Origin of the sequence: Sulfurisphaera tokodaii str. 7, assembly GCF_000011205.1 — an archaeon.
GTDB classification, from domain to species: Archaea; Thermoproteota; Thermoprotei_A; order Sulfolobales; family Sulfolobaceae; genus Sulfurisphaera; species Sulfurisphaera tokodaii.
Genome location: NC_003106.2, coordinates 2,047,213 through 2,277,898 on the forward strand (window position 1 = coordinate 2,047,213; position 230,686 = coordinate 2,277,898).

The following is a 230,686-nucleotide window of genomic DNA, read 5'->3' on the forward strand; positions in this document are numbered from 1 at the left end:
TAAAATCACTCTAAAATAAGTTCTTAATTCTGAGGCTCCCAGACTTAATGCATAATATTCATAGCTTCTTGGAAGAGCTTCATAAAAGTTCTGCATTGCCCTTACATAAATAGGTGAAGAAACTATCATTAAAGCAAGTATTAAACCTAAATATGTAAAGAAGAAATTTATTCCATGAGTTTCTAGAAATCTTCCTAGAGGATTTAATGGACTATCTATAAAAAGTAAAGCTATGCCAACTACTGGATGAGGAACTGAAGCGGGAATGTCAACAATAGCCTCAATAATTGGATTTCTATGCCTAGCTAAGTAATAAGCTAAAGGAGTAAATAGAATTATGATTAACATAATGCTAATGGAGGAGGCAAAAAACGTTAACTCTATTGATCTTATTATAGCATTTCCAAAGGCATATTTCATAGAAAAATAAGGACCATAACCGTAATAAAGAACTGCAAGAATTGGGAAAATGAGGAGAAAAGCTAGAAAAAATACTAATGCCTTAAAAAGGTTAAACTGCACTGAAGTTCCCGCCATACTGTAATACACCTTGATTTAACAGATTAAGAATTTGTGATGGAACGTCGCTCTTGTTTTGATAGAATAGTAATGGGTGAGTTATTGGTGTTACCCCAAACATTGATAGTTCTTGAACGTGATCAACTATGAATTCGACAAACTCTATAGCTCCTTGTTCATTTGAGGCATTTACTGGAATAGTTATGTATAGATAAACAGGATTTCCATATATCTTCAATGTTTGACCATTAACTGTTATTTTGTAGAAGAAGAAGCTATCCCAGCTGGTCTCATTAGGATAATAACCAAAGCTTAACCATGGAGGAAGTTTTAAATATTCTAGATGTTGTGAGATCGCATAAGATACATAAGAAAACGTAAAGTCTAGTTTACCAGTTGCTAGATCTGGAACAAAGTCCGCCGTAGTAGGCGCTGATACAACATTTGGATTGTGGTTAACTAAGTTAATGAAGTAATCAAAACTATGATTAGCATAAAGATAACCAGCCATCTTTAAAATTAAATAGGCATATAAACCTTCTGGATCACTACTTGGGTTTGAAATACCTAAACTAAACTTTGTTGTTAATAAATAGAAGAAGTTATACCAGTACTGACTTTCATTAGTTTTCATAGCCATCGTATAGTTTGAGTATAACTGATTCCAATAAGGACTTTGAGTGGTATAGTTACTGTAGATTATAGCCATTTGATCAGAGATAAAAGCTATAGCCCAGCCTGGGTCTCTGTTACCTTCTAATTCAACAGCTTGAATATAAGCTACTGGTACAAAAACACTAACAGGTTGTCCTTTTGCAATCTGAGCAGCTAATCCAAATGACCCTCCTGGTACTACGTCTACTGTAATTCCAGTTTGTTGCTCAAACTGCTTAGCTAAATAGTCAAATATAGCCTTATAGGCACCAGCAACATACACAATAACTGGACCGCTTGATGATGGAGAAACAGAAGATGATGTTGTTGGTGTGGTAGTACTTGTAACTGAAGATGATGATGGATGACGAGTTAGCAACAGTACACCAACAACTGCTACTATTGCTATTATAATTATTGCTATGATTACATAAGAAGAGATTGCCTTATACACTTTGTGCCTAGACATTTGTATTTAATTAGAAATATTCCTATATTTAAATATTTTCACCAGTCCCTATATTAGAAGATTATATTTATATAGTCAAAATTTTTAAAACTTTTAGATAATTAATAGTAATTAATGCTTGAGGCTGAAGTGGAAAAACGTTATTCTAGTTTTGTTCTCAGCATACAGTTTAAGGATAAAGGTATAATTTCGATTATAGGAAAAAATGGAAGTGGAAAGACTACATTTCTTAAAATTTTATCCGGAATAATACAACCAGATAAAGGATATGTAAAACTTGACGGTAGAGATATTACTAATTTACCTATAAACAAAAGAAATATTATCCTAATAAACCAAGAAACATATATACCTAATTTTAATGTTAAGAAACATCTCATTTGGGGGGCAAAGATTAGAAAAATAAAAGTTGATGAAAAAGAGATTATCGAAATTGCTAAGATGTTAGACGTACCAATTAATGAAAATAAAAAAGTAGGACAATTGAGTCTTGGTAATAAAGAAAAGGTTTCTCTTGCAACTGCTATTATAGCTAGGCCTAGGGTTATATTGGTAGACGAAGGCTTTAGTAATATAAATAATAAGAGAAATTTCATAGAGAATTATATTAATTTAGCTAGAATGTATAGGATAGATATAATATATGTTACACAAGATATTGAAGACACTAAGTTAGCTGAGAAAACCTATATGATGGAAAATGGAAGCTTAAAATTGATTCATTAGTCACGTAACTTCTAAAACGTAAACGTTATTGACATTTGTAAATGTATATCCTGTTTTAATAACTCTTCCAACTTTTTCTAAAGCTTCATAAGAGGAATGAGAATAGATATAATACTCAATATTATCAACTATTGTATTTTCATCAACAATACAACCAGCATACTCGCTGTTTCCATCTATCCCATCAGTAGCTATAGCATAGAGTTTAAACCTGTGATTAGAATTTCTTTTAACCCATTTTAAGAAACCTAAACAAACTTCACCATTTCTTCCTCCTTTACCCGCTTTACCTTCAATTTTTACATCAGGTTCTCCTCCAGCTAAAAGGGTGTAGGGAGGTTTCAAGCCTAGGTTACTAAAAGAAGTATTTACAATTCCAGCTAAATTCTGGCCAAAAGAATATGCATCACCTCTTATCTCACTAGATAAAATAATAGGATTTTGGACAATATCCCTTAATTTTCTTAAGACAATATTTATATCAAGAATTAAAAAATTGAATGAATTATGAACTTCCTTCTTTGTCTCAATAAGATATTTGGAATATTCTCCTAAACCTACTTTATTTAAAATAAGTTTAGCGTCATCTACGGTACTGCTATCTGGCAAAGTTGGACCACTACCTACGGCACTTAAATCCCCTCCCGGAACATCACTGACTATTAAAGTTAAAATAGGGGCCTTGGAGAACTCAGTTAATTTTCCGCCCTTAATTAGGGATAAGTGTTTTCTTACGATATTTATTTCATTAACACTTAGTCCAGATTTAACTAGTTTCTCATTAATATCTCTTAATATCTCATAAGGTACATTAGAATATTCCATTAATGCTGAAGCTCCACCAGAAAGAAGAAAAATTAGTAAGTCATAATCTTCATTTTTTAGGAACTTGATAACTTCCGTTCCTGCCTTAAAACTTAATTCAGAGATATCTGGATGAGTAGATTCAATTACTTCAACCTTCGGAAGAGAAATATAAGAGCCTTTTGGAAGTATAACTAAACCTTTAACATCTTTAAGCTTATCGATAAAAAATTTAGCCATTTTATATGAAGCTTTTCCAACAGCAATAATTGCCGGTTTAGTATAAGGAAAATGATTGCCATCAACTATTATTTCATTCTTCTTGATTACTACTCTTTCATCTAAGGCTATATAAGGGTCTGAAAATGTTAATATTTTCTCTATTATTTTATCCATGTTATTTAGTCTCCTTATATAGTTCTGACGCAATTTTTTTACCTTTTTTTGTTAGATCATAATATATTCCCTTAGGCTTGTGATCCAATTCCTTGGCCTTAACTTTTAGCCATGGCTTGACTGAAGATGTAACACTTCTTTTTAAAGCACCTTGAAATCTTTGCAACAGACCCTCTTCTTCTAATTTCTTGCAAGCTTTTTCAATTTCGTCTTCACTATATTTAGGTGCCCAACCACTTTCACCTAACAACCTCCTAGCCATATACCATGGATTATCTGGACCGTATTTGTAAATATGAATAAGGATTTTTTTCTCCAAATCTGAAAGTTCACTCACTGACTAACACCTCTTCAGCCAGTGCTTTAGGAATAGATTCTTTTTTATTATCAATTTCAATTACAAAATCATTCTCATTCTTTTTAATTAATTTTATCTCGACCCCGGGTTTAATATTTAGCTCATCGGCCATAGATAAAATCCATTCTTCTTCTCTTATAATCATTATAACTTTATATTTTTTATTACATTCTGCTTCAGACAATTTTATTCCATTTACTTTAACTTCTCTTCCCGGAATAGGATGACCATGAGGACAAGTTAAAGGTTTACCAAGAAGTTCATCAATTTTATCTACCACATCTTCTGGCCAGATATGCTCAAGTCTATGAGCAAGCTGATGAGCCCTAATCCAATCAAGCCCTATTATATCAGTTAGCAATCTTTCAGAAAGTCTATGGGCCCTAATTAGCTTCTCAGCAATCTTTTTACCTTCAGCTGTTAATTTAATTTTCTTATTATCTCTTTCAATTAATCCAATTTTCTCTAATTTTTCAAGAGCTTTACTAACTGTGCCGGGTGATACATTAAAAGCAAGAATAAGATCAGAAACCCTGGCATATCCTTTAAGTAACTCAATTTCATAAATCTCTTTTAAGTAATTTTCTAATGGTTCAGATAGTTCCATACAAAAAATTACTTAACGATAATTTTAGTTTTTACTGTTTGAATAAGCCTGGGTGTTTCTCCTTCTTCTTTTACAAATACATTTACATTAGCTTGAAATTTACCTTCATAACCATGAGTTTTAAGATATTCTCTAACTCTATCAAGGGCCTCATCAATAGCTGATGAAATATGCTCATGCATTTTAGAAGCAATTTGTGGAACATCTAGATCTAATTCAGTTATCGCATAATATTTTTTTATTTCTTCCGAAGCTCTCATGTGTATCTAAAATAAAACTTCTTTTCATCAAATTAAAATTTAAGGTTTTAATTTCGAACTAGAAAAGCTTAATATAAATGGAATAATATCATATCATATATGTACAAAGTTATTTTTAAGGTTAGTAGTAATGGTTCTTTTACTAACTCCCTTAAGGAATTGAGAAAGGCTGGTTTTATTCCAATATACTTTAGAAGAGATAATGGGGTTGAGGAATATACTACTCTTTACAATTCTAATGATATTAATGAAGTTAAAGAAGCAATTATTGATTTTGCCTATTTAATCTCTAAGCAAGGTAAGAATGGAGGATATGATTTTGCTAAGATATATAAGGTTGAGGATAAGTATATTGGAAAGCTAGCCGGAGGAGGTTTAGGAGCTCTATTAGGTTATCAGTTTGGAGGTATTGCTGGACTTATATTAGGAACATTAGGAGGAATATTTTTAGGTGAGTTATTCGATATATCATATGGTCAAACTTTAGTGGGGTTAATAAATTGGCCAATCCAATTAACCAGTTAACTAAAAGAGGTTTAAGCATTTTATTAGGAGTTATAATGTTTCTAACATCAGTACTGTTAATTACCAAAGTCCATGTTAATCTATCAGAGATATTATTCACGTTTAATCCTTACCCGTTTTATTTCATAGGATTAATATTTGGAGTTGAAAGAATATTTTACGGGATTACGGGTAGTTCAAAACTTCTTTCATTAATTATGGGTGGGGGAGAATATTCTTCATTAAGTACCTTAGCCTTATTTATATTCTTCTTGAGTTTTGGATTATATGTAATAATTTATACAATAGCTTATACGCAAATAATATTACAGATGTTAAATGTAATTAATGGGATTAGTTATTTGCTTTTCTCTTTAAGTATATTTAAGGCTTGGCACATGTGAAAAAAGTCCAAGCACCAATTTTTTCATAATCTACTTTAAGTCCTACCTCTTCAAATATCTTTATATAATAATCTACAGAATGTATTTTTAACCCCCAAATCGTAGCCAAAAATTGACTTATCATGTTATTTTTTGTTAAAATTGTTGCAACACATTTCTTACCATGTTTTAGTACTCTATTTATTTCTCTAACTGCAACTAATACTGAAGGAAACATATGAAGAACAAACATTGCAGAAATACCATCGATAGATTCATCGGCAAAAGGAAGTTTTAATGCGTTCCCTCTTACTGCGACCACATTTGGTCTCTTATCCTTTAATATTTTTAAAAACTTATACGAGATATCAAGACCCATACAGATTTCGCACTTAACATAATCAAAGATCTTACCTGTTCCAGTACCAATATCTAAAACTATAGTACCGCTAATCATTTCTCCTGCCTTTCTCGTTATATAGCTATAACTTTTACCAGAAGTGATCAAAAGACCAAAAGGGGCCCAAACAGATTCATAAATTGGAGCTATTATATCAAGAATCTTTTCACTTTTTATATCTTCTGTTAATAAATCTATTATTCCATCAACTTCAGAAAATGTATGACCTTTTTCACATACCCATTTCTTAATAAACTTAGAACCGTCAATAGGGCATCTAAATATATCGCTCATTAAAATACCTATACCATATCTAATATATTAAATTTGATAAAGCAAAAGTAACCAAATCTTTTAAAGTTACTATCTCTATATTTTTAGAATTAGTTACAATTACACTACCTATATTTCTTTTAATCATCGTACTAACTACTGTGTGTAAACTCTCTTCTTTACTTACGCTATAAACTTCAACTATCATTATTTTATTAATACTTAAATTGAGATCTATATCGTAATTATAGACAATATCTCTTGATGAAACTATGCCATAGAGAAACTTATCATAAACGGGCATATGTCTAATCTTATTCTTTAACATAAGTTCACCAACGGTTTTTATCTTTGTATATGGTTCAACAAATATTGCTTCTTTAGATAGTTCACCTATGAGTGCATTACTTTTTGACCAATCTATTTGTGATATAACATCTTTGTAAGTTATTATCTTATTGTCATAAATTACTGCATCTGTATCATTATCAATCATACTCCTCATGATTTCTTTTAACTCATTGCTTTTCACTATGACTGGAAATTTCAATTTAGCATCTTTTAGTTTAGATTCAACATCATTATTAATTATATGATATAGTGCTTCATCAACACTAAAAATTCCTAAAATATTATTACTCCTACTAACAACTATTCTTCTTATGTTATTTCTCTTCATAAAGAAGAGCGCATCTATAACATAGGCGTCTGGATCAACACTTATTATTTCCCTTCCTTCAACTCTCAATCTTTAATTCCCTAATCTTAAGATAATTCAACAAATTATATAATAGTACCGTTAATGGATCATCACATTCAACTTTTTTACCGTTGATTATGAGATTGCACTCTTTATTGCAATTCTCAGCCTCACTAACTATTTTTCTACTAATTTCGTCTACCTCAGTAGGATTATGAATCTCAATTTTCTTTCCTAACTCTAAATCTTTATAACCTTCAACAAGAATAATATCGACTGGAAGAAGATAAAGAAGATTTAAATTACATCTATAAAACATGACACATTTTGAATCATTAAAAATTACAATATCCGATCCAGCTTCCCAAAAACGATATGTATCTTTACCTTGTATGTCAATCTCGTGGTGAGAATGCTTAACTACAGCCACACTATAACCCTTTTCCTTCAAAATCTTAACAGCTCTTTCAATTGCTGAAGTCTTTCCTGTATCCTTTTTGCCTACTACTTGTATAATGCAACCCATATGCTAATTTATACCAGTTAGTAATATTTTATAATGTGCTAATAAGCTTAGAAGAAGCTAGAAAAATAATTGATATTAACATTTCTTCAAAGCATAATTATTATAGATATGAAAGCATTTATAATTCAGTAGGGAAAATTATCCTAGAAGATATTTACGCAATAAAAAGTATTCCAGAGGTCAATTTGTCCGCTATGGACGGGTTTGCGTTCAAGGTGTCCGACTATAAAAAATATGGAAAACTAAAAATAGTCGGAAAACTGTTCCCCTCGTCTAAGGAAATCCCAGAACTTAAGGAAGGCGAGGCATATTATGTAGCCACAGGTGCACCAGTACCAAAGGGCGCTGATGCAGTAGTTAGAATAGAAGCTTCAAAAGTTATAAATAATGAATTAATTGTAGGAGAAGAGGTTTTTGAAGGAAAGGATATAAAATATGCGGGTGAGGATATAAAAGAAGGAGAGTTAATAATTAGGAAAGGAGATGTATTAACTCCTTATCATCTTGGAATATTAACTTACCAAGGTATAAGGGAAGTAAAAATAGGGAATATAAAGAGTTGTGTTATAGCATCTGGAGATGAAATAACACCATTCAATAATCCTTCACCAGAGCTTATACCAGATTCAATATCACCAATTATTCTATCAATACTCGAAAAAATTGGAAAAGCAACATATTATGGTGTAGTTAGAGATGAAAAAGAAAGTATAAAAGAGAAATTAATTAAAATGGAAGAAACTTGCGATGTTATTTTCTTTATAGGGGGTTCTTCAGTAGGAGAAAAAGATTATGTTAAAAAACTTGTTGTCGAGTTAGGAAAACTTTTGTTTGAAGGAGTAAGTGTGAATATTATAAAAAGAGGCGGTGTGGGATTGCTAGGAGAAACACCAATTGTAAGCTTACCCGGTCAAGTTGTCTCAGCAGTAACTGTTTTTTATGAACATGGACTTCATGTTATATCTAGAATGTTAGATAGTGAGATAAGAAAATTTGTAAAGGTTAAGTTAGGCAAAGATATGTATGTAGAGCATAAAATGGACTCGACTTATTTGTTTAGAATTGAAAATGGGGAAGCTTTTCCTTTAAGATGGGGTACAGGGTTATACAGTGAACTAATTAAAGCTGATGGTTTTGGTTATCTTTCAAGGGGAAAGACCCATAAAAGAGGAGAAGAAATTGAAATTCAAAAATTCCTTTGACGTAATTATTTTAGCCGGGGGAGAATCAAAAAGATTTGGATCTGATAAATGCTCATATGAACTTGACGGGAAAACATTTCTAGAAAGAATAGCAGATAATTTTCCAAACCCTATTATAGTTACTCATAAAAAAAGAAATATCTTTCACGGCATTCAAATAATAGATATAGAAAGAAAAGGTCCAGTAAAAGCAATAGAACTAGCTTTGCCTTATCTTACTAAAGATAAAGTCTTTATAACTGGTTGCGATTTTCCTTTCATAACATACGATTTAGCAGATTTTATTTGCAGTAAAGACAGTGAAATAAGTATTATTTTAGAAGAGGAAGAACAACCATTACTAGCATGTTACTCAGTGAAGCTTTTAAGAAAAAATATTAACAACGTCTTTTCTTTACAACAGCTTCTTAATTTTGCTAATACAATTTATTTTATAGGTACCTACGAGCTTCAACTTCACGGGTTTTCATTATTTCAACTCAAAAATATTAACTCTTGGATGGATTTTTTTAAAATACCAGATAAATATACGCTTAGCAAATACATTATACAAGATAATCAAAAGTGTTAGTGCCCTTCGTACCTACACCAGATGAGGTTGCGATAGAAATGTTGAAATGTGCTAATGCTAAGAAAGATGATATAGTACTTGACCTAGGCGCAGGCAATGCTAGACCCTTGATAATAGCGAAAAAACAATTCAATGTAAAATTAGCAATAGGGGTAGAAATAGATAAGAGATTATGTAAAGAAGCTTATGAGGATAAATCGATAGAAATAATTTGTGGTGATATGCTTACTATGGCTCCTATTTTACTCCCTAAAGCAGATATATTGCTTTCCTATTTATCTACAAGAACTAATGAACTCTTAGAGCCTTATATATTAAATTATGGTAAGAAAGGATTGAGAGTAATATCCCATGATTTCCGATACGATCATCTTACACTTTATGATACAAAAAGAGTAAAAGCAATGGGAATATTAGGGGAAACCGAACATATAATTTACTGTTACAAACTATGAAAATTTGTGCCTTATTCTCTGGAGGTAAAGATAGTACTTATTCCTTGCATTGGGCTGTATTAAAGGGTTTTGAAATCTTATGCCTTATTACTCTTCTTCCAAAAAAAGAATATTCATGGATGTTTCAAGTTCCTAATGTTGAACTTACGAAATATCAGGCAGAAGTTCTTGGTATCCCCCTTTTACAAATTCCTACCTCTGGTGAAAAAGATAAAGAATTAGAAGACCTAAAAATAGCATTTAAAAAAGCAAAGGAGCTTGGTGCTTATGGAATTGTAACTGGTGCATTACTTTCAGATTACCAAAGGTTAAATATTAATATAATAGCAGAAGAGGTAGGATTAAAAACATATTCTCCTTTATGGAGGAAAAAGCAAGATGAATACCTTAGAGAACTTGTTGAAGAGGGATTCAAATTTATAATAACCTCAGCAACAGCGTATGGCTTTCCCTTTGAATTATTAGGAAAAATTATAACTGAAAGAGATGTTGAGGCTATTATTGAAAGGGCCAGAAAATTTGGATTTAACCCGGCATTTGAAGGAGGAGAAGCTGAAACTTTTGTGGTTTACGCACCATTGTTCAAAAGAGAATTAAAGATTGAAGGTTATAAAAAGAAAATAAGTGAATATGAGTGGAGATTTATCATCACACATATACATTAAAAAATTGTAGTTTTATTGTAAATTATGATTCTATCATAGAAAACAGCAATATTGTAATTGAAGACGGAATTATTAAAAATTTAGGAAAAGAAGTTGAAGGAGATGAAATCGATTGTAGTAACTTTATAGTTATTCCCGGATTGGTAAATGCACACACTCATACGCCAATGATTATATTAAGGGGGTATTATGATGATGCAGAATTAAGTGAATGGTTAAATAAAATGTGGGAGTTTGAGAAAAATTTTGACAAAAAACTAATGAGATTAGGTTCTGAAATTTCCATACTCGAGATGCTAATTAATGGAACTACAGCGTTTGTAGACATGTATTTTAATCCTTTAGATGTTAAAGAATTAGCAGAAATATACAAAATAAGAGCTTTTGCTGGATTCACATTTCTTGACTCATTAAATGATCCCTATTTTATTGATAAACTCCAAAGAACTTTAACTCCTACAACATATTTTAAACCTATAATAAATGTACATAGTGTATATACCGTAAGTGAAAGTACATTAAAGTTAGCAAAACAATTACAAGAAGAATTAAATGAATGGGTTCATATTCATGTATCTGAAACTAGAAAAGAAATATATGAAATAAAAAAGAAATATGGCGTATTCCCAATAGAGTATTTAAACAACCTAGGACTGTTAAACAGAAAAATTCAATTAGTTCATGTAGGCTGGATAGCCAGTTGGGAAATTGACCTACTTAAAAACACCACAGTGACATATTGCCCTACATCTAACATGAAATTAGCAACAGGCGGTGCATTCCCATTGTATGATATGTTTAATAAAGGGGTAAATATAACACTAGGAACTGACGGACCTGCAAGTAATAATTCTTTAGATTTATTCATAGAAATGAAATACGGAGTTCTGCTTCAAAGACAAATGTATTGGAATACTGACGTTAAAGCATGGCATTTATTTAAAATAGCTACCTTAAATGGCTACAAACTCTTAGATCTACCAGGCGGATACATAAAAGAAGGAAATATAGCTGATCTTGTCTTATTGGATAAAAACAAAATATATCCACTTTTTAGAGATAGACTATTATCACACTTAGTATATTACGCCACTGGGAGTCTTGCTAAAGGCATAATAATAAACGGAGTATTAAGATGGAGAAAAGAACTAGAAAATCTTCTATTAGAAAAAACTAAACAGATTTATGAACTACTAAACTCTTGATCTACTAGCTGAGCCATCTTTTCAGCACAATCTTTAATATCACTTAGAATTTTCTGTTTCAATTCATTATAATCTTTTGTTTTATAAAGATATCTTGGCCTTCCAGCTTTGTTACCAGGTTCTTTTATCCTCATCACTAAACCCATTTCCAAGAGCTTATTTAAGCTCCTATTGATTGATGCTTTAGATAACTTTAAATCAGATTCTAAATCTTCAGTTCCCCTTGCCTCAGATTTTGCTAAAGCTATTAATACTTGTACATCCGTCTCTGATAAACCATAACAAAATGATAGAATATCCACTAATCCAGCATCCTTTCCAGAGGGTAATTTTATTCTTGTCCCACTAATCTGAGTTTGAGACATTTATATCACAAATAAAGATTCTATTATTACTCCTATTTATATTTTTTCGTTATAATTAAAGAGACCTTTACTAATCAGTTAAACTTACATATCAATATTTATTGCATAAGGAATTGAAACTTCCAGTTTGTATAAATGAAGAATAATCACATTTACTACTATTTTCGCTTTATCTATTTAAATCTGACTTTTCCCTACTATAGTAAAGTTTTAAATATAAGTATCAATATACATTAACTTGTGAGATAGATGGCTGTCGAAGAAATAGTTAAAGTATCAAGAAACTATCAAGTTACTATACCAGCCAAAATTAGGCAAAAGTTTCAAATAAAGGAAGGAGATCTTGTAAAGGTAGTTTTCGATGAGAACGAAAACGTAATTAAAATTCAAGTACTGAGAGAACCATGGAAATAAACATAAATTTTCTTTTTTCTCTTCTTTTATTAAATGCTAGTAGATGCGCACGCTCATATAGATATTAAGGATTTTGATAAAGATAGAGATCAAATACTAAAAAAATGTAACATAATAGTAGTAAATGCCGGAGTAGATTTAGAAAGTAATTTAAAATCTCTCGAATTAGAAAAAAAGTACAGTAATGTTATCGCAGCAGTAGGATTTCACCCCGAATTTGTTAAAAACAAAATAAATGAATTAGATAAATGTTTAGAACTTGTTGAAAAGGCAAGAATAATTAGTGAAGTTGGATTAGATTATTTTTGGATAAAAGAAGATGAACTAAGAAAGAAAGAAATAGAGATCTTGTCTAGGTTTTTAGAGATAGGTGAAAAAGAGCAAAAACCATTAATTATACACGTTAGAGGAGGATTTAATGACCTTGTTACCATTTTATCATCATATAAGGTTAAGTTTGTTATTCATGCATTTGAAGGAAGTATAAAAAATGCAAAAAGAGTTATTGAATTAGGTGGATTAATCTCTATGCCTCCAATACTTTTGAGAGATAAAACAAGACAAGAGATCATAAAAAATGTGGACTTAGAATATATTTTAACTGAAACTGATTCACCTTTTATGGCTCATGAGAAGATGATTAGAAACGAACCATGTAATGTACAATTAACAATAGAGAAGATTGCAGAATTAAAAAACATTGATATTCAAGAAGTAGAGAAAAAAATAGAAAATAACTTTAAAAAGTTACTTCATTTATGACTTTCTTCCTCTTCTGTTGGTGCAAAATATACGAATAGGAAGTACGCTAGAAAGCCGATAAATGCTGCAATAGTAAATGGCAGTACATAAGGTACGGCAGCTTGATGAAGTGTTATTTCTGAGATTTCCCAAACTAACCCAGCTATTGCTAAAACATATCCGATTCCCAATAGTTTAAAGAAACTAACCATTTTTTATCACCCTTCAACCAAAATTGTTCCCCATAGAGACATTAAATAACCTGCTTGCTCACCAGTTAGCGGATTAGACATTCCGTCTAAGTTATATACGTAATAGGCCGGATAAATAATTCCATAAACATATGCTGGTGCATTTGCCTTAAATGTGAATGTCATATAAGTATTATATGTTGATGAATTAAGCATTTGGTATGCTACTGGAGTTATTGTACCATTCCACCAAACTGCATAGACACCAACATACAGACCAGTCATTGGTTCTGGAGTTCCACTGGCAGTATAATTGTATAACCAATTATGATCATTATCTGGAGTCGGTATGTATAGTTTTAATGTAGCAGTTGAATTAGCATTTATTATAAATGTGGGACCAGGTATTGAATCATTAAATGCAGCATATTTATCAGAGACCGCATATAACACTGGTGAGGAACCTGAGACTACTATTATTGGTGGATTATAAGGATCACCGACTAGGCCACTAGAGTGCGCGGCGTTTGAAGAGCTAATATAACTGTTTATGTCACTAGGTGAGAAATAACCACTTGCTGGAATAACTAATATTTCACCTACATCATAAGAGAACCAGGGACCGTTATACTCACCATCTAAGAATGCATATGCACCTTCAGCAATTGGTGAACCACTTGGAGTACCAGCATACCATACAGCATATTGAGTTAGTCCAGGTACAATTTGAGTATCTACAACGTATTTGGAATTATACACTGGTATATACATATTCTCAGTTGCAGTCTTACCCATAACAGCATACATCGTCATATTCAAATACTGACCAGGATGAACTACCATTAGATTATAGTAGTATGGCAAAACTGTACCATTTGGTAATACTAGTTCTGAATCTATTCCCCCTCCATGTTCTTGAACCATAAAAACATATTGTTCAGCATATACAGTAGTTTGTATCACCATTGAAGTAGGAGTGTTTGATGGAATATCAGCAGAAAAAACAGTAGAAGTACCTCCAACAGTAAATACTTGAGGTAAAGTTGTAATTACAACTATTGCTAAAAGTAAAATTGCAAATCCAGTCCAAATCCATTCCCAAGTTTCTTTCTTCATATCTCACCACCAAATTTACAAGTTTTAAAATAAACTTCATATAATAAAAAATTAACTAATTTTTAAACTGTCTTAGCCCCTTTTAATGCACCTATGGCAGATAGAATTATACCTAAAGTAAGTAAAGAGATCCATGCCCATTCCAGGGGATCAGCTGGATTAGATGCATCACCAACTAGAACTAGTGGAATAGCACTTATGATTATTAAGATAGCACCAAATATTGCCATTCCCCACCATCCAGCAATAGCCTTTTTACTTAGCCTTGAATGGTTTAACTTTATTCCTATTCCTCTTAAGCTAAATCCAGCATTAGACCAATCTAATTGCATTGCTACAGTATTAATTAATTGGCCTAATGATAACCCTTCAGCCTTTAATACTCTACCTTTTACTAGTGTCATTACTAAGTTTAAGAACCAAACTAACGTAGCTAATTCTGCAATAATTGCTCCAACAGTAGCCAAATTCTCAGCATCTATAATATATGGAACTCTAGGAACTATTTCAGCCCTTCTTAATATTCCATCTAGACCTAGCAATTCAAAACCTATATCTAATAGAATAGATCCTATCAAATAACCCCAGAAGTGAACCCATGCAGCCCTTATCGAATACCAGCTCCTACCAGTCATCATTGGTAACATGAAGTATAATACAGCCATAGCTTCTGGAACAATACCTAATAAGATCATAGCGTGGAAGTGCCCAACTACCCACATAGTATTATGAACTATTGCGTCAACAGATATTGTTGCATTGGAAATTCCAGTAACACCAGCAAATATTGATCCGGCAAACCCAGTAGCAGTAAAAGCTGTAATAACATTCCATGAAACATTGGCTCCCTTAGCAGTAGCCCATAAGTTAAGGAATGTCATAAATGTTGGTACAGTTACAGCATAGGTTAGGATCTCTTGTAATACCTTTAGAGTAACTGGTAAGTTAACCATGTATAAGTGATGAATTGGTATATTATTGGAGAAGATTAAGTAAAGTACAGCCGCAACTCTACCCATTTTATCACTATAAAGTGGTTTGTTTGCTAAAGTTGGAATTAATAAATACATTGCAGCAACAGCTGGTAACCACGCCATATAAACTACTGCGTGACCAAATATCCAGAATGCAATCTGGTTAGCAATTACATTTAATCCAACAATTCCGGCAAAAGCTAATATATCCCAAACATCAGCAACAGTAACACCAGAATATCCAATCATGAAAAGTAAGATAATCATTAAGAAGAAGACTAATGGTACTGGTAATTTTTCTTTAATTTGTTTTGATGCTAAGTAGTAATGATAAACTATCCAAATACCTGCTAAATAGACAAATGCATCGTTCAATATCCAACCTATGAAGAATAAGGGGCTAACTACGTATAATGAATAGTTTGGAATACCAATTGGTGAGAGATAATACCAAGAAGTTGCTGAGAAGTAATTATCAAAACCCTGAGCAGTTACAATTAATATTGGTCCTTCCATGAACATCATAGAAATATTTAACAACACAAAAGCGAGATTTAATAACCACTTGGCTCTCGGTTGAAGATTAAGTAATTTTATAGTAAAATAAATTATTATTGCATAAATTACTTGCTGCGCAAAACCAAATAGGTCTCTTTCAGCATGTAATGTTATTCCTGCATAATACTCTTGTGGTGTAAATGGTAAAACACCATAAGTACTCCACATCGTTTCTTGTATTCTAACCATTAATGAATCAATAACACCTAATAATCCCCATATAACACCTAATACCAACATTCCCATAACAATTCTAGTAGTCCAATCTTTATCTAATTGGAATAATGCAACTATAATATCCTTAAGTCCCACTATGATTCACCATTTTTAATTTCGCTATCCCTTTTTTAAATCTTATTTTTATAAAAGTTACGTTTTTTATGATTAACTGAGTTTAATGTTATATAATGGTTTAAAAAAACTAAAATGCATAATTATTGAATATATTTTATCATTTTAGCAGAGTCTTTCCTGGTTGATAGACTAATTAACGGAGATGTTCATTTTCTCTAACAAGTGCCTATAATTAGATGTTTAAACTACTTTAATATACTTTTTAACAAATAGATATAGCAAAATACAAATGAAAATATCTATACTATTAATAATTTATATAATATATAGTTACAAAAAGAGAAAGATACTAACATATTGCTGTTAATCAGAAACTTTGATAAATAGTGTACATCCTCAAATTTCAAATATATTGTAATGGCGCCGGGGGCGGGATTTGAACCCGCGCGGGGACGGACCCCAGCGGCTTAGCAGGCCGCCGCCCTAACCGGGCTAGGCGACCCCGGCATACTAATATTATTACAACAAGTATATAAATTTTTTCGAGTAAAAGTCTTGGGCCTTAATTTATATTCATAAGATGGGTCGGCCCCCTTATGCCATGATCCTTTCCTCTCTAGATTTACCCCCAGCCTTTCTCACACCGGTGACCGGTGAACGCGGACGGCCGGACACGGTTGCTCCCTTCCGGACCTGGCCGATTCCTCCGGTTGACGCGATATCCCCTCTCCCTCCAGAGAGGAGATTCGCGTCCGTCTCGCCCCACCGGGCGGTGCTCATCGTTCAGCTGGGATCTAGAGAGGTAGGTATCATGGCATAAGGGTTACTGGTGCCCCATTACGCCACGGGGTTACAGGAGCTGGCGAGACTCCCCACCCTACCCGACCCAAATATAAATTATAAAAGTTCTTTAAGAGTTTAACTCATTCATAATTTCGCATAAAGAGTTCATTATTTTTATTCCTAGATTTATTAACTTCTCAACATCAATAGGTACTTCCGATCTTACTAGATATATTTTGCCTAATTTTGCTTTTTTAAAGGCTATTGCATCAACTTCAGTATCTCCTATTCCTATTGATAGCTCTGGATTAAGATCCAATTTGTTTATTGCCAATAATATCCCTTCAGGGTCTGGTTTGCCGTTTGTCACATCATCAGAAGTTATAATTAAATCTACTGAAATTCCAACAGTGTTTAAAACCTCTCTTGCTGATATAGTGTTAGATGACGTAACTATAGCAGTCTTATATCCGAGTTCTTTAGCTTTTTCTATTATTTCTTTTGAACATCTTGTTCCTTTAGCTTTTCTCTTAACCAAATCTAGATATATATTGTTTTTTATATTCATTAACTCCTTCCATTTATCTTTGGCTAAAATTTTTGCTATATCTGCAGTTTTTCTTCCCAACAAAGTCTCTATTTGTATATCTGTGTTTATACCGAGTTTAGATAGTGCTATTTCCCAAGCTTCTTTATGAATAAAAGCCGTATTAGCTAGGGTACCATCTAGATCAAAAATTATACCTTTATTCATGGAATTATCAAACTTCTTATAGCTTCTCCTTCTTCTAATAATTTTACTGCCTCATTTACCTCCTCTAATCTATATTTACCAGTAACTAACTTACCTGGATCATATTTTCCAGATCTTACTAACTCTAATAATCTAGGCATATCAATCCTAGGTCTGCCCCCGTAATTTCCAAGTATAGTTATTCCATTTCTTACAATCATTGCTATTCTTAATGGAATTTGAGCTGAAACTGGTGGTAGTCCTACTAAGACAACTCTTCCGCCAATTCTCACGCTTTCTATTGCCATTTGTACTGTTTCTTGTGTCCCACCAGCCTCTATAACTACATCAGGCCCTCCGTTAGTTACTTCCTTTAATGCTTTAATGGGGTCTGTTTCTTTTGTATTTATAACATCAGTTGCACCTAACTCCATGGCTTTTTCAAGTTTCCATTTCTTTGTCCCTAAGGCAATTATCCTCCCAGCTCCGCTCGCTTTGAGTAATTGTATAATTGAAAGACCAACGCCACCTACTCCAATAACTGCTACTGTTTCACCTGGTTCAATTTTAGCCGAGTCTACTGCACCATACCCGGTAATTCCTGCACAACCTAATACTGCAACCTTTTGTAAATCCATGTCTTGAGGAACAACTGTTAATGCGTTTTCATGAACTATCGCATATTCAGCAAACCCTCCTCCAAGAAATGTCCTAACTATTGTACCATTTTTTAATCTTAACCTGGTAGTACCATCAAACATTGTACCTTTTAATCTTACAGAAGAAAATGTTTCGCAAAGATTTTCATGTCCAGATATGCAATTTTTACATTTCCCACAAGGATGAATAAACGCTGAAATCACTCTATCACCAGGCTTTACTCTAGTTACACCAGGACCTACTTTCTTTACAATCCCAGCTATTTCATGCCCAGCAACTACTGGTGGTGGTACAGGCGTTGCTCCAACAAACACATTAATATCTGAATGGCACAATCCAGTTGCAACTACTTGTACCATAACCTCATTTTCTTTAGGATCTTCTATTTCTACTTCCTCAATTTTTAATGGCTCCTTATAGTTAAATAATACTGCTGCTCTCATTCATATACCTTTTATTTATACAGTATAAAAAATTTATATCTTTATGACTATCTCTTGGAAGATTATTGCTAATATTGCAAATATTAATTCAATTCCCCATAATATTGCGACTATTTGATATTCTTTGAATTTTCCTAGTTTCATAACTACATGAGTTAGTGAGTTAGGTTTATCATCCCAATAAAGATAACCATCGGGAGATATCTTACCAAATGATACTCCCTTAAATTTTGTTCTAGCTTTTAAGAAGAATTCTATAGCATATGGAATATAAAGGAAGAATAATGCAGTATACATATAACCAGCTATGCCAATCGAGCCTATAACAGAGCCTATAAAATAGGTTCCTATATTCCCCGGAAATATTTTTGCAGGGTACTTATTAAATAATAGGAAAGAAAAGAGAACAAATGCTAAGATTAAAGCCATTACACCAGCATAAAATGTAGGACCGTTTGATCTTAACCCTATGTAAGCTAAAGCCGAAGCCATAATTAACCCCATACCAGCACCTAAACCGTTAAGTCCCTCTAGCATGTTAAATGCATTGGCTGTTATCGTTAATACAGCAGGTAAGATAATTATGTAAAAAAATATTCCGAAGTTTACTTGCCCTAAGAATGGTATAGAGATAATAGAATGCCCAGAACTATACAATATGAGTGGAACAGAAGCAAATATGGGTAGAAAAGCTCTTATTGATTGCCTTAAGTTAAATATATCATCTAGAATACCTAAATAACCTATTAAAAGTGAAGATAAGAGGACTGAAACAATTACTTTTTCTATTATTTCTGATCTTGGGGAATCATTAGAAAATAATAGAAAAGTAAATGCTCCAGCAATAAAACCAGCAACTATACTTACTCCTCCTAAAACTGGAATCTGTGGTTTATCTGGCTTGTTTATATCTTTTCCTACGAACCCTCTACTTTTTGCTATATTAATAACCCACTTAGTTGATATATAAGTAACAAGATACCCTATTATTGCTGAGATAATGATTGTTGCCAGATTCATTTTCTCCTTTTTACCGTAAACTCTGCTAAATATTTTAAAGCCTTTCCAGCCTCATCATTTTTCCAATCAATAGACTCTAATGCTTCTATCGCTTTTCTCGCATATTCTTCAGCTTTATTATAGGCATATTCTAGAGAATATTTCCTTATAATTTCAGCTGCAGTTATAAGCTCATCTTTGCTAGCGTTTTTATTTCCTAATGCTTTTAGAAGTATTTTCTTTTCCTCATCAGTAGCTTCTTTCATAGTCTTAATTACTAGTAGTGTTTTCTTGCCTTCCCTAATATCACTATAAACCGGTTTTCCTAATTCTTTCTCGTCTGCTATGAGGCCTAAAATATCGTCAACTATTTGAAATGAAATACCTAAATTTAAGCCGTAATCTGCTAATGCTTGAATTTCTTTTTCGTTATCAGTAGCTATTAAACCACCTAAAGCTGCAGATGAAGAAAATAACATTGCTGTTTTTCTTTTTATCATATCTAAATATTCTTCCTCACTTACCGTAACTTTATCTTCAAATTGCATATCTAAAGCTTGACCTTCAGAAATAATTATTATTGCTTTCGTAAAAATTTCGAAAGCTCTAGTTATTTTGTTACTACTCATACCTCTAAAAGCCTCATTCAAAATTTCAAAAGCTTTGGCATGTAATAAGTCACCAGCCAAAATTGCCATTGGTATACCCCATTTTACATGAACTGTAGGCATTCCTCTTCTTGTTGTGTCTTCATCCATTATATCATCATGAATCAAAGTAAAAGTATGAAGAACTTCTACAGATGCACCAGCTAAGTAAGCTCTATTTAAATCTCCTCCTAAAAGGTCAGCTGATGAAACTAGAATTAATGGTCTTAATCTTTTACCTCCAGCTTTAAATAAATAAAAAGAAGCTTCATATAACTCTTGTATATCTCCTTTTAAGTATTTTTCTATATTTATGTTAACGTTTTCGACTATCCTATTAAAATAATCTTCAAAACTCATACTCTTCTCTTTCTAACACTATCATAATAAGATAAATTTATCCCTCTAGAATCAAGCCAGTTTCTTAATTCTTTTCCAATAACTATAGGCGTTTTTTTAAGTTCGCCTATGGTTTTATTACCACTTAAGAACATAGCAACCTTTAGCTCGAATATAACCTTCTTTAAAAAGTTCATTAAGGATTCTTTTCCTTTAACCGCAGCCTTTAATGCTGGTAATGCAAATCCACCAATATCTGCTCCTAATGCTATCGCTTTAGCCACTTCTAATCCATTTCTTACTCCACCGCTACCAATTATAGTTCCGTCTTGCGCAATGCTTCTTACTTCTACAATTGAGGCAGCAGTTGGGATACCCCAATCTAAAAATAATTTAGCACTTTCAGCCTTCCAATTATTTCTCCTTAACCCTCTATACATTTCAACTGAAACCCAACTTGTTCCTCCTGTTCCAGAAGTATCAAAGTATTTTATTCCATTCTCATAAAACATTTTAGTAACTTCCATTGATAATCCAGATCCAGATTCCTTAATTATAATCGGAACTTTAAGGGATTTTGAGATATCAATAAGTTTATAGAGAATTTCAATAGAATAATTTGGTTCTCCTTCTGGTTGGAATACTTCTTGAGCAGAGTTAAAATGAATAGCTATTGCATCTGCTTCAATCATTTGAATAGCTTCTTCTACTTGTTCAAGACTATAACCTTTAACAAACTGAGGAGCACCTAAATTTGCTATTATCGGAGAATTTGGTGCTTTTTTCCTAACTATGGAAAAAGTTTCTTTTGTTTCTTTTTTCTCTATAGCAATTCTCTGACTTCCTACCCCCATACCTAAACCTAATTCCTCTATTACTTCGGCTATTGTTTCATTTATTTTACCTAGTTCTGGTAAACCGCCCGTCATTCCAGTAATTATGATAGGGGCTGACATCTTTTTACCTAAGAAATTAGTAGTTGTGCTAACATCAGCTAATGAGAAACCTGGCAAGGATTGATGAATAAGAGTAACATCCTCAAATAATGTACTTCCAAATTCTACATTTTCATATAAACAGATCTCTACATGTTCTATCTTACGATTAGTTATTGAAATGTTCTTCACCCCTTAATTCAATAACACTAGCATAATTTAAATCCCAAATTATTTTCCAATCTAATCTGACGGGAGATGGGATAGAGTATAAGGAAAACCATAGTCCGTTTTCAACTCTTATTAAATTTATATCTTGTGTTTCAGCAAATTCCACCGGTAAAATTCCTAGTAAATGAATTAATGAATTATCAATATAGTTATAGTTATCAGGAAGAGGATAACTATAAAGTAACTCAATTTTAAATTTCTTTAAGTTTATAGGAACGGGATCTTCTTCGTCACGATATAAGATGTCTTTTCCTAATATCAAGGCTCTTCTTAATCCTCTTATTAATTCAGAATTATAAATTGCATCGTCAATCATACTAAGTATATCGTTCATTTCTTCATTGGAAATTGGAAGACTGCATTTTTTTATTGCCTCTTGAAAATATAGCTGCGACAAGTAAACATATTTAGTAGCATAGGGTATTTTCCCTCTTAGGTTTAAATTAACCTTACATTCGAAACCAGTAGCTTCCTTAAAATAAGTGAAAAATTGATCTGGTAATTCAGAGGGCTCAGTAATTATTTCTACATTAGTGTTCGCAAATGTTACGAGAATTGGATTATTCACACCTTTAAGTGGTATTCCAAATAGTGCTATTGGTAAACTAATCACCGAACCTCACTGAAAGATATCCTACCACAGAACTTTTATCTCCAGAAGTATCTCCAGATGTTGCATGCTTTAATACATATGGCTTCTTATTGAATTTCTTAGCTAGCATTAATACTGTCATCATTGGACCAAAACCACATGCCGTTACATCTTTTTCTTCAACAACATTAAATAAACCCTTATAATCTAGGCTTAGTATTTTTTCTATTGCCATATTATCTTTTTCTATCGTCTTTTCATGAGGCTCATAATGATTCATATCACTACTTGCTATAACTACGATATCTTTATCTTTATACTTCTGCATAATCTTAGAAATTCCCTCAGCTAAATACTCAGAAATTTCCGGTGTTTGCATCATAATTACTATTGGTACTATTTTTGTTTTTGAATCAAAGAAATATTGCAAAAAAGGAACTTGCACTTCTATCGAATGTTCATAAAGGTGAGCTTTTTCATCTATATCTATTACTTCAGATTCTCTAACTAGATCCATAGCTATTTGTTCATCAATCTCAATTTCTCCTAAAGGTGTTTTCCATTTTCCTTTAGGCCACAAGGAAACATAAGAACCCAAACCAGTATGATTAGGACCTAATATTATTACAGTGTCTGGTATGCCTTCAGAAGCTAAATAATAATAAGCATGAGCAGCAACCGGACCACTATACATATAACCAGCATGAGGGACTATAAAGAAAAGATTATTTCTTTTACTTTTTTGAGGAGGTACTTGAGGGATTTTCCCAGGTCCTAAAGGGTGTAAAAAACTCCATTCTATTTGTTTTTTTAACTTATCTTCTTCTCCTTCATAAAACGCACCAGCAACAGCTGGTAATCTTATCATTCTACTAGCCTCGTCTCAAAGTCTTCAACTCTCTGAGGAATTTCTCCTTCTGGTGGTATTTCTCTTCTCTCTCTTAAAATCTGTCTTGCTAAGACCCAATAAAGTAATGCAAGCGATTTTCTTCCTTTATTATTAGCTGGTATTATGAAATCGACAAAATCAACCTTAGCATCAGTATCTGCAAAAGCTACTACTGGTATACCAACTTTTGATGCTTCTTTTATAGCTTGTAAATCAGTTCTAGGATCTGTAGCTACTATAACTTCTGGTTCTATATGATTAGGTAATTGAGGATTTGTAAGTATTCCTGGTGGAAATCTACCTACAATAGCCCTTCCTCTAATAACTTCAGCAAACTTAGTTACCGGAGTAAAAGCATATGGTCTTGAAGTCACTGCCAGAATATTTTCTGGAGTAAAGCGAGATAAGAACCTTGCTGCTATTCTTAATCTTTCGTCAATTTTTCTTACATCTAGAACATAAAGACCTTCTGGCCTAACTCTGTAAACAAATTTCTCCATGTACTTAGTGCATGTATGTGTACCTATATGTACTCCAGCAGATAAGTATGTGTCCAATGGTACTAATAGTTCTATTACAGCTCCTTTTTCTGACTTTTGAAGTTCTGCCTTCTCTTCTTCACTTAATTGACCTTCTTTTTCTTTCTCACTCATAAATTACACCTCAAATTGGTCTAGTGTAATGAATTACCTCCTTTATAATATCTACGTGAGATAAAAGCATTCTCCTGCAACAATACCTTTTAACACCTAAATCATCTAATACTTTTCCAGGATCTTCTCCATTAGAAACTCTAGTTATGAATGGTTCCCATTTGTCACCAATAAGGGAACCACAAGTAAAACATCTAATTGGAATAATCATAAAAATTCACCTATATGCCTTCTGTCTCCATCTTCTTGCACTATATCTCATCCATTTTTCTGATTCTGTTTGCCTTGGATCACCAGCTAACATTGTCCTATCATATACCTTGTAGATCTCTTCTAATTCCTTACTTCCAGTGAATTTAACTAGCGCTCTAGCTAAGGCCATTCTAGCAGCATCAGCTTGACCCATCACTCCTCCTCCTTCAACATAAATTTTTGCATCTATAGAAGATGATATCTTCTCACCAGCTAATAATAATGGTTCCATAATTTTCATCCTTACTACTTCCATAGGAATTATTTCTAATGGTATATCATTTACAAATACTCTTCCCTTGCCTGGAGTAATATAACATCTAGCTCTAGCCATTTTTCTTCTAGCATAAGTAATTATAACTTGTGACTGCTGACTCATTGACTAAAACCTCCTAATAATTTCGATAATTCACCAACAGTTATATATTTACCTTTCAATCTTTTCACATCAGCATCCTCAAATCTTATCATTTGTTTATCCTTATATTCAGCTGGAATACCTATAAAGACTATTAAATTCTTAAACATCATTTTTCCAGATTTGTTCTTAGGTAACATACCTCTTACGGTTCTTTTTACTATATTTATGGGAGTTCTTGGTCTTTTAATTGTATTTTTTTCTGGATTTTGGAATTTTCTTACACTGAATATTAAACTATAGCCTCTTACAACTCTAGCCCTAGGCCCACTAATTATGGCTTTTTCAGCATTAACAACAACAACCCTCTTTCCTTGAATTAAGAGTTTTGCAATATGCGTAGCCATTCTTCCTAATATTTGATTTTCAGCATTAACAACAACTAATTGTTCACTCATCCTTTCATCAACCTCACATTCTTAAAATCTTTTACCTCTTCAAGTGCTTTGTATAAACTTATAACTTTTCCTCCGCTTTTTTCTATTTTTTCTTTAGCAGACTTAGAAAAAGATAAAGCTACTACTGTAACTGGATGATCTAAATTTCCAATCCCTAATACTTTCCCTGGAACAACAACTACATCATTTGGTTTAGTATACTTATTTATTTTATAAATGTTAATATAAGGACGTTGTCTACTTGGTTTTTGTAATTCTTCTGCCACTCTTTTCCATAAAGGCTTTTTCTGCTTGCTTAGTAAATCAATGAGCTTTCTAACCATTATGTTTGTACTTCCAGTCCTCGCGACCATCTTATAGACCCTCTACCAGCTTTTTTAATTGATTGAGTTTACGTAATAAACTTTTCCCAGCCTCTATTAAAATTCTCTCTGGCTTTAAACTTCCTACAGATTCAATCTCTAAAATGTACTTATTCTCTACCGCTGAGATAAAGATATTATTTTCACAATACTTTATACACTCCTCGCAAAGAGTACAAGCAACTTCATTTTTTACAAATAATTTTCCATTTTCCATTCCAAAAACCCCTTCTGGGCAAACTTCAAAAGCCTTTTCACAATTTCCCTTAACTTCTACATGAGGGTAGTATCTTACTACAGCTATACTTACTGGACTAAATTTTATATGTTCCTTTCCATATCCAAGACGTAATCTTGCTTCTAACGTAACTTTTTGCTTAGGACCTAATAAAACAATGGGTATATTCCCAGAAATAGGTACTATAGCTGGATCATCAGTCTTTAAATCTCTAGAATAAACCATCACTGTCTCTCCTTCATTTGCTCCTACATCTAAATATACTCTAGCATAACAACCATCACAATTTTCCTTACATTCAGCACATTCTTCTGGTGGTCTATAATGATCTAATGCCTCATCAGAGGAAAACGGTATCATTGCTAGTCTATGTGCCAGAATTTCATCATAAAGAGGACTATTATTTTCTATAAAATATACTTCATCTACAGCCATTACTGGTACATACAAAATTGAGGCTCTTCTTATTGAATTAACTAATTCTAAAGGATAATTCCCAACGATAAGCTTAAGAGAATTATTTTCTTTACTTAATAAAGAAATAGGCATAGTACGTCAGACTCTTCTTCCTCTTCTGCCTCCTGGCCTCCTAATACTGTCATGAGGTATTGGTGTAACATCTTCAATCCTACCAATAATAAAACCAGCTCTTGCTAAAGCTCTTATAGCTGGTTGCGCACCAGGACCAGGTGTTTTAGAACCGTAACCGCCTTGTGCTCTAACTTTTATATGTATTGCAGATATTCCCTTATCAAATGCTTCCGTAGCGGCTTTATTTGCAGCTAACATAGCAGCGTAAGGCGATGGTTTTTCTCTGTCCGCTTTAACTACCATACCACCAGAAGCTCTAGAGATTATCTCAGCACCAGTAATATCTGTTATAGTTATTAATGTATTGTTCTGAGATGCATAAACTCTAGCTATACCCCACCTAATTTCACGCCTGCTGGACATTTTCTTCACCTTGTTGAGTTGGAGGATGCTGTTTGAATGGAGAAGTTGGATAGAAGTCTATTAAATCTTCCTCTCCTCTCATAACAATATAACCTGGAGAAGTGACTCTTCTACCACCTATTGCTATATGCCCATGAACTATTAATTGTCTAGCTTGGTATATTGTTCTGGCAAGACCTTTCTTATAGACTATTGTTTGTAGTCTTCTTTCAAGATAATTTTCTTCATTTAAGCCGAGAATATCATCTAGGGTAGCATTATCTTTCTCTATTATTCCCATTCTATATAATTTTTGAATTAACTGTTTTTCTCTTGTAGATCTCTCTGCTGGGGGTAAAGCTAACAATGACCTTGCTTGGTGCCTAAACTTTCTTATTATTGTTTGGGCTAGCCATAATTCTCTTTTGTTTCTTAGCCCGTATTTACCAATAAGAACTTGCTCTTTTTCTAAGTTAATTCTTATCCAAGGATGACCTGGGCCTTCCCATTTTCTTCTGCTTTTCTTAGGATCACCCATTTAAATCACCCTTGTTTCTTTTCACCACCAGAAGAAGCTTGAGCCTTTTGCTGTTGTTGAGCAGCTTGAGCAGCCTTAGATCTTCTCACACCTACTGTAACTCCAGTTCTTCCAGTAGTCCTTGTCCTCTGTCCTCTAACCTTTAACCCTAACGAGTGTCTAACACCTCTCCAGCTCTTTATTTTCTTTTCTCTTTCTATATCATTCCTAACGTAAAATATAAGATCTGAAGTTACTAAATGCATGTCAATACCACTCTCATAATCCTTTCTTCTATTATACATCCAATTTGGCACTTCAAGTATTTTCTTATCTGTTAGATAATTTTCAATTTTCTTTATATCCTCATCACTTAGTTCTCCTAACCTTCTATCTTTATCTAAACCAAGTTTAAAAACTATCGCCCTAGCTGTATTATATCCTATGCCTTTAACCATTGCTAAAGCATAAGGCACTTTCATAGTTCCGTCTACATCCTGACCAAAAAGCCTGACTATGTATTTAAACTGCTGTTGCTGAGACATTAAATATCAACTGATACACCTAATATTTAACTCCCTTTTAAAGTTTTCAACACTTTTTCCTTTTTGGCTTTTGCAATCTGAGTAGCTAATTCTAAGCTTTTCTCTATGTAATCTTCAGTATAAGGAGAGTAGTTACCAATAACTTGCTTTATTGGAGTATAAGGAGATTCTCTAAACATAGGTTTTAACGGGGAATCAGTTTCATCAATTATTGGATAATCTTTATATTTTGTCACTTTCCCAATAATTTCAGCTCTTATTCCTGCAGAATTTAATTTATTCTTAACCAATTCAGGATTATCAGTAAATATCAAGATAGAATCTATAGATATACCGAAGGGATCAACTCTTAAATTCTGCAACATAGATAAGACTTTCTGATTAATAAGTGATAAAAATTTATTTTTGTCAATTCTTAATGTCACATTATTTTCTGAAATTTCTAAAGCTGAAGCTCTAATACCTCCATTAGTTACATCCGTCATAGAATGAATAAATTCAGATAATTCATTACTAGTGATTTTACAACTCACTAGATCTTTTATATTTAGGGTTTCATATATTACATCATAAAAACCATTATATATTGCAGTAGTCGTTATTGTACCTCCACCGTTACCCTCTGTCATAATAATATATTGTCCTTCTGCTATATTTTTTCTTGAAAAGTATTTATTTTTCACAATCCCTATTGCACCAACTCCTCCACTTATTCTTTCCCCAATCACCATATCTCCCCCAATCCTTAGAGTACTGCCAGAAAGAATTGGTATGTTTAAGGCTTCGGTTACTGTAGCAACACCGGCCTCAAAATCTAATAACATTCCTACATCACTATCATCTGACAAATGAATATCTACTATTACTCCTGCTGGTTCTGCGCCCTTTACCATTATATCCCTTAATGCAGCTTTTGTAGCATGAAAAGCAGCTAAGAATGGAAAATAAGCTAACCTAGAGTGAATACCATCTACTGATGCTATTATTCCCTTATTTATTCTAGCATCTTCATATCCTTCCAAATTTGCAATTTCTAAAATTTTATTGTGTATAATATGATCTCCTATTCCTCTGGAACCTAATCCAGCTTCACCAGCCTTAATATTTGTTCTTGGAAATTCAAAAAATTCTCCCTTTATATTTATTGATTTTTCTACTTCTTTAATTATAGCCTCAACAATTTTTTCTTTCAAAGGATAATTTTTGCCTTTATAAAATTCTATTTCCTCTATGAGTTTACGTCTAATTTCATCCTTATCTGGGTAAAGTTTTCTTGCTATTCCTTCTAAATCCATATATTCTAGTTAGTTAAATATTAGCTTATGAAGATAATTTCAAAAGAATTCACTGTAAAAACGAGAAGTAGATTTGATAGCATAGACATAACTGAGCAAGTAAGTGAAGCTATAAAGGGAATAAATAATGGGATTGCTCATGTAATAGTTAAACATACTACTTGTGCTATAATAATTAATGAAGCTGAAAGCGGGTTAATGAAAGATTTCTTGAACTGGGCTAAGAAATTAGTTCCACCAGATGGTGAATTTGAACATAATATTATAGATAATAATGGACATGCTCATGTAATTTCAGCAATAATTGGAAATTCTAGAGTAGTACCTATTATAGAAGGAAAATTAGATCTAGGGACTTGGCAAAGAATAATTTTACTCGAATTTGATGGACCTAGAACTAGGACAGTATTAGTGAAAAGTATGGGAGAATAATAGCTTTTTTACCACTTTTTTATTAATTATCTCTGATATTCCATGCCACCTGGGTTTTTCTCTATACTTGATAAGATTCAGTATTGTTATACTTCTGAATGCATAGAAAAAATAGTTAATGAATACCTCTTTTCACTAATAAAAGAAAGTAGTAGTAGTAATAATATAAAGCTATTCAACGATGATGATTCCGTAACAGAAAATGAATTCTTTAATTATTATAAATTTAGTGAAGCATTACTAGAAAAAGCTATTGAAAATGACATTGATCTCTCGATTATTATAAATGATCTTGAAGGAAAACTTGGTAAGACTCATCCAATTGTTGTTCTTTTAAAACAGTTCCTAATTGAGGAATAGAATTTTTTATTGCTTTTGCCTCTTTAACTTTGGGGATACTTACTTTGAATGTAGAGGAAAAAATTAAAATTATATCAAAAAACACAGCAGAGATAGTAACTATAGATGAGTTGAGAAAAAAGCTTGAGGAGAATCAAAAATTAAAAGGATATATAGGCTTTGAGCCTAGTGGGTTATTTCATATAGGCTGGTTAATTTGGGCACAGAAGTTAAAGGACTTAGTTGATGTTGGAGTAGATATGTCTATATTAGTAGCTACATGGCATGCTTGGATAAATGATAAACTTGGCGGGAATCTAGATAAGATTAAGCTTGCTGGGCAATATGCTATTGAAGTTCTTAATGCTTACGGCGTTGATATGTCCAAAGTTAGAATTGTTTATGCTGAAGACTTAGTTAAAGATAGCAATTACTGGGCTTTAGTAATAAGAATTGCAAAAAATACTAGTTTAGCTAGAATGAAAAGAGCTTTAACCATAATGGGAAGAAAAGCTGAAGAAGCCGAACTTGATACTTCAAAACTAATTTATCCAGCAATGCAAGTTGCTGATATATTGTATCAAGATCTCGATATAGCATTAGGCGGAACTGATCAAAGAAAGGCTCATATGTTAGCTAGAGATGTTTCTGACAAATTAGGAAAAAAGAAAGTAATTGCTATACACACTCCTCTACTTATAGGATTACAAGGGGGGCAGAGAATGGAAGGCGTTGAAGAAGACGATTACTTAGCTAGTGTAAAGATGAGTAAATCCAAACCAGAAACTGCTATATTTGTACATGATCCACCAGAAGTCGTTGAAGCAAAATTAAGAAGTGCTTATTGCCCAAAAGGAGTTGTAATTGATAATCCAGTTCTACAAATAAACAAGTATATAATATTCGCTAAAGATAATGCTACATTAAAAGTAGAAAGGGATATTAAATATGGTGGAGATATAGAATTTAAATCATATGAAGAACTAGAAAAGATATATTCAGAAGGAAAATTACACCCATTAGACTTAAAGCTTGCTACAGCGAGAAAATTAAATGAAATATTAGATCCAATTAGGAAAAAATTAGAATCAAAAACCGAATTCACACTTCTCGTAGAAGAACTTGAAAAAGGAGTAACAAGGTGAAAAAATGAAATATAACATAGTCTTAAAATTTGAAGTAGAAGGAATAGTAGATAAACCGGATGTAATAGGGGCAATATTTGGACAAACAGAAAACTTATTCGGAGAAGAATTTGATTTAAGAGAATTGCAAGACAAGGGAAGACTCGGAAGAATTTACGTTAACATAAATACTAGCAAAAACAAGACAGAAGGAGAGATAATAATACCATCTAACTTAGACCGAATAGAAACAGCATTAATAGCAGCAATGGTAGAAAATGTAGATAAAGTAGGTCCATATAATGCAAGATTCAAGCTAGTGGAAATCCAAGATATAAGAGAAGAAAAAATAAAGAAAATTATTGATAGAGCCAAAGAGATTCTAGGTACATGGACGAAAGAAAAGACATTAGATATTAAAGAGGTAATTTACGAAATATCATCAGCCGTTAAGACAGGAGAGATAATAGAATATGGTCCAGACAGATTACCTGCAGGACCAGATGTAGATAAAGACCCAGAGTTAATAATCGTAGAAGGAAGAGCTGACGTCATTAATCTATTAAGATATGGATATAAGAATGTAATAGCAATAGAAGGGGCTACTGGAAAAATACCTCAGACTATAATAGATCTTGCTAAGCAAAAGAAGACTGTTATAGCTTTTCTTGACGGAGATCATGGTGGAGACTTAATACTCAAAGAACTTTTAGCAAATAATGTAAAAATTGATTATGTTGCTAGAGCTCCTACGGGAAAAGAAGTAGAAGAATTAACTGGGAAGGAGATAAACAAATCATTAGCAAATATGATGACTGTAGCACAATATATGAAGAAACAGCAAGAAGCTCAACAGGCATTAAAAGAAGCATTAGCACCAGAAAGCCAACCCCCAATAGTTGTTTCGAAACCAACTACTCCCGAGCAAATAAAAGAAATAACAATTAAGATACCTCAACATATTATCGAAGAGATTAAAAAGTTGCCTGGAACATTAGAAGGAATAATGTTTGATGAAAATTGGAATCCCATAGAGAGGATTCAGGTCAGAGATATCGTACAAAGGCTTGAGAATTTAACTGATAATCAAAATATTAGTTACATAATATTTGATGGTGTAATAACTCAACGTCTATTAGATTTAGCTTCAGCAAAGAATATTAAACTTTTAGTAGGGGCAAGAATAGGAGGAATCTCAAAGAGACCTAAAAACGTAGAAATCTTAACTATGACAGACTTATTTACTTCTTAAAGAAACTCAAAATATCTACGCCACCAGTTTTAAGTGAACTTTCTTTTACTCCAAACCCTTCTAAAATTCTCATTGCAACTGGTATTATTTGTTTATCTATATAATATTCTACGTCAATCTTGTTTTTCTCTTTAATCAGAAAGTATGGTTCAGCTTTATCAGAAATTTTTCCAGATCCCTTTACAATAACGTAACCTATCTTAACACCTTTAGACACTAAATATCCAGCCTTTGCCGCTTTTTTAGCTGCAACTACATGAGGGGCTGTAACATCATATTCATCTAAGTTTTTATCGATCGTCTTCCATATTATTAAATCCTCTATTCTAAAGTTATACCTTCTTAAATCAAATATGACTGTTTTAACGTATTTTATTGCATCCTCAACCTTTCCAGATTTGAGAATTAGCTCAATCACATTAGTTTGAACTTGCTTAGCTAAATCACACCAGTCTCCTCTAACAGCTTCAAACCCAACAATATCTATCTTACCATCTTCAGTTAATCCAGCATAGCGTTTCTTATTCTCAGTAAAGAATACTCTTTTATATATTTTATCTATTTTAATTTCTAGCCCGAACTTGGAAGATATTTCTGTTATTAATGAATTAATATCCCCTCCTCCCTTAACAAAAATAGAATCAGTATCACCATATATTACTGTAAAACCTTTTTCTTTAGCAATTTTTGCTGACTCAGATATTATTTGTCTTCCCCAAGCCGTAACAGCTTCTGCACCCTCTTTACTGTACCATCTTGCACCCAACCAACCCATATAACCATAAAAGGCATTTGCCATTACTTTTAGAGCTCTTTGTCTCGCATCTAACACTCTCTTATCATACTCATCCATTGTTTTTTCCATTAACTTCTTTACCTCTTTTCTCTCTTGTATTAGTTTTTCAAGTACATTTTTATATAATCCTGGAGGATCTTTTCTAAATTTATGCCCCGCTGGAGAGATCCAACAATTTTCACATTCTCCCTTTACCAGCGTATCTGGACCAATGTTATATTTTATCATAATTGAGGGATACATTGACGAGAAATCTAGTACATAAACATCTTCATGTATGCCCGGTAATGGTGAGATTACTAAACCGCCTTCATAACTCTCATATTCTCTCTCCTCTTTATTTGGAATAAGTTCATTATATTTATATGCCTCTCTCATTAATAACCACTCAACTCTATGGCCAACACTAGCCATGGAAAGTTGATCTAGTGGTAATCCGCTAATTCTAGTTAGTTCAATCCCAAAGGGTATGAATACTTCTCCTAAAAGATACGCAGATTTTGCATCATCTAAGTTGTATTTAAGTAATATATCTCGTTTCTTCTCATCATCCCAATACTTCGGAATATCATACCATTCCACAATTGTTCTTTTCTCCTTAGGTAATACACCTAAATAGTCTGCTATATTTTCGAGAGTTTTAACTTTTACTTCTTGTATAGACTGCGCAAAACCATATAAGTCTACATTTAACCTCCCAGTAATCGAGTAATGTCCATAAACTCCTTGAGACGGTTCACCATTAACTCTCCTTCCTACATCTAATCTAATTCCTCTTATGTTTGCCCTTTCTAATAAATAGGGCCAATCAAAATTGTTTATATTATATCCTACAATAATGTCAGGATCATAGGTTTGTACAAAATTAATAAATTCACGTATAGCCCTTAAATCATCATACTTATCAGCTAAAAATTGTTTACCTCCTTCTTTTGTCCATACTCCAATTATTATAACAGGATCTCTCCTTGGATTGGGAGAACCATATTTATTATAAACCTCAATATCAAAGGCCAAAACTTTAAGCTCTGGTATTTTATCCTCATAAAGCTTATTTATTTTCTTTAATTCATAAACTTTTTTGACTCTAAAATTATTCTCTTTTATTTCTTCCACTTCAGCCTCAATCCAATAGAAAGGCTTTAGATTATTATCTATCGAATATCTCATGTAAAAGCGAATATCTGCCTCTAAAACACTCTTTACTCCTTTAATTTTTGCTACTTCATCTCTATATACTCTTACGTAAGCTGGAATTACTGTTTCTATTTTTAAAACCCTTACAGGTGAGCCAAAGTATTTCTTTTCTTCTACGTTTATTGAAGTAATCGGCGAGTATGGTTTACTAAGTTTTAATATCTCTTTTCTAATTTCATCAATATTATAGTTATCATCTACCAACGCATAGAAATATGGACGGAATTTTTTCTCTAATAATACAACCCTATTACCCTCTTTATCAATAGCCCAAATATAAATAACGGGTTTATTTTCAACTACATCATATGAGAAGTCAAGTATAAAGAAATTATCAATCATAAATAATTAGTATATAAGATAAGATTTATTTTTAATTATTCGAAGCTCTTATCCTTAGAAAAGCTTTTAACCATTATAAATGCATGTTTACCTCTTCCATAATAGTTTTTCTGAAGTTTTACTATGATATAACCAAGTTTGTGATAGAATTCAATCGCTGTCTTATTTTTGAAATTAACCTCTAGATATGAATGAGTACATTTATATTCCTTAAATCTCTTTTCTAGCTCTTTCAAAAGAAGAGAACCTATCCCTTTTTCTCTGTAATCTTTCTTTACTGCTATCGATACCACATGACCACGATAACCAAATTGAATTATTCCTAGGCTATATCCCACTATATCATCTCCTTGCTTGGCTACTAAAAATAATTCTCGTGACAAATAATAATAAGCCTTTAGCAAAGAATAAGGGTAAGGGTCTTCAAAACTCTCAACTTCTACTTCATACACTTTTGGTAGGTCATTTTCATCTACATTAGTTATAATTATCACTATCTCTCGTATAAATTATGTATTATGAAGATTTTAGAGTTTGATGATAAAAAGGGGATAATGAAATTACATATAGAGAATGAGGATGATTTATGGATATTACACATTATACTAAAAAAAGGTGATAGAGTAGTTGCAAAAACTACGAGAGACGTTAGTATGGGAAGAGAAAGCAGAAGAATACCAATGATTATCAAGTTACAAGTGGAATATACTGAATTTCAATCATTTACAAGCAGGCTCAGAATTCATGGGATAATATTAGATGCACCAGAGAGATTCGGAATAAAAGGTTCTCATCATACAATAAACCTTGATATTGGAGATGAAATTGTAATAGAGAAAGATCATTGGAATAAATTTGAGATCGAGAAGATAAAAAGGCAAGAGGAAAAACATCTAAAGATGCTAATAGTTCTCGTTGATTTTGATGAATATCTTATTGCACTTCCAATGAAGCAAGGTATAAGGATACTAGCGGAAAAATCATTAAGAACCCCAAATAAGGAAGAAGAAAATATCATAGAAGATAATGCGAAAGAAGTTGCTAATGAAGTACTTTCCTATGCAGAATCCTTAGGTATAGAAGTTGTATTACTTGCAGGACCAGGGCCTTTTAAGGAAATAGTATCCAATTTTTTAAAGAATATAAAACTTTACGTAGATAGTGTATCCTCAGCTACAAGAAGTGGACTAAATGAAATTTTGAAAAGAGATATAATAGATCAGATCAGCAGAGATTACGAAATTTCAGAAGAAACCAAGATAATGGAAAAAATAATGGAAAATTTGGCTAAAAACACTGGATTAGTGGCATATGGAAAGGAGGAAGTTAAGAAAAGTGCAGAATACGGTGCTGTAGATAAATTGCTAGTAATTGAGGATCTTTTATCTTCAGATGAAGAAGAGAGAATGGAAATTGAGAAGATAATGGAAGAAGTAGAAAATAAAAACGGGAGAGTTTTGATAGTTCCTAAAGATTCTCCTATCTATTATGAAGTAAGAAATCTCACTGGACTGATAGCTTTACTTAGATTTAGAATAAACTAACTTTTCAGAAATCCTTAGTCTTCTCGAGTCTGGATGCTCTTCAACGAGCCAAATTTCATCAGCATTAATTACGTTGACAAATTCTGGAGAGACACTCCAGAATTCTCTCTCTTTTTCCCCGTAATCTGATAAGTCTTCTTTACTTTTTACTATTGCCCTAACTATTGTACCTTCACCAGTATAATTTTCATAAGGCTTTGCTGAGTATTTTATAATCCTTAAAAACCTAGTTCTAGTCTCTACGATATCTTTATAAACTGAACTACAATAGTGCAAGGCTATTTTAGAATCTTCAAATTTTCGTAGAATACGTAAAGCAGACTCAAAACTTCCTTTTACACCAGCCACACCATGCGATATCTTAAAACCTCTAGCATTAAGAAGCTGATAGTTTCTCTCTGTAAGCTCTAATTCATTAATATTAACAAATTTCACACCTTTTTCAATAGCCCATTTTATTAATTTTTCAGCATATTCTTCTTCTCCAGGTATTGCAGGAATCTCTAGGCCTACATCAAAACTGTATTTAAGTGCTTTTTCTACAGCTTTAAGATACTCCTCCTTTACTGGATGAAATCTTATTTCATCTAATCCTACTTTGTCCAGTTCACGTAGTACATCATTAGTTACATATCTTCCGCTTGTGTATAAATGAATATGAAACTCCTCTCCAAATTCATCTTTTAATAACCTAATGAGACTTACTACCCTATCAATAGCAAGAATAGGATCACCACCAGTAATCCCAGCACCTAAGGCATTCATCCTATATGCTTCATAAATATAGTCTAGGAGTGAAGAAACATGAGTCTCATTTGCAAACATAACATCTTTTCCAAATCTTTCATAACTAACTGGACAATAATAGCATGAATCTCCGCATTCTCCGGTTATATAAACAACTAGTTTACCACCTAGTCTACATAATTCACAGCCTTTTGGTAAAAATAAATTATAAAGACCTATATCTGGATTACCCTTAAGCAAGCTTACTCTCAATAAACTTTCTAACATACTCCCTTTTAACTTCATCTAAAAGTTGTCTTAATTGTCTTATCTCTTCATCCTTACTTAATGGTTTGTTAGCCTGTAATTTAGGCGAACCCTCATTACCACCTTCTGGATAATACCAATCCTTAAACCAGGTAAACCCGGCCTTAAGTAAGGAAAACCCTAAAGGTGTATCTACTGGTGAATAACCCTTAAGTAACATTTCTCTAGTCTCTTTATCCTTAACATAAGTTACAAATAATTTCCCACCAGCTGGTAAGAAGTTATATATAAATTTAAAGAATTCATCTTCAATACCTTCTTTTCTAAGCCATGGGGTGTAATCAATTTCTAGCCAAGGTAAATAATAACCCCTTCCTTCAAAATAAAATGCTAATCCAACTTCTCTGTTATTTACATAAACCGTGAATCTCTTTAATTCTTTAATGTGAGTTTGTATTATATCCTTACTTTCAATAGTAAGTTTACCTATCTTTCCGTTAAGCATTTATCATCCTCCTGAAAAATTTATTATTTTTACTTAGGTTTCTAATAGCAAATTCAAAATTTTCATCGTCACCTAACTCGTATTTTAGGAAGACACCAGTATGACCTCTTTCCTCTCTCTTTTCTAATAAATTCTCCCTTTCTAGTATAGTATCATGAGATATTTTTAATAGTTTAACAGCATAATCCTCATTTCCTATAAGAGGAATTTGTATATGTCCTTTTTCAGTCGGAATAATTATTTCTAAGTCTTTGTTAACTCCAGGTACTCTCTTGCCTTTAAGAAGATCTTCCAGTGAAATGATCCCACCGAAATAGTAAAATTCTATTTCCTTTCTCTTCAATTTATTTAAAGGAAATGAAATTACTTCCTTCTCTTCTTCATCTAGGGAAATATAAGCTTTAGGAGTTGAACTCGGTGTCGCTTGAACTATGAATTTATGATGATGAGGAATAAGCTCTATCTTTAACATATCTGGATTGAAAATTATAATATCTATATCACTATCTTTTTTAACGTCACCTCTGGCTACTGAGCCATATATGTATCCTTCCATACCAAGGCTTTTAATTTGTCTTAATATTTCTATTGCTCTTTCTCTCTTGTTCTTTAATATTTCCCAATGCTCCCGACTATACTCTATTTCCATAACTATTTAATAGTTAAGATTACTCCTTATATTTTGTGAATACAGCAGAAGTATTTGGTATCTCACTAATTGTTTTTTGGGGTTTAATGTATCTATTAAGGAAAAAACTTGAAGGGAAAGGATTTCAAATATACCCATTTTTACTACTATGGAGAAAAAATACAAGAAGTGAATGGTTCCCTAAAATAGCCAGAAGTAATTGGTATAAGCTCTTTGAAAAAATTGGAGTAGGACTTGGAATAATATCACTAATATCTGGAATAGCCCTAATCTTCTATGTAATCAGTGAATTTATATCACCTAAAGCACCACAGTCAGCACAATTACGTTTAGAGCCTGTAATACCTGGCGTAACTATAGGTATTAATCAATTACCATATATTCTTTTAGCTATAGGTATTTCAGTTACACTACATGAACTTGCTCATGCAGTATCAGCTACTTCTAACAATGTGAAAGTACGAAGTGGTGGATTTTTATTCCTTATCTTTTTCCCTGGAGCATTTGTAGAGCCTGATGAAGAAGAATATAACTCATCAAATTATTCAGTGAGACTTAAGATACTTTCAGCAGGATTAGCTGTTAATCTAATTCTTGCTGCAATATTCTTCCCCTTGGCAATATATTTGCCACCAATGTTATCACAAGGATTACAAATTGTAGGAGAGCTTAAGAATTATCCAGCATATAACTCCTCAATTCCAGTTAATAGTATTATCCTTGGCATTGATGGACATTCAATTCATACTTCAACACAACTTGAAACTTATTTACATCGAGGTGGAATACAAACACTTACATTGTTATTTCCTAATGGAAGTATTGGAAATGTAAGCGTTAATATTTCAGATCCTCAACATTTATTGGGAGTTTACCTTACGTATTATTTCCCTCCCTTTATCTACTCGCTATTAGATTTTATAATCTGGATGTTTACAATCAACTTCAGCTTAGCACTATTTAATGGAGCACCATTAATAATAACAGATGGAGGAAAGGTGTTTAACGAGTTACTTAAAAAATTAGGAGTCAATGAAAAAACATCATATCTTATTCAAGGCATAATTACAATGCTCTTTATATCTGCGATCTTACTTTCTATCAATCCTCTTCAATAATTTTACTACTAAGCATTGGGAAAGGTATAACTTCTTTTATACTATAATTGTTTGTGAGCAACATTACAAGTCTGTCAATACCAATACCTAGTCCTCCAGTAGGAGGCATGCCATAGCTTAAAGCTCTAACAAAATCCACATCATAAGGATGAGCCTCTTCATCCCCTCTTCTAAACATCTCTTGTTCCTGTTTGAATAATTTGTCTTGAAGAATAGGGTCGTTTAACTCAGTATAGGCATTTGCAAGCTCCATTCCAGCTATAAATAACTCAAATCTTTCAACTAAACCTGGTTTACTCCTATGTGGTTTACATAATGGTGTAGTCTCTATGGGATAATCTAAAATGAACGTTGGTTGTATTAAGTTAGGCTCAACTAATTTATCAAATAGTTTCTCTATCATTAAACCCCTAATATACATGTTACCCCTAGGTTTCAGACCATATTTATCCATCAAATTCTTTAACTCCTCATCACTTACGTTTTCAACATTTTTGCCTAAAGCTTCTGAAAGAGCATCATAAATTGTTACTTTTTTAAATTGTGAGAAGTCTATTTCATAATCTTTACCGCTTATGGTATACTTAATTTTAGTATCGTGAAAAATACTTTTAACCACATATTGTAGCATATCTTCTGTTAATCTCATAATATCGTTGTAATCTGCATAAGCCCAGTATAACTCCATTAGAGTAAATTCAGGGTTGTGAGTTACATCAATATCCTCATTTCTAAAGACTTTCCCTATTTCAAAAACTTTATTGAAACCACCTACTATAAATCTCTTAAGATATAGTTCGAGAGAAATTCTCAAATACCAATCTTCCTCGAGATAGTTTACGTGACTCTTAAAAGGTTTTGCTAATGCACCTCCATAAACTGGCTGTAAAATCGGTGTTTCAACTTCTATGAATCCTTTTGAATAGAGGTACTCTCTAATCAGTCTAATTATTAAAAACCTAATCTCCATAGCTTTCCTAGCATTATCGTTATACAGAAAATCAACATATCTATGAGCATACCTAAACTCTGGAGACAGTTTACTCCAATCTGGAGGCTCTATTAATGATTTTGCAAGCATTGTATAATCTTTTATCCTAAGTGTTAATTCGCCCTTTATAGTATATAGAAGATCTCCTTTTACACCAATTATATCACCTCTATCAACAATCTCAAAAAATTTATCATATTTTTCGCCTAGTTCGTTTACTCTTAGCTGTAATTGTAATTTTTCTCCTTCATCGAAAATATCAACAAATGAAATTTTCCCGTGTCTTCTTATGTTTGCTACTCTTCCAGCAGTGGAAATGTCAAACATGAAAGGGTCTTGTGGCTTATCATTTCTTTCTGAAGCTATTTTCTTTATTTCTACTATAGTATGTGTAATTTCGTATTTTTGTGGATATGGATTAATTCCTTGTTTTTTTAATTCTTCAACGATCTTTACTCTTCTTTCATCCCATTTCAACTTAATCAATATAAGGGAATTAAAGAGAACTTAAAATATTTCCGCACAAATATGAGTTAAGTTTATTTTGTAAAACCACTAATCATATCTTAGAAGTGATCGGTAAAGGGCCCATAGCTCAGCTAGGTAGAGTGCCGGGCTCCAGCTTTCATCGGGTCTTACGACCCTATATAAGGGGATGAGTTAAAGCTGGAGAGGAGAGACCCGGTGGTCCGGGGTTCAAGTCCCCGTGGGCCCATTATTCCTAAAATTTCACGTTTTTTCATTCTCTATATAAAGGCTTAAATTGAACGCTTGACGAATTTTTATTTAACGCTTTACTCTATCTTATTAATAAAATATAGATACTCCATAGGAAGGCGTTCAATGGGCGTTAAAATAGATAAAATAGATCAAAAAACTAGAAGAAAAATTATAAAAGATTATGTAGAACAGTATTTCATATAATAAGTTAGGAATACCGAGAACTATATTATGCTATTACAGATAAGGAAAATATGAAATACCAAGCAAGAAGAGGGAAATTCACGAGAGAGTGTCAAATGCGTAATTAATATGAATAACTAAATAAAGTAAAAAGTTATAAAACGCCTTTATTTAGAATTAAATTCACTTAATTACTAAGAGTATTATAATATAAAATCAGTTTATTTAATGTAATTGCAAATAATTTCGTAATTTTCGATAACTAGGGCTAAGGGAGTTTTTCCTAATGAGGTTTTCTGATATGGAGTTTAATACATGATATAATCTAGATGTGTTTTCACTTAAATATTTATTCTGCAGTTAGATTCTGTAATACTTGTTTACTATGAAATTATGTTAATTACGCATTGGACACTCTCATGGGTAAGAAATAAAGGGGTCGAAGGAGAATCCTTATCCTGCCAAGGTGCCCCCGAGCTGTTAAGGGACTGCCTTGAGGGCCGCTGAGATTCCGCCCTTGATGTGTGCCCCATATCTTGCGAGCTAAGCAGGCTCCTTAGATTAGATGATGGATAACGTCAGTATAATAATTATTGAGGCCCTTCAAGCATATAAGCATAAACGTAATGGGCAGTTGAGCTCTTCCGAATAAGACAGTAAATGGACTGCAAAGTTCTTTAACGAACTCCCGTTACTTTTGTAAGCTTCTTCACGGCGCGAATCGCTAAAGTCGACGCCCTCAAGACGTTAGGCTTTTGCCTTTTGTTCGAAATATAAAACATTACGGGCGTTATTTAACGTAAGATGTCCGGTGAAGTAAAGTTTTTAAGGTTTGAAAAATAAAACCTTAATGTGGAGTATCCTATAGGCAAGAGAATAACGGAGATCAGGGAAAAGAAGGGAATTAGCGTAACGCAACTGGCAAAAATGGCAGGAATATCAAAGTCCACGCTTTGGGAAATAGAGAACGGTAAAATATCTCCCAATATTTCGACCCTTTGGAGCATAGCCAACGCATTAGGTGTTACCTTTGGCGAGCTCATAACTTACGATATCGTCGTCAAGGATGAGGGGTCTGAGGTTCGATTAATCGAACGAAACAACAATATAGAAGTATACTTGATGAAGCTAAACGGCGGTTCGGTTAGATATTCTAAAGCACATAGCAATTCTCCAGTTGAGTTAGTTCACGTAATTAAGGGAGCTATGATAGTTGGGCCGTTCGAAAGTCCAGAGTTTGTGTGGGAAGGCAAAACGGTTAAGTTCTATGGAGGCGTGGACCACGTTTATGCGGCAGTAGGGGGAGAGGCGGAAGCAATAGTAACAATGAAGTACTTCTCCGAAAAGAGTATCACTAAAATTGAATATAGAAATATTAAGGAAATAAAAATAGAAAAATATAGGGATTTGTTGGAAAGCAAAGCGGTAAATAACAACGTATTAGCAACTGCGATTTCAACCATAAATGATCACGACGCAAGCCACTTGCAGAATGACGATCTCTTGCTGTTCGACGTATTATCGGCTGAGCTCAAGACCTTGTCTGGGACTTTAACGGTACCTAAAGTTGTATTTAACTCTTTAAACTCTTTAGGATTAGCCGAAAGATCTTCTGTTACTAATTTCGAAAAAAACATAGATGTAGTAAGATATTATATCTATGAGCCGCTGCATCCAGGCTATGCGGAGCAAGCAGTTTTCGTCGCGTACGAGCTAGAAAGGAGGAACATAAAAGACGTGATCAGCATAGGCTGTGGCCCCGCATATCATGAGGCTATGCTTAAAGAAATTATACCAGATTTAAGCATAACTTGCATAGAAAATTCTCAGTTCTTTAAGAAACTTTCGCCGTTTAAAGTATTAGATGAAGTGCCAAACGGCGTAAACGCAATTATATCTTTCGGCTCTTCTCATCATATTGAGGGCTTCCTAAGGCTGGTCGCTAATAAACTAAAGAAGGGCGGGACGCTAATAGTCTCGGACGAGTTCGTAGCTGACTATTCTTCAGAAAGGGAGAGAAAGAGGAATGTAATTAGGCACCACTTGGGTTACCTGCTCGACATCCCGTTAGCCGAGTTCAGGGAAGAACTACTGTCAGCTTTTAACGCCAAAAATATTGATATTTCGCTCGGCATACTATCAAGAATTTATATTAAAATATTCAAAAACATTAAGGATAAAATAACAATTGATAGAGTAGAAGATGCATTCTTAAACTTCTACTATTTGGAGTTAACGTCGCTCCTTTTGGGCGTAGCATACATAGAAGAGAAAAAAGTATCTTTAAATAAATTTATTGCAGAATCATCTATGCTTGGCCTGAAGCTCGACTCAGTTTACAAGGTTTACCCCACTGGAAAGGACAGCGGGACTTACGTCGTCGCATTCACCAGGGCATGAGCAATGAAGAGGTTAGGGATAGTCGAAATGATAGTTACAACTGTGATATGGGGCAGCATACCGATCTTGGCCCTATTGTCAGACTTGCCGTCACCTGTTTTCGTATTCTTCAGGGTTTTTCTCACTTCCCTCTTCCTTTTCCCAATAGTAAAGAAGATAAGACCAAAGCTCCTGCTGAAAATTACAATATTACTTTCAGGCCTATCATTAGCCCTTAACTGGATATTTCTGTTTTATTCTATAAGATTAGTTCAGGTATCTGAGGCAATATTACTGTATTATACGGGGCCGATATTTGCAACAATAATCATGCACTTCTTAGGGGAGAGGATAAACGGGGTAAAGTTAATATCGATCCTTCTAGCTTTCGGCGGGATAATACTAATCCTCGATCCCACCGAAATGAGCCTAAATTTAGGCATATATGTCGCGTTGCTCAGCGGCCTCTTTTACGGCATTTTAGCTGTAACCAGCAAGCTCTCGACTAAGCTCGTCAGCTCCAAGGAACTTGTGCTCTACCAAACCATAATAGCTAGCGCGCTTACCTTCCCGTTCTTGTTCGCGTTTAAGTTCTCGTTCACGCTTTACACGGCTATAATAGTCTTGGTAGCAGCACTGGTTAACACCCTTTTAGCCCTCTTCCTATGGTACGACGCGTTAACTAAAATCAGCGTCCAACTCGCCTCAGTACTTAGCTATTTAGACCCCGTTTTCGCAATTATATTTGCATATATTTTCTTGGCACAAATGCCGTCCACTATGACAATAGTAGGAGGAATACTGATAATAGTAGGAGGAATAATATCGATTTTTGCCGAAACTTTCTGAGTAAAGAACGTTAGCTAACCATAGTAACTAAGGGGTGCCATCCCAGTGGGGGATAGGACTTGAACTTATACAGGCTTACGTCAGGGGAACCTCAGTCTGCTCCGAGGGGGATATTGCCGCATTCCCGCATCTCAAAAGTAAGGGAGTCATCAAAAAGGAGGAGGATGGCACTGGTGATAAACTTCAGGCTTTCTTTGACTGGCGCTTAAAGGTCGGACGAAATATCCCTGACACGCGTAAGGACTACGTCTCGTACCTTAAGAAGCCCCTTGACCGCAAAAAGAAGTGGAGTGTTATGCTTATAAACTTTACTACGAGTTCTTAGGAAAGGAAGAGAAGGCTAAGGAGTTGAAAGTAGAGAAGAAAGCATCGGTGCTCGTGTATAGAGTCCCTACAGTCAATAAGATAAAAGCAGTGCTTAGTCACGAAGACGAGAGAATAAGAGTGCAGAGTACTGTATAGACTTTTGTTGGAAAGCGGGGTTGGGCTCAAGGAGGCATTATACATATTAAATAATTATAACCCTTCACTAGACCAAAAAGAAGACGGGTTCTATATCTACATGGTCAATCTCGTGAGGAAAAGCAAGAAAGACATGTATGGTAATATTATGTTCTCAATAGAAGTTAAGGGTAATATAAGGATACTCTACAGTGTTGATTTAAAAAACTGTATAGTATTTATTTGGGGGTTTGGGGTCTCACAAGGACTTTTACGGTCGTGGTTGAGCTCATAATAAGCCTCAATAAGCATTTTTTCTAAACTCCTATAAATCCTCCTTACCATCAATAACTAAGTAACCCTCACCTTTCTCGTCCTTATCTTCAATTCTCATAAGTATAGGTTTATCGAGAACATTAAAAAGGAATAAGTAATTACTCTCATTGAATTTCGAAAAATTATTGAGTAAAACTAGATAGGTGCCAGTCGTCAAATTTTGTTATGAGAAAAACTTGGAGTGTTTATCACAAAAAATTTCACTCTCAAGTTAATACTATAATCCCTTTTAGTGTTTTTGATCTCTTCGTCTATTATATTTGTCATGATCTACAAATTGTTGTTAATTTCACAAAGACCTAAGGTAATGCGATAATGACAAGAGGATTTAAATTCTGAAATCCTGAAAGAAACAGTTTTCAAACCCACCTTTTCACCCTACAACGAATAGTAAAATTTTTGAAACCCTACTTAGCGTATTTTAACATATGAATACCAGAGGTTTAATTCTATTCTATTTAGCAAGAAAGAATTGTGCCACCTTAGATGAGATTTATAGTAATTTTCAAATAAATAAAAATACTGCAAAAATTGCCCTTAGCTGGTTAGCAAAAGAACAATATAACAAGGAGATAGCTTAGAACTTCAACTGGAGAAAGATTCAGACTATACTGTATAAGCAGCACTAGGCTTAAGGAACTTAACATTTAGCAGGTTAACTGGGGAGTTAATGCATTTAATAGACTATCTTTAATAGAATTAGGTACTCTATTTTTATTTATTATAAACTTATCTGTCAAAAGATTTAACGTTTAACGTATAACGTTGAATAACACTGTTCTTATTTAACTTGTCAGAGACCTGGCAATTTTGGGTACAAGTCCCCATGGGCCCCATTATTATTATTCCTGTGTTAGTAAACAATGCTCATAGTATTGTCATTAGAGTGTTTATATTTCTATATTTAAATTAAGATATACAAAACCTTGTATTGACATTTACTCTTTGTAGAGATCTTCATTAATTAATAAATTTATACCCTCCTAATGACGACATTATGACAATAATATCAAATTTTGATAATGAAGATGAGAATTTTATAATTAAAAATAGTAGAGTATGTAATGATGGATAAAGACTACATATTAAAAAGGCTTAACTCCGCAGAACTTATTCCGTTAGATGAACTTAATATCTATTTAATAAGTGAAAATAAGGATGTAAAGCACGAAGCCTGGAATTACGTTTTAAGAAACTTAAAGAGTTTAGATAAGAAATATCTTCTCTACCTATTACAATTTCCAGATACTGGAACAAGATATAGGGCTTGGAATGAGGTTCCAGTTCTCATAAAAGATGGTATACTAACATTTAATGAAGTAAGAGAGTTAAAAGAGTATTTCTTTGAAATGCTAAAAGACGATAATATTACTGTTAGAGCTTTAAGTTGGTATGTAACATTAATTCCTTTAATAGAGATAGGATTAGTTAAGAAGGAAGAACTTATTCAATATTACAAATGGCTTTGTGATTTAAAGATGGAGGAATTAGAGGAGATTAAAGCAGAACTAGGAGTAAAATGCTAAAAATATTTTAAACTGATTTTTTTAATGTGATAAAAGTAGGAACTTGCGGATTTACTTATAAGCATTTTAAATATTTTGACGTTTTAGAGGTTCAGCAAACATTTTACGATATAGTGAGCGAATCTCAACTCCAAAATTGGAGAAAAAAGGCTGAAGAAAATAAAGTCGAACTTACAATAAAGGCTTTGCAAGTAATTACCCATGAATATAACACTACAACATATAAAAGAATGAAGAATAAGTTTGGTGATGTGAATAATTACGGCTTCTTTAAAAATACTAAAGAAGTCGAAGAAGCTACTGAGATAACGTTAAAGGAAGCTAAACTACTTAATGCCACTATCATAATTTTTCAATCTCCAGCTTCTTTTAAACCTTCAGAAGAAAATACAAAAGCAGTTATAGACTATTTTTCCACACTTAACAAGAGCTTCAAATACGCTTGGGAACCAAGAGGAGAGTGGTACTATAGAACAGATTTACTGAAAAAAGTGTTAGACGCAGTTAACATAATTCACGTTGTTGATCCGTTCAAGCATGAATCATTAACCTCTGAAAGGTATTTTAGACTTCACGGTATAGGAAAAGGAGAAGTTAACTATTCTTACAAATACACTGACGATGACTTAAAGAAGCTGAAGTCAATGGTTAGGGATGGCGACTATGTCTTATTTAATAATATTTATTCGTTTAATGATGCCTTAAGGTTTAAAGAAATACTTAAATGATGTGTAAAGTTTTATATACAATTAAGCTAATGAGTTATAATCAGATTTAATAGCCTAGATTTACTGGCATGTTCTATATAATTTACATAGAAAGAATAATGATTTTGTTAAAGATCACATGCAAGATTACAACGTATACTTACTCATATGGGGATAAGGGTTTTACTCCTAGCTAGGTCTATATTTACTTAGACCCGAATAATATGTTTTACATAAGGAGTATTTAACGTATTTACCTAAAGACTCTTTACTTCAGAACCTTGCTCAACATGTTTTTCTGAGTTTGGGTGTTTATACTCTTGGTCAATTAAGAACTTTAAATGAAAACAACGATTTTCTGATAAGTACTAATAATAAATATAAGTACATATGCTATTATAAGTTAGTATCTTCTTTGTATCTGATTATTAAGAGAAACAGATTATATGTTTTCGCACGAAATAAAATTCGTATTTTTCATATTACTGTGAAATAAGCTAAAACGGTTTGGTTAAAATAGTCTACTGCCTCAACAGTATATATTCCAGGCTGAAAGTAAGTAAAGTTAGATCCTATCCAATAGCCATTAAGGGATGTCATGAGTACATCGTGCATCGTAGTTTGAAGACTTCCATTATATATCAGCTGTATTTTATCACTCATGGGTAACAGCTTATATTGAGTGACAGCAAATATCGCTGGGCAGTAATAATATCCGCTAGGCTTGTAAAAGTATAAATGCTTAGCCATAGAAATGTTTTCTATAGTGTAATATCCCTTGAAAACTTTAAACCCTACGAGCTTTTGAGTTCCACATGGAGTTGATGAAGGCATTATAATATAGGAACTTACATTAATATAAAGAGGACTTTTTCCACTGTAATACAACTCTACCGCAATACTAATGCCTTGCCCAGCGTAAATTTTCGTAGTGTTTAGCTCGAGAGAAAGATGTAAAGCCTTTAACGTTGAAATTATTTTAACTTTTTCTGTTGTTTTTGAACTATTAGGATAGATATAATTAATATATAGCATAGAGGTAAGTAATGATATTATAACAATTCCTATTATAACAAATACATAGAGTCTTTTCATCAATAAATATATAAAAAAATATTTATTTAAGCTTAATCCCAACAGTGATTAATTTGAGTAGTATCTATATAATGTTCGATAAAGATAGGAAGATCTTAAAACAAATGAATATCTTTTGAATAATATTCTAGAAAATTATTATTTATTAATAATATTTCTTATTTAGTTTTCAAAATTCTTATTCTAAAAGTGTTTCCTTGCCTTTCTATCTCACAAGGATAACCTCGTGATTCACATATAACTGGAATCGAAAGTTCTGCTGGTTCATCATCACTGAGTATCTCAAGTACTTGTCCTTCTTTCATGTGGTTAAGCATTTTAACTATTTCAATTTGAGGCTCTGGACAAGGTTCACCTCTTAGATCAAGTGTCACATCTGGCTTAGTTGATTTAATTTTATCGCCCATCAAGAGCTCTTTAGTTTAAATATTTAAATATTTTAATCATCTTATAAACTGAAAGTTTAAATTTACATTAAAATTAAGAAAAATTGATTCTCTTCATAAAATAGTACGCTATACACGACACAAGGCCATAAAATATGTGTACAAATAAGTAATTTAGCGTTGTTTTGAATGGTATAAAAAGTAAATGTACTGGAAGACTGAAGAGTACTAAGACTGAAGACCCAAACATTATACCCAAAATCGTTGCAGAAACTAAAGAGGTAGGATAGACTCCACTTTTCTCAACTATTTCGCAGCCTATTATGAACAGTATGAGTGAAGCTATGAGATGTAATGCAATCCCCAGAATCACTGAGTTCACATGAAAAATATGCTGAGATATGCATGAAAAGACGCTCAAATTGTTTAAATAAAGAAGTAACTCCGCTAAACCTCCTATAAAGCCTGAAATTACTTTTACAAACATTTTTCCTCACTAAGGTTTATAGGATAAATAATCCCATGAACTTCCAATAGTATTTTACTCTTTTACGATATTTAAAAAGTTCTCCATGTTAATAGTGTTGTCATTTGCATATAAATTTATTAGATGGCTTTCTTTATAAAGAGTATAAATATTGAACTAATATATTACTATGTGATAAAAATTTATAGAAATATAAATAGCTTAGTGACGACACTATGTCCATGTTATAGTGAGTGAAGTTAATAATCTTTAAATAAAACCTTTTTGTAGTCTCTGCAGTAGTATATAAGATACTAAATTATTGCTTAAAACTTCATGAAAGATACTTGAGGAAGTTAAGAGATCTACGAAATAAAATTAAATACTTTGCATGGTCTGAAGATTCATTAAAACAATCAAAACCTTGTAAAGATATTATTTGCTAATATCTAACATCGAGAATATAAGTAAATCTACAATTGGCATATATGGTAAGAACTTGGGTTTAACATAAGATGATTGCATACAAGGATATAACTGCAATACTCAGAAAGTAATGGATAGTGAGTTAGATAAACTTCCATAAATGAACGTTGGCTAACGCGATAAAAGCGAACTTTACTGGTTACGATAAATGGAATTTGGTTCATTCAGCTGATTACGTCATAAAGAAGATCTTTTAGAAGAGAAGTTGAGAAAAGATTATAGATATTTATAGAGAAGCACTTAAATTTATAAGAGAAATTATGACATAAAAATATGATTAAACAATTTCAATTTTAGTCTGAAGCCATTTCATAATATACTCACTAAGCTACAAATTTAGCCCCTTATTGATAAACCTAAAGGAAAAATATCTTACATTAGTTTCTTTTTGTAGACTATTCAGTTAAAATTTATATTACAATAAAGTGAAATATAACATGAATCATATTGATTTACAAAGTTTATTAATTTTGACGAAACTCACATTATTAGTAAGATTGATAATCTAATATATCCTTTTTTATATCGTGAAAATCAAAGTTAAAGAGGCTGAAAGCCTAGTCGAGTCAATACTAAAAAAGAGGGGAGTTGAGAATCCGTCAATTATTGCAAAGCATTTTGTAGAGGCTGAGCTTAGGGGCCATTATTCTCATGGTCTCCAAAGAGTTATCCCTCTCGTTAAGGGAATAGATTTAGGAACAATAAGAAAAACCGTGCAACTAACAGAAATTAAAAGAGAGGATAATGCAGTCCTTTATGATGCAAATTATAGCATAGGAATTCTAGTTTGGCACTATCTAACAGAAAGTCCAAAAGAAACGTTAATCGCAGTTAGAAACTCCTCTCATATAGGTTTTTTAGGCTACTATACTAGGAGGATAGCAATGAGACTCGGAAAACCTGCAATTATGATAGGAAATGCTGAACCTGCAGTAGTAAAGCCTGGAACTGCGAAAAAAATCATATCAACTACTCCTATAAGTATTGCAATACCTTGTGAAAAGATTGTAGTTTTAGACATGTCTTTATCTCCTATCGCAAGAGGAAAAATTATTGAGGCTAAAAGAAAGGGAGAGAAGATACCTTATGGTGTTACAGTAAATAAGGACGGTGAGATAACTACAGATCCAGATGAGGCTTTGCAAGGCGGATTATTGCCTATAGGAGGTATGAAAGGGTTCTTCCTAATGATTACCTTAGAATTATTAGTATCTTTTCTAACTGGGAGCGCATTAGCTACTGAGGTTCAAGGTGTTCTTGATACAACTAAGAGCCCAAACAAGGGAGAGTTCATGATTATTTTGCCCAGGCTTCAGAGTGACTGTCATGGTTTATCAGTACTAAAACAATTTGTGGAATATCTACCTGGTGAACATAGTGATGAAATGTTAAAGAGGGATGAAATAGATATTGATGAGAAGTTATATAATATCTTCGTTAAATTGGAGGCTGAAGAACAATTCAATTGGACTCAAAACGAATAATTTTTAAAATCAAGTTTAGTAATAAAAAGTAATGAAGAGAGTTAAATTTGTTGTAACAATTCTGTTACTAACTCTCTTTTTAATAGAGTTTTCTACACCTATATTAGCGCAGAGTGAAAGTGTAGTAAGTATAACGGAAGGACAATTACCTCTCCCAGAATCTTTAGTATTTTATAAGGGAAGTTATGCTATTATTAATGACGCCATCGAAATGAAGATTAACAATACAATAAATCTTTCAACATATACTATGTTTACAAAGACTACATTATACCTAAACTCTTCAATACTATATAATAATAAGACATTTGAGTTACCTTTTGGAGTCACACAAGCTAGTGGTGTAACAGTTAATAACAGTATAATATACTATGTTCTAGCACATGAGGGCAATGTAACATTTTCTGGTACCTCTTCACAAATAACTTCACTTCTATCTCTGGTTCCTAACGTTACATTATATTATGTTTACTTTAACGGTACATCTTTATCTTATATCCCAATAATAAAGAACAGTAATATAACTTCAGTGATAACTAACGGATATATGGCCTTTGCAATAATTAAAAACGAAAGTTATTACACTCTAGTAGAAATAAACGGAACTAAGGTGGTTAATAAATATATACTTAACATAACTCAAGCAATCCAAGTTTCTTTACTGGCCTTCAGCTCCAATTATGTAGTTATTGCAATTAACTATTTTGGAAGTCCTCAAGTAGGTGTAAATGAAACCCTATACAATATTGAAGTTTACGATATACAAAGTAAGTCTATAACTAAGACTTTTACGAATATTGTATCTCCACCTAGTACAGTATATAACTCTAACAATTCGCTCTTTATAATAACTACTAATAATACTACGAGCCTAATAAATGCTTCTGGATATATATTAACTAACATAAGCACACCTACATCAGGTGTTACTCTCTCTTATATGTATTACAATGATTTACTGATAACAATCAGTTTAACTTCAATCTCATTAGGTGGTGTCACATTTACTGTGAATACTTACGTTTATATGAACGGAAAGTGGTTAAAATATGACAATATATCATTTACATCAACGTCAATTGAACAGATAAATGTACCTATTGGTGTTGAAGCTTATCCAACACAGTTCAAACTAATTATCTTTCAGCAAGCAATCAATACATCAACACAACAAACTACCATCTCCTATTATTACTATACGGTTCCTCTTTCAAAACCTACCAAGCCAGAATTTAAAATGGAAATACAGCAAGAACCAGGTATAACGGAAGTATTCTTGAATATAAATGAACCAAATGCTACATTGCTAGGCGTGAATAGTATTTCAATATACCTTAACTCAACACTGATAGGAACTTATCCGCCTAACATAAAAGTGGTTTCATTTAATATTACTAAGAATGGAACTTATTTAATCACTGTAACGGCGTCAAATATATTCGGAAACACATCAATGAGTAAAATAGAAACAATTACAGTAGAACCAGCACCAGTAACTACTACAACAAGATCAACTACAACAACAACGAGTACAGTAGCTACGACAACAACGCCTTCTATAACTACTACTACAACAACAACGAGTAGTGTAAGTACATTAACAACGTCCTCAAGCGTCTTAACCGTTACTCATCCAACCACAACTACATCTTCTAATATAACAAATTACATTATTGTAGCAATAGTAGTCGTTATAATAATAGCTATAGTTATAATCCTACTTAGAAGAAAGTAAACCTCTTTTTTATATGTTATTTTACACTATATATTCTGAGGTAAAAATTCTTTAGACTCACAAAACTATTACAATCTTCAAAATATGATGTCATTTTATTTAGTCTATGTAAATATATATATTTTATTAGATTTATATCTTAATTTAGAATTATAAACTTCACTATGGCAAATTAATAATATATATTTAGAATTATCTTACCAAATCTTCAACGAATCTATAAATTATCAATATATGAATAAACATATATATATTATTTGACATATAATATTACTTATAATAAATAAAGATCTTTTTATATTTCCTATAAACTAGCAATTTATAGTTTATACCAAAATTTTTTAAAGAATCAGCGCTTGCAGTCCTCTTCATCTTATCCAGAGCCCGGAAGCTCATCATGTTATATCATATGGACATGCTTGCTCTTGTTTTAATACTTTTCTCCTTGCATAACTACATAAAACGCATAATGATAAAGGATCTGTACTTTCTTCATTATTCACAATTTTTCTAGAAAATGACTCTAAAAGATCCATGAAATCACTATCTTTGCTTAGTATTTTCTTTAACTCCTCATCTCCTCTCTTTCCCTTTAATAAATAATTCACTTCTGCTATAGAAATATCAAGAATTTCTGCTATTTCTTTCTGACTATACCCTCTTTCTGAAAGTTTAATAGCTAATAATGCTTTAATAGCTGGTATAACATCTTTAACAGCAACTTCACAAGGTACTATTATCTTTTTTGGCAAGATTCTCACTTTAACACTATACAACAACATTTAATAAAATTACTTTTATAGTATGTTACTATGTTTTTTCTAAAATAACATTTTCATTGGTCAAATCTAGATATGCGTAGACCTCATCTTCTCTTTCTATAATCTTAAAACCTAATTTTTTACCAATTTTTATCATAGGATAATTTTCAGGCAACGTATAGAATCTAACTTTTTTAATACCATTCTTTTTAGCGAATTCAATAAGTCTCTTTACTAACTCTGTCCCTATCCCTAATCTCCTATAATCTGGGTGGACAACAACAGCAAATTCGCCATCAAAATAAATTGATGCTTCACCGACTATTTTACCATTTATTTCTGCTATTACAGTATAGTGTTCTTTTGTATCCGCAATTTTTCTGGCTTCTTCTTCCGTAAGTTTATGAAATGTAAAGAACCTTAAGTACAAATCATCATCGGAAAGAGAATTGTATAACTCTAATATCCCCTTCCAATCATCTGGTCTTGCTTTCCTGTAGACTAAGCTTACACTCAAGCTCATATTTATATCTTACAAAACTAGTTTAAAAACATTTACTACTATTTAATTACTAGCAAACAAACCGTGATATTTAATAATCAATAGGTTATTTTACTCTTGATGATAAAAAAGATTGTAGTTGTAGGAGCCGGAACTATGGGACATGGTATAGCAGAAGTTGCAGCACTCAGCGGTTTTAAAGTAGGTTTAATAGATATATCATGGGATTTTCTTAATAGAGCTAAAGATAGAATAACAGAATCAGTAACGAGATTATATGAAAAAGGACAAATTAAAGAAAAAGTAGAAGATATACTAGGAAGAATGGAGTTTAATACTTCTTATGATATTGCAAAAGACGCAGATTTTGCAATTGAAGCAGTACCAGAAAATTTAGAATTAAAGAAAAACGTATTTAAATCATTAGATGATATCACACCTTCTCATACTATATTAGCTACGAATACTTCTTCTATACCAATATCAGACATTGCTGAGGCAACTAAAAGGAAAGATAAAGTAATAGGAATGCACTTCTTCAACCCTCCAGTTATAATGAAACTAGTTGAAGTCATACCAAGTAAATATACATCTGACGAAGTAACTAATCTTACTATAGAACTAGCAAAAAAGATGAATAAAATACCAGTTAAGCTAAAGTATGAAATACCAGGGTTTGTAAGCAATAGAATATTCATTAGACTCCTCCAAGAAGCATGTAGAGAGGTAGAAAATGGAGAAGGAAGTATTGAGGAGATAGATAGTGCGGCAAGGAATAAATTAAAATTACCTATGGGATTGTTTGAATTAGCTGACTACGTAGGTTTAGATGTAATAGTAGACATTTGGGACGTCTTAGTTACTAGAGGAACCCCAGACGTAAAATGTAGTTTATATAAGAATAAAGTATTAGAAAAAAGTTTAGGAGTAAAAAGCGGTAAAGGATTTTACACTTATCCAGCACCAGGTAAGTATATGAAAGTGCAATTACCTAACGAAAGCAAGGTAGACCCTGCAAAACTAATTTCCTTAGCAGTTAATGAAGCTAGCTGGATGATAGAAAATGAAATAGTTAGTGCCAAGGATATAGATACTGTAATGATCTATGGATTCAATTTCCCTAAAGGACTTCTTGAAATGGCTGACGAACTTGGGTTAGATAACGTGTACACATATCTAAAAGATATTTATGCTAAAGGATATGATACGTATAGACCAACAAATCTTTTAGAAAAAATGATCAAAGAAGGTAAACTAGGAAAGAAGTCTGGAGAAGGGTTCTACAAGTATTAATATTTTTTAAACTGTTTATACAATTTAAGCATATGTCTAGTGTTTTAGCTGAATATGAGGCAATCCATAAAGAATTGAGAGAACAAGGTTTTATTAGACCAGATTATCCTCCAAATCCCTCCGAAATTTTATGGAATAAGAAAATTATGACACTACCAAGAGATGAATTAGACAAAATTAAAACATTTAGGTTAAAAAGGATAGTAAAATGGGCATGGGAGAATATACCATTCTATAGAAGATTTTGGAAGGAAAAAGGATTTGAACCGGAAATGATAAAGGACTGGAAAGATGTAGTAAAGATGCCTATATTAAGAAAAGATGAATTAAGGAAAGATTTACAACAGAACCCTCCTTTTGGAACTATTTTCCATCCAGAATTAGCAAAAAGAATTAGGTTTGTTGGTGCTACTTCTGGTTCTACTGGACTACCTACTTTCCAAGGATGGGGAGCTCTAGAAATGGATTACTTCCAAGAAGGTCAAGCAAGATATTTATGGACTTTTGCTGGAGTTAAACCAACTGTAGTTTATGCCAATTACTTAAACATGAGTGGTTTCTATAGTTGGGGACCACCAGTAGTTGAAACGGCAATGTGGAGATGTGGTGCAACAGCAATTGCTGGTGGAGGAGAAACGTTCTTTAGCTGGAAAAATAGGCATATGCTAATCTTTAAGCTATGGAAAGTTGATGTCTTTGCTACAACTCCGTGGCTACATAGACTTATTGGAGAAGAAGCTAAATTAGAGGGTTGGGATACACCATTTAAAGTACTATTGCTTCATGGAGGAGCTGCTGCTGAAAATACTAAGAAAAAATTATTTAGTGTTCACCCAAATGCAGAATTAGCTATTAACGTATGGGGGACAACAGATGGGCATATGGCTATTGAAGTTCCTGGATCTGAAGGACAATTAGTAGTATGGGAGGATATGGAAATCTTTGATATAGTAGATCCAAAAACTGATGAACCAGTAAGTGAAGGTGAAAGAGGTGAATTAATAGCAACATTATTAAATCATTTTACTATGCCGCTGATACGTTATAGTTTAGGTGATTATGTTAAAAACGAATTTATTACTGATCCAGACCCTAAATATGGAATCACACATATGAGATTTGCCGAACCAATACCTGGAAGAGTAGAATGGATGTTTAGAGTAAGAGGAAAATTGTTATTCCCGATTTATGTGGAAGATGCTGTAAATGAGATACCAGATACTACTGGAATGTATAACATAATTGTATATGATAATGAAATGGATAAATTAAAGATTAGGATAGAGACTAGGAAAGAATTTGTAGATCCTCAGTATGAAAAACAAGCTAAAGAGATTTTAGGAAGTAGATTAGGAATTAACCCAGATGATGTAGAAATAGACTGGGTAAAACCTGGACAAACTGTATGGACAGGGTATAAACTTCAAGTATTCTTAGATCAAAGAAAGAAAAAGTAACTTAAAAACAAAATTTTTAGCTTTTTAACTCTTTATTTCTTTCCAGATTTTTCTAACATTTGTAGTAATTCTTTTGGTGCATCTTTTTCGCTTACAGCGCCTCTACCAGTCTTACCGTTGTCGTCATATGTGAATGATATCATTTTTCCGACTCTCCAAACTTTCTTTATCTTTGAAATATCTACTTCCTTTTCTTCTCCCTTATACTTGAACTTTACTGTTACCATGTTTCCTCAAATTATCTTACGATACTCAGATAAATAAACCTTACGGTGTTAACTTAAGGATTACTTATGGTATTCTCTTAGATAATTTATTGGATTCAAGGTTTTGAATTTTAATATAGTCAATGTACAATAATTAGTTTGTATAACAAAAATTCTCTTACTAAGAATTATCCAGAAACATTTTGCTCTATAGATAGAGAAATAATAAGCGTAAATTTTTCATTATTAATTTAATGTTACTGCATATGAAGGATACCATCTTTATGGTTTTATCACTTTTAGTGTCAAAAAAAGCTAGCTGATAGGATATTAGTTATATCTCAATTGAGCAAAAATCCGAAAATATACTTGAATAATTAAGGGAAAGACTTAAATAAAGACAATCTAAAAAATAATATTGCTGGGGCCGTAGTCTAGCCTGGACTAGGACGCAAGGCTTGGGCCCTTGTGGTCGCGGGTTCAAATCCCGCCGGCCCCATAGTTTGTGAATATATCATAACGCTTCTATTGTTATTTTCTTTCAACTTTAGGTAAGTTTAAACAACATTAGCTAAAGGACTTATATATTTCATTTATCTCGCCATTTACCGTTTCCAATTTACAGACATAATATCGCCTTTTTCCCCTTCTGATTATATATCCATAATTATTTTTAGCGATTCTCATATTTCGCAAATTTTCCTATTATGGCAACAGTCTAATAAGATCGACATATAACATAAATTTCATATGCTACATAAATCTTTAGAAATAAACAATAAACTAATATTTTTATAAAATAATACCATTATTCTGATTATTATACTATTACTTCAATGGATAATTATATAAAATTTACCGTCTTATTAATCTATATTTATATTCATAATTAGTATCATACTAAAATTTAAGCAATTTAAACTTACTATATACTGATGAGCCAGAAAAGGATTAAGGTTTTAGTTGCAAAATTAGGTCTGGACGGACATGATAGAGGTGCTAAAGTAATAGCAAGAGCATTAAAGGATGCGGGAATGGAAGTCGTTTATACTGGCTTAAGGCAAACCCCAGAGCAGATAGTAAAATCTGCAATACAAGAGGACGTAGATGTTATTGGTATTAGTATCTTAAGTGGTGCTCACTTAGAATTGGTACCTTATGTTGTAAATCTTATGCGTGAAAAAGGATTAAATGATGTTGTATTAGTTGTCGGTGGAGTTATACCACCTCAAGATATACCAAAACTTAAGGAGATGGGTGTTGATGAAGTCTTTTTACCCGGTTCTAGCCTAAAAGAGGTAGTTGAGAAAATAACAAAAGCTGTAGAGACTAAAAGGGGCATAAAGATTGCTTCTTGAAAAAGCCTTAGCTGGTGAGGAGTTAGCAATCTCTAGGCTTTTAACAAAAATAGAGTACTTTACTCAAGAGGGGTTAGAAAGCTTACAAGAGTTAATTAAAAGGTCTGGTAAAGCCCATGTTATAGGAATTACCGGGTCACCAGGTGCTGGTAAAAGTACGTTGATCTCAGAGCTTATTTCAGAATATGTAAGGAGGGGTCACAGAGTTGGTGTAATTTTAATTGATCCCTCTAGTCCATTTAGTATGGGCTCTTTTATGGGAAATAGAATTAGAATGGTTGGTAAGGAGGTCAGCGGTAACGTTTTTATTAGAAGTATAGCATCTAGAGGAAATTTAGGTGGAATATCTTCAGAAGCCTTGATGCTAATTGAAGCGTTGGACGGTTTGGGATTTGACAGAATAATTGTTGAAACTGTAGGAGCAGGACAGACAGATACAGATGTAGTAAATGGTGTCCATACTATAGCAGTTGTTTCAGTACCAGGTACTGGAGATGAGATTCAAGCTTTAAAAGCTGGTATAATGGAAATTGGAGATGTGTATATTGTTAATAAGGCTGATAAGGTTGAGGCAGAGATGTTATATGATGCTATAAGATTTGCTTTAGATACTGCGGAAGTGAATTTCAGAGATGGTTGGGTACCTAAAATAATTAAGACTATAGCAATAAAAGGTGTAGGAATTAAAGAGTTAGTAGACGTATTTGAAGAACACTTATCTTTTATTAAAGAAAAGGGGTTATTCGAAAAAAGAATTAGAGAGAGAAGAATGAAAATGATAGAGTTAATGTTGAGGAGAAAAGTAGATGAGGTTGTTACTATGATTGTAAAAGAGAATTCTGATTATATATCAGAGCAAATAAATGAGAAACATAATTTGTTGAATTTAATTAATGAAGTTTATAATAAAGTAAAGGAGAAATTATAGTGTTATCTTGGTATTATTCCCTTTCTCTTCATTTCTCTTACAACTAATTCTCCAATCCTTGATAAGCCGTAATATTTATGATGAGTGCGTGTTTCTTTTTTTGGCTTAGATCTTCTATCTATAAATTTTATTATTTTAGCATTTTTCTCCTCAAGTAATCCTGTTCTTTCTAATTCTTCTAATTTAGGAGTAACTTCCTCTAAAGGTTTATGAAGTAATTTTGCATAAGTTAAAGCATGATCAGCATTTACTTCATCGGCAATTTTAAGTATGTCAATAGCCATTTGATCATTTTTTACTAGATCTATATACGCATCGATTAATTCTTTCTCGTCTAATTGTCTTAGAAGATGATCTCCTTCCCTTGTAAGTTTATAATATGTATGATGCTTATGAACTTCTTTACTTAACTTAAACTTAGCCTCAGTATTTTTTAGTGTAGCTCCATGAACTCTTTCAATTAGCCCTATTTTTTCAAGTTTATCTAACAAATCTACTACTTCTTGTATTGGAATTTTAGTGTTTAACATTATTGATTTTCCATAGTCTACATTAGCTTTTTTTAAATGTTTTAGTATTTCTAACATTCTTTTATCTTTTAAAATTTCTAGCAATTTTTGCTTTAATTCTTCATCCATCCTTCACTCTCCCTTCAAGAATTTTACTATTTCGTCATTAAACTTCTTAGCATCATCAAGATAACACGCGTGCTGTTTTCCAACAATTATAAGTTTAGCTGACTTTATATGGTTTAAAATTATTTCAGCATTTCTCCTTGGAGAAACAGTATCTTTTTCTCCCCAGATTAGAAGTATTGGTTTTCCGTCCAAATTTTTAAGTTTACTTTCGTAGGATGGAACGCCCACCGCTCCTACTAGTACTAAACCCTCTACCATGTTAGGATTATCGACTGCAAAACCTAAAACTGCTTCACCACCCATAGACGCTCCTAGAAGATATGCTTTTTGTATATTCAGTGTATCCATAAAATCTTTTATGAAACTTGAAAGAGAATCAAAATCACCATTTTGCGATTTACCAAAACCAGGGAAATCTACTGAAATTGCCTTAAATCCTGCTGATGAAATAGAACTTAGTGTATTAGTTTCTACCCAAGTATACGCGTTAAATCTAGCTCCGTGAAATAATAAGAAAGGTTTTCCTTCTCCTTCTTCGATAAAATGAATTTTAGCCCCTTTTACGTTAACAAAGTTATCTTTCATGAATGAATAGTTAATTTTTAAGACTAAAAAATTTGTTATCTGGTTAAAGATTCATTTTCAAATACTAGCTTTTATACTTTTCTTCTTCCTCAATCTTATTAGAAATGAAATCTATCAAACTCTTATCGATTATATTTACTGCTGGATACACTTTCCAGCTTAACACTTTTGAATATTTTATAAATGTCGAAACCTTAATATTCCATGGCGGAGAAGAAAAAAGCTGAAGAACTTTATTAAAATCCTGCAGAAGAAACACCTTTCCAGGGGATACTGCGAAGACTAAATCCACTTTTGTGGATAATGCGGTAGGTGCTAATGCATCGTTGTAAGATTCAATTATAACATTTGAATTTATAAATTTTGATACACAATGATCAGCTAAAACTGGAGAAGAGTCTATGAGTTCCCTTATTTTCTCTGGCTGCGTTTCTATAGCATGAACTTCTTCTAAGAATTCCTCTAAAGGTTTCCTTATTGAATCTGGTATGATTGAGTAAAACACTGAAGAATATAAATGATATACTTTATTACAATCATAATACCTAATCATGACTGGCACGCCTGAGCTAATTAGCTCATTATATAATCTGATATTCATTTGAATTTTTTCTATGTCTGGTGGAGAAAACAAAATTGCAAATGGATTTATCTCTTCTACTGGCATGCCAGTCTCGTCATAATATTTTAATGCATCATTTCCCGCTAGAATTTTTAGTTCTCTACTTCTTAGTAATGTAGAAAAACTATACCATACATTATGCCCAGCTACTGGCTTTAATGGTCTAAAATCATAGCCGATATTCCTTAATTCTCTCAATAAATGTAAGGAAAAAGTAGTCTTACCAGAATCAAATCGTAATAATCCATTTATTAGTATCCTCATCCTAATGATTTTCTTATTTTTGCCATTTCTAAAAGGTAACTCTTAGCTTCATCGATGTTACCCTCTTTTAATGCTATTAGTGCTAAACTGGATATTAATGCATGTTTTCTACCCACAGAGTTTGAGTCACCTATTTTAATATTAAGAGTATTTTCTGCATATGACAAATCTTCCATAATTTTCTTTATGATTTCTTCATTCACGTTCCAAGTCTCTTTCATTAAGTCTATTGATTCATAACTTACAAACCTAGCAGCAGCTTGAAGATCATGTTTAATATATTTATAATTTTTCTCTAATACATTCCATTCTTTTTCAGTAAGAGTAGACAATGAAGATATACCTATGAGTTCTGGAGGTATACCAATTGAATATAATGCACCAGTGAACGTTATTGCTCTTGGTAAAGTGACTTTACCCGTGCTCCTAGAATAACCAAACAAACCTATATGTAATTTTCTTGCTCTTCTTCTAGGCAAAAATAATGCTATTTTATTTATTACATCTGCTAAACTTTCTATTATAGGTTGATACGAAGAAGTATATACGTTAGCTATTCTATGTAATATCTTTTCTTCTTCCTCATCTAATAATTCAAATTCAGATATTTCTCTCTCATTAATCTTTCTAATAGCATTAATAACTTCATTATCCTCATAATCATATTTAAAAGCAGATTGCACTGTAAAGGTATAAACTCCCCTATATTCATCTATTACTTTTTCAAAGTTCATAGGATTAAAATGCCCTCTAAACGGCAATGAACCTACTCCTATTAAAGGAAATATTTTGATACCATATTTTTTCTCGATCTTACCTAGTCTGTTCAAAGCATATTTTACAGATAATACAGCTGAAATAAGACCATAATTCATTGCAGGATCAGATCTAGCTAAGAATACTCTCATATAAGGCGGTTTCATTGCTTTAATATATTCACCTACTATTTGGTCAATCTTAAACATAGAATCCCTATCTTCGATCAAAGGAATAATTTCGATACTTTTAGGATTTATCTCACCAATTAGATCTTTTACATAGATGTCATCAACTAATTTTACATTCTCTTTATTCACTATAGCAACTTCATAATATTTTAAAATAGCAATTAATTCTTTATAATCTGTTGTAAAAGGTAAAATCACCTCAAACACTGGTGGTGTAGGTTTAGTATTAAAGAACTTTTCGGCCAGATCATAAGTAATTGGAATACTTTCCATTGTCTCAGCAAATACTTTCTTTTCTGCTCCTTCAATTTTTGGATTAGGTATCCTATAGGTAAGGAATATGTCTCTACCTAAGATCTTCTCTTTAAAAAATTCAGGATACTGTGTTAGAAGTTTTCTCACTACATGAGTGTCAACATCTTTTCCTTCAGCATCCCACATAACCTCATCTACTTCATAATGCTCATAAGCTAAATAAGCCTCAATAACTTCACTTTCACCACTAATAACTTCGCTTCTACTCCACTCTGGTACTCTCGCATTATCTGGATGTTGGGTTGACATAGTCCTAGGTATCTTTCTCATTTCCTAAATAACTCGAGTTATGCCCTTTTAAACTAAACTATAAAAGTTGGTTCGAGTTTTGATATTTTATGCCACCAAATATTGGTGAACAAGCACCAGATTTTGAAGCAGAGTCAACACTAGGTAAAATTAGGCTTTCAGATTATAAAGGTAAATTCGTAGTCCTATATTTCTATCCTAAGTCATTTACGCCAGGATGTACTAGAGAAATACAAAGATTTTCAGAACTCTATGAAGAGTTCAAAAAACTAAATGCAGAAGTAATAGGAGTAAGTGCCGATAGTATAACTACGCAAAAAAGGTTCGCTGAGAAATATAATGCTAAATTCCCAGTTGTTGCAGATAAGGAAAAAAAGATAATTGAAACTTACGGAGTATTAAATGAAAAAGGAACTAGTGCTCAAAGAGTCACCTTTATTATCGACCCAGAAGGAAAAATCATTCAAATACTCAAGAATTTAAAGAAAGCCGAAGAACATGCTGACAAAGCTCTTGAAATAATAAAAAATAAGAAATCATGAATTAACAACTCGTTTATATATTTTTTTCTTAAATGATTCTATGGGATCATTTAATACAACCGGAATTTTATTTAAAATATCAGAAGGAGTAATATGAGGCCCTAATTCAGAGTAAGCTAAAGTCCCGGACAAACTGTTCACAAACACACCTATTGCAGCAGCATCGAAAGGAGATAATTTTTGAGCAAGAAATGTCCCTACAATACCAGTTAAGGTATCACCAGTCCCTCCAACAGTCATTCCAGGGTTACCGGTTTTATTAAGTCTAAACTCCTTACCATCACTTACTATATCTACATAACCCTTTAGTAAAACGACACAATTACATTCCTTAGCTTTCTCAACTACTTGAGCAATTCTTTTTCTTATATCTTTTTCAGTCTCTTCCTTGAAAAATATCTTAAATTCTCCAGCATGAGGAGTTATTACAGCATTTGGATAGAGCTTATACCCAGAAATTGCCTTTAAAGCATCTGCATCAATTACCGCAGGCTTGTTCTTTTCCATTAGATAGTTCACAATCATTTTTGATGCTTCTATAGTTTCTTCACTTAAACCCATTCCGGGTCCTATGATTACACTATCAGCCCTATCTATCCAGGGTTTCAATTCCTCTAAATTGTTAGGTGAGATATTTTTACCAGAAAGTTTTATAGCAATTAAATCCGGAGAATATCCGGCAATAATTTTAGCGGTCTCTTCACAAGAAGCAACGTAAACTAAATCAGCTCCAGTTCTTAATGCCGCTAATGCTGATAAAGTTGGTGCACCGGTAAAAGTATAACTACCACCTATTACCAATACTCTGCCATTATCACCTTTCTTAGATTTATAATCCCTTTTCTTTATGCTAACTACTACATCACCTGGACCAACGTAAATTTCAGCTTCTGGTGGTATTCCAATTTTCTTTACAACTACATTAAAATTATATCTCAATAACCCTTTCTTCATATCGTGAAAAGTCACTACTAAATCAGGCTTAACATATTCTCCTGGAGCCTCACCAGTATCAGCGTCTATCCCAGAAGGTAGATCTATTGAAACTTTGAAACCTTTACTCTCGTTAAATACTCTTATTGCTGTAGCAAATGGTTCCCTTGGTTTTCCCCTAAACCCTGTACCTAACATTGCATCTACTAACACATCAGCTTCAACTGGTTTCAACTCTTCAAGATCCTTTATTTCATTAATCTCAATAGAATAGTCCATGTCAAGAATAGCATTATAGTTAAAAACTGCATCTTTATGCTTATTTTCTCCTAAAACAATAACTTTTACCTTAACACCTTCACTAGCTAAGTGCCTTGCAGTTACTAATCCATCTCCTCCCTTTCCTCCATGTCCGACAAATATTACTGCATTATTCGGTTTAATCCTTGCTAAGATCTCATCTTTTACACTTCTTCCAGCATTTTCCATTAATAAAAGAGTTGGAATTCCTAAAGCCTCGCTATTTATTTCAATAGCACGCATTCTTTTTGTGTCTATCATTAATATAAAGTGTTGAGTAGGGATTTATCTCAGTTTCGGGTTACTTCTTCACCGATCAGGATTGAAGTCATTCATCACTTTATTTTAAATATTTTTATACTTAAACTATTATCCTTTACTCATGAAGGGAACAAAAACCGAAATGGGATTAAAAGAATTATTCTTAGCCAATAGTGAAGATCATTTATTCCTATATTTTTTATCAGAAAAACTTGAGGAATTGAATAAAAAAGAAGAAGCTAAGATGCTAAGAGAAAAAGCATTAGTGGAGTTAGGACATGCTAAAGGAATTTTTGAAAAAATGAATAAATATTTAGGAACAGAATATCTAAGAAATTGGCTCAATGAACTAGAAAAAACTGAAACCAAAGAGATTAAAGAGAAGTTTGCATATACAGCTACACAATATATGCTTAGCAAAATCCTTTCCGACAAAGTTACAGATGAAAAATCTAAAGAAGAATTATTAGCAAAAGCTAACGAAAAATACAATGAAGCTAAACAATGGTTTGAAGAATTACTTAAATCTGGCTCAGATTTAATGTAAGGAATACTATTTTAAAATATAAACGTAAATAGATAAACAAATCTTTATATATTCAAAGAGAAGATAGATATAAGGGGGTTTCCCAAAATGACCCTCGTAGAAGTAAAAGAAATATTAAATAAATTCGTAGAAAAAGAAAGTGAAGAACACGTAAGCACATACAATAATGTTGCATTAACAGCTAAGGCTGAAGGTTATAGTGATATAGAAGCAATGCTATGTGCATACGCTGAAGAAGAGAAAAACATTGCTGAAACAGCAAGAAAAGTTCTTGAATTGTTATCAGTAAAAGAAGTATTAAGCAAATTTGCAGAAAAAGAAAATGCTGAACATGTTGCAGAATATAACAAAGTAGCCTTAGCAGCTAAGGCTGAAGGTTATAGTGATATAGAAGCAATGCTATGTGCATACGCTGAGCAAGAAGAAGATATTGCAAGAACAGCAAGAAAAGTTGCTGGTGCACTTTAAAGCTATTTTTTGGTATTACCTTTTTCCTTATCGAAATTATTTAAGCTCTTCTATTTAATCTATTTTTATATGATAATTGGTTATGTAGTTGGTTCAGCAACTACTCAAGAAGCAAACGTGTTATTAGAGAAAAAAGTAAGATCTGGTTACTACGTTACCTTAGAATATGATGATGAAAAAGTATTAGGCTTAGTTACGTTAATTACTACTGGAAGTCCTTTAGTTGATGATAGTCTCAACGATATTGAACTTGTACAACGAATAAAACAAATGGGAAATAAAATTCCTATTTACATGAAAGCTAAAGTTAAGCTACTTTGTAAATTGGACGGAAAACTCTCTCAACCTGACTTACCTCCAGTAGCCGGAACACCTGTGAGGTTAGCAACTAACGAAGAACTAAGTACAATATTTTCTGAGGGAACTATAAGAATCGGTAAATTAATTGGAAGCGATGTTGAGGTTAGAATCAGAGTAAACGCATTAACCAGACACTTAGCTATTCTAGCTGCAACAGGATCTGGAAAATCTAATACAGTGGCCGTTCTTTCCTCTAGGTTATCTGAGGTATTTGGATCAGTGCTAATTTTTGATTATCACGGAGAATATTATGAGAGTGAGATTAAGAATCTAAATAATATAGAACCAAAAATAAATCCTCTAAATTTGACTCCAGATGAATTTGCGACTTTATTAGAAATTAGAGAAAATGCTACAATTCAATATAGGATATTAAGGAGAGCGTTCAAAAGTTTTCTTGAAGAAACTAAAGAAAAATTAAAAAATGGTAATGTAAACTATAATGAGCTTAATAATAATTTTAGGAATTTGATACTTAAAAAGGTTGATGAAGTAAGTAAGAACGAGAAAAGAAAAGATAGTAAAGATGAGGTTATCAATAAAATAGAAGACTTTCTAGATAGATACTCTGAGATTATTGACTTCACTGCTGGTGATGTTGTAGATAAAATAAAAATAGGTAAAGTAAATGTGATAAACTTAAGTTCTCTAGATGAAGATGCAATTGACGCAATAGTTTCTCACTATTTAAGAAAAATATTAACTTCAAGAAAAGAAAACAAAATGAAGAGAAAAATTGGTTTAAAATTTCCAGTACTAGTAGTTATTGAAGAGGCCCATGTGTTACTATCTAAAGATAGTAACACCCTAACAAAACATTGGGCTGGAAGAATCGCTAGAGAAGGAAGAAAATTCGGTGTAGGACTAATAATCGTTAGCCAAAGACCTAAGGGAATTGACGAGAATATTTTAAGTCAAATGACTAATAAGATAATCCTTAAGATGGTTGAGCCTTCTGATAAGAAATATGTGCTTGAAACTAGTGACAATCTTAGTGAAGATATAGTCGAAGGCCTTTCAGCTTTAGACACAGGAGAAGCCGTGATAGTTGGTAATATAGTGAGAATGCCAGCTATAGTAAAAATTGATAAGTTTGAGGGAAAACTAGCTGGAAGCGATCCAAACCTAATAGAAGAATGGAAGAAAGCTAAAGAAGAAATTGAGGAGCATGCAGATGTATTGAATTGGGGTGAGTAAGACGCAAATTTTACATATTTCTGATACGCATTTAGGTAAGAGACAGTATAATCTTGATTTTAGGGAACAGGATGTATATGATACTTTTTCACAACTTATTGATATAGCTATTAAAGAGCATGTAGATGGTATAATACATACCGGTGATTTATTCGATATAAATGATCCACCAAATAAGGCAGAAATAGTAGCTATAAGAGAACTTAAAAGGTTAAAAGAAGCTGGAATTCCATTTATAGTTATTGCAGGAGATCATGATAGTCCAAAAAAGTTTACAGCTATCTATCCTCAGAAAATATTAGAAGAATTTGATTTAATTAAATTCTTGTCTAAACCAGATACACCGTATAAATTAGGTGAAATTACTATTTATGGTATTTCACATGTTCCAAATGTTGCCAAAGAGAGACTAAAAGAATTACTTTCTAGATTAAAACCGGAAAATAAGAAAAGTATACTGCTCTTACATCAAGGTTTAAAGGAGGTATTACCCTATGAGGGAGCATGGCAGATACAAATAGACGATTTACCTAAAGCTTTTTCCTATTATGCTTTAGGTCACTTTCATACAAGAAGGGTATTTCAGCTTGATGGTGGAAGAATTATTGAGATAGCTGGCTCACCAGATATATTGAGGGAAGAAGAAATAGAAGGATATGAGAAAGAGGGAAAGGGTGCAACGCTCATAGATTTCTCTGGTGATATACCTACAATCCAGAAAATTAACATAGATGTTCGAAAGCAATATGTAGTAACTTTAAACACTAATAATCTAAGGGAAGAGATAAGAAAGTTAAGAGAGAAATATGATACAAATAATGAGAAAAAACCTATATTTCATATTATACTTGAAGGAAAGTCTATTCCTAAAAATGTCTTAATGAAAGAGCTACAAGAAATTAATAACTTTGCTCCTTATTGGAGGATATATAAAGATAATACAAAAGAGAAAGACGAAAAAGATGTTAAGATTGATTTACCAACAGATACTACAATAGAAAATTTAATATATAATTATCTAGTTAAAATTGCTAATTTTTCAGAGACTGAAGCCAGAATGATAGTTGATATAATTAACCGAGCTGATGAAAGAGAATATGTTAAGGAAGAATTAATGAAAATGATTGGTGTTGAAAATGATAATAAGAAGAATTGACATTGAAAATTTTTTAAGTCATGATAGGTCATTAATAGAATTTAAGGGAACTGTTAACGTTATAATAGGACATAACGGTGCAGGCAAAAGCTCGATAATCGATGCAATAAGTTTTAGTCTATTTAGGAAATCATTGAGAGATGCAAAGAAACAAGAAGATTTAATAAAACGAGGAGCAGGCAGAGCTACTGTAACTTTATATCTAGAAAATAAAGGTAAAATCTATGTTATAAAAAGAAATGCTCCAAATCAATATACGTCAGAAGATACAATCTCTGAACTAACTAATGATACAAGAAGAACTATTGCAAGAGGTGCTACTACAGTATCTCAAAAAATAAAAGAGCTGCTTAATCTAGATGAAGAAGTATTAAAATCTACTATAATAGTAGGCCAAGGTAAAATTGAGTCTGTGTTCGAAAATCTACCAGATGTAACCAAAAAAATATTAAAGATTGACAAAATCGAAAAGCTTAGGGATTCTAACGGTCCTATAAAAGAAGTCATGGATAAAATAAACAATAAAATTATTGAGCTTCAGAGTTTAGAAAAATATAAAAACGAAAGTGAAAACCAAAAAATTCAAAAAGAGAAAGAACTAGAAAATATAAAAAGAGAACTGGAGGATTTAAATATAAAAGAAGAAAAAGAAAGGAAAAAGTATGAGGACATAGTAAAATTAAATGAGGAAGAAGAGAAAAAAGAGAAAAGATACGTAGAACTTATATCACTCCTAAATAAACTAAAAGACGATATTTCCGAACTAAGAGAGGAGGTTAAAGATGAAAATAGACTAAGAGAGGAGAAAGAAAAATTAGAGAAAGATATACTAGAAAAAGATAAATTAATAGAGGAGAAAGAAAAAATAATAGAAGCTCAGAACAAAATTAAATTAGCCCAAGAAAAAGAAAAATCATTAAAAACGATAAAGATAAACTTAACTGATCTAGAAGAAAAATTAAAGAGAAAAAGAGAACTAGAAGAAGATTATAAAAAATATATTGAGATTAAAGGAGAACTAGAAGAGTTAGAAGAAAAAGAACGAAAATTTAATTCTCTTTCAGATAGATTAAAATCTTTAAAGATAAAACTTAGTGAAATTGAGAGCAAAATTTCTAATAGAAAAATTAGTATAAACATAGAAGAATTAGATAAGGAATTACAAAAATTAAATGAGGACCTAAATAATAAAAATCAAGAAAGAGAAAAATTAGCTAGCCAACTAGGTGAAATAAAAGGAAGAATTGAAGAGTTAAATAAACTTCTAGGAAATTTAAACCAAGTTAAGGGAAATGTATGCCCAGTATGTGGCAGAGAACTTTCTGATGATCATAAAAGAAAAATACAAAACGAAATCATAGAAAAATTAAAAGAATTAGATGAATTAAATAAAAAATTTAAATTAGAAATAAACAAGATCAATGGACTAATTTCAGAATTAAATCAGATCATAAATAAAAAGTCAAAAGAAAAGGACATAGCGATTAGGAATTTAGCAGATTATAATAATTTGTTAACACAACAACAAGAACTAAGAAAAGAAATAGAAGAAATAGAAAATGAAATAGAACGACTAAGTATATATCATGAAAAATATATAAGATTAAAAGAGGAAGAAAAAAATCTTAAACCGAAATATGAAGAGTACTTGAAGTATTACGATGTAACTGAAGAGAAGATTAGAGAGTTAGAAAGACAGAAAATAGAATTAGAAAAGGAAATAGAAGAAATTATGAATAAGGTGAGAGAATATTATAATACTGACTTAACTCAGAAAATTAGAGATATTGAAAAGAGAATACAAGAAATAAAAGGAAAGGAAAATAAGCTACGTGAATTAGATACATTATTAGCTAAAATCGAAACAGCAAAACAAAAAATTAAGCAAAACGAAGAAGAAATTAAGAAGCTAACTGATGAACTTCAACTTTTGAATTTTGATCCTAATAGATTTCAGCAAATAAAAAGAGAAAAAGAGGTGCTGGAAAAAATACTTGGCGAGATTAACAGTAAAAAAGGTGAATTATTAGGTAAAAAAGAGGTGCTGGAAAATGATATTAAAAGATTAGAGGAGCAAATAAAAGATTATGAAGAAAAATTAAAAAATAAACAAAAATTAATTACCGCTTACGATAAACTCAAAAAGTTAAGAGAGCATTTAGCAGAGGATAAATTACAGGCTTATTTAATGAATACTGTAAAAAGCTTGGTAGAAGATTCTTTAAATAGTATTTTATCTCGATTTGAATTATCATTTACCAGAGTTGAGGTTGATTTCAACGATAAGAATGGAATTTATGCATATACTACTTCTGGTCAAAGGCTTCCAGTTAATCTATTAAGCGGAGGAGAAAGAGTTTCAATAGCCCTAGCATTAAGGTTAGCTATTGCTAAATCTCTTATGAACGAGGTAGGATTTCTAATTTTAGATGAACCCACAGTAAATCTTGATGAGTATAGAAAGAAAGAGTTAATAGACATAATTAGATCAACAGTTGAAGTAGTACCCCAAATTATTGTAGTAACCCATGATGAAGAGTTATTACAAGCTGGAGATTATATTATAAGGTTAGAAAAGAGAGGAGATTCTAGTAAAGTTGAGGTGATAAACAATGATTAAGGATGTCTATGAGCTATTATTATCTAGAAAAAATGAAATTGAAAAACAGATTAGTTTGTTAGATGAGACCTCCAATAATTTGTTAAAAGAAAAAATAAAAGAAAAGTGGAAGGAATACTGCCAAACTCAAGGCAAGCTTTCTACCGTATTAGCAATAGACGGTGGAATGTGGATCAAAGAATTACGTTCTGGAATAGTTTATATAGTAAACGCTGAAATTGTGAAAGCAGAAGGATTTAATGTTACTCCTATAGATTCTAAAGCTTTGATTGGCGTTTTAAGACCTGGTAATATGGCTAAAGAGAGAGTATCACTTTTAATGCAACTGCTAGAGTTAAAATTAGGATTAAAGCACGGAGATAAAGCTGAATATATTCTCTTTGATGGAAGTATAGTTAAGAAAATTGGTAAGCATAAATTTTCAACAAAAATATCATTATTAGATGATATTGATGTGATGGACGATAAAATTTACTCATTAGAGGAAAATGATGAAGAACTTATGCATAAGTATTTAGTTGCAGAAAACCAATTAGTTATGTCTGCGTTAATTAGTAAATATAAAGGCAAACTTGTTTGGATATCCAAGAATAGTAAATCTACAGAGTTATTTCAAGAGAATATAAGTGATGTCTCCTTATTAGAATTATTTACTAAGAATTGTGGTTATACTATTGGCATTGAAAAAAAGATAAGTAGTGAAAATATTATTTCGCCAAAGGCTTCTACCATATTATCAAATGCATCATTTTATTCATTTTACACCAGATTAAAAGAAGGAGAAAAAATATTGAAAATTGAGATGTTTAACAATGAAATTGAGAATATTATTTCTATATTATCTCCTATAAGCATTAAGGGATATCCCTACCCATTATTAAAAGTTCATACTGATGTTAAAGTATCTAGACAAGATAGAGAGAGAATAAAACAATTACTTAACATAAAAAAGAAAGATATTGAATGGTGGCCTAGTCAACTTTTTTAGACTCAAACTGAATTGTGACATGATCTATATCGTATTTTTCTTTTAAAAATCTCTGTATTTTTTCTCTTTCTACATCAATCTCTTTAACAGTCATATTCTCGTTAACTTCAACATGAATAGTTGCTACTTTGATATGCCCACATATAGCCCAAACATGTATATGATGAACCCCTGGATTTATACCTTTAAGATCCTTTTCTAGTTCATTAGTATTTATTGGAGAACCTTCTAGCATAATCAAAAAAGATTGCTTTAAAGGATTTATAGACATGAAAATGCTTAGAATTACTATAGAAATTACTCCTAATAAAATAACTATATTTATAGAAGTTATGTGATATACTATAAGAACCAAAATTCCTATTATATAGGATAAGATATCAAATAGAGAGTGCAATACTACAGATTTTTTATTAAAATCTTTTTCATCTTCATTTTCTATTGAAAGTAGTAGTGGAATTACTATCATAGAAAGTATTATAGTTAATAAAGAGTATTCACTACTAGAAAAAATTAATGAAAGATATAATGTAAAAATCGAACCAAATATTATTATCATCAAATTTATTACGGCCGAAAGAACCTCTAGTCTATGTAATCCATAGGTATATACTGATGAGGAATTATTTACTATTCTCGTAACGTAATAGGAGAATGTAATAGTGAGCGCATCAATAAGGTCATGAAAACTTTCGGCTAGCGCAATCACATTTTTACCAAGGATAAATGGTATAAGAAATGCAACAAAGATCATCCAATATATTATAACGGCACGTCTCATCATAATTTATTATCTTATTGTAAAATAAAAATATTGGGTCTGGTAGGATTCACCCTCATGAGAGGCTGTTAAGCACCGATGAGTGAGGGGCCGACGACCTCTTTTTAGCTTCAACACAAACAAAAGACCCTTTATCACCATCTTCTATTCTATCCATTTTTTCAGGCTCGTCTGGTGAGAAAAATAAAGTAGACTTAATTGTAGATATTTCAAAGAATTTCTTAAGTATATTGTATAAATCTTCTTTCTTGATGAAATTTGCATGAGAATAATATTTATGCCCTTTTAATCCAAGTTCATAATAATATTCACCCCATGTAGAATTACGTGGTATAAAACAAGTTACTACTCTTTCTTTTGTAACTCTTTCTACTTCTTTATAGAATAGAGAAATATCATTTAAAAAACAAATCGTTACAGAGATAAATATACAAGGAATCGAGTTATCTCTAAAAGGAAGAAAATTTGCATCAGCTAGAATTTTATCTTCTTTCTCTCCTATTTCTTTAAGCATAAAAATTGATATATCTAGAGAGATTGTATTACCAGAAAATATTTCATGAAAAATAGCTGGACCTGCACCTATATCTAAGCAATTTTTAGGTTTAAATTCAGATACTAGTCTCTTCTCAGATTCGTAAATCTTATTATGAATTTCATACCATCTTTTATACCCTTCTGGGTCAGTAAAAATTTCCATTATTTAAATACCCTCAATAATTCCTTTAATACCTTTATTTTTATTGTGACATCATTAAGTAAGGCTATTAGATCGTCTCTTCGTCTTTTTAAAGATAAAGGATAATTAATCCCCATCATTTTATTTTCAATAAAGTTTATTTCTCTTTCTATAGTCTCTCTTAATTCTTCATAATATAATAAAATATCAAAAAGGTCTAAAGCTACTTCCTTTTCCTCATATCTAATAGAAAAATGAGGACATATAAAACATATAATAGGATGAGGATTCATTTTATTACCACTTATCCAATTTGCAGGGATATTAGTGTTAGTTATTCTAAATCTTTTACAATAAGTACCATCATAATAAGCACACAAATCTCTTTTCTTTTTACCCTCATAAAAGAGATCCTTATAATTAGGTATGTGAGAAGATAAAGTGATATCAATTAAAATTTCTCTAAACTTTTCCATCAAATAATAAACTAAGCTTTTATGTACTTAAATTTTGTATACTAATTTGATGAGCATAATTAGAGAACCCGTAATAGTGAGACCACACGATAGTTTATTACATACAGTAAAAATTATGACTATGGAGTATGTACCTAAGCTAATAGTCGCAGATGAGAATGAAATTCCTTTAGGCTCAATATCACAGAAAGATGTCCTTAATTTTATTTACAGAATGGGTGATAGAGAATTAGATAGTGTTTATGTCTCAGAGGCAATGAAAAAAGATATAATAACAGTCAATAGTTCAATTGAACCCTTAGAAGCATCACAAATAATGATAGAGAAAAAAGCACCATTATTAATAGTGATATCAGATACAGGAAAAATACTGGGCATGATTATCAAAAGTGACTTAGCTCAATATTATGCTACATTAATTAGGGGTATTCATAAAGTAAGTGAGTATATGAGTAAGAACCCAATAACAGTAAATAAGGATTCAACTCTAGATGAGGTAACAAAAATAATACTAGAAAAAAATATAGGAAGACTAATTGTTGAAGATAATGGAAAAATACTCGGAACTATTACTACAACTGACTTGTTATATCTGGCTCCAGTATTGAAATTTAAAGACCTTAAGATAAAGGTAAAAGAAGTCATGACACCAACTATTGTAGTAATGGATGAAAATGAAGATTTGAACTATGCTGCAAAATTAATGGCTAATAGAAAAGTGAAGGGAATACCTATAGTAAGCGCTAATGGAGAATTGAAAGGAATTGTTACAACTACTGATATTGTTAGAGCTCTTACCGATGAAAAAGTAAGAAAATATTTACTGGAGTTAAAATTATATACTTCTACTTTTTAATTACTTCTAGTTTATGATCAATACTATTTTCTTTATCTCTTCTATCATCTATTTTAAGTAAAGTTACAACTCGTTTAACCCCCATTTTTTCAAGTTCATCGTTTATTTCCTTTAATAAGTAGCCTAACTGTGTAATATCGTCAAGTTCTATTGTTGTCATAGAAGGGGCTGGGTAGTATCTAATACCTCTTCTATCTAATATTTCAAATACCTTTTTTACATATTTCGAAATACTCGTGGATGAAGTACCTAAGGGTTCAACCGCTATATCGACTAAAACTTTCATATACTTAATTTATATTATTATTTTTTATCTTTTTTGCTACCAAAAAACAAAGAGTATAAAGGAAATTTTAAATGGCTTTGTTATAATAGTAACTACTTGATGGAAGTAGAATTAGCTAATATATTAAGAAGTCATGGACTTAAGGTTACTCCTCAAAGGCTATCTATTCTCAGAATACTATATAAAGGTGGGCATTTTAGCGGTGAACAAATATATAATGAGTTAAAGAAAAGCGAACCTAGTATTAGTCTATCTACCGTATATAATACTCTAAATTCACTAACTGAGGCTGGCATATTAAATGCATTTGAGATAAATGGAATTACATGGTATGAAATAAAAAGAGATCTACATATTAATGTTTATTGTCAAGATACGAATCAGATAATAGATATAACTAACATAGATCTTAAATTTTTATACGAAGAATTAGAAAAAATGGGTATTTATACAAAAACATTAAATATCGTTGCTATTGCTGAATGCTCTAAGCTTTTGAGAGAGAATCAAATAGGTACTTCTTAAATTTTTGAGAATCTGCCTTAATTACTACTTCAGCATTGGGTCTTCTTTTATTTAAACCATACCAATCTATTAACATTGCACCGCGAGATCTAGAACATAACTCAACATTAACATACTTACTTACCTTTTCAATAGCAACAGAATTATCATAGGCTATCGTTACAGTTAGCGAATCTGGATGAACGCTTCCTCTGGAACCTACTGATTTAGAGTACTCTCTTAGAACTCTATTAACTTTAATGAAAAATTCAGATCTTTTAGTATTAATATCTTCTATTTTATTCCATTCTTCATCTGTTATAGTAGCGCTCTCTTCTGCTATTTCCCAAGGAACTATGGTTATATCAAATCCAGCATTTAGTACTATTTGTGCAGCTTCAGGATCTACCCAGAAATTGAATTCAGCTATTTCTGTTGTATTTCCTCTAGTAAATGCTCCTCCCATTATCCATATTTTTCTTATTCTATTAATAATTTTTGGATCTTTTAGATATGCCAATGCTATATTAGTTAAAGGAGATACAGCTAAAATCTCTAATTCTCCTTCATATTCCTTAGATAATCTAATTATTGCATCTGCTGCAAACTCGCTCTCAGGTTTCTTCAATGGACTTGGATACTCCCAATCCCCGAAACCGTTTTTACCATGAACTTCTTCAACTGTTCTCCATTGACCAAGTAACGGTCTTTGTGCACCTAAATACACTGGAATATCAGGCCTACTTAAGTACTCTAGTGTAAATAAAGCGTTACTCACCTCATTTTCAAATTTTACATTTCCTGCAACTATTGTAACTCCTAGTACTTCAAAGTAATCTAAAGCTAACATAAGCGCTATTGCATCATCACTAGCAGTATCTGTATCAAATATAGTTTTTCTCACAATATTTTGATAAGGATTAATCGGTTAAATTATTTATTCAAGATACTAAGATTTTAATACAAGCCATATTAGACTAATCAAAATTATTATAAATTTGCTAGAAAAATATGATAAATTTATATATAGTATATTAGAAATATGGCATAACATTTTTAAGGTATAAAAAGAAAAAGCACATAATGAAGGTTAGAGTATCAAATATAGGAGGAATAACTAGGGAACTTACTCTATCAGTAGAAAAAGGACTAACACTGTATAAAGCGCCAAATGCGTATGGAAAAACATCTTTAACAAAGGCATTAGTTTCTCTCTTAACTTCTTCAATAACGGCTGCAGACCTGTTAAATGTTTTTAGTGATGAAGGTTATGTAGAGGTAGAACTTGATAACAAACTATATTATAGAAGATTTCATAGAATAAAGAACAAAATAGAAGAAGAAAAGAATTTAATAATGGATGATGATAGAGCACTACTACTTTCTTATTTCTCTCCAGAGAATCAGTTATTAGCTAGAATTATTACTGGAGATGAAAATGTTGAATGGTTTATTTCAAAAACATCTAAAGTACAAGAATTAAAAGCAAAAAAAGAAGAATTAGAAAGAAAACTAACTGAACTTAAAACAAGACAAGAAGAATTAACAAAAAAATACCAAGAAATTAAAGATATCAGCAGAGAATTAGAAAGAATAAATGAGGAAATAGATAAACTAGAAAGAGAAAGAAAAAATTTACAGAAAAATGCTGCACAGACCATAATTCTTACAAGACAAAATAGGTTAACTGAGTTAAAGAGTAGAGTAGAAACTAGGCAAAAAGAGCTTAGAGATAACCAAGCTAGATTAGAAAAACTTGATAAGGAAATTGAGGAACTTAAGCAAAAAGCAGATCAAACTTTAAAAGAAAAAATTAGAAGTGAATTAACTGAGTTAGATAAAAAACTACAAGAATTAAGTTCTAAAAAGAACAGTATAGATATAGAAATCGGAGTACTTAATAGAGTTCTTGATGAAATTAAAGAATCAGAAAAAGAGCATGCATCAGTATGCCATGTATGTGGAAGCAAGGTAGACCCATCTATATGGAAAACAAGAATGGACATTATATCAAAGGAATTAGAAAATGCTAATAGAAGCAAAAATGAGCTCTTAACCGAACTAAATTCTACTATAGCTAGGAAAAATGAACTAGAAGCAAAAATCAAAGAAATAGAAAAAGCAGAAAAAATGTTAGCTGAGAAGCAAATTCAAAGAGAAAACTTAGCGATAAAAATAGAAACTATTAAACATCAAATAGCCGAGTATGAGAGACAGATAAAGGAATTAGAGGAAAAAATAAATGAAATAAATGAAATTTATTCTATGGGAGAAGGAGAAAGCGAGATTGATAAGAAGTTAGAAGAATTAAAGAAAAAGAGGGGAGACTTAGAATATCAGTTGCAAACTCTAGGAGTTTCAAGCAAGATTCTTGAAGAAATTACTACTGTGCAGAACCAGATAGAAGAAATAACAAAACAAATAGATGATTTACAAAGAGAATATATTAGAAGATTAACTGTAATTAGAGAGAGATTTACTGAGATGGCAACATCATTACTTAAAGAACTGGAATTTGATTTCACTGCTGAAATTGATAATAATTATAGACTTATAGTAAAAAGAATGGGGGCTCAACTAGAAATTAGAAAGCTTTCATCATCTGAAAGAACAACATTAGCATTAATCTTAGTATTAGTTGCCCTAAAAGAATACTTCAAAACTCCATACTTCATCGTTGATGAATCATTTATGACTTTCGATCAAAAAAGATTTGAAAAACTAGTAAAATATCTAAATGGAGTTGTAGATTATATAATCATAACGAAGAGCGATGAAATGGTACAGCTAACTAATGAGATAATTCCGGCGACCATGGCACATCAAGTTGTTTCATGAGCAATTTATTTAAATCAGTTTTTACGGCTTCTTCAACATCTGGTGGAATATTAGTTATTTCAGTAAACCAACCAACTAAGGCAACCATTCCTAACTCTTCAGCCTTTTGTTTTAACCATAGAGCAACAGCTAGACTTGCTTTAGTTGGTTTGAATATCACAACTGAAGCACCAATAGAAGAACTAGAAATTTTTATTGCATGTTTAGATACTGTTTTCCATCTAGTTTTCGTAATTATTCTTACTAACTCTTTTGCCCTATCTCTTTCACCTATTGCATAGAATATTATCATTAATCTAAAAAACGAATTCTAAGTACTTAAATCTATTTACAAAATATGAGCACAATGTTTCTCGTTTAATAAGAACTTGTACTTATCTTTTAATGCTATCATTTTTCTCAAAAATAAGATTATCAACCAACTATAATATGTATTAATCCCTTTAGTGTGATTTAATGAATTAAAATTTCAATTTTGTAACCTAATTTATTATATAAGAGACAAGAAAATATATTGCAAATTATATAATCATTCTACATTATCCAGATCCTGCACCACAACCACAGTACCCGTATTCATCAATTTCCATACCACATACTGGACAAACATAACCAGAACCTTTTACATCGGCAGCTTCTTTTTTAAATTGAAAGAAATGAGGATCTAATATAGCCTTTGATAAATCTCTAATAGATACTATACCTATAACCTTTCCGTCTTTACCTATTATAGGTAAATGTCTGAATCCATGATCTAACATAATTTCTAATGCATCTGTAATTGGTGTATCCTCAGTAACTCCTATTACATTTCTCGTCATATAGTCTTTAACTTTAGCATCTAATTTACCTTCAGCTACAACTTTCACTATATCTCTTTCAGTTATTATGCCAACAATCTTATCATTGTCATCAATCACAACTAGCGCTCCTAGATTATGCTTTTTCATTTCTTCGGCCGCGGTTTTTACGCTATCATTTTCTTTTATGACATGAACAACTTTATTTCCTATAACACCAATAGTAGTGTCCATATTATTTATACTGTATTTACAGTTGAAAAATCTTTCTTACGATAATAATATTAAGATTAAACGTAAAAAAGATTTGATGACATTAATTGTATTCATTAGACACGGTCAATCTATTTCGAACGTAAATAGGATTTTATCAGACGATATAAATAGTTATCCTTTAACTGATGAAGGAAGAAGGCAAGTTTACAACACCGCAAATGAACTTAAAAAAATATCACCTAAAAAAATATACAGTAGTCCAGTTTTAAGGGCTTACCAAACAGCTATGATAATAGGCGAGGTTTTAAATATCATCCCTATTATAGATGATAGGTTACGAGAAAGAGAACTAGGAGAATTAAATAATACTAAAATAGACCAATTTGACCATTGGAAATTAAGAGTAGCAAGAAAAGAGCTTAATGTAAAAGGAGTAGAACCGTGGGATTCATTAAAGAGAAGAATGGTTAACTTTGTAGAAAGCGTAATAAAAGAAAAAGAAACAGTAATTGCAGTTAGCCATTTTGATCCTATTAGAGCTTTTTTAGCCTATGTTTTAGATCTTGATGATATTTCAGCGTGGGGACTACATATTCCTAATGCCAGCATAACTATTGTTAGATGTGAGAGTATTAATAATTGTAGAATTTTATCTGTTGGTGCACCAATAATTACTAATGAATTATTATCTAAACTTGAAGTTTAATTTATAAGTGGCTAGTAAATTAACTATCTTTTCTCTGATCTTCGAGTTTACATTATCAAACATAACCGTGTCAATCTTTTCTATTGTATTATTAACTGTTTGTAATATAACTTCGTTAGAAAGTTCTGCGAGATAGTATTTAGAGATTATATGCCCTACACAACTCTTTTCGGCTAATAGAGAAAAATATGGGGTATAATGTGTCCCTCCGAAACCTACTATTTTATTTTCACATTCTATGTCCTTATATTTATCTATACCTCTTAATGTAGCTTCTATTAAAGTTTTTACAAGTTCCTTGTTTTCCCAATATTCCTTAGAACTACCTATCTCTACAAAGATGATTGGTATATGTTGATATGTGGGTCCGTGATGTGTAGCCTCTATGGCTTTTTCTATATCTATATTAATTTTTCTTATTTCCCTATAAATTGAAGTCAACAGTGAAGGAAAAGCTATACCTAATTTCTTTGGCTCTCCACCCATTGTCTTATCAATAGGATTACCAGGATAATGCACAGTTAAGGATGGTATTTTAGAAGAGCTCTCATGTCTTGAAAAAACTACTATAACGTCTCCCTTTTCGTATCTAAAGTCTATAATGTCTTCATTAATTTCTTCAAACTTGTATCCAAGTTCTTTTATCGTTTTACCTACAGCATCTTGAATTGAGTAAATAATTCTGATATCCATTCTACATCTCCTCGATTATTCTTAAAGCTTCTTTAGCTAAATAAGGTGCTAAGGCAAAACCAAATCTGAAACCGGTAACTATTACAGCATTTTTATATATTTTTTTAACTATTGGTTCGCCGTCACTAGATACGCTTCTAATTCCCACTCTTATCTTCAAATCTATATCTAAGGGAAAAATTTGAGATAACGTGTAAATATGGTCTTTAATTATTTCATAGTCAAAAGAAAGAGAAGAATCATTAATAGAGTCTCCATTTATATAAAGATTATTTTCTCCTTTTACCATTATTTTCCCTTTATAATGAATAATTCCAGTTAAACTATAGGGAGATTTTGTAATCACAAGATGTCCTTTATAAGGAATAAGATCAATTGGATATAGTTCCTTAATTCCATATCCTCCCGCAATTATTAATCTTTTAATCGCTATTTTTTCACCAGAACTTAATTTTATATATTTAATTTCATCATTTTTTACATCTATAGCAACAACTTTTTTCCCGAATTTAATATTACTCTCAAGAGCTAGTTTTTTAATTAATTCCTCACCTTCAATAAAGAAACTATTTTCTATTTTTCTAAGCGTACTATTTATCCTTAGATTTGGTTCTAAATTTGCTAATTCATCTTCACTTATTACGTTATTACTAAGTTCTTTATCTGTTAAAGTATATACTCTTTTATGAAAGATATTGTATTTATTACCCATTTCTTCATAAAAATTTATGGAATTTTCACAAATTTGTTTATATTTCCCACATAAAGGAGGTATAATTGTCCATAAACTTGCATTAGAATTAAGTTTTTCTATCCCTCTTACGTCTTCATATATCTCACTTTCTCCATTAAAAAGCTTTGATATAAGTAGTCCCGTGATTCCAGAACCTATTATAGTTAAATCAGCCATAAATTATTTATAAAAGATAAGATAAAATAAACTTTTTAAATGACGAGTAAAGATAAAATTAGTATGACAACTGAGAAAGACCCTGAATTAGGAAAATTGCTAGAGAAGAAAGCCAAAGAACTTATGAGCCAAAAGCCTAAAGGAGAAGTAATTCATTTAGATAGTAAAAACTTTGACTCTTTCTTAGCTTCGCACAAAATCGCAGTAGTTGATTTTTGGGCAGAGTGGTGTGCACCATGTTTAATCCTTGCACCCATAATTGAGGAATTAGCAGAAGATTATCCACAAGTTGGATTTGGAAAGTTAAACAGCGACGAAAATCCAGATATTGCCGCAAGATATGGTGTCATGAGTCTACCTACAGTTATCTTCTTTAAAGATGGTGAACCAGTAGATGAAATTATAGGTGCTGTTCCAAGAGAAGAAATAGAGATAAGAATTAAGAATTTATTAGGTGAATAAAATTGAAACCAATTCTTCTTGGTATTCCAGGACTAAGTTATTCTAGTTTTATGAAATGTAATCCTAGATTTTTAATGATGCTCTTTAGTAGTACATTTAGAGGAGTTGTAGTTAATAAAGAGTTAAATTATCATCCTACTCCAGCGTGGCTATCAATACTCCAAATGGAGTACGTAAAAACTGACCAATTTCTCACTAATGTACCAGAATTAAAATTAGCTAAGTTAACCAATTCAGTTTTAATTAATATACCGATAACTAATCCTACTTATGGAGAAGTAAATTTACCTTATAATAATTCATTATCTACTAGCGAAGAAATAGAAAAAGTAAAGAAGGCTATCTTTGAGTATATTGATGATTATCCAGTTATTGTTAGTGTAAATGCAATAGATAGAATATTACTTAATGATGGAAAGGAAAGTAAATGTGAAATATATAAGATTATAGATGGATTCGTTAAAGAAGTAATTAATAAAGTAGAGGATTTCATACTTTTCTCTCCTTATGGTGAACCAAAAGAAAATGGTATTAGAGAACAATACGGAATATATCTAGCTTCAGTACCAAGACCGAATGAGCATGATACTGTAAAATTGCCTGAGATAGGGAAATTATTCTTAGGATTAGTAGGAAGATAATACATAAAGAATATGAGTATTTATTTTCAATATATTATCATTTCACAAATTTAGTAATCAGTAAATTTCCATTTAAAATATGATTCATAATTCCTTGAATAGCTGTTAATCCTATTAAAGAACATATTACTAAGTACTTTCATAGTACTCCTAAGTAAAGAGAAGCTTCACTAAATGACATTATTAAAGATATTTAGAAGGATTATAAACATAAAGTAACTTTTATTAGAAACAAAACTTTCTTTGCGCAAGATTGTAGCTATTCTATTTTATTATAGAATGGGTAAAGTGCAGCTATTACTGGTTGAATATAAAGTTCTTTTCTTGTAATCACTTTAGTTAAATATCCTATTGCACCTTCATGTTGTTTGCTATCCTTAGTTGAAAAAATTAAATCTGTAGCTTCTCCTAATTCTCTACCTTCAAGAATATGTTTAACCATACTATACGGAAGAGAAAATGCCATTGAAAAAGAAAAATTTTCTAATCCTTCTTTATTCGCAGCATAAACCACAGCAAATGCTAAGTATTTATTTTCATAATAACAAATACCTCCTTCGATTCCTATTCCTATATCTGCATTTGTTGCGTTTAAAGCATTATAAGCCCTATTTTTAGCACCAACAAAAGTCTCATGGCAAAAAGGTTGAGAAGAAACTCCAGATTCAACATTTACGCTTATTACGTCAGCATTAAGGCCTATAATCTTTAAAGCTTCCTTTACAGCCTCAACTTTAGCTTTGTTTGTGGAACCTATTGCGACAAACATTTTTATTATCCACATATAAGAAAGGAATATGGTAACAATAAAAGTTGGCCCATTAGCTGATTCTGGAGATCTATATCCATTTATACCATTAATTGAGGGAATAATAAAACCTGAAGGTTTTAATTTAGAATTTGAGATAATTACAACGGTCCAAGATACTAATGAAAAGGTATTAAAGAAGGAAGTTGATGTAGCAGTACCTTCAGCAGCTATGTATCCATATATACAAGACGATTATTATATTCTAGGAAATGCAATTGCCTCTGCCATAGATGGTATAACTGGAATGCCTGTAATATCACTTACTCCTCTATCAATTGAAGATTTAAAGAAGTCAAGAATTATTGTACATGGTCATAATACTACAGCATTTACACTTTACAAACTCTTGATAGGAAAGTATAATAAACTAGTCATTGTAAAGAAAGTGTTAGATGAGATAAAAGCCTTAGGAAAAGAAGGGGATGCATTAGTTGCAGTACATGAGATAAAAATGATGTATGCTTTAGAAAAACTTGGAATAAAAGTTAATAGAGTAACTAGTATGTGGGACTTATGGAAGAACTTGGCAGGAAACGTTCCTATGCCTTTAGGAACAGTGGTGATTAATAAAGACTTAGGAAAGGATATTGCTCTTAAATTCAAGGAGGTTTATGAAAAAAGTAAGAAGTATGCTGAGAAACATATTGATGAAATTATAAGAAAAGATGCTGAAATAATGAAAGAAGCACATAAAGAGAACATTGATGAGGAAATTATAAGAAAAACTATCTGGGCTGATATACAGGAATATAATGTACCATTAGAAGATGTAAAAAGAGGTATGGAAATATTCTATAATTTAACAGCAGATAGAGGAATATTACCTAAAGTAAAGAAAATTGATATCATATAATCTTTTTTGAAGACCAGAAGTTATCAGTTGCTATTAGTATTTGACACTTTTTTGTCTCACAAATATATCTTATGATCTTAATAGTAAACGTAAGATATTTCTCTGGAACAAATAATTCAATTAAATAAAATGGTAAATCTTCAGAATCCTTTAACAAAAACCCTATTCTGATAAAAGGAATGTATTGAAGTGAATCTACTATATCAGTATCAAAAGTTAGAACATCAATATAAAAATCTCTTTTTCCATAGTCTACTATAAAACCTTTAATTGAAGAAGCTCTTATCATACTTAATAATGGCTCTTTGAGTGATAAGGATTTTAGCGACGAAATTATTTCTATCTTATCAAACTCGTGAGGATAAACTGAAACATAATCAGACTTAACTTCTAGTGAAAGATCCCATTCATCAAGTAAAAAATTATACATAGTAGGTATTCCAGAATAATTTCTAATTTCCTTTACTTCGAAGTCTCCTTCTAATGCTAAGCCTTTATTATTTTTTATACTTCTTCTGATTATTCCTTTTTCACATATAGATAAAGTTGATATCTTAGTGATGGGAGTAAACTTAAGACTTTGAATCTTACTAAGAAAATCGTATAATACACTCTCTTCTATTTTAGATAATTTTGATAATAATCTTATATTAGGCCCTATTACTCTAAGTAATCTTACTATCTCAGCAAAGTCCACAGATTTATATTACCTTGAGAATTATAAATTTCATTATATCACATACTTTAATGAAGTTTTTATAAGATATTGGACAATAAATTTATTAATGATAAAATTAAGTATTTTTAAGGTGAAATTATGGCTGAAAAGAAGAGTGAAGAATATGAAATAAATTCTTTCGGCGATCTTATTAAAGCCTTATTTAAGTATGATAATTGGTATCTTGGAGTATTTGTTATCCTATTGATCCTTTTCGTAATATTTGATATAATAGCCTTCTCACCACATCACTAATTTTTATAAAGTAGGAAAGATAAGCTATTTAACATTCATTTTTTAATAGTATTTTGTGGTGTAAATTTGCCAAGAGTTAATATAGCAGCTGACTCAGATATATTAGACGAGCTGGAACAAGAAGCTAAGAAAAAAGGTTATACGTTATATGCAATAACTAATTTGGCACTAAAAGCCGTTGCAGAAATATTAAAAGAAGGTGGCGATTCTGAAACTTTAATATCCCTCGTAGAATATTATAGAATAATTAGAGACTTAGAGATTGTTCCTGTTACTGTATGGTACTTAGAAAATTTAATAAAAATGGCTTATGATAGTGATCAAAAGAAGGCCATAGAAATTTGTGAAACCACAGGAATGCAAGTAGCTTCATATTTAAAAACTAAAGCATCAACTATAAGTGAGCTACTAGATATTTATGATAAAATTAAAGAGATGTTACCCATTAAAGACATTTCAGTAAAACAAAATGGTGATACAATAGATTTTAGAATTACTGGTACTGGATTTGGATTAGAATCCACAACATGTGCAGCTCATATACTTAAAAAAATTTTAGAAGAATATGGATTTAATATTTTATCAATGACACCTTCACCAGGAGGAATTATACTAGTCAAAGCTAAGGCCAACCTAACTGTTGAAGACAGGCAGAAATAATCCTGCATATAACTTGGTGAGTTTCCAGTTTATAATTACTTATAGAAAAATACTCATCTGCAACACCTTTAATTTCCTCCGAAAAATCACCATGAGGAAAAGCACCAACGCCAAGTAACCAATTTTCTCCTAAATTGCATAACTCCTCTGGTTTTACTTTTTTACCATCTTCACTTAATACACCTATTTTATACTTACTCTTTAGATCAGTTAGTTTAATGTTTAATATTTTCATTAAAGGATTTGCATCATTTATTGGAACTTGACCATGCAACAAAAGCTGTTCAGCTAGTCCAATAAATCTATTGTAATTCTTAGGAGGTCTCATATCACTATTTACGTATATAATTTTACCATCTATCGTATGAATATAAACTTCTCCCTTTATCGGAACTTTCTCTGTGAGAAACATTAAAAGCGCTAAATGTACAATGTCTGGTCTGCCTCTCTTCCGCCAATTTGGAAGGTTTTTCATTGCATGATAATGTAACGAAATGTCTAAAATTGTATGTTCTGGCTTTTTATTCCTTTTCCTTGCATTTCTAATTACAGCTGGATGAGAAGCTATTTCTTTTGGAACTAGCTCTAGGGATGAGTCAAGTAATATAAGGTTGATTTTCACACTACTAGTCAATAATGGTCAGAGTAAAAAATGTGAAGATGTATAAAAAGAGATCATTACAGCTCATAAGACTCGCAATTGAGCTTGCTAAAAATAATAATATAGAGCTCGCAAGAATGTATATAAAGCTTGCACTACTTTATTCAAGGAAATTAAAGTTTAAAATACCAATAGAGTACAAAAGACTATTTTGTAGAAAATGTTTTACTCCCCTTATCATCGGAATCACTGAAAGAAGAAGAATAAAAAATAAAGTCTTAGTAAGAACATGTTTATATTGTGGATGGACAAGAAGATACAAATTACAGTATAAAACAACTAATAAAAAAAGCAAAAGCTAGTCATGCAGATGTAAGAATAGGCAAAAAAGGAGTAACAGAAGAAATTATAAATGAAATAAAAAGACGGCTAAAGGAACATAAAGTAGTTAAGATAAAAATAGGAATAGAAGTAGAAAATAGAAAAGAGTTTGCAAGAAAAATTGCTGAACTTACTGAGGCAAAACTTATTGAAGTAAGAGGATTTACATTTATTTTAGCGAAAGAAAATGATAGCAATTGATATTGTTAAAGCATATGGACATAATAACGTAAAAGCTACCCATAGAAGTACACTAGAAATTACAAAAGATAATTATCTGACTCCTAAAGGAGATTGTATTATTGGAATAAATGCTAATAAAGGAGCATATGATCTTTCCCCAGAAGTAAAACAATTGATAAAGAAGGGTGGATATGTATATGTGATTATAAAGGTAAATGATATGATTGACATTATACATGGTTATGGTAATGAAAATTTAACTTTAGAAAATCCAAACAAAATAATTATTAGAAAATCCAATTATACAGCAGATAACTCAACAATTATGATTAAAGCGGATAAATCAGCTAAGGATATAAAAAGGGAAATAATCAAAGAACTTAAAGAAAATAAAGCTGAATTAGTGACTTATATTTTAGCATCTGACCTTCCCCTTGAAGATTCTCAGATCCTTAGAATAGTCATTAACTGGAATCCATCTATCCCCACCTAGTTTCTCTTTTGCTTCTTTTTCATTTTTTGCTAAAACATAGAATATTATTTCATCTCCAATTCTACATAACTCTTCTCTGAAATTAACAATCATAGTAGGATTATCAGCAACTATAACATTGAAAGCTTTATCTCTAAAGGGAAGAAAGGATGCATCATATTGTACAATATCAACATAACCACGTAACTTATTAAGGCTTAAAGATTTCTTTAGCATATAAAGACCGTCAATATTTAAATCTCCAGCTACAATGTAATAACATTTTAAAAGTAAATAAAGGGTAAATGCACCATATCCACAAAATGCGTCTAAAATATATTTATTACACTCTATTTCTTTAGATAATTCTAATCTCTCATTCGCTAAACTAGGATTTACATAAACTTTAGCAATATCAATAAAGAAATTTATATTATTTTCTCTATATATAGTAGTTGTTTTATATTCGCCCCCAATAAACTTCAGCTCATTTATTCTTAGCTCTCCTTCTACTTTTTTTCTTATAAATATCGTTTTTACTTTAGGATTTATTTTAAGTATTATTTGACTTAATAGATTTGTATCTACCTCTTTTTTAGGCGAAATTAATAAAATATCACCAATAAGATAAAAACTTCTAACTCCCGGTATTAAATCACTTAGTCTGGGTGTTCTCTTTTTAATTTTTGAACAATCTACAACTTCATATTTTTCTATTTTTTTATTGGAATTTACTTCTATGTAGATATATTTTCCATCTGTAAAAATTGAAAAAATATCTGATATAAAATTACTTATAACATCTATTGCCCTATTTTTTTCTACCTTTATGCATATCATTTTTTGAACTTATCCATTTCAGAACTATGGCCAGCAAATAATGAAGCATTTGGATCAATATATTTCTTTGCGACACTTACAGCAATAGCAGCTTGCCCAAATCCGACTGCTATTAATGCTAATTTTGGTGCACCTTCTTGTGAAGCAATATCACCAGCAGCATAAACTCCAGGTAAGTTAGTTTCCATTTTAGCATTAACTATAATATCCCTTCCCTTCATATTTACACCCCACTTTGGCATATTTCCTAAATCTCCTTTGAAGCCAATACTGATTATTACAGCATCTACATCTAATATTTTCTCGTCCTTGGTCCTATTATCAAATATTACAGCTTGCGTTACTCTATTTCCGTCTCCTCTAACTTCTTTCAATTCATGCCACGTATAAACTGTTGCTACTTGATATAACTGCTTTACACTTCTTTCATGAGCCCTAAACTGGTCTCTTCTATGAATCAATGTTACTGATTTGGCTACAGGGGCTAAAGTCAATGCCCAATCTACAGCTGAATCTCCCCCTCCTACAATTAAAACTCTTTTTCCTTCAAAATCTTTCTTTCTTCTTACAGTGTAGTATACTCCCTTATTTTCATATTCTACTTCGCCTTTAGCTCCTAATCTTGATGGAGTCATTTTACCTATACCGGCAGCTATAAGAATTGTTTTAGTCTTGAAAGAATTACCTTTGTCTGTTTTAACAACCCACATGTTATCTTGCGTTCGTTCAATCATATCTGCCCATTCTTTAATTCTAATATCTGGCGAGAACATTTTTGCTTGCTCGACCAACTGTTGTGCTAACTCATATGCTAAAATTCCAGGGAAGCCACCTACATCATATACCATTTTTTCTGGATACAATGTAACGAGTTGTCCTCCCAACTCATCTTGTGCATCAATAAGTAATGCTTTCATATCTCTTAATCCTGCATAAAAAGTTGCATACAGACCTACTGGACCTCCTCCTATCACTACCATATCGTATTCTGTCAAAATAATCCCCAATAATCTCCTTTTGCTTATACTATTTAAACCTTAATGTTTATGTTTATATAGGACAAAAAATGAGTATTGATGTATTTATCATTACAATTTATTTCCTTGGTTTTATTTTATTAATAAATATGTGGTTTAGATACTATAGAAAAATCATAAGAGTAGGAATAGAATATGTTGGGAATGACGCTAAGCAAGAAAACATAATTCTAAAGCCCAATGAAAAACTTAAGATTAAACTTCATGGCAAAGCAACTATTATAGTATCTGGAGTTAACCCTTGGTTAACTATAAAATATAATGGTATAAAACAGAAGATATATAAAATAAGATTATTGAACTATATTGGGGAAATAGAACTAATTAATGAAAGTAAAATATTTACCTTATCTGTAACTATTTTAACAGAATAGAGGAGAATAATTTAATGAAATTGAAAATATTTACTAAAAACTCCCCTGACGCAATTGAGTTTAGTAAATACGTTAAAAATTTGGCTGAAAACTTGGGTTTTAAGATAACTGAAAATGACCCAGATGTGGTTTTAGTAATAGGTGGCGATGGAACCTTATTAAGAGCAGTAAAAGATGGCATACCAATCTTAGGAGTGAAATTTGGACGTCGCTCAGCCTTACTAGATATAAGACCAGAAAACATTAAAGAAGCTCTTGAACTATTACAGAAAAATAAATATACAATAGAAGAATATCCTATGCTTGAGGCTAAAAGCAAAAATATAAACACAATTGCTTTTAATGAAATAGCTATTTTATTCAACAACCCGGAGACAGTATATGGTAGTGTTAATATAAAAGAAAGAAAAATTCTCTTTGAAGGAGATGGAGTACTTATAGCTACACCACAAGGTAGTTGGGCATGGAGCTATTCAGCAACTAGAGTCTTACTCCATAAAGATATTAATGGAATTGAAATAACGTTCATAAACCCTATTATTCCAAACATAAAAGCTCTAATAATCCCTCAGACAGAGACAATACTTGTGAAATTGGAAGATAAAGGAAGAACACAAAATGTCAGAGTTATTAGTGACGGAGAAATTGTAGGAAATTTAATAAGTAAAGAAGACGAGGAATTAACTATAACTCTCTCTAAAAGAAAAGCAAAAATATTAAGGTTTTTTAACTTAATTGAATTTGATGGACTATTCACATAAAATTGTTTTTGATACTGGGGCATTTTTAGCTGGTCTGCAAAACTACTATGAAAAAATATACACCAATAGTCTTGTTATAAATGAGATAAAAGATAAAAAATCTAGAGAATTATTAGACCTTGCAATTATGGCTGGAAAAATAATTATTATGGAACCAGAAGAGAATACCTTGAAAAAGACAAAGAAAATTGCAGAAAAGATTTCTGCTTATAATCTCTCAAAAACAGATTTAAGCATAGCGGCACTTGCATATGAACTAAGACCTAGTATAGTTTTCACAGATGATTTAACACTACAAAATTTATTATTAAATCTTGGTATAGAATTTAAATCTGTAAAATTAAATATTAGAATTAGAAATAGAAAGAAATACAAATTTACATGCAAAGCGTGCGGAAAAACATTCAGTAGATCCTATTCTTCGTGCCCATATTGTGGAAATACAATAATAGTAGTTAGTTATAATGAATGATATTTTTCTATTTTAATTCTGGATTTTAGAAATTATATAGATAGATTTTGATAATTTCTATTAAAATTAATATACCTATATTAAGAAATCATTAACATATGGATGAGAATAATTTAAAAATCCATCTTATACGGTTTATAAAGAGAATAGGCGGAAATTTAAGAATTTTATCAGGCTTATCAAATGTTCCTTTCCCCATTATTACTAAAATATATAAAAAATTACTTTTACAAGATAAATTATCAATTTTCCCCTTAATAGAAACTGAAAAGATGGGATTAAATAAAGGGGCAATATGGTGTAACAAAACTTCTTTAAAATACGATACAGCAAAACAACTAATGGGGCCTTTGACAAGTTTGTTTAGAGGAGACCTTGAAGATAATAAATTTCTTCTAATGTTTTACACAAATTATGAAAATTATTTAAATTATAGGAGTAAACTCATAAATGTTCTAGAAGAAACTTCTTCTATCTGTGAAATTTCTTATATTCGCAAATATTATAGGTTTATAAATAATGAAGAATGTTACGATTTTAACAATAATATCTGGAAATGTAATGAAAAAGAAGTATATATCTCTTATGCTTCAGAATCTTTACTGAATCTTGATAAAAAAGATGTGGAGTTAATTGTAAATATTCAAACGAATCCCTATACTTTCCATTTTTATCATGACTTAGTTCATTTTAAGCACATTAAGAAATTTGTTAAAGGATTCATGTATACTCTTGGAGACACAAATTATTTAGTAACTACAAAAGGTGACTATTTTTATGATTCTCCTTACTTATTATGGGTTGTAGAACTTGATAATGGCACTTATATATCTCAATATCACGTTAATAAAAACGCATTAACTAAACTAACTACTGAATTGAAAGACCAAGACATTATAATCTCAACTGCAGAACTAACATTTGCCCATGGTTTCAGTATTCCTTATGAAATATTTAAATCTAATAAATGGGTTATGCCAAAACTAGTAGTAGAATAGATATGGATTATTTCACTCTTTATCAATATTCAATAGAAAACCCAGAAAAATATTGGAGTTCTTTTGCTAATAAATTAGAATGGTTTTCTAAGTGGAATAGTGTTATAATAAGGGACAAATACATCGCAAAATGGTTTGTTAATGGTAAAACTAATATAGCCTATAATTCCGTCAATACACATCAAGGCAAGGCACTAATTTGGTATGGAGAAGACGGAAAAAGAATAGAAATAACATATGATGAACTAAATAGGCTAAGTAACTCTATTGCAAACTTACTTAAAAAGAGGGGAATTAAAAAAGGTATGAGGATTGCTATTTATTCACCCAATTCTATACTAACATTGGCCTCAATTTTAGGAACAGCTAAAATTGGTGCTATTTATACCCTTATCTTTGCTGGACTAGGTATTGAGGCTATAAAATCTAGGCTTAATGATTTTAATCCAGACCTTGTCATATCATCAAGAAAGACCTTTAGGAGAGGAAAAGAAATACCCCTATTAATAGAAGGGGATATTAATTTTGAAAGAAATGATGAAGATGAAATCCGCAAACTTTTAGATAGCGATGAAGTAAAAGTGGAAGAAATAGAAGCTAATGAACCATTAAAAGTGATGTACACTTCTGGTACTACGGGTAAGCCTAAAGGAGTAATTTTGCCTCATGGTGCGTGGATGGTAGGAGATTATACAGTATTTGATTTACTTTTTGGACTAAAACCTGGTGATAAGGTCCTAACTACTACAGATGTCGGCTGGATAACTTTCTCTAGAATAATGTATGGTACTTTACTTCATGGTTCTACTTTTATATTTATGGAAGGAGCTCCAGATTATCCTAAAGATAGATTAGTTAAAATAATTGAAGAAGAGCAACCCAAAGTACTATTCACTTCTCCCACTTTAATAAGATTGTTGATGAAATATGATATAAAACTTCCAAGAGTAGAATATATTGCTACTGCAGGAGAGATATTTGATGAAAAAAGCTGGAATTATGCATTAGAAATTGCAGATAAAGTTACTGATGTATATGGACAAAGCGAATTGGGCTATGTAGTAGGAATACCTTATTCACTAGAGAGCATAAAACCGAAGATAGGATATGCAGGTGTACCTTTTCCTGGTATAGTCTTAGATACATTGGATGATGAGGGGAAGGCAGTGAGAAACAAACCTGGCTATCTAGTTGCAAAAACTCCTTTTCCAACTCAATTTATAGGAATATTAAATAATGAAAAGAAATTTACAGAATATTTTGAGAAATTTGGTTTCCATGATACCGGAGATTTAGCAATATTTGATGGAACTTATATAAAGATAGTAGGAAGAGCAGACGATATGATTAAAGTTGCAGGGCATAGAATTACAAGTGGAGAAGTTGAAAGTATAATAGCTAGTATTGATGGAGTGAAAGATGTAGCAGTAGTAGGTATTCCAGACGAAATTAGAGGTGAAAAGCTGGCAATCTTTGTAGTTGGAAAAGTAGATAAAGAGGAAATTAAAAGAAAAGTTCTTGATGCATTAGGACCAATTTATATTATTCATGATGTTTATGTCGTAGAAAAGTTACCTAAATCTAGAAGTGGCAAGACTGTAAGAAGAATTTTAAGAGATATACTTTTAAATAAGGAAATTGATGCTTCAATACTTGAAGACCCAGAAGTCGTAAAGGAGATTAAGGATGAAATTTCATGAAGACTTTAGAAATTTAGTACCAGTGACAAAAGAATACGTTTATTTAAATCATGCTGCAATATCTCCTATACCTTTACCTATATTATATGAAAGCTTGAGATATTTGTTAGATATTTCAAGATACGGTTCCTTACCTGTAAATGATGAGGAAAATGATGACTTTTATCACCTTAGAGAAAAGGTTGGGAAATTAATAAATGCAGAACCAGATACAATATCTTTTATACCAAATACTAGTTTTGGAATAAATATTATAGCTCACGGTTTAGATCTTAATGAAGGTGACGAAATAGTTACTGATAGTCTAGAATTTCCTGCAGTTACGTATCCATTTTTTAAACTTAAAAAGAAAAATATAAAGATAGTAATAGTAAAACCCAGACTAGAAAATTTTGAAGATGATTTACTTTCTAGTATAAGTAAAAAAACTAGATTAATAGCTATAAGTCATGTTAGTTTTAATACTGGAGTAAAATTAGACATAAAGAAAATTTCTAAAGAAGCTAAGTCCGTAGGTGCATACACATTAGTTGATATTATTCAAAGCGCAGGAGCAACAGAAGTAAACGTAAAAGATTTTGACATAGATTTTGCAGTTGCCGGTGGATATAAATGGTTAATGAGTCCTCAAGGTTCTGGGTTTATGTATGTAAAAAAGGGTTTGATAGAAGATCCGCCATTTTATGGATGGAGATCATCTTCTAATTATCTTGATTTTAACTCGGAGAATTTTATGTTAGAAAAAGGACCTAGAAGATTTGAGATTGGTACAATAGATGTAGCAGCTAATATAGCCTTAGCGAAGTCATGTGAAATCGTATCACAACATAAGGATGAAATATACCCAAGAATTCAAAATCTAACGGATTTTGTAATAAAGTACGCAGAAGAGCAAGGATTAGAAGTTATAACCCCGAAAAATAAAAAAGCTGGAATAGTTATAATAAAAACAAATAATCCAAAAGAATTATCAAGAAGATTACTAGAGAAGAAAATTGTAGTATCACCTAGAGGTAATGGGGTAAGAATTTCTACTCATTTCTATAATCTAGAGGACGAAGTGAAAATTGCCATAGATGAAATTAGAAAACTAGCATTTTAAGTTAATATATAATTCTTCTAAATCTTCCATAATCCTAACTAGCATTCCATAAAGTATTATATCATCTATCTTATCAATGTTTTTAGCTATATAAATTATATCTAAAAATTCTTGGATATTATTAGGACTTATCTTACCAGATTTTGCTAGATCCCAAATTGCTTCCTCATCTCTTTTACCTATGCACCTTTCTACTTCATTAATTACGTCTTCATATAAACCTCTTATCCCTCTCTTAACTTTTTCCTTTAATTCCTTATTATTTATGAATTCTTCTAGGCTTACTTTTGTTCCTAACTCAATAAGTCTATAGTTATCCCAAAACACGATAAAGTATTAAAAATTTTTAAAAGAAAAGTTTGTTGACATGTCAGTTAAAATTTTTAACGGGGAATTTGATATTCCAGAAAATTCAAGGTCTTTATATATTTTGGTCATAGCAACTACAGACATAAGCTTAATCCCCGGATTAACAGTAGCTGGTGCCACACCGGAATTAACACATTTTACACCTGCTGCAGATGCTGAATTTTTAATTAAGGGTAAATGCTCAGTTATAAATACTGTTCCAGTTACGCCAAATGGAATTCCTACACCAGCTATCATAACTAGGGCTTCATTAGAATTTGTAAAAATACCTAGATTAGTGGTAAATGCCGGTAGTAGAATTAAACCAAATTTACCATTAATCGATTTAGGAGGAGAACCAGGAGGTGACATTAGAAAGGGTAGTTTAAGAAAGGAAGTTGCAGAAAGAATATTAAATAATGGTGTAAGCCTTGGTGAAGAATTCTCAAATTCTTTCGACTTCCTTATTATAGGTGAATCAATACCCGCCGGAACAACAACTGCCATGGCTGTGTTAGTCGGTTTAGGTTATGATGCTCTTGATAAAGTTAGTTCAGCATCACCGGAAAATCCAAAAGAACTTAAGAAAAAAATAGTTTATGAAGCAATAAAAGATCTTCCCAGTGATTTAATGGGAAAATTAGCTAAACTTTCTGACCCTATGCTCTTAGGAGTTTCTGGTATAGCATTAGGATTTAAAGGAAAAATATTACTAGCTGGAGGTACTCAGATGACAGCAGCAGCCGCTATAATAAAAGAATTTAATAAAAATAAGCTTAAAGACATTGCGATTGGAACTACTAAATGGATAATTAACGATAGAAGTTCTGATATAATAGGCTTAGCTAAGGCAGTAGGAATTCCAATTTTAGCTGCATGGCTGGATTTTACTAATTCCAAGTTCGAGGGGCTAAAAGTTTATGAAAAAGGTTTTGTCAAAGAAGGAGTGGGTGCTGGAGGAGCGTCTATTTATGCTATGAAAAGGGGTGTTACAAATGAACAAATATTAGGGAAAGTAGAAGAAATATATCAAAGAATAACTACTAATTTAATGTAATGCAGACTGAATTTGATTTTTTGTCAATAAGAGAAAAAATAGTATTGCTCCTTAAATATTCCGAAAGACCTTTGACCGCAAAGGAGATTAAAAAGAATTTAGGAATTCAAAAGGAGAAAGAAGTGTATGAACACTTATATCACATTGCAAAGTCCTCTAAACATAAAGACTATCAACTAATCGTATATTTACCCTATTGCAGAGATTGCGGATACATTTTTAACTTAGAAATTCCTAAAAAACCAAGTAAATGCCCAAGATGTAAAAGTGAAAATATAGAACCACCTAAGTTTCTAATCAGGGATAAAAAATGAGAAAAATCATATTTGTTGACATGGGAGAAACCTTAGTAAGCTTTTCACCAAAATTTCATCAGCCCATATATTATTTTCTAGTTAAAAAAGGATATAATGTATCAGAGAAAAAGGTATTCAGAACAGTATATAAGTTACTTGGAAAAGACCACTTTCCCGATCCTATTTTAGGTGGTCTAAGTGTATTAGATTATAAAGAACTTTTATCAGAACTGAATATTACTCCAAGGAAATGCTTATTAGAAGAATTAAAAAATATTCCACTATTATCAGATAAATGGGAATTATTCGAGGACTCTGAACCCTTTCTCAAGAAATTAAAAGATGAGAATTTTAAAATAGTTATGATAACTAATTCTACTAGATCTGTTTATAGAATTGTATCCGATTTAGGATTAGATAAATATCTCGATGATATCATAGCTTCATGTGATTATGGTATAATGAAACCACATCCTAGAATTTTTAGAATAGCTATAGAAAAACATGGAAAACCGATACTACATGTAGGGGATGTCTATGAAATTGATTATTTAGGAGCCATAAGGGCTGGTATATCTCCTGTACTTTTAGATAGGTTTAATTTTTATGAAGATCTAAAAGTTAATAAGGTGAAAAATCTATTTCAACTTCTAGGATTAATAAAAAATCATTAGAGATCTTACTTGAAGAAGTTCCTCCTCATCCTAACCCAAAGTATAATCTAGAACAATATATGACACCTTCTTATTTAGCCTCTGAGATAATTTGGGCAGCATATTTACGAGGAGATATAGAAAATAAAGTAGTTGCAGATCTGGGATGTGGTACCGGTAAATTATGTTATGGTATTTCTATTTTGGGTGGTTATTGTTTATGTATAGACATTGATATAGAAAGCCTAAAGATAGCAAAAGAATTCTTTGAAGAGAAGGAGCTTAACGTGGACGTAATAAACGCTGATATAAACTACTTGCAAATTAAAGCAGATACAGTTATACAGAACCCTCCCTTTGGGGTAGTAAATAAAGGAGCTGACTTATTATTTTTATCTAAAGCATTAGATATTTCCAAAACAGTGTATAGCATACATAAATCTAATGAAAAATCAAGAGAACTTATATATAGATTAGGGAATAAGAAAGGATTTAATGTTACCATCTTAACACAAAAGTTCAAAATGAACGCGTATTATCCATGGCATAAGAAAAGAATTCATGAATTTCTAGTTGATATATATTTATTTTCTAAATCCAATTAATTTTTCTAAGTATGATCCATCATTTAATATTTTTTCCAAAAAACGCATCACTCCTATTCCATCCTCTTTATCTAGAACAATATCAGATATGGCCTTTATTTCTGGCAAAGCATTAGCTACGGCTACTTTAATATCTGCAACACTAAATAATGAAATATCATTTTGACTATCTCCTATTGCTATCGTAACTCCCTCAAAATTTAATATACTTTTTAGAATTTTTACAGCTTCTCCTTTACTTACATTTTTAGGCATAATCATTGCATCACTCCTATTCCACTCTATTTTTGCCTCATTTATTTTATCTAATTTATCTTTATAATCAATTGCAGAATTTACATATATTATAACCTCTCCTAAAGAGTATTTTATACCATTTTTATCTAGTATTTTAGCCAGATTTTTTCTTATTTTATACCATTTTTCATCTACTAATTTGATTTCTTTATCTCTAAGTATTATAATGCCACCATTTTCTATTATCCAACCAGTTGGAAATAATCCTTTAGCTAAAATATCCATATATTTTCTCTCCCTGCCAGTAACTACAAAAAAGAGAAATTTTGCTGAGAATTTATTAACAACTTCTACCACTTCTTGTTTAATTATAAAATTATCTTTTTCATCTGATAAAGTTCTATCAAAATCCGATAGAACCATTATGTTCAAAATTTATACCCCAGATCTTCTAACACTTTCTTCATTTTTAAGGCATCTCTTTCTAATTCTGGGCTCTCACAAATGAGAGTTATTGATATATCTCTCTTCATAATTTCTTTTGCTAGTGGTTCAAAAGGCGGTGTATTATTATCTATTGGTAAGTGCTCATCTATATATTTGCCGTTTCTAAATACTAAAGATTCAAAGTGAGAATTTATATGGGATAAATTTAGCTCTCTTACAAGTCTATCAATTATTTCCCCGTAATCTATTTGGCCACCTTGTCTTGCAAACGTATGAGCCCAATCAATATATGGTATAACACCTTTGATCTCCTTAGAAATTGAAATTACCTCATCTAACGTACCAAAGGCAGTTTCTTTAGCCATAGTTTCTACACCGAATTTAACATTTTTAATTCCCATTGACCTAGCAGTATCGACGACCTCACCCAACTCAGCTTTTACTATTTGATAACATTCATCTGGGCTCTTTTTACCATAAAAAGCAATATGAATAGCAATCGCATCAGCATTCATTCTTTCTGCTCTATCTGCAGTATCAAGAATCCTTTTTTTCGAGGCTTCAACTTTTTCTTTGTCTTCAGAACATAAATTTATAAAATAAGGAGCATGCACAGAAAGCCTCACACCTAGTTCCAATGCTACTTTACCAGCTTCTTCAGCACTCTCTGGACTCATTTTTACTCCTTGAACAAATTCGACTTCCATAGCATTAAGACCTAATTCTTTTACTGTCTTAATACCCTCAATAGTATTCCTCTTTTTAGCTGAATGAGGAACTCCAGCTGGACCTAGATAAATCTTAGGCACAATTGTTAGATTTGTTGTAAAGTTTATTAAAGATTTTACCATATAAAGTAAGGAACTTAGTATTTATAAAGTAAAAGTTTTGTTGTTTATATTTCTAAAATAAATATAATACTAAGATCATTAAATTTTTTATAAACAAAATATTACCAAGTTTTAGTACTTCATGTAACAAAATATTTTAGTTTAAGAAACATTTAACATCTTTATACTTTTTTCCTTTAGTAACTGCTCATTATCTCTTATTAAGAATACTAACGAGGATTTTAATACTGAGACATCAAACTCTTCTGTACTCTGCCTTTTTACTTGTTCAACTATTCCATCTGCTATAGAATCAAATTGAATCGATGATATAACTGCATTTAGTTCTTTAGTTAAACTACTTAAATACGCAATTAAATCTTCGTATTTCATTCCATTCTTCTTTTTCTCCTCGACTATGGAAGAAACATAATTGTTAATAGAGTTAGATGCATCCTCTAATGCCTCCTTAACTAATGGTTCTATGATTTTCTTATATTCATCAACACCACTTGATGTAAAAGTAACTGTATCTGCAATTAAGTTAACGCGTTTAGTTAAAGCATTAACTATAGAATTCAGCACTGTGGCCTGAAGTGAATTTCTCTCAGCTAAGGATAACTCAATCTTACTAACCTTAACCTCAGTAGGTATGTTTATCCTTAATTTTTCTGCGATGAATTCTATTAAGGTTTTAGCATTAACTCCGCTTTCTCTAAATTTAGCTGCTGCTAATGGGCAAAGAGTTATTAACATTGGATACTTAGAACCTAAAGCCCTTGCCATCATATCTGCTCTTTTACCAATGTTTTTCTCTAAAACTGCTCCGGAACAGCCTTCAACTTTTCTAACTCTAAACCCCATATCACTAAGCCTTCTTATAACATCATTAGCGTATGAAGACGAGAAACATGCGACATGTAAGTATATTTCTTCACCTTTTCCGTCTATCTGAATAGACTTTAATACTCTGATGTCAATTGGTGATACCTCGTAAGTAACTTTTAACCCTAACATATTTGCATAATCCCTATAAACTTCTGAGAGCACTTTGTAATCTTCTGGAGCTATTGTTATGACCTCTAATGAGTTACTTAATATTTCTTCATTACTTTTTATTTTCTGCTGAAGTTTTTCACCACCACTTATATAGCTCATAAATCCACTATCGTATTCTGTACCAACTAATTTTACTTTTAAACCAAGAGCTTTCAGTATTTTTAAAGCAGCAATTGCTACTGTAGGATTATCTACTAAATATTTCCCTACCCATAACGCAATATCACTATTGTTATCTACAACACTTGCTACTTCTGAATCTTGCGTTAACGGAATTTTCACTGGTGGTTCTTCTGGTACTTTTTTAGCTACAATACTATTTAATTTGACTAATAGTGAGGAGATTGGGATTTTAGCTGGGCATACGCCATCACATAGACCACATTTATGACAACCAGAAATTTCAGCTATAGCTGAATCTGGAATATCAACACTTCCATAAAGATGATGATACGAGATTGCACCTTTTACGAAATCAAACATTCCTTTAGGAGCATAAGGAACTTGAGGAATTAGTCTAAATTGTGGGCATACCGTTACACACATAGCGCAGTCAATACATTCTAAAGAGTAATCAGTGAAAATATCTAAAAACCTCTTTACAGCAGAATACCCACTCACTTCCCCTCCTGGAACTACAGCCTTTACAAAACCAATTCCAAACCTAAATTGTAACGCTTCTTGTTGTCTTCTTACTATTTCAAAAACTACTTTACCTCTTTTCTTAGGATCAAATACTTTTCCTGGGTTAAATAATTCTTCAGGATCCATCTCTTCTTTGTATTTCTTAATAACTTCATATCTATCAATACCTAATTGTTGGAACGTCTTACCCATAGCTGAAAGTCTATTTCTAGAATATTTATGTCCAAACATTCCTATTGATAATAAAGAACCTCCGACTTTTACGAAAGAATCCATCATCAACGTATTCTTTGCTAAATCATAAATTAACTTCTTATCATTAGGTTTAAGAGAAACTTCAGTGAATGCGTTAACTAGTAATACCTCTCTCTTTTCTAAATCTATATCCAGATCAAACCCAGAATTAGGAGACAATTCTCCTAACCTACCTAAAGTACCTTCTAATTCTTTAACCAAATCGTTTATTTTAGTATAATGAATAAGACCGTGCTGATGAATTAGTAATCCTTTAGTTCTTAACGCAGCAACTACACCGTGGTTAAAAGACCACCAACCAGTCCATTCCCCCTCATACACTTCGGCACTAAAAGCTTGAGCTATCCTATATAATTTAGGTTCTACAAGGGAAGAACGTAAGGATGGATATAATATAATCATATTCCATTTTCCCGGCGAAAGTTTTGCATTAAATTTCTGAGCTATATAAGATGAGATTGTTGGACCTCTTACTTGGACATGCCATGCTGGAATAACTTCTCTGTAAAACTCACCAATTGCTTTTATAGCATCATCAAATGAATTAAATGAAAGTACTAAAGCCTCGGTAGGAGAATACTTTCTTAATCTAATTCCAGCTTTTACAATAATTCCAGTAGTTCCTTCAGCACCAGCAACAAGAGCTAAATTACCCCCTTCTAGATGGATTAATTCCCCCTTAGGGTTAATCATATCGACAAAGCTTATGTTATCTGAAATAAAACCGTACTCATAAGAACCAATACCTAACGCATCACCAGCAATTCCTCCTCCTACTGTAGAATCATATGACGATGGAAAAGTCCTCAGCTGTAAACCTTTATTTTGAGCCGCTAAATCAACAAGCTTCCATGTGGCACCAGGCTCAGTTATAGCAACCATATTTGATTCATCAATTTCAACCTTATCCATTTTAGAGAAATCAAGTAATATTCCGCCTTCTGTCGTTAATGCATTACCATATCTATTAGTGCCCCTGCCATAAGGAGTAATAGGAACTTTATATTTCAAAGCTATCTTAACAGCATCTATTACATCCTCGACTGAAGTTGGATAAATCACATAATCTGGGATAATATTTATCTTTATACCAGCCCAGACCAATTGTGGTACAAAGCCCATATCTGCTGAATGAGAAAGTCTTTCAACTAAACTATCAGAAAAGTTATTTCCAAATCTAGCTTCTAATTCTTCTCTTAACCCCACTTATAATCACCAATTTTTCTTTTTAAATTTTCAATAGACTCCCTAATAATTTTTTGTAATAATTCATAATATTCTTTTTCTTGCTCCTTTCTTGGCTTAAAACTTTTAAAAATATCTGGATAATCTCCTTCCCAAGTTGGGATTATATGGACATGAAGGTGAAAAATAACTTGACCCGCACTTCTACCTATATTAGTTAATAATCTTAACCCATCAGCCTTGACAGCATCCTTTATACCAAGTGAGACAAGTTTTACAACCTTAGCTAGTTCCGCTAACGTATCCTCATCTGCCTCTAAATAGTTCTCAAAATGCTTTTTAGGAATCACAAGAGTATGTCCCAAGGATACTGGATATTTATCTAATATTGCTGCAAATTTTTCATCTTCATAAACAAAGTAACCTTCCAATTCTCTATTTATAATGCTACAAAACGTACACATATTGAATAATTATATAACATTCTGTTTATGAATTTTTAGTTAATGGATATACCGTTACAAATACTAATACTTATATTTTTGATAAGCTTCATTACTAATATATTACCCTTTGCTGGAGCCCCTTATACTTTAATAGCCACCAATTTCCTTCTAGCTTATGGCGAGAATATTGAAAATATTCTAATTGTTATATTTTTATCCGGCACTGGAGCAGCTCTGGCTAAAACTATTACTTACGTCCTTGGTATAGCATTGAAAAAACCATTAAGAAAAAACAAAAATATACCTTTAATTAATAAGTTCATTAAAAGTAAATATTTTCCATTAGCACTCTTTATTACAGCTATTTTACCGGGTTTGCCACTTGATGATTATCTTTATATAGGAGGTGGAATAGTGAAAGAGTCGCTTAAAAAAATGTTAATAATAACAATTCCATCTAAAATTCTAAAAAGTTCAATAGAAATTCCCCTAGAATTATTTGGAATATTAAAAATAAGTGATTTATTTAATTTAAATCCTTTGCTTTTATCTATTTTACTTACAATAATTTTCTTTATAATAGGATTCTTACTCATAAAAATAGACTGGAACTCTTTATATGAGAAAATTAGTGAAAAATATTTAAATAAAAGAATATAGTAGTATCCATGAGAATTTTCTCCTCCCAAAAATTTGATGTCATTATAGATAAATTCCAATTACCAAATGGAAAAGAAATAGAAAAAGCATATGTTAAACATAGGGGATCAGTAGTCATAGTACCATTTATTGATAAAGAAAAAATTATAATGATCAAGCAATACAGACCAATTATAGGAAAATGGTTAATAGAATTACCAGCGGGAACAGTTGAGGAAAAAGAAAATGAAGAAGAAACAGCAAGGAGAGAATTAGAAGAGGAAATTGGTTACAAACCCAATTTTATGAGTAAGATATTTTCCTTCTATGTATCACCTGGAGTAACTACAGAAATTATGCATGTTTATATAGCTAGAGATTTAGTAAAAACTTCTCAGAACCTAGAAGAATATGAGGTTATCGAACCCTTCGAAATAAGATTTGAGGATGCAGTAAAAATGGTATTGGATGGAAAAATCGAGGATGGAAAAACAATGTTATCATTACTTCTTATTTCACAAAAATATCGAGATCTCCTAACTCACCAACTAATATAGGTTCCTCTAATGTAATCCACTTCCTAGCTTTTGCCTCTCTTAATTTTTCAACAACATTTGTCCACTTATAAAGATCAGGTATTTCATAAATTACTACAAATTCATAATCTCCTATACCGAAGGAATAAGTAGTATATGATCTAATGCCTTCATTATCTGGATGATTTTTTGCAATATTAATGTGTTCAGCCATAATATCACGTCTTTCCTCAAAAGGCAATAAATACCATTCCGGAGATTTCTTCATGGGATAAGCTACAAAATATTTTAGAGGTGGAATCTTTAGGAATGAAGATAAATCCTTATTTCCACCCATAGTATAAGGAGAAGGTTTAAAAACAGAGAAGAAAGATACTTTTTCTTCTAAGTATGAGTTTGAAACTGAAAGAAGCGAATATCTAAAATCGTTTAGTGGAGTAGTATTATAGTCACATGCCCAATAAATTATATCTCCATCATATCTAAGAGAAATAAATCTCTTCAGTGAAACTAATTTATTTGAGAACTCTTTTTCCACTTCATTTAATCTAGATAGTATTTGTTTTCGTTCTTCTCTGCCAGATTTCCACCATTCTTTAGAAAACTTAAACATGCTAACGGTCATATAAACATAGTTTGACAACTTGTTCACAAAGGTATATATTTTCACCAAAATAAATAAACCTAATGAAGCTAATAGGAGTTGTTCATTTACCACCATTACCTGGATCGTTTTTCTACAAAGGCGAATTTGAGGAAATAGTAGACTTTGCAATAAATGAGTCAAAGAAACTTGAAGTAGGGGGATTTGATGCAGTAATATTAGAAAATTTTAATGATAAACCATTTAGAAAAAAAGTAAGAGTTGAGACAGCAATCGCTATGAGTATAATAGCTAGAGAGGTAAAAAAATCTACCAGTTTACTCGTGGGTATAAATCTTTTACGCAATTCCGCTTATGAAGCAGCAAGTATTGCGAGTTTAACTGGAGATTTTATAAGAGTTAATGCATTATGCGAAACAATATCTTCCCCTGAAGGGATAATTGAACCAGCGTCAGTAGAAGTTCAAGAGGTACTCTACTATACAAAGAGGAAAATCTCTATCTTAGCTGACATAAATGTAAAACATGCTAGCCCTTTACATCAAATGAACTTAGAAAGCTTACTATTGGATTGTAAAGAAAGAGGATTTGCTGACTATATAATCGTAACTGGGGAAAGAACAGGCAAAGAACCAAACCCAGAAGTTGTAAAAATGATAAAGAATATCTCTCCACTGCCAGTATGTGTAGGAAGTGGAATGACCCCAAATAATATTAGAGATTACAAAGTGGACTGTTTTATAATTGGGACATATTTAAAGGACACTGATGGTAAAATAAGGGTAGAAAGAGTGAAAGAAATTGCAAACGCGGTTAAGAGTATACATAACAGGTGAGCCCGGAGTAGGAAAAACGACAATTTTTCTTAAAGTAATTGATAAACTCAAATCACAAGGATACTCTATCTCAGGCTTTTATTGTCCAGAAGTGAGAGAAAAAGGACAAAGAATAGGTTTCAAAATAAAAAGCCTAGATAATGAGGTAGAAGATTGGTTAGCTAGTATTTATGCGAAAAGTAGTATTAAAATTGGTAAGTATTATATTACTATAAATGAAGATATAATAAATAAAATTAAGGAAAAAATTTCTAAATCTGAAATAATAGGAATTGATGAAATAGGCCCAATGGAGCTTTCAGTACCTAAGCTTAAAGAGATAATAGACTACGTATTGAATGAAAAACCTATAGTCGTAGCAGTAGTCCATAGGAAGATTTCATTTAAAGATGGAAAAACATTTGTAGTTACTTATGAAAATAGAAATAGACTAGATAATGAAATATTTAACTATATAATATCCTCGATACAATAACTATGAAGTATTAAATGCTAGAAATATGTTAATAAAAAATACTTAGAAAATTTCAACAAATTATCAATCTATTTAGAAGCAACTAGCATCATAGAGCTCAGGTAAATTCTTCGTTGTGACTAGCTTAAGGAGATGTTAATAAAATAAAATTCTCTTGATTAATTATATATAGCATACTCCAACTATTATTTTGTGGATCTTCAATTAAGGCATAAGATACTATACATTATTTTAGCGTCTATAATGTTATATACGCTTTACTTGATTAACTTTAGAAATAATATTCTAACACACCCTATTTCAGCTGCAATAACCTCGTTCTCTTTCTTTTCAGTAATTACTATAATAATAATTTCTCTTTATCCAGAATTATTAGACCCTAATAGGAGCTTATCTAAAATTGATGATTATGTAGTTTTCATAGCTACGTCAACATTTCTTATAGTTAGTATATCATTAATCTCAGGCTATGGTACTGATGATATGGAATATATTTTTCAAGCTTTAAACTATTTATTCAGCGGGAAGAATCCTTATTTAGCAAATTATTACCCTTACTCAGTCGGCCCTACTTATTTAATTAATGGTAAGATTGCCTCCACTTTTGTATATCCTCCATTTTCTTTTCTAGTTTATATTCCATTTTATCTTTTAATCAGATTAACTAGTGCACCAGGCTATTATATAAATATAGTAAATGTGATATTTGATGTCATACTTATAATACTAATCTATCTTGAGGGAAGAAAAAAACAAGATCCATTAGCCGTTCTATCTGTTATATTTTTATATCTACTCACAGCAATAGCAATACCACCTTTTTATGGTGTGAACAGTGTAATTCCAGCAACATTCTTACTTATTTCATATCTGAGAGATGATAAGTGGGGGGGAATTAGCTTAGGTATTGCCTCATCTTTTATTCAACTTAGTTGGCTAGCATTACCGTTCATTTTAATATATAAACTTAAAAACAGTAAAATAAACAAAATTAAGAATTATTTATTATATTTTATACTAACGATTATAATCATAAATCTTCCATTTGTTATATTAAACTATAAAGCGTTTTTATATAACATATTTACAACTGATATTAATACTATTCCCGTGGGTGCATTAGGATTAACTGTAATTAATTATGCAGGAGTATACCAATTAGAACCATGGTTTTTTACATTCTCTGAAAGTGTAGTATCTATTTTTCTTATATATATATATTACAGATTTTTCGAAATATTGAAACAAAGTATCTGGATATACCCTATGATTATTAGTTGGTTCATGTGGAGAACTCTTACCGAATATTTCTTTTTATGGATTCCATTATTATTTGTAACAATCTATAAGATGGATTATAAATTACCTAGTATTAAGATAAATATAAGAAAAGATATAGGAGTTCCTTTATTTATTCTTTTAACGCTCTTATTATCCGTTGGAGTATATGCACATGAAACCTACATATCAACAAATCCTCTTAAAATATTAAACGTTCAACCATTAGGCAAACAACCATATTCTGCTATTCTAGTTGAAGTTAAAAATTTAGGTAATAAACCATTAAACATCACCCTCGTAAGAGTATCCTTGCCTAACAATCTTAATATGGTATGGAATTTCACATATACTTTAATTCCACCAAATTCTTCATCAATACTTTTTGCCTATGCACCATACTATAATGAGACAATAAATTCAACAGTATTTACAGTAGAAGTTTACTCATATTATTACTTTGCAACATATAAGGTAAATGTAAGTAATATTTCTTAGATGATGCCAGAATATGTAAGAAAAAAACTTACCTTAGACTTTGGCCAAGTTACTGATTACATAGTTAGAAGAATAAGAGAATACATAGAAGAGAGTAAAAAAGAAGGAGGGATAATAGGCTTAAGTGGTGGAATTGATTCTTCAGTAACAACAATACTCTTATCAAGAGCTACCAATAACTTCTACATCCTATTAATGCCTACTTCATCGACACCTCAAAAAGACATTGAAGATGCCATGAAAATAATTAAAATAGTTAATGGTGAAAATAAATATAGTTATATAAACATTGATGAGATTATTAATGAGTTCTCCTCTATTGTCAATATATCCGATAAAATAGTAATAGGAAATATAAAAGCTAGGGTTAGAATGACACTATTATATGCGTTTGCTCAAAAAATGAACTATCTAGTAATAGGAACGGGAGATAAAAGTGAAATAATGCTTGGTTATTTTACTAAATATGGTGATGGAGGAGTAGATGTATTACCAATTGGAGACTTATATAAAACACAAGTTAGAATGCTAGGTAATTATTTAGGAGTACCAGAAGAAATAGTTAAAAAACCACCTTCTCCAGCATTATGGGAGGGACAAACTGCTGAAGGGGAAATTGGTTTAGATTATGAAACTATAGATTCTATACTTTACCTTAAGTTTGAGGAAATGAGAGAACCAGAAGAAATAGCCGAAATGACTAAGACTAGTTATGATAAAGTAATAAAAATTATAAATATGGTGAAAACATCACAACATAAAAGACTCCCACCAGAGATTTTCAGATTAAGTGGAAGGGCAATTAACTCTGACTGGAGGTATCCAAGGCAATGGGGTTAAAAGTAGAATTAGCTCAAATAAGACCAAAACTTGGAGATGTAAAATATAATTTAGAGAAACATCAAGAAATAATATCTTCATCTTCTGCGGATTGTATAATTTTCCCAGAGCTTTCCTTAACTGGATATATATTAAGGGATTTAGTGTACGAAGTGTATAATGAAAGTGAGAAAGCAATAGAAAAATTATCAGAAGAAAATAAATGTATAATAGCTGGACTAGTTAAAGAAATAAGACCTGGCATACTTAGAAATACGGCTGCTATAATAATTAATCATCAAATTAATTATATATATAAATTTTATTTACCTACATATGGTTTATTTGAAGAAAGAAGATATTTTCAACCTGGAGATCCAAAAAGAGATCTAAAAATATTTGAGTACAAAGGAGTAAAATTTGGAGTAATTATCTGTGAAGATGCATGGCATTATGAACCAATAGAGGCACTCGCTTTACTAGGTGCTGATAGTATATTTATTCCAGCAGCATCACCAATGAGAAGACTAAGTACTAGGCTAGGTATACAAGATAATTGGGAAGCCTTACTAAAGGCTCATTCTATAATTAATGGTATTTGGACCATTTTCGTAAATAATGTAGGAAGTCAGGAGGAAGAATTCTTTTGGGGAGGATCTATGGTTGTATCTCCTAATGGAGAGGTAATAAATAGGGCCAAATTATTTGAAGAAGATATAATAATTACTGAAATAAATCTCGATGAAGTTAGGAAAAATAGATTTTTCAGTAGTTTCAGAGAGCATAATAGAGATTTTCACGATGTATTAAGGAGCCTCTAAATTTATTTCCTCTTTTATAAAACTATATTTTAGTTATGATATCTCAGAAAGTGAACATCATTGAGATGTTACTCCTCATACTACTTATATTACTTTTGCTCGCCTCACTATTCAATCCATTACTACTATTCCCAGCAATAGGATTATCTATGCTTCAGGTAGGATATAATAAAGGATTTTTACCTATACCATTATCATTAATACTATTGTTAATACTAGGATTAAGAGGAGACTATTACTCTATAGCTATAATGACTATTCTCGCCTTTCTACTATTCATGATAATAAGTGATAAGATTAAATATTACCCATTTAGATAAGGATAAACTATTATATTTGAAATCAAAAAGTTCACCTATGAATAGAGTACTACTTCTATTAGTTATGATAAATATAATTTTCACGCTTACTATTTCAAATATCTTCTTATTTAATCTCACTTTTCCTGCAATAAAAATAATTTTAATGCAAAGGAAAGAGAGAAATATAAAAGAAAAAGCCCTTAGATTTAATGAATATAAGCCCAATGTATAACTCATGAGTATAATAAAAATTGACGAACTTTTTGAGTTACCAGGTTGGGATACAAGGAGAAGAATACTAGAGATACTAGAGAGTGGACAGAAAAACGCATACGAAATAGCTAAATTACTAAACCTAAATTATTCAACAGTCAGATATCATTTAGATCTTTTGCAGAAATTTGGACTAGTAAATGTAAAGAAAGGTAAAAAATATTATTATGAGTTAACTAAAAATGCCAAAATACTCTTAGATAACTATGAAGAAGAGACAAAGAAGAGGGATAGTACTTAATATTTTTAAATACTCTTTTTCAAACATTAAACTATGAAATGCTCTACTGAAAGTAATAGGGATATAAGAGGATTTAACTTTCTTTTAGATAATTGTGATAAAGAATATTTAGCTAATAAGTTTCAAGAATTCAGAAAACTTGCAAATGAAACGGGCAAAACTTATATAATAAGACTAGCTGATAGTAACTATTATAGATTTGAAATCATAATGGTGCCTAACTCAGTTACTTTACTATCAATCGCTACAGCTAGAGGAGTAAATAATATTAATCTAAGAGATTTTTCTGCCCTTGAAGAACTAGCAACATTAAGCTGTTGCGCTTACCAAAATGATAAGCTAAAAGAATTAGCATTACAATTTCTAGGAGGACAAAGAGAGTATGAATCCGAAGTAGTTGATTTAGAGGAAAAAACAATCGAAATTGAAATAAGCCCAGATTGTAATAAGGTAGAGTGGAATGAATTAAAATTACCAGAACAAGTTGAAGGAAAATGGACTACAACTGAACTTGCTTATACAGATAGATTATATTTGAAAGCATTGACTGGTCAAGGTAAATTTATAACAATATCTACTGAGAGGCCTCAAAATTCAATAAAATTTAATTCATTTGAAAGGTTAAATAGCTTGTGTTGTTTTGTTAATATAATTCTTCAAAAATTAAAAGAATGTAATGGGTTAGTAGAAGCATTAACACCATTTTTGCAACAAGAATCTGGGAAGAGGAAAAGGAGAAAAAATGAGTGAAAATGTAAAACCTATCTATGCTAGAGGATTTTTTAATATGAATTATTTAGGAGAAACTACTCAACTAACAATTTTTTACTATGAAGATAATGAACATTACTATGCCTCTCTAAATAAAGAAGAATTGAAAAAAGAACTTCATAAGCTAAAAAATAACATGCAATACTTCTTAGACCAAGAAATAATAAAGATTAATGGTAAAAGAGTCAAAGCAAAGGTTTTATTTGTAAGACTAGGTTTGCTTAAAATTAATATTCCATATATAGAATTTATAATCAGATTTAAAGGGAACTTACATAAAGGGGAAAACATTTATGAGGATTTATATGAAGAAGAAATTGTCGAATACCCATATGAAGCTATTTGGATCTTACCAGGAAAGATTGTCTCTTATTCTATTTCAGGAAAAGTAAAAACTAAGAACAATATTCTCTTTTTGAAAGTCAAAAAAGGAACCAGAATAAGTGGAAATGAAAAAATAAAATTTGTTATGTGAGAAGTTCATCTATTTTTTTAGCTAACTCTACATCGAGATCAGTAATACCACCAGCATCGTGGGTAGTCAATTGGACTATAACTTTGTTATAGTAGATACACACATCAGGGTGATGATTCATGCTATCTGCAATTGGCTGTACTTTATTTAGAAAATTAACTGCTTCTTTAAAATCGTGAAACAAAAAAGTCTTTTCTATTACATTTCCCTTTAAACTCCAGCCTTTCATTTTATTAAGTTCTTCCCTTATCTCTTTTTCTGTTAACTTTTTCATAGTTTAACATAAAGACATAAAAATATAAAAAATATCAGCACTTAAAGGACTCCTCACACTTCAGTCTGGGGAGTTCTCATCCTCATTTTAGTTCTGTTGCCATCCTCTTTATAAGTGAATATATTAATGGGATTAATAAAATTGCAAATGCTATTGCTAATCCCCATGCTAAAGTCTGAAGAATTGAGAGAACTGAACTAAATGGTTGCACAATTATGGCTATTGCAATAACTAAGAAAATAGTGTAAAGTAAAAATCTTCCATAAGTTGTTATATAGGTAGCATTAGGATCACTTTTAGATATACTATCAATGGCTTTATCAATTATTGTAAAGCTAAATAGAAGAACTATAGAACCTATTATGATATCATAGAAAAGATATGGGCTTATAAAAGGAACCCAATAGAATATTGCTAGCGTAGCTGCAAGCGTTATTATTATTGCATACAAACCGAATTTTAAAACGTTAAATATAGTTGACATAAATGGGTCATTAACTACCATTTGCCTTCCCATATAATCTATGAGAATATTTACTAGTGTGATACCTAAGGTAAGTAATAATATTGCACCAGCTAAATAAGGTAAATATCTAGCCACTGCACTAACGTAAACACTTGCTGGGCCAAGGCTAACTACTGTCAAACCAATTGATAGCGAAATAAGGATTATTAATGCCTTAACAGTACCAGCAACTAAGCCTGCACTAATCTGTATTGTAGAATGTGAAAATAATCTCACTAAAATTCTGTGAATAACAGTGCTTACTATTTCAGCAACCACATACCCAATAAAAACGATTATCAGGAAAAGAATAATAGATGGAATTGCGCTGATTATTTCAGTGGCTAATGATGTCAGTGCTTGAGAAATTGTTTCATCTACTATGAGCATAGCTACGATTGTTTCCTCTCTATAGATATATAAATTTAACCATTAATATTTTCATCTATAATTTTATAAATTCTATTCAAAATTCGATCTATTTTCTCTTTTTCTTGCTTTAATAAAGATAATTGATTCCTTAATTCAAAAGCTTGTTTTAATTTGCTTTCAATTTCACTCGCATTTTTACCTATATATTTACTCTTAAGCCTACCTTCTTCCCAATAGCGTAAGTAGTAATATTTTCTTCCATTAATCTCTTTAATTTCTAGATGGCCATTTGGAAGACTCTTTAATTTCTCTTCTAATTTTTGAATTTGAGACTCAAGCTGTTGTTGCTTCTCTTCTAGCTCTTTAATTTTCTCCCATATCATCTTAATCACACTTACAGTATAAACTCAATGTTACCATTGTTCTTCAAACCCTAAATTCATAGTATCCTCTAACGCCTTTCTAATCTTGTCCTTATCAGTAATTTCAATGTATTTCCTTATACCACCAGCCCTACCCTTATTAATAATCTTCACTTTTATTATTCCAAACATATCTAATTCAGAAATTATATCGGAAAATCTTCTATATGAAAGAGGTTTTTGTTTATACTGATTACATAAATCAGAATAAATTTTATGGGCAGTTACAACATCCTCTGCATCCATAGTTGCCATTAATGCTAACTTATAATGGAATGGAAGAGCCTTAATGGCCTCAATTAGTCTTTCTTGTTCATATTCTATGATTGCTCTATCAACATGATCTTTCCTAATAAAACCTTCTCCAGAAGCCAATTGAGCTGCTCTAAATAATAAATTAACTGCTTTTCTTGCATCCCCGTGCTCTTTCGCTGAAATTGCAGCTATATATGAGAGTATATTATCATCATAAGTACCCCTATAAAGTCCGTATTCTGCATAAATTGACAATATATGTTTAAGCTGCTCAGCATCATATGGTTTAAAAAATACAGTAGGTCCTAAAGAGGATAAAACCCTTGGTTCCATATAATCCCTTATATTTATATCATTGCTTATCATTATCACCGAAATATCTGCATCAGCCCTTAAAAGTTGATAAAGCACAATATCACCACCACGTCTCTTTATAAGAGTATCTACTTCGTCTAAGTATACTAAGGCTTTTTTTCCATTGAGTTCTTCTTTAATCTTCTCTATATATTCTCCTAGGTTTATGCCATGCTTTGGGACTTCATCAGTAGTTAATCTCTCAGTTAAAGCGGATAGTACAGCTTGAGGCGTACCACCTACCTCTCTACAATTTACATATGCTTGTTTTACTTTACTATAATCAGAATCCTCTTGTTTAACCTCTTCTATCTCATTTAGCATATATCTGGCTACAAACGTTTTACCAGTTCCAGTAAGACCTAAAAATAACGTAGAAAATTTAACATCAGATTTCACAAAATATCTAACTGCAACAGCGACTTCTTTTAGTATATCTTCTCTGAAGGGTATGTCTTTAAATACAGTTAAAGGATCTATGAAAACCCTTGGATCCTTAATAACTTCTCCTTTACCACCTTTCAAGGTATCCCTAATTGACACAATATTTCAATTGTTTCATACGTTATTTTAGTTATCAATTATTTCTTATGGTGTTACCAAATTCTTTTGCACGATGAGAATTACTTGACGTTTGACTCCCCAGTTTTACAGTAAATTTCATACGTTTCATTTACATTATATACCCTAATCTCCCAATTATGTTCACTTTAAAAATATTTTCAGTTATAAGTGTTTTAATTCAAATCATTCGGAAATACTAATTTGTACGTTTTATATAATAATATTTTAGAGAGACTGTGAATTTCAGTCGTTTTATATTTAAATAGGATGTGAATCAACTCTCAGAGTTTGTATAATATAATTAGTATATGAGAAAAATAAAAAATAAAAACATTTGAAAACCTGAGTCTGTATCTTTATATTAGGGTACGTCAGAGGACCGAAACGTATGAAATTTACTGTAAAACTGGGGAGTCAAATTGTGTCCATTATCTTTATTAGTTCATCTGCGTACTCTTTGGTACCTAATGCTTTTACTCCCATAAACCTAGCAATATCCTGTGTAACTTTCTTGTCTCTTATTGCCATATTAATAGCTTTTTCTATTAAGTCAGCAGCTTCATTCCATCCCATCCATCTTAGCATCAATTCTCCAGCTTTTATAATTCCTGTTGGGTTAGCTACATTTTTGCCAGCATACTTTGGTGCTGTACCATGAATAGCTTCAAACATTCCTCCCTCGTCGCCAATATTAGCTCCTCCTAGCATTCCAATATTGCCGATTAATGCACCGGCCGCATCAGAAATATAGTCACCGTTTACGTTTGGTGCTAAAATTATATCATATTCTTCTGGTCTTATTATTATTTGTTGGAACATATTATCAGCAATTCTATCATTTAGAATTATTTTACCTTGATCTGGTTTACCCTGGTTTATTTCTTCTTCCGTAACTATAAAATCACGATATTCTTTTAGAGCAACTTCATATGCCCATTCTCTAAAAGCTCCTTCTGTATATTTCATAACATTACCTTTATGCATAATAGTAACCTTTTTCCTTTTATGTTCTATTGCATACTGTATTGCTAACCTAGTAATTCTTTGAGTTTTATATTTACTCATTACCTTTATCCCTATTCCGGTATCGTCTTCTATTTCTACTTTTAGTTCTTTTCTTAGAAAGTCTCTAATTTTTTTAGCCTCCTCACTATTAAATGGATATTCTATTCCTCTATATAGATCATCAGTATTTTCTCTAAAAATTATCATATCTACTTTTTCGGGATGTTTTAGGGGGCTTTCTAGTCCCTCAATATATTTTACTGGTCTTATATTTGCGTATAAGTCAAGCATTAATCTAATAGCTACATTAACAGATTTCCATCCTTTTCCTATTGGAGTTTCTAATGGACCTTTAAGAACTACTCTATATTTAAGTAACATCTCTTGAGTTTCTTTTGGAAATCTATCATTAACTAATTTTTCAGCTTTTTCACCAGCATAAACTTCTAACCATTTTATCTCTCTAGAGCTACCATAAGCTCTTTCTACAGCTTTATTAATCACCTTTATTGCAGCGTTAGTTATCTCTGGACCTATTCCATCTCCTTCTATATATAAAATCACGGGTTTATTTGGTACTATCCATTTTCCCTTATCGAATTTGATTTTTTCTCCATCCTCGGGTTCTTTGTATAACATTTATGATTTACGTAGTCAAATAGATTATTTATATCTTACTTTAACAAGTCACTCTTAAAATAAAATATTACTCAACTTTAAATTAAATAAAAAACCCCTTATTATACTATAAAATTAATCCTATTTGTATTTTTCAAAAATTTTGATAAATATGCTAAGGTCTTGTGTGGAAAAATTATAAAATGTTAATATCGAGTATTACTACTGATGTGGTCATTATTATTTTTAATTTTAATAATCTCATCCTCACTAGCACTTCCTATTTATCTTCAACCGCAAGTATCGTCACAAATACCTAGCAATCAGCTAGTTAATGTAGCAATTGTTTTGCCTCCTAAAAATCTAGGATTACTTCAAATTTATGTGCAGCAGCATAAAATTGTAAATCAATCGCAACTCATTTCTCTATTTATTCCTAATGCTACAATAAATAAAATAGTTAGTATACTAAAGTATAATGGAATAAATCCACAAGTCACATTAAATGTTATTTCTTTTCAAGCTAAGGCTGGGGTAATAGAAAAATTGTTTAATGGCGAATTTGTTACAACTACTATCCTAGGCAAAAAGATTTACTATTTTGTAAGTGAAGGTTCTTCCTCTTTTCCAGGAATCGTTTTAGCTACTAATTTAACGTCATTATTTCTATCAAAGCCTAATAACCTAGTAAATATAACTCAAGCAGTAGCTTATAATATGGTTACTCCCATAGAGATTCAGAAAGCTTACAACATAACTTACTTATTAAATAGAGGAATAAACGGTAGCGGAGTCAACATTGGAATCCTTGATTTCGAGGGAGATCCTTATATTTATCAACAACTTCAAGATTTTGATTCTATTTATGGATTACCTAATCCACCTTTGTTCAAGATAGTACCTATTGGTCCATATAATCCTAATGATGGTATTGCCAGTGGTTGGGCATTGGAAATTTCTTTAGATGTTGAATACGCTCACGCTGCTGCACCAGATGCTGGAATAATACTTTACGTTGCTAATCCGGCAATTTCAATACCTCAAGCTATAGCATATATTGATCAGCAAGACGAAGTAAGTGTTGTTTCCCAAAGCTGGGGTATTCCAGAAATTTATTTCTTATTAGGCTTGTTACCAATGTCATATTTACAAGCGATGATCTATGAATATTGGCTAGGAGAAGCTGAAGGAATAACTTTTATTGCAGCTTCTGGAGATGCCGGGGGTAATGGTTATAACTTCTTCTTAAGTCCTTTAGGATCAACAATAGTACCTTCTTCTATTCCGTATGTTTTATCTGTAGGGGGTTCAACATTATATATATCTGGTAATGAAAGTTATCAAACAGCCTGGAGTGGAGAAAGTATATTTGGTTCTACAACTGGTGGTTATAGTGCTATATTCCCTTCTCCTCCATATCAAGGGCTTAAAGGATATAGGATTACCCCAGATATAGTTGCTGATGCAAATCCATATTCTGGAGTACCTATAGTTTATTACTATAATACTACATACCTTGTTGGAGGAACTTCTTTAGCTACTCCTATAGTGGCTGGAATTATAGCTTTAGCTACTCAAGTTCATGGAAGGCTTGGTTTTATTAATCCTTTAATTTATGCTTTAAATGGAACTAAAGCTATTGTTCCAATTAATGTAGGATATAATACTCCATATGAAGCTAATGAAAGTTTAAATCCTGTCACTGGATTAGGATATATTAATGCAGGTTACTTCGTTAACCTATTGAAGAAACCTTTGATTTCATTATCATTAGCTGTTCAAAATACTACATATTTACTGAATCAGGAAATTCAAGTAGTAGCTTATCTTAAGGGAGCTTCATCATACCCGTCAAGTATAACTGCATATGTGTATAATGGGACATCCGTAGTATTTTCATTTCCTCTTATTTATAACGGTTCTGCTTATGTTGGGAAAATTAGCATAGATAAATCTGGTGTATATGAAATCTACGCGAGTTACGATAATACTTACGGTTTTACCTATATTATTGTAGGTTATCAAGCAGTTTTTATATTTCCGATAGTTGCAATCTATCCTGTACCGACTAGCATACCAGTATTAGTTATGATAACTTATCCTAATGGTACTTTAGTCTCTTCATATAACTCTACTACTTTACTGGTCTATAAGGAGAATCAAATAGATGGTTCATTATCTCAAGTTGGTAGTGCTCGTTTAAATAATCTGCCAGTTGTTAATATTTCCCAGTTAGGCATATCAATTAAATTTAAATCTGGAATATTAGAAGGTTATATAAACTTAACGAGTAGTAAATTTGGAGGAGTTTATGTTTTATCTGTTAACAATACCATAGGGCTGGATGAAATAGTCCTAGGGATGTATATTGTACCAGCAGTCATTCCTAATTCCTTTACAGAACCTACTTCTATTTATAGCGGAGAAAATATAACGATTGAAGTGTTAGTTGAAAGTTTAGGATTGCCTAACATAACTGTCTCATTTATTAAGGATGGAAAAGTTTATTACAGCACACAAATTAATTCTATCCTTTATAATGGTGCTTCATATTATATTGCACAAATATCTGTACCTAGATTGCCTGATGGATATTATACTATTGAGGCATATGGTGAATACAGTAATGGGTCTTATGTGACTTACGGTGCCGGATATACTCAAATTTATGTTAGTAGTCAAAAATTGATTTTGAATGCATCAATAAGCTCTGTGGCTTTTGAAAATAGCAGTGTAATTGTAAAAGCTAAAATATATTATCCTAATGGGACTCCAGTAAAGTTTGGTATATTTAGCGCTATATTTGTTCCTAATTATCTTATGAGTCAGCTAGACAATTTAGAGATTTCATACTCAGTAAGTTTAAGTTACAAAAATGGTGAGTGGATAGGTAATTTCACAATCCCAGAGGGAAGTTATGATAATTCTGGGTTAACTATAGACGAATTAGCCGGTGTATGGAATGTATATCTTGTTGGTATATCATCGAATGGTATTCCATTGCCTTTTAATTCAAGTTTGAATTATAATACATTAAATATAGAGCCAACATCCACTGGCTTATCATTCTTAGTTTTGCCATATAATTATGTTCCGCAATTTAATGGAAATTATGCATACCATATTTATGCACCTAAAGCAGTAATTGAAAATAAGACTGTAATATTAATCGATTCCATAATAGAAAATTTAACTGCAATAAACTCTGTAATATATTCTTATAATACTCAAATATATCATGCCACTTTAATTAATTCTAAAATAGAGAATATAACAAAAGTCTCAGCAAATATACAAAATGTAGAAGTCGTAAACTCTACTAATATTACTAGGCCAACAATTACCTCAACTGAAAGTAATACTACTGTTAGCCTACCGAATTATGGAGACGCGTTCATTATAGAATTTATTATAGCTATTGTAATTAATGCCATTGTGGTTACATTATTCGTTATTACAGATAGAAATAAAAGATAGTTAACACTTATTTTACATCTGTTATAATTCCCATCCAAGCGTTTTCATCATAAATTAAATATTCTACTTCTAAGTAAACTTTTTTTGTTGAATGTTTTGTCTTTATTTTTAGTGGGTAAATAAAATAGTAAACATCTCCTTCTACTTCTTTTTTAGCTCTTTCAGGGAATTCTACCTCATATCCATAACTTTCAATTATTTCTTGAATCTTAGTGGTTAGTTTTGCAACTATCTCCTTTAGCGATTCTCCGTAAATTGGTTCAAAAGTTAAAGCTTTCAACTCTTTCTTTAAAGTGACAATACTTTCTGATGTTCTTTTGCGTACTTTTTGCTTTGGTTTGTGCTTTTCCACAAATAAAAGATGTGAAATAATGCTTTAAAAAGAATTGTGTTAAACGTAGTACTCGCTAATACTTCGTCTAATCCCCCATCCATCATCATATAATTCTTCTAAACCTTTTTCTATTAGAGATTTTATGTGTGGATCTTTCACGTTATCTTCTAATGTTACATATTTACTAGCTATAATATTCATAAATGATGTTAGATTTATTTTCATGTTATCTGATATTTCTGAAGGATCTCTCTTAAAGAAGCCGAAGAAAGTAGATTTTTTATTATTGTTATATATTTGTGGCGGAATTATATAAGTATTACTGTTTATATCAACAACTAGAAGAAATGGTAAAATTACTTCAACAGAATCCTTATCGAAAGGAGCTCTTTTAGTAAACATTCTAATTCTTTCTAGCTCATTATTACATATTGATTTAATATTTTCTAATTGATTTAATATATTTTTCTGTAATTCATCTAATTCTCTTATTTTCACGTCTATACTTTCTAATTCCTTTTGCTTTTGTGCGGTTAATGATTCTATTTCATGGACCATATTTCTTATTTCGATTCTATATTTATTCTTTATTTCAGAAAGTTTACTCTGTATTTCAGAAAGGTATCTTGACCTTAAAGTTGTAATGTTTTCTAAATCCTTTTGAAAAGACGGATTTGTCTCATAATCTAACTCTGCTTTTCCTATTAATACTTCAATATCTGCCATTTTGGAATATAGTTTAGTAGCTTCATTAAGCAATTCACTTTCCAAGTTTTTCTTTGCTGTTGCTAGAGTTTTCTTAAGTACTTCATTCTTCTCTTGAAGTATTGAATTATATTTGTCTTCAATCTGCTTTCGTTCTTCTGCTCTCTTTCCTTTAATTATTGTTAATATAGTATTTATTTTACTCTCGACATCGTTTATTTTGTTTATATTTTCCTTTATTAAAGATTCTCTCTGATTTATATCAGTAATAATAGAATCTATATCTACTTGGGTTAAAATTTTATCTAATATTCTAAGGGGTAATTCTGGGCTGCCATATGAAAGAATGGGTGAAATATCATCAATAATAACTCCTTTAAAAATTTCTTCTTCTTTTCCTTTAATATCTTTCCATCTAAAAGACTTCAAAATTGCTAAAATTTCAGAATCATTTTTATTATTTTCTAGGCCATCTAAAATTCTTTTATAATCTTGTAAGATTATGAATTCTAGTTTAGTTTCAATATTTAAAGTTTCATCAAAAATTATATATCCACCGCTTTTTTCATGTTTAACTAATAATAATGGCCATCCAATTAAGGTGGCCTTCTTTATTTTTACATTTTTAGGGGCTGCTTTTACTAATGTTACCGCTAATTGCTTTTCTACTGGTAAAGGTTGATAAGAGTTATCTACAGCAAGTGGTAAATATACACTATCCACACTACAAAATAAGTTGAGAAAAATATATGTGTTTTTATTATCGTTATGTATTATTTTTAGCAGTAGGTTTGGCAATTCTTAATATATAGAATAAAACATCACTTTAAAACTTAAGAGTTAAATAAAACTACTCTAAAGTTATGAAGAAAAAATAATATCTAATTAATTGAGATTAATTCTTAGAGAGATAAAAGTTATTTCTATCTAAGAAAAGTTAATCTTTTAAATGATTTCATGAGATGTGATACAATTCTCTTATTTTTATATCCTTTATTCCTCTTACTGTGATACCTTAGGGACTAATTATGAAGTAACAGTAAGCTTAATTAACTATTCTTCTTTCCCTATTATATTACTCTAAGAGTTCATAGTGGAGCCATCTGATCATTATACAATAATAAAAAATTTTGGTATTAGATAGAATTGAAATTATAAAGAATATTAAATAATATAAATTTTATAATTCATAGGAAATTACTAGTTACACATTTCTAATTAATTTAGGATCTTCTATTATGAATAAAAAATTTTATTATTTTTTTTAGTAAATTTTATTAATTTCTTTTTTAGATAATTTAATTAAAAATAACTTATTCGTTTATTTATTTCTGTTGTTAATTTTTCTATTTCATTTTTCAGTTCCTCATTTTTTAAATCTTTGATATCGTTTAACGTTTCTTTAATTCCTTTAGTTAGAAGCAATTTGTCAAATATTAATGTTCTTGATGCTATTAAGTATCTTATTTTTATTTTTTCTTGGCTAAGAAATTCTTCTAATTTTCCTTCTAAGTATAATGCCTTTAAAATATTTTTTCTATCAATAGCTCTAATCCAGTTTTTTTCTTCTTTTATTTTAGTCAGATATTCACTTTCATAAGCTATTTCTCCAAGTATAGTATACAAATCATTTTTTATCTCTCTTTCTCTGATGTGGAAGATATCATTTACTAACTCGTTTATTAATGAATTCTTCACTACAATTTCAATTCTTTGTGGGTAGTATGTAAATCCATACTTTTCTGCTGTTTTTTTCATTTCCTCAAATACATCGTTGATATCATCCTCCTCTTTTCTATCTTGATTTTCTTGTTTAATTAAAATCGAAGCAACTCTATGAAGTATTTTCACATCTAATGTTACAAATAAACTTATTATTTTATCTATTTCGGAATCGAATGAAGAATTATACCATAATAAGAATTTTTTTCCAAGATATTTTTTAGGCCATTGATCTAGAGCATAAAGTATTGGGGATTTAGCGTAGTATAAAGAAATATAATAGCCGCCAGATATTTTTTTGTATATATTCACTATGAGGTCTTTACTAAAGCCTAAATTTTCAGCTACTTTTATATAATCCAAAAATTATCAGCCCTGCCACTTTCTTCATCAATTCGTAAAAGGGTGAGTTCATCAGTAAAAAAAAGGAGAGTAAAAAATAAAAAATTTACTTTTCAATATATCCTTTTTCGACAAGTAATTCAGCTGCTAATATACCTCCTCCTGCGGCTCCTCTGACCGTGTTATGAATTAATGATACTAACCTTATCATTCTCTTATTCACTTGCTTTAATCTACCTACAACTACACTCATTCCTGGAATATCCCCAGCCCATCTATCAAAATAGACTTGAGGTCTTGTATCCTCATTCATAACGATAATTGGCTTTGAAGGTGCAGTTGGTAATTTTAGATCTTGTGGTTCCCCTCTAAAGTTTTCTAAAGTCTCCTTAACTTTTTCAGCAGCAGTTTCCTCTTTGAACGATACATATAGTACTTCATAATGACCATGTATAGTAGCTATTCTATGAGTTGTTGCTGCTAAGCTTACATCTTCTAATTTAGGTTCATCTACATTTCTCTTAACTTCGCTTAAAATTCTGAAGATCTCTTTTATCGTCTTGGCATCGTATCCATCACCTAAAGGCAAGATATTATCTACTACATCTAATGATGGTATTCCTGGATAACCGGCACCAGATAGCGATTGAATAGTAGTTATAAATGCTCCATCCATCTTATAATCTTTAAATATAGCACCTAATGGTATTGCTGCACCCTGGGCTGTGCATAGTGGTGTAGTTACTATAAATCCTTTCCATTCTCTTCTTTTTCTTTGCTCATCAATTAAGCTAATAGTATGAGGATTTAGTTCAGGAACCAATAAGGGAACATCAGGATCAAATCTATGATCTGGTGAATTACTAATCACAGGGAATCCTTCTTTTGCAAATTGTTCTTCTACTGGGCCAGCAGCACCTTGAGGTAATGGAGAAAATATTATGTCTACATCATCCATTAACTTAGGATCAGTTGGTTTTATTTCCATATCAGCTATTTCCTTAGGAACTTGTCCTACTGTTTGCCATCTTACTACCTCACCATACGGTTTACCCACTGAACCTTTTCCAGCTAAATATGCTGGTTTAATATAAGGATGATTTGATAGCATTCTTACGTATTCGATTCCTACTAAACCAGTAGCACCTAATATTGCGGCTTTTAATGTTCTCCTCATGAGTATCACCTATATTATGAATTTCAAAAATATAAGCTTACTTTAAAAATATAAGCTTTACAATTTAGTAAAATACAATTAAGTTAAAAGAACGGCTCCTAGTGACGAAGACGATACAAGTCTAGCGTATTGAGCTAGAAGACCACTTTTATACTTAGGTGGTGGCGGCGTCCATTCATCTGCTCTTTTCTTTAACTCTTCTTGTGGTAGATCTACATCCAATCTTCCATTGTTTGCATCGATAATTATTGTGTCACCATCTCTTAGTAATGCAATAGGTCCTCCTACTGCAGCTTCTGGTGCGACGTGTCCTACCATAATTCCTCTAGTTGCTCCAGAGAATCTACCATCAGTTATTAAGGCTACTTTTTCTCCCAAACCTTGACCTACAATAGCACTGGTAACTGCTAGCATTTCTCTCATTCCTGGACCTCCTTTAGGTCCCTCATATCTAATAACTACAACGTCATTTTCTTGGATTTTTTCTTCTAGAACCGCTTTAAAAGCCTCTTCTTCTGAATTGAAAACTCTAGCTGGTCCCTTATGATACCTAACTTTAGTAGCTGAGACTTTAATTACAGCACCTTCAGGGGCTAAAGATCCTTTAAGTATTCTTATTCCGCCAGTAGGATTAAATGGGTTTGAGATTGGTCTTACTATATGTTCGTGCGGAACATTTGGTAACTTATATTCTTCTAAGTTTTGTTTTACTGTTTTACCAGTAACAGTTATTACATCACCATGAAGTAAATCAGCTTCTAATAATTTTTTCATAATTAGTGGCGCGCCTCCAACCCTATGTAAATCATACATTGCATATTCTCCACCAGGTTTCATATTCACTATTTCTGGTGTCCTCTGGCTAATCCTATCAAAATCGTCTAGTGTAAGCTTTACTCCAGCCTCATAAGCTATTGCTAATAAATGAAGAACTGCATTTGTTGAACCTCCACTAGCCATCAGTACTGTTATTGCGTTTTCAAAAGCTTCGAAAGTAAGTATATCCCTCGGTTTTAGTCCTATTTCAATTAAATTCATTAGTGCTTTACCAGTTTCGTAAGCATACTTTACTCTTGCTGAATCTACTGCTGGTGGAGAAGCACTACCGGGTAAAGCTAGACCTAATGCTTCAGTCATTAAGCCCATAGTATTCGCAGTATATAATCCTCCACAAGTACCTGGTCCAGGGATCGCATTATCCTCCATTAATCTTAAATCTTCTGCTGTTATCTTACCTTTAGAATAAGCACCAACTGCTTCATAAACATCTTGTATTGTTATTGGTTTTCCCTTAAAATTACCTGGTAATGTAGTTCCCCCGTACATTATAATAGATGGTATATTTAGTCTAGCCATAGCCATCATCATGCCTGGTGGAGTTTTATCACAGCCAGCTAAAGCAACAAAACCATCGTATCCGTGTGCGTTAACTACCAATTCTACAGTGTTAGCAACAATTTCCCTACTTACGAGGGAATATTTCATACCTTCACTTCCCATTGCAATTCCGTCTATAACCACTGGGGCTGTAAAAACTCTAGGAGTACCTCCTCCACTTCTTACTCCTTCTTTAACAATATTTGAGAGACCAAGCAAATGAATATTACAAGGTCCTGCTTCATTCCAAGCTACCGCAACTCCAACTATTGGTTTTGCAATATCATCATCTGTTAAACCCATAGCTTTTAGAAATGCTCTATTAGGGGCTTTTTCGTAACCTCCATAAATTAGATTTGACCTTTTTTTCTTGTCGGGATTCATATCAGAGTTTATACAGTTTAAACATATTAAAATATTACTTAGCGTCTATTCCTCAGAAAAGAATTATACTCCAATTTTTATACTTACATAATTTCTCTGTTTACTTCATCATAATGGGCAATATCTTTACTTTAATGATAGGCCTATTGTTTATTTAATTTGAAATAAAATATGAAAAAATTTTAATAGAAAAAATAGCTATTAATATTTTGATGATAGAAAAAGAGATAGTGTTCAAGCTTAACGTTAAAAAACAGGATTTTATGACACTTATATCGAGTCCTTTAAATCTTACACAATTTTGGATGTTCTTAAAAGAGATAAGAATTTTAAATGAAAACGAATATATAGCAAAATTTAAAGTATTTATGAATTTTAATTTTAAAATGCGAAGAGTTATAAATCCGAACCAAATAGTCCATGAAGGAGTAATGGATTTTCCCAGAGCTATGTTTAGGTTTACAGTTAATGTATTAGAAGGGAGAAAAGAAATAGTTATAGCAGTTAAAGGAGAATATCAAGGTCCTCTTGAATTCTTAGCAAAATCACCAATGAAGAAATTCCTAGAAAATTTCAGAGATAAAGTAATTGCTTATTATGAGAAAAAGCAAGAAGCATTTACAGTACAAGAATTATTTAAAAAATTGAGTGATGATAGTAAGGGAAAAAGTATAATAGCTATAATAGAATTAGATTCAAAGGAATACACGTTAACTTTCAAAGATGGAAAGTTAGAAAAAGTTGAGGGAGAGGATTACAATGATTTTCTTACACGTTTATTAACATATTCAGGATTTGTAAAACTTCTAAGGGAAGAAGAGATTTATGAAGAAGAATATGAATCGTTAGATGATCTTATTCAGAGACTAAAAGAGGAAAGTAAAGATAAGGAATTAGAGGCTACAGTTATTATTAAAGATAAATCCTTTAAGATTATATTTAAAAATGGAGAAGTAATATATAACAATGTAGATCCTAAGTATAAAGGAAAGCTAAAACTTATTGAACTAAACGAAAAATAAATTTTTTCGAATCCGTATTTTTATTTTGTGAAATTAGAGAGAGTTAAAGAACCAATTCCTCTTATTGGGCATATAGCTTTTGGCATAATTGACCGTGGTACTAACGTTCTTCAAGTTCGTCCATTTAGCAATTGCCCAATGTCTTGTATATTTTGTTCAGTAGATGCTGGTCCTAATTCTAGATCGAGAGTGACTGAGTATATTGTAGATGCTGACCATTTAATTAATTGGGTTAATTATGTTGTTGATAGAAAAATTCATCAAGTATCAATTTTAATTGATGGTGTGGGTGAACCTATATTACATCCAGATATTGTGAAAATTGTAAAAGGAATAAAGGAAAATAGGAAAGTATTTGAGGTAGCAATTGAAACTCACGGTTTACCATTAAATGAGAGACTAATAAAAGGACTAGCTAATGCTGGACTAGATAGGATTAATCTTTCGTTAGATTCCTTAGATGAGAATAAGGCTAAATATCTTAGTGGTCATAAAGGTTATAATGTTTCTAAAATATTGAAAATGATAGATCTAGCATTAAATGAAGGGTTAAAGATTATGTTAACTCCAGTGTGGATTAAAGGAATGAATGATGAAGATATAATTAATCTTGTGAAGTTTGGAAAAGAGAAAGGACTATCTTTCGGAATTCAAAAATATGTTGCCCATCCTAGAGGAAGAAAGGTTGGTAAAGAGGTTGGTTGGAAAGAGTTCAAAGAATTTTTATCAAAAATTGGTGAAATGTTAGATGTCAATCTCTTTCTCTCTCCTTCTCAGTTCAAGGTATTTCCAGATGTTAGGCTAGGCCCAGTAATGGATGTTGGTGAGAAAGTAGTAGGAGAAGTTGTGCTGGATGGTTGGATGAAGAATGAGGTCATAATAACTGCTAGAGGAAGAGTTATTACAGTAGTTGGTGTTAGTGATGTTCCTAAGGGTATCTCATTAAAAGTTAAAATAAGTAGAAATAAGGATGAAATTTACTTAGCTAGGCTTAGCTAAGAGTGTCATTTGCGGATCGTTTATTTCGAATTTTTCCCACGAATAACCGCTAAAAACATCGATTATTTTAAACCCTGCCTTCTTCATTAAGCTTACTATTTCGTGGAGACTATAATATCTTTGAGAGAACTCTATTTTTTCGACCTCTTTTCCATCTTTTATATACGTTCTTAGTACATGTAGTCTTGAAGTAAATGGATCAAACTTGTTTTGATCAATTATTAAGTAGGGTGGTACAAAGGAATGAAGGATCTCAGGCTTGTTATATATCACAAAATCTCTATTTTCAAGGTTAACAATTACTATTCCTTCTTGAGAGGTAACTTCCCTTAATTCTCTCAAAATTTTTAAATCATCTTCTTCTTCATAATAACCAAGACTATTAAAAATGTTAATAACAACATCGTATTTCTCCTTTATTACTTCGCTTAATTTGCGCATGTCACCCCTTACAAATTCTCCTTCTTTTACATTTTCTTTAGCTTTTTTTATCATTTTTTCTGAAATATCTACTCCGGTAATACTATAACCTAGTTTATTAAGAAAGTAGGAAACTCTACCGATACCACATGGTACGTCGAGTACTCTCCTACCTTTTATACCATATTTCTTTATGACCTCATTAATCCAATTAGCCCACTTCTCCCCCTCTTCCCATATTTTTAGCATTTCATTAATGTAAAGGTCAGATTCAAATATCTTAAGCCAATATTCTTCCATTAAACTCTTTTAGGATTAAACCTAAATAAAATTGATGACTAAAGAGTTAGCCTTAATTTTAATCCTTCTATTAGCTTCAGCATTTCCAATTACATCAAATGAGGTTTTAATATATCAAGTTGAAATAATTCATGAAAATCAAATCAGTTTGTATAACTACACGTTTATCATAAATTCCTTAAACAATAATTTTGTCAATTTTACTTTAATTATAACTAATTTAAATAATGGTAGTATTATCTTAAATAATACTTACGTTTATCCTATCTTGAATTTGAAAGTTCTACCGATAAATGGTATTGTTTTTAACGGTGAAAATTTCACCTTTAGTGGATATACTGAATATCATAATCAAAATGCTACGGTATACAAAGGTTATTTTATAATCAATACTACCAAAATACCTTCTACGGCATATTTCGTAAATAATATACTATACTTTTTAAATGGCAGTGCAAACGGATATTCGGTCAGTATTTCGTTAAGTTCAGAATACACTTTGTCTCAGTCAGTTAATTATGGTGGTTATATTATACTAGGCATAATAGTAGCATTTATTGTGATTGGTGTAGTAATTCTTATAAAAATAGGAAAAATATGAAAAAGAAGAGTGGTTATTCCATTAAATCTAACCCAACCTTATCTAAATTTCTTAACCATTGAATGAACTTCTTAGCGTTTTCTCCTTCAAATATAGCACCATGTTGTGGGGCTATAACATTTATCTCAAGTCCTTCAATTTTCTTTAACCAAATATCTATAGCCTTTTTTGATGCTATATATCTTCTATGGAATGGTTCCATTAATTTAATGTGAGACTCAAAATCTTCTACAAATAAATACCACTTGTCTTTAAATATTGCAGCACCTAAATCTCCAGAGAAATATATTTTTGCATAAGTATCATAATAATGGAAATTACCCGGTGAATGCATAAAATGAGCTGGTATAGCTCTTATAAAATCTATACTCATGCCCTCATCTGGTATATCAACTATTCTTCCTTTTAATTCAGCACCTAAATGTGGTAAGAATCTTTCCCACAATGCAGATACATAGAAAGTAGCATTTGGTGCTAAGTCAACCCAAAGATTTAAACTTCCAATTACATCAGGATCTTGATGACTATATAGTATTGTTACTATATTTTCTGGTTTCACAAATCTTGTGACATTTTGGTATACTCTTTCAAAGACAAAATATCCACCAGGATCAAGAAGATATCCCTTACCTTCATGAACAATTAAATATTGATTAGTTAGTATGCCTTTTTCATTTTCACTTTCATCTAAACCTAACCAAATAAATTTGTGTTTATCATCTTCAAATATTATATTTGGTTCATGAACTCTCATTTTCTGTTCCCTCTAGAATTGCTTTTGGTTCTAGTGCAACATATATGTTTATCTTAAAATGACCAGAAATTTTATTTAAATCTTCTTCTTTAAATCCCTCTTGCCCTTCAATGTTTACATAAGTACCTTTTAACTCACCGTTAACGAATAATAATCTAAAGCTTTCATAAGTTGATACTCCAGAAATATATATTAGTTGATACCTCAAGTATTGTTGAATTAAATCTGTGATAATAGGTACTATTTGTCCTTTAGCTATATCTAGCTCGTCAGCTTTAATTAACCTTGATTTCATTAAAAGTTTTGTAATAAAACTTAATTTTGATAAATTTTGAGAAAAATTTGCTGTTGTTGTGATTTCATAAGCTTTTTCACTCTCTTTTTTTATTCCGTCAATTAAACTTTCTGCTATTTCATGTAAATATTTTGAGACTATCCACTCTTTCTCTCCCTCATATTTAATTGCTACATTAACGTTTATTTTTCCCTCTTTATCTTCTTTTTCTGAGATAAAAATTTCGAATTTATTTCCTTTTTCAGATTTTAAAATAATAGTACTCATTCCTTTAAGGTTTACAATTCCTTCCATTCTAAACTTATCTTTTAATGAGAATAGAAGGTATCTGGTAAAGCGTAATGTTACCTCATTTTTCCCTCTTTCAACCTGGTAAGGGATATAGGAAAGTATAAATTCTGAATTTTTAGTTATTGATTCGATAAAATTAAGATGACTGTTTATCCTCTCTTCTACTATATAAGTTTTCATGCATTATTGTTCTTTCAACTCCTATATTATTTTATTTTACAAAAAGGTAATGGCAAAATCTTTAACAGAGTTAATTCATATTTTAATACAATGATTATTTTAACAGGGAAGGATTTAGAAGAGGTATTAAAGCCAGAGATAGCTGTAAATGCTGTAAGAGAAGCTTTTTCCCTTTTCTCCTCTGGAAAAGTTATTCAGCCTCAAAGACAAGTGATAACGATAAAAGGTAATTGGTGGGGAATAATGCCTTCTTTTACAGATTTTTCATTCTCTACAAAGATTGTGAACGTTATACCTAAAAACAAGGAAAAGGGTTTACCCTCAGTACAAGGAGTTGTTATACTGATGTCTCCAGATACCGGAGAAACATTGGCTATTTTAGAAGGATCAATTTTAACAGCAATAAGAACTGCTTCTGCAAGTGTTTTATCAACAGAATTAGCGTTAAGGTCAAGACATATAGATACTCTTGGAATTATTGGAGCTGGAATGGAGGCTAAATATCATTTAAAAATCACTCTCAAATTCTTTTCAGTTTCTAGGGTTTTAATCTCTGCAAGAAAAAGCCATTATGAGTTAGCAAAAGAATACGGTGGAGAAGCTGTAGAGTTAGAGAAACTTTTGAAGGAATCACAAGTAATTTATGCCACAACTTCTTCGGACAAGCCGGTAGTTTTAGGTAAACTCTTGTCTAACGATTTTCATGTTTCTAGTATAGGTGCTCATACCCCAACTGCTAGAGAAATTGATGATGATACCATAATGAAATCAAAAACGTATTTTGTAGATTCGTTAGAAGCTGTATCCAATGAAACTGGAGATTTTATTGAGCCTAAGAGAAAAGGAATAATGCCTCAAGTTTATGAAATAGGAGAAATTATAAACAAAAATATAAAAATTCAAAGACCCTCAATCTTTAAGACCGTAGGTATTGCAGCTCAAGATAATATAACCGCATATATAGCATATGAGGAAGCATTAAAGAGAGGTATAGGAATAAAAATCTAATCCTTTCCCCTCCAGATAACGTTAGGATTATTCGTTCTTTTATTTACAACTAAAGCTAAGACAAAAAGTAAAGACGATAACCTATTTAAGTATTTTGCATGAACTTCTTTTGCCTTACTTTCCTTTAGTAAAGTCACAACACTTCTTTCAGCTCTTCTGCACACTGCTCTAGCTAAATGAAGAAAGGATGAGGCAATATGTCCACCTGGTAGAACAAAGTTTCTTAGTGGTTCCAATTCTTTACTATAATTTGTTATGAGTTCTTCAATTCCCTTAACTTTTTCATCAGAAAAATTCATGTCGAATCCAGCAATTTCTGATGAGATAGAAAAGATATCATTCTGAAGTTTTTGAATAACTTCTGAAAGCTCCGGGTAAAGAGACGATACGACTCCCAAAACTGAATTTAACTCATCTAAATCTCCTAAAGCTTTAACAATTTCACTATCCTTCCAAACCTCACCAACTGAAGGTACCTTAGTCTTTCCCTTATCGCCAGTTCCAGTATACCACATTAGTAGTTTTTAAATAATATGCAAGTAATATAGGTTTCGCAATGAGGGGTCGGACTTTCATAGGGTTTTATAATATTTGATATCAACCCTCGTCCTCATACCCCTTATCTCTCTCCCCGTGCTGTCTACGGAATTAACCCCCCTCGAGGACACGGGGAGCTTCAGAGAGTACCTTCCTCTTCATCGCAACTGCTCATAGAACTCATAGTGGTACTCTCTGATTAATTTTTAAACGTAAAAGCTTAAAAACTTTTCCGTAAATAATTATTCATGGTTCAAGTAACATTCAGATCTAGGATATCCTCAATGGGACATGATAAATACGGAGACCCAAAATACGCAATATACGTGCCAAAGGCAGTGCACGATAAGATTAAAGGAATGTTAGATAAAGAGGTGTTCATAATTGTCATCCTACCAGATGACGAATAAACTGATAGGATCGAAAGAAGCCCTATAACACTTCCAATTCGTAACAGTAAACGGTAAGGTCGAATTTGATGATATATCAGGAGTTACTTGGATTGCTAGATCTTACTCACAAGTAATGAAGACTGATATAAAGCCATTATTTGAGGGAAGAGATGCGAAGAAGCTAACTGATCCCTTTACAACATTCTACCAAACTACATTTACCTAGAGACTGCAGTAACGCATGCAAAGACTATCGTTGAAGGGTTATTGGATAGGGAGACGGGGAAGAAAGAAATAATTCACGCTAAGGTTAAGAAGTTCTGGTTTGCAAGTAGGGGTAACAAGGCTGATAAGGGGAATAGAAACGTGAAGTTCCGCGTTATGGATGACCACGTCCTAGTTAAGGTCAAGGATCCATGGAGTAAGTGAATTGTTGGTAGAGGATACTTTGATAGAAAATACTTGCTCAGAGAGTTGGAAGAATTATCGGAAAGGAAGGAGGAGGGTTATGATGTTGTAATAAGTTTTAAGGAAGGCGTAAAGATTCGTTTTCAAGCCCCTCTCTGGCTCTACCTTAAACACTTTTCATCCCCCAAACCAACTGGTTATGATCTTGTTACTGGTTTTGATTTAAACAGTGATAGGCTTAATGTAGTCGTAATCGACAAGGAAGATAGGGTTATTACGACCAGGGCTTATCGATACTCAGAGGTAACTAGGCTGGTTATCCTAAGGAGAGGGCTAGAGAATTAAGGTTAAGTGCTCTATCTCAGTCACTGAAGTTCCTTGTAAAAATTGGTGTTGAGTATGTAGTGTTTGAGGACTTGTTCGTTATAAAGAGGAGTAGAGGTTTTATTAAAAACAAGAGTGCGAATAGGATGATTAGTAAATTTGCTAAGAAGCAGATGCTTATTCACGGTTAGCATTTTACGTCTTTTTCCTTCTCTTAAACAGTTTCTTAATCCCACCCAAAGACTGATAAATACTTTTTATCATCCTTGATATCCTCTTGGCTCCTAACCTTAAGCCAAGAGAATACTTAAATGAGAGGACTAAGAGGAGGGAGAGGGCTTTCAAGGTTATGAAACCCTTGTTCCTAATCCATGTGAGGAAAGAGCTCTTCTCCAAGCCTAGAGCCTTTAGCTCCCTAATTACTACTTCAATATCCCAACGGTTTTCCCATGTTGTTATTATGTCTTCTGGTGTGTCTTTCGTGTTGGTTGAGAAGAAGTATCTTTTTCCCATGTCTTTATAATTGTCTATTACGAGTAGTTTTATGGGGGTACCTAGGTATTCTACTAGGTATTCCCCTTCGGGGAACTCGGCAACTGGCACGTGTCTGTCACCCTCGACAACACGTGAGTTTGCCTTGAGTTCCCCGATAGTGTTAGGTAGTAGGGTTTTTGAGTTTACGTACCATGAGTCGAATGAGATGGTGGTAACGTTGTACTCGTTTAGGATTGTTGGTAGTGTTTCTAGGTATAGTTGGATTTTTGTTTTGTATTCTGCTTTTTCTCCCCTTTCCTTGAGTATTTCGGCAACTTTTTGTGGTATGTATGGTATTATTGTTATAATGTAGGTTTCGTTTGTGTATAGGTCTTTTATTGCTATTATTAGGAGTTGTATTGCTGGTTCGTATCTTTTGTGTTCTCTGCAGTAAAAGGCTTGTGTTCCGTTTCTTGATACTGGTAGTGCTCTTGCTTTGTGGTTGTGTGTGTCGTCTATTATTAGTTGTACTGGGTGGTCTTTTACTATTTCTTTTACTATTTTGATCAAGTTTATGTTTGCCAATTTGTCAAGGTTTTTTAGTACTGTCTCGTAGTCCATGTCTACTGCTTGTGCTATTTCTGTTGCTGTTCCACCCATAACTCCTCCTAGCACTAGTCTTGTTAGTGTGTCTTTTCTCACGCTAGTCAAGGCTGTGAAGATTTGTTGTAATGCTTCTCGGAGTGCCTTGTAATACTCTTGGAGTAATGAGTTTGTATTCATCCGATATTTTGTTTGGCTAATTTTTAAAAAGTTTTTAAGGTTCCCTTAAACTGCAAGGATTTTCCTATAAATGCTACACGGTTTTATTAAGGCATTAAGGTTGGGTTTCAATGTAATCCTAGTTAATCCTAAGGGTACTACTAGTTCTGAGGAACATGAGACGATTATGAGGGTGAGGGGTTTTGATAGGCATACTGCATCAGTCTATTTAATAGCGTTAAAAGGACTAGGGATGATAAATAATGTTAAATAATATAAACTTTACAACTTATTGAAAACTGTTGACAACGCGGCAATATTTGCCAATACTTGGTGTAGTGTTAGTCTGGAGTTCAGCTTACCCTCTAATTAAAATTGCTCTTCAATATATGTCGCCAATAATTTTAGCAATAATTAGGCTCTTAGTTGGAGGTCTTATTCTACTAATTTATGGAAAAGGTATAATATATGGCTTAAAGGAATTTATTGGTAGCCTATTAAACGTTGCGATATTTATGATATTGCTTAATTTAGGTGTTCTTCTCTCACCTAATCCAGCATTATCTGCAACATTAATTTATACTCAACCAGTTTTCGTTGCGATATTTAGTTATTTTATTTTCAAAGAAAAAATAGGGATTTTAAAGATATTTGGTATTATTATAGCAATTTCTGGGGCGATTATAGCTTCCGGTAATTTAGAAGTAAATATTGGTGCTTTAATTTCCTTATTAGGAGGTATAACATGGGCAGTAGGAACTATTTATTACAGAAAATATCTAATTAATGAAGATGTAATAAGACTTAACTCATTTTTTGCTCTCTCATCAGTTCCCGTACTAGTACCACTTATTCCATTTCAGTTCTATTTTAAAGTATCTTTAGAAGGAATAGTAGTAGCTATAATTATAGGTATAACAGCACAAGCCTTAGGTTTCATATTCTGGTTTTCGTCAGTGAAAAACTTGGGTGCTTTTAAAGCAAGTAGCATATCTTTATTAGTTCCAGCACTTTCTTACTTTTTCTCTTATATAATCTTAGGTGATATGCCTACATTAATAGAGATGATAGGATCATTTCTAGTACTTTTCGGTGTTTTGCTTACCAATCTAAAGATATCAAATTTTAGTTCCAGGTTTTAAAATTTCTCCGTGCCTTATCTCAGCTTCTGGAGAAATAAGTGCTCCTAACTTATTTACCTTGCCCCTAACTACTCTTGCTGGAAAACTTGAGGAAATAACGCTTGCTCCTATTTTTGCTTTTTCTCCTACAACAGTATAACTTAAGTATGACTTTGAACCTATTTCAGCTTCTGGTTCAACTAATGTGTGCGTTAATTCGCAGTAAGCACCTATTTTAGCACCTCTTTCTATAGAAGTAGCATCTCTTATCAAGGAAAAATTACCAACAAATACTTCTTTTCCAATATAAGCTGGACCTTTAATTACAGCGTAATCATCGATTACAGCGTAATCATCAATTATAACTCCTTTACCAATTATGGCTGTTTTAGAGATTTCAGCCTTCTCAGAGATTATGCTCTTCTTTTCATCTAATAGCATTTCAATAGCATTTATTAAATCCTCAGGATAACCAATATCAATCCACTTTTCACTCCAAACGAAGTATTTTAGCATTTCCTTTCTAGTATTTAAGTATTCAAGAAAATCATCAAACATTTCATTTCTGATAATATAAGCTCCAGCTAAGGCTAAAGTAGAACCAGTTTTTACAATCTCTATCTTATCTTTCTCAATTTTTGCTAATCCGTAAGTGTTTACCCCTTCACTTACTGGAACTAAAGGAATTACATAATCAGCTCCAGTAGTTAAATGAGTATTTACTAGACTAACGTAAAAATCTTCTGGAGCTACTATATCACCAAAAGCCAAAACTACATTACTGCCAGAAGCTCTTTCAAGACCATCTTTAATAGCACCGTTAATTCCCTCTCTTTTCTGTATTATAATTTCAAAAGATACGTTCAACTTCTCTATTTCTTCCTCTATTTTACTTTTCCCTTTCTCAGATGTAACAATAATAAAATCATTAATTCCCGCCTTCTTTAAGCCCTTAATACTATAAGAAATTATTAAATTACCCAGAATACTTATCGTCTCCTTTTGATATTTTTCAGTGTAAGGAAGTAAACCTTCTCCTTTTCCTCCCGCTAAAATGATAGCTTGCACATATAATTTGCAACTTTACTCCTATTAATGTGATAGAGGTAAAAGTTCCGTTAAAGCTAACTCTTTTTGGAGAACATGCAGTAGTTTATGAAAGACCAGCTATAGCATACACAATTTCAGAATTTCTTACTTTACGCTTTAAAGAAAGTGATAAATTTTATATTAAATCCGATAATTTGCAGATAAAAGGAGTGAGAGTCAATATAGATGAATTTAAAATTGAAAACGAGAATATAAAACGAGTATTATCGTACATAATAGAGGGAATAAACTATTTTGAAGCAAAGAAACCAGTAGAAATTGAAATTGAGTCTCCAGTAGAACCATCAGTAGGCTTAGGCACAAGTGCGGGTGTAGTAGTAGGAACAGTTGCCGGTTATTCTTCATATCTAGGAATAGAACTTAGCAAAGAAGAAATTGCCAAGATCTCTCACTCAATTGAGTTAAAAGTCCAAGGATTAGGTAGTAGAATGGATACATACACAGAAACTTTTGGTGGATTTATATATATAGAGAAAGACAAGTTTGAAAAACTCTCAAGCAACTTGTCATTTTCTGCTGGCTACTTTAGGAGAGTGACGACAACAGCTGAGATGCTTAAGAGAGTAAAGCAAATAAAAGAAAAGAAAAGAGAATTATTTGATTCAATTCTAGATACAATAGCCGAGATTACAATAGAAGCTAAAAAAGCATTACAAGATAACGATGAGGATAGTATAGGAGAATTAATGTATATTAATCATGGCTTACTCTTTTCCCTTGGGATAACAGTACCGCAAATAGATGAATTTATATCTACAACAAGAATGGCTAATGTAAAAGGCTGTAAAATCAGTGGTGGAGGAGCTGGTGGTGCTGTAGTATGTACGAAAGATGAAAGAGCTGAACTATTATTAACTGCTATGGGAGGAAAAGTAATTAATGCTACACCATCTTTTTTAGGAGTTCAAGTAATAAGGAGGACGTGATATGTTTTTGAGGAGTTTGTTGTCAAAGAAATACTTAGGAAAAAGTTAATTTTTATGCAAATATAATATGTCTCTTGTGTGCGGAATAATTGGTATAGTATCACTAAGGGAAAGTAAAAAACTTGCTGAAATGACAGTTTCAGCTTTGAAAAGACTTGAATATAGAGGTTATGATAGTGTTGGTGTTGCCTCAATAAGCTCTAATGGTTTAGAAATTAGAAAGGCAAAAGGAAAAGTAGAAGAGGTTGTTCTTCAGAAGAAGATTGAGGAAATGGAAGGATATGTGTTCTTAGGCCATACTAGATGGGCTACTCATGGTCCTCCTACTGATTATAACGCTCATCCTCACACTGACTGTAATGGTAATATAGCTGTAGTACATAATGGGACTATAAAGAATTATAAAGAATTAAGAGAGGAACTTGAGAGTTTAGGTCATAAATTCAAGAGTGAAACTGATACTGAAGTCATCCCCCATTTAATTGAGGAATTTATGAAACGAGGAATGGATCCTTTTCAAGCTTTTAAGTCAGCGATAAAAAGCCTTGAAGGTAGCTATGCAGTCTTGGCTGTTATAAACGGTGAAAGAAGAATATTCTTTGCTAAAAAAGATAATCCATTAATAATAGGATTAGGTGAAGGGCAAAATTTTATTGCAAGCGATATTCCAGCTTTCTTACCTTATACTAAAAGAATACTAGTTATCAGAGATGACGAGTTAGGTTTTATAACACCAGAAACTGTTTATTTAGAAGATAAAGACGGTAATGTCATCAATATAAAAGAAAGGATAAGAAGTGTAGATTGGGATATAGAAACTGCTAGTAAAGAAGGATATCCTCATTTTATGATTAAGGAAATTCATGAATCACCAAGGGCAGTAAAAGAGACAATAGACAGCCTAATGAGTGACATAGACTTAGTAGAGAAAGTTATAGAAGAAATAAAAAATGCTGAGAGAGTTATAGTTATAGGAGCTGGAACAAGTTATCATGCTGGTCTTTACTTTTCAATAGAACTTAACAGACTTGGTATAAACTCTCTACCCGTAATAGCTTCTGAGTACTATAATGTGAGGAGTAAAAAAGGGGACTTAGTTTTTGCGATAAGTCAAAGCGGTGAAACAATAGATGTACTTCAAGGGATAAGAATGATGCGAAATAGTGGTGCTAAAATTATCTCTCTAACTAACGTTATAGAAAGTGCTATAGCTAGAGAAAGCGATTATAAAATCTACATGAGGGCAGGACCAGAAATTGGTGTAGCCGCAACAAAAACTTTTACAACACAATTAGCTTCAATTCTCTTCATCCTATCCGTTTTAAAGAAGGAGAATCTAAAGAAAATGGAAAAAGCTCCAGATATAGTGAGAGATACAATATCACAAGTAGAAGGATTAACAAAGAAAATTGGAGAAGAATTAGCTAAGAAAAGTAATATATACTACTTGGGTAGAGGACTCTCACTACCACTAGCAATGGAAGGTGCATTAAAAATAAAAGAAATAGCTTATGTACATGCCGAAGCATATCCTGCTGGTGAAAGTAAGCATGGGCCAATATCTCTAGTAGAAAAAGGATTCCCAGTAGTTATAATAAATGATGGTGAATTAACAGAACTCTTACAAAATAATTTAATGGAAATGAAGGCTAGAGGGGCTAGAATTTATGCAGTAAGCGTGAATAAAAAGATGAAAGATGCTGATGTTGAAATAGAGCTTCAGTCCGAGATCCCAGTATTATCTATAGCCCCAGTAATCCAATTAATAGCATATTATGCTGCAGTAACTAAAGGATATGACCCAGATAAACCAAGAAACTTAGCTAAAACAGTTACTGTAGAATAACTGAAAATCTCACTATTTACTTACAATATACTTTTTGCTCCTCTGAGATAGCAGTAAGGGGAAATTACTCTTCATTTTTAGAGGGTCTTCTCTGTTAAGTTCCTCATTAAGTTCCTCAATAGTATAACTTCTTTGCTCATTCCTTTTCCTAACTTTTACTGTCAAAGAAAGAGTCTTAATTTCTCTCTCGCCTAGAATTACAACATAGGGTATCCAATCTTTACCAGCTCTAGCAATTTTAGCACCTAATCCATCCGGCAAATCGTCTACATCAACTCTTCCATTAATTTTACTTGCAATCTCAATTGCGCTTTTTACAAAATCTTGCTTAACTGGTAAAATTCTAACTTGTATTGGAGATAACCAAATAGGAAGTGTAGGAGGAGATTCTTTCTGTGCAGAAAGTAAGTAATAATAAGTTAATAAATTGACATCTACCTCACTATATTCTTCTTTTTCTTCAACTATCTTATAACTATTTTTTGAATCCGAAAATTGTGAAACTATGTCAATCTTACCTTTTACCTTAACTTTTATGTGAGGAGACTCATTAATACATGGCAATCTTCTACCATGCGGTTCTAAATATTTTATACTAATTTCTCCTTCTTCCACATCTTCATCTTCAGTTATAGAAGTAGCCTTACTTAACCACTTTACATACTCAAGTACAGCATTACGTAAAAAGTATGCATAAGGTGAATTTGGGAAGCCAAATTTTTCACAGATAGAGAGTTCATCACTTTTTTCGTACTCAATCTCATGTCTTACCCTTTTACTTAACTCACTTAATGGATGACCATAACAGTTTATCATAAACTGCTTATACCATCCGAAAGGAGTTCTATATACTTCTATGTTTTTCTCTTTTACACCTTCTTCAAGCTTTTGTAAAATAGGAATAGCTATTGACGGTGATTCAAGATTATCAGAAAGATGAGCATAAGGATATATAACTACTGAAGAAGCTTTAACTTTACTATATACCTCTAAAATCTCGTCAACAGCCTTTTTTACAATCTCCTCATCATCCCCCTTTTCTACAGTTGTGAATACTACCAAAACATTTTCCTTTTTTAAGCTCTGTAATTTAGGTTCTTCAGGATTTTTAATCGCTTTATCTCTAACAGAGAAAGAAAAGTCAGATGCATGGATAAAAAGCAAAATCAATCAGAACACCTTTATCTCTTGTCCGTTTTCAGCAACTATAACTTCAACTCCTAGTTCTCTCTTTAATTCTTCAGCAAGAACAGAAGAACTGTCTGGTGAACCGTGAACCAGTATTACTTTTTCCAAATTCTTAGCAGACTTAATCATATCTTTCAACTGGTTCTTACCAGCATGACTTGAGAAATCAAAAATTTGGAACCTAGCCTTTAACATAGGCGAATACTCATCAAACTTACCAGTTTCTAAAAGTCTCCTACCCGGGGTATTTTCGGCTTGATAACTAACTAAAAACACAGCGTTCTTGGGATTATCAGCAATCTTCTTAAAATAGTAAACAGCGGGCCCTCCCTTTAGCATTCCAGCACTACTCACAATAACACCTTCATTCCTAGTAGCCTTATTTCTATCATTCCACCCATTAACGTACTTAAAATAGTTGTAAGCCTTCTTTAAGGATTCATAATCATTAATGAACTCTGGATTTTGAATCATTAATTCAGTAATCTCCTTAACCATTCCATCATAATATACTGGGTAATCAAAATTCTTACTTGAAAGAACTGAGAGAATTTCTTGACTCCTAGACAAACTAAACGCTGGAACTAAAACAGTCCCTCCTCCCTCAACAACCTCTTTAACACTTTCAAAGAATTCATCCTCAACGACTTTCCTCTCTGGATGATTAAATCTACCATAAGTACTTTCTATAATTAGAACGTTTGCATCACGCAAAAATTCGAGTTCAGCTGGCTTTACTAAATGAGTATTAATTACATTTGTATCTCCAGTATAGACAATATTACCTTTTTCAGTCTTTATTTTTATCATAGAACTACCTGGGATATGACCAGCATCACCTAACTCAGTCTTAAAAGTACCAACTTCAAACTCTTCATGATATTTTACAGACCTAAAATTATCCATCACTTTTCTAACTTCAGTCCACTCAAAGGGTACTTTAGCCCCTGAAAGTTTTAGAAAGTCCTTCAACATCAATTCGGTAATTAATCTAGTAAGCCTTGTACCAAATATAGGAAAATTACCAGAAATCTGATAAAGTGGTAAAGCACCAACGTGGTCCAGATGGGAATGTGAGACTATAAAACCTTTAACCCTACTTGGAACTTCTTGTAATGGTAAATTAGGATTATCATTAGCATCAAAGTTAACCCCGTAATCAAGGATAATACTCTCTGATGAAGTAGTAACCTCAATAGCTGCCCTACCTACCTCTTTTCCTCCGCCTAAAATCTTAATAGAATACTCCATTATGCTTTAAAAATCAAACAGCAAATTATTAAGTTTGTTTTATAATATATTCTTGTGAAACCGAAACCTAGTCAGTTTAAAAATCTTGAAAGAATGTTAGGGTTAAAAACAGAACAGCTTGATGCTGTTAAAGTAACTATAGAACTAAAGGATAAAATTCTGATTATTGAAAACCCCACAGTAATAAAAATGATAGCACAAGGACAAGAAATCTATTCAGTCATTGGAGAAGCGAAAGAAGCGCAAAAAGAAGAGCCTAAAGTTGAGATTAAGGACGAGGATGTAAAGTTTGTAATGGAACAAACAGGTAAGGGAGAACAAGAAGTTAAAGAAGCACTTCAAAAGGCTAATGGAGATATCGCTAAAGCTATACTTTTACTGACTGGGCAAGAGACCTAATCCTTTTTGTTATATCCTCAGCTTTAGTAAAAGTTGATACTACTATCACAATATTATCTTTTTCGGCTAACAGTAGGGCAAGAGGATCTAACCTAACTGGTCTATGAAAAACCACTAATGGGGGCTTAATAGGGGCAATTTTTAAAGCAATCATTGGGGACCTACCGGAAGAGACATTAGTGAAAACTACAGCCCTTCCAATCATAAAATTAAGTAATTGATAAAACTCCATTCCCTTCAGACTAGTTATAGCCTTAACACTATCTGTAACCATCCAACCGTAAATTTTAACTTCTGGAATGAAAGAGTTAGGTATAAAACCATTAACAGCAGTAACAATCTCATCAACACCTACCGGAACTGAAAAATCTCCTAGATCATCTATGTATGGCAACATTAACGTATAACCCTTTAAAAGCTCATTTATCATTTTATAACCCCTTGAAGCGTCTATTTCGATAAGGGCTCTAACATATTTACGTAAAAACTCAACACCGGGATTCCTTCTTCCCCTTTCATAATCAGCAATAACAGACTGAGTAATTCCCAAATACCTAGCTAACTCACCTTGACTAATTTGAAAAGCCTCCCTCCACTTCTTCATAACTGAGCCGGGGGAAGAACTCCAACCAATATCTCCTAAAATTCTCTTAGCTAATGTTTCAATTAAGTAATCCACAGAAAAAGCTATAAAAAACAAAACAAAAATATTTATGGGCCCGTGGTCTAGCCTGGACTAGGACGCAGCGCTCGGGCCGCTGTGGTCCCGGGTTCAAATCCCGGCGGGCCCATGGGCCGGTAGCTCAGCCTGGAAGAGTGCTCGGCTCGCACCCGAGAGGTCCCGGGTTCAAATCCCGGCCGGTCCACTCTTAGTATTGAAAAAACTTCATTTATGTCACAAAACTGTGGTTAAGAGATACTAATTATATACCGCTAGCTGACCTTGTAACCGTAAGATAAAGGAAATAATCTCTTTCCCTTATTCTTAATCTTCTTACTAACTTTAAGGAGTTAGGTTAGTGTACTTTCGTCTAGTCTATCAAATTACTGGTTAAACTATTAACTTACGTAGAGTTAAACATTTATATTAGAAGAATTTTATAATTAATAATATGGAAAAGTATAGGGTAAAGGTTTATAAAAAAGGAATAATAGTCATCCCAAAAGAGATAAGGGAAAAAATAGGAATAAAAGAAGGAGATATATTAGAGTTAACAGTTAACGGAAATAAGATAGACATAGAGAAACCCATGACACTCTTAGATCTCTTTGGGGTTGACGGAGAAGTAGCTGTAGAAGTTGCTAAAGAGGTTATTAAGGAAAGGAGGAAAGAAGTTGAAAGAGAAATACGTTCTTGATACAGGGCCTCTATCTTTATTATTCGCTGGAAATAAAGAAATCAGGAAATATTTTGAGAAAATGTATACTGGAAGCATAGAAATTTACATGAGTGAAGTAAATTTAGCTGAATTTCTCTACCTATATATTCTAAAAATGGGAAAGGAAATTGCAATTGCTAGACATAGATATATTAGAAATTCTCCAATTAAGATTTTAGCTCCAAATGAAAATATAACCCAAAGTGCAGCAATATTAAAGAGCAAATATCATTATCTTTCTTTAGCTGATGTATTTCTTATAGCTACTGCGAAAGAAATTGGAGGCAAAGTTATTACTACAGATGAAGATATAGAAAAAACTAAAGAAGTTGAAGTAATAATGATCCCTTTAGATTAAAATAAAGAATTTAAAAGTATCTTTAATAGTAGAAACTAAATGTTAGCACACTGAAGAGTATTTAGCTTTAACTAAATCTGTTTAAATCTCGCTCTATTAATTCTATTTTTTAGTATACTTATCTATGATTCTCCTTACAGACTCAGCTACATTATCCCAGCTGGAGTGAAGCTTGAGAAAGTTTAAAAGATTCTCCTCATTCATAATAGCTTCTATTTCTCCTTCGCTCATAGAAAGTATTGATAGAGATTCTTTTGCCATGCTTTCTTTATCAAACTCCCTTACTATCCTTACTGCATTTAACCCTTTGTATACTGTTCTTATTGCTGGAATATCATAAGCCACTACTGGTGTACCGGAAGCTAAAGACTCGAGAACTACCAAGGAAAATCCGTCAACATGAGAAGGATATATAAACAATTTAGCTCTAGAAACAATCTCATAGAGTTTTCTCCTCTCAACAAAGCCTAAATAATCAACGTTTAGACTGTATTTTTTAACTTTTCTCCAGAATCTTCTCTCGTTAAATTTATCAAAAAACTTTCCCATCACAACTAATTTGAAGTTTTTTCCAGACATCTTATTTATCATGTGGACTACGTCTAATAGTTCTGCTATTCCTTTATCCTGATTTAATCTACTCCAAAATACTATGTAATCCTCTTTTCCTTTATTTCTATAATCCAGAAGTTCTTTATCAAACGCATTTCCAGGTTTTATTACCTCACCCTTTAAGCCAGATATCTCTAAAGTCCCCTCACTCACAGCTGCGATAAAAGTGGGGTTTGTCTTCTTTATTAGTCTCTTATATAATGGTTTTGCATACAACTCATTATACAAAAACCTCGTATGAAAACCTTTTCCAGTATACGGGTTTATTCCGTAGAACTTTATCAATCTTTTCAGATATGTTAATGAGTCATCATAAAATAACGGTTCATGAAGTGTTAGCCCAAATTTTTTTGTTCTTTTACCTAGGTAGAAAATTTCTGGAGATCTGTGGTCTGGCTCATAAAGCAAATCTATGTTATTTACGTCGTAATAACGTAGCAGTTCCTTAGGCTTTCTTCTATTTTCAAGAAAAGTATAAAATTCGTCAGCAATCTTGATTCCCATAATTTCCAGTTCCTTAGCTTTTCTTTCTATATCCTCGATTTTCCATCTGAAGACTGATGTTGAAGGGTAATATATGATTTTGTAATATTTCTTTAATCTAGTTATTACCTCAAAAGAGTGAACAGCACCTCCGCCTGCAAAGGTAGGAGAAAGCAAATTATCATAAATTATTCCTAAATTCATGTTAATGTATAAAATCTATGAGTTATATAGTCTTTTTCATAATATACATAAGGAGTAAAATGAATTATTTAGCTTTAGATGTTGAAAGCTAAGTAGATAATGGAATTAACAACATATTCTGTATTATAAGATGTTATGTCCCCTAGCATTTACTAGGGAAAAGTATATGAATTCTTTTAGATCATTTTCAAGGTGTAATTATTTTTATTCGTAACAGTTCATTATTACAAGCTTTTTAACTAATTTAATATTGTATAATCCAATCCTTTATCAAAAATAAAAATAACTTTTTCTTAAAATCTTCACGTTTTTCCTATATTTATAGTTCTTAGGAAATCAAACTCTATTAAAGCTTATGAAATGCTGGCATATATTATAACGTCTAGATCATTATCTCTTGGGTAATTAAGTATAACATCTTAGCATAGCTTTTAAATATCCATATTCTGTTATTATTTCTATGTAATCTAATTAAAATTATAGTCATTATCTAAGTTTTACTGATAATCTTTATGTTGATGGTACAGTTCTGCTATTACGGTCTTAGAAAAAGATGTAGAGTTTCTCTTTCTAATGAGTAAATGAGAATTTAAGACCTATTGTAGAATAATTAAAAAGAGAAAGTTAAAAATAAAGTACTTGATTCCGATAAGTAGCGTTGTTTAGTAAATGTTACCGAAAAATAAGATAAGAGGAATCATCTGCTATGTCTTCAAAAAAGAACTTAGTTTATAGCCATATAATCAATTTTATGTAGTATGTGCTCTATTGTATAATTCAATTTATTTCATAAAAAGAATATATTATAATGAGAATTTTTAGTAATTAATATTTATTCCAGTATTATCTTAAGAAATATTATCAGCTAGAGTAATGTTGAATATGAATTTAACTAGATAAGTAAACTTTTCTATTCTAGTTAATAGAAATTGAAATTAATTAAAAATATAAATAAAAATTAGCTGAGATAATAATATTATAAAACTTTTTTATCACAGAAGAAATTTTTACTTAAACTAGGTAAATACTATATTTACTGGAAAATTTTGAAGTGAAAATCTTTAATAATTTCACTTAGGAACACAAGTTAACTTTCTCTATGCTTTTTAAAAACTAATGTATAGATGCAATTATTAACTTATAGATTATAAATTCTTTTTTACAAGAAATTAAACTAAAGTAAATCTTCTCGAATTTAACAAATACCTTATTGTATCATCTTTAATAATCGTGCTTTTTCCCTCTCGTAACTCTTTCTAATTAAAGATTTTCTTAAAGAATAAGGAAGTAGAGAGGCTAATACTAAAGCTTTATGAGACCCTAAATATGACTTCTTAAAAACTCTAATATAGTCACTTAAAGAAGGAACACATTCTTTAGCTGTTTCTTTAGAAATGAACTTGTACCTCACTTTTGATAGTGATACTTCGTAGCTATGGATTTTCTTTAAATTTTGAGGTAACATAGAGTCAACAGTTAACATATCTAAACAGTATATATATGATCTTTCTGCAGAGCTCTTAATGTAGTTCTCTAGACTATCTAATGTTCTCATAGATGATGAAAATGAAAGCCTATAAAGGGTTGTTGCTCTGCTATCCCAAAGCATATCATATTTTGACACATAGAATATCCTCTCATAAAACCAATCAATAGCCCTTTTCATTTGCATTAAAATGTCAGCTTTTTGTAGAAGTAATTCTCTTAAAATTGAGAAAGTAGAACTACTATGAAAACCGTATTTTCTATAGTTAGCCATTTTAATATAGTCATCTTTATCTCTATTTTTAAGTAAAAGAGGGTCCATTTTTTCTACTTCCTTCTGTATAATTTTTTCCCCATAGAAAAATAGTACTCTATCCCTATAAACTCCTAGATTTTGGTAACTTTTGAACGCTTCATAAACATTTTCCAGTTTCTCTTTGGTGAACATGTCATCGTCGTCTAAGAATGAAATTATTCTACCTTTAGCTACCTTTATGCCATCAAATACTTGCTTTCCTGAATCACTCTTATCACTATATACAAACCTTATCCCTTCTTCTTTAGCATATTCGCTAGCATCAAAATTGGCTACCAATATCACCTCATATTTATCGTTATCCAGTGTTTGGTTAAGTACACTTCTTACTGCATCTTTATAATACTGCTTTCTATTATATGCTGTAATTATTACCGAAATTTCAACCATTAATGGAGTAGCTTAACTAAGGGAATTAAAAATTTGTCATCAAGCGTAAGGTATTTGTCCATGTAATTGCATGTAATCTAGTGTAATAGAAAAATGGCTAAGTAGTATATATGTTTTTTATCTAGTTAAGTTTCGCTAAGAAGTATATATTAATTTTAAATCTGGAATTTCTCAATTTAAGTTTAAATATGTTTTAAAATTATATAAAAAACGAGTTCATCTTCTTAAGACAACTATTGCCACTACTGCTGCAATCACTATAACTACCACAATTATTACTATATCAGTTAATGGAATCGAAGTTGTTGTAGTTGTTGAAGATACTGGAGGAGGTGGTACTGTTGTAGTAGTACTACTTGTTGTGCTTGTACTAGTTGTTGATGTTATCGTAGTTTGTGTAGTGCTTGTTGTTATCGATGTTGTGCTTGTAGTACTAGTTGTTGACGTTGTTATAACAATACTCGGCTTATATACATATATTGTTACAGTGAAATTCTTCCAAACACCACTATAAGACGCATTTATTGTAATTTCGTAAGTACCAGGTGATGAGAAAGTACGTGTTACCTCATAAACACCATTGCCCTCATATGTAACTGGTATTGAAGTACCGTTTAACATAGCTACTACTGAAGGCGAAACATTACTATTCATACTTACAGAGAAAGTAAATGTTAATTCACTACCCACAGTTGCATTTATCTTATAACTACTTGGACTAATCTGTTCTGGCGTTATCTTACTTCCATTTATAGTAAAGGTAGTTGGTATGACTGTAATTTGTATAGGTGTTAAATATATTTTCACTGTAGATGAAGCTGATACTGTAACAACAGTTGAATTGGGATAATAACCAAAAGCCGATACATTTACCTTAACTTGCGCACTAATAGGTAGAGTGAAACTTACAGTCCCAGAGGAGGAGGTTAAAGATGATGATATAAGTGAACTATTAGAAGAGTAGTAAACACTTACTTTAGCATTAGGAATCGGCATACCGGTAGTTGATGAAACAACTTCAACATTAAGAGTTCCCAAAGTTACTTTTGGTGGTATAGTTAAAGTTACAGTTCCAGTAGGTGATGAAATTTGTATACTACCAGTACCGAATGCCTTAGCCTCTACGATAATACCGTTTGGACTTATTTCCATTGGGATAGTAGAGCCGTAGAATAAAATATTGGGTTTTGTATAGAGTGGTGGATAGACATTGTTAGGTGCTGTATAGTTCTTTACTGTGTACGTACCACTTGGTAGAGTCAGTGTAAATGTATCCTCATAAGAGAAGGGATAATTAATATATAATAACGTAGAACCACTAACATTCTCCATCTCAAGCATTACGCCATTTTCAGTAACTGTTGTTGGTGACGAAAGAGAAGTTGGTAAACCATAACTTACGTTAATGACGATTAAGCCGATTGAATAATCTACTACTTGTCCAGTAGTTGCGTTTGAGAATGACGTATAAACATAGGCATAATAAACTCCTTGAGGTATTCCTTCTGGTATTTGTAATAAGAAAGTATTAGAAGGTGTTAAATATGGTGTTACACCCTCTTGATCATTTGGCGAAATATAAAATCCTATATCAGAATAAACCTCACTTTCCTCAGTAGTATTAGAAGGTGTTGAGGAATAACTTATTTGGAAACTATAAGTATTTCCGGGTTGGGCATTTAGCTTATATACATTAGCAGTACCATTAATATAAGTTATTATAGGTTGATACGAGGAGTGAACAACTTTTACATACAATGTCTGTCCTTCTACCGATACATTATAAAGACCAGTAGATAAAGATATTGGGACTGTTGTATACGAAAATGGTTGTAATGTAACAGTAGTATAAGCACTTGAGTTAACGTACACCGATACACTTTCTTCAACAAATGTAGGGTTAAATAAATAGAGGTTAAAAGTAGTAGACGAGCCAGCAGTAGTTACTACTATATAGCCTTGAGGATAATAACCAGAATTATAAGGAGTTGGCGCTACGTTAACAATTGCACTTGTAGTTAGTGAAAAAACTTTTAGGTTAATAAATCCTAGTATTGGTAGAAATAAAACTAATACCAGAAATATTTCGAGACTTCTTTTAGTACTCATGTTATTTTCCTTACATGCAAAAAGGTTATTAAATCCTTTGGCAATAGTACCATATTGATGGTATTATCGATTTGTATACATGTGTATATAAAACTTTATAAATTGATCATACTTCTTTATTGACAGAAGTGCTATGAATAAAACCCTAGGTTTAATTCTATCTATACTATTCATATTTGAAATATTCCTATTTGGAATACCACTAACAACACAAGCAGCACTACCATCAATACCAGAAGGACATGGAATTGCTATTTATTTACCACAAACTAATGGTGTAGCATATATATTTAACGTATCTAATATTAACGTATCAGCAAATAATAACCTACAAAACCTAATAACATACTTTGGAACCTATTTCACACCAGTTATAGTTTTTAAGAATTCTACTGTTACACAAACTATACAGTTTACTATTCCTTCAGAAAATTTCACATCCATTTACTATGCAGAAGGAGCTAAAGTATTAATATTTTTAGTAGGTGTAGTAGGTTCTAGTGTAAGTAATTATTCATTACCAGTATCTATTACATACTTAGAACAGTTTACCGGCAATCTAGGAGTAGTAGTTAATGAATATGGTACAGCCCAAACCACTTTAACCCAAATAGGCATAGACCATCTTTATGTTTATGGAACAACCAATACCCTTTCTGAAGAATATAATAATATATATATGGACTTATTGAATCCATCAAACGCAAAACCAAACTACTTCTATGAATATGTATACGGTCAAGTTACTCAATCCTTTACAGTAGCTACTCTAACTATACCAGCTCAAACGACTAATCAGCTCTTAGTATTTGCTCCATTCTCATTTGTTCCACCAAACTTCATACCAACACCAGAAGCTACTGGATTCTTCAATCCATTACAAATAAATGGTAATTTAGGTCCAGCATTACAATCAATAGCTTCTACAGAAGCATATATTTGGGGTAGAGCACTAATTAATACAAGCATTGTAGATCCCTTTGTAAGTACAGGTTATGATAACTTGACATTCCAGTTAAACTATTCTACTCCTGGGCCATTACAAATTAACTTAGCACAATTAGCTCAAATAGCAGCATTACCAGACTTCCCATCTAAGTTTACCTACTTATCTTATCAATTTGCAAGCGGTTATTGGAGCTTCTTAGGATTTATATCTGATGATAATTTAAGTATAACAATTAATGGTGTATCAGTAAAAGCTCCAGTAAGCGGTACATTTACTATACCAGACCCAGAGAAATACAATGCAACATTGCTTGCAATATTACCTTTAAGTACGGCTACATCCATGGGATTAACTAATGGAAGTAAATTAGAGTATTTCAGTAATTTAACAATCTACTATCTATATAATAATCAAATTCAACATACTATGTTAGTTAATCCAAACGCACCACCAAGTTCACCTTCAAATTATACATTACCAGTTTATGTATATTCAGCACCGGCCGGTTCCACAATCTCTATAACTGGTTACTTTAACGGTACTAAGTATACAGTAAATATAGTAGTTGGTAGTTCACCAACACTAGTACCATATGTTGCAACAACATCTTTAGTTGCAACAGCCTATGAAGGTATAAAAGCAACTGTGAGTGGTTTCTATACTACATCTCCAATTATGTCAACACCACCAACCCAAATAGCTATATCTGGTCAAACTCAGTTCCAGGCCCAAGCACAGTTTACATCATCTCAAGCAACAGCAACAGTTACATTATTAACTAATGCAACATTACAATTTAATAATGTAAAATTACCTGGTTTCTCATTTAGCGGAATAGTTGTAACACCAGAATATCCGATAATAAATGGTACAATAGCAATGCAGTATATGAGTACTGCACAATACTTTATGACAAATGGTGAATATGAGTTAGCAATTTTAGGTTCTGAATTACCCATGGCCATTTCTCAGTATATGGGATTGCAAAACTTCGTAATTTCTGAGCCACAATACTTATCGGAACCATTCTCACTAACATTAACAGTGCCAACAGTTCCAGCTACGGAAACTGGAACAGGGCCATTATTTGTTGCGTTTTCAACAATTCCACAATATACTTACATAACTCTAGTTGATTTCGGATTATGGAGCAATGAAACTTCAGTTGTGGTTACAGCATATAGTACTAGAGGAGGAATAACTACAGTTAATCATGGTTACTTCTATGCGACTATAATTCCACCACAAATAATGACAACACCAATTACTCCACAGAGCTTTGAATGCTATAATGCACCAGATGTAATGTTATATGATCCAGATGCAATATTAGTACCAGGAAATCCATCTGGAAGCTTTACTTATGCAATTGCAGCTCTGAATTACACTGATTCAATTATAAGTAATTCAGCAATAATATTCTATGGTTCAACAGTCTACAATGTTTCTGGTACCTTTGGTAACTATACATACAATAAACTAACTGTAATTTCATCAAATACATTTTCATATACTGAAGAAACTATAGTATCAACTTTAACAGCTTATCAATTAACATTAAATGGTAACACGATATCTGTAATTGGACCTAATGGTGAGACAAGTGCTATACAATTAGCATATTATGCTGATAATAACCCAACTGTTAACATGTACTTTGAGCAATCATTATTTGTCAATAATAACATGGATATTGAGTTAGCATATATAGCTGGATTAAACGTAAGCTATGCAAACATGCTATTATCACCACAAAATCAAGTAGGTTATGAAGAAATCACACCCACTGGTGCTAACTACGTAATTACAAACTATATAACATTTAAGATATTAGCAAGTAATGCGCCAAACTTATACCCTGTAAACTCTAATACATTCTTAACTGTAGCACCTAATGCTTCGTTTGTAGGTGCATCTGATATATACAAGTATATAAGCACTGACTATGCTGTATTCCACTACTTTGCATCTTCAAAGCAGTACAAAGTTGAAACTTCAGTAACAGTACCTAATATAACTGCAACATTATACTTCAGCAGTACAGTAACACCATTGTACTCATCTATAGCTTTATTATACTTAAATGAGAGTTACTATGGCGCAAACTTACCAGCTTACTTAGCAATTGGAACTGGTGGATGGCAACAGTGGAATGCACCATTATATCAGTTATTAGGAATATCAGCAACACCATTATTGTTATCAAAGATGATGTATGTGAATGTAACTTTACCATCTGGTGTTACATACACAATAGCCTTGACAACTAAGAACTTAACAACATTATTCGTATCCTTAAATGCACAACAGTTACAATACTGTAACGGAACATATGAGTACCAGATAAGTATACCAGGATTAGAGAACATATTACACTTAACATTACAACAATTAAATAACAGCATATTAACAGTTAGCATGTATGATTATGTAACTCATGAAACATTAGTAGCAAGCACTAAGCTAGTTGCATTAAAAGAATTACAATTAGTAGCAGCCCAGCCTGGACAATTATTCTACTTCCTAACATTCAAAGCTTCTGGCGTATCATTAACTGCATCTACTCCATGGTTTATAGCTCAGAATATGTATATAGAACCATTACTAAACTTCACTGACTATCAGTTTGCTCATACAAATCCAACCAGCTTATTACATCTAATGGTAACAAATATAACAGTATATCATAACGGGCAAGTAGCTATGATATATTACAATGCAACATCTGGAAGAACTATAGCAAAGAACGTATATGGACAAGTTGTCTTGAATGCATCTGGTAATCTAATACCACAGATAGCGGAGACCGCAGCTGGTTCTGGAATATTCACAGGAACTCTGTCATTTGCTGTATTACCAAATAATACTTTGACCACTCTAACATTCAATAAGATTAATGTATTTACAAATGGTACCTTAGCAATAACCCTTAGCAATGGTACTAATGTACCATTAGGACCAGCTGGATTATTTGTATTACCATTCGTGACAATTAACGGTACTACAATAGGATATGATGCTAACGTAAGTGTAACAGTAACTGATAGTGTAAGCACTGTAACAGTATCCACATACATTATTCCAGCTAATATAACTCCAATCAGATTAGCACCAGTTCCAACTATTCCACCAATATCTCATGCACCATTATCAACATACTACTATACATCACCAGTAGTAATTACACCAACAAGCCCAGTAATTAACATCTATGCAACTAGCATATTACCATATCCATATGAGTTCTTCATCTTAGCAGTAGTAAGAGAAGGTGTAAATGCATCCGTAACATCTCCAGTAGTATACTATTCATATCAAGCAGTAGTTGCTAAACCAGCACTAGGATCGTCTGCAGTACCATACATACTAGTAGCTGTACAGATGCAAGGAATATTATCATTACCACCTGGATCCTACACAGTTACAATGTATGCAGTACCATTTGCAGTAGGTCCAGCAATATCAGAGTACCCAGTTAACTTAGTATTCACTAACGTAACTGTGGAGAAGTAAAACTTATGAAAAGGTTTAAAGGTATTTTATCTTTTTTATTTTTAAACTGTTGGGGTGAAGATTTATGAACATGCGTTTTGTTATAGGTTTAGTTTTGTCAATAATAGTATTAGGTTTTAGTGTACCTTTAGCTACAGCAAGCACTAGCTTAGTAGTAATATCTCCAACTCAAGGAGAAGTTTTTCATTATGGTCAACCACTAGTAGTGACATTTAAGTATGCTCCAGGGGCTACAGTAGCAATATATGTTTTAACGCCCTCCGGTGCCAACATACCAGTTACTTCGGGTGCTACTAACTCTAGTGGATATTTCAGTCAAGAAATATGGGTATGGGGAAGTTCTAGTGAGAATAGTCAAGTAGGAGCTTATACAATCGAGATTGAAGTAAATGGTGGACAAGCTGCTACATCAGTAACTGTTTACTATAAACCATATACTGCTACACTTAATGTCTTAGTAGAAAATGAGCAAGGCATTCCAATACAGGGTGCAACAGTGAGTGTATATAATGTAACCAGCGGTTTGCATGAGTTAATAGCCACGGCTACAACAAATCCTTCTGGTATTGCTACAATTCAAGTATTAGCATTTAATTTCACTGAAAATCTTGAGGTAGTAGCAAGTATGCCGGGATATGTTAATGCCAGTCAAACTGTAAGTGTTAAGGGTAATCAAACAATATCATTAACCCTAAAGCTATATCCAGCTGTTGTAACAGTACTTGCTGTTGCCGAAATGCAGAATGGTAAGATTATAGCTCCATTAAATTCAATTGGATACACCTCATTAACCGGTACTGAAGGAGATGAAATAACAGTATTGTTAGAAGTTCAATTTGGCGGAATGATGGTAACAAACGCAACTGTAACAGCTACTGTTTCAACTCCATCTGGAGTAACTACTATGACAGCTACACCGATAACTTCAGGTCCTTATGCTGGTTACTATAATGTGACTTTTATGTTACCAGTATTAAACACCACATATGAAGCTTTAGTTACTGCTAATGCAACTTATAGTGGTATTACTGGTACAATTAGTGTTCCAATTCAAGTTCAAGTAAACTATACATCTGTTATTAGCACCTATGTAACTCAATTAACTAGGGAAATTGAAACTGTGAATCAAACTGTCTACACATTAATGAACGAGATTAAGTCTTTAAACGCATCAATATCACAACTCTCGACCACATTGTCTTCAACAACTACTGAGATTACTACATTAGAGAATGATATTAAAACACTAGAGTCCTCATTAAGCTCAGTAAATAGTACAGTAAGTAGCTTATCTAGTACAGTGTCAAGTTTATCCAGTGAAGTAAGCAGCTTAAACACTCAAGTATCAAATCTAAATAGTAAGTTAAATGGTATCACACCATTGGTATATGGAGGATTAATAGCTGGAATAATAGGTCTTATTGTTGCTATAATTGCTATAGTTCTTGTATATAGAAAGATAAGTTAAATTTTCTTTTTTTATTTCAATAAATTGTTTCTTTTTTATTTAATTTTGTCTAAAATTTATTTTAGTAAGAGTAATTTGTGTTATCATTAAGTTTTTCGAATAAGATATTTAGTAAGGTATAATCTAAATGAAATGTTGTGATTAATTTGCTATTTTCTTAATAATACTATTTCATGATAGTGGTTTAAGGAAATTCTCTTACTATAGAAAGTTATAATATTTTTTCATGAACTAACGATACTTTGAATTTACTCCCTTACTTTATTTAGTTTATCACAAGAGATTTTTCAGTTAATAGGACAATATTTCTTACTTATGTTCAACGTCACGCAAAAATGTAACGATTTTCCTATAAACACCATCATGACTTGAAGTTATAGTGATTTTTCTAAATTAATACTTCGGAGGGTATACTGTCCTCTAAGTCTGGGTAGAGTATAATGATGTTGATGGATTGATGAAGAAACTCTATGATTTTTATAAAAATGAGTAATTTATTGTTAAATTCTACGAAATCCAAATTTTTAATTTTAATAATATTCCCAAATACGAAAGATAATGAAACGTAATGAATTGCCATAATATATTGTATGCTTTGATCAATAAGTTAATTTTGATTAGTGTTAGTAAAGCTTTTGGTTGTTATGGTATAGACTCTCCATATTTATTACTTTATAATATCATAGGCCATTATCATATTAAGATCGCCGTGAAATAGGCACATTCCCCTCTAATTAATGATTTAATCCATAATATAAAGCGAACATATTTGACATATTTAAGTTATTATAGACAAATACAGTTTTAGGAAAACTTTAAATTACCCCTCTTAGTATTATATAGTGCGGCCGTCGTCTAGTCTGGATTAGGACGCTGGCCTTCCAAGCCAGTAATCCCGGGTTCAAATCCCGGCGGCCGCACTTTAGTGTTACTAGATAAACTAACTAGAGTCTACTTTCTTTTTTATCTTCTATAGTTAATTAATAAGAGTAATAAAAGGAAAAGTCAAACGTAATAATAAGGTATTTAATTTCCATTTAGTTGAGATAGTAATCTTTGTTAACTACTAGATTGATAGTTAAGTTTATGATTATTTAGTTTTATCTAAAATTTTTTATTTATAAAATAGTTTCTGACATTCATTCTAAGCGTTAGTCGTTAAGCTATTTCTACAAGGGCTTATAAAACTCTATTTTGCATATACTGTTTACAGAGATTTCTTATGTTTTTAATAAATACTAATGACGATACTGCTTGATATTTAACAAAAACGAGATTTACTTCTATATTAACTTGCATTATTATTTTCTCTTTTATACTTGCTAAAATATCTAATTTTCTTCTTAAATACTCTAATCTACGTTAGACTTAGTTAAAAATTTTTCCTCTTATTCTTTTGTTTAACAATTACATCCTTAATATGTAAACTTTTTAATATATTCTTTTGATATATGAACTGTTTATATTTTCAATCATGGTTTAGCGTGTGTTGTTTAAATCATTGCATTTATTAGTTACTTTTTAGTAAAAGCTAAGTTTCAATATTTTACCTTTTATTACGTAATATTAAACCTTAGTTTGACTAAATGTTCCTATAAACAAATATATAGTGTTTTAATATATTTAGATTCTGACCACCTTTGCTTATCATTAAGCAATATTTACCGATACCGAAGCAAACAGATAACGAGTTTTGGACTGTAGAGAGGATTGAGCATATTCGTCAATTGGCTTTAACCGGTAAGCCAAGTAAAATTTTTCCTAAATGGAACTCTTTAAGGATTCTTGATAGAGTTCGTTTTAAAAAAGAGGATTCTAAAATTAGTGATACTCCAAAAGCTAGGACTTTTACTAAACTAGCTGGTATAGAAATGTCTGCTCCACTCTATTTGGGAGATATGTCTTATGGTGCTTTAAGCGGTAATCCTAATATAATAATAGCGAGAGCTGCGGATTTAACGGGAACTTTAGCTGGTACTGGTGAGGGGGGTTTACATCCGGAAGTTGCTAAATCTAAGAGGATTTTTGTTCAATGGGCTTCAGCCCGTTTTGGTGTTGATTTTGATGTTTTAATGCATGGAGCTGGAATTGTTATTAAGATTGGACAAGGTGCTAAGCCAGGTATTGGTGGTCATTTACCCGGGAGTAAAGTTACCGAACCCATTTCTCTTACTAGACGAATACCAGTTGGTATTGATGCTATTTCTCCAGCCCCCCATCATGATATTTATTCTATTGAGGATTTGGGTCAAAGGATTGAAGCTTTGAAGGAAGCTACTGGTAAGCCTGTCTTTGTTAAGGTTGCTGCTACTAACTATATTCCTTATATAGTGTCTGGAATTGCAAGGATGGGTGCAGATGGTGTTATAATTGATGGTCATGGTGCTGGTACTGGTGCTACTCCCATTGTTATAAGGGATAATGTTGGCATTCCGATCGAGTTAGCAGTAGCTTCAGCTGATAAGGTTTTGCGTGAACAAGGTATGAGGGATAACTTTTATATTATTGCAGCAGGTAGGGTTGCTGATGCTACTGATGCAGCTAAGTTAATTGCTTTAGGGGCGGATGTTGTTAGTGTAGGTACGGGGGCTTTGATTGCAATGGGTTGTGTTATGGTTCATAAGTGTCATATTGGTTCTTGTCCAACAGCTCTAACGAATAAGATTGACGGTAGTAGGATGGTCGACATAGATTTTGGACTTAAAGTCTTAGTTAACTATATTCATGGCTTTTCTCTCGAACTAGCTAACATTCTGGATAATTTGGGTCTCTCAAGCATAGATGAACTTAAGGGAAGGAGGGATCTGTTAGTAGGTAAGGGTTTATCCAGGGAGACTTTGTCTGTCTTAGGTATTGAGGGAGAAGAGGAAGAATTGCCACCTAAGCTTGGCGAGTTATGGTCTAGGAGGAGAAAAGTGTATTTACATGAGTTAATCAATAAGGGCGACCCCGTGATTACCAGTATGGGTAGTACTGCACCCCCAGACGTTGAAAAACCCGCAAGGATTGTGGATTGGTTAAGAAGTGATGGTGCTCAAGTTACTAGACCTTCAATCGATCCTTATAGAGAAGATATTGATACGAGCTTTTATTTAGCTGGTGGAAGGATTTATCTCTCTTTACCAGTAATTTTTGATATTATTGATGCACCAGAAGATGAGAGAAATGCTCTACAGTGGGCTTCTTTGGCTTTAAGTTCTGCTGTATTTACTGATGTTACTCCAAGATATTATGAAGATATTTCGATAAGTCATGATGGTAAGGGTATAATTAAATGGAGTAAGAATTATGAGAGTGGTAGTTATATCTTATTGCCGAGTAATGAGGAGGCTCTTGAGGAAGTTGTAGAATTGAAGGGTATACCAGGTTTTATTATTGATGAGGATTTAGGTAATGAAGATCTTGAGGTCGTTATTTCAGAGATAGACACTAAGTTAAAGAGAATGGGAATAAGGAAGAAATTTGATTTAATTGCAAAGTCTTCTAGGATAAGGGATTCGGGGGACGTTTTTAAGTTTGTTGCCTTAGGTGCAGATTCTGTTATAATATCTTATAAAGTGTTTGAAGTCGCTTTAGGAGAAGGAAGCAGAAGTGACTTGAAGAGTAAGGCATTTAATTTAATTTCTGGTTTTAAGAAAGAGATCGCTTTGTTAGCTGGCGCTGCTGGCGTTTACTCTGTTCAATCTACTTTAACCGGAAATAGAGAACTTTTAAGAGCAATAAATTTGAATTCTTATCTTTTACAAAAGCTTAGGGTTAAGGTGGCTGGTTCTCTATGATTCACCCATCTGGTTGTGGTGTTTTAGGTATATTAAGAAAAAAGAGTGCAAATAAGATTTCCGGTGAGATGGTAGTTAGGGGGATTGAGAGAGTAAGGTATAGGGGAAGTGATAGAGGTGCCGGTTTTGCCGTTTTTGATAAAGATAAAGGGAACAGATATGTTATTAAGGTCTTTTATGAAGGCGATCCCACTACAGTAAAAAACATTATGGAATCCCACGGTATTAGGGTTGATAAATATGAGTTAGAATACATTGATTCTGATATCTGTGATTGTAAGTTTTATATTACTCTTGATAATTTACCTCTTGGTAAGAAGGCTTTTAGGAACATTAATGAGATTATCTGGTCTCAGAAGAAGGGAAGGCTATATAGTTTTGGTACTTCTCTTCAGGTTTTTAAAGGCGTTGGTTATCCAAAGGATGTAGCACAGTTATATAAGGTTGAGGAATATGAAGGTGATTTATGGTTAGCTCATACTAGACAGCCTACAAATTCACCTGGACATTATCCTTACTGGTCTCATCCTTTCTCAACATTTAATATTGCTATTGTTCATAATGGCGATGTTAGTTCCTTTGGTGCTAATTTAGAATATCTACTCGAGAGGAATTGGGAAGGGTTTGTAGGGACCGACAGTGAGGTTATTGCTTTTCTCTTTGAAGAGTTAATCTCTGAAGGCTTCAGCGTAGAAGAGGCTGTAAAGATTATTGTTAATCCCTCAAGGCGTTTTTCTGCTTTTCCTAAGGAATTAGATTATTACTATAGAAACGCTAGACTTGATGGTCCATTTACTGCTGTAATTGGTTATGATTCTGGCGATGATCTGTATTTAATTGCGTTAGCAGATAGATCGAAGTTTAGGCCAGCAATTATTGGCGAGGACGAGAATTTCTATTATGTTGCAAGTGAGGAGAACGAAATTAGGGAGATTAGTCCTAATGCTAGGGTATGGACTTTGAAGCCTGGTTCATATTTTATAGCATCATTAAATAAGGGTGTGATAAGTTACGGTAGGGATGAAGTTGAATTAAAGAGTTTTTCATCACCACCCATTTTCGCTCCTAAAGTATATGACATAGACGCTAGGAACGTTAGCTATAAAGAGTTAAATGAGTTAATTGTCCATGAAGTGAAGAAGGGGAAGAAGGAGGTAACTGTTGCTAATGTTATGGGCCATCGTTATATAGGTATTAATTTTAAACGTTTTGGTGTTAGTGGTATTAGGGTTAACCTATACGGTGTTGTTGGTAATTCAATGGCTAATTTGAATGAGGATAACTATTTCTATGTTTACGGTAATGTTGCTGATGATTGCTGTGATACTATGCACGGAGGTAAGGTTGTTATTTATGGAGATGCTAGGGATGTTCTAGCACAGACTTTTCAGAACGGTAAGATATTTGTTAAGGGCAATGCTGGAAATAGGGTCGGTATACAGATGAGGGAATATAAGGATAGGAGACCTTATCTTGTAATAGGTGGAATGGTTGACGATTATTTAGGTGAGTATATGGCTGGTGGTGTTATTGTTGTTTTGGGTACTACTGTTAGCCACGAGCCTGTAGGTAATTTTGTTGGTTCTGGTATGGTTGGTGGAAGAATTTATATAAGAGGAAAGGTTTCACTATCTAAAATTGGTTTACAACCTCCAAAGATAGAAATAATGAGGTTTCTGAAGGCATTACTTCTTGAGGGTTTGATAGATGAAAGATCTTATGATGAATTAAGAGATAAAGAGTACATTGAGATTATGGATAAACTTGAAGGTAAAGCTAAGGAATATGCTAAGAGATTATTTGAAGAAAAAGTAGGAATTCCGAAGGTTGAATATAGGGAATTAACTGAAGAAGAGTTTAAGGAGTTATATCCCGTCATGAGAGAGTATAGTTCTGATATGGGTAAAGACTATACTGAGTTATTAAAGGAGAGGTTCACAGTAATTTCGGCAAGAGGTAAGCTCTAGATTCTTTTTAATTTTAGATTTTTATAATATGAAGTAGAGTAGTATTATGAGTTGTATTTTACTCGAGTTAGGGTAATAGGAGAGGGTGAAATAGCAAAGAATATTTCTTCCTTATTATCTAGTTTAGGTTACGAATTATCATCTGGTAAACCTAATTTATACATTATTGTAGGTGAAATGGAGAGAGCTTTGAAGTTTGTTAATAGAAAAGCTGGTGTGATTTTTGTATCAGAAGATGGAGAATATGTAATACCGTTGAAGAGGGAAAGTAAAGGGGTTTCTTTTATTGCTTCTATCATATCTGATTTGTTAAACGCTAATCTAATTTCAACCTCAAAGTTCTCTCAATTGGGTTTATATAGTGTTGAAGAATTTTCATGGGTTAATGCTCTTTATACTAGAAATAAAGAGGAAGTCAAGAAAGCCAATAAAAAGTTATTAGATAAGAAAAAATTGTATGTTTATTCTGATGGAGTTAGTCTAATGTTACCAGAAGGGTATATAAGGGTTCAGACTCCTTGTGAAGCTGATATAATTATAGGTGAAGGTAAATGTAATGGTGTTTTATTAAAGCCTATAAAAATGATTGTAGGCTTATACTATATTGAAAAAATTCCCTTTGAGGTCTTATTATATTCTGTAAAACTTACCATGAAAAGCTTATATGTAAATGAAAATAGGGTTGATGTTATCTTAACTCCGGTAAACGATAGAAATGTTAAGGAACTAAGTAGATTACTAAATGCTGAGTATATGGTAATTAATGCTGATAGCTGTGAAGAAATGTTATATAGTTATGGTGGTAGGATTTTACTTAAAGAAGTAAATAGGGCTTATGGGGTTATATCTTGCCTGGCTGGATTATATCTATGAAGATCATAGATTACTATTTTCAAAATATCTATTAGAATAGAAGTATCAATAAAGTCAAACTCTAACTCCTCATTATCTTTCTATAGCCTTCTTCTTTTTTCTTAATTATTCGTCATTAATTATCTCCCTTAATCTTTTGATTCCATTTATTCTTCTATTATATTCATCTACTAATAACAAAAGGAATTCACTCCAACTTTTTTTCTTATACTTTCTAATTTCTCTTTGACTTTCTCTAATTAAGGAATAGTGGTATATCTCTTGCTTATAAGAAATATTATATGGCTAGAATTTAAAAGCACAGAGATTCAATGCTAGCGTTAGATAGAAATTTTACTACACTTTTTAGATTCTAATGGTCAAGTATTATTTAACTCATAGGTTACGAGCTTAGAAAAGTTCTCTATACCTGATTTAGCCTTGTCCTTTATAACTTAAAAAGAATCTACATTACATTACTAGTTATCGAAATCTTAGCTAATCAATAATATTATTGACACATGTACAGTAACATTTTTTAAAACTCAATTAATTAATTCTTTGTGAAAATTTATAATGAAGTATTAGACGAGTATGTTGAAGTTCCTAGACCTATAAAGAAAATTGTCAGTCTAGATCCAGCTACTACTGAAACTTTATTTATGCTAGGTATAGGTGATCGGATTATTGCTACTGACGCCTTCAGTTATAGACCAGCTGAAGCTAAAAAAATACCAAAGATTGGCAGCTATACTCATGTAAACATAGAATTTTTAGAGAAAAATAAGCCTGATATAATTTTCTCTACTACTGGTGCTCAAAAGGATTTAACGAAGAAGCTAATAAACATGGGATATATAGTTTATCCTATTGGTGTTGCTACGTCTATCTCAAGGATTCTAAATAACATTATTATCATTGCTAACGTTATAGGAAGATTAGAAGAAGGTAGAATACTTTACTCATCTTTAATTAATGCTTTATCTTCCTTCCTTAGAAAAAGTGAAAAAAGGCCTAAAGTTTATTTGGAGTTTGATCTTGGGGGACCAATAACTGCAGGTTTTCCTACTCATGTTAGTGATGCGATTTATCATGTAGGAGGAAAGAATATTTTCGATAATGTTGAAGACGCTTATTTTACTCCTTCTCCAAATGATATTATTTCACGCGAACCAGACGTAATAATTTATGAGCCTAAGCTATATAGAGATTATGAAGTTGATAGGTTTAAAAAGAGCTTAGAGGAAAGAGGTCTTTCTGCACTCTTAAATAAGCCAATTTTAGTTACAAAAGGTGATTTTTTAGCACATCAGGGACCTAGTTTTATAACTGAAGGTGTTAAATGGTTATTTTTTTCGCTTGAACCTTTTTTTGCTAAATATTGACGATATTACACCGTAACCTAGTGCTACTATTCCTAGTACTATGAAAAACTCGCTTACTGTTGTTATTATTCCTAGGGTTGAGTATAAACTACTTACTTGTGTGTAGGGAAATACAGCATATCTGACTAGGACTTTCTGTGAAACATTAGTAGGATTATCTATTGTTATGAAGTATTTACCGGGGTAAACTTTTGATATAAGAACTTCTGAATTATTTGCGACTAATCCAGAAGAGTTAATTATTTGCAAATAAACAGTTGACGTATTTGATAAAAGATATATAGTATTGTTTACATTAGTTGTTGTTAGTTCTAATATTTTTATATTTGAGTTAGGATCAGCATTTACAATTTTATAATTGTTCTTGAGAGTTTGGTCAACAATTTTATAATATGGTAAATAAAGAGGTGATAAAAGATATAGGGCAAGAAATATAATAATTAATACTGAACCAACTATAATAAATAAAGAGTTTTTACTCATTCCAATTTAACTGTTAACTAAAAGCTTTTAAGTTTGTTCAAATACACTCTACCTATGTCCGGTGTTTACGAAATCTGTTGAGGTATTAGATACTACTTTAAGAGATGGTTCTCAATCAGCAAATGTTTCCTTTACTCTAAACGATAAAATAAGGGTTGCATTAGCGCTAGATGAATTAGGAGTTGATTATATAGAGGCTGGATGGCCTGGATCAAATCCTAAAGATGAGGAATTTTTCAAAGAGATTAAGAAATACTCCTTAGCACATGCTAGGATAGCGGCTTTTGGAAGTACTAGGAGGAAGGAATTTAATGCTAAAGAAGATCCCAATTTAAATGCTATAATAAAGTCCGATGTTGATGTTGCGGTATTATTCGGTAAATCATGGTTACTTCATGTAACTGATGTGTTAAGAATAAAGCCTGAAGACAATTTGGAAATTGTATATGATAGTATAAGCTATTTGAAATCTCATGGTCTCAAGGTAATATTTGATGCTGAGCACTTTTATCAAGGTTTTAAGGATAATAGGGAATACGCGTTAAAGGTTCTGAAGACTGCTGAAGAAGCAAAAGTGGATGTTATCGCGTTAGCAGATACTAACGGTGGAACTTTACCTCATGAAGTTTATGAGATAACTAAGGTAGTTGTGGGTGAGGTTAGAACTAAGATTGGATTACACATGCATAATGATTCCGGATGTGCTGTGGCAAATTCTTTAATGGGTATTTTAGCTGGAGCAAGGCATGTTCAAGGTACTATAAATGGTATTGGAGAAAGAACTGGAAATGCAGATTTAATTCAAATTATTCCAAACCTTGCATTGAAGATGGGATTCAATGTACTGAAAGGAAAAGAGAGTTTAAAGAAGTTAAGAGAAGTATCTAGGTTAGTTTATGAGTTAGCTGGATTGCATCCTAATCCTTATCAACCATATGTAGGTGATTTCGCGTTTACTCATAAAGCTGGTGTTCATGCAGATGCTGTAATGAAGGTTAGTAGGGCTTATGAGCATATAGACCCATCTCTAGTTGGAAATACTAGAAGGTTCGTTATATCAGAGTTATCTGGAACTTCTAACTTAGTGACATATTTAGAGAATCTAGGATTAAAAGTAGATAAGAAGGATGAAAGATTAAAGAATGCGTTAAAGAAGATAAAGGAGCTTGAAAATAAGGGTTATAGTTTCGATTTGGCTCCTTCATCAGCAATATTAGTTGCTCTGAAAGAACTGGGAATATATGAAAAGAAAATTAATGTTGAGTATTGGAAAGTTATAAATGAAAGTGGTAACTTATCAATTGCTGTAGTTAAAGTTAACGGGCAATTAGAGGTTTCAGAGGGAGTTGGTCCAGTAAATGCTGTAGATTTAGCTCTTAGGAAAGCATTACAAAAAGTATATCCAGAAATTTCTAACGTTAAATTAACTGACTATAGGGTCATTTTGCCTGGTGAAATAAAGAATACAGAAAGTGTAGTGAGAGTAACAATAGAGTTTACTGATGGCAATGTAACATGGAAAACTGTTGGTGTTTCTAGTAGTGTGATTGAAGCTAGTATATTAGCGTTAATTGACGGTTTAGATTATTATCTTCAGTACAAGAAGTTAAAAACCCTTAAGAATAATTAATTCTATGCAGTGGGATCCTGGAGGAGCGACAGAGAGTAAAAGTAAATTTTACATTTATTTAAGATTTCTCAGAATCGAGCAAACTTTCTTTAGTTTACCTATGGCTTACATGGGTGCTTTCGTAGCTATAAAGAAAATTCCTCCTATTTATATACTAGTTTTAATCTTCTTATCATTGTTCTTTTTAAGAACCGCTGGAATGACCAATGATAATCTTGCTGATAGGGAGATAGATGCTAAAAATCCTAGGACAAGGAGTAGGCCTTTGGTTACTGGGAAAATAAGTGTTAAGGAAGCTAAGATTATGATCATCTTATCGCTTATCGGCTTCTTTGTATCAGCATATTTTGTGAACTTCTATGCTTTAATTCTATCACCATTAGTTGCGTTAGTTGTAATGTCATATCCTTATATGAAAAGGTATACAGCATTCGCAAATTATCAGATTGCCACTGTTCAAGGATTAGCCGTATTTAGTGGAGCTGTAGCTTCGTTGGGATTATATGCGTCATCATTCTCTCAGCTTATAATTGGTATTCCATGGTTATTTGTAATTTCAACAATATTTTGGGCTGTAGGGTTTGATTTATATAACCATATACCGGACTCTGAGTTTGATAGACAAATGGGGTTACATAGTTTTGCTGTTCTTCTAGGAAATAAGGCTTTAAAATTTGCTGGTGTAAATCAAATACTTTCAGTAGTACTTGCTTTTGCTGGTGATTACTTTTATCAGCTCGGATATATAGGGTATTCAGCTACTGTCTTACATGGACTAATAATGGCTTACGCTTACTATTTAGCTAATAAGGGTGATTTCGGAAGAGCATTTTACTATAATATATATTCCTCTGTAGTTTTAGGAATAGGAGTAATACTAGCTGTTATTTTACATTAGGGAAAACTCGTGAAGTTACGAGAAGAATTTCTTTTTAATGAAAGAAAATATACAGTGGTTTTAGTAATAAAAAATTAAAAATAGTGCTATAAGAGTCAGCGTCGGCCAAGTTCATCATATTCAGTGAGGGGTTCTTTCATCATTTTCAATAAAAATACATAGAAGTGGTCTTATAACGTTTGATTTCGAAATGGTATCAGATATAAGTTTAATATCTTTATTTCTCTCCTCCCTCTGTTTTTCTTTCGTTTTTGAGTAAAGATTATTTTTAGATCTTTTGAGATTGAAAGTTAACAAAGGTTTATCCTAGATTTGGTTTTTTCATGGAAAAAGATGGATTCAGCCTCGGGTTCTATCTTCATAGTTCCGCAAAGGGCGGGCTTCATCATAAAAGTCCAGTACTCATACATCTATTTCCCCAATCGGTATTAAGTCCTTGTAAAATTAGATTTAAATATTCTTTTGATGGTTCTTTAGGATTTTCTTTATCTGGAGATACATAAGCGTATGCATAATATTCTTTTCCGTTTTCATCAACTACTTTTATAACGTCTCTCATATACTTTACTAGATGTTGTTCAGCTTTGTCCAAGGCGTTTAATTCATCTTCTATCATTATATAAATATATCCACATATTTTACCATCTTTATCTTCTATCAAGTTTGCGCAATATCCCCATCTACATGGTATATTAAATATCATTCTATATCCACTTGCGATTGCATTAATTTTTTTGAGTATCTTTTTTACTCCTCTTTGTTTAAGAATCTCTTCGTTTGTGTTTTCAGCATAAGCGAAATAATTGAGAATAACAGGCATTCTTACATATTTTGAATAATCTCCTTCTTCTATTAGATCTCTTCCAGATATATCTTGGTTATAAACATAAATATGTACGTCAGAAAGGTAATATCTTCTTTTATCATCAAAATATACTTTAGTTTTTTCTCTTATATATAAGTCATCTGGCCTACCTCTATAATCTTCTACTTTATCTAAGAGTAATATAGTATTATCGTCAACTTCATAAACCTCTCCATAAATTATGCCATCCCCTTTTACTACACCAGGATAGCTACCAAGATCGTACATTTTGTAACCTTCAGTATATGCTAGACCTACAAATCTTGAATTCTCTAATAAATGATGTAATTCAAAACCATATCTCAATGAGCCGTATACGAAAAGATACGGCATTTATTCTTCACCCATATATTCTGCCCACAATTCTAACTCACTTAAATCCATTTTTCTCTTCTTAGTATTGCCTTCTATTATATATGCATTCTTTATTATAACTTCATCCCCATTTATTTCTCCTTCAATTTCTATTATCCTATTTTCACTTTCCATATCCTCATCTGAACTCATTGCCTCTTTAATCGATGGAGGAGTGTAATGAATTATAACTTTGTTTTCGTTTCTAGTTACAGAATAACCGTAATTTTTCAATTTTTCAATAACTGAAAGTTTAATTTTTACCATCACTTGTAAGCTTTTTAACTCTTAATTTTAAACCTTCCATTCCCGTTATAATTACTCTATCACCCTCTACAATAGGTTCTTCAGCTATTGCTTTCCACATTTCACCTTCAATAACAACGTATCCTTCTCCATTTAATGGTATATCCTCTATAGCTTTTCCTATTTTCCCAACATAAGTGTAAAGGTTCCTTTTTCTTGTTTTATATATAACATAGCCTATTCTATAAGAGATAAAGCCAACAATTGCCATTGATGGTATTGCGACTATAGGGTTAGCGTATTCCCCAGTTAGTACTAAAGCGGCAATTACAATAGCTATAATTATAATTGGAATAACAATATGACTTACCATAATATTTAATAGGAGTCGATAGAAAAATATTTTTATGAAAATTTTAGCGATATTCCTAATAATATTTCTTGCTATCACACCACTTATTACATTATCCCTTTCAAGCTCAGCATTTACTGTATCATATCCTATGGGAATGTCATTTTATTCTCTATTTTCAACTTATTTTACAACTGAGGTAATGGGAGTTATTAATATAACATCAATGAATATAGGCTCTTCCTATTTGCCTAACGGTCAATATTTAACTACGGGAAATGCGTCATTACAATTAAATGCAATGATTGATGGCTTATATTGGGCTCAGGATGTTATTTTATTTCATCAGATATCTAACAACGAATTTAAAGCTACTTTAGTTTTAAATCTTTGGAATTTAACTGGTCCTTTTACAATTCCCGTTAACGGTAGCGTTACCACATATCAAGGCCTAGGCGTTATTTGTTATCAAGGCCCCAGCTTTATTGTTACACTACCTACTTCAATTGTCTTATTTATGATTGATAATTCTACCTTGTATTTTGGTTACAACATCGATAACAAATCTGGAATATTTTACAAAATACCATTAAGTGGGGAGTTTGAGATAGGTGGTTTATCTATTGCCGGAATTCCAAATGATGTAGAGTTCGTATTTGGTGGACCAGGAGGTGGTAGTGTAGTAGATATGCAAGTAGAGGGTACAATGAATATCTATTTTATGCAGAGTGGGAAATTATCTCTAGTACCATATGCTTACTCAATTGGTTTTGATACTGCTGAATCAGTGGTAGGTGTAAGATCTTTAGCAAACCTTACAAATCTTTGGAAGCCGAATACTATATTATCTTCTGGTTCAGATGATGCAATAGTTTTATGGCCAGTAAAACCTGAGATTTCTACTCTTCAAAGGAATAGTACAGTATATGTAAACATAAGTTTCAACGGTAAACCACTTTCAAACCAAAAAATTGTAATCGAAGATTTAGGCCTTACGGGTTTAGTTCCTATAAGCGTAAACTATACTAATGATTCTGGCTATGTGGTTTTCAATAATATTTCCTCACCACTATATGTCGTTTATTATCCTGGTAATTTTACTTTGTCTTCAGACTATATAGTTTCTTCACCTATTATTAACTCTATTTTAACTCATGTAAAGAGTATTTATGATAGTATGGTTAGTTTTCTAAAAAGTTATAATTTTAAGAAGTCAATATCGTCATTCTTTAACAACATTCACAGTGCGACATATAGTGAATCCACAAGTGTAAATTATCTAATTTTAATCTATATTCTTGGATTCAGTGTCGGGATTGTAATTTCAGCTTTGTTGATAAGATTTAAACTCTAAAAACATATTATATTTATGATATCAGTTGGAGAAATATTAGGATTAGTATTTCTGGTTATTATAATCCTTATCTTTTTAGCAATGTCTTTTAGGATAGTGACTGAATGGCAGAGAGCTGTTGTCTTAAGGCTTGGTAGGGTTCTAGGCGTAAAAGGTCCTGGGATAATATTTCTTATACCTTTCGTTGATAGACCTTTATTAGTTGATTTAAGAATAGTTACTGTTGAAGTTCCACCACAGACTATAGTAACAAAAGATAATGTTACAGTTACTATAGATGCCGTAGTATATTACAAAGTAGTTGATCCTTTAAAGGCTGTTATCAGCGTAAGTAACTATCCGGCTGCGGTTTTAAATTATGCTCAGACTTCTCTAAGAGATATTGTTGGTCAAATGGAGTTAGATGAAATATTAACAAAAAGAGAAGAGATAAATAGGCGTTTACAAGAGATTCTTGACACTGTTACTGAAGGTTGGGGAATAAAAGTTACTCAAGTTACGGTTAGAGATATTAGATTATCTCCAGAGCTTTTATCTGCAATGGCAGAGCAAGCTAAAGCTGAAAGATTAAGAAGAGCTAAAATTATATTAAGTGAAGGAGAGAGACAAGCAGCCAATATATTAGCTGAAGCTTCGCTATCTTATCAAAATAATCCAGTTGCACTTCAATTAAGGTTCTTAGAAATGTTAAGTGATATTTCTCAAAGGGGTAATATGGTAATAGTAGTTCCAGCTGGACAAGAATTTTATGCTACCCTCTCTACACTTAAAAATGTAATCACATCGACTAAACAATAATCAGATGGACTAGGACACATCAAAGGTCAGTTTGTGGTCTTTTCATCATCTTTTTATTTTTTTATCCTTATCTGTATATATGAATGAAAGGGAAGAGGTTTTAATAAAGTTAAAGCAGGCTGTTGATAATTTTGTTAGTGAAGATAGAGCGTATTTACTAATACCAGAAATAAGAACAAATATAGGCTATGCAATAAGTGATGCAAAAAGTGTTAATGACGTTGCGGCTATCCCTGGAAGACTAACTGTAGCTTTTAATAGAGTAATTTATTGTTTACCACCAGCCTTTGGTGCTTCTGATCATGTGGCAAGAGTTATACTCACTGCTATGAGTTTTGATAAGAAAAAAAGAAGTTCAATTAACTTAAAATATTATAAAGACATCGTGGAGAAACTTCCTAGAGAAGATACGTTTATATTTAATCGTGAGGAAGAGCCTGAAGAGAGTAGGAAAGCTGAGGGCCATACGATGAATTTTATGATGAAAAGGGCTTATGAGAAGTTAAATAAGATACCTACTTACGTTGTTGACTTAGGTGGTTATGGAAAGGAACCAACAATATTTATACTAGAGGAAGATCCTCTTATTGTAGTTAAAAAGGCTCTTGATCTACTCAGATTTCTCGAATAATTCAAGAATATCTTTTTTACAATTCTGTAGTATATTGCTAATTTGTTGTAGCTTTTTATTATCTACTTTTTCTCTGTTAATATATATTATGTAACCTATTTCAAATAGAGTATCAATTATTTCTCTCTTAATAGGACTATTGGGTGAAAAGAAATCTTCTCTTTCTCTTTTTAACCGGTTGAATTCTTCTATTCCTTTGTTAGTTAATTTATACATTTTCTTTCCATTTTCCTCAAATGCTTCTATGAGACCTTCATTTAATAATGATCTTAAAACTGGATATATGGATCCTGGGCTAGGTTTATAAAACCCCCCGGTCTTAGATTGAATGCTTTTTATTATCTCATAAACATACATAGGTTTTTCAGCGAGAGAGGAGATGACTAAAGATTTAAGTGCACCTCGTTTTATTCTATCAAGTGAAATTTTTCTCATCAAAAATACATTAACTTTAGGCTTTAAAAATAGTTTAACACTTTTTTTAAATCATAATTTTAGGGTAATCCTAAACTTTATAAAATAAGTTTTTATGTAATTAAAGATAAAAAGCTCCTATGAAAAAAGTAGTTATAGTGGGAGCTGGAAATGGGGGAACAGTTGTAGCTAATAACTTAGCTAAATATGATGAAGTAGAAGTAACAGTAATTGAGCCTTCAGAGTATCATTATTATCAACCTGGAATTGTAGATGTTGTTATGAGTTTTGAAAAAGAAGATAAGATAATGAGAAAAGTTAGTGAAGTATTAAATCCTAGGGCTAAACTAATCCAAGATAGAGTAATAAAAGTTGACATAGAAAATAGAAAAGTTATAACACAAAAAGGTAAAGAAATAGAATATGAATACTTGGTCCTTGCTCCAGGTGTTATAAACAAAGATATTGGGTTACCGCACTGGCATAATTTGGATGGGGCTATTAAACTGAGAGAACAAGTAAATTCTTTTAATGGAAAGAAAATAGTTGTTGGCTATTTCGGGATTATAAAATGTCCTATGGCACCTTTCGAATTTGCATTTTTATTAAGGCAGAGATTTCCTAAGGCTGATATAACGCTCATAAATCCAGTTTCTCAACCTCCAGAACTACAAAAACCAATGGCTGAAAAATTAGGTAAGAGAGCAAAAGAATTGAATATAGAAGTTATAAGGGGAGTAAAAATAAAGGAGGTAGACAAGGAGAAAAAGATGATATATGCTGATGATGGTCAAGTATTCTCTTATGATCTAGCGCTAATTGATACTCCAATTAGAGTTAGTGATGAATTTTCTAATCTAACTGACCAAAGTGGGTTTATTCCAGTTGATAAGGAAAAATTGAATTACAAAGATTATTCAGATGTATTCGTAGTTGGTGACGCTACAAATATTACCTTACCTCCAAAGACTGGAGCAATAGCTCATTTCCAAGCTATTACTGTTAGTAGTAATATTATTAATGACATAAGAGGTTATGAAAAGAAGACTTTTGATGGAAAAGCAATGTGTGCTGGATATGCTGGCTATAATGAAGGTTTGTTTGTTTACATGGATTATAAAAAGAGTAAAGCAATAGGACCTTCTACGTTATATAACGCTGCAAAACGTGCTTTCCTTAATCTTTATTGGTATACCTTAACTGGAAAGATCGATTTTATGTTAGATCTTGTTTCAAGATACGTCAGCGGTGGTCCGACAATCACCACTCAGTAGTGCTCGACGTCATCATTCAGTAAGGGAGCGATCTTCACCAATTATCTGTTTCTTCCCACTTCATCACTCAGATATTGCGGGTTCAATCACCAGTCATTAGGGGTGGAACAACATCATCGTTTTTAATTTCGAATTTAATTTTTAACTTATGATTTTAGATGAGATTATCGAGGAATTAAAGTTTGCTGTTAAAGGGAAGAAACTTATTAACACGTGTGTGGGAGTAACATATACTGCATCGCTATTAAATGATGGAAGTTTAGGGATTGCACACACTGTACCAGACGGTTCTAATTCCTTAGCTGGCGAATTATTAGGAATGAACCTAGAGGATGTGATTAGTCTATTAAAAAATAATTCAATTGAAAGAGGTGTACTTCTCTCAATATTGAATGCAGTTAGTGAGATAACTAATCCTCAAGAGGGAGATCCCTTAGATCTTCTTGAAGGTGGAAAATTATGTGTTTTCGGTTACGCTCCTAGAATAGATACTACTAAATTCTCCTCTATAATAGTCTATGATTTTCTATCTACTCAAGAGAGAAACCAAGGGAAAGTAGTGATTAAACCTTTTTCAACTTTTCGTGGCGAAGTTTGTGATTCTGCTGTTATATTTGGTTCTGCATTGGTTAATGGTTCAATAGATTTCATAGTAAAATCTATTTCTACGAATAATTTAGTCCTAGAAGGAATATCTTCTGTTTTTGCTCCTAAAACTTTAAAGAATTATGGATTTAATATGATAGGAAAAATAGTAGCTATAGATAAACTAAAAGCATTTAGAATTGTATGTGAAGGCGGTGATCCTAGTAAGTTGGCTACATATACAAGAAAAATTTACGCTAAATTAGATTGAACTCTATTTTGTCTATTGAATCATAGCAAGAATTTTTATATTTAAAATCTTCTTTACATCCGTTATCCTTAACAATTTCAACTCTTATATCATTCTTTATTTCTTTTCTACTCTTTATTAACTCGTTTAGCTTTATATAAGCTATAGCTACTCTAGAAAGAACTCTAATATCTGTACCTACTGTATACGCTATTTTTAGCGCTTTTTCAGCTTTTTCTTTCACTTTATCATCATCTGTTATGGCCCATAACTTTGCTAAAAATATTGATGTTTCAGCATTAGCTAACGGTTCGAAGTATTCATGCTTAGTTATAGGATCTACAGGTGGATAGTCTCTAAATCCAATATCACTTTCTAAATTGTTTATTATCCAATCATAGATTTTTAGAGAAAGATTAAGAAATTTATTGTCAAAGGTTCTTTGATATAATGAAAGTAAGGCTGTTCCAACAATAGCCTCATCGACGAGTAATCCTTTAACTTCCTTTCTTGAACTTCTAAACACTTCTCCATTTTCGGTTATTCTTTCTATTAACTTATCCTTTACATCAATAATATTGTAGATGGTCTCTAATGCAAGAATATTAGTGTATGTTTCGTCTAGAGTTGTATCAATCTTTCCGGTAAGTAAGAATTTTCCAATAGTATCTAAAGGTGATATAATATTTATTATCTTTTGATATTCTTTATGTACGTCAGCATAGAAAAGTAAAAATTCTATCCCTCTAAAATCTATTGGATTTCCTTCACTAGCAAAATTAATTATGTCGAGGAACTCTGCAACGTTAACTTCTTCTATTTGTTGTGGTCTAGGAAATTCTATTCCCTCTAATTTTTCTTTTTTCGTATAAATTTCTCTTAATTTTTCTTGAATATATTCAATATCTAAAGATTCTATAACTGCTATGGTTTTTCCATCTAAATCTAATATACTTAATGAAGGGATTATACCTCTAGATAGTCTGACTGTATATTGTAAATATTCATTTGCATTAACTTTGAAAAGGTAATATTTTTGCGATATCTGAAGTTTCTTTATTTTCTCGAACAGTTCATCACAGATATTACAATTTTCACTAGTAAAGAATACACCAATCAATTTATCATAGAACTTAGCGTCTGAAAATATTTTTTCACTTATCATGAGTACCGCAATATTTATTTATGAATTAATGTTTTACTGTGTTTGATGAGTAGACCACAAACTAAATGGACATGTGGATTTTGTGGAAAACCTATATATTGGGATGAATTATTTACATTTTTGTCAAACAAAGCAGTAGTGCATTATACATGCTTGAGAGAAAGAGCGACAAAAACAAGCAAAATAAATCCAGAAGTTTTAAAAGTAGTATTAGATTCGTTAGAAGATGAATTAAATAAGATTGTAATCTACAAACAGAGACTAAATCAAGTTGGAGACAATGAAGATATTAAGAAAGTTTTAGATCAAACAGAAAAAGACGCAGAAAAAAATGCAGCCCAACTTACTCGATTGGTAGAAAAGTTAAGTGGAGTACTATCTTAAGGTAATATTAAATGAAAAGTTTTTTACTTGTTTTTGAGAAAGCTTAATATTTAAAATGAATGTTAAACTTGTTTCTTATACTCGTGATGGAGAAAAAGTTGTAGCAATAGCTTCTAAGATGAGTAGAAGTAGAAAGGGTTGGGATTATCACGAAAAAACAATGACTGATGAAGAAATTGAGGTTTGGATCAGAGATGCAATTCTGCACGGGTACTGGAGTGTTCTTGAGCATAGTATTTACACTTTTTCTATAGAGGGAATTAGCAGGGTAGCATCTCACCAGTTAGTTAGACATAGGGTAGCATCTTACACTCAAATGAGTCACAGATTTGCTAAGCCCATAGATGAGTACTACAAGCCGATAACCCCGCCGTCAATAGAAAAGAGAGCTAAAGAAATTATAGAAAAAGCATATCAAGAAGCCTATGAAAACTATTTCAAACTCCTTCAAGATGGTGTACCAGAAGAGGATGCTAGATATGTTTTACCTAATGGTGTAAATACTAACATAGTCGTCACTATGAATGCTAGAGAACTCTATAATTTCTTTGCACTTAGACTCTGCAGTAGAGCCCAGTGGGAAATTAGAGCTATTGCATGGAAGATGTTGGAAGAAGTAAAAAAAGTTCACCCTAGACTCTTCCGTTATGTAGGTCCTAATTGTATAATTCATGAAAACTTCATTAGAAACGAACCTATTACTTTAGATGAAGTTCTCCAAAAGGACAATATAGAGTTTATATCTCAACGTTGTATTGAAGGAGTTATGAGGGATGGAATTTTAAAATGTATAAGAAATTCTAAACATGTTTTGGAATATTTAAAGTAAATTCATTTTTTAAAATATCACATATACAAATGCTCTAAATTGATTTTTGCTTTTAAATTACCTTTTTCGAACAATTAGTAGAAAAATATTTTAGGTATTCTCGTTATTGATACTTGATGGCATTAACTCAAGCATTACTAGCTTTTGGACTTCCAGTTATTTTGTTCCTTATAGCTGGATATGGTGGTTATAAGATACTTTCCATGGTTGTGCCTAGTGAATATAATCCAGTTAAGGTTAGTAGATTCGAAGCTGGTAATATACCATACGGTGAAGGTAGACTTTGGTTTCCTCTTCAATATTACGGGTATGTTTTAGTATATACTTCTATTGAGCCTATTGTAGTTTTGTTCTTTGCTATATCGGAAGCTGCTTATACAACCTCGTTTATCCTATTTAGAGATCTTTTAATACTTATATTGTCAAGTATTGTAATTTTATATCCAATACTTTATTACGCAGTAAAACAAGTGAATACAATAGAGTATTGGCTTTTAAGGTGAAATTTATGGCTCAAACTGTTCAATCTATTTTAAATTCTATATTTTCTCAAGTTCAAAGCAAATTTAAAGTTACTGGAAAAGTAGAGAGCGATAAAAGGGCATCTATTCAAGTAGATAAATCGCAGATAGTTGAAGTAGCAGGTTTTCTTAAAAGTCTTGGTTTTGACCATGTTAAAAGTGTCACTGCAATTGACTATCCAGATGCTCAAGAGTTTGAAGTAGTTTATCATATCTCTTCTTATTCAAATATTGATTTAGCTAAAACTATTGTAGCCTTAAGAACAAGAGTAAAATATGATGATCCTAAATTGCCTTCTTTATATAAGATTTGGGAAAGTGTTTGGACTGGGGAAAGGGAAACATATGAAATGTATGGAATAATATTTGATGGTCACCCAGATTTAAGAAGACTATTTTTACCAGAAGATTTTGAAGGTGTTTACCCCATGAGAAAGAGCTATAAGATTAAAACGGAGGGGTTATTTGTTGACAAACCAAGCTGATGCATTATATTCATCTGGAATGGAAGTTGATATTGTTCCAGTAGAGGGAGAACTTAATGTAGGTCCTCAGCATCCTGGATCTGGACATATGAGAATTTATGTTAAACTTAATGGTGATATTATTGTTGATGCTGACTTAGATGTTGGCTATGTACATAGAGCTGTTGAAAAACTAAGTGAAGTAAGAAATTATATGCATTTAATACCTTTAGTAGAAAGACCTGCGATCTTAGATTCTATACATATGAACTTAGGATATATTATGGCTGTTGAAAAAATTTTAGGAGTTGACGTGCCAGAGAGAGCTCAATACTTACGCACATTAGCGGCTGAAGTTAATAGGATCGCAAGCCACTTATATGGTATTGGTATATTAGCAATATTTTTAGGTCACTCAACTGGTTTTATGTGGGGTTTTGGAGATAGAGAAGTATGGGTAGAGATACTTCAAGCACTAACTGGTGCAAGGGTCACAAATTCTTACATTATTCCAGGAGGAGTTAGAAGGGATCTTATACCAACTATTAAAGAAATGATAGAAAAGGCAATTGTTTATCAAAGGAAAAAAGTACAAGATTGGTATAAAATTTTTGTGAAGAATCCCAATATAAGGGATAGATTAGAAAATGTTGGTGTTATGACTAGAGAGAATGCGATTAAATGGGGTGCCGTAGGACCTAATTTAAGAGCTTCTGGAGTATATTATGATGTTAGGAAGATAGAGCCTTATGCAGCCTATGATAAGGTGGATTTTGAGATACCAGTATATAAAGAAGGAGATGCTTATGCTAGGTTATTGGTTAGATTTGAAGAAATAGAACAAAGTATGAGAATTTTAGAACAAGTAATAAAGAATATTCCAGAGGGGAATATATTAAGCGACAGATTCTTTAAACAAATTCCTCCGACTAGATTAAAGAAATGGTGGGAGGGGCAAAGAAGAGTTGTATTTCCAGGTTATTATGCTTCCTTCAGACCTCCAAGGGGAGAAGCAATTTCTAGGGTTGAGGCTGCTAGAGGAGAACTAGTTTATTATGTAGTTAGTGATGGTTCTCCTCATCCATATAGGTTAAGAATGATTACTCCTTCATATCGTTTAATATATGTTTTTAAAGAATTAGCTAAGGGGGCACGTTACGCCGATTTAGTTGCGATATATGGTAGTTTAGATTATTTTCCTCCGGAGGCTGATAGATAATGGTGGATGTACTTTCAGCTATCAGATATTATTTCTTTTATCCATCTTTTTTTGCAGTAATTATATTTCCAGGATTAATATTTACTACAATAATATTATTACTTACAATATGGTTTGAAAGAAAAGCTGCTGCTCGAGTTCAAATGCGAATTGGTCCTCTATATGTATCAAAAAGGACTGGTGGTATTACACAGTTGATAGCTGATGCTATAAGGTTGGTGTTCTCAGAAATAATTATCCCAACTGGAGTAAATCCTACGCTTTATGTTTTAGCCCCAATATTTCCTATAATATTCAGTTTTATACCAATGGTTCTTATACCATTTTCAGTAATACCCAAAAGTGGTTCAGTATTATCACCATACTTCCATTTCTTCTATGACCCTAACATAAATAGTGGAATCTTTGTAGGTTACTTCTTGCCGTATAATATGATTTTAGTTTTAGGACTATCTTCTGTTGTTCCAGTATTTATATTGCTTCAAGCGTGGGCTACTAATAACAGATTCGCTATTGTAGGTGCAGTTAGGGAAGCCTTATTGTCAGTGTCATATGATGTTCTTTTAGTAATGTCAGTTGTTGCAATTGCAATAGAATATCATACGTTAGATATTGCTAAGGTTGTAGAATCTGGAATACCTGGCATCGTTGCTAATCCTCTAGCTGCTATCGTTTTTCTAGTCGGTATGCTAATGGGAACTGGAAGATTTCCGTTTGAAATTGTTGAGGCTGAGAGTGAATTAGTTGTAGGCCCTTCAACAGAGTATAGTGGCTTTTTATTCGTTTTAGCGATGGGAGGAAGCTATATTTCGACTTTTGCATTATCATTTGTTTTCTCTGATCTCTTCTTGGGCGGATGGCTTCCGTTAAATGGTTTACCAGGGGCTTTAATAAATACAATAAAGGCTATAATTGTTTTATGGTTTACTGTGTTTTTAAGAGGTGTTTATGGCAGATATAGGATTGATCAAGCCTTAAGGGGTTCTTGGAAATATTTACTTCCCGTAGCTTTTGCCTCTTTAGTTTTAGGTTTGGTGGTGGGATGGTTATGGATAAAGTAAAAGAATATAAAAAAGAAAAAAATCCGTTTAGATTATTTGTAGATCATTTAAATGCAGTAGGAACTGGAATAAAGTATATGATACAACCTCAAAGAATAACGTTAAAATATCCAGAAGAATCGCTAACATTACCAACTGGTTATAGAGGAATGATAAGGTTATACAAAGATATTTGTATAGGGTGTACTTTATGTGCATTAATTTGTCCAGCAGACGCAATGAAAATGGTAACTGAGGGAGGAAAGAAGTTTCCCTCAATTAACTATGGTAGGTGTGTATTCTGTGGTTTTTGTGTTGATGTGTGTCCAGTTGACGCCTTAAAAGAAACTAGGGTTCATGATGCTGTATTTACCAATAGGAGAGATTTAGTATTTAGACCAGATAGGTTCGATCAAGATTTTGATCAACCGATACCTTCTCAAGGTATAGTGAAAAAAGTTAGAGCTGTTGTTGACGAAAAGAAGGGGATCAAATATGTCCCTGATGAGTGATTTTCAAGTTTCATTTTTTGTATTTTTTGGAATAATAAGTATTGCTTCTGCACTGTTTATAACTAGGCAAAAGAACGTATTTTATGCAGCGATAGGTCTAATATTTTTAGGAATATCCGTTGCTGCTATGATAGCGTTAATTAATTTTGCTTACTCGTTTTATTCAGCATTTCATATTTTACTCTATGTTGGTTCAACTGTAGTGTTTTTAGCAATTTCTCTAGTAATGTTTAGAGGGTTAAATGTTAAAGAGGTTAAAATAAGTTGGGCTCCTATAATAGCGTTGCTTGTTGGTGTTTTCGTATTTATTGATATATTTGCTACTTTCTCTAGTATAACACCAGTCTCAACATTAGAGGTCTTTAGTTTACAAACTTTAGCTAATGAAATTTTACAAAACTATTGGTTCCCAGCACTTATCTTAATAATAGCACTTTTAACAACCATGATTGAGGCTATATCTCTCGCACGGAGGGATTAATATGATTCTTCCTTACTTTGGTTTGGTTATAGGTATAATCCTTGGAAGTATAGGAGTATATGGATTGCTAAATAGTAAAAATATAGTAAGAATACTTCTGTCATCAGAAATTATATTTAATTCTTCAATACTACTTGTTTTTTCAGCTTCTGCTATACTAGGTAGAGTTTATCTTCCTATTGTTTTTTCTATTTTTGCTGTTAGTATGGGATTAGTCGAAGTTGTAGTCGCTTTTGCAGCTATAATTCTTTATTATAGAAATAAAAATTCTCTAGAGGTGGAATAAGATGATATCACTGTTTGTTTTCGTTATATCTTTTATTGTTGCATCAATAATATTTTTTATAAAAGATAAAAGAATATCTGGGGTACTCTCTTTCTTGTCTATAGTAATTAATGTCTATTTCTTATTTAGATATGGTTTATTTTATGAGTTTTATGTTACTAATTATGTAGGTAATTTTGGGTTCACGGTTAATGACTTAAACTATCCTCTTATAATCACAATTTTAGTCGTCACTTTAGTTACTGTTTACTACTCTCAAAGATATATGGAGAAAAGATTTCATGAACTAGGTTATGGCAATTGGGGATTATATTATGCGTTATATTCACTTTTCGCAATCTCAATGTTTTATGTAGTAATTTCGATTAACTTATTAGAACTCTATATATTCCTAGAAATATCTCTAATTACATCATTTCTCTTAATTTTACTTTATGGATATGGAGATAGAAGAAGGATAAGCTTATTATACTTTATATGGACTCATGTAGGTACTATTTTAACCTTAGCCTCAATAGTTATTTTAGGTTTAGTCAGCGGAAAAATGGATATTTATAGTAGTTTTGGTGAAATATATAATTATTCCACTATAGCTTATGCTCCCTTGATTTTTATAGCTGGAGTAATAGGTATGTTTATTAAAGGTGCTCAAGCGGGGTTTAATATTTGGCTTCCTTATGCACATGGCGAAGCACCTACACCAATTTCTATACTCTTAAGTCCTAACATGGTAGGATTAGGCATATTTGTAGTCATAATCTATTATTACTTGTTCCCATCATTTTCATTCTTAGCTCCTATATTCATAGCTTGGGCAATAATAACTATGATATATGGAGGCATCAATGCTCTTGCCCAAAGGGATTTCAAAAGGTTTTTAGCATATTCTAGTGTGTCACAGATGGGTTATATGTTACTGGGTGCTTCAATCTCCTTTTTCATAGGGTTAAAATCTTCAGTTTTGACATTACCTCTTGGAATAATAGCTTCAGTATTAATTTATGCATCTCACGGTTTTGGGAAAGCATTACTCTTCATGAGTGCTGGAGCAGCTATAACTGAGCTGGAAGAGAGGGATATAGAAAAATTAGGTGGACTTTATCTGGTTTCTCCATTACACACTACATTGGCATTTATAGGTATTCTTAATATTTTAGGACTACCGCCAACAGTAGGTTTAGTTAGTGAAGTTTTATTACTAATGTCTGCGGGGCAATTAGTGCCATTAATTGGTGAAGGTTTCTTTGTGCTTCTTGTTGCACTACTGATGATAGCAATAGGAATGTCTTCGGGTTATGCTACTTACTTATTTAAGAAGGTTTATTCAAACATCAAAGAAAGAAAACAAAGTTTAGACAATGCCTATGAGTACTCAATTCCAATGATAATAACAGCGATAGTTAGTGTTATATTCTTCTTCCTCCCAGAATTTATGGCCCATTCATTAAGTAATTTTATTCAAACTTTTTCTACTAATTCTTTAAATCTTTTCTTCATAGTATTCCTACCAGCTATAGGATCTTTAATAGCACTTATTGTTCCAATGAATCAAGATACTAGAGGAGGTATAGTTACAGCATTAATAGGTATATCAATGATTTTAGCAATTATTAACTTGATAAACTCTGTTCATTCACCATTATTTGTTCCACAAAGTATTACCACAGTATTTAGCTACTTTACATTTAGCTCTTCACTTTTACAAGCACTTTTAGGTGTTTTTGTATCTTCACTAGCTTTCTTCATTTCAATGTATAGTATAGGTTATATGAAAGAGGATAGCGTTTTAAGGAGATATTGGGGATTTTTCGGTTTCTTTGTTTCTTCAATGTTGGCTGTAATATATGCAGATAATGTGTTACTATTCTTAGCTGGTTGGGAGGGAACCAGTCTTGCATCCTATGGCCTAATTAGCTATTGGCTGGATGACAATGAGAGGAATGTTGTAGGTGACTTTGGTAGAAAAGTGTTCGGGATAGAATACTTATCAAGACCTACAACTAGCGGAATAAGGGCAATGATATTTACTAGAATTGGAGATGTAGGCTTAATAGTAGGTTTGGGTTACTTAATGTATTTGACTACTTTGTCAGACTATTCTGGTATAACTACTATTTATAGTGGTTTATTTTCAGTCTTACACTTAATATATAATCTTCCTTATGGTTGGGTAATTTTACTCTTAATGTTCTTAGGAGGTCTAGGTAAAAGTGCTCAATTCCCATTAACTCAGTGGTTATTAACAGCCATGACTGGTCCAACACCTGTTAGTGCCCTAATACATGCAGCAACAATGGTTAATCTGGGTGCGATTTTAACATTCTTTGTATACCCCTTCTTAGTTTATCCAAATCCTCAAACAACACTATTTATGAGTATTATGGTAGGAATCTCAATGTTTACTGCAATCTATACAAGTACATCTGCATTGGCTTCAAATGAACAAAAATTAATTTTAGCTTATTCCACAGCCGATCAGATTTCACTAATGATTTTATCGTCTTCAATAGGAGGTTTACTTGCCTCATTAACTTCTAATCTTAACTATCTATATGCTGGAATCTTAATTGGTTTTATACAAATGTTAGCCCATGGAACATATAAAGCTTCATTATTCATGAATGCGGGTAGTGTAATTCATTTTACTGAAAATAGATATGTAGGAGTATTCAAAGGTTTGTATAGAAAATTAAAGAGTGTATTTGTGCTTCAATTACTAGCTGCACTTAATCTCGCAAGTATACCACCATTGATAGGGTTCTGGGCACACGACTTAATTGGTGTTCTAGCTTCTAACACTTCATTATTCCCACTATATGTAATAACTGAGTTTTTAGGTGGCGTCTATATAATTCGTTATGTAATTAAAGCATTTTTATGGAAGAATGGTGAAGATGCGGAAGAAGAGGGTCATGTTCATCCACTGATGATTATATCTCCAGCAATATTAGTTATTACATCAATAATACTTGGTGCTGTATTTTTGACCTCTCTTGTCCCATTTTTCACAAGTATAGGTCTAAGTAGTTCATTCATATCCCTAGATTTACCATCAGTTCTGCTGGCTATTTTAGGTGTTATTATAGCATTAGCCTTGTATCTAAATGGTTTAGATCTAGGGAAATATTCTGGAGTAAGACCATTAGTTGACTTCTTATACTATGGTTGGTTTGTTAATCCAGCGTTTGACAAATTTGGGATTGCAGGATATAGGTTTGCTAAAGGTGTTTATGAAAAGTTTGAATATGGCGTTATTGATTTATCATTAAATATGCGATTACCTCAAGGACTCATAAGGGCAGGAAACAGTATTTTCAAGAAGACTGAAACAGGGATTTTGCGTGATTACATTTTTATGTATTTAATAGGCCTTGTAATTCTTGCTTTTATCATAATCTTTTTCATTATGGGGGTGTAAAATATGATACTTCAATATATTCCCATAGTTCTTCCTTCAATTTTAATAGTATTTTCATCTATAGCTGTTCTATATATTGATAATGGTACTAGAAGCAGATATATTATAGCAGTCGATTTATCTATTGGTACTCTGCTGGTTTCTTTTTTAACTCTAATAATTTTTTACGGGTTAGGATATTATGGCTACTCTCTTTTTTCTTCTACTCTTTACTTATCTAATTTCGGATATTTTATTGCAGTATCCGCAATATTAGCTACAATAATAGTTATTTATGGAGGAATGGAAAGCTTAGAGCCTATTAAGACTAGATCCTCTTTCTTATCCTTAGCGATGTTAACAGATTTAGGCGTAATTTATTTAGGTTTCGCGTATAGTGTAATTACCATACTAGCATCATGGGGTATAGCATCTGCAGCAACTTATGTAATTGCAATGATTAGGAAGGACTACTCTTCGACTATTGCTGGAGTAAAATACTTAATTATGGGGTTACTCTCAAGCTCTCTAATGGTTTTAGGTTTCGCATTCTTCATTTTAGGAATTGGTTCTCTATCATTAGATGCTACTATAAACTACCAAACTTTAGTAATATTAGGTATTATGTTTCTTTCAATAGCTTTCCTCTTTAAAGTAGGGGCTTTTCCATTTCAAGCATGGCTTCCAGATGTATACTCTATGTCAGACAGAATATCTGTAGCTTTTGTATCAAGTGTAGGTAAAATAGTAGGTATTGCACCTCTCTTTGATATAATCTATTTCTTAAAACCATCTGGTATAGTAGGATTCTCCATATTCGTAATTTTTGCTTTGATTACAGTAATGAGCCTAATATTTGGAAATATAGTAGCTTTCTCGAGGCAAGATTTTGCGTCAATGTTAGCATATAGTAGTATTACCCAAGTGGGGTTTATGTTAATTGCAATAACTATGCTACCTTATAATCCAACTGTTTCTACTAGTGGATTAATGGTTTATTTATTAGCTTACTCAATAGCTCAAGCTGGTTTATTTATTGCTTTATCCCATATAGAGAAAGTTAGCGGAACTAGTTATATTGAAGGTTTTAGAGGAATGAGTTCTAGTGATAAAGCTTTAGCATTCGCGCTTTCAATATTACTCCTAAGCTTATTAGGTATACCGCCAATATTAGGATTTTGGGCTAAATTATTTGTTCTAGAAGCATCATTCTCACAGCCGTGGTTAACTGTTATTGGGTTTTTGAATAGTGCTGTATCAGCTGGATACTATATACCGCCAATTAGAGAAATTTTTAGAGAAGGAGAGTTTAGGAATGTAAATTCTACAGAAAGAGATGCAGCAATTATAGCATCAATTTTAAGTATAGCTTTGGGTATAGTAGCACCATTGATAGTAGGTGTTATATCTTGATTAAGGTTGCAATTTTTGGCGTAGGAAATGTTGCAAGTGCTCTTTTACAAGGTCTAGAATGGCTAAAGGAAGGAAAAAATTTACCAGGATTGTTAGATCTTAGTATTTCGCCTACGGAGATAGAAATTGTAAAGGCTTTCGATATAGATAAAAGAAAAGTAGGGAAAAAGATATCTGAAGCTATTTTTATGAAACCTAATGTAGTAAAAAAATATGTAGATGTAAAATCGGACATTATTGTTGAGAGAGGACCAACATTAGATGGACTAGAAGGTTCATTATCTAACATTATCGAAGAATCTGAAGAGAAGCCGGTCGATGTTGAAAGTGAATTAAAAGATGTTGATGTTTCAATAAGTCTATTACCAGCTGGTACACAACAAGCTAATGAATATTATGCAAGTGCATCACTTAACGCTAATGTAGCTTTCATCAATGTAACACCTGCGGAAATAATTAATATATATGCTCCTAAATTTGCTGAGAAGAAAATACCATTATTTGGTGATGATTTGTTAAGTCAAATAGGCGGAACAATTTTACATACTGGTATTATAGAGTTTTTAAAAAGTAGAGGAGTGAAAGTAATAAGAACATATCAAATTGATATTTCAGGAAATACAGAGACTTATGTTACATTAGAAGAATGGAGAAAAGATTTGAAAAAAGGAATTAAATCAAATTTTATTTCATCTCATGCTGATGATGCTCAAGTAATTGCAGGTACTTCAGATTATGTAGAATTTTTAGGAGATAGAAGAGTAAGTTACATGAGTATTGAAGGGATATACTCATTTGGTGTTCCATTTAAACTAGATATTTCGTTTAAAACAGAAGATGCTCCTAACGCTGTAGTACCTTTAATAGATTTAATAAGATTAGCTAAAATAGCTAAAGATAATGGAATTGGTGGCGCAATACCACAGATCTGTGGATACTACTTCAAGAGACCGCCAAAAATTTATTCTTCGTTACAAGAAGCTAAACATGAGTTACTTAATTTTGTTAAGATGATGACTGAACCCCGGCTAGATCGATGATATAGCCGTGTGAGAGCTGATTAGACTTCAACAACTTCTGCTTCATCAATAAGTTTTTCATATTCAATGTTTACTTGTTTTTCACTCTCTAATACTTCCTCTAGATTTGCACTTGTTGTTGACTTACTTGATATTGCACAATATTCTGGTAACTTTGATGAGTACTCGTAAGTGCCCACTTTACGTGATAATTCTATGATTTCTTCTTTGTCAAATCCTATAAGCGGTCTAAAGATTGGAATATTAATATCGTACTCTGTAACAAATAAGTTTTTCATAGTTTGAGAAGAAACTTGTGATAATGACTCACCGGTAGTTACTGAATAAGCATTTATCTTCTTAGCTAGCAATTCTGCAGTCTTATACATTATGCGCTTTAGTACAACTACTCTAATATATCTTTTTACACCAGCTAATGCAGAAAGAACCTTAATTCCGTTAACGAAATAAACCTTAATTTTATGACCACTATTCCACTCAGACAAGATCTTTACTTCATCTAACACTATCTTCTTGTGTACTTCTCCGCCTAGTTTAAAATTAAGCAAAGTTACTGATGAACCTCTTTTCATCATCATCCATGTAGCTATTGGAGAATCAAAACCCCCTGAAAACAATACAATAGTTCTACCAGTAGTTCCTATGGGTAATCCCCTGGCCCCTTCATACACTTTATCATAAACATAAGCATAATCTTGCCTAATATCTACATGGATCTCTATTTCTGGGTTTTCAAGATCAACACCAGAAGAATAGGGATAAAGACTGCTTCCAATAACTTTTGCTGCATCTAAACTGGTAAAATTATGTTTACCTACCCTTCTAACCCTTATAGCAAATTTCTTTCCTTTTACCTTTTCAGCATACTTATTCTTTACAAAATCTACTATATCTTGTAATTTTGAAAATGAAATTACATCAGCAGGAGAAAATGACGCTATGCCAAATACTTTACTTAACTTACTGAAATCTCCCTTAGTATTTAAAATAATATAACCTTGATCAATACTAACTTCTTCTACATCTATAACATTCTTAATATTATTTATAAGTGCGTGTTCAAAGTTTTTCCTTGATCGTGGAGATTTTATACCTATTTCTCCAGCTAGCCTAACAATAATTATCATTAATTATATCATCTCATGAAACTTTAAATAGCTTCTCTATAGGCCTAAGTATTCCCTTGCTCTCCATATCAACGGTAAAATAAGCTATCCAGGAACCTAAGAGCCAACCACCTAGAATATCAATAGGCCAATGAACACCAACATAAACTCTAGAATAAGATACTATCAAAGCTTCAATGAAAAAGGGAATCCATAACCATCTAGGAGAAGTTTTATATAATACCATAGCACCATCACCTACAATTAAAGCGTGACCAGAAGGATAACTATAATCATGTGGAGGCGGAACTAAAAGGTCAGCATGTATATAATAGAAAGGCCTTAATTGAGCCATAATTATTTTACTAGCTTCACCTAAGATAATAGCTAAAATAAAGGAGGCAGCAAGTGTTATAGCAATTCTTCTAGTCCTTTTAAATATTAAAAGAATAGCAGTTAAAGGAATCCACACATATTCTCTTCCATACTTAGAAAAAAATACAAAGAAGGAATTCAGTAAAGCTATTTGGTGGTAATTAATTATCTTAAAAAGTAAAACATTTAGGGGGAAATTATATTCTCCAATAATTTTTAGGTAAATTGAGAGAATAATGAAAATAAATAAAAGGAACCAATATTTACGCATACTAAATAAGCTGAGAAAAAAGATTATAAAATTATTACTAAGGCTAACTAGCAATAGATATTATGTGATTTTATCATATCGTTTTAGCTTATTAAGGTTATTACAATTTGCTTCTATATTGGAATAGTGATAAATTATATGAAATTTTTATATTAATCATTTAGGAATATAAAAATAAAATATTAAAAGCTATAACTAATCTTATGCTGATAGAGGGAAGGAATATAAAAGTTATTAAAGCGGGAGAAGAATATGCAGAGAAATTTTTTGAATATTTGCAGATTTTAAAGGATGACCCCGACAACTATACTATAATAAGATATGAGGACGTAAAGTTAGAAAACGTAAAGAAGATAAAATGGAATGACAATCCAATGTTCCTAGCAGTTGCGGAGGAGAAAGTTATTGGTTCGGTTCAGTTAATAAGGGGAAAATACTTTGGGTTAAACAAACAACCTCATGTTGCTGAAATTGCTTATTCTATAGCTAAAGAATTTAGAGGTAAGGGATTGATTTACGCACTAATATATAAAGCTCTTAAAGAAATGCATGAAATTAAGATTATAACTGCCTGGGTAGATGAGAGGAATTTAAGATCTCAGAAAGTATTGGAAAAGTTAGGCGCTAAATTATTATGCAAAATAAATAACTTTATGTATTCTTTAAGGGAGGGAATTTATGTTAATATGCTGTTTTATTCAGGAAATGTGGAAGAAATGACGAAAAGAGCTAAAGAAGAGGCAAAGAGAAAAGGTGTTAGGGAATTTTTATGAAGTTATTTATATAAAAACTTGAGTTTTTATATATTTGATGAATTTTGCCTTTCTCTTTTGACTTCACAACTAAGTATTTCAATAGTCTTGTGGCAATGTCAATGTGTAATTATTGTGAATAAAGTAAAAAGTCATAAAACGCATTTGCTTAGAATTAAATTCACTTAATTACTAAGAGTATGATAATATAAAATCAGTTTATTAAATATAACTGAAAATAATCTCTTAATTTTTCATAATCAAGGATAAGAGAGAACTTTTCTAGTAAAGAGTTCTTACATTTTATAATCTAGATATAATCTCATTAAGTATTATTATGCCAGTTAGGTTATGTAATATTTGTTTTTCATATAAAAATTTTGTTAATAAAGTAAATTATGTTAATTATGCATTGGACGCTCTCAGATATGTTTACTGAAGCTGGGGTTTATGTGAAGAAAAATGGAAAATGGAGGATGTTTGCATTAGCCCACTATAAGTATGATAACCCCTGTAAATGGTTTAGCAATCTTTGCTGGTTTCATACTCCTATTAATTGTATATTATATTATTCACCAATATTATTTCTGATGAAATATTAAACGAAAATAGAAGGATTTTTAAATTAGTTTTTCCTTCTTATTTTATCGTGGTTTGTGAGAAGTGGGAATTAAAGTTCATGTTTAGGAAGAGGATAAATGACCTTGAAGAGTTATCAGAGTTTTTAGCTAGTGAATTTCCTCATGAAGAGGTAGTAATGTTGATCTTTGATAAGCTGTATTTGCTTAGGGAGGACCCTAAGAAATACGCTAGGGAGAAATTAAAGAATCAAACCGATAAGGACGGGAGGCCTTTATTCTCGATAGAAGTAACCGGAGATATAAGGATAATTTATAGTTTTGACTCAAAAGGTTGTACAGTTTTTATTTGGAGGATTGGGAAGCATAAGAAGGCTTACCGTTTCTAGCCCTAACTTTCTTAAGCGTTAACTCCTTTAACTTTTCTAACTCCTCATCACTTTCAATTGTTACGTAATAGTATTCCCCATCTCTTCCACTCTTCATAATTATATGTTTGTTACAAGCATTAAAAAGGATATGGTAATTATTCTCATTGAATTTTGAAAAATTGGATTGAATATACTAAATCTGCATATATGGGATCCGATGGGGAAAATGATGCTTGAAATAAATTCAGTTTAGTTCGTAATTTACTGAGAAAAATTCTATTTAACTTTCTTTTCTAACTCCTCAACCCTTCTCTTTAACTCCTGGACTTCCTTAATCACCTCTTCCAGGCTCATTTTATTTCCTTCCTTTTCCCTCATGTAGCACTCAAAAGCATCTTTCAATACTTCATAAACGCTTACTTTCCTCTTCTCAGCTTCATCAACTATCTTCTTCCATAACTCCTCATCGGGGAAGTAAACTGACTTGTAACCGGGTCTAGGCATTTTACCTCAATATACTTTATTGTACTTTAATATAAAAACTTTATTGTACCATAATGTACCACAAAATTTAAATATATGAAAGTATAATATGGTACATGACGGGGTCAAATGGTGATGAGGGACGACGGAATAACGCATGATGAGCCTGTTACGGGCTGACCCCGCCTCATACTTCTTTGTACTTTATAACTAATAACTTTAATCCTGCCCAGATCTCAAAAATTTTTCCTTATTTGAGCAAACTCTTGTGATAATGGAAAAAGGATTAAAATTTCTTTAATCCTACTGGAAAGTGATTAATACTTTTGAGCAAGTATACTTCTTTTAACCATTTAGCAGTATTTTGGTGCAGAAATGAAATATACGCTCTTTTTGTTTCACTCTCTTTTCATTATTTTGATAATTCTATGCTCTATGTCTATCTGGTCGATTTTAAGGCTCAGAACTTCCCCTACTCTTAAACCAGTATCTGCTAAAATCAACAAGAGGGCTTTAGCTCTTAAGTCATCGATATTTTTGAAAATCTTCTTTAGTGTATCTAATGATAAGGGAGGAGGCTTATAATTAAACTTCCTTTTAGGTAATTTGAAGGAATCATATAATTCTTTTGCTACTCTGGAATTTTTCGATTTTATTATTTCCTTAATAAATAGTTTGAGAGCCATTGCATAGTGCTTATTTGATGCAGACTTCATATAGTCGCCTAAGTACTGCCAAATTAAATTAATGAAAAAGTTCCGGAGCCCTTTATCTCTTACCGCTTTAATAATAACACTTAAAGCAATAGTCGGGTCTACCACTACGGTCCTTAAGCCATGAATTATATCTGAGAGTTCTTCAATTGTAAGGAGTTCTGCACGCTTCTCAATTACTTCATCTGGGATCCTCTGTATTTTTCCGTTAACGTAACGGTTTAATTTACTCCTATTCACTCTAACTTGTCGTGATACGTATGATAGTGCATGTTTCTCTATAGCCTTTTGGATTATCTTTAACTTCTTCTCATCATCTAACTTTGAAACGTCGATTTTTGGGCATGTTCACTAAGTAGTGTGTATTACATTATTGCATATTTACCCTTTGCTTTTGCATTAACGTAATATTCTATAAAAGGAGAAGAACGTAAAATGGCGCCGCGGGCAGGACTCGAGAGAGCGTCCAATGTGTAATTAACGTAATTTACTTTATTAACAAAATTTTTATAGAAAAAGCGAGAATTACAGAACCCAATTGGATAATAATGCTTAAGGGGGATTACGCCTAGGTTATACAATGGGCATCGAAATTTACCAAAGCGTAATCCCCCAATTGGGTTGGAAGAGTAAATATCTTTTGGATTGCGAGGAGATCTTGAAAGATGATGTGATCAGAAGGGAGTTTGAGGGTTTCAAGTTCACTCAATATGACCCCTTGACTTACTTGAAGATGCTGATTGTTATGGTACTCTATAGAGAGTCTTATAGGGGGACAATTGAACTCGCAGCTACAAATATTGTGGTAAAGCGTTTCCTCAAAGTTAAAGAGATCCCATCAAAGTCCTCACTACACTGGTTTGTCCACAAGTTTGGTGACAGAATAAGGGATTTACTCCTCAAGGTATTTAGAAGATTTGAATCACTCGTTGAAGAAGAACAACTCCCAACACATCATCTACTAGCAGAGGAGAAGTTTGGAAGGGATATAAGGTTACTTGACAGTTTTCCCGTTGAGTTACCTAATGGTAAGAAGAGTATTGAGACTCATATTGAGAAGTTATTGCTTGATTTGAGGGAGATTGATTCTAAGAGGAAGCCTCATGAGGTGCTTGCTTCACTTGATGAGGGAAAGAGGGAGGAGCTTTTCTCCCATTTCCCTAGGGATTATACTGTTAGGGAGCATGAGGGGAGTTGGGGTAGGAAGTGGGGTAGGGCTTGGTTTGGGGGGAAGTGTTTTGCTGAGGTTTCTTCTAAAACCCTTATGGTATCTAAGGTTGAGTTAGTTTTAGCTAATGTTTCTGATTCGAGGTCTCCTATTGTGCCTAATGTGGTTACGCTTGTGGATAGGGGGTTTGTGGAGAGGGGTAAGGTAATTAGGGCTAGAAAGGGTTTGGGAGTTTTGAGGAGTGGTGTTGAGTTTTTTGGGATTTTTCTCAAGGAGCACATGAGGTGTTATGCTAGGAGTTTAGAGGTGTTGAATACTTTCGCTAATCTCGTAGGTTTAGCTTATAATATTCAGCGGTTTAGGGCTCTTAGGAAGAGGCGAGTCTTACACTAGAAAAACTCTGTGTGAAAGCATGTTAGAAAAGTTCTCTCAGCTTGGATTATCGAAAATTGCGAGATTATTTGTAATTGTATTTAATAAACTGATTTTATATTATCACACTTGTCGTAATTAAGTGAATTTAATTCTGAGCAAACGTTTTTTATAACTTTTTACTTTATTTAGTTATTTACATTAATTACACATTGGACGCTCTCACGAGACAACTGTTGATGAGGTTAAGGAATTCCTAAATTATATTAAGGAAAATAATAATGCTATAAAGGAGTTTACAGAGATAGTCCAAGACTTTGGAGACCGTGATAAGGCAAATAGGTTCATAAAGTTCTGCCAAGACCACAGGTTTTGTGAACCGAGAGGAATGGATATTTTCGAAATTCATCTCTAACACGGCGGGGTTGAATTTTTTGAAATTCAATTTTTCAACTATCATGTACATTTTATGGCACGGTTTCCCAAAAAAATGTTATAATTTCTTTTCGTTTTGCACGCCGTGAGCGAAAAAATAATATAACAAAATTTTGGGAAATCGTGCCATAAGTAGTCAGTCTCGTGATATTATTACTAAGCTCTTGTTAAAATTCAATGCAAAAAATCGAATTTATCTAACGACTCCCACGCCACTCAATGCCCCCCGTGATTTATTCAATTTTTTGCTTTGTTAAGGAATCTTTATCACAAACTTTCAACTCCACGACTGATTTGATAATTATCAACGCTTTTAAGCTGAGGGCGTGATAATAGATTATGGGTAATAAAGTTTTCACTTTTGGTGATATCAGAATAAGGGAAGTTAAGGGAAAGTATTATGTTTACTTAATAGAGAAGGACAATGAAGGTAAGAGAAGGGACCGTTACTTGGGTCCTTTATCTGAGGTCGTGCAATTTTATGTTAAAATGGCGCCGCGGGCAGGACTCGAACCTGCGACCACCGGGTTAACAGCCCGGCGCTCTGCCAGCTGAGCTACCGCGGCACATATATATAAATCATTTTATCTTTTATGATTTTCGTTTGTTAATGAGAGTAGATTCACTTTAGTATTTAGGTACTTCTTGTTTGTTATATTTTATTCTCCTTCTGATAATTTTTACTCTTTTCATGAAACTACAATGGGGCTCTTTTCATTTAAGTATAAAGAGGGAAGATAGCTACTGAGGGTAGTTTAATTAATTAATACTATAACATATTGTATTTCAAAGAACTTTGTATCCCAAATAGGGAGTAAAATAAGTGTACCAGATTTAACGTTTCCTACATGTGCTGTCACGTTATATAATATAAACCCATTTAATGATTGGTTAAGTTGAGTTACGCTAAAGTTATATAAATAACCACTTATCTGGTCTGTATAAATTGAATCATTATATAGTTTATAATATGATATGTTAAAATAGAGTTTAAATGATATAGTAGAGTTAGGTGATGTAACTATGAAATTTGGTTGGATAAAGAATACGTTTTTTTCTTGTGATAATGGTGATATAAATTCTTGTGCTTGCGTACTACCGTAAGAAATATTATATCGAGTTATTGTACCATTCAATCCAGCTAACATTGCACTTATAGACTTAGAATAACTAACATTGCTTAATACATATACAGGTGGTATTTTATTATTTTCAGTTTCTCCATTATTCTTTTGTACTATGATTCTATTGGGAGAAGAGGCTCCGTAATAACCATAGTAATATGAGGTAGCATAAAGCACGATAAATGCTATCACTAGAGAAAATAGTACGCCGGCTATAGCGGCTACTAATAATTTATTCATATGTTAGTTTTATGTTTGAAATACTTTAAATAACTATTCCAATCATCAAGGAAAATTTTATTTTAGGATAATATGACATAAATATATGGAATTAGAGTTATCACCGCCAACTAAAAGAGTTTATTATTATTTGTTAAAGAAGAAGGAGGCTACTTTGAGGCAAATCCAAGAAGATCTAGGTTTTGCTTCAGTAAGTGCAGTTAGATATCACATAAAGAAGCTCTTAGAATATGGTTTAGTTAAAGAGACATTAGATGGGAAATATACTATTAATAAAATAATTTTAGATGATGATTATATAGTAATTTTCAATAATATTTTACCCAAAAGTATATTCTTTGCCTCATTCTTCTTAACCTCTACTATTCTTCTTATTCTTCTTATGTTTTCTCACCCATTCGCTATGGAAATATTTGCTTCTCTAATTAGTTTTATGGCTAGTGGTGTATTTCTTTTAGATGCTATTAAGAGATATCTTAGATTCGAAAGGACCATAAAGAGTGGGGAATAATTTTATTAATTTTAAAAATAATTAAATATTATGTCTCAACAATTTAATCCAATCGAGGTAGCAAAACTTCCCTACACAAAAAGAAACGAAATATTAAATTCAACTTTACAATTTTTGCTCTCATTAGATGAAAATACTATAGTCAAAACGCTGACAGACGTTCTTACTGTTTTAGCTTCAAAAGCTACTGATGAAGAGTATAAAAATTGGTGTGATAGCATGTTAAGGTTAGTTTCTATGTATGATGACAAGGTAATTAAGGCTATAGTAACACTAAGAATGAAAGCTGTAAGTAATTTACCAAAGAATTTAGCTGAGAGAGACAGTAAAATATTGAATGAGGTATTAAGTAATTTAGATCCTTCAGTTAAAGAAAAAATAATTAGAAATATTAAATAATCAGCCGGGGATATTCTACTCATCTATCATTACATCGACCCTCATCATAATCCTAATTCTTTTAGTATACCGTATATTAAAGAATTTCCATCAACGCTTTCTTGCAAAGGACTTCTAACTTTGCCGACATATATACCTCTATATTTTAGTCCATTTTTTAGTGTTGAGGGATAGTCTCCAATCAATATAGCTTTATTAATTTTTTCAATCATTTTTTGTATTTTTAAGGCTTCCGTTAAATTTCCGTTCTTAAGAAGCTCGTATTCTTTAACGACTAACTCTGGTGCTATATTAGCTACTGCTGACACTAAACCGTCTCCACCAGCTAAATAGGATTCTAAAAATAATTCATCATTTCCGATAAGCAAGCTAAATTCTTTGTTTATCTCTTTTAAAGAAATAAGATTCTTAAAACTTACTAAATCGTTTGTAGTATATTTCATCCCTTGTATTATTCCTTCTTCTACTAATTTTTCTATTATATTTTCAGCTATCTGATAAGAATTTTGAGGATAATAATACATGTTTAATGGAATTCCTAGCCTAGATAGATCCTCGAAATACTTTACTATTCCTTTTTCTGATGGCTTATGATATAATGGTGGTAAGCTTGCTAGTTCTTCAAAGCCTAAATCTACTACTATCTTAGCTAATTTTAGTGCGTTATAAGTTGAGTTTTCAGTCACGTTAACTATTCCGTTCTTTGTTATATCTGCTAACTTCTTTAGAAATGTTGTTTTTTCCTCAAATGATAACATGTTAAACTCTCCTGTACTACCTAGAACAAAGAAATGTTCTATTCCATTTCGTTTCAAGAATTGTATATATGTTTCTAGTGAATCTAGATCTAGCTCTTCATTCTCTTTAAAAGGTGTGACTATGGCTGGAATAACTCCTTTCATTTGGTCACCTAGTTTTATATAGTTTTGTGGGAAATATTCTTATTGTGAAACTGTCAAGACGTGAGCTCTCATATTTATTATCAGTAAAGAAATATAATGACGAAGGGAAACCAGCAAAATTATCGTGGATTTCAAAAGATCTAAATGTAAGTGTAGCTAGTGCTTATGAAGAGATTTCACATTTAGAGAGTAAAGGATTTTTAAAAAAATCTGATAAAGGTATATTCATAACTGATGAGGGGAAAAAAGCAATAGATTCCCTTCTGAGAGCTCATAGAGTTATCGAGACATTCTTAGTTAAAATTGGTTTATCTCCAGATCAAGCATGTAATTATACTAAGCAGTTTGATTATTCTGTACCGGACGAAGTTATAGAAAGAATTTATGAGTATCTTGGAAAGCCAGAAAAATGTCCACACGGTGAAAATATTCCCTATTAACAAGTTAATTTTGATTAAACAAAACTTTTTAAACTAAAAATAAAAAATATAACTCATGCTTGAGTTAACGTTTTTGCAATACGTTTTGTCAATTATTGCAGGCTTTCTGGTTGGTTTCAGTCTAGGGCTAATAGGTGGAGGAGGGTCAATTTTAGCTATACCACTCTTATTATATTTCGTTGGTTTAGCTTACTTGCCTGGTGTTAATAAAAATTATATTGATCATTTAGTGATAGGCACTACTGCTCTAGCTGTCGGTTTAAATGCATACATAAATGCTTTCATCCATTGGAAAAAAGGAAATGTTAGAATCTTAGAAGGTATTTTTTTCACTTTGCCAGGAATTTTAGGAACTTACGTCGGTGCCAGAGTTGGGTTAATAGTTCATGGAGGACTTTTACTATTTTTGTTCGGAATTCTAATGATAGTAATAGCTGTTATGGTTTTTAGAGGAAAAGATAGGCCAGCTGTTTCTAAAACTTATCCTAATGGAGAACCTACTAAAGGGCTTTTACAAAGAGTAAAATTGCAGAGAATTATTCCTATAGGATTCTTAGTTGGTTTTGCGTCTGGCTTTTTCGGTATAGGTGGAGGATTTTTAATTGTCCCTGGTTTACTATTTAGTACTGGAATATGTATGATAAAAGCTGTAGGGACTTCTTTAATTTCAGTAGGAACTTTTGGCGTTACTGGTGCTTTAACTTATGCATTAGCTGGTGAAATTGATCCAATAATTAGTATCTTATATTTACTTGGCGGTATTGCAGGTGGCTATGTTGGTGCTAAGATTGCATCTAGCATGCCGAGAGGAATGCTGAGAAAAGTTTTTGCAATAATAATAATAGCTGTAGCCATCTATATAATGTATCAGAATTACTATGCGATTGCGTCAATAATTTAGCATTTCCTTATATAGTTGATTTATTTTTTCTTCGATTTTTTTCTCTATTAATTGTAGTTTTTCCTTTGTTTTTATATAATCTTCGTTTTTCACATACTTTTTAGCCTCTTCTATATCATATCTCAGCTCTTCATCTTTGAAATTCCATAAACCAGACAATTCTTTATCTATCCAAGAGAAAATACTTCTTTCTTTTCTCTCGTTAATGTGTAATAGCACTTTTTCTATTGAAGTTTTTATTAAAATTAAATCTTGTAGCTGAAAATATTTTTTGTTTACAGACATTAAAGTTAATACTTACTTCAAGGATTAAAATATTAAATACCCCCACTCTCCTCCGGGATCTGAGCTTGTGTTTATGCGATGAGGATCCTCAGCCGAGTGGGGGACAAATGATGATGCCGACATAGACTGAAGAATGAGGAGGGGTCGATTTACTGATGGATAGTTTAGAAAAAATAAAAGAGGAAGTTATTTCTTGTAAGAAGTGCAAATTATGGCAATTTAGAACCAACGCAGTACCTGGTGAGGGATATCCAAAAGCCGAAATAATGTTTGTTGGAGAAGCACCGGGGGAGAATGAAGATAAAGAAGGAAGACCATTTGTTGGTGCAGCTGGTAAATTACTTACTCAGATGATTAAGGAAATTTTAGGATTAGAAAGAGATCAAGTATTTATTACTAATGTAGTGAAATGTAGACCACCAAATAATAGAGATCCAGAGGAAGATGAGATCACGGCTTGTTCTCCTTATCTAGATAGGCAGATTGACATTATCATGCCAAAAATCATAGTAACTTTAGGGAGACATTCTACAAAATATATTTTTAGTAAAATGGGCGAAAATTTTTCGTCTATAACAAAAGTTAGAGGTAAAAGCTATGTATGGAAATATAAGGAAAAAGAGATTATAGTTTTTCCAACTTATCATCCTGCTGCGGCACTTTATAATCCTAATCTTAGGAAAATTCTTGAGGAAGATTTTAAGAAGATAAGAGAGTTAGCGATAACCCCAAAAAGGTATACAATTGATTATTTTCTTGGTGGTAAGAATAGATCTTGGGATAAAAGGGAAAAAAGTGATAGTAACAGCGGCAAGTAAAGGTATAGGTTTTGCAACAGCGAAAAGGTTTTTAGAGGAAGGTGCAAAAGTTATTATATCTTCTCATGACGAAAATAATCTAAGGAAAGCTTATGAAAGACTAAAGAATCTCGGTGAAGTAAATTATATCATAGCAGATTTAACAAAACCATCTGATGTAGAGAACCTAATAAAGTCTGGTTATAGTACTTTAGGCGGGCTAGATGTATTAGTGTATGTTACTGGAAGTCCGAAGCCAGGAAATTTGTTTGAGTTAACAAATGAAGATTGGATTAATGCTTTTTATCTTCTTTTAATGAGTGCTGTTATTGCAGTAAGGGAAGCTGGGAAATTAATGAAAAGTGGTGGTCGGATTATTCTATCTACATCAATGACATTAAAAGAACCTTTGCCTAATTTGGACTTGTCTAACGTAGTAAGGTTATCTTTAGCTGGATTAATTAAAGTTGCAGCTAGAGAATTAGGAGAAAAAGGAATATTAGTTAACGGTGTAATGCCAGGCTGGACATTAACTGATAGGGTAGATCAACTAGTTAAGGATAGAGCAAAAAGGGAAGGTAGAAGTGAAGAGGAAATAATAAGGGATATCACGAGGGATGTCCCATTAAAGAGAATTGGAAAACCTGAAGAGGTAGCCAATGTTATCCTATTCTTAGCTTCTGAGCTTTCAACATATGTAAACGGTGTATTAATTCCAGTAGATGGAGGACTTATTAAGGCAACCCTTTAAAACTATTAGCACTAATAATACTTCCTTTTTTTCTCTCATTATAGAACGACATAAAATAGTTGGTTAACGATTATATTATAGGAAGGAGAAATATGCGTAGAGTGAGGAAAAGTGAAGATTATCAACTTCTACGTTGACAACTTTAGAAGTTTATCAAATATAAGGCTTGAAGATTTAGGTGGGTTAAACGTCATAGTTGGCTACAATGGTTATGGTAAGACTAATTTGCTCACAGCGATATATCTCTTCATAAAGAATCTTAATGCTGGAATAGAGAAGAGAAGTATTGAAGATAGGGATCAAGAATATATGTTACTATGGAGAGATTATGATATCACGAAACCTATAAGTATTGGTGGTGTAATAGAATTCTCAGAAGAAGAAGTTCAGAAGTCTATTGGCAAATCTCAGAAACTTAGGGTTGAGGTTGTTAATAAGCTAAGATATAATAATAGATTTATTGAGTGGAGTTTAGAATCTTTTTCTGTAAATAATTCTCCTCCTACAAGAGATCAATTTGAAGAGGTAAAGTCATTATTTTCTTTAGCTTCTCAATCAGTAGAATATGTTCCAATATTCGATCAGACATATTTTGATGCAATATTAAAGAAAATGATAGAAATGAATAGAAGCCCAATAAACATGAGAAGAAAATGGTATGATTTTGTAAATTTAATAGGAGAAGTAATACCTGAAATTAAAGGAATAGAGTTCTGGGATTCCGGCAAACTAGTTTTAAATATTCAAAACTTACCTATTTACATAGATTTAGCAGCTAGTGGTTTTCAAAGAGTTATTCTAATGTTATTTATTTTATGGCTTAGTGGTAGAAAGATCTTATTACTTGAGGAGCCAGAAGTAAATATGTATCCAACATTACAATCTAGAATAATGAAGCTTATAAAAGACTGGACAAATAACAATGTTTTTCAGGTTTTCATAACTACTCATTCTCCCTACATAATTTCGTCTACTGTAGATAATTATATTATTATGAAGAAGAAGAATGGAGTTTCTTCGGCAATCAAAGTCACATTAGATGAGCAACTAAGAACTATAACTGGAATTTTGAGAGTTAATTTAGGAGATGTTCTCTTTAATAGGCTTATTGTTTTAACTAGTGAATTAGCTGAGCCATCAGTTATTTTAAATTGGCTTAGAAGAATAGGGATTTCTAATGACGAGTTAGGAATAGGAATATATAAGGTGAACAATGAGTTAGAACTGCAATTATGGTTAAAAATGCGTGAAATGTTAGGGTTAGATGTGATTTTCCTAGGCTTGTGTGATAAGATTGATATTAATTTAAAGGACTATTGTGTACCATTAGGGAGAGAAATAGAGAATTATTATACGAAAGGAAGATTGATCGATGTTATTAGAAAGTTCGGTGTTTATCCGGATGAAAAAGAGTTAAGAGACTTAACTAAAGAGGAAACCTATCGTTGGTTAGTTAATGTGTTTAAGAAGAGAGGAATTGATTATGATAAGATTAGAAATAGTATAGGTGAGCTAGTAACTATGTATGATGGTGTTGAGATGCCTAAAGAAATGGAAATACTTGCAAATAAAATTAAATCTTTAGAATCTATATAATAAAACTATGAGTGAGTTATTGTTTGCTATTGGTTTAACTGCAATATTTTTAGGTCTAATATTAGTAATAGTAGGTCTCTTCTTAGAATTTACGAAGAGTGAAAAAAGAAGAGCAGAAGAGGAAGAAAATAGGCAAGGAGAACAAAGAAGCGAATATGGGGGAGTTATATTTATAGGACCTATTCCTATAGTTTTTGGAAGCAATAAAAAAATAGCAAAAACTATGTTAATTTTAGGTATAATAATATTTATTATCTTTTTAATACTTACTATTGTTATAACATACCTCTAGCTTTCATAGCATTTACTACTCTTTCGATTGAAATTGCCATTGCTGCTGTCCTTAGGTCTTGATCACCTAATTTGTTATACTTTTGATATACTCCTTCAAATGCGTTTTCCATCCTTTGTATAATTAATTTTCTGGCTTCTTCTTCGCTCATTATTTCTCCCATTTTATTATTAGCCCATTCTACGTAACTTCCAACAACACCTCCAGCATTAGCTAAAATATCTGGAACTACTGGTATTCCTCTTTCTTTCATTATAGCATCTGCATCTGCAGTAAGAGGTCCATTAGCCCCCTCTACAATTAATTTAGCCTTTACTTTTGGTGCATTAAACTTGTTTATTACATTTTCTAAGGCTGCTGGGATAAGAATGTCACATTCGGATATTAGTAACTCGTCATTTGTGACTTTCTTACCAGATGGATAATTAATTACTGAACCAGTTGATTCTTTTATTTCTATTATTTTTTGAACATCAATACCATTAGGATCTATCACACCACCTTTAGAATCACTTACCCCAATTATTTTTGCACCCATTTCTTGCAAGAATTTGGCTGTATAAGTACCCACATTTCCAAATCCTTGGATTATTACTGTAGCACCTTCAATTCCACCTAAGAATTTTTTAGCTGAAGCTTTAGCTATTGTAGCTACACCAAGTCCAGTACTGTATATTCGTGCAGGTAGTCCTCCTAGTTCTATAGGTTTACCAGTGAATACTGCAAAATCTGCTTTTCCAGTTATTTTTATGTACTCATCTAAATACCACGCCATAATCTGTGGATTAGTATTTACATCTGGTGCTGGTATATCTATATCACTTCCAATATATTTATATAGTGCATCTACATATCTACGGGATAATGCTTCTAACTCTTCTTTCGTTAGCTTTGAGGGATCGACTCTTATACCTCCTTTTCCACCACCATAAGGTAATTGAAGTAATGAGTTTTTCCATGTCATCATCATTGACAACGCTATAACTTCGTCTTGTGTGACATCCGGATGGTATCTTACTCCACCTTTGTAAGGTCCTAATGCACTGTTGTGTTGAGATCTCCATCCTACAAATGTTTTTACTTTACCATCAGCTCCTTTTATTTCAATTTTTACCTGTATTACCCTTTCCGGAGTTGATAAAACTTGTAAAACATCTTCTGTTAGACCTAGGATTCCACCTACATGGTATAACTTTTTAACTTGTTGATCATAAAGATTTGAGGTAAGGGTTTCTTGGACGGCTGAATTCATGATCTCGTTCTCTATATTCTCAATTTAAAAATTTTAACTTATCTATATACTTTACTTTAGTTGTTTTAACTTACAATTTATCTCTGTCTAAAAAGAATAATTATTGCAGAGACTATTACAGTAAACACTATCGCAATTACTAATCCTTCATTAAAGTTTACTAAAGAATAGGGTAAAGTCTTATATGTTGTAAAAGTAACATTTATATAATTCTGGTCTAAACTTACAAATTGATTTCCTAGATAATCTAATTTTATTGTATAGTTGTGAAGTAAATTGCTATAGATGAGTTCTTCTAATAATATATGTGATTGTTGTGAGAAGTATAAATATACAGTAGTATTAGTACTCACATTTCTATAAAGCATTGTATTTACTATGCTCCCATTAACAAGCTTCATGGGAGTAATATTTACATAGCTAAATAATCTTCCATTCCAAGTAATTGTAGTATCGTTAGAGGGCATAAATGTTAGAACTAAGTCATTAATTGGTTTAAAGTATAGTTCAAAATTTACATTTAATCCATAAAAGGTCTCTGGTTCAACGAGTTTTCCTTCATGTGGATAAAGTAAATATACTATTTGCCCTACATAATTACCAGCTATTAAAGGATAATATGCTTCAACATAGTTGCTGGCTTGTAATGTCTTTGATGCGGAACTGTACAAGTATTCTATGTAAAGATAAGGTTGTGATAAGTATGAATTCGTATTAGAGTTTAACGTAATGTTAAATTCATTATAATAATTTAACAAACTCATAATTAACGTAGAGCCGTTATATGTTGTAGAATAATTGGCTAAGTATCCATTATAAAGTATCTCATATTCTTGGAAATACGAGGAGTTGTATACTATAAAGTAATCATACGCCGTAATATTTTTCCCATTTATAGTGTAGTTCTGCATTTTTACAAAAAACATTACATATGTAGAGCCGGTAACTAGAGCGTATGTGTTGTTTAGCAATAGAAATGGTAATATGTAAGGATATTTTACGTTCATTATATCTGTAAATAAATTAATAGAATGATTACCTTGCTGTATAAAAGTAAAGTTCTTTGTAAAGTTCCCAGAAATAGTAACATTAATTGTTGTTCCAGTGATATTGGTTACAGTATAGTTTACTATATAAGAGGAGATTACTTTTTGTACAGTTGTTGGCTTTACTGTTGTTGTAGTAGTAGTTTTATTAACTATACTTGACTGTGTCTCGTTAACTGTAACACTCTTTTCTAGCACTATTTTATATTCTAGATTTTTATAAATAGTTATGTTATTAATTACTTGGACATGATCATAGTTATTATATATTGTTGGCAGTGAATTAGCTATTATTAGGGGCAAGGGTAATATTAACAATAGGAGTAAAATACTTTTAATCATCTCATTTCTACGTAAACTAACTATATATTAACTTTTTTCCCATGTAAACTTTATATGGAATATCCTTTAGTAGCAGTAGGAGGAGTTATTTTCAATAAACAGAGAAAAGTTTTACTTGTAAAAAGAAAAAATCCACCGAATAAAGGTAGTTGGGCTATACCCGGAGGAAAGGTAAAATATGGTGAAACATTAGAAGAAGCTGTTAAGAGAGAGATTAAAGAAGAAACAAATTTAGATGTTAGAGTGAAGGAGTTATTAGCTATAGTCGAAATAATTAAGGAAGGTTTTCACTATGTTATTCTAGATTTCGTGTGTGAAAATATTGAGGGAAAACTTATGGCAAGTAGTGATGCTGAAGATGCGAGATTTTTCTCTCTAGACGAATTAACAAATATATCGGTTAGTCCTACTACCATAGAGATGCTAAAAAGATATTTTGACGGTGAAAAAACACCAATCATAATAACGGAAAGATCTACTCAAATCTCCAAGTAGATTTGTCTTTACTATCTAATACCTTTACTCCAGCATTAGCTAAAATAGCTCTTATTTGATCACTTAAATCGTACATTTTTTTCATTCTGAGCTGATTTCTTATTTCCACTACTGCATCTATCACTTTACCTAACATCTCATATGTAGGATAAAATTCTTCATCCATTACACCGAACACGTAGTTGAATTGTCTAAGCGCATCAAATGCTAACATTGCTGACATAAAGTCTCTACTATACTGTATTTTTCCGAAAACTAAGCTAACAATTTCATGAATATATGATAATGCTTTTGCTGTGTCAAAATCTTCACTCATGGCAGCATGAAAACTCTTAATTAACTCTACAATGTTCCTTTGTACTTGTATATCCTCGTCTTTTGAATAATATTTAGGACCTTCTTTAATGACATCTCTAATTATACTAATTGCATCTTTTAGTCTTGTTAAGGCATTTTTAGCTTGCTCTAACGAGTCTTCATTAAAGTCTAGACTACTTCTATAATGTGATGAAAGATACCAATATCGTAACACTGAAGGTCCCCATTTCTTTAGTGCCTCGTTAAGGGGAATTATGTTTCCAAGAGATTTGCTCATCTTTTCTTTCCTTATAGTAAGGTAAGATACATGAACCCAATATTTTACCCACTGTTTTCCAAGTAGTGCCTCACTTTGTGCTCTTTCATTTTCATGATGAGGAAAAATAAGATCTATTCCTCCGCCGTGAATATCAAATTCTTCACCTAAATATCTCATTGACATTGTTGAACATTCTATATGCCAACCTGGTCTTCCTTTGCCCCATGGAGATTCCCAATAGGGTTCTCCCGGTTTCCAAGCTTTCCATAATGCAAAATCATAAGGATTTTTCTTTTCTTTAACAAATTCCTCTCCTTGATTCCATTCTTCTTTTTTAGTCCCAGAAAGTAATCCATAAGAAGGAAATGAATCAACATCAAAATATACGCTACCACTCTTTGCTACATACGCATGTCCTTTATCTATCAATTTTTGTATGAAATTAATAATTTCCTTAATGTGATAGGTTACTCTAGGGTGTTGGTCTATTTCGATCTTTAATTGAGTTAATGCATTAAGGTAGTCTTTTGTGTAAAAATCTACAATTTCTGTCCAATCTTTACCTGTTTCTTGTGCTTTCTTTATTATCTTATCATCTATATCTGTAATATTTTGAACTCTAATAACGTTATATCCTCTTAATCTTAGATATCTAACCATTGCGTCAAAGGATACAAATGTTCTACCGTGTCCTATATGAAGGTAATCATATACTGTTGGACCACATACATACATTTTGACAGTTTGCGGTTCTACGGTCTCTAATGGTTGAATTTTTCTTCCTAATGTATTATAAATTCTGATCTGCATTAATATCACCCTCAAACAACTTAAAGGTTTTTTCCCTTATTTTTGGTATTATATTAAGTTGTTCAGGTTTAACTCCTAATAACATTGCTAGCTTAACTGATGTAAGTCCGGCTAATAGTGTTAAACTAGCAATGTTCTTTAAAATTGATTGATATAAGGGATATATCTTATATGCGTTAATTAAATTTGCAGACTCTTCATCAAGTTTGTCTGAAACTATAACAATCGGATAAAAAGTATAGGGAGAAGGATATGAATACAATTCTATTTCATTATGATTTGCTTCTGGTAACTCATTATAAAATGCAGGATATTTCGCATTTTCATTAATTTCTTGTTTAAATCTTTCGGCTATTGGAAGAAAAGTTGATGAATAAATTATCGGTATTTTACCAATAATTTGGGAAGCTAAAATCCCAGAAATTTCATTTAACTTAGAATAATCTTTAATTCCCTCTACTAATTCGTTTACATTATAATTCGTCCCTAAACCTTCGTTAATTATTCTAATAAGATAAGTAAAAATATAGGGGAATACAAATCTGGTTTGTAAACCTTTAGGAAGTTTTATTACCGGTAAATTGTGTTTGCTTGCTATTTCTTCAATTTTTCCGCCAGATGTTATTACTATAGCTTTTCTAGTTTTTTTTAGAGAAGTTAATAATGCAAATATTGTTTCTGTAGTATTTCCAGAATAGCTAACTGCAATAACTGTACTCTTTTCATTTACCTTTACCTTATAACCTCTAAATAATTGGTATTTAACTGGCAGTTCTAATATTTCTAGTATCCTTCCAGGTATTCCGCTTCCTCCTATTCCTAAATAAACGAGTTCCTCAATCTTTTCTATACTAGGTATATTTGTGTTTAAGGCCTCTTGAAAAAAATTAATCCAATTCTCATATGGATTATTCACTTTTAATCACCATAGATATATTAATCGATGGTGGATTAGAAGAAATTGACGCAGTTATACTCTCTATCCCAATTTTCTTTAAATTAGGTCTTAATTGTAACAAAGAAGAGGAAACATAAAGAGATATTATAGATAAATATTCCTCAAAAAGACTAGATATTCTACTGTTAACTAGAGTAGAATAATTTGTGGGTTGTAATAAGAATAATAAGGAAACATTTATTCTCTCTACAAGAATTAAAAAGTTCGAAATAGCTTCATTCCAATTTTGTAACTTTATGGAATTTTCAAGTTTATCAAATATTTCTAACTGTTTTTTACTTTCTGCCTTTAAAAATTTTAATATTTCAGCCTCATTAAAACTTAAGCCAGCTTCACTTATAGTTTCAAGTTTTTTTATTAAATCCTCAAATAGATTTCTTGTTGTCTCCATAAAAGAATCTTATTAATACTATATAAAAAGGTCTTCTCTTAATTTAATGTATGGAAACTTTAGTAGCAGTAGGTGGCGGAGCTGCTGGAATGAGTGCTTCTTCAAGAGCTAGGAGATTAAAGCCAGACATGGAAATTGTTGTATTTGAATCAACAAAAATGGTTAGTCATGCACCTTGTGGAATTCCTTATTTCGTTGAAGGATTATTTAATGACGAGAATCTTTTTATGACTTATACTCCACAATTTTTTGAAGAAAAGAGAAAAATTCATGTAAAAACTAATACGAAAGTAACAGAAATTGATTTTGATTCCCGGATAGTATATGGGGAATCTAGAGAAGGAAAAATCAAAGCTGAATATGATTATTTAGTTATTAGTACGGGAGCTATACCTAGAAAAATTCCAGTTGAAGACGGAAATGATAGGATTTTTTATGCACATCATCCGGCTAATGCAGTAGAATTAAGAGAGAGACTTTGGTCTTTAAATACTATCGCAATAGTAGGAGGTGGAATATTAGGTATAGAAATGGCGGAGGCACTAACTCATATAGGCAAAAAGGTAATTTTGATTCACAGGAGTAAGTATTTGCTAAATAAGACTATAGACACTGAACTGGGAAATATAATAACTCAAAGAGTTTCTAAAGATGCAGAAGTTAGACTCAATGAGAGCGTTGAGACTATAAAGGAAGGAGGTAGGTTAATAGTCACAGATAAGGGAAAGTACCAAGTAGATGGCACTATAATAGCAATAGGAGTTGCACCAAATGTTGAACTTGTAAAAGATAAAATAAAATTAGGAGAGACTGGAGCTATAAAGGTTGATGATCACATGAGGACTAACTATAGGGAAGTTTATTCAGCTGGTGATAACACTGAATCAGTAAATATAATAACTAAAAAACCCGCATGGGTTCCTTTTGCACCAGTAGCTAATAAGATGGGTTATGTGGCTGGAAGTAATATAGGCGGTCATGAAATGAGATTCCCAGGAGTTGTGAACACCCAAATTACTAAGTACAAAGAATTTTATATAGGACGAGTGGGTTTACAAGAAGATGAGGCAAGGCTTCACGGATTTAAACCTATATCAGCAACTATAAGTGGGAAGACTAGAGCAAGATATTATCCTGACGCTAAAGATATTCATGTAAAAATTATAGCAGATGAAAACACTAAGAGAATTTTAGGTGCTCAAATCGTTGGTGGTGAAGAAGTATTAGGACGAATAGATATGATGGCTGCAGCGATAATGAAAGGCTTTACCATAGAAGATACATTCTTCATTGAGATGGGTTACTTACCAGCAATTAGTAGAGTTTGGGATCCAGTAATTGTAGCAATTAGACAACTTATGAAAGATGAATAAGAAGAGGTAATACCCATTGGTATTACGCCATATTTAAATATTTCTCTCGATATTTTTATATGAAAGATGACTGAAAATAAGGGATTATTTGTATTACTTGATGAGATTATTCAAAAATATGTTAAAGATTATTTTACTGTTATAGTTAAAAATGATGAAAACCAAGAGAAAGACAAAGCTATCTTAGGTGTAAAAGAAAAAGAAATTGTTACGGAAATCGATGTAATAAGAAGGGAAAATGAGGTTATTTATGCAGTTGATGGAAGTAGTCGAAGTCTAATATCAGCTGGCGGAATAATTTCTATAAATACTCTGGCAATATCTTCATCAACCTATCCCATAATAGGAGTTTATCCTTCCCTTTTCGGATTGCCTTCTTTACCTATAAAAAAGCCCTTTATAGGACTAGCTTCTTCTAACCCTATAAAGGGTAAAATAGAGCCATTCTTGTATTCTTCTAATTCTTTTTTTACTTCAGTTTCTCTCACCGGTGAACCATTTTTATCTATTCAGGAACCAGAAAGAATAGAAACAGAACTGAGAAGTATTCTTGAGACAGAAGGACTTAAAATTACTAAGGATAAAGGATTAACAGTAATAGATGGTCCTTTATTTCCTTCACATATTTACTTGCCAGAAAAAGTAAGAGAGTATATAGTCAAGGAGAGAATAAAAGTTTTAGATGAAAAATATGTGGGAATAGTAAAAAGGCTTGACAAATCTAATCTCTTAGTTAATACTCTAAAAGATAGTGAGGAGTTTATATCCAGATATAAAATAAACCCTAGGAGTTTTTTATCTGATGAAGCTTTTCTATTTCAGTTGGTTAGGTTCAATTATAATCCTCCTTATCCAATTATATCAGTAGGTCCACTTATAAGGGAAATTGATAAAATAAGATACTATGTAAATTATTTAGTTATCCCATATCATAAATATTTACCTAAATTTTCTATATTAAGAATAGAGTCGTTAAATAAAAACGCACCAGCTATTGTTGCCTCTTTACCATTTTCCAATGATGGAATTCCTAAAATACTATCTATAGCAGATAAAACTGCTAAAGAGCTTTCTAGTGGTATAATAAAATATATTCTATATTCTATTGATAGAATAGGGCTCCAAGAAAGTTTTAAGAATAAGTTTGAGGTGTACGATCTTGTCTGAGGACTTTATATCTTCTGTAAAAGATAGGATGGAAAAAGCTAAAGCTTTAGCTATAACGCTAGGAACTATCATAGGTAGAGTAGCAAAATACATTCCAAATAGAATTGATGAGGAAAATAATATTGTAAATGTAATCCTAGATGCTCAGACATACTATAAGTATCCGTTTCTAGGAAGAATAGGAATTCTTTTAGGAGCTATTGACATTAAAACCCTTTATTTTATTCTTTTGAGAGTAGTTGGTTATGAGCGAAGTGACGTATCATCATTATTATTTTCAGATTCGCCCTTACTCTCAGTAAATGAGACAAATGATGAAGAACCAGGTTCATTAGTATCGAATGTTGTAATTAAGTGTGAAATGCTGACTAAAATAAACGTTCTTGAATCTACAGAACCAGAAGCAGCAGATATAATAATTGAACCACAATCGCCTGTGATTTTACCTAACCCAGATATAATAGAAAGAGCTTTAGATACTAATAGGGGTCTTCTTAGGCTAGGCTTTCTTGATTCTCCAGAAAATAAAATCAAAGTTAGTATTAGCCTGGATGATCTCAATTACCATATGTTGATTTTAGGTACCACTGGTGCTGGAAAAACATCCTTTGTAAAGGATCTAATAGCTGGAATATATAAAGTCGCGGAGGACACAAAAGTTTTTGTATTTGATGCAACTGGTGATTATTATCATATCTTTTTACCTCCAGATAAGAGTAATAAGTTAGTAAATGAAAGTCTTTCTATGTTTGAGAATCTGTATTCTAAAATTAATGGTATAAAATTGGGGATCATATATCCTGTTTCTAAGAAATGGTTAAAGAAATATACAGATGGAAAAAAGGATTTATTATCTATAACTTCTTCATACTATAAGCTGTATGTAGAGCCAATTATAAATTATCTTAAAAGGAAAGGCTTTAACTTTTATACATCCGTTAATCCTGGAAGTATTGTTATTAGTAATAGTGAATGGAAAGCAGAAACTTATATCTTCCCTTTTTATTTTAGATTTAACGATGTAAAGAAATTGATACATAGATTAAATCCATATTTTTCTGAGCAAGCAACTCAATTTCTCAAGATATTGATAAAGAAAAAAGGGAGTGAATTCAACTCTCTAGATGATTTAATAGAAGCTATGAACACTGATGATATAGAGAAGCTTAGTATACATAAAAGTACAAAGGAAAACATTATACGAGGTTTATATTTATTAAAAGAAACTGGATTATTTGATGTAGGCGTGAAAAAAGAGCCCCTGAAGAAAATATTATATGATTCTAATAAGCTATTGGTTCTAGATTTATATAATAGTGAGTTAGATGATTTTTCCCAGAAAATAATATCATATTATTTTCTAGATAAGATATTTGAACTAAGAGAGCTTGACATGAAGAAGGGCAATCTTAAGGATAGACTAGTTCTTATTATTGATGAGGCTCATAAATTTTTCCCATCAGGTAAGGGTAGTGAAGAGGATGCAAACTATGTTAAAAGAGTAGCGGGAAAAATATCAACAATGATGAGACTTGGAAGAAGGAGAAGAGTGGGTTTTATTTTCTCTACACATAATCCCAATGATCTTTCTGATATAATTGTACAGTTAGCAAATACTAAGGTAATTTTTAGAATTAAGCCTGAGGTAGCTGAAAATTTAGGATTATCAAGAAGTGATGCGAAAATTTTAAGCTGGGAAAAAAATGGTGTTGCATATTTATTATCTCCATGGTTAAGAGAGGGAAAAATTAAAATAAGAGTTCCAGTACCACCTCCATTAGGGCATTACGATTTATCTAAGGCTGGTTGAGATGAGTGAATTAGAAGTTTCGTTAAGAAAAATGAAAAGTAAAGGAGATAAAGAAAGTGTTTTACAGTTCTTAAGGGAGATAATGAAATTAATTCCTCCTTCAGATGATTTTGGTATCTCCCTATCAAAAAAAGGAGTTCATGAATATGTTCTAGATAGGAATGGGGTTGTAGTTATTTCATTGTCAGAAGATGAATTTTTACCTTTTTTCTCAGCTAATCATAAAAGAATAGAGCTAGATAAAATACCCGATGATGTATTGAGAGATATAAAAGTTAACTGGAAAAATATACTAGATCAATTGAGAGATTACGCATTAGAGTACTCTAAATTAGATAAAAAATATTTAAAAGTAGCTGACGAAATAAATGGTGTCTTATTTGAGAATCTCTAATACGAGAGTAATAACAAAAAGACTCATTCATTATGAAAATACTAATTTCTTAGGCAGATTACACGGTGGAGATATGTTAAATTTTCTTGTAGATACTGGAATGATTTCAGCAATGAAAGTGGCTAGAGGTTTAGCTGTAATAGCTTCAATTGACGATGTTATATTTAAAAAACCCATAATGTTAGGTGATATAATAGATATAGAGGCTGAAGTGGATTACGTAGGCAATACTTCAATGGAAGTATCTATGAGGGCTATTAAGGGAGATGAAGTGTTAGTAGAAGCTTTTGCTACATATGTTAAAGTTGATGAATTTCTAAGACCAACTATTGTAGAGAATAAAGTTTATGCAGAAAGTAATGAAGAGTTAGAAAGGTATAATAAAGCGTTAAAAAGAAGGCAAGAAAGGGCAGAAAATATTAAGGATAGAATAAGAAAGAGATATGATACTTCAGATCCTACATATGGATTAAGATATAGAACTGAGTCAACGTATATTGTAACTCCAGATATGACTTATGACGGAAGAATAATTTCAGCTGGAAAATTGCTTAAATTAATGGACGACATTGGTGGTGCATTATGCCTTAATTACATCTCAGAAGAAGGTGCAGTAGTTACAGTCTCTATTAATAGTACTAGCTTTTATACTCCCATAAGGCTCTCAGATATCATTAAAATAAGAGCTGGAATTTCTTATGTAGGGAGTACTTCTTTTGAAGTGATACTAAATGTGATAAGATTAGATCCTAGAAATTTCGTAGAAGAACATGTAACTACAGCATATTTTAATTATGTAAGAATAGATAAATCTGGAAGGCCAACTAAAGTAAAAGAGTACACTCCGATAACAGAAAGAGAGAAGCAAGTATACCAAGAAGCAATAGAAAGGCGTAAAAAATTTCTTAAATCTTAATTTCTAATGGTATATCTACTTTCATTAAGATTGTTATTTATAAATCAAAGAAAATTAGCTTTACTTAAGTTAAGTTAGATTTATACTAATATATACATAAATGATTATGATGAAAGCCTTAATTTTTGAGAAATCGGGAATTGAAAACCTAAAAATATCTGATGTAAAAGAACCAACTTTAGGTCCGCATGATGTTCTCGTAAAAGTAAAAATGGCTGGTGTTAATCCTATTGATTATTTTGTAGTTAATTTTATACCAGTAACTCCTATGCCTCATATCCCTGGTGCAGAGATATACGGAGAAGTCGCTAAAGTAGGGGATCACGTAAAAAGTGTAAATATCGGCGATAAAGTTGTTGTCTATAATAGAGTATTTGATGGAAAGTGTGATATGTGCTTACAAGGTATGGAACAGTTATGTAGAAATGGTGGAATAATTAGTATAATAACTAATGGAGGTTTTTCTGAATATTTTTCTGTTTCAGAACATAATCTTGTAAAAGTTGAAGGGATTAATGATGAGATAGCTGCAAGTTTACCAGTAGCCGCATTAACCGCTTATCATGCATTAAGCACTGTGCAAGTATTTGGTAAAACTGTAGTGGTTTTTGGTGCTAGTGGAAATACAGGACAATTTGCAGTTCAGTTTGCTAAAATGATGGGAGGATATGTTATTGCAGTAAGTAACAAAAACTGGGTTAAGGAATTTGGTGCTGATGAAGTAGTTAGTTATGATAAAGTGGAGGAAAAAGTGAAAGAACTGACTAATGGAAGAATGGCAGATATAGTTATAAATTCGGTAGGCTCATCCGTTTGGGACAAAAGCCTATCAGTTCTAGGGTTAAATGGAAAGCTCTTGTTCTTTGGAGGTATAACGGGTAGTAATGTAAGTTTAGATTTAGGAGCAATTTATGGAAAACATGCTAGTCTAATAGGAACTACTGGAGGTAATAGAAAAGAGTTAGTAGAATTAGCCTCTATGGCTAAGAAATTGAAAGTAAAAGTATGGAAAGTAAGAAAACTGGAAGATGGAAAAGAAGCTTTACAAGATTTATTTAATAAAAATAGAGATGGAAGAATATTAATAAAAATTGAATAAAAATAAATTTTTTGTTTTTATTCTTATTATTCCCAATAACCAATAGTAGAAGAGGTAGTAGTTGATGATGAAGTTGTTGTTGATGTTGTTGTCGAAGTAGAAGTTATAGCAGGCATTGTTAGTATCCATGGTACTGGTCTAAAGAATGTTAAGTTCACTACTATTCCATTTCCGATTATTATTGGATCTTTAAATACATATCCACTTGATAACCAGGTCCACATAGTGGTTGATTGTGAATCTGATGTTATTACAACTGTTATCCACGGTTGTGTAGAGTATAATTTAGTAGTTACTTGCCCATTAATTGCATAAGCAAAACCTAATATTGGGGTTTGCCCATTTGGTGCATTGGGTAGATTGTTTAATTGATAATAGATAATTGAGAAGTCATATGTCTTTAGTGTTGCATTAGATGTTGTGTTTACTATATATGACCCAGGTTTAATTATAGTTATAATGTTTCCTGCGAATACTACTCCTCCTTCAGTTCCATTTATCTGATAAGTATATGCAACTACAGGATTCATACCGTATACTGGGCTTACTGATACACTTGCTGGCATGGGTGGTTGACCTACTGGTGTTTGCGAGGCTTCAAATATCCATATTACTGGTTTAAAGAATTGTATGTTTGCAATTACTCCGTCTCCATATATCCAGTGGTCAGCAAATTTGTAGCTTCCACCAATATACACTGTTCCATTAAATGTACCTCCAAACCATGTCCATGAGGTCCATGTATCAGTTGCTCCTAAGACTATAGTAATGGCAGGTGATGGAGACTTTGTGGCAGTAACTAACTCCCACGCTGGTGTAATTTGTCCATTAATTGCAAATGCAAAAGCGTATAATGGTGTGTAAGACGTGTTAGGCGGTGCATATACTCCTTCCATACTAAATGTTATTACAGAGAAATTGTACAATGATAATGTCTGATTCGTCATTGCATTGTAAGCATAAGTACCAGGCTGTATTGTAACAATTATATTACCATCAGCTATTACAGCACCTTTTGTTGCATTAACTGTTACAGTGCTTTCACTATTTACTATAAAGGTTGCTGGTCCTAATGGATAATAAATTGTATCTGAAGCTATTGGGACCATTTGTACATTCCATACTTGCTTAACTATTTGCCACATGCTACTAGTTGAGTTATATACGAAGTAAGTAGTTACTATTGCATGCATATCATAGATTGCTGGGAATCCAGGTTGACCTTGATTTACAAATCCAAATATAACCGTATCATTAACTGTTAATGTAGCATTAGCTCCAGATGGCGACAAATTAATTTGAACTGTAGGTGGTACCGCTGTTCCATTTGGTAATAGATTCTGTAAGTATTCTAGTACAAATATAAAGTAGCTATCCCATGTACTAAAGAAGTTTTCTATATTTGATAATCCTTGATATGTTCCAGCCTTTAATCCTGGTGGTAAAGTACCATTAATTATGAGCGTTGCTGAGGGTGAGAAGTATGTTGCTATAACGTTTGGTGGAAATTCTGCACCTAGAGCGTTTATCTCATATAAGTATTCTTCTAATACTTGGTTAGATTGCAACATATGTTGTGATGGGTAGCCTGCTATTACTGTTGATGGCGGGACTTCATTTCCTTTCCACATTAGGCTTGTAATATATGGAACTCCATGTATGTATTGTACTATTATTGTATTAGATGCATTGAACACTTGTAGATATACGGGATCATTAGTTGGCGCTACAAAATACTGTACTACATCAGTTATTTCGTATGTATTATTACCTAATGCTGTAACTGTAGGTAATGCAGTGGTATAGAAGTATACAGTTTCATATGTAGAGAAGAAGTCAGATAACCAAGTAGAGTTAAATGATGAAAGTGAATAGGTTCCAGGGAATGGTACACCCTGTATTGTTGCTGTAAAGTTTGGTGCTAAGAATGGAGTAACATCATTTGGATTCTCGATTGCGATACCATCATAAAACAGCATTACAACATCTAATGCTGCACCTTCTTTTCCAGAAGTTGTTTTAGCTGCTTGTAATTGAGCTTCTAACTCACTTATGTTGTGTTCAGCTTCCATATATAGAGTTTGGTACATGCTAAGCAAAGATTCGTTTCCTTTCAAGTATGTTAAAAGTGTATTATACATTGCTTCTAGTGCAGTATAGTTCTTAGATAATTGGGAATATTTTGATTGTAGTGACATGTATTGATTACTGAGGTTCATATAACTAGAGGAAAGTGAAGATAGCGAAGAATATGATGATTGAAGTGCTGAGTATTTCCCAGATATAGTTGAATATTCATAAAAACCTATTGCTGCAACTATAAGTAGTATTACAACTACTACAGCAAATATTATGTTTGAAATTCCCTTCATTTTAGGTCAAAATTACATCATATTTTACTATTTTTAAACTTTTACCCAAAATTACAGTGTATGCGATGTTAACGCCTAGTTGTGAATTTGATAAGTCATGGCATCTATATTAGAAAATACATGGATTAAATAAGATATCGAGTATTCTGAAGATTTAGGGATTTAATAAATAGTATAGTGCGATTGATATGCACTATCTTACTAGATAATTTATGTTAAACTATGGCTTTTTTACACAAAGTTATTAGAAGGAATATAAGTGGACATGATGCCGTCATTTATATACTTATATGGCGTTATCTCGTTTTTGTTAAAATATAAATAAAAATTTCCAAAAGTATTAAAAGCTAATAACTATTCTAGATTTTTATATTCAATCTCTTATTTAAGAAGTCTAGCCATAAGAAAAAGGATAAGGAGAAGCCAAAGAACGCCATGAAGTAAGCTTGTGAAATATTGTTATTTGAAACTAATGTAGTTAATGCACTACCTCCAGCTGAGGCGAAGCTTTCACCAGCGTTAAAAATGCCTAGAATTGCTCCTCTATTTTTCTGAAGATTTTTAAATATAAGTGAGAAGAAGGACGTGCTGTATAGAGGATATAGTGAGCCAAAGGTTATAAAAGGTATAAATATAGAATCTGAAATATTAATTTTTAAAAATGTTATTAGGCCCATAAATATCATTATAATACCTCTTAAACTCATAACTAGAAAACTGTAGTAGATTTCATTTCCTTTTATAATTTTTATTGACTTGTTATACATAAATTCATTAATTATATATAGAAATGTATAACTTAAGAAATAGATATATTTAGGGATTCTAAACAAGGTGAGTGTAGGTATATATGTTACATAAAATATCTCAGCAGACAAATTAAACATAGAGAATGAAATCAAAGCCTCATACAGATCTCTTATTGCTTTACTTTTCTCTTTCTTGTCCTCTCTAATTTCACCCTTGTATCTTGGTACAAATATAATGTTAAGTACTAATGCAACTAGAAATAAAATAACTGTTATTCTAAAATCATAAATTAATGCTCCTAGTAAACTTCCTATTATGTTTCCTGCTAAAGAGAGTTGTGAAAGCCTCACATTTCCTAATACAGTTTTTTCAGCTTCTAATTGTTCTAAAAGTAAGACAGAATATAATGGTCCATCAAGTGCGGAGAAAAAACCTAAAATTGTATACCCTATTACTCCTAAACTTGTTTTAAGTATTAAGTAAGATATAATTATTCCAACGCTAGGTAATAATATGAAGAAGGAATACCTTTCTTTGCTTTTATCTATTATAACTCCCCAAATATAAGATCCGATACCATTAGCTATGTTATTTAGTGTTATACTTAGCCCTAATAGTACCATAGAGTGTGTATTCTGATATAGAGAAATAGGATAAAGCAATGATAACATTGTTAAACCTGCTATAATAAATGTTTGTCCTACGAAATATCTCACAAAAATTTAGCTTGTAAATAAGGGTTATAAGGGAAATTGCTCTTTAGCGTTTAAATTTTCAGATACTCTTTTTAGTCCTTCACAATTACTTAACTTGTGTATCTAGTTGCCTTGATTATTGCAATTTTAGTTTATGGTATGATTGCTTTTAGAGGTTTAACAAGAATACCTCCTTGGACTTCTATGTTTTTTGGCGGAGTTCTGATGATAGTTTTCGGTATTATTAATGTTAATCAAGCTCTTGAATCGATTAATCTTGATGTAATTCTCTTTCTTATCACACTCTTTATTTTTTCATCATCACTTGAAGTATCTGGTTTTCTTAAATATTTAGCTTATTTGATTATAAACAAATATAAGGAAAGTAAGAAAATAATGTTTTATATTCTACTATATTCTGGACTTTTATCAAATTTAGTTACTAATGATGGTGTTTCGGCTAGTTGGACTCCAGTTATATTAGAGGTTTCAAGATATATGAACGTAGATGAAATGCCATACTTATATTCTCTAGCTTTCGGCGTAACAATAGGAAGTGTTATGATGCCTACTGGAAATCCGCAGAATCTTCTTATAGCTCTTGAAGGAAATTTGAAAGAACCTTTTGTCTCGTTCCTAGAATTTTTAGCTATTCCTACTATTCTTAACTTGTTCTTATCATACTATATTATGTTGCTTCTCTTTAAGAATAGATTAGAAAGTGTAAAAATAGATGATATTAAAATAGACATAAAATTGAATAAACGTCTTGCTTATTCTTCTCTATTTCTTCTTTTTATAACTGTGATATTATTCTTTATTTTGAGTTTTGTTAGAATTGACATCCTACTAGCATCTCTTACAACTTCATCAATTCTTCTTTTAATAAGTAGAGAGAGGAGAGAAATAATGAGCAGGGTTGACTGGTCAACAATATTATTTTTTACTGGTCTCTTTATTTTTACAGAAGGTCTTTATAAAGGTGGTATAATTCAACTATTATACCAAGTTTTACCTCCACCCACCAATGTTCTCCTAATTATGGTTTCTAGTATCTTATTAAGTCAAGTTTTAAGCAATGTACCACTAGTAGCAATATATATCCCAGAAATGATACACCTAGGGGCAACTTCTACTATTGATTGGATTGCATTAGCCGCGGGAAGTACAATAGCGGGTAACTTTACATTAATTGGTGCAGCAAGTAATATAATTATATCTGAAGCTTCAGAAAGCAGAGGAGGAAAAAGTTTTAGTTTCTTTGAATTCATGAAATATTCAATACCAGTTTTGGCAGTTAACTTCGCTATTCTCTACATCTTTATTTCTTTGGTTGGAATAATCTAGATACTGCTACCAATTGCATTTCATTAGTTCCTTCTGCTATTTCCATAATTTTTGCATCTCTATATAGTCTTTCAACTTTAGAACCTCTATTTAATCCATGTCCACCGAAAATATGCAATGCAAGTCTAGTTACTTCTGTTGCTGTTACTGCAGCATAATATTTAGCCATAGATGCTTCTGTAGTTGCTTCGTAATCATTATCAAATAATTGGGCTGCCCTCCATGTGAGTAATCTAGCCGCTTCAACTTTTATGTAAGCGTCAGCCAAGTTAAAGGAAATCCATTCTTGTTCTATTAATGCTTTACCAAATTGCTTTCTTGATTGTGCTCTCGAAATAGCTTCTTCAAGAGCACCTCTTGCAATTCCTACTGCAATTCCAGCATAACCGTTTCTACTAACCATTAAAGCTTTTAATGCTCCTCTATAAGCATCACCTTCTTTGCCTATTATACTATCCTTTGGGATTCTCACGTTGTTAAATTTAACATAAGATACTCCTGCACCTCTAATCCCCATAATATCAAGTTTATGTATTTCTATTCCTGGGAGTTTAGAATCTATAAGCAAGAGTGAAATACCTTGTCTATCCCCTGGATTTCCACTAGTTCTTGCTAAAACAACCATTTTCGTAGAGAAAGATGCCGCACTAGTGAAGATTTTCTCACCATTTAAAACTAATTCATTTCCATCTGGCTTTGCTGTTGTTTGTAAAGCTCCTAAATCAGAACCTGCTTGTGGCTCTGTTAATGCAACTGCATAAACTTCCTTTGCTTTTATTCCTTTCTCTATCCATTCTTGTGCTGAATCTCCACCTACGGAGACTAATAGCTGTAATGCGTTTTGTTGTGTATGCAAGGAATGTGAGGCTCCTCCACTTTCAGCTCCTAATTCTTCTGTTGCTATTGCAAAAGCCATTTCGCCTAATCCTAATCCTCCGTATTTTGTTGGTTGTTTCATTCCTAGTAATCCCATTTCTCCTAGATCTTTTACTATCTTATCGCCTCCATCATTTGTTTCATCCATTTGTTTTGCGTATTCTCTTACAGTTTTCTGAGCATATTCTCTAATTTTTGCTCTATATTCTTCTAATTCCTTACTTAGTGAGAACATCATGTATAAATTGTATAAGCAATATTAAATTTTGCAGTTCGTAGTAATACGAGAGAGTAAGAAATTTAAGTTAAAGTTAAAAATTTAAGTTAAGGGGTATCTAGCCCTCAGACAGCCCCGTAGTGGGTAGAGTGAGGAGGGCTTCCTGCCGTGTAATGGGTGCATAGATCCTTGGAGCTGGTTTATATAATTCAAATATTACTAACAAGCATAATGCTTATTCATACATCATTTTTAGATCTAAAAACTAGAGAGATTGATCTTAAAATTTGGTTAATTTACTCTCCCCTTGTTATATTATTCATTTTCGAATATCATAACTTATCACTTTTTCTATATTTATACTCAGTAATAACTACTAATCTTCTTATATTGATTTTTTATTGGCTATCCTTGATGGGGGGTGCTGATTTATTTCTCTCACTAATTTTATCGTTTAGTAACGCTTCTGTAAGACCACTTTTTTACTCAGAGTTATCTATTATAGGTTTAGAACCATTAACTATTTTGTTATATTCTTCTATCTTTATTTTCCTCTCTGGTTTATTTAATTTTGTAAAAAATTATAAATATACATATAATTATCCACTTACTACTAGGATTGTATTAGCCTTATCTGGAAAGAGGATTACAGTGAGAGAATTTCTGAATTCTAAATTTCTTTTTCCGTTAACTCAAATTGATGAAAAGAATGGTGTAACTACTCTAAGAACTACTTTTTCCGTAGAAGAGGATGATGCTGAGTGGAGGAAAAAATTTAAGGAGTACGTAGAAAAAGGGCTAGTAAAAGAAGATGACTATATATGGGTTATGTGGGGGGTTCCAGTTATACCCTTTATTGCTTTAGGTTATTTCATAAGTTTAGTCATCGGTCTCCCAATTTAGATTCTTAAAATATAGTACAAAATTATAAGACCCAAAAGACTAAGAGTTGCTATTGCCATTGAAGGATAAGCATACATAGGATTATCATATGAAGACCACATCATAAATGCAGAGAATATAACTAATTCCTCTAATACTAGGATTGAGCCTAGAAATGACAAAGCAATAGTTAACCTTGTTTTACTGTATTTTCTTACTTGAAAAAGTTCAAATGCTATTAACCCAGCAATAACTATAGATATCATTGCTATAGTGATGTTAATGAGCCATATGTGTATCATATATATTTTAACCTTAACCCGTATCTTTTAAATTTTTGCCAAGATCAATAGATAAAGTGAAACATTATCTTATAATACCTTATGCCTATTTTCTCTTTCAACTTTTTTAAAGGTATATGAATATTACATTATTTTATCATTGTTACTCTATATAGTGATAGTACTATTTAGTTTATAGTTAAGTACATATACTACCCATTTTCTCAGTGTGGACAACAATTTCGTTCATTTGAAATAAATTGTATTAATTGTTTTTACTTAGATGGAGAATTCATCGTAATACTTTTTTGGTGAGCACGGGGATTTTTCTTGGGGGTGAACGATGAACAACCCAACTAGATGGAGGACTCCCGTGCTCACCCAAGTTATTCTAATCCTAATGGAGTATATTAATCTTGAGCCTAGGTTTTATTCTAGTGAGGTAGTAGCTTTGGCTTTGGCTAGTTATCTCTCTGGTTTGTCTTCTTGGAGGACTTGTTTGCCTCATTCTACTTTGTTGTATTACTTGAGGAGGTTGAGTTGTGTTAGGTATGTGGTGCCGATTAGTGGTTTTTATGCGGTGGATGAGACTAAAATTATGGTGATTAGGGGGCAGTATTATTATGTGTGGATTGTGAGGGATGTGAAGACTGGTGCGATACCCTTCTTCATGGTGACGAGTTCGAGGAGTGGGTTGCACGTGCTGGTAGTCTTGACGAAGAATGTGGAAAAGGAGGCTGAGAAGGTGCTCAAAACGAGGATAGACAAGGTAGTATACATACATGATGGGGCAACAGTCTATAACGCATTCACTTGGCTAAACGTGGAGCACAAGAGGGTCAACGAGAGGGACTACGCAGAACAAGGGTTCAGGAGCTTAAAACATAGAATATCCTCAATGGATTTTCATTTTCCATGGAACACCAATAGGTTCACGCTCACAAGGTGGTTATCGGTGTTCTTCCTAGCTTATAACGCGCTTTACGCTCCAGTATATTTGTTAGACAAGGGGGTGATAATAAATGTAAATATTTCAAATGAATGAAATTGTTGTCCACACTCCATTTTCTTCTCTTTACTCATATATTTCTATTTGTGTGAAATAACTTTCATAGTTTGTCTAATTCTAAATTAACGCTAGTATTTTTATTATAGAACATATTATGAATTTTTTATGTTTAAGCAGATCAATAACCCCCTAATGACATTTTATATTAACTCTTTTTAAAGCGAAAAATCTTTAAGTCAGAATAAGAGTTAGAATCTGTGGACCCGTAGCTCAGCCAGGATAGAGCGCCGGCCTTCTATGTGAAGGCCGAAGTGAGCCGGTGGTCCCGGGTTCAAATCCCGGCGGGTCCGCTATACTTTTTATTAGGTGTTTATAATGCCATGGATATCTGCTAGATCTGCTGATAAATTAGTATATGGGCAAATAGTTAAACTACCTTTTGGTAAAAGGCTAAGAGTTGAGAGTTTTAAGGGGGATAGATGGATTGAGATTGTAAAAATTGATGAAAACAATTATAAAATAATAGAACACGGATTTAATAATCATGTCTATAATGTGACGGGGAATGATTTGAAGCGTATTTTAAAAGAATTATTTGAGGTAGAATTTCCGAGGAGTCATCAACTTAGAGTAGTAATTACATCATAGTTATTCATATTCTCTCCAAACTTTTCCACATTTTGTGCATTTATAAAATCTTGTTGGTGGCTCATCTGCTCTTCTAGTTTGCAGTATCCAAAAGTATGCCTCGTCATTTCCACAAGCTGGGCAAGTAACTCCTTTAGTTATTTGTGCTCCGGCTGGCGGAGCATCTCCGTCTACTACTAAAGTCTTTTCCTTTATTGAGTGTTTTACTACTGTTTTAATTTTCATTGATCCAGACGATGTGCTTTCCTCTTCATAACCACATTTTGGACATTTATACATTGTTTTCCCGTTATCTTTCTTAGGAACCATTATTGAACCACATTTTGGGCAGAATTTCATTTAAACCACCAATAGCTATATCTACCTAATTAATAGTTTATTTAGTTTTCGTTCAATTTTTTCTAATATACTCTTACAATATTCTTCTTTCTCTTTATCACTACTAATATCTTTAACCTCTCCAACTACACTAGAATTATAGAATTTCTCCCTTACAGCTTTTTCTTCTAGTTCAAAAAATATCTTTTCAAGAAATTTTCCTCTAAAAACGCATATAGCATATAATTTATCTGATTTTGCAATAACTGCTAATCTCCTACCTTTTTTCAATACTTTTCACTTCTTCGATGAACTTATTTGTGTCTTCTTCAGCAAGCTCTATTGCTTTAACAAGAGCTTCTTTTGGAGATATACTACCGTCTGTCATTATTTTTAATATTATACTGTCAATTAATGGGTGTGGCTTAGAATATGAAGCAAATTTTACTCCTGGGACTTTTAATAGGTAACCCTTTAGTAAGTTTCCTACTGTATGTTCCTCTCCATCTATTTGTAATTCTAGATAATTTTCTCCTGAACGTAATATCTTAATTTCCACCTTTCTTCACCATAACTAATGCTAATTTTCTTGTCTCAATATTACCACAGTTTGGACACCTTAAATGTTCTTCGTCTTTTTTAATCATTTTTGTACCGCAAATAGAACATTTAGCAAAAACTACGCCTAAATCCTTCTGTTTTATTGTTAAAGGAAGAGGTATGCTGAAATTTAATGGTTTTGCTCTTACAACATCTAATACTTTTAATGCTTCAGTAATACTATTAAGATATTTATTACTAATTTGAGAAATATGGATATACGCTGTAATAGGTACACTTATAATTTTGTCTTCTATCGAATAGATATTTACTAATGCAGAATCCTCTTTCATTCCATTAACTATTCCAAGGACGTATTTAGCTTTCTTTATAGATAATAATCCGGGTTTTTTAAAACTTATAGAATTAGTTTTTCTATTTATCATGTCATAAAATGCTTTACCGACTACGCTAGCATAAACTCTTCCTTCATACTCATAAGTTCCCTCACCGGCCATGAACTCTTCGATAACACTTAACTTATCGCCTGGTAGTAGTAATTCTCCTTGCTTTTTCATTTAACTCACCAGGGAAATATATATTTATCAAAGTTGTTAAGTATTATCATTTTAGCCTCACCTGGAGTCAAAACTGGTTTTTCAAAGTCATATAGGTCGTCTATTGGGAGTCTAGGACATGATGTTACTAAAAATACATCTAGAGACGGGCTTAAATTCCTGAGTACATCTTTTGTTAACACTCTATTGAGAAAAACATATATATTATATCCTTTTTCTTTAAGTTTTTTCTCAAAATATTTTACCATAAGTGGTCTGTTTTGTCCGTTCATAGCTCCCTGTATAATTCCCCAATTTCTTTTATCTATAGCTTCCATGATTTTTGCATATCTAATTTTTAATATTTTATAAACCTCTTTCGTAAGATCTTCTACTTTACCAGTATAAGGATCTATTTTTACTATAGGCTTTCCGGTGGCTAACCCCACTCCAAGGGCGTGAAATATTCCACCGGATATATTAACATACAAATCTGCGTCTACACTAGTAGCAGCCTTATAATCACATCCTAAAATTTGCCCATCAAACATGAAAACAGAAGAAGGTTTTCCTATTTTTACATCAAAATAATCAGATAGTTTTAGTGAAATCTTTCTAATTAATTTTATGTGTTGTACTGTAGCTGTTAAACTGATAGTTTTTGCCTCGTATTTCTTTCCAAAATTGATAACTTCATTTATTTGTTCATCAGTGATATCTAGGTTACTTTCGACTGGAACAAATAATGTAGGAAACTTAGGATAATACCAAGTATACGGAGTATGACCAAAGTGGATAATTAAATCTGCATTTATGTTTTTAGCCTCATCCTCAGCTATATCGCAAGCTCCCCAATTTGGATCTGAGGAAACTATGAAGTCTACGTCAGGCAAAAATTCTTTTAATTTCTCTATCACGAAAATAGAAAAAATCTTTAATCCTTCAGGAAATTGAAGAATAACTTTTTTTGCATTTCTTTTTCTGATTTCTTCTGCTATATATTCCTCCTGAAAATTATAGCTCACTGTACAACTGCCTCTTTAGGAATGGGAACGATATCTATTTTAGTTTTTAATGGAATCTTAGAAGCTGCAGCTTCAAATGCTTTCTTGGCTATTTCTAAATGTTCTTTCTTTACTTTTGCAATCATTATTATATCTCCTAATCTCTCAATTCTTGCGGCTGTTCCTATTGGTTTACCAAAAGATAATCTCATACCATCCTGCAATCTGTCTGCCCCAGCGAAAGCCATCATCTTATTCTCTCTGATAACATGATGAGGATACTTCAAAACTATTAGGGCAAAATTCTGGTCAGATCCAGTTTTATTAGTTAATTGTTTTAATGCAAGCACACGTGCCGCTTCCAGTGCATTATGTCTTATTTGACCTTTTTCTAAAGCAACTAGTCTAAGTTCATAATCATAATTTCCATTAACATTACCCATGGTAAACTTTGTTATTTTGGGCATTGGTACGCCTGGTATATATTCTTTTCTTGTATATGCTGGACCGGAAAAGTGACGGTAGCATCTACCTGGTCTAAGTGGCATGATATACACTTATGTCAGAAACTTTAAATAATTTACCATAATCTAACTTAACTATTAATAAGGTTCTAATTGTATAACTTTCTTGTTGTTTTATAACCTTTTAGATAATTCCATGTTTATATTAGTAAGTGTTAATAAAGAATCTAAAAATATTTAATTCTTAGCTATTATAATTTTTTATAAATTTTAGTTAATTTTATGTGAAAATAATGTGAAAACAAGCCTAGTATCTTTAGTGGGATAATTTCATTAACGTTTTCTCTATAGTCGAAATATGCTGCAATATTTCATCTATTGTATTTCTAAGTGTCAATACGTTTCTTGGCTCCATTATTTCCATGGATATTTTTATAATTATCTTATTTTCTTTGTTTAAGATATCTATATTCATACCTTTTGGTATATCTATATTGTCAACACTAATGCTATTTGATATTTCTTTAGCATAATTTGTATCATAAGTTATCTCAACCGTTATATTCAATTTTAACCAATCCCTCCTTTAAACTTGGAATTTGTAATCTACTTGTAAAAATTCCTTCCTCATTTTTTATAGCTACTGGCTTATTTCTCTTTATTTTCCCACTTTGAAGAAGGATAAGCTGTATAAGTGTGGGCGACTTGAGGTTGCTCTCTACTACATAATAGTTAGCTGTTTCACTTACATCTTTTATATAAAATCCTTTGCTTAACTCCTCTCTGAATTTATATATTAGCGTCTCAGCATAATTTGGGGAGATAACGAATTGGAATAGATCACCATTACCTTTTACGTCAAGAAAGTAAATGAGTGCAAATGCTAATTCAAGCGAGTCATATTCTAGGTAATAGGCCCTTTTTGTTATTATTTGTTCTCTGCTAAATTTTGGGTTTATTTTTAGTTCACTAGAGATTATTTTGTAAATAAGTGAATTTAATTTAGTTTCATCTATATCTTCTAGTTTATCTGTCTCTTGTATATTTATTTCCTTAAGCATTTTTATTGAATTTTCTCTATTCCCTGTAATATCTGGTATATACGGATCAAAGGACAACATTAGGGAAAAAAATAATGGAAGAGATTTATAATTGGGTATTTTTAGATTTTCTTCTAGTATAACTCCTAATTTTATAAGATCATTAAGTATATCTATCTCAAAGTCCGAGTAATTCCTTCTTTCAATAATTGTAGAAACCGTAATTCCAGATATAATAGGCAATATATCATCTATTGATAGAGGAAAAATTGAAACAAAGGAATTTAATCCTAGATAATAATGCTTTCCCTCAATACTAATAAATTTGCCACTGTTGTTCTTAATAAGCTGTATTTCGCAATCATCAGAAGAGAATGATATTGCGTTAACTTTTCCGTATTTGAATGTAAGAAAAGAAAATATTAGATCTTCTGGTTTGAAAGACGCTTTGATACATGTCCATTCTTTAGCTAATATCTTTGAAGTCAGTTCCCTTAACTCTTCTTTATTAGGCTCCTTTAGGAAGTTTTCCATATTTCTTTCACTTCTTTTTTCAAAACCTCAAGTTTAATTTCTTTTATATAGATAAAACCAAAGGAATATGAAACTAATTCAAGAATCCTAATTTGAATAACATAAATAGGTGGCAATATTGCAGAAAGAGCCAGCTCTGCTATTCCTGCTGCAGAAGGTATAGGTACTAGAGTTGCTACTAAATATGTCTGATTGACTAGGTAATCAAAAAGAAAATTCTTAAACAAAATATAAAATGGTAAAGATTGAATAAAATAACCTAATGCAGTTAAAAAAACAGAATAAGCAACAGTTTTCTTATTTTTGAGTTGTACTCTTAATACATCTTTTAGGTTTAAGTAACTTTCAGTTAAAGGTTTAAAAATCTTAAAATTAAATAATTTTTGCTCTATTTTATTTAGTTTGCCTGAAGTGAAATAAGCATATCCTAGACCACTACTCCAACCAAGAATATTTGCTAAACTCACCAATATAAGAATACTCTCTAGTGGGGTTAATTTGATCCAGAAGAGTAATAAGAATAGAACTGCACCTACATTTACATCATAAAAGGATTCATAAATAGCTAAAGTGAACGCTTTATCTAATTTTACATTTTTATGTACATAACTTATAGCTCTACTTAAATCTGGCCCAGCGGCTCCAGGTATTATGAGGCTTACAGCATTTCCAAGTAATCTAGCTTTAAATGCAGTATAATAATCTAAATTGGTTATTAATGAATCCCTATAAGAAACTACAAGAATTTGACCTATATAAGAAAGAAAAAATAACAATACGAAAATACGATTAATCTCAATTATTGCATTTATTATATTTATACGAAAAATTATAGAATATATTAGTATAACTACAATTGGTATAATCGCTGAGAGTGCTAATTTTTTATCCACAACAAATTATCTAGATACTTTCTTAAAACATTTATCGCCATAACAAATAATAATTCCATCTTTATTTTTCTCTATGTGGAAGCCATTATTTGGGCCTTCTTTTTCAACCTTAACTATTCCACATGCTGGTTTCTTTTCTTTGCTATTCAAAAATCTAAATTCATGCAAACTGCAAGCTTGACACTTTTCGTTTCTTTCTATTTTAATCTTATCAAATCTCATATTTCTAAAATCAAAATAATATAAGTTGTTATCCTCTTCCCCTCTTAGATGATTTAACATAAGTTGAACTTGTAAACTAGCTGTTGTAGTTACAATCGTATCTAAAGTACCTATAGTTTCACAAACATTCTCTTCTTCTCCCTCATAATTTAAGAAACAAGATAGGCACGCATTTTTATATGGCAAAACAAGTTTCACAGAAGAGTATTCTCCCATAACACCCCCATATATTAACGGTATAGAATGCTTTACACATGCGTCATTTAAAAGTAATCTAAAATATAAGTTATCTAGAGCATCAAATACATAATGTGAATCCTTCACTAATTCTTCTACGTTTGTTTCATCTATTATATCAGTTATAGCTTCTATTTCTACTTCGTTATTAATTTCTTTAGCTCTTTCTTTACAAACCAATGCCTTTGGTTTTCCAACATCTTTTTCCGTAAATAAGAGAGTTCTATGTAAATTACTAATTTCTACTATATCGGCATCTATGACTTTTATATATCCAACACCTATCCTAGTTAGTAGTTCTACTAAAGTAGACCCAAGTGCCCCACAACCTACAACGGTAACTTTCAATTCTTTTAACTTCTGTTGTAATTCAAGACCTAATACTAATAACTGCCTTGAATATCTTTCCATATACTATACTTCAAAAAAACTTATAATTAAGAATTGTTTATTATCCGCGGGGGCTTGGTTTTGCACCAATGGAAGGAGGGAGACGTGATGGAATTCCAATATCAATAGAGGAGCTAAATAAGTTAAAGAATATTGCTGAAAGAGCAAGAAGAAATGTAGTAAAGATGCTATTTTATGATCAAACAATCCATGTTGGTTCATCGCTTAGTAGTATAGAGATATTAACTACATTATTGTTTAGATATATAAGGGAAGGAAAGGATCCTATAAATAGGGATTGGTTAATACTAAGTAAAGGGCATGCAGCACCCGCATTATATGCTATTTTGGTAGAAAAAGGGTATATTAATGAAGATGAATTATGGAAAATCCAGGATATCTCTGGCCTATTACAAGGACATCCAGAAATTCATATACCTGGTATTGATATGTCTACCGGAAGTTTAGGACAAGGTTTAAGTTTCGGTATAGGTGTTGCCCAAGGAATAAAAATGAGAGGAGGAAATGGAAGAGTATTTGTAATAATGGGAGACGGAGAGCAAGATGAGGGTGAAGTTTGGGAAGCTATGACTCATGCAGTTACTAGAAAATTAGATAATATTATTGCATTCATAGAAATGAACGGTTTTCAGTTAGATGCTGCAACATCTGAAGTAAAACCAAAAGATTTCTTACCAGATGTATGGAAGGCTGTTGGTTGGAAAACGTTAAGTTGTGATGGTCATGATTTTATAAGTTTAATAAATACAATCGAGGAAGCATTAAAGGCAAAGGCTCCGGTAGTTATTTTTGCTAAGACAAGAAGAG

At 32.0% G+C, this 230,686-nt stretch carries 253 protein-coding genes, 8 tRNA genes, 1 other RNA gene and 5 pseudogenes (2 of these 267 running past the window's edge); 141 read left to right on the plus strand and 126 right to left on the minus strand.

The genetic code is table 11. The annotated features are described in order from the left end of the window. Window positions 1–537: the 5' portion of an ABC transporter permease gene (locus STK_RS11270; RefSeq protein WP_052846712.1), read on the minus strand. Its footprint begins 270 nt before the window's first position; 537 of the gene's 807 nt are visible here — the first part of the coding sequence; the start codon lies at window positions 535–537; its stop codon lies beyond the left edge, outside the window. Beyond that, a complete protein-coding gene (locus tag STK_RS11275) occupies window positions 512–1,642 on the minus strand; it encodes an extracellular solute-binding protein (protein WP_010980107.1) in 1,131 nt (376 codons plus the stop codon). Before STK_RS11275 ends, STK_RS11270 begins: the two co-directional genes overlap by 26 nt. Before the next feature lie 114 nt (window positions 1,643–1,756). Here STK_RS11275 and STK_RS11280 point away from each other — a divergent pair, with 114 nt between their 5' ends. Further along, complete coding sequence (locus tag STK_RS11280; RefSeq protein WP_010980108.1) at window positions 1,757–2,368, plus strand: ATP-binding cassette domain-containing protein; 612 nt, start codon at window positions 1,757–1,759, stop codon at window positions 2,366–2,368. On the opposite strand, the gene STK_RS11285 is transcribed toward STK_RS11280, so the two are convergent. Genes STK_RS11285 through STK_RS11300 form a run of 4 tightly spaced genes read right to left on the minus strand, consistent with a single transcriptional unit; the run spans window position 2,369 to window position 4,793 of the window. Then, window positions 2,369–3,568, minus strand: coding sequence for a glycerate 2-kinase (locus STK_RS11285; RefSeq protein WP_010980109.1), 1,200 nt, complete (start codon window positions 3,566–3,568; stop codon window positions 2,369–2,371). A gap of 1 nt (window position 3,569) precedes the next feature. Next, window positions 3,570–3,905: a DUF2250 domain-containing protein gene (locus STK_RS11290; protein WP_010980110.1), complete on the minus strand. Its 336-nt coding sequence runs from the start codon at window positions 3,903–3,905 to the stop codon at window positions 3,570–3,572. After that, window positions 3,898–4,533: a metal-dependent transcriptional regulator gene (locus tag STK_RS11295; protein ID WP_010980111.1), complete on the minus strand. Its 636-nt coding sequence runs from the start codon at window positions 4,531–4,533 to the stop codon at window positions 3,898–3,900. The genes STK_RS11290 and STK_RS11295 overlap by 8 nt, the downstream gene beginning before the upstream one ends. 8 nt (window positions 4,534–4,541) lie before the next feature. Continuing rightward, window positions 4,542–4,793 (minus strand): hypothetical protein, encoded by a 252-nt coding sequence (locus tag STK_RS11300; protein WP_052846713.1) that lies wholly within the window; start codon window positions 4,791–4,793, stop codon window positions 4,542–4,544. Window positions 4,794–4,892: 99 nt separating this feature from the next. On the opposite strand from STK_RS11300, the gene STK_RS11305 reads away from it, so the two are divergent. Together STK_RS11305 and STK_RS11310 are read left to right on the plus strand one after the other, a co-directional pair. Next, entirely contained in the window at window positions 4,893–5,318 is a 426-nt protein-coding gene (locus tag STK_RS11305; protein WP_010980112.1) for a hypothetical protein, read from the plus strand. Further along, window positions 5,294–5,701: a hypothetical protein gene (locus tag STK_RS11310; protein ID WP_069168158.1), complete on the plus strand. Its 408-nt coding sequence runs from the start codon at window positions 5,294–5,296 to the stop codon at window positions 5,699–5,701. Before STK_RS11305 ends, STK_RS11310 begins: the two co-directional genes overlap by 25 nt. Here the strand turns inward: STK_RS11310 and STK_RS11315 are convergent. The 3 genes from STK_RS11315 to mobB are packed head-to-tail and all read right to left on the minus strand — an operon-like array spanning window position 5,682 to window position 7,579. Further along, window positions 5,682–6,374, minus strand: a complete 693-nt coding sequence (locus tag STK_RS11315) for a class I SAM-dependent methyltransferase (RefSeq protein WP_010980114.1) — start codon at window positions 6,372–6,374, stop codon at window positions 5,682–5,684. The two genes, STK_RS11310 and STK_RS11315, sit on opposite strands and share 20 nt — an antisense overlap. 19 nt (window positions 6,375–6,393) lie before the next feature. Continuing rightward, complete coding sequence (locus STK_RS11320) at window positions 6,394–7,101, minus strand: CBS domain-containing protein (protein ID WP_052846714.1); 708 nt, start codon at window positions 7,099–7,101, stop codon at window positions 6,394–6,396. Beyond that, the gene (mobB, locus tag STK_RS11325) at window positions 7,091–7,579 is read right to left on the minus strand and encodes a molybdopterin-guanine dinucleotide biosynthesis protein B (RefSeq protein WP_010980116.1); all 489 of its coding nucleotides are present in this window, start codon (window positions 7,577–7,579) and stop codon (window positions 7,091–7,093) included. Before mobB ends, STK_RS11320 begins: the two co-directional genes overlap by 11 nt. A gap of 35 nt (window positions 7,580–7,614) precedes the next feature. Here mobB and STK_RS11330 point away from each other — a divergent pair, with 35 nt between their 5' ends. From STK_RS11330 to STK_RS11350, 5 genes are read left to right on the plus strand one after another with little or no spacing between them, the layout of a single operon-like run. After that, a complete protein-coding gene (locus STK_RS11330) occupies window positions 7,615–8,781 on the plus strand; it encodes a molybdopterin molybdotransferase MoeA (RefSeq protein WP_010980117.1) in 1,167 nt (388 codons plus the stop codon). Continuing rightward, complete coding sequence (locus STK_RS11335; protein WP_052847011.1) at window positions 8,759–9,352, plus strand: NTP transferase domain-containing protein; 594 nt, start codon at window positions 8,759–8,761, stop codon at window positions 9,350–9,352. Before STK_RS11330 ends, STK_RS11335 begins: the two co-directional genes overlap by 23 nt. After that, a complete protein-coding gene (locus STK_RS11340) occupies window positions 9,346–9,807 on the plus strand; it encodes a 50S ribosomal protein L11 methyltransferase (RefSeq protein WP_010980119.1) in 462 nt (153 codons plus the stop codon). The genes STK_RS11335 and STK_RS11340 overlap by 7 nt, the downstream gene beginning before the upstream one ends. Beyond that, on the plus strand, window positions 9,804–10,472 hold the full coding sequence (locus STK_RS11345; RefSeq protein WP_010980120.1) for a diphthine--ammonia ligase: 669 nt from the start codon (window positions 9,804–9,806) through the stop codon (window positions 10,470–10,472). Before STK_RS11340 ends, STK_RS11345 begins: the two co-directional genes overlap by 4 nt. After that, on the plus strand, window positions 10,442–11,677 hold the full coding sequence (locus STK_RS11350; protein ID WP_010980121.1) for an amidohydrolase: 1,236 nt from the start codon (window positions 10,442–10,444) through the stop codon (window positions 11,675–11,677). The genes STK_RS11345 and STK_RS11350 overlap by 31 nt, the downstream gene beginning before the upstream one ends. On the opposite strand, the gene lrs14 is transcribed toward STK_RS11350, so the two are convergent. After that, the gene (gene lrs14 / locus STK_RS11355; protein ID WP_010980122.1) at window positions 11,656–12,042 is read right to left on the minus strand and encodes an HTH-type transcriptional regulator Lrs14; all 387 of its coding nucleotides are present in this window, start codon (window positions 12,040–12,042) and stop codon (window positions 11,656–11,658) included. The two genes, STK_RS11350 and lrs14, sit on opposite strands and share 22 nt — an antisense overlap. 249 nt (window positions 12,043–12,291) lie before the next feature. On the opposite strand from lrs14, the gene STK_RS11360 reads away from it, so the two are divergent. After that, complete coding sequence (locus STK_RS11360) at window positions 12,292–12,456, plus strand: AbrB/MazE/SpoVT family DNA-binding domain-containing protein (protein ID WP_010980123.1); 165 nt, start codon at window positions 12,292–12,294, stop codon at window positions 12,454–12,456. Between the two features lie 33 nt (window positions 12,457–12,489). Beyond that, window positions 12,490–13,218 carry a TatD family hydrolase gene (locus STK_RS11365; RefSeq protein WP_010980124.1) on the plus strand — a complete coding sequence of 243 codons (729 nt, stop codon included), beginning with the start codon at window positions 12,490–12,492 and terminating at the stop codon, window positions 13,216–13,218. On the opposite strand, the gene STK_RS11370 is transcribed toward STK_RS11365, so the two are convergent. The 22 genes from STK_RS11370 to STK_RS11470 form a co-directional block, all read right to left on the minus strand. Next, window positions 13,209–13,409, minus strand: a complete 201-nt coding sequence (locus STK_RS11370; protein ID WP_010980125.1) for a hypothetical protein — start codon at window positions 13,407–13,409, stop codon at window positions 13,209–13,211. The two genes, STK_RS11365 and STK_RS11370, sit on opposite strands and share 10 nt — an antisense overlap. A gap of 6 nt (window positions 13,410–13,415) precedes the next feature. Next, window positions 13,416–14,504, minus strand: coding sequence for a hypothetical protein (locus STK_RS11375; protein WP_010980126.1), 1,089 nt, complete (start codon window positions 14,502–14,504; stop codon window positions 13,416–13,418). Between the two features lie 62 nt (window positions 14,505–14,566). Beyond that, window positions 14,567–16,348, minus strand: a complete 1,782-nt coding sequence (locus tag STK_RS11380) for a cbb3-type cytochrome c oxidase subunit I (protein ID WP_010980127.1) — start codon at window positions 16,346–16,348, stop codon at window positions 14,567–14,569. A gap of 400 nt (window positions 16,349–16,748) precedes the next feature. Further along, window positions 16,749–16,837 (minus strand) — tRNA-Ser (locus STK_RS11385). Window positions 16,838–16,912: 75 nt separating this feature from the next. Beyond that, an RNA gene (gene ffs / locus STK_RS14625) (signal recognition particle sRNA) lies at window positions 16,913–17,218 on the minus strand. Between the two features lie 22 nt (window positions 17,219–17,240). Beyond that, a complete protein-coding gene (locus tag STK_RS11390) occupies window positions 17,241–17,867 on the minus strand; it encodes an HAD family hydrolase (protein WP_010980129.1) in 627 nt (208 codons plus the stop codon). Next, window positions 17,864–18,949 (minus strand): zinc-binding dehydrogenase, encoded by a 1,086-nt coding sequence (locus STK_RS11395; protein WP_010980130.1) that lies wholly within the window; start codon window positions 18,947–18,949, stop codon window positions 17,864–17,866. Before STK_RS11395 ends, STK_RS11390 begins: the two co-directional genes overlap by 4 nt. Window positions 18,950–18,982: 33 nt before the next feature. Then, window positions 18,983–19,969, minus strand: a complete 987-nt coding sequence (locus STK_RS11400; RefSeq protein ID WP_010980131.1) for an MraY family glycosyltransferase — start codon at window positions 19,967–19,969, stop codon at window positions 18,983–18,985. Continuing rightward, window positions 19,966–20,955 (minus strand): geranylgeranyl diphosphate synthase, encoded by a 990-nt coding sequence (gene gds / locus STK_RS11405; RefSeq protein WP_010980132.1) that lies wholly within the window; start codon window positions 20,953–20,955, stop codon window positions 19,966–19,968. The genes STK_RS11400 and gds overlap by 4 nt, the downstream gene beginning before the upstream one ends. Beyond that, window positions 20,952–22,061 carry a type 2 isopentenyl-diphosphate Delta-isomerase gene (fni, locus tag STK_RS11410; RefSeq protein ID WP_010980133.1) on the minus strand — a complete coding sequence of 370 codons (1,110 nt, stop codon included), beginning with the start codon at window positions 22,059–22,061 and terminating at the stop codon, window positions 20,952–20,954. The genes gds and fni overlap by 4 nt, the downstream gene beginning before the upstream one ends. Continuing rightward, entirely contained in the window at window positions 22,039–22,713 is a 675-nt protein-coding gene (locus tag STK_RS11415) for a hypothetical protein (protein ID WP_010980135.1), read from the minus strand. The genes fni and STK_RS11415 overlap by 23 nt, the downstream gene beginning before the upstream one ends. After that, on the minus strand, window positions 22,706–23,560 hold the full coding sequence (gene amrB / locus STK_RS11420) for an AmmeMemoRadiSam system protein B (RefSeq protein WP_010980136.1): 855 nt from the start codon (window positions 23,558–23,560) through the stop codon (window positions 22,706–22,708). Before amrB ends, STK_RS11415 begins: the two co-directional genes overlap by 8 nt. Then, window positions 23,557–24,234: a 30S ribosomal protein S2 gene (rpsB, locus tag STK_RS11425; protein ID WP_010980137.1), complete on the minus strand. Its 678-nt coding sequence runs from the start codon at window positions 24,232–24,234 to the stop codon at window positions 23,557–23,559. The genes amrB and rpsB overlap by 4 nt, the downstream gene beginning before the upstream one ends. Before the next feature lie 10 nt (window positions 24,235–24,244). Continuing rightward, window positions 24,245–24,445: a DNA-directed RNA polymerase subunit N gene (locus STK_RS11430; protein WP_010980138.1), complete on the minus strand. Its 201-nt coding sequence runs from the start codon at window positions 24,443–24,445 to the stop codon at window positions 24,245–24,247. Window positions 24,446–24,451: 6 nt separating this feature from the next. Then, complete coding sequence (locus STK_RS11435) at window positions 24,452–24,865, minus strand: 30S ribosomal protein S9 (protein WP_010980139.1); 414 nt, start codon at window positions 24,863–24,865, stop codon at window positions 24,452–24,454. Next, complete coding sequence (locus tag STK_RS11440) at window positions 24,862–25,302, minus strand: 50S ribosomal protein L13 (RefSeq protein WP_010980140.1); 441 nt, start codon at window positions 25,300–25,302, stop codon at window positions 24,862–24,864. The genes STK_RS11435 and STK_RS11440 overlap by 4 nt, the downstream gene beginning before the upstream one ends. Then, window positions 25,299–25,655 carry a 50S ribosomal protein L18e gene (locus STK_RS11445; RefSeq protein ID WP_010980141.1) on the minus strand — a complete coding sequence of 119 codons (357 nt, stop codon included), beginning with the start codon at window positions 25,653–25,655 and terminating at the stop codon, window positions 25,299–25,301. The genes STK_RS11440 and STK_RS11445 overlap by 4 nt, the downstream gene beginning before the upstream one ends. Before the next feature lies 1 nt (window position 25,656). After that, the gene (locus tag STK_RS11450; RefSeq protein ID WP_010980142.1) at window positions 25,657–26,451 is read right to left on the minus strand and encodes a DNA-directed RNA polymerase subunit D; all 795 of its coding nucleotides are present in this window, start codon (window positions 26,449–26,451) and stop codon (window positions 25,657–25,659) included. A gap of 6 nt (window positions 26,452–26,457) precedes the next feature. Continuing rightward, complete coding sequence (locus STK_RS11455) at window positions 26,458–26,856, minus strand: 30S ribosomal protein S11 (protein WP_052846715.1); 399 nt, start codon at window positions 26,854–26,856, stop codon at window positions 26,458–26,460. Then, window positions 26,840–27,373, minus strand: coding sequence for a 30S ribosomal protein S4 (locus STK_RS11460; protein WP_010980144.1), 534 nt, complete (start codon window positions 27,371–27,373; stop codon window positions 26,840–26,842). The genes STK_RS11455 and STK_RS11460 overlap by 17 nt, the downstream gene beginning before the upstream one ends. Window positions 27,374–27,378: 5 nt before the next feature. Then, on the minus strand, window positions 27,379–27,897 hold the full coding sequence (locus STK_RS11465; protein WP_010980145.1) for a 30S ribosomal protein S13: 519 nt from the start codon (window positions 27,895–27,897) through the stop codon (window positions 27,379–27,381). A 26-nt stretch (window positions 27,898–27,923) separates the two neighbouring features. After that, window positions 27,924–29,192 (minus strand): AIR synthase-related protein, encoded by a 1,269-nt coding sequence (locus STK_RS11470; protein WP_010980146.1) that lies wholly within the window; start codon window positions 29,190–29,192, stop codon window positions 27,924–27,926. Window positions 29,193–29,219: 27 nt separating this feature from the next. Here STK_RS11470 and STK_RS11475 point away from each other — a divergent pair, with 27 nt between their 5' ends. From STK_RS11475 to dnaG, 4 genes are read left to right on the plus strand one after another with little or no spacing between them, the layout of a single operon-like run. After that, window positions 29,220–29,624: a secondary thiamine-phosphate synthase enzyme YjbQ gene (locus STK_RS11475; protein ID WP_010980147.1), complete on the plus strand. Its 405-nt coding sequence runs from the start codon at window positions 29,220–29,222 to the stop codon at window positions 29,622–29,624. A gap of 42 nt (window positions 29,625–29,666) precedes the next feature. Further along, window positions 29,667–29,984 carry a hypothetical protein gene (locus tag STK_RS11480; RefSeq protein ID WP_010980148.1) on the plus strand — a complete coding sequence of 106 codons (318 nt, stop codon included), beginning with the start codon at window positions 29,667–29,669 and terminating at the stop codon, window positions 29,982–29,984. Between the two features lie 44 nt (window positions 29,985–30,028). Then, a complete protein-coding gene (locus tag STK_RS11485; RefSeq protein WP_052846716.1) occupies window positions 30,029–31,108 on the plus strand; it encodes a tyrosine--tRNA ligase in 1,080 nt (359 codons plus the stop codon). Window positions 31,109–31,112: 4 nt separating this feature from the next. Then, complete coding sequence (dnaG, locus tag STK_RS11490; RefSeq protein WP_010980150.1) at window positions 31,113–32,339, plus strand: DNA primase DnaG; 1,227 nt, start codon at window positions 31,113–31,115, stop codon at window positions 32,337–32,339. Here the strand turns inward: dnaG and STK_RS11495 are convergent. Continuing rightward, window positions 32,329–34,674: a DNA-directed DNA polymerase gene (locus STK_RS11495; RefSeq protein ID WP_010980151.1), complete on the minus strand. Its 2,346-nt coding sequence runs from the start codon at window positions 34,672–34,674 to the stop codon at window positions 32,329–32,331. The genes dnaG and STK_RS11495 overlap by 11 nt on opposite strands. A gap of 35 nt (window positions 34,675–34,709) precedes the next feature. Continuing rightward, a complete protein-coding gene (rimI, locus tag STK_RS11500) occupies window positions 34,710–35,168 on the minus strand; it encodes a ribosomal protein S18-alanine N-acetyltransferase (RefSeq protein WP_010980152.1) in 459 nt (152 codons plus the stop codon). 24 nt (window positions 35,169–35,192) lie between these two features. Between rimI and STK_RS11505 the strand changes: the two genes are divergently transcribed. Next, window positions 35,193–36,218: an mRNA surveillance protein pelota gene (locus STK_RS11505; protein ID WP_010980153.1), complete on the plus strand. Its 1,026-nt coding sequence runs from the start codon at window positions 35,193–35,195 to the stop codon at window positions 36,216–36,218. Here the strand turns inward: STK_RS11505 and STK_RS11510 are convergent. The 3 genes from STK_RS11510 to STK_RS11520 are packed head-to-tail and all read right to left on the minus strand — an operon-like array spanning window position 36,195 to window position 38,365. Further along, on the minus strand, window positions 36,195–37,232 hold the full coding sequence (locus tag STK_RS11510) for a radical SAM protein (protein WP_052846717.1): 1,038 nt from the start codon (window positions 37,230–37,232) through the stop codon (window positions 36,195–36,197). The two genes, STK_RS11505 and STK_RS11510, sit on opposite strands and share 24 nt — an antisense overlap. After that, window positions 37,198–37,716, minus strand: a complete 519-nt coding sequence (locus STK_RS11515) for a DUF1122 family protein (protein ID WP_010980155.1) — start codon at window positions 37,714–37,716, stop codon at window positions 37,198–37,200. Before STK_RS11515 ends, STK_RS11510 begins: the two co-directional genes overlap by 35 nt. Then, the gene (locus STK_RS11520; RefSeq protein ID WP_010980156.1) at window positions 37,709–38,365 is read right to left on the minus strand and encodes a nucleotidyltransferase domain-containing protein; all 657 of its coding nucleotides are present in this window, start codon (window positions 38,363–38,365) and stop codon (window positions 37,709–37,711) included. The genes STK_RS11515 and STK_RS11520 overlap by 8 nt, the downstream gene beginning before the upstream one ends. A 35-nt stretch (window positions 38,366–38,400) precedes the next feature. On the opposite strand from STK_RS11520, the gene STK_RS11525 reads away from it, so the two are divergent. After that, window positions 38,401–39,483 carry a site-2 protease family protein gene (locus STK_RS11525; RefSeq protein WP_010980157.1) on the plus strand — a complete coding sequence of 361 codons (1,083 nt, stop codon included), beginning with the start codon at window positions 38,401–38,403 and terminating at the stop codon, window positions 39,481–39,483. Here STK_RS11525 and lysS read toward each other — a convergent pair. Further along, window positions 39,467–40,951 carry a lysine--tRNA ligase gene (gene lysS, locus STK_RS11530; protein WP_052847014.1) on the minus strand — a complete coding sequence of 495 codons (1,485 nt, stop codon included), beginning with the start codon at window positions 40,949–40,951 and terminating at the stop codon, window positions 39,467–39,469. The genes STK_RS11525 and lysS overlap by 17 nt on opposite strands. Before the next feature lie 107 nt (window positions 40,952–41,058). Here lysS and STK_RS11535 point away from each other — a divergent pair. The 9 genes and pseudogenes from STK_RS11535 (at window position 41,059) to STK_RS11565 (ending at window position 47,636) form a co-directional block, all read left to right on the plus strand. After that, window positions 41,059–41,189: transfer RNA gene (locus STK_RS11535), tRNA-Trp, on the plus strand. 1,040 nt (window positions 41,190–42,229) lie between these two features. Further along, window positions 42,230–43,777, plus strand: a complete 1,548-nt coding sequence (locus STK_RS11540; RefSeq protein WP_010980159.1) for a helix-turn-helix domain-containing protein — start codon at window positions 42,230–42,232, stop codon at window positions 43,775–43,777. A 3-nt stretch (window positions 43,778–43,780) separates the two neighbouring features. Continuing rightward, window positions 43,781–44,605 carry a DMT family transporter gene (locus STK_RS11545; RefSeq protein WP_010980161.1) on the plus strand — a complete coding sequence of 275 codons (825 nt, stop codon included), beginning with the start codon at window positions 43,781–43,783 and terminating at the stop codon, window positions 44,603–44,605. A gap of 285 nt (window positions 44,606–44,890) precedes the next feature. Next, the gene (locus tag STK_RS15755; RefSeq protein WP_232616479.1) at window positions 44,891–45,067 is read left to right on the plus strand and encodes a hypothetical protein; all 177 of its coding nucleotides are present in this window, start codon (window positions 44,891–44,893) and stop codon (window positions 45,065–45,067) included. Window positions 45,068–45,074: 7 nt separating this feature from the next. Further along, a pseudogene (locus STK_RS15760) lies at window positions 45,075–45,146 on the plus strand (hypothetical protein); the annotation flags it as partial. 39 nt (window positions 45,147–45,185) lie between these two features. Beyond that, a pseudogene (locus STK_RS15765) lies at window positions 45,186–45,333 on the plus strand (type II toxin-antitoxin system RelE family toxin); the annotation flags it as partial. 477 nt (window positions 45,334–45,810) lie between these two features. Beyond that, a complete protein-coding gene (locus STK_RS11555; RefSeq protein WP_010980163.1) occupies window positions 45,811–45,963 on the plus strand; it encodes a hypothetical protein in 153 nt (50 codons plus the stop codon). A 486-nt stretch (window positions 45,964–46,449) separates the two neighbouring features. Beyond that, entirely contained in the window at window positions 46,450–46,908 is a 459-nt protein-coding gene (locus tag STK_RS11560) for a hypothetical protein (RefSeq protein WP_232616480.1), read from the plus strand. Between the two features lie 26 nt (window positions 46,909–46,934). Continuing rightward, window positions 46,935–47,636 carry a DUF72 domain-containing protein gene (locus STK_RS11565; RefSeq protein ID WP_010980165.1) on the plus strand — a complete coding sequence of 234 codons (702 nt, stop codon included), beginning with the start codon at window positions 46,935–46,937 and terminating at the stop codon, window positions 47,634–47,636. Between the two features lie 456 nt (window positions 47,637–48,092). Here STK_RS11565 and STK_RS11570 read toward each other — a convergent pair whose 3' ends face one another. The 3 genes from STK_RS11570 to STK_RS15005 all read right to left on the minus strand — a co-directional run bounded on the left by STK_RS11570 (window position 48,093) and on the right by STK_RS15005 (window position 49,583). Then, window positions 48,093–48,710, minus strand: a complete 618-nt coding sequence (locus STK_RS11570) for a hypothetical protein (RefSeq protein WP_010980166.1) — start codon at window positions 48,708–48,710, stop codon at window positions 48,093–48,095. A gap of 158 nt (window positions 48,711–48,868) precedes the next feature. Continuing rightward, window positions 48,869–49,117, minus strand: a complete 249-nt coding sequence (locus STK_RS11575) for a sulfurtransferase TusA family protein (RefSeq protein WP_010980167.1) — start codon at window positions 49,115–49,117, stop codon at window positions 48,869–48,871. A gap of 73 nt (window positions 49,118–49,190) precedes the next feature. Next, window positions 49,191–49,583 carry a hypothetical protein gene (locus STK_RS15005; protein WP_010980168.1) on the minus strand — a complete coding sequence of 131 codons (393 nt, stop codon included), beginning with the start codon at window positions 49,581–49,583 and terminating at the stop codon, window positions 49,191–49,193. A 992-nt stretch (window positions 49,584–50,575) separates the two neighbouring features. Between STK_RS15005 and STK_RS11580 the strand changes: the two genes are divergently transcribed. After that, window positions 50,576–51,532, plus strand: a complete 957-nt coding sequence (locus STK_RS11580; RefSeq protein ID WP_010980169.1) for an Ldh family oxidoreductase — start codon at window positions 50,576–50,578, stop codon at window positions 51,530–51,532. 31 nt (window positions 51,533–51,563) lie between these two features. Beyond that, entirely contained in the window at window positions 51,564–53,267 is a 1,704-nt protein-coding gene (locus tag STK_RS11585; RefSeq protein ID WP_010980170.1) for a hypothetical protein, read from the plus strand. Window positions 53,268–53,662: 395 nt separating this feature from the next. Here the strand turns inward: STK_RS11585 and STK_RS11590 are convergent, their stop codons facing one another. Both STK_RS11590 and STK_RS11595 read right to left on the minus strand, forming a co-directional pair. Beyond that, on the minus strand, window positions 53,663–54,019 hold the full coding sequence (locus STK_RS11590; RefSeq protein ID WP_069168207.1) for a transcriptional regulator: 357 nt from the start codon (window positions 54,017–54,019) through the stop codon (window positions 53,663–53,665). Between the two features lie 58 nt (window positions 54,020–54,077). Beyond that, entirely contained in the window at window positions 54,078–54,545 is a 468-nt protein-coding gene (locus STK_RS11595; protein WP_052847015.1) for a GNAT family N-acetyltransferase, read from the minus strand. Window positions 54,546–54,647: 102 nt separating this feature from the next. On the opposite strand from STK_RS11595, the gene STK_RS11600 reads away from it, so the two are divergent. Both STK_RS11600 and STK_RS11605 read left to right on the plus strand, forming a co-directional pair. After that, window positions 54,648–55,823 carry a 3-hydroxyacyl-CoA dehydrogenase gene (locus STK_RS11600; protein ID WP_052846720.1) on the plus strand — a complete coding sequence of 392 codons (1,176 nt, stop codon included), beginning with the start codon at window positions 54,648–54,650 and terminating at the stop codon, window positions 55,821–55,823. Window positions 55,824–55,855: 32 nt separating this feature from the next. Continuing rightward, a complete protein-coding gene (locus tag STK_RS11605) occupies window positions 55,856–57,280 on the plus strand; it encodes a phenylacetate--CoA ligase family protein (RefSeq protein WP_010980174.1) in 1,425 nt (474 codons plus the stop codon). A gap of 32 nt (window positions 57,281–57,312) precedes the next feature. Here STK_RS11605 and sul7d read toward each other — a convergent pair whose 3' ends face one another. Next, window positions 57,313–57,507 (minus strand): Sul7d family chromatin protein, encoded by a 195-nt coding sequence (gene sul7d / locus STK_RS11610; protein WP_010978621.1) that lies wholly within the window; start codon window positions 57,505–57,507, stop codon window positions 57,313–57,315. A 402-nt stretch (window positions 57,508–57,909) separates the two neighbouring features. On the opposite strand from sul7d, the gene STK_RS11615 reads away from it, so the two are divergent. Further along, window positions 57,910–57,985: transfer RNA gene (locus STK_RS11615), tRNA-Pro, on the plus strand. A 68-nt stretch (window positions 57,986–58,053) separates the two neighbouring features. On the opposite strand, the gene STK_RS15425 is transcribed toward STK_RS11615, so the two are convergent. After that, entirely contained in the window at window positions 58,054–58,173 is a 120-nt protein-coding gene (locus STK_RS15425) for a putative integrase (protein WP_232616481.1), read from the minus strand. 248 nt (window positions 58,174–58,421) lie between these two features. Here STK_RS15425 and STK_RS11620 point away from each other — a divergent pair, with 248 nt between their 5' ends. Next, window positions 58,422–58,844 (plus strand): cobalamin B12-binding domain-containing protein, encoded by a 423-nt coding sequence (locus STK_RS11620; RefSeq protein WP_010980175.1) that lies wholly within the window; start codon window positions 58,422–58,424, stop codon window positions 58,842–58,844. Continuing rightward, the gene (meaB, locus tag STK_RS11625) at window positions 58,834–59,772 is read left to right on the plus strand and encodes a methylmalonyl Co-A mutase-associated GTPase MeaB (protein WP_052846722.1); all 939 of its coding nucleotides are present in this window, start codon (window positions 58,834–58,836) and stop codon (window positions 59,770–59,772) included. The genes STK_RS11620 and meaB overlap by 11 nt, the downstream gene beginning before the upstream one ends. Window positions 59,773–59,774: 2 nt before the next feature. Here the strand turns inward: meaB and STK_RS11630 are convergent, their stop codons facing one another. The 4 genes from STK_RS11630 to ppcA form a co-directional block, all read right to left on the minus strand. After that, window positions 59,775–60,410, minus strand: coding sequence for a DUF2250 domain-containing protein (locus tag STK_RS11630; RefSeq protein ID WP_010980177.1), 636 nt, complete (start codon window positions 60,408–60,410; stop codon window positions 59,775–59,777). A 3-nt stretch (window positions 60,411–60,413) separates the two neighbouring features. Next, on the minus strand, window positions 60,414–60,995 hold the full coding sequence (locus STK_RS11635) for an alpha/beta fold hydrolase (RefSeq protein ID WP_010980178.1): 582 nt from the start codon (window positions 60,993–60,995) through the stop codon (window positions 60,414–60,416). 64 nt (window positions 60,996–61,059) lie between these two features. Beyond that, window positions 61,060–61,881 carry a hypothetical protein gene (locus tag STK_RS11640; RefSeq protein WP_010980179.1) on the minus strand — a complete coding sequence of 274 codons (822 nt, stop codon included), beginning with the start codon at window positions 61,879–61,881 and terminating at the stop codon, window positions 61,060–61,062. Further along, window positions 61,878–63,413 (minus strand): phosphoenolpyruvate carboxylase, encoded by a 1,536-nt coding sequence (gene ppcA, locus STK_RS11645; protein WP_010980180.1) that lies wholly within the window; start codon window positions 63,411–63,413, stop codon window positions 61,878–61,880. Before ppcA ends, STK_RS11640 begins: the two co-directional genes overlap by 4 nt. Before the next feature lie 68 nt (window positions 63,414–63,481). On the opposite strand from ppcA, the gene STK_RS11650 reads away from it, so the two are divergent. Next, entirely contained in the window at window positions 63,482–63,934 is a 453-nt protein-coding gene (locus tag STK_RS11650) for a peroxiredoxin (RefSeq protein WP_010980181.1), read from the plus strand. On the opposite strand, the gene STK_RS11655 is transcribed toward STK_RS11650, so the two are convergent. Beyond that, complete coding sequence (locus STK_RS11655; protein ID WP_010980182.1) at window positions 63,929–65,428, minus strand: bifunctional ADP-dependent NAD(P)H-hydrate dehydratase/NAD(P)H-hydrate epimerase; 1,500 nt, start codon at window positions 65,426–65,428, stop codon at window positions 63,929–63,931. The genes STK_RS11650 and STK_RS11655 overlap by 6 nt on opposite strands. Window positions 65,429–65,549: 121 nt before the next feature. Here STK_RS11655 and STK_RS11660 point away from each other — a divergent pair, with 121 nt between their 5' ends. The 6 genes from STK_RS11660 to nurA all read left to right on the plus strand — a co-directional run bounded on the left by STK_RS11660 (window position 65,550) and on the right by nurA (window position 72,764). Further along, window positions 65,550–65,975, plus strand: coding sequence for a hypothetical protein (locus STK_RS11660; protein WP_010980183.1), 426 nt, complete (start codon window positions 65,550–65,552; stop codon window positions 65,973–65,975). Window positions 65,976–66,062: 87 nt separating this feature from the next. After that, a complete protein-coding gene (locus tag STK_RS11665) occupies window positions 66,063–66,443 on the plus strand; it encodes a hypothetical protein (protein WP_010980184.1) in 381 nt (126 codons plus the stop codon). A gap of 69 nt (window positions 66,444–66,512) precedes the next feature. Beyond that, a complete protein-coding gene (gene herA / locus STK_RS11670; protein WP_010980185.1) occupies window positions 66,513–68,000 on the plus strand; it encodes a DNA double-strand break repair helicase HerA in 1,488 nt (495 codons plus the stop codon). Beyond that, window positions 67,993–69,156, plus strand: a complete 1,164-nt coding sequence (mre11, locus tag STK_RS11675; RefSeq protein ID WP_010980186.1) for a DNA double-strand break repair protein Mre11 — start codon at window positions 67,993–67,995, stop codon at window positions 69,154–69,156. The genes herA and mre11 overlap by 8 nt, the downstream gene beginning before the upstream one ends. Next, window positions 69,137–71,776, plus strand: a complete 2,640-nt coding sequence (rad50, locus tag STK_RS11680) for a DNA double-strand break repair ATPase Rad50 (protein ID WP_052846723.1) — start codon at window positions 69,137–69,139, stop codon at window positions 71,774–71,776. Before mre11 ends, rad50 begins: the two co-directional genes overlap by 20 nt. Continuing rightward, the gene (nurA, locus tag STK_RS11685; protein ID WP_010980188.1) at window positions 71,769–72,764 is read left to right on the plus strand and encodes a DNA double-strand break repair nuclease NurA; all 996 of its coding nucleotides are present in this window, start codon (window positions 71,769–71,771) and stop codon (window positions 72,762–72,764) included. Before rad50 ends, nurA begins: the two co-directional genes overlap by 8 nt. Here the strand turns inward: nurA and STK_RS11690 are convergent. From STK_RS11690 to STK_RS11700, 3 genes are read right to left on the minus strand one after another with little or no spacing between them, the layout of a single operon-like run. After that, a complete protein-coding gene (locus tag STK_RS11690) occupies window positions 72,748–73,545 on the minus strand; it encodes a cation diffusion facilitator family transporter (protein ID WP_052846724.1) in 798 nt (265 codons plus the stop codon). The genes nurA and STK_RS11690 overlap by 17 nt on opposite strands. A gap of 55 nt (window positions 73,546–73,600) precedes the next feature. After that, window positions 73,601–74,245: a methyltransferase domain-containing protein gene (locus STK_RS11695; RefSeq protein ID WP_010980190.1), complete on the minus strand. Its 645-nt coding sequence runs from the start codon at window positions 74,243–74,245 to the stop codon at window positions 73,601–73,603. Further along, a complete protein-coding gene (locus STK_RS11700; RefSeq protein ID WP_010980191.1) occupies window positions 74,245–74,700 on the minus strand; it encodes a hypothetical protein in 456 nt (151 codons plus the stop codon). The genes STK_RS11695 and STK_RS11700 overlap by 1 nt, the downstream gene beginning before the upstream one ends. A gap of 49 nt (window positions 74,701–74,749) precedes the next feature. Between STK_RS11700 and STK_RS11705 the strand changes: the two genes are divergently transcribed. Further along, entirely contained in the window at window positions 74,750–75,556 is an 807-nt protein-coding gene (locus tag STK_RS11705; protein ID WP_010980192.1) for a CBS domain-containing protein, read from the plus strand. Here STK_RS11705 and STK_RS11710 read toward each other — a convergent pair. Next, window positions 75,546–75,842, minus strand: coding sequence for an MTH1187 family thiamine-binding protein (locus STK_RS11710; protein WP_010980193.1), 297 nt, complete (start codon window positions 75,840–75,842; stop codon window positions 75,546–75,548). The two genes, STK_RS11705 and STK_RS11710, sit on opposite strands and share 11 nt — an antisense overlap. A 99-nt stretch (window positions 75,843–75,941) precedes the next feature. Between STK_RS11710 and STK_RS11715 the strand changes: the two genes are divergently transcribed. After that, window positions 75,942–76,367, plus strand: coding sequence for a Fur family transcriptional regulator (locus tag STK_RS11715; protein ID WP_010980194.1), 426 nt, complete (start codon window positions 75,942–75,944; stop codon window positions 76,365–76,367). Here STK_RS11715 and STK_RS11720 read toward each other — a convergent pair. Beyond that, a complete protein-coding gene (locus tag STK_RS11720) occupies window positions 76,330–77,250 on the minus strand; it encodes a nucleoside hydrolase (RefSeq protein ID WP_010980195.1) in 921 nt (306 codons plus the stop codon). The two genes, STK_RS11715 and STK_RS11720, sit on opposite strands and share 38 nt — an antisense overlap. 179 nt (window positions 77,251–77,429) lie before the next feature. On the opposite strand from STK_RS11720, the gene STK_RS11725 reads away from it, so the two are divergent. After that, on the plus strand, window positions 77,430–79,184 hold the full coding sequence (locus STK_RS11725) for an archaea-specific SMC-related protein (protein WP_010980196.1): 1,755 nt from the start codon (window positions 77,430–77,432) through the stop codon (window positions 79,182–79,184). On the opposite strand, the gene STK_RS11730 is transcribed toward STK_RS11725, so the two are convergent. Together STK_RS11730 and STK_RS11735 are read right to left on the minus strand one after the other, a co-directional pair. Next, window positions 79,138–79,476 carry a hypothetical protein gene (locus tag STK_RS11730; protein WP_010980197.1) on the minus strand — a complete coding sequence of 113 codons (339 nt, stop codon included), beginning with the start codon at window positions 79,474–79,476 and terminating at the stop codon, window positions 79,138–79,140. The two genes, STK_RS11725 and STK_RS11730, sit on opposite strands and share 47 nt — an antisense overlap. Window positions 79,477–79,723: 247 nt before the next feature. Next, window positions 79,724–80,218, minus strand: coding sequence for a CBS domain-containing protein (locus STK_RS11735; protein ID WP_010980198.1), 495 nt, complete (start codon window positions 80,216–80,218; stop codon window positions 79,724–79,726). Window positions 80,219–80,294: 76 nt separating this feature from the next. Here STK_RS11735 and STK_RS11740 point away from each other — a divergent pair, with 76 nt between their 5' ends. Further along, window positions 80,295–80,906, plus strand: coding sequence for a 2,3-diphosphoglycerate-dependent phosphoglycerate mutase (locus tag STK_RS11740; RefSeq protein WP_052846725.1), 612 nt, complete (start codon window positions 80,295–80,297; stop codon window positions 80,904–80,906). On the opposite strand, the gene STK_RS11745 is transcribed toward STK_RS11740, so the two are convergent. Then, window positions 80,886–81,599, minus strand: a complete 714-nt coding sequence (locus STK_RS11745) for a D-aminoacyl-tRNA deacylase (RefSeq protein ID WP_010980200.1) — start codon at window positions 81,597–81,599, stop codon at window positions 80,886–80,888. The genes STK_RS11740 and STK_RS11745 overlap by 21 nt on opposite strands. A 1-nt stretch (window position 81,600) precedes the next feature. Then, window positions 81,601–82,509: an NAD(P)/FAD-dependent oxidoreductase gene (locus STK_RS11750; protein ID WP_010980201.1), complete on the minus strand. Its 909-nt coding sequence runs from the start codon at window positions 82,507–82,509 to the stop codon at window positions 81,601–81,603. A 63-nt stretch (window positions 82,510–82,572) separates the two neighbouring features. Between STK_RS11750 and trxA the strand changes: the two genes are divergently transcribed. Then, window positions 82,573–82,971: a thioredoxin gene (gene trxA, locus STK_RS11755; protein ID WP_052846726.1), complete on the plus strand. Its 399-nt coding sequence runs from the start codon at window positions 82,573–82,575 to the stop codon at window positions 82,969–82,971. Between the two features lie 2 nt (window positions 82,972–82,973). Further along, the gene (locus STK_RS11760) at window positions 82,974–83,612 is read left to right on the plus strand and encodes a hypothetical protein (RefSeq protein ID WP_052846727.1); all 639 of its coding nucleotides are present in this window, start codon (window positions 82,974–82,976) and stop codon (window positions 83,610–83,612) included. Window positions 83,613–83,871: 259 nt separating this feature from the next. Here STK_RS11760 and yjjX read toward each other — a convergent pair whose 3' ends face one another. Further along, complete coding sequence (gene yjjX, locus STK_RS11765; protein ID WP_010980204.1) at window positions 83,872–84,396, minus strand: inosine/xanthosine triphosphatase; 525 nt, start codon at window positions 84,394–84,396, stop codon at window positions 83,872–83,874. Window positions 84,397–84,409: 13 nt separating this feature from the next. Between yjjX and STK_RS11770 the strand changes: the two genes are divergently transcribed. Continuing rightward, window positions 84,410–85,276, plus strand: a complete 867-nt coding sequence (locus STK_RS11770; RefSeq protein ID WP_010980205.1) for a menaquinone biosynthesis family protein — start codon at window positions 84,410–84,412, stop codon at window positions 85,274–85,276. On the opposite strand, the gene STK_RS11775 is transcribed toward STK_RS11770, so the two are convergent. Further along, complete coding sequence (locus STK_RS11775; protein WP_010980206.1) at window positions 85,269–85,973, minus strand: hypothetical protein; 705 nt, start codon at window positions 85,971–85,973, stop codon at window positions 85,269–85,271. The genes STK_RS11770 and STK_RS11775 overlap by 8 nt on opposite strands. 120 nt (window positions 85,974–86,093) lie before the next feature. Here STK_RS11775 and STK_RS15430 point away from each other — a divergent pair, with 120 nt between their 5' ends. Further along, window positions 86,094–86,249, plus strand: coding sequence for a hypothetical protein (locus STK_RS15430; RefSeq protein ID WP_168066337.1), 156 nt, complete (start codon window positions 86,094–86,096; stop codon window positions 86,247–86,249). A gap of 66 nt (window positions 86,250–86,315) precedes the next feature. Continuing rightward, window positions 86,316–86,909, plus strand: a complete 594-nt coding sequence (locus STK_RS11780; RefSeq protein ID WP_052846728.1) for a hypothetical protein — start codon at window positions 86,316–86,318, stop codon at window positions 86,907–86,909. Here the strand turns inward: STK_RS11780 and STK_RS11785 are convergent. Continuing rightward, complete coding sequence (locus STK_RS11785) at window positions 86,872–87,531, minus strand: 16S rRNA methyltransferase (RefSeq protein ID WP_010980208.1); 660 nt, start codon at window positions 87,529–87,531, stop codon at window positions 86,872–86,874. The two genes, STK_RS11780 and STK_RS11785, sit on opposite strands and share 38 nt — an antisense overlap. 14 nt (window positions 87,532–87,545) lie before the next feature. Between STK_RS11785 and STK_RS15015 the strand changes: the two genes are divergently transcribed. From STK_RS15015 to STK_RS11795, 3 genes are read left to right on the plus strand one after another with little or no spacing between them, the layout of a single operon-like run. After that, window positions 87,546–87,872 carry a ribonuclease P protein component 4 gene (locus STK_RS15015; protein WP_010980209.1) on the plus strand — a complete coding sequence of 109 codons (327 nt, stop codon included), beginning with the start codon at window positions 87,546–87,548 and terminating at the stop codon, window positions 87,870–87,872. Further along, on the plus strand, window positions 87,811–88,092 hold the full coding sequence (locus STK_RS11790; RefSeq protein ID WP_010980210.1) for a YhbY family RNA-binding protein: 282 nt from the start codon (window positions 87,811–87,813) through the stop codon (window positions 88,090–88,092). Before STK_RS15015 ends, STK_RS11790 begins: the two co-directional genes overlap by 62 nt. Beyond that, a complete protein-coding gene (locus STK_RS11795; protein ID WP_010980211.1) occupies window positions 88,079–88,567 on the plus strand; it encodes a DUF371 domain-containing protein in 489 nt (162 codons plus the stop codon). Before STK_RS11790 ends, STK_RS11795 begins: the two co-directional genes overlap by 14 nt. Here STK_RS11795 and STK_RS11800 read toward each other — a convergent pair. Beyond that, on the minus strand, window positions 88,490–89,386 hold the full coding sequence (locus tag STK_RS11800) for a class I SAM-dependent methyltransferase (RefSeq protein WP_010980212.1): 897 nt from the start codon (window positions 89,384–89,386) through the stop codon (window positions 88,490–88,492). The genes STK_RS11795 and STK_RS11800 overlap by 78 nt on opposite strands. Then, window positions 89,383–90,381 carry an NAD(P)/FAD-dependent oxidoreductase gene (locus STK_RS11805; RefSeq protein WP_052847017.1) on the minus strand — a complete coding sequence of 333 codons (999 nt, stop codon included), beginning with the start codon at window positions 90,379–90,381 and terminating at the stop codon, window positions 89,383–89,385. The genes STK_RS11800 and STK_RS11805 overlap by 4 nt, the downstream gene beginning before the upstream one ends. Before the next feature lie 71 nt (window positions 90,382–90,452). On the opposite strand from STK_RS11805, the gene STK_RS11810 reads away from it, so the two are divergent. The 6 genes from STK_RS11810 (at window position 90,453) to STK_RS11835 (ending at window position 95,830) form a co-directional block, all read left to right on the plus strand. After that, complete coding sequence (locus STK_RS11810; protein ID WP_010980214.1) at window positions 90,453–90,797, plus strand: hypothetical protein; 345 nt, start codon at window positions 90,453–90,455, stop codon at window positions 90,795–90,797. Window positions 90,798–90,811: 14 nt separating this feature from the next. Beyond that, entirely contained in the window at window positions 90,812–91,558 is a 747-nt protein-coding gene (locus STK_RS11815; protein ID WP_010980216.1) for an NAD(+)/NADH kinase, read from the plus strand. Then, window positions 91,542–92,030 carry an NOB1 family endonuclease gene (locus tag STK_RS11820; protein WP_010980217.1) on the plus strand — a complete coding sequence of 163 codons (489 nt, stop codon included), beginning with the start codon at window positions 91,542–91,544 and terminating at the stop codon, window positions 92,028–92,030. The genes STK_RS11815 and STK_RS11820 overlap by 17 nt, the downstream gene beginning before the upstream one ends. A 98-nt stretch (window positions 92,031–92,128) precedes the next feature. Further along, on the plus strand, window positions 92,129–93,028 hold the full coding sequence (locus STK_RS11825; protein WP_010980218.1) for a hypothetical protein: 900 nt from the start codon (window positions 92,129–92,131) through the stop codon (window positions 93,026–93,028). 2 nt (window positions 93,029–93,030) lie between these two features. Then, window positions 93,031–94,728: an AMP-binding protein gene (locus tag STK_RS11830; RefSeq protein ID WP_052847018.1), complete on the plus strand. Its 1,698-nt coding sequence runs from the start codon at window positions 93,031–93,033 to the stop codon at window positions 94,726–94,728. Next, the gene (locus STK_RS11835) at window positions 94,715–95,830 is read left to right on the plus strand and encodes an aminotransferase class V-fold PLP-dependent enzyme (RefSeq protein WP_010980220.1); all 1,116 of its coding nucleotides are present in this window, start codon (window positions 94,715–94,717) and stop codon (window positions 95,828–95,830) included. Before STK_RS11830 ends, STK_RS11835 begins: the two co-directional genes overlap by 14 nt. On the opposite strand, the gene STK_RS11840 is transcribed toward STK_RS11835, so the two are convergent. Next, window positions 95,819–96,157 (minus strand): hypothetical protein, encoded by a 339-nt coding sequence (locus STK_RS11840; protein ID WP_010980221.1) that lies wholly within the window; start codon window positions 96,155–96,157, stop codon window positions 95,819–95,821. The genes STK_RS11835 and STK_RS11840 overlap by 12 nt on opposite strands. Window positions 96,158–96,197: 40 nt before the next feature. Here STK_RS11840 and cobT point away from each other — a divergent pair, with 40 nt between their 5' ends. The 4 genes from cobT to STK_RS11860 are packed head-to-tail and all read left to right on the plus strand — an operon-like array spanning window position 96,198 to window position 98,789. Further along, on the plus strand, window positions 96,198–97,235 hold the full coding sequence (gene cobT / locus STK_RS11845) for a nicotinate mononucleotide-dependent phosphoribosyltransferase CobT (RefSeq protein WP_010980223.1): 1,038 nt from the start codon (window positions 96,198–96,200) through the stop codon (window positions 97,233–97,235). Beyond that, window positions 97,235–97,549, plus strand: coding sequence for a transcriptional regulator (locus STK_RS11850; protein ID WP_010980224.1), 315 nt, complete (start codon window positions 97,235–97,237; stop codon window positions 97,547–97,549). The genes cobT and STK_RS11850 overlap by 1 nt, the downstream gene beginning before the upstream one ends. Further along, window positions 97,546–98,205 carry an HAD family hydrolase gene (locus tag STK_RS11855; protein ID WP_010980225.1) on the plus strand — a complete coding sequence of 220 codons (660 nt, stop codon included), beginning with the start codon at window positions 97,546–97,548 and terminating at the stop codon, window positions 98,203–98,205. The genes STK_RS11850 and STK_RS11855 overlap by 4 nt, the downstream gene beginning before the upstream one ends. A 59-nt stretch (window positions 98,206–98,264) precedes the next feature. After that, the gene (locus STK_RS11860) at window positions 98,265–98,789 is read left to right on the plus strand and encodes an METTL5 family protein (RefSeq protein WP_010980226.1); all 525 of its coding nucleotides are present in this window, start codon (window positions 98,265–98,267) and stop codon (window positions 98,787–98,789) included. Here STK_RS11860 and STK_RS11865 read toward each other — a convergent pair. From STK_RS11865 to STK_RS11880, 4 genes are all read right to left on the minus strand, one after another. Beyond that, window positions 98,769–99,449, minus strand: coding sequence for a phosphoglycolate phosphatase (locus tag STK_RS11865; RefSeq protein ID WP_010980227.1), 681 nt, complete (start codon window positions 99,447–99,449; stop codon window positions 98,769–98,771). The genes STK_RS11860 and STK_RS11865 overlap by 21 nt on opposite strands. 5 nt (window positions 99,450–99,454) lie before the next feature. Beyond that, window positions 99,455–100,282, minus strand: a complete 828-nt coding sequence (locus STK_RS11870) for a deoxyribonuclease IV (protein ID WP_052847020.1) — start codon at window positions 100,280–100,282, stop codon at window positions 99,455–99,457. Window positions 100,283–100,465: 183 nt separating this feature from the next. Continuing rightward, a complete protein-coding gene (locus STK_RS11875) occupies window positions 100,466–103,468 on the minus strand; it encodes an FAD-binding and (Fe-S)-binding domain-containing protein (RefSeq protein WP_010980229.1) in 3,003 nt (1,000 codons plus the stop codon). Beyond that, a complete protein-coding gene (locus STK_RS11880; RefSeq protein ID WP_010980230.1) occupies window positions 103,459–103,911 on the minus strand; it encodes an HIT family protein in 453 nt (150 codons plus the stop codon). Before STK_RS11880 ends, STK_RS11875 begins: the two co-directional genes overlap by 10 nt. Before the next feature lie 42 nt (window positions 103,912–103,953). On the opposite strand from STK_RS11880, the gene STK_RS11885 reads away from it, so the two are divergent. Together STK_RS11885 and STK_RS11890 are read left to right on the plus strand one after the other, a co-directional pair. After that, a complete protein-coding gene (locus tag STK_RS11885; protein ID WP_010980231.1) occupies window positions 103,954–104,553 on the plus strand; it encodes a hypothetical protein in 600 nt (199 codons plus the stop codon). 8 nt (window positions 104,554–104,561) lie between these two features. Beyond that, on the plus strand, window positions 104,562–105,089 hold the full coding sequence (locus STK_RS11890) for an NUDIX hydrolase (protein WP_010980232.1): 528 nt from the start codon (window positions 104,562–104,564) through the stop codon (window positions 105,087–105,089). Here STK_RS11890 and STK_RS11895 read toward each other — a convergent pair. Next, entirely contained in the window at window positions 105,043–105,693 is a 651-nt protein-coding gene (locus STK_RS11895; RefSeq protein ID WP_198429825.1) for a chlorite dismutase family protein, read from the minus strand. The genes STK_RS11890 and STK_RS11895 overlap by 47 nt on opposite strands. Window positions 105,694–105,755: 62 nt before the next feature. Between STK_RS11895 and STK_RS11900 the strand changes: the two genes are divergently transcribed. The 10 genes from STK_RS11900 (at window position 105,756) to STK_RS11945 (ending at window position 112,461) form a co-directional block, all read left to right on the plus strand. Further along, complete coding sequence (locus STK_RS11900; protein WP_010980234.1) at window positions 105,756–106,508, plus strand: BtpA/SgcQ family protein; 753 nt, start codon at window positions 105,756–105,758, stop codon at window positions 106,506–106,508. Further along, window positions 106,474–106,983 (plus strand): NTPase, encoded by a 510-nt coding sequence (locus STK_RS11905; protein WP_052846731.1) that lies wholly within the window; start codon window positions 106,474–106,476, stop codon window positions 106,981–106,983. The genes STK_RS11900 and STK_RS11905 overlap by 35 nt, the downstream gene beginning before the upstream one ends. Before the next feature lie 192 nt (window positions 106,984–107,175). Next, a complete protein-coding gene (locus tag STK_RS11910) occupies window positions 107,176–108,759 on the plus strand; it encodes a hypothetical protein (protein WP_010980236.1) in 1,584 nt (527 codons plus the stop codon). 3 nt (window positions 108,760–108,762) lie between these two features. Then, window positions 108,763–109,599, plus strand: coding sequence for an NAD+ synthase (locus STK_RS11915; RefSeq protein ID WP_052847022.1), 837 nt, complete (start codon window positions 108,763–108,765; stop codon window positions 109,597–109,599). Beyond that, the gene (locus STK_RS11920; protein WP_010980238.1) at window positions 109,590–110,399 is read left to right on the plus strand and encodes a nitrilase-related carbon-nitrogen hydrolase; all 810 of its coding nucleotides are present in this window, start codon (window positions 109,590–109,592) and stop codon (window positions 110,397–110,399) included. Before STK_RS11915 ends, STK_RS11920 begins: the two co-directional genes overlap by 10 nt. A gap of 35 nt (window positions 110,400–110,434) precedes the next feature. After that, window positions 110,435–110,719, plus strand: coding sequence for a hypothetical protein (locus STK_RS11925; protein WP_052846732.1), 285 nt, complete (start codon window positions 110,435–110,437; stop codon window positions 110,717–110,719). Between the two features lie 37 nt (window positions 110,720–110,756). Continuing rightward, entirely contained in the window at window positions 110,757–110,933 is a 177-nt protein-coding gene (locus STK_RS11930; protein ID WP_156015239.1) for a hypothetical protein, read from the plus strand. Between the two features lie 3 nt (window positions 110,934–110,936). Then, window positions 110,937–111,215: an ArsR/SmtB family transcription factor gene (locus STK_RS11935; protein ID WP_010980239.1), complete on the plus strand. Its 279-nt coding sequence runs from the start codon at window positions 110,937–110,939 to the stop codon at window positions 111,213–111,215. 33 nt (window positions 111,216–111,248) lie between these two features. Continuing rightward, window positions 111,249–111,965, plus strand: a complete 717-nt coding sequence (locus tag STK_RS11940) for a hypothetical protein (RefSeq protein ID WP_010980240.1) — start codon at window positions 111,249–111,251, stop codon at window positions 111,963–111,965. Continuing rightward, window positions 111,958–112,461 (plus strand): hypothetical protein, encoded by a 504-nt coding sequence (locus STK_RS11945; protein ID WP_010980241.1) that lies wholly within the window; start codon window positions 111,958–111,960, stop codon window positions 112,459–112,461. The genes STK_RS11940 and STK_RS11945 overlap by 8 nt, the downstream gene beginning before the upstream one ends. On the opposite strand, the gene STK_RS11950 is transcribed toward STK_RS11945, so the two are convergent. The 5 genes from STK_RS11950 to STK_RS11970 form a co-directional block, all read right to left on the minus strand. Further along, a complete protein-coding gene (locus STK_RS11950) occupies window positions 112,454–112,735 on the minus strand; it encodes a 4a-hydroxytetrahydrobiopterin dehydratase (protein WP_010980242.1) in 282 nt (93 codons plus the stop codon). The genes STK_RS11945 and STK_RS11950 overlap by 8 nt on opposite strands. Window positions 112,736–112,817: 82 nt before the next feature. Continuing rightward, window positions 112,818–113,630 (minus strand): mechanosensitive ion channel family protein, encoded by an 813-nt coding sequence (locus STK_RS11955; RefSeq protein WP_010980243.1) that lies wholly within the window; start codon window positions 113,628–113,630, stop codon window positions 112,818–112,820. 35 nt (window positions 113,631–113,665) lie between these two features. Then, window positions 113,666–113,995, minus strand: a complete 330-nt coding sequence (locus STK_RS11960; protein ID WP_052846734.1) for a hypothetical protein — start codon at window positions 113,993–113,995, stop codon at window positions 113,666–113,668. A gap of 30 nt (window positions 113,996–114,025) precedes the next feature. Continuing rightward, a complete protein-coding gene (locus STK_RS11965) occupies window positions 114,026–115,186 on the minus strand; it encodes a Cdc6/Cdc18 family protein (protein WP_010980245.1) in 1,161 nt (386 codons plus the stop codon). A 435-nt stretch (window positions 115,187–115,621) separates the two neighbouring features. Continuing rightward, the gene (locus tag STK_RS11970; protein ID WP_010980246.1) at window positions 115,622–116,851 is read right to left on the minus strand and encodes an NADP-dependent isocitrate dehydrogenase; all 1,230 of its coding nucleotides are present in this window, start codon (window positions 116,849–116,851) and stop codon (window positions 115,622–115,624) included. 207 nt (window positions 116,852–117,058) lie between these two features. On the opposite strand from STK_RS11970, the gene STK_RS11975 reads away from it, so the two are divergent. Further along, window positions 117,059–120,307 (plus strand): S53 family peptidase, encoded by a 3,249-nt coding sequence (locus tag STK_RS11975; protein WP_010980247.1) that lies wholly within the window; start codon window positions 117,059–117,061, stop codon window positions 120,305–120,307. 7 nt (window positions 120,308–120,314) lie between these two features. Here the strand turns inward: STK_RS11975 and STK_RS11980 are convergent, their stop codons facing one another. The 5 genes from STK_RS11980 to ilvD form a co-directional block, all read right to left on the minus strand. Then, a complete protein-coding gene (locus STK_RS11980; protein ID WP_010980248.1) occupies window positions 120,315–120,659 on the minus strand; it encodes a hypothetical protein in 345 nt (114 codons plus the stop codon). Window positions 120,660–120,698: 39 nt separating this feature from the next. Beyond that, window positions 120,699–122,069 (minus strand): hypothetical protein, encoded by a 1,371-nt coding sequence (locus STK_RS11985; RefSeq protein WP_010980249.1) that lies wholly within the window; start codon window positions 122,067–122,069, stop codon window positions 120,699–120,701. Window positions 122,070–122,648: 579 nt separating this feature from the next. Further along, window positions 122,649–123,431 carry a hypothetical protein gene (locus STK_RS11990; protein ID WP_052846736.1) on the minus strand — a complete coding sequence of 261 codons (783 nt, stop codon included), beginning with the start codon at window positions 123,429–123,431 and terminating at the stop codon, window positions 122,649–122,651. An 85-nt stretch (window positions 123,432–123,516) separates the two neighbouring features. Further along, window positions 123,517–124,587 (minus strand): aspartate-semialdehyde dehydrogenase, encoded by a 1,071-nt coding sequence (gene asd / locus STK_RS11995; protein WP_052846737.1) that lies wholly within the window; start codon window positions 124,585–124,587, stop codon window positions 123,517–123,519. A gap of 78 nt (window positions 124,588–124,665) precedes the next feature. After that, window positions 124,666–126,348: a dihydroxy-acid dehydratase gene (gene ilvD, locus STK_RS12000; RefSeq protein WP_010980252.1), complete on the minus strand. Its 1,683-nt coding sequence runs from the start codon at window positions 126,346–126,348 to the stop codon at window positions 124,666–124,668. A 386-nt stretch (window positions 126,349–126,734) separates the two neighbouring features. On the opposite strand from ilvD, the gene STK_RS12005 reads away from it, so the two are divergent. Both STK_RS12005 and STK_RS12010 read left to right on the plus strand, forming a co-directional pair. Next, window positions 126,735–127,370 carry a hypothetical protein gene (locus STK_RS12005; RefSeq protein WP_198429694.1) on the plus strand — a complete coding sequence of 212 codons (636 nt, stop codon included), beginning with the start codon at window positions 126,735–126,737 and terminating at the stop codon, window positions 127,368–127,370. A gap of 27 nt (window positions 127,371–127,397) precedes the next feature. Continuing rightward, window positions 127,398–128,369, plus strand: a complete 972-nt coding sequence (locus STK_RS12010) for a radical SAM protein (RefSeq protein WP_010980254.1) — start codon at window positions 127,398–127,400, stop codon at window positions 128,367–128,369. On the opposite strand, the gene STK_RS12015 is transcribed toward STK_RS12010, so the two are convergent. Beyond that, window positions 128,352–129,089 carry a class I SAM-dependent methyltransferase gene (locus STK_RS12015; protein WP_010980255.1) on the minus strand — a complete coding sequence of 246 codons (738 nt, stop codon included), beginning with the start codon at window positions 129,087–129,089 and terminating at the stop codon, window positions 128,352–128,354. The two genes, STK_RS12010 and STK_RS12015, sit on opposite strands and share 18 nt — an antisense overlap. A 34-nt stretch (window positions 129,090–129,123) precedes the next feature. Between STK_RS12015 and STK_RS12020 the strand changes: the two genes are divergently transcribed. Next, a complete protein-coding gene (locus STK_RS12020) occupies window positions 129,124–129,690 on the plus strand; it encodes a hypothetical protein (protein ID WP_010980256.1) in 567 nt (188 codons plus the stop codon). A gap of 13 nt (window positions 129,691–129,703) precedes the next feature. On the opposite strand, the gene STK_RS12025 is transcribed toward STK_RS12020, so the two are convergent. Together STK_RS12025 and STK_RS12030 are read right to left on the minus strand one after the other, a co-directional pair. After that, a complete protein-coding gene (locus STK_RS12025; RefSeq protein ID WP_010980257.1) occupies window positions 129,704–130,444 on the minus strand; it encodes an MBL fold metallo-hydrolase in 741 nt (246 codons plus the stop codon). Next, window positions 130,431–131,210 (minus strand): hypothetical protein, encoded by a 780-nt coding sequence (locus STK_RS12030; protein ID WP_010980258.1) that lies wholly within the window; start codon window positions 131,208–131,210, stop codon window positions 130,431–130,433. Before STK_RS12030 ends, STK_RS12025 begins: the two co-directional genes overlap by 14 nt. Before the next feature lie 90 nt (window positions 131,211–131,300). Between STK_RS12030 and STK_RS12035 the strand changes: the two genes are divergently transcribed. Then, entirely contained in the window at window positions 131,301–132,218 is a 918-nt protein-coding gene (locus STK_RS12035) for an ornithine cyclodeaminase family protein (RefSeq protein WP_052847023.1), read from the plus strand. On the opposite strand, the gene STK_RS12040 is transcribed toward STK_RS12035, so the two are convergent. Further along, complete coding sequence (locus STK_RS12040) at window positions 132,215–132,733, minus strand: cob(I)yrinic acid a,c-diamide adenosyltransferase (protein ID WP_010980260.1); 519 nt, start codon at window positions 132,731–132,733, stop codon at window positions 132,215–132,217. The two genes, STK_RS12035 and STK_RS12040, sit on opposite strands and share 4 nt — an antisense overlap. 270 nt (window positions 132,734–133,003) lie before the next feature. Between STK_RS12040 and STK_RS15435 the strand changes: the two genes are divergently transcribed. Beyond that, window positions 133,004–133,165, plus strand: coding sequence for a hypothetical protein (locus STK_RS15435; RefSeq protein WP_198429695.1), 162 nt, complete (start codon window positions 133,004–133,006; stop codon window positions 133,163–133,165). Then, window positions 133,155–134,067 (plus strand): annotated as a pseudogene (locus STK_RS15770) (hypothetical protein); the annotation flags it as partial. The gene STK_RS15435 and the pseudogene STK_RS15770, both read left to right, overlap by 11 nt. 7 nt (window positions 134,068–134,074) lie before the next feature. On the opposite strand, the gene STK_RS12050 reads toward STK_RS15770, so the two are convergent. Continuing rightward, window positions 134,075–135,136, minus strand: coding sequence for an ISNCY-like element ISSto15 family transposase (locus STK_RS12050; protein WP_010980262.1), 1,062 nt, complete (start codon window positions 135,134–135,136; stop codon window positions 134,075–134,077). Window positions 135,137–135,206: 70 nt separating this feature from the next. Between STK_RS12050 and STK_RS12055 the strand changes: the two are divergent. Continuing rightward, window positions 135,207–135,389: pseudogene (locus STK_RS12055) on the plus strand (hypothetical protein); the annotation flags it as partial. Window positions 135,390–135,435: 46 nt separating this feature from the next. Continuing rightward, window positions 135,436–136,257, plus strand: coding sequence for a DMT family transporter (locus STK_RS12060; protein WP_232616482.1), 822 nt, complete (start codon window positions 135,436–135,438; stop codon window positions 136,255–136,257). Here the strand turns inward: STK_RS12060 and STK_RS12065 are convergent. Beyond that, window positions 136,234–137,304: a sugar phosphate nucleotidyltransferase gene (locus STK_RS12065; RefSeq protein ID WP_010980265.1), complete on the minus strand. Its 1,071-nt coding sequence runs from the start codon at window positions 137,302–137,304 to the stop codon at window positions 136,234–136,236. The two genes, STK_RS12060 and STK_RS12065, sit on opposite strands and share 24 nt — an antisense overlap. 29 nt (window positions 137,305–137,333) lie before the next feature. Here STK_RS12065 and mvk point away from each other — a divergent pair, with 29 nt between their 5' ends. Both mvk and glmS read left to right on the plus strand, forming a co-directional pair. Continuing rightward, window positions 137,334–138,272 (plus strand): mevalonate kinase, encoded by a 939-nt coding sequence (gene mvk / locus STK_RS12070; RefSeq protein ID WP_010980266.1) that lies wholly within the window; start codon window positions 137,334–137,336, stop codon window positions 138,270–138,272. A 76-nt stretch (window positions 138,273–138,348) separates the two neighbouring features. Continuing rightward, window positions 138,349–140,118: a glutamine--fructose-6-phosphate transaminase (isomerizing) gene (gene glmS, locus STK_RS12075; protein ID WP_052847024.1), complete on the plus strand. Its 1,770-nt coding sequence runs from the start codon at window positions 138,349–138,351 to the stop codon at window positions 140,116–140,118. A gap of 12 nt (window positions 140,119–140,130) precedes the next feature. Here the strand turns inward: glmS and STK_RS12080 are convergent, their stop codons facing one another. Both STK_RS12080 and STK_RS12085 read right to left on the minus strand, forming a co-directional pair. Continuing rightward, window positions 140,131–141,288, minus strand: a complete 1,158-nt coding sequence (locus STK_RS12080; RefSeq protein WP_052846739.1) for a threonyl-tRNA synthetase editing domain-containing protein — start codon at window positions 141,286–141,288, stop codon at window positions 140,131–140,133. After that, window positions 141,289–142,557, minus strand: a complete 1,269-nt coding sequence (locus STK_RS12085) for an MBL fold metallo-hydrolase (protein WP_010980269.1) — start codon at window positions 142,555–142,557, stop codon at window positions 141,289–141,291. Between the two features lie 93 nt (window positions 142,558–142,650). Here STK_RS12085 and STK_RS12090 point away from each other — a divergent pair, with 93 nt between their 5' ends. Continuing rightward, window positions 142,651–142,956 carry a nascent polypeptide-associated complex protein gene (locus STK_RS12090; protein WP_052847025.1) on the plus strand — a complete coding sequence of 102 codons (306 nt, stop codon included), beginning with the start codon at window positions 142,651–142,653 and terminating at the stop codon, window positions 142,954–142,956. Here STK_RS12090 and STK_RS12095 read toward each other — a convergent pair. Beyond that, a complete protein-coding gene (locus STK_RS12095; RefSeq protein ID WP_010980271.1) occupies window positions 142,925–143,635 on the minus strand; it encodes a helix-turn-helix domain-containing protein in 711 nt (236 codons plus the stop codon). The genes STK_RS12090 and STK_RS12095 overlap by 32 nt on opposite strands. Window positions 143,636–143,671: 36 nt before the next feature. Between STK_RS12095 and STK_RS12100 the strand changes: the two genes are divergently transcribed. The 4 genes from STK_RS12100 (at window position 143,672) to STK_RS12115 (ending at window position 144,693) form a co-directional block, all read left to right on the plus strand. Further along, window positions 143,672–143,747: transfer RNA gene (locus STK_RS12100), tRNA-Pro, on the plus strand. Window position 143,748: 1 nt separating this feature from the next. Further along, window positions 143,749–143,822 (plus strand) — tRNA-Ala (locus STK_RS12105). A 246-nt stretch (window positions 143,823–144,068) separates the two neighbouring features. Further along, on the plus strand, window positions 144,069–144,314 hold the full coding sequence (locus STK_RS12110) for an AbrB/MazE/SpoVT family DNA-binding domain-containing protein (protein WP_010980272.1): 246 nt from the start codon (window positions 144,069–144,071) through the stop codon (window positions 144,312–144,314). Next, complete coding sequence (locus STK_RS12115; protein WP_232616483.1) at window positions 144,256–144,693, plus strand: type II toxin-antitoxin system VapC family toxin; 438 nt, start codon at window positions 144,256–144,258, stop codon at window positions 144,691–144,693. The genes STK_RS12110 and STK_RS12115 overlap by 59 nt, the downstream gene beginning before the upstream one ends. 102 nt (window positions 144,694–144,795) lie before the next feature. On the opposite strand, the gene STK_RS12120 is transcribed toward STK_RS12115, so the two are convergent. The 3 genes from STK_RS12120 to STK_RS12130 form a co-directional block, all read right to left on the minus strand. Continuing rightward, window positions 144,796–145,992, minus strand: a complete 1,197-nt coding sequence (locus STK_RS12120; RefSeq protein WP_010980274.1) for a glycosyltransferase family 4 protein — start codon at window positions 145,990–145,992, stop codon at window positions 144,796–144,798. Between the two features lie 1,207 nt (window positions 145,993–147,199). After that, complete coding sequence (locus tag STK_RS12125) at window positions 147,200–148,183, minus strand: glycosyltransferase family A protein (protein WP_010980275.1); 984 nt, start codon at window positions 148,181–148,183, stop codon at window positions 147,200–147,202. A gap of 216 nt (window positions 148,184–148,399) precedes the next feature. Beyond that, window positions 148,400–150,292, minus strand: coding sequence for a hypothetical protein (locus tag STK_RS12130; RefSeq protein WP_010980276.1), 1,893 nt, complete (start codon window positions 150,290–150,292; stop codon window positions 148,400–148,402). A gap of 133 nt (window positions 150,293–150,425) precedes the next feature. On the opposite strand from STK_RS12130, the gene slaA reads away from it, so the two are divergent. The 7 genes from slaA to STK_RS12165 all read left to right on the plus strand — a co-directional run bounded on the left by slaA (window position 150,426) and on the right by STK_RS12165 (window position 164,205). Then, entirely contained in the window at window positions 150,426–154,754 is a 4,329-nt protein-coding gene (slaA, locus tag STK_RS12135) for an S-layer protein SlaA (protein WP_010980277.1), read from the plus strand. A gap of 64 nt (window positions 154,755–154,818) precedes the next feature. Further along, window positions 154,819–156,222, plus strand: coding sequence for a carboxypeptidase-like regulatory domain-containing protein (locus tag STK_RS12140; RefSeq protein ID WP_010980278.1), 1,404 nt, complete (start codon window positions 154,819–154,821; stop codon window positions 156,220–156,222). Between the two features lie 844 nt (window positions 156,223–157,066). Further along, a tRNA-Gly gene (locus tag STK_RS12145) sits at window positions 157,067–157,142 on the plus strand. 720 nt (window positions 157,143–157,862) lie between these two features. Then, window positions 157,863–160,001, plus strand: coding sequence for an FMN-binding glutamate synthase family protein (locus STK_RS12150; RefSeq protein WP_052846742.1), 2,139 nt, complete (start codon window positions 157,863–157,865; stop codon window positions 159,999–160,001). After that, window positions 159,998–161,968, plus strand: a complete 1,971-nt coding sequence (locus STK_RS12155) for a class II glutamine amidotransferase (protein WP_010980280.1) — start codon at window positions 159,998–160,000, stop codon at window positions 161,966–161,968. Before STK_RS12150 ends, STK_RS12155 begins: the two co-directional genes overlap by 4 nt. Window positions 161,969–162,019: 51 nt before the next feature. Further along, window positions 162,020–162,841, plus strand: a complete 822-nt coding sequence (locus tag STK_RS12160) for a hypothetical protein (RefSeq protein WP_052846743.1) — start codon at window positions 162,020–162,022, stop codon at window positions 162,839–162,841. Window positions 162,842–163,383: 542 nt separating this feature from the next. Next, window positions 163,384–164,205 carry an ABC transporter substrate-binding protein gene (locus STK_RS12165; protein WP_010980282.1) on the plus strand — a complete coding sequence of 274 codons (822 nt, stop codon included), beginning with the start codon at window positions 163,384–163,386 and terminating at the stop codon, window positions 164,203–164,205. On the opposite strand, the gene STK_RS12170 is transcribed toward STK_RS12165, so the two are convergent. Then, window positions 164,167–164,688: a hypothetical protein gene (locus tag STK_RS12170; RefSeq protein WP_010980283.1), complete on the minus strand. Its 522-nt coding sequence runs from the start codon at window positions 164,686–164,688 to the stop codon at window positions 164,167–164,169. The two genes, STK_RS12165 and STK_RS12170, sit on opposite strands and share 39 nt — an antisense overlap. Before the next feature lie 61 nt (window positions 164,689–164,749). On the opposite strand from STK_RS12170, the gene cimA reads away from it, so the two are divergent. Then, a complete protein-coding gene (gene cimA / locus STK_RS12175; RefSeq protein WP_010980284.1) occupies window positions 164,750–166,318 on the plus strand; it encodes a citramalate synthase in 1,569 nt (522 codons plus the stop codon). A 4-nt stretch (window positions 166,319–166,322) separates the two neighbouring features. Further along, entirely contained in the window at window positions 166,323–167,216 is an 894-nt protein-coding gene (locus STK_RS12180; protein ID WP_010980285.1) for a 4-hydroxybenzoate octaprenyltransferase, read from the plus strand. Between the two features lie 385 nt (window positions 167,217–167,601). On the opposite strand, the gene STK_RS12185 is transcribed toward STK_RS12180, so the two are convergent. From STK_RS12185 to STK_RS12195, 3 genes are read right to left on the minus strand one after another with little or no spacing between them, the layout of a single operon-like run. Beyond that, a complete protein-coding gene (locus STK_RS12185) occupies window positions 167,602–168,414 on the minus strand; it encodes a gamma-glutamylcyclotransferase (protein WP_010980286.1) in 813 nt (270 codons plus the stop codon). After that, window positions 168,415–168,702 (minus strand): hypothetical protein, encoded by a 288-nt coding sequence (locus STK_RS12190; protein ID WP_052846744.1) that lies wholly within the window; start codon window positions 168,700–168,702, stop codon window positions 168,415–168,417. Then, entirely contained in the window at window positions 168,689–169,054 is a 366-nt protein-coding gene (locus STK_RS12195) for an NfeD family protein (RefSeq protein WP_052846745.1), read from the minus strand. The genes STK_RS12190 and STK_RS12195 overlap by 14 nt, the downstream gene beginning before the upstream one ends. A 34-nt stretch (window positions 169,055–169,088) precedes the next feature. Here STK_RS12195 and STK_RS12200 point away from each other — a divergent pair, with 34 nt between their 5' ends. The 3 genes from STK_RS12200 (at window position 169,089) to STK_RS12210 (ending at window position 171,816) form a co-directional block, all read left to right on the plus strand. Continuing rightward, on the plus strand, window positions 169,089–170,387 hold the full coding sequence (locus STK_RS12200) for a thermopsin family protease (RefSeq protein ID WP_010980288.1): 1,299 nt from the start codon (window positions 169,089–169,091) through the stop codon (window positions 170,385–170,387). 15 nt (window positions 170,388–170,402) lie between these two features. Beyond that, on the plus strand, window positions 170,403–171,185 hold the full coding sequence (locus STK_RS12205; RefSeq protein WP_010980289.1) for a slipin family protein: 783 nt from the start codon (window positions 170,403–170,405) through the stop codon (window positions 171,183–171,185). A gap of 79 nt (window positions 171,186–171,264) precedes the next feature. Further along, window positions 171,265–171,816 (plus strand): thiamine-phosphate synthase family protein, encoded by a 552-nt coding sequence (locus STK_RS12210; RefSeq protein ID WP_010980290.1) that lies wholly within the window; start codon window positions 171,265–171,267, stop codon window positions 171,814–171,816. On the opposite strand, the gene STK_RS12215 is transcribed toward STK_RS12210, so the two are convergent. After that, the gene (locus STK_RS12215; RefSeq protein WP_010980291.1) at window positions 171,796–172,251 is read right to left on the minus strand and encodes a PadR family transcriptional regulator; all 456 of its coding nucleotides are present in this window, start codon (window positions 172,249–172,251) and stop codon (window positions 171,796–171,798) included. The two genes, STK_RS12210 and STK_RS12215, sit on opposite strands and share 21 nt — an antisense overlap. Window positions 172,252–172,370: 119 nt before the next feature. Between STK_RS12215 and STK_RS12220 the strand changes: the two genes are divergently transcribed. Continuing rightward, window positions 172,371–173,504: an NAD(P)/FAD-dependent oxidoreductase gene (locus STK_RS12220; protein WP_010980292.1), complete on the plus strand. Its 1,134-nt coding sequence runs from the start codon at window positions 172,371–172,373 to the stop codon at window positions 173,502–173,504. A 148-nt stretch (window positions 173,505–173,652) separates the two neighbouring features. Beyond that, entirely contained in the window at window positions 173,653–174,360 is a 708-nt protein-coding gene (locus STK_RS12225; protein WP_010980293.1) for a DUF364 domain-containing protein, read from the plus strand. Here the strand turns inward: STK_RS12225 and STK_RS12230 are convergent. Then, window positions 174,347–175,504: a hypothetical protein gene (locus tag STK_RS12230; protein ID WP_010980294.1), complete on the minus strand. Its 1,158-nt coding sequence runs from the start codon at window positions 175,502–175,504 to the stop codon at window positions 174,347–174,349. The genes STK_RS12225 and STK_RS12230 overlap by 14 nt on opposite strands. A 45-nt stretch (window positions 175,505–175,549) precedes the next feature. Between STK_RS12230 and STK_RS12235 the strand changes: the two genes are divergently transcribed. The 12 genes from STK_RS12235 (at window position 175,550) to STK_RS12290 (ending at window position 187,090) form a co-directional block, all read left to right on the plus strand. Next, the gene (locus tag STK_RS12235; protein WP_010980295.1) at window positions 175,550–175,888 is read left to right on the plus strand and encodes a DUF2175 domain-containing protein; all 339 of its coding nucleotides are present in this window, start codon (window positions 175,550–175,552) and stop codon (window positions 175,886–175,888) included. A 55-nt stretch (window positions 175,889–175,943) separates the two neighbouring features. Further along, a complete protein-coding gene (thyX, locus tag STK_RS12240; protein WP_010980296.1) occupies window positions 175,944–176,717 on the plus strand; it encodes an FAD-dependent thymidylate synthase in 774 nt (257 codons plus the stop codon). 116 nt (window positions 176,718–176,833) lie between these two features. Further along, window positions 176,834–177,220, plus strand: coding sequence for an NADH-quinone oxidoreductase subunit A (gene ndhC, locus STK_RS12245; RefSeq protein ID WP_010980297.1), 387 nt, complete (start codon window positions 176,834–176,836; stop codon window positions 177,218–177,220). A gap of 5 nt (window positions 177,221–177,225) precedes the next feature. Next, on the plus strand, window positions 177,226–177,723 hold the full coding sequence (locus tag STK_RS12250; RefSeq protein WP_052846746.1) for an NADH-quinone oxidoreductase subunit C: 498 nt from the start codon (window positions 177,226–177,228) through the stop codon (window positions 177,721–177,723). 19 nt (window positions 177,724–177,742) lie between these two features. Then, window positions 177,743–178,921, plus strand: coding sequence for an NADH-quinone oxidoreductase subunit D (locus STK_RS12255; protein WP_010980299.1), 1,179 nt, complete (start codon window positions 177,743–177,745; stop codon window positions 178,919–178,921). A gap of 2 nt (window positions 178,922–178,923) precedes the next feature. Continuing rightward, window positions 178,924–179,982 (plus strand): NADH-quinone oxidoreductase subunit NuoH, encoded by a 1,059-nt coding sequence (nuoH, locus tag STK_RS12260; protein WP_052846747.1) that lies wholly within the window; start codon window positions 178,924–178,926, stop codon window positions 179,980–179,982. Beyond that, window positions 179,970–180,473 (plus strand): NADH-quinone oxidoreductase subunit NuoI, encoded by a 504-nt coding sequence (nuoI, locus tag STK_RS12265; RefSeq protein WP_052847026.1) that lies wholly within the window; start codon window positions 179,970–179,972, stop codon window positions 180,471–180,473. The genes nuoH and nuoI overlap by 13 nt, the downstream gene beginning before the upstream one ends. Beyond that, window positions 180,457–180,954 carry an NADH-quinone oxidoreductase subunit J family protein gene (locus STK_RS12270; protein ID WP_010980302.1) on the plus strand — a complete coding sequence of 166 codons (498 nt, stop codon included), beginning with the start codon at window positions 180,457–180,459 and terminating at the stop codon, window positions 180,952–180,954. Before nuoI ends, STK_RS12270 begins: the two co-directional genes overlap by 17 nt. A 1-nt stretch (window position 180,955) precedes the next feature. Beyond that, a complete protein-coding gene (locus tag STK_RS12275; protein ID WP_010980303.1) occupies window positions 180,956–181,240 on the plus strand; it encodes an NADH-quinone oxidoreductase subunit K in 285 nt (94 codons plus the stop codon). 1 nt (window position 181,241) lies between these two features. After that, the gene (locus STK_RS12280) at window positions 181,242–184,658 is read left to right on the plus strand and encodes a proton-conducting transporter membrane subunit (protein WP_010980304.1); all 3,417 of its coding nucleotides are present in this window, start codon (window positions 181,242–181,244) and stop codon (window positions 184,656–184,658) included. 3 nt (window positions 184,659–184,661) lie between these two features. Further along, window positions 184,662–186,050 carry an NADH-quinone oxidoreductase subunit NuoN gene (nuoN, locus tag STK_RS12285; RefSeq protein ID WP_010980305.1) on the plus strand — a complete coding sequence of 463 codons (1,389 nt, stop codon included), beginning with the start codon at window positions 184,662–184,664 and terminating at the stop codon, window positions 186,048–186,050. Further along, window positions 186,047–187,090, plus strand: coding sequence for an inositol-3-phosphate synthase (locus STK_RS12290; RefSeq protein WP_052846748.1), 1,044 nt, complete (start codon window positions 186,047–186,049; stop codon window positions 187,088–187,090). The genes nuoN and STK_RS12290 overlap by 4 nt, the downstream gene beginning before the upstream one ends. Window positions 187,091–187,110: 20 nt before the next feature. On the opposite strand, the gene thiI is transcribed toward STK_RS12290, so the two are convergent. Together thiI and sepP are read right to left on the minus strand one after the other, a co-directional pair. Then, a complete protein-coding gene (thiI, locus tag STK_RS12295) occupies window positions 187,111–188,217 on the minus strand; it encodes a tRNA uracil 4-sulfurtransferase ThiI (protein ID WP_010980307.1) in 1,107 nt (368 codons plus the stop codon). Window positions 188,218–188,230: 13 nt separating this feature from the next. Further along, window positions 188,231–188,842, minus strand: coding sequence for an undecaprenyl-diphosphatase SepP (gene sepP / locus STK_RS12300; protein ID WP_010980308.1), 612 nt, complete (start codon window positions 188,840–188,842; stop codon window positions 188,231–188,233). 203 nt (window positions 188,843–189,045) lie between these two features. On the opposite strand from sepP, the gene STK_RS12305 reads away from it, so the two are divergent. The 3 genes from STK_RS12305 (at window position 189,046) to STK_RS12315 (ending at window position 190,561) form a co-directional block, all read left to right on the plus strand. Further along, the gene (locus tag STK_RS12305) at window positions 189,046–189,615 is read left to right on the plus strand and encodes a GNAT family N-acetyltransferase (protein WP_010980309.1); all 570 of its coding nucleotides are present in this window, start codon (window positions 189,046–189,048) and stop codon (window positions 189,613–189,615) included. Between the two features lie 386 nt (window positions 189,616–190,001). Beyond that, window positions 190,002–190,196: a hypothetical protein gene (locus STK_RS12310; RefSeq protein ID WP_232616484.1), complete on the plus strand. Its 195-nt coding sequence runs from the start codon at window positions 190,002–190,004 to the stop codon at window positions 190,194–190,196. Between the two features lie 47 nt (window positions 190,197–190,243). Continuing rightward, entirely contained in the window at window positions 190,244–190,561 is a 318-nt protein-coding gene (locus STK_RS12315) for a type II toxin-antitoxin system RelE family toxin (RefSeq protein WP_010980311.1), read from the plus strand. On the opposite strand, the gene STK_RS15445 is transcribed toward STK_RS12315, so the two are convergent. The 3 genes from STK_RS15445 to STK_RS14630 form a co-directional block, all read right to left on the minus strand. Beyond that, window positions 190,518–190,658 carry a hypothetical protein gene (locus tag STK_RS15445; protein ID WP_198429698.1) on the minus strand — a complete coding sequence of 47 codons (141 nt, stop codon included), beginning with the start codon at window positions 190,656–190,658 and terminating at the stop codon, window positions 190,518–190,520. The two genes, STK_RS12315 and STK_RS15445, sit on opposite strands and share 44 nt — an antisense overlap. A 161-nt stretch (window positions 190,659–190,819) precedes the next feature. After that, window positions 190,820–191,047 carry a hypothetical protein gene (locus STK_RS12320; RefSeq protein ID WP_052846749.1) on the minus strand — a complete coding sequence of 76 codons (228 nt, stop codon included), beginning with the start codon at window positions 191,045–191,047 and terminating at the stop codon, window positions 190,820–190,822. 377 nt (window positions 191,048–191,424) lie between these two features. Then, window positions 191,425–191,979 carry a site-specific integrase gene (locus tag STK_RS14630; protein ID WP_010980312.1) on the minus strand — a complete coding sequence of 185 codons (555 nt, stop codon included), beginning with the start codon at window positions 191,977–191,979 and terminating at the stop codon, window positions 191,425–191,427. Between the two features lie 340 nt (window positions 191,980–192,319). Between STK_RS14630 and STK_RS12330 the strand changes: the two genes are divergently transcribed. Both STK_RS12330 and STK_RS15020 read left to right on the plus strand, forming a co-directional pair. Beyond that, complete coding sequence (locus STK_RS12330) at window positions 192,320–193,300, plus strand: IS5/IS1182 family transposase (protein WP_010980313.1); 981 nt, start codon at window positions 192,320–192,322, stop codon at window positions 193,298–193,300. Between the two features lie 753 nt (window positions 193,301–194,053). Continuing rightward, window positions 194,054–194,167 (plus strand): annotated as a pseudogene (locus tag STK_RS15020) (putative integrase); the annotation flags it as partial. Window positions 194,168–194,204: 37 nt separating this feature from the next. Here the strand turns inward: STK_RS15020 and STK_RS12335 are convergent. Both STK_RS12335 and STK_RS12340 read right to left on the minus strand, forming a co-directional pair. Continuing rightward, window positions 194,205–194,280: transfer RNA gene (locus STK_RS12335), tRNA-Asn, on the minus strand. 189 nt (window positions 194,281–194,469) lie between these two features. Then, the gene (locus tag STK_RS12340; protein ID WP_010980315.1) at window positions 194,470–195,078 is read right to left on the minus strand and encodes a hypothetical protein; all 609 of its coding nucleotides are present in this window, start codon (window positions 195,076–195,078) and stop codon (window positions 194,470–194,472) included. A gap of 85 nt (window positions 195,079–195,163) precedes the next feature. Here STK_RS12340 and STK_RS12345 point away from each other — a divergent pair, with 85 nt between their 5' ends. Further along, window positions 195,164–195,589, plus strand: a complete 426-nt coding sequence (locus STK_RS12345) for a winged helix-turn-helix domain-containing protein (RefSeq protein WP_010980316.1) — start codon at window positions 195,164–195,166, stop codon at window positions 195,587–195,589. A gap of 30 nt (window positions 195,590–195,619) precedes the next feature. Beyond that, the gene (locus STK_RS12350; protein WP_010980317.1) at window positions 195,620–195,988 is read left to right on the plus strand and encodes a hypothetical protein; all 369 of its coding nucleotides are present in this window, start codon (window positions 195,620–195,622) and stop codon (window positions 195,986–195,988) included. A gap of 44 nt (window positions 195,989–196,032) precedes the next feature. Here the strand turns inward: STK_RS12350 and STK_RS12355 are convergent, their stop codons facing one another. Next, the gene (locus tag STK_RS12355; protein WP_010980319.1) at window positions 196,033–196,890 is read right to left on the minus strand and encodes a dihydrodipicolinate synthase family protein; all 858 of its coding nucleotides are present in this window, start codon (window positions 196,888–196,890) and stop codon (window positions 196,033–196,035) included. 44 nt (window positions 196,891–196,934) lie between these two features. Between STK_RS12355 and STK_RS12360 the strand changes: the two genes are divergently transcribed. After that, window positions 196,935–197,330, plus strand: coding sequence for a metal-dependent transcriptional regulator (locus STK_RS12360; protein WP_052846750.1), 396 nt, complete (start codon window positions 196,935–196,937; stop codon window positions 197,328–197,330). Window positions 197,331–197,385: 55 nt separating this feature from the next. Beyond that, window positions 197,386–198,231 (plus strand): sulfite exporter TauE/SafE family protein, encoded by an 846-nt coding sequence (locus tag STK_RS12365; RefSeq protein WP_010980321.1) that lies wholly within the window; start codon window positions 197,386–197,388, stop codon window positions 198,229–198,231. On the opposite strand, the gene STK_RS12370 is transcribed toward STK_RS12365, so the two are convergent. After that, window positions 198,220–198,516, minus strand: coding sequence for a hypothetical protein (locus STK_RS12370; RefSeq protein WP_052846751.1), 297 nt, complete (start codon window positions 198,514–198,516; stop codon window positions 198,220–198,222). The genes STK_RS12365 and STK_RS12370 overlap by 12 nt on opposite strands. 155 nt (window positions 198,517–198,671) lie before the next feature. Here STK_RS12370 and udg point away from each other — a divergent pair, with 155 nt between their 5' ends. From udg to STK_RS12390, 4 genes are all read left to right on the plus strand, one after another. Next, window positions 198,672–199,334, plus strand: coding sequence for a type-4 uracil-DNA glycosylase (gene udg / locus STK_RS12375; protein ID WP_010980322.1), 663 nt, complete (start codon window positions 198,672–198,674; stop codon window positions 199,332–199,334). After that, window positions 199,285–200,064: an SDR family oxidoreductase gene (locus STK_RS12380; RefSeq protein WP_052847027.1), complete on the plus strand. Its 780-nt coding sequence runs from the start codon at window positions 199,285–199,287 to the stop codon at window positions 200,062–200,064. Before udg ends, STK_RS12380 begins: the two co-directional genes overlap by 50 nt. A 111-nt stretch (window positions 200,065–200,175) precedes the next feature. After that, window positions 200,176–201,660 (plus strand): ATP-dependent nuclease, encoded by a 1,485-nt coding sequence (locus STK_RS12385; protein ID WP_010980324.1) that lies wholly within the window; start codon window positions 200,176–200,178, stop codon window positions 201,658–201,660. Window positions 201,661–201,667: 7 nt separating this feature from the next. Further along, on the plus strand, window positions 201,668–201,952 hold the full coding sequence (locus STK_RS12390) for a TIGR00304 family membrane protein (protein ID WP_010980325.1): 285 nt from the start codon (window positions 201,668–201,670) through the stop codon (window positions 201,950–201,952). Here STK_RS12390 and STK_RS12395 read toward each other — a convergent pair. Together STK_RS12395 and STK_RS12400 are read right to left on the minus strand one after the other, a co-directional pair. Then, the gene (locus STK_RS12395) at window positions 201,936–203,204 is read right to left on the minus strand and encodes a Glu/Leu/Phe/Val family dehydrogenase (protein WP_010980326.1); all 1,269 of its coding nucleotides are present in this window, start codon (window positions 203,202–203,204) and stop codon (window positions 201,936–201,938) included. The two genes, STK_RS12390 and STK_RS12395, sit on opposite strands and share 17 nt — an antisense overlap. A gap of 77 nt (window positions 203,205–203,281) precedes the next feature. Continuing rightward, entirely contained in the window at window positions 203,282–204,592 is a 1,311-nt protein-coding gene (locus tag STK_RS12400; protein WP_010980327.1) for a hypothetical protein, read from the minus strand. 54 nt (window positions 204,593–204,646) lie between these two features. Between STK_RS12400 and STK_RS12405 the strand changes: the two genes are divergently transcribed. After that, complete coding sequence (locus STK_RS12405) at window positions 204,647–205,087, plus strand: NUDIX hydrolase (protein ID WP_010980328.1); 441 nt, start codon at window positions 204,647–204,649, stop codon at window positions 205,085–205,087. On the opposite strand, the gene cysS is transcribed toward STK_RS12405, so the two are convergent. The 3 genes from cysS to STK_RS12420 are packed head-to-tail and all read right to left on the minus strand — an operon-like array spanning window position 205,068 to window position 207,823. Next, the gene (cysS, locus tag STK_RS12410) at window positions 205,068–206,474 is read right to left on the minus strand and encodes a cysteine--tRNA ligase (protein WP_052847028.1); all 1,407 of its coding nucleotides are present in this window, start codon (window positions 206,472–206,474) and stop codon (window positions 205,068–205,070) included. The genes STK_RS12405 and cysS overlap by 20 nt on opposite strands. Further along, a complete protein-coding gene (locus STK_RS12415) occupies window positions 206,455–207,390 on the minus strand; it encodes a bifunctional phosphoglucose/phosphomannose isomerase (protein ID WP_010980330.1) in 936 nt (311 codons plus the stop codon). The genes cysS and STK_RS12415 overlap by 20 nt, the downstream gene beginning before the upstream one ends. Then, a complete protein-coding gene (locus STK_RS12420) occupies window positions 207,383–207,823 on the minus strand; it encodes a hypothetical protein (protein WP_010980331.1) in 441 nt (146 codons plus the stop codon). The genes STK_RS12415 and STK_RS12420 overlap by 8 nt, the downstream gene beginning before the upstream one ends. A gap of 50 nt (window positions 207,824–207,873) precedes the next feature. Here STK_RS12420 and STK_RS12425 point away from each other — a divergent pair, with 50 nt between their 5' ends. The 6 genes from STK_RS12425 to STK_RS12450 all read left to right on the plus strand — a co-directional run bounded on the left by STK_RS12425 (window position 207,874) and on the right by STK_RS12450 (window position 214,582). Beyond that, entirely contained in the window at window positions 207,874–209,196 is a 1,323-nt protein-coding gene (locus STK_RS12425) for an FAD-dependent oxidoreductase (protein ID WP_010980332.1), read from the plus strand. A 66-nt stretch (window positions 209,197–209,262) separates the two neighbouring features. Next, window positions 209,263–210,363: a DNA double-strand break repair nuclease NurA gene (locus STK_RS12430; RefSeq protein ID WP_010980333.1), complete on the plus strand. Its 1,101-nt coding sequence runs from the start codon at window positions 209,263–209,265 to the stop codon at window positions 210,361–210,363. After that, window positions 210,356–212,173, plus strand: a complete 1,818-nt coding sequence (locus STK_RS12435; RefSeq protein ID WP_420825181.1) for an ATP-binding protein — start codon at window positions 210,356–210,358, stop codon at window positions 212,171–212,173. Before STK_RS12430 ends, STK_RS12435 begins: the two co-directional genes overlap by 8 nt. Before the next feature lies 1 nt (window position 212,174). Further along, window positions 212,175–212,567: a hypothetical protein gene (locus tag STK_RS12440; RefSeq protein ID WP_010980335.1), complete on the plus strand. Its 393-nt coding sequence runs from the start codon at window positions 212,175–212,177 to the stop codon at window positions 212,565–212,567. Then, entirely contained in the window at window positions 212,545–213,483 is a 939-nt protein-coding gene (locus tag STK_RS12445; protein WP_052846752.1) for an acyl-CoA thioesterase, read from the plus strand. Before STK_RS12440 ends, STK_RS12445 begins: the two co-directional genes overlap by 23 nt. A gap of 109 nt (window positions 213,484–213,592) precedes the next feature. Further along, window positions 213,593–214,582, plus strand: a complete 990-nt coding sequence (locus STK_RS12450) for an alcohol dehydrogenase catalytic domain-containing protein (RefSeq protein ID WP_052846753.1) — start codon at window positions 213,593–213,595, stop codon at window positions 214,580–214,582. 26 nt (window positions 214,583–214,608) lie between these two features. On the opposite strand, the gene STK_RS12455 is transcribed toward STK_RS12450, so the two are convergent. Both STK_RS12455 and STK_RS12460 read right to left on the minus strand, forming a co-directional pair. Beyond that, a complete protein-coding gene (locus STK_RS12455) occupies window positions 214,609–216,954 on the minus strand; it encodes a hypothetical protein (RefSeq protein ID WP_010980338.1) in 2,346 nt (781 codons plus the stop codon). Window positions 216,955–217,313: 359 nt separating this feature from the next. Beyond that, window positions 217,314–218,420 (minus strand): MFS transporter, encoded by a 1,107-nt coding sequence (locus tag STK_RS12460; protein ID WP_010980339.1) that lies wholly within the window; start codon window positions 218,418–218,420, stop codon window positions 217,314–217,316. A 96-nt stretch (window positions 218,421–218,516) separates the two neighbouring features. Here STK_RS12460 and STK_RS12465 point away from each other — a divergent pair, with 96 nt between their 5' ends. Further along, window positions 218,517–219,746, plus strand: a complete 1,230-nt coding sequence (locus STK_RS12465; protein ID WP_010980340.1) for an anion transporter — start codon at window positions 218,517–218,519, stop codon at window positions 219,744–219,746. On the opposite strand, the gene STK_RS12470 is transcribed toward STK_RS12465, so the two are convergent. Continuing rightward, window positions 219,721–220,857, minus strand: coding sequence for an acyl-CoA dehydrogenase family protein (locus STK_RS12470; RefSeq protein ID WP_052846754.1), 1,137 nt, complete (start codon window positions 220,855–220,857; stop codon window positions 219,721–219,723). The two genes, STK_RS12465 and STK_RS12470, sit on opposite strands and share 26 nt — an antisense overlap. A gap of 213 nt (window positions 220,858–221,070) precedes the next feature. Here STK_RS12470 and STK_RS12475 point away from each other — a divergent pair, with 213 nt between their 5' ends. Continuing rightward, window positions 221,071–221,742: an A24 family peptidase C-terminal domain-containing protein gene (locus STK_RS12475; RefSeq protein ID WP_198429827.1), complete on the plus strand. Its 672-nt coding sequence runs from the start codon at window positions 221,071–221,073 to the stop codon at window positions 221,740–221,742. Here STK_RS12475 and STK_RS12480 read toward each other — a convergent pair. Beyond that, window positions 221,739–222,023, minus strand: coding sequence for a hypothetical protein (locus STK_RS12480; RefSeq protein WP_052846756.1), 285 nt, complete (start codon window positions 222,021–222,023; stop codon window positions 221,739–221,741). The two genes, STK_RS12475 and STK_RS12480, sit on opposite strands and share 4 nt — an antisense overlap. Before the next feature lie 322 nt (window positions 222,024–222,345). Between STK_RS12480 and STK_RS12485 the strand changes: the two genes are divergently transcribed. The 3 genes from STK_RS12485 (at window position 222,346) to STK_RS12495 (ending at window position 223,659) form a co-directional block, all read left to right on the plus strand. Continuing rightward, window positions 222,346–223,047 carry an IS6 family transposase gene (locus tag STK_RS12485; protein WP_010980343.1) on the plus strand — a complete coding sequence of 234 codons (702 nt, stop codon included), beginning with the start codon at window positions 222,346–222,348 and terminating at the stop codon, window positions 223,045–223,047. 223 nt (window positions 223,048–223,270) lie between these two features. Next, window positions 223,271–223,361, plus strand: a tRNA-Arg gene (locus STK_RS12490). Window positions 223,362–223,386: 25 nt separating this feature from the next. After that, complete coding sequence (locus STK_RS12495; RefSeq protein WP_052846757.1) at window positions 223,387–223,659, plus strand: hypothetical protein; 273 nt, start codon at window positions 223,387–223,389, stop codon at window positions 223,657–223,659. On the opposite strand, the gene STK_RS12500 is transcribed toward STK_RS12495, so the two are convergent. The 10 genes from STK_RS12500 to STK_RS12545 form a co-directional block, all read right to left on the minus strand. Then, on the minus strand, window positions 223,660–223,998 hold the full coding sequence (locus STK_RS12500; protein ID WP_010980344.1) for a transcription factor S: 339 nt from the start codon (window positions 223,996–223,998) through the stop codon (window positions 223,660–223,662). Window positions 223,999–224,019: 21 nt separating this feature from the next. Further along, complete coding sequence (locus STK_RS12505) at window positions 224,020–224,268, minus strand: hypothetical protein (protein WP_052846758.1); 249 nt, start codon at window positions 224,266–224,268, stop codon at window positions 224,020–224,022. Further along, on the minus strand, window positions 224,255–224,536 hold the full coding sequence (locus tag STK_RS12510; protein WP_010980345.1) for a DNA-directed RNA polymerase subunit L: 282 nt from the start codon (window positions 224,534–224,536) through the stop codon (window positions 224,255–224,257). The genes STK_RS12505 and STK_RS12510 overlap by 14 nt, the downstream gene beginning before the upstream one ends. After that, the gene (locus STK_RS12515) at window positions 224,526–225,095 is read right to left on the minus strand and encodes an exosome complex RNA-binding protein Csl4 (RefSeq protein WP_010980346.1); all 570 of its coding nucleotides are present in this window, start codon (window positions 225,093–225,095) and stop codon (window positions 224,526–224,528) included. Before STK_RS12515 ends, STK_RS12510 begins: the two co-directional genes overlap by 11 nt. Window positions 225,096–225,100: 5 nt before the next feature. Beyond that, on the minus strand, window positions 225,101–226,099 hold the full coding sequence (dph2, locus tag STK_RS12520; RefSeq protein WP_010980347.1) for a diphthamide biosynthesis enzyme Dph2: 999 nt from the start codon (window positions 226,097–226,099) through the stop codon (window positions 225,101–225,103). Next, complete coding sequence (locus STK_RS12525; protein WP_052846759.1) at window positions 226,096–226,626, minus strand: 50S ribosomal protein L16; 531 nt, start codon at window positions 226,624–226,626, stop codon at window positions 226,096–226,098. The genes dph2 and STK_RS12525 overlap by 4 nt, the downstream gene beginning before the upstream one ends. A gap of 232 nt (window positions 226,627–226,858) precedes the next feature. Next, window positions 226,859–227,110, minus strand: coding sequence for a KEOPS complex subunit Pcc1 (locus STK_RS12530; protein WP_052846760.1), 252 nt, complete (start codon window positions 227,108–227,110; stop codon window positions 226,859–226,861). Then, window positions 227,094–228,116 carry a hypothetical protein gene (locus STK_RS12535; protein WP_010980349.1) on the minus strand — a complete coding sequence of 341 codons (1,023 nt, stop codon included), beginning with the start codon at window positions 228,114–228,116 and terminating at the stop codon, window positions 227,094–227,096. The genes STK_RS12530 and STK_RS12535 overlap by 17 nt, the downstream gene beginning before the upstream one ends. Continuing rightward, complete coding sequence (locus tag STK_RS12540; protein ID WP_010980350.1) at window positions 228,101–229,009, minus strand: lysylphosphatidylglycerol synthase domain-containing protein; 909 nt, start codon at window positions 229,007–229,009, stop codon at window positions 228,101–228,103. The genes STK_RS12535 and STK_RS12540 overlap by 16 nt, the downstream gene beginning before the upstream one ends. A gap of 6 nt (window positions 229,010–229,015) precedes the next feature. Then, window positions 229,016–229,879, minus strand: coding sequence for a HesA/MoeB/ThiF family protein (locus STK_RS12545; protein ID WP_010980351.1), 864 nt, complete (start codon window positions 229,877–229,879; stop codon window positions 229,016–229,018). 68 nt (window positions 229,880–229,947) lie between these two features. Here STK_RS12545 and STK_RS12550 point away from each other — a divergent pair, with 68 nt between their 5' ends. Further along, window positions 229,948–230,686, plus strand: partial view of a transketolase gene (locus tag STK_RS12550; protein WP_010980352.1) — the 5' portion only. 83 nt of this gene lie beyond the right edge of the window; 739 of the gene's 822 nt are visible here — the first part of the coding sequence; the start codon lies at window positions 229,948–229,950; the stop codon falls past the right edge of the window.

Excerpts from the sequence above, each read along its gene's own strand:
- nuoI (WP_052847026.1), top strand. The coding sequence starts at position 179,970 with ATGGATAAAGTAAAAGAATATAAAAAAGAAAAAAATCCGTTTAGATTA.
- STK_RS11285 (WP_010980109.1), bottom strand. The coding sequence starts at position 3,568 with ATGGATAAAATAATAGAGAAAATATTAACATTTTCAGACCCTTATATA.
- STK_RS11935 (WP_010980239.1), top strand. The coding sequence starts at position 110,937 with ATGAGTATAATAAAAATTGACGAACTTTTTGAGTTACCAGGTTGGGAT.
- rad50 (WP_052846723.1), top strand. The coding sequence starts at position 69,137 with ATGATAATAAGAAGAATTGACATTGAAAATTTTTTAAGTCATGATAGG.
- ppcA (WP_010980180.1), bottom strand. The coding sequence starts at position 63,413 with ATGAGAAAGATACCTAGGACTATGTCAACCCAACATCCAGATAATGCG.
- STK_RS12195 (WP_052846745.1), bottom strand. The coding sequence starts at position 169,054 with ATGGTAAGTCATATTGTTATTCCAATTATAATTATAGCTATTGTAATT.
- STK_RS12020 (WP_010980256.1), top strand. The coding sequence starts at position 129,124 with ATGACTAAAGAGTTAGCCTTAATTTTAATCCTTCTATTAGCTTCAGCA.
- mobB (WP_010980116.1), bottom strand. The coding sequence starts at position 7,579 with ATGGGTTGCATTATACAAGTAGTAGGCAAAAAGGATACAGGAAAGACT.
- udg (WP_010980322.1), top strand. The coding sequence starts at position 198,672 with ATGGATAGTTTAGAAAAAATAAAAGAGGAAGTTATTTCTTGTAAGAAG.
- asd (WP_052846737.1), bottom strand. The coding sequence starts at position 124,587 with ATGAGGAGAACATTAAAAGCCGCAATATTAGGTGCTACTGGTTTAGTA.
- STK_RS11770 (WP_010980205.1), top strand. The coding sequence starts at position 84,410 with ATGGTAACAATAAAAGTTGGCCCATTAGCTGATTCTGGAGATCTATAT.
- STK_RS12270 (WP_010980302.1), top strand. The coding sequence starts at position 180,457 with ATGTCCCTGATGAGTGATTTTCAAGTTTCATTTTTTGTATTTTTTGGA.
- STK_RS11455 (WP_052846715.1), bottom strand. The coding sequence starts at position 26,856 with ATGTCCAGCAGGCGTGAAATTAGGTGGGGTATAGCTAGAGTTTATGCA.
- STK_RS12365 (WP_010980321.1), top strand. The coding sequence starts at position 197,386 with ATGCTTGAGTTAACGTTTTTGCAATACGTTTTGTCAATTATTGCAGGC.
- STK_RS11395 (WP_010980130.1), bottom strand. The coding sequence starts at position 18,949 with ATGAGAGCAGCAGTATTATTTAACTATAAGGAGCCATTAAAAATTGAG.
- STK_RS12120 (WP_010980274.1), bottom strand. The coding sequence starts at position 145,992 with ATGAATTTAGGAATAATTTATGATAATTTGCTTTCTCCTACCTTTGCA.
- STK_RS12370 (WP_052846751.1), bottom strand. The coding sequence starts at position 198,516 with ATGTCTGTAAACAAAAAATATTTTCAGCTACAAGATTTAATTTTAATA.
- STK_RS11830 (WP_052847018.1), top strand. The coding sequence starts at position 93,031 with ATGGATTATTTCACTCTTTATCAATATTCAATAGAAAACCCAGAAAAA.
- cobT (WP_010980223.1), top strand. The coding sequence starts at position 96,198 with ATGTCAGTTAAAATTTTTAACGGGGAATTTGATATTCCAGAAAATTCA.
- STK_RS12280 (WP_010980304.1), top strand. The coding sequence starts at position 181,242 with ATGATATCACTGTTTGTTTTCGTTATATCTTTTATTGTTGCATCAATA.
- STK_RS12485 (WP_010980343.1), top strand. The coding sequence starts at position 222,346 with ATGAACAACCCAACTAGATGGAGGACTCCCGTGCTCACCCAAGTTATT.
- STK_RS12430 (WP_010980333.1), top strand. The coding sequence starts at position 209,263 with ATGACTGAAAATAAGGGATTATTTGTATTACTTGATGAGATTATTCAA.
- STK_RS15005 (WP_010980168.1), bottom strand. The coding sequence starts at position 49,583 with ATGTTTGTAAAAGTAATTTCAGGCTTTATAGGAGGTTTAGCGGAGTTA.
- STK_RS11700 (WP_010980191.1), bottom strand. The coding sequence starts at position 74,700 with ATGGAAAAGTTTAGAGAAATTTTAATTGATATCACTTTATCTTCTCAC.
- STK_RS12035 (WP_052847023.1), top strand. The coding sequence starts at position 131,301 with ATGATTATTTTAACAGGGAAGGATTTAGAAGAGGTATTAAAGCCAGAG.
- STK_RS12210 (WP_010980290.1), top strand. The coding sequence starts at position 171,265 with ATGAATGAAAGGGAAGAGGTTTTAATAAAGTTAAAGCAGGCTGTTGAT.
- herA (WP_010980185.1), top strand. The coding sequence starts at position 66,513 with ATGATAATTGGTTATGTAGTTGGTTCAGCAACTACTCAAGAAGCAAAC.
- STK_RS12200 (WP_010980288.1), top strand. The coding sequence starts at position 169,089 with ATGAAAATTTTAGCGATATTCCTAATAATATTTCTTGCTATCACACCA.
- yjjX (WP_010980204.1), bottom strand. The coding sequence starts at position 84,396 with ATGTGGATAATAAAAATGTTTGTCGCAATAGGTTCCACAAACAAAGCT.
- STK_RS12235 (WP_010980295.1), top strand. The coding sequence starts at position 175,550 with ATGAGTAGACCACAAACTAAATGGACATGTGGATTTTGTGGAAAACCT.
- STK_RS11660 (WP_010980183.1), top strand. The coding sequence starts at position 65,550 with ATGAAGGGAACAAAAACCGAAATGGGATTAAAAGAATTATTCTTAGCC.
- STK_RS11730 (WP_010980197.1), bottom strand. The coding sequence starts at position 79,476 with ATGATAATATTCTATGCAATAGGTGAAAGAGATAGGGCAAAAGAGTTA.
- STK_RS11715 (WP_010980194.1), top strand. The coding sequence starts at position 75,942 with ATGGAAGTAGAATTAGCTAATATATTAAGAAGTCATGGACTTAAGGTT.
- STK_RS11735 (WP_010980198.1), bottom strand. The coding sequence starts at position 80,218 with ATGGACACTACTATTGGTGTTATAGGAAATAAAGTTGTTCATGTCATA.
- ndhC (WP_010980297.1), top strand. The coding sequence starts at position 176,834 with ATGGCATTAACTCAAGCATTACTAGCTTTTGGACTTCCAGTTATTTTG.
- STK_RS11295 (WP_010980111.1), bottom strand. The coding sequence starts at position 4,533 with ATGGAACTATCTGAACCATTAGAAAATTACTTAAAAGAGATTTATGAA.
- STK_RS12535 (WP_010980349.1), bottom strand. The coding sequence starts at position 228,116 with ATGGAAAACTTCCTAAAGGAGCCTAATAAAGAAGAGTTAAGGGAACTG.
- STK_RS11740 (WP_052846725.1), top strand. The coding sequence starts at position 80,295 with ATGACATTAATTGTATTCATTAGACACGGTCAATCTATTTCGAACGTA.
- STK_RS12030 (WP_010980258.1), bottom strand. The coding sequence starts at position 131,210 with ATGAAAACTTATATAGTAGAAGAGAGGATAAACAGTCATCTTAATTTT.
- STK_RS12455 (WP_010980338.1), bottom strand. The coding sequence starts at position 216,954 with ATGAAGGGAATTTCAAACATAATATTTGCTGTAGTAGTTGTAATACTA.
- STK_RS12230 (WP_010980294.1), bottom strand. The coding sequence starts at position 175,504 with ATGATAAGTGAAAAAATATTTTCAGACGCTAAGTTCTATGATAAATTG.
- STK_RS11665 (WP_010980184.1), top strand. The coding sequence starts at position 66,063 with ATGACCCTCGTAGAAGTAAAAGAAATATTAAATAAATTCGTAGAAAAA.
- STK_RS11605 (WP_010980174.1), top strand. The coding sequence starts at position 55,856 with ATGTCTAGTGTTTTAGCTGAATATGAGGCAATCCATAAAGAATTGAGA.
- STK_RS11480 (WP_010980148.1), top strand. The coding sequence starts at position 29,667 with ATGCCACCTGGGTTTTTCTCTATACTTGATAAGATTCAGTATTGTTAT.
- STK_RS11650 (WP_010980181.1), top strand. The coding sequence starts at position 63,482 with ATGCCACCAAATATTGGTGAACAAGCACCAGATTTTGAAGCAGAGTCA.
- STK_RS11570 (WP_010980166.1), bottom strand. The coding sequence starts at position 48,710 with ATGAAAAGACTCTATGTATTTGTTATAATAGGAATTGTTATAATATCA.
- STK_RS11305 (WP_010980112.1), top strand. The coding sequence starts at position 4,893 with ATGTACAAAGTTATTTTTAAGGTTAGTAGTAATGGTTCTTTTACTAAC.
- rpsB (WP_010980137.1), bottom strand. The coding sequence starts at position 24,234 with ATGAGTGAGAAAGAAAAAGAAGGTCAATTAAGTGAAGAAGAGAAGGCA.
- STK_RS12545 (WP_010980351.1), bottom strand. The coding sequence starts at position 229,879 with ATGGAAAGATATTCAAGGCAGTTATTAGTATTAGGTCTTGAATTACAA.
- STK_RS12005 (WP_198429694.1), top strand. The coding sequence starts at position 126,735 with ATGCGAAGAGTTATAAATCCGAACCAAATAGTCCATGAAGGAGTAATG.
- STK_RS11640 (WP_010980179.1), bottom strand. The coding sequence starts at position 61,881 with ATGAGGATACTAATAAATGGATTATTACGATTTGATTCTGGTAAGACT.
- STK_RS12130 (WP_010980276.1), bottom strand. The coding sequence starts at position 150,292 with ATGAGTACTAAAAGAAGTCTCGAAATATTTCTGGTATTAGTTTTATTT.
- STK_RS15445 (WP_198429698.1), bottom strand. The coding sequence starts at position 190,658 with ATGAAGAGTGGAAGAGATGGGGAATACTATTACGTAACAATTGAAAGT.
- STK_RS11920 (WP_010980238.1), top strand. The coding sequence starts at position 109,590 with ATGGGGTTAAAAGTAGAATTAGCTCAAATAAGACCAAAACTTGGAGAT.
- STK_RS12085 (WP_010980269.1), bottom strand. The coding sequence starts at position 142,557 with ATGGAGTATTCTATTAAGATTTTAGGCGGAGGAAAAGAGGTAGGTAGG.
- STK_RS11635 (WP_010980178.1), bottom strand. The coding sequence starts at position 60,995 with ATGAAAGATAACTTTGTTAACGTAAAAGGGGCTAAAATTCATTTTATC.
- gds (WP_010980132.1), bottom strand. The coding sequence starts at position 20,955 with ATGAGTTTTGAAGATTATTTTAATAGGATAGTCGAAAACGTTAACATA.
- STK_RS12400 (WP_010980327.1), bottom strand. The coding sequence starts at position 204,592 with ATGATTAAAAGTATTTTACTCCTATTGTTAATATTACCCTTGCCCCTA.
- STK_RS11440 (WP_010980140.1), bottom strand. The coding sequence starts at position 25,302 with ATGAGTGAACAATTAGTTGTTGTTAATGCTGAAAATCAAATATTAGGA.
- STK_RS11390 (WP_010980129.1), bottom strand. The coding sequence starts at position 17,867 with ATGAATAAAGGTATAATTTTTGATCTAGATGGTACCCTAGCTAATACG.
- STK_RS11795 (WP_010980211.1), top strand. The coding sequence starts at position 88,079 with ATGATAGCAATTGATATTGTTAAAGCATATGGACATAATAACGTAAAA.
- STK_RS11445 (WP_010980141.1), bottom strand. The coding sequence starts at position 25,655 with ATGGTCGCGAGGACTGGAAGTACAAACATAATGGTTAGAAAGCTCATT.
- STK_RS12320 (WP_052846749.1), bottom strand. The coding sequence starts at position 191,047 with ATGCCTAGACCCGGTTACAAGTCAGTTTACTTCCCCGATGAGGAGTTA.
- STK_RS12225 (WP_010980293.1), top strand. The coding sequence starts at position 173,653 with ATGATTTTAGATGAGATTATCGAGGAATTAAAGTTTGCTGTTAAAGGG.
- STK_RS11360 (WP_010980123.1), top strand. The coding sequence starts at position 12,292 with ATGGCTGTCGAAGAAATAGTTAAAGTATCAAGAAACTATCAAGTTACT.
- STK_RS11620 (WP_010980175.1), top strand. The coding sequence starts at position 58,422 with ATGAGCCAGAAAAGGATTAAGGTTTTAGTTGCAAAATTAGGTCTGGAC.
- STK_RS11695 (WP_010980190.1), bottom strand. The coding sequence starts at position 74,245 with ATGGAAATTTTTACTGACCCAGAAGGGTATAAAAGATGGTATGAAATT.
- STK_RS11820 (WP_010980217.1), top strand. The coding sequence starts at position 91,542 with ATGGACTATTCACATAAAATTGTTTTTGATACTGGGGCATTTTTAGCT.
- STK_RS12040 (WP_010980260.1), bottom strand. The coding sequence starts at position 132,733 with ATGTGGTATACTGGAACTGGCGATAAGGGAAAGACTAAGGTACCTTCA.
- STK_RS11865 (WP_010980227.1), bottom strand. The coding sequence starts at position 99,449 with ATGGTTCTATCGGATTTTGATAGAACTTTATCAGATGAAAAAGATAAT.
- STK_RS11850 (WP_010980224.1), top strand. The coding sequence starts at position 97,235 with ATGCAGACTGAATTTGATTTTTTGTCAATAAGAGAAAAAATAGTATTG.
- dnaG (WP_010980150.1), top strand. The coding sequence starts at position 31,113 with ATGAAATATAACATAGTCTTAAAATTTGAAGTAGAAGGAATAGTAGAT.
- STK_RS11315 (WP_010980114.1), bottom strand. The coding sequence starts at position 6,374 with ATGAGCGATATATTTAGATGCCCTATTGACGGTTCTAAGTTTATTAAG.
- STK_RS12525 (WP_052846759.1), bottom strand. The coding sequence starts at position 226,626 with ATGCCACTTAGACCAGGTAGATGCTACCGTCACTTTTCCGGTCCAGCA.
- STK_RS11705 (WP_010980192.1), top strand. The coding sequence starts at position 74,750 with ATGAGCATAATTAGAGAACCCGTAATAGTGAGACCACACGATAGTTTA.
- STK_RS12420 (WP_010980331.1), bottom strand. The coding sequence starts at position 207,823 with ATGGAGACAACAAGAAATCTATTTGAGGATTTAATAAAAAAACTTGAA.
- STK_RS11945 (WP_010980241.1), top strand. The coding sequence starts at position 111,958 with ATGAGTGAAAATGTAAAACCTATCTATGCTAGAGGATTTTTTAATATG.
- STK_RS11860 (WP_010980226.1), top strand. The coding sequence starts at position 98,265 with ATGACACCTTCTTATTTAGCCTCTGAGATAATTTGGGCAGCATATTTA.
- STK_RS12170 (WP_010980283.1), bottom strand. The coding sequence starts at position 164,688 with ATGAGTAAAAACTCTTTATTTATTATAGTTGGTTCAGTATTAATTATT.
- STK_RS11505 (WP_010980153.1), top strand. The coding sequence starts at position 35,193 with ATGAAGATTTTAGAGTTTGATGATAAAAAGGGGATAATGAAATTACAT.
- STK_RS11470 (WP_010980146.1), bottom strand. The coding sequence starts at position 29,192 with ATGGATTTAGAAGGAATAGCAAGAAAACTTTACCCAGATAAGGATGAA.
- STK_RS12355 (WP_010980319.1), bottom strand. The coding sequence starts at position 196,890 with ATGAAAGGAGTTATTCCAGCCATAGTCACACCTTTTAAAGAGAATGAA.
- STK_RS11560 (WP_232616480.1), top strand. The coding sequence starts at position 46,450 with ATGGATAAAGACTACATATTAAAAAGGCTTAACTCCGCAGAACTTATT.
- STK_RS12180 (WP_010980285.1), top strand. The coding sequence starts at position 166,323 with ATGCAGTGGGATCCTGGAGGAGCGACAGAGAGTAAAAGTAAATTTTAC.
- STK_RS12495 (WP_052846757.1), top strand. The coding sequence starts at position 223,387 with ATGCCATGGATATCTGCTAGATCTGCTGATAAATTAGTATATGGGCAA.
- STK_RS12350 (WP_010980317.1), top strand. The coding sequence starts at position 195,620 with ATGTCTCAACAATTTAATCCAATCGAGGTAGCAAAACTTCCCTACACA.
- STK_RS11465 (WP_010980145.1), bottom strand. The coding sequence starts at position 27,897 with ATGTCTCAGCAACAGCAGTTTAAATACATAGTCAGGCTTTTTGGTCAG.
- STK_RS12480 (WP_052846756.1), bottom strand. The coding sequence starts at position 222,023 with ATGATACACATATGGCTCATTAACATCACTATAGCAATGATATCTATA.
- STK_RS11900 (WP_010980234.1), top strand. The coding sequence starts at position 105,756 with ATGAAGCTAATAGGAGTTGTTCATTTACCACCATTACCTGGATCGTTT.
- STK_RS12090 (WP_052847025.1), top strand. The coding sequence starts at position 142,651 with ATGTTAGGGTTAAAAACAGAACAGCTTGATGCTGTTAAAGTAACTATA.
- STK_RS11835 (WP_010980220.1), top strand. The coding sequence starts at position 94,715 with ATGAAATTTCATGAAGACTTTAGAAATTTAGTACCAGTGACAAAAGAA.
- STK_RS11815 (WP_010980216.1), top strand. The coding sequence starts at position 90,812 with ATGAAATTGAAAATATTTACTAAAAACTCCCCTGACGCAATTGAGTTT.
- STK_RS11515 (WP_010980155.1), bottom strand. The coding sequence starts at position 37,716 with ATGCTTAACGGAAAGATAGGTAAACTTACTATTGAAAGTAAGGATATA.
- STK_RS11885 (WP_010980231.1), top strand. The coding sequence starts at position 103,954 with ATGGATATACCGTTACAAATACTAATACTTATATTTTTGATAAGCTTC.
- STK_RS12275 (WP_010980303.1), top strand. The coding sequence starts at position 180,956 with ATGATTCTTCCTTACTTTGGTTTGGTTATAGGTATAATCCTTGGAAGT.
- STK_RS11710 (WP_010980193.1), bottom strand. The coding sequence starts at position 75,842 with ATGAAAGTTTTAGTCGATATAGCGGTTGAACCCTTAGGTACTTCATCC.
- STK_RS11725 (WP_010980196.1), top strand. The coding sequence starts at position 77,430 with ATGAAGGTTAGAGTATCAAATATAGGAGGAATAACTAGGGAACTTACT.
- STK_RS12215 (WP_010980291.1), bottom strand. The coding sequence starts at position 172,251 with ATGAGAAAAATTTCACTTGATAGAATAAAACGAGGTGCACTTAAATCT.
- STK_RS11495 (WP_010980151.1), bottom strand. The coding sequence starts at position 34,674 with ATGATTGATAATTTCTTTATACTTGACTTCTCATATGATGTAGTTGAA.
- STK_RS11575 (WP_010980167.1), bottom strand. The coding sequence starts at position 49,117 with ATGGGCGATAAAATTAAATCAACTAAGCCAGATGTGACACTTGATCTA.
- STK_RS11275 (WP_010980107.1), bottom strand. The coding sequence starts at position 1,642 with ATGTCTAGGCACAAAGTGTATAAGGCAATCTCTTCTTATGTAATCATA.
- thiI (WP_010980307.1), bottom strand. The coding sequence starts at position 188,217 with ATGATAATTATTGTTAGGCTAGCTGGAGAAATAGGTATAAAATCTCCA.
- nuoN (WP_010980305.1), top strand. The coding sequence starts at position 184,662 with ATGATACTTCAATATATTCCCATAGTTCTTCCTTCAATTTTAATAGTA.
- STK_RS11960 (WP_052846734.1), bottom strand. The coding sequence starts at position 113,995 with ATGATATGGGAGAAAATTAAAGAGCTAGAAGAGAAGCAACAACAGCTT.
- STK_RS11855 (WP_010980225.1), top strand. The coding sequence starts at position 97,546 with ATGAGAAAAATCATATTTGTTGACATGGGAGAAACCTTAGTAAGCTTT.
- STK_RS11430 (WP_010980138.1), bottom strand. The coding sequence starts at position 24,445 with ATGATTATTCCAATTAGATGTTTTACTTGTGGTTCCCTTATTGGTGAC.
- STK_RS12330 (WP_010980313.1), top strand. The coding sequence starts at position 192,320 with ATGGGCATCGAAATTTACCAAAGCGTAATCCCCCAATTGGGTTGGAAG.
- STK_RS12140 (WP_010980278.1), top strand. The coding sequence starts at position 154,819 with ATGAACATGCGTTTTGTTATAGGTTTAGTTTTGTCAATAATAGTATTA.
- STK_RS12025 (WP_010980257.1), bottom strand. The coding sequence starts at position 130,444 with ATGAGAGTTCATGAACCAAATATAATATTTGAAGATGATAAACACAAA.
- sepP (WP_010980308.1), bottom strand. The coding sequence starts at position 188,842 with ATGCGTAAATATTGGTTCCTTTTATTTATTTTCATTATTCTCTCAATT.
- STK_RS11300 (WP_052846713.1), bottom strand. The coding sequence starts at position 4,793 with ATGAGAGCTTCGGAAGAAATAAAAAAATATTATGCGATAACTGAATTA.
- STK_RS12255 (WP_010980299.1), top strand. The coding sequence starts at position 177,743 with ATGGAAGTTGATATTGTTCCAGTAGAGGGAGAACTTAATGTAGGTCCT.
- STK_RS12515 (WP_010980346.1), bottom strand. The coding sequence starts at position 225,095 with ATGAAAAAGCAAGGAGAATTACTACTACCAGGCGATAAGTTAAGTGTT.
- trxA (WP_052846726.1), top strand. The coding sequence starts at position 82,573 with ATGACAACTGAGAAAGACCCTGAATTAGGAAAATTGCTAGAGAAGAAA.
- STK_RS12305 (WP_010980309.1), top strand. The coding sequence starts at position 189,046 with ATGCTGATAGAGGGAAGGAATATAAAAGTTATTAAAGCGGGAGAAGAA.
- STK_RS11940 (WP_010980240.1), top strand. The coding sequence starts at position 111,249 with ATGAAATGCTCTACTGAAAGTAATAGGGATATAAGAGGATTTAACTTT.
- STK_RS11280 (WP_010980108.1), top strand. The coding sequence starts at position 1,757 with ATGCTTGAGGCTGAAGTGGAAAAACGTTATTCTAGTTTTGTTCTCAGC.
- nurA (WP_010980188.1), top strand. The coding sequence starts at position 71,769 with ATGATTAAGGATGTCTATGAGCTATTATTATCTAGAAAAAATGAAATT.
- STK_RS12155 (WP_010980280.1), top strand. The coding sequence starts at position 159,998 with ATGATTCACCCATCTGGTTGTGGTGTTTTAGGTATATTAAGAAAAAAG.
- STK_RS11750 (WP_010980201.1), bottom strand. The coding sequence starts at position 82,509 with ATGGCTGATTTAACTATAATAGGTTCTGGAATCACGGGACTACTTATA.
- STK_RS12185 (WP_010980286.1), bottom strand. The coding sequence starts at position 168,414 with ATGCCGTATCTTTTCGTATACGGCTCATTGAGATATGGTTTTGAATTA.
- STK_RS12475 (WP_198429827.1), top strand. The coding sequence starts at position 221,071 with ATGCTTATTCATACATCATTTTTAGATCTAAAAACTAGAGAGATTGAT.
- STK_RS12395 (WP_010980326.1), bottom strand. The coding sequence starts at position 203,204 with ATGAATTCAGCCGTCCAAGAAACCCTTACCTCAAATCTTTATGATCAA.
- STK_RS15435 (WP_198429695.1), top strand. The coding sequence starts at position 133,004 with ATGGTTCAAGTAACATTCAGATCTAGGATATCCTCAATGGGACATGAT.
- STK_RS12450 (WP_052846753.1), top strand. The coding sequence starts at position 213,593 with ATGAAAGCCTTAATTTTTGAGAAATCGGGAATTGAAAACCTAAAAATA.
- STK_RS12440 (WP_010980335.1), top strand. The coding sequence starts at position 212,175 with ATGAGTGAATTAGAAGTTTCGTTAAGAAAAATGAAAAGTAAAGGAGAT.
- STK_RS12425 (WP_010980332.1), top strand. The coding sequence starts at position 207,874 with ATGGAAACTTTAGTAGCAGTAGGTGGCGGAGCTGCTGGAATGAGTGCT.
- STK_RS11895 (WP_198429825.1), bottom strand. The coding sequence starts at position 105,693 with ATGACCGTTAGCATGTTTAAGTTTTCTAAAGAATGGTGGAAATCTGGC.
- STK_RS12110 (WP_010980272.1), top strand. The coding sequence starts at position 144,069 with ATGGAAAAGTATAGGGTAAAGGTTTATAAAAAAGGAATAATAGTCATC.
- STK_RS11630 (WP_010980177.1), bottom strand. The coding sequence starts at position 60,410 with ATGGATGAAGAATTAAAGCAAAAATTGCTAGAAATTTTAAAAGATAAA.
- STK_RS15425 (WP_232616481.1), bottom strand. The coding sequence starts at position 58,173 with ATGAGAATCGCTAAAAATAATTATGGATATATAATCAGAAGGGGAAAA.
- STK_RS12470 (WP_052846754.1), bottom strand. The coding sequence starts at position 220,857 with ATGTTCTCACTAAGTAAGGAATTAGAAGAATATAGAGCAAAAATTAGA.
- amrB (WP_010980136.1), bottom strand. The coding sequence starts at position 23,560 with ATGATAAGATTACCAGCTGTTGCTGGTGCGTTTTATGAAGGAGAAGAA.
- STK_RS11800 (WP_010980212.1), bottom strand. The coding sequence starts at position 89,386 with ATGATATGCATAAAGGTAGAAAAAAATAGGGCAATAGATGTTATAAGT.
- STK_RS12205 (WP_010980289.1), top strand. The coding sequence starts at position 170,403 with ATGATATCAGTTGGAGAAATATTAGGATTAGTATTTCTGGTTATTATA.
- STK_RS12220 (WP_010980292.1), top strand. The coding sequence starts at position 172,371 with ATGAAAAAAGTAGTTATAGTGGGAGCTGGAAATGGGGGAACAGTTGTA.
- STK_RS11365 (WP_010980124.1), top strand. The coding sequence starts at position 12,490 with ATGCTAGTAGATGCGCACGCTCATATAGATATTAAGGATTTTGATAAA.
- STK_RS11475 (WP_010980147.1), top strand. The coding sequence starts at position 29,220 with ATGAAGATAATTTCAAAAGAATTCACTGTAAAAACGAGAAGTAGATTT.
- STK_RS12500 (WP_010980344.1), bottom strand. The coding sequence starts at position 223,998 with ATGAAATTCTGCCCAAAATGTGGTTCAATAATGGTTCCTAAGAAAGAT.
- STK_RS11690 (WP_052846724.1), bottom strand. The coding sequence starts at position 73,545 with ATGAGACGTGCCGTTATAATATATTGGATGATCTTTGTTGCATTTCTT.
- STK_RS11345 (WP_010980120.1), top strand. The coding sequence starts at position 9,804 with ATGAAAATTTGTGCCTTATTCTCTGGAGGTAAAGATAGTACTTATTCC.
- STK_RS15430 (WP_168066337.1), top strand. The coding sequence starts at position 86,094 with ATGGCTGAAAAGAAGAGTGAAGAATATGAAATAAATTCTTTCGGCGAT.
- lrs14 (WP_010980122.1), bottom strand. The coding sequence starts at position 12,042 with ATGTCTCAAACTCAGATTAGTGGGACAAGAATAAAATTACCCTCTGGA.
- STK_RS11520 (WP_010980156.1), bottom strand. The coding sequence starts at position 38,365 with ATGGAAATAGAGTATAGTCGGGAGCATTGGGAAATATTAAAGAACAAG.
- STK_RS11925 (WP_052846732.1), top strand. The coding sequence starts at position 110,435 with ATGATATCTCAGAAAGTGAACATCATTGAGATGTTACTCCTCATACTA.
- STK_RS11975 (WP_010980247.1), top strand. The coding sequence starts at position 117,059 with ATGTGGTCATTATTATTTTTAATTTTAATAATCTCATCCTCACTAGCA.
- STK_RS11585 (WP_010980170.1), top strand. The coding sequence starts at position 51,564 with ATGAAGAGAGTTAAATTTGTTGTAACAATTCTGTTACTAACTCTCTTT.
- STK_RS12345 (WP_010980316.1), top strand. The coding sequence starts at position 195,164 with ATGGAATTAGAGTTATCACCGCCAACTAAAAGAGTTTATTATTATTTG.
- STK_RS11370 (WP_010980125.1), bottom strand. The coding sequence starts at position 13,409 with ATGGTTAGTTTCTTTAAACTATTGGGAATCGGATATGTTTTAGCAATA.
- STK_RS11955 (WP_010980243.1), bottom strand. The coding sequence starts at position 113,630 with ATGCTCATAGTAGATGAAACAATTTCTCAAGCACTGACATCATTAGCC.
- STK_RS11825 (WP_010980218.1), top strand. The coding sequence starts at position 92,129 with ATGGATGAGAATAATTTAAAAATCCATCTTATACGGTTTATAAAGAGA.
- STK_RS15015 (WP_010980209.1), top strand. The coding sequence starts at position 87,546 with ATGGTCAGAGTAAAAAATGTGAAGATGTATAAAAAGAGATCATTACAG.
- STK_RS11655 (WP_010980182.1), bottom strand. The coding sequence starts at position 65,428 with ATGATAGACACAAAAAGAATGCGTGCTATTGAAATAAATAGCGAGGCT.
- STK_RS11375 (WP_010980126.1), bottom strand. The coding sequence starts at position 14,504 with ATGAAGAAAGAAACTTGGGAATGGATTTGGACTGGATTTGCAATTTTA.
- STK_RS11400 (WP_010980131.1), bottom strand. The coding sequence starts at position 19,969 with ATGAATCTGGCAACAATCATTATCTCAGCAATAATAGGGTATCTTGTT.
- STK_RS11450 (WP_010980142.1), bottom strand. The coding sequence starts at position 26,451 with ATGCCTATTTCTTTATTAAGTAAAGAAAATAATTCTCTTAAGCTTATC.
- STK_RS11510 (WP_052846717.1), bottom strand. The coding sequence starts at position 37,232 with ATGTTAGAAAGTTTATTGAGAGTAAGCTTGCTTAAGGGTAATCCAGAT.
- STK_RS12125 (WP_010980275.1), bottom strand. The coding sequence starts at position 148,183 with ATGGTTGAAATTTCGGTAATAATTACAGCATATAATAGAAAGCAGTAT.
- STK_RS11745 (WP_010980200.1), bottom strand. The coding sequence starts at position 81,599 with ATGGATATCAGAATTATTTACTCAATTCAAGATGCTGTAGGTAAAACG.
- STK_RS11460 (WP_010980144.1), bottom strand. The coding sequence starts at position 27,373 with ATGGGTGATCCTAAGAAAAGCAGAAGAAAATGGGAAGGCCCAGGTCAT.
- STK_RS11880 (WP_010980230.1), bottom strand. The coding sequence starts at position 103,911 with ATGTGTACGTTTTGTAGCATTATAAATAGAGAATTGGAAGGTTACTTT.
- STK_RS11890 (WP_010980232.1), top strand. The coding sequence starts at position 104,562 with ATGAGAATTTTCTCCTCCCAAAAATTTGATGTCATTATAGATAAATTC.
- STK_RS12015 (WP_010980255.1), bottom strand. The coding sequence starts at position 129,089 with ATGGAAGAATATTGGCTTAAGATATTTGAATCTGACCTTTACATTAAT.
- thyX (WP_010980296.1), top strand. The coding sequence starts at position 175,944 with ATGAATGTTAAACTTGTTTCTTATACTCGTGATGGAGAAAAAGTTGTA.
- STK_RS11435 (WP_010980139.1), bottom strand. The coding sequence starts at position 24,865 with ATGAGTCAGCAGTCACAAGTTATAATTACTTATGCTAGAAGAAAAATG.
- ilvD (WP_010980252.1), bottom strand. The coding sequence starts at position 126,348 with ATGAATCCCGACAAGAAAAAAAGGTCAAATCTAATTTATGGAGGTTAC.
- STK_RS12050 (WP_010980262.1), bottom strand. The coding sequence starts at position 135,136 with ATGAATACAAACTCATTACTCCAAGAGTATTACAAGGCACTCCGAGAA.
- STK_RS12390 (WP_010980325.1), top strand. The coding sequence starts at position 201,668 with ATGAGTGAGTTATTGTTTGCTATTGGTTTAACTGCAATATTTTTAGGT.
- STK_RS12405 (WP_010980328.1), top strand. The coding sequence starts at position 204,647 with ATGGAATATCCTTTAGTAGCAGTAGGAGGAGTTATTTTCAATAAACAG.
- STK_RS11915 (WP_052847022.1), top strand. The coding sequence starts at position 108,763 with ATGCCAGAATATGTAAGAAAAAAACTTACCTTAGACTTTGGCCAAGTT.
- STK_RS12340 (WP_010980315.1), bottom strand. The coding sequence starts at position 195,078 with ATGAATAAATTATTAGTAGCCGCTATAGCCGGCGTACTATTTTCTCTA.
- slaA (WP_010980277.1), top strand. The coding sequence starts at position 150,426 with ATGAATAAAACCCTAGGTTTAATTCTATCTATACTATTCATATTTGAA.
- STK_RS11950 (WP_010980242.1), bottom strand. The coding sequence starts at position 112,735 with ATGAAAAAGTTAACAGAAAAAGAGATAAGGGAAGAACTTAATAAAATG.
- STK_RS11545 (WP_010980161.1), top strand. The coding sequence starts at position 43,781 with ATGAAGAGGTTAGGGATAGTCGAAATGATAGTTACAACTGTGATATGG.
- sul7d (WP_010978621.1), bottom strand. The coding sequence starts at position 57,507 with ATGGTAACAGTAAAGTTCAAGTATAAGGGAGAAGAAAAGGAAGTAGAT.
- STK_RS12190 (WP_052846744.1), bottom strand. The coding sequence starts at position 168,702 with ATGGTAAAAATTAAACTTTCAGTTATTGAAAAATTGAAAAATTACGGT.
- STK_RS11555 (WP_010980163.1), top strand. The coding sequence starts at position 45,811 with ATGAATACCAGAGGTTTAATTCTATTCTATTTAGCAAGAAAGAATTGT.
- STK_RS11810 (WP_010980214.1), top strand. The coding sequence starts at position 90,453 with ATGAGTATTGATGTATTTATCATTACAATTTATTTCCTTGGTTTTATT.
- STK_RS12310 (WP_232616484.1), top strand. The coding sequence starts at position 190,002 with ATGCATTGGACGCTCTCAGATATGTTTACTGAAGCTGGGGTTTATGTG.
- STK_RS11970 (WP_010980246.1), bottom strand. The coding sequence starts at position 116,851 with ATGTTATACAAAGAACCCGAGGATGGAGAAAAAATCAAATTCGATAAG.
- STK_RS11930 (WP_156015239.1), top strand. The coding sequence starts at position 110,757 with ATGAATAGAGTACTACTTCTATTAGTTATGATAAATATAATTTTCACG.
- STK_RS12250 (WP_052846746.1), top strand. The coding sequence starts at position 177,226 with ATGGCTCAAACTGTTCAATCTATTTTAAATTCTATATTTTCTCAAGTT.
- cysS (WP_052847028.1), bottom strand. The coding sequence starts at position 206,474 with ATGCAGATCAGAATTTATAATACATTAGGAAGAAAAATTCAACCATTA.